Source organism: Streptomyces fumanus (assembly GCF_014655295.1).
In the GTDB taxonomy this organism is placed as follows: Bacteria; Actinomycetota; Actinomycetes; order Streptomycetales; family Streptomycetaceae; genus Streptomyces; species Streptomyces fumanus.
Map to the genome: position 1 here is coordinate 456,373 of NZ_BNBI01000002.1, position 207,051 is coordinate 663,423.

Consider the following 207,051-nt stretch of genomic DNA (forward strand, 5'->3'; position numbering starts at 1 on the left):
GACCGGTGCCATCGAGGCCATCTACGGCGGTGCGGACGCGACCAAGCACTTCACCAACAACGCCGATGTGACCGGTGCGCAGGTCGGTTCGACGTTCAAGCCGTTCGTGCTCGCGGCGGCGATGAAGTGGGGCGTGCGCGATCCCGACCTCGGCCAGGTCCAGGCACAGGACGAGCGCACCGTGGTCTCCCCCGACAGCCTCTACAGCGGCAAGAACAAGCTCAAGATCAAGAATTACGACGGCAGCGTCTGGCAGAACGAGGAGGGCGAGGAGTGGCTGCAGGTCAATGACGGCGGCGTCTCCTACGGCAAGGCGCCCGACTACAAGATCGACCTGCGCGAGGCGATGCGGGAGTCGGTGAACTCCTCCTTCGTCCAGCTCGGCATGGACGTCGGACTGGACAAGGTGAAGGACGCCGCGATCGAGGCCGGCCTCCTGAAGGAGAGCCTGGCCGGTACCTCGTTCCCCTCCTTCTCCATCGGTATCTCCGACCCGAGCGCCATCCGGATGGCGGGCTCGTACGGCACTTTCGCCTCCAGCGGCAAGCAGCGGAGCCCGTTCTCCGTCACCAAGGTGACGAACAAGGACGGCACGGTCTACACGCACGAGGTGGAGACCAAGCAGGCGTTCACGGCCAAGGTCGCGGACAACGTCACGGACGTGCTGAAGACCGTGGTGGAAGAGGGCACCGGTACCAACGCCAAGCTCACCGGCCGCGAGGTGGCGGGCAAGACCGGTACGACCGACGGCAACAAGTCCGCCTGGTTCGTCGGCTACACCCCGCAGCTCTCGACCGCCATCACCATGTTCCGCTACCCGGACGACGAGTCGATCAAGAACCGCACCTTCCTGGAGATGTACGGGACCGGTGACCAGGAGTCGATCCACGGTGCCTCGTTCCCGTCCGAGATCTTCCACGACTACATGGAAGAGGCGCTGAAGGGTCAGCCGGCGGAGAAGTTCCCGACGCCGCAGCCCATCGGTGAGGTCCTCAACGACGACCCCGAGCCGACGCCGACCCCGTCGATCACCGAGACGGAGGAGGAAGAGAGCCCGACGCCGTCCCCCTCGGTCACCGAGACGGAGGAGGAGCAGGAGTCCCCGTCCCCGTCGGCGTCCCAGTCCTGCGGCATCTTGGGCTGGAACTGCGAGAACGAGAGCAACGGCGGCTCGGACAACGGCGGCTCCGAGAACGGTGGCTCGGAAGGCGAGGAGTCTCCCTCGTCCTCCCCCTCTCAGTCGTCCTCGGAGGGGGGCAACCCGCGAGGTGGCGCCAACGGGGACATCTTCGGCGGACCGAACGGTTAGCCACCGGATCGCCCGGCTTGGGTGTTTCACGTGAAACACCCAGATGTTTCACGTGGAACAGGGCCGCCGCACCGACCAGGTGCGGCGGCCCTCGGCGTTTTCCCAGGGACGTACGGCAGGATGAGCCCCATGCCCAGTGCAGAATCGACGCAAGCGAGCGCACACCCGTCGGACCCGGTGCTGCCGACCAGGGAGGACCGGGTCGCCGCGGCCGGCAGCGAGTTGATCGGCGGCCCCATCGGCCGGCGGGCCCTGCTCGGGACGTCCTGGTGGACTCCGGCCCGGGTGATCGTGCTCGTGGCGATCGGCATGTTCGCCCTCGGTCTGGTCCAGAAGGCCCCCTGCTACAACGGAGGCTGGTTCTTCGGCGCCAGCTCGCAGTACACGCACGCCTGCTACTCGGACATCCCGCACCTCTACAACGGGCGTGGATTCGCCGACGGCCTCGTGCCGTACTTCGACAAGCTCCCCGGGGACATGCAGTACCTCGAATACCCGGTGCTCACCGGTGTGTTCATGGAGGTCGCCTCCTGGCTCACCCCCGGCAGCGGCAGCATCCAGCACCAGGAACAGTGGTACTGGATGGTCAACGCCGGAATGCTGATGGTGTGCGCCGCGGTCATCGCCGTCTGTGTGACCCGGACCCACGCCCGGCGCCCCTGGGACGGGCTGCTGGTCGCCCTGGCGCCCGCCTTCGCGCTCACCGCGACCATCAACTGGGACCTGCTGGCGGTGGCGCTGACGGCCACCGCGATGCTGATGTGGTCACGGGGCCGCTCCCTCGCCTTCGGTGTGCTCCTCGGGCTCGCCACGGCCGCCAAGCTCTACCCCTTCCTGCTCCTCGGGCCGCTGCTGGTGCTGTGCTGGCGCGCGGGCAAGTGGCGGGCGTTCGGGACGGCCCTGGGCGGGGCGGTGGTGTCGTGGCTGGTGGTGAACCTGCCGGTGATGCTGTTCGCCTTCGAGGGCTGGTCGAAGTTCTACACGTTCAGCCAGGACCGGGGCGTCGACTTCGGGTCCTTCTGGCTGATCCTGGCCCAGAACTCCTCCGACCCGCTCAGCACCGAGACCGTCAACACGCTCGCCACCCTGATGATGCTGCTGTCCTGTGCCGGCATCGCGGCGCTCACCCTGAGCGCGCCCCGCCGTCCGCGCTTCGCCCAACTGGCCTTCCTGATCGTGGCGGCCTTCATCCTCACCAACAAGGTCTACTCACCGCAGTACGTCCTGTGGCTGGTGCCGCTGGCCGTGCTGGCCCGGCCGAAGTGGCGGGACTTCCTCGTCTGGCAGGCGTGCGAGGTGGCGTACTTCCTCGGCATCTGGATGTACCTCGCGTACACGACCAGCGGGGACGCCCACAAGGGTCTGCCCACCGACGGCTACCACTGGGCGATCGGGCTGCATCTGCTCGGCACGGCGTACCTGTGCGTCATGGTGGTGCGCGACATCCTGCTGCCCGACCGGGACCCGGTGCGCCGGGCCGGTGACGACGATCCCTCGGGCGGGGTGCTCGACGGCGCGGAGGACTCCTTCGTGCTGGGACCGGCGGTCCGTCCCGAGCAGCCCGTGGCCCAGGCCGTGGGACCGCAGGTGGAGTGGGGCGCCCGACGGCCGAGCGGCGGTTCGCTCTGAGCGAACGGCCCAGGTGACAGGGGCTGGGCTCTGGGCGAGACGAGTGGCCCGGCACGACGAAGGCCGTACACGGCGGGCGGACCGTGTACGGCCTTCGGGCTGCCGGGCTTCGGCCAGCCAGCTTTCGGGCAGCCGGCCTTCGGACTGTCGGCTGCCGGGCTTGTCGGCCTTCGGCCGCGGGGTCAGCGGTCGACGAGCCGGTCGAACTGCGTGGTGGTGTGCCGCAGGTGGGCCACCAGCTCGTCACCGACCTTGGGCTCCGGCGCGTCGGAGGGCACGAACAGGATGGAGACCTGCATGTGCGGCGGCTCCGCGAACCAGCGCTGCTTGCCGCCCCAGACGAACGGCGAGAGGTTGCGGTTGACCGTGGCCAGACCGGCCCGGGCGACGCCCTTGGCGCGCGGCATGACGCCGTGCAGCGCCTTCGGGGCCTCCAGGCCCACGCCGTGCGAGGTGCCGCCCGCCACGACCACGAGGAAGCCGTCCGAGGCCGCCTTCTGCTGCCGGTAGCCGAAGCGCTCCCCCTTGGCCACCCGGGTGACGTCCAGGACGGCCCCGCGGTACTCGGTGGCGTCGTGGTCACCGAGCCACAGCCGGGTGCCGATGCGGGCGCGGAAACGGGTCTGCGGGAACTGCTGCTGGAGACGGGCCAGCTCGTCCGCCTTGAGGTGGCTGACGAACATCGTGTGCAGCGGCAGACGGGCGGCGCGCAGCCGGTCCATCCAGCCGATGACCTCCTCGACGGCGTCCGAGCCGTCGGCGCGGTCCAGCGGCAGGTGGAGGGCGAACCCCTCCAGGCGGACGTTCTCTATGGCGGCGTGCAGGTGCGGCAGGTCCTGCTCGCTGATGCCGTGCCGCTTCATCGAGGACATCACCTCGATGACGACCCGGGCGCCCACCAGGCCGTACACCCCGTCGACGGACGACACGGAGCGCACCACCCGGTCGGGCAGCGGCACTGGCTCCTCGCCGCGCCGGTACGGCGTCAGGACCAGCAGGTCCCCGCCGAAGAAGTCCTTGATCCTGGCGGCCTCGTACGTCGTGCCCACGGCGAGGATGTCCGAGCCCAGCCGCGTGGCCTCCTCCGCCAGCCGCTCGTGCCCGAAGCCGTAGCCGTTGCCCTTGCAGACCGGGACCAGCCCGGGGAACTGCTCCTGCACGTGCTTGTGGTGCGCCCGCCAGCGCGCGGTGTCGACGTAGAGCGTGAGCGCCATGGCCGGACCTGGAACCTTTCTCGTGGCTGCGGTGTATCAGAGGTATGGGAGCTGTCGGAGCCGGGGATCCGGCGAGCGTGTGGTCAGCGGCGCGACATATACATGTCGAGCGCCTTGTGGAGCAGCTTGTTCAGCGGGAAGTCCCACTCGCCGAGGTACTCGGCCGCCTGCCCGCCCGTGCCGACCTTGAACTGGATCAGCCCGAAGAGGTGGTCGCTCTCGTCCAGCGAGTCGGAGATGCCCCGCAGGTCGTAGACGGTGGCGCCGAGCGCGTAGGCGTCGCGCAGCATCGTCCACTGCATCGCGTTCGAGGGCCGGACCTCGCGGCCGATGTTGTCGGAGGCGCCGTAGGAGTACCAGACGTGGCCGCCGACGATCAGCATGGTCGCCGCCGACAGGTTGACCCCGTTGTGGCGGGCGAAGTACAGCCGCATGCGGTTGGGGTCCTCGCTGTTGAGGGCCGACCACATGCGCTGGAAGTACGAGAGCGGGCGGGGCCGGAAGTGGTCGCGCACGGCCGTGATCTCGTACAGCCGCTGCCATTCCTCCAGGTCGTGGTAGCCGCCCTGGACGACCTCGACACCGGCCTTCTCGGCCTTCTTGATGTTCCGGCGCCAGAGCTGGTTGAAGTTCTTGTGGACCTCTTCCAGGGACCGGTTGGCCAGCGGCACCTGGAAGACGTACCGGGGCTGTACGTCGCCGAAGCCGGCGCCGCCGTCCTCGCCCTGCTGCCAGCCCATGCGGCGCAGCTTGTCGGCCACCTCGAAGGCGCGCGGCTCGATGAAGTCGGCCTCCAGGTCGCGCAGGCGCTTGACGTCCGGGTCCTGGATGCCCTTCTTGATCGACGTGGCCTCCCAGCGCCGGATGATCACCGGCGGGCCCATCTTGACCGAGAAGGCGCCCTGCCGCTTGAGGTGCGCCAGCATCGGCTCGATCCAGTCCTGGAGGTTCGGCGCGAACCAGTTGATGACCGGACCCTCGGGGAGATAGGCGAGATAGCGCTTGATCTTGGGGAGCTGCCGGTAGAGGACCAGACCCACGCCGACCAGTTCACCGGTCCGCTCGTCGAACCAGCCGAGGTTCTCCGAGCGCCACTCCGCCTTGACGTCCGCCCATGCCGGGACCTGCATGTGACTCGCCGACGGCAGGCTCTGGATGTACGCCAGATGCTGCTCTCGACTGATGGTCCTCAGGGTCAGGCTCATTCGGGGCGCTCCTCGGGCTGGTGTGTCCCCATGGGTTCAGGGGCTCCGGCTCACGCGCGAAGCCTACTGCGCCCATGGGGCGCCCCGTCCGGGCGTGGGGCACCTTTGCTCCGGCCGGACGCCGGCCGGAGCGTCGCACGGTGCCCGTGCCGTGGTGCCCGGGCGTCAGTCGATGACCCCGCCGAAGAGGCCGCCGTGCGCCATGCCCAGGAGGAAGCCGACGCCCGAGGCCCCGAGCCCCAGGATCAGGCCGAAGCGCTCACGGGTCGTCTCGGAGATCCACTGGCCGTAGGCGCCGACGAGCAGCCCCAGCAGCCCGGCCCAGGAGCTCAGCAGGTGCAGATGGTGGAACCAGGCCGTGATGAACGACAGGACGCCCAGCACCAGGGTCACCGCCATGAGGCCGTCCTGCAGCGGATGGGGCTTGCCGTCGGTGGCGAAGAGGCCGCCGGCGCCGTTGGTGGGTCGCAATGCCTGTGCCATGGGCACCTCCTGCGAAACGCGGCGCATCGTAGCGCCATACACACCCGATGTGTCCAGACTGACCGCCTTTGCGGCCGGATTTCAACCGGAAGCCGGTGTGCGGGTACTGTGTACCGTCTGCACCGGTGTCTGCCCGGGACAGCCCCGAGAGCCCTGACGGTCACCCGATTGTCAGTGGCCGCTGCTCTACTGACAGACACCGAGGCGTACGCATCACAACCCTCCTGCCACGGAACGACCGTGGCCGCTGAGTCCAAAGGAGGTGGGTTCCACATGCGTCACTACGAGGTGATGGTCATCCTCGACCCCGATGTCGAGGAGCGCGCCGTCTCTCCGCTGATCGAGAACTTCCTTTCTGTCGTCCGTGACGGTGGCGGAAAGGTCGAGAAGGTCGACACCTGGGGCCGTCGTCGTCTCGCGTACGAGATCAAGAAGAAGCCCGAGGGCATCTACTCGGTCATCGACCTGCAGGCCGAGCCTGCGGTCGTCAAGGAGCTCGACCGCCAGATGAACCTGAACGAGTCGGTCCTCCGGACCAAGGTCCTCCGTCCCGAGACCCACTGAGTCCTTCACTCAGTCGGTCCGGGATTTCGAGTAGCAGCACAAGCAGCCAGCAGCAAACCCGCCGAGAGGTTCCCCCATGGCAGGCGAGACCGTCATCACGGTCGTCGGCAATCTTGTCGATGACCCCGAGCTGCGCTTCACCCCGTCCGGTGCGGCCGTCGCGAAGTTCCGTGTCGCGTCCACTCCCCGCACCTTCGACCGCCAGACCAACGAGTGGAAGGACGGCGAGAGCCTCTTCCTGACCTGCTCGGTCTGGCGCCAGGCGGCGGAGAACGTCGCCGAGTCGCTTCAGCGAGGCATGCGCGTCATCGTGCAGGGCCGGCTGAAGCAGCGGTCCTACGAGGACCGTGAGGGCGTCAAGCGCACGGTCTACGAGCTGGACGTCGACGAGGTCGGCGCCAGCCTGCGCAACGCCACGGCCAAGGTCACCAAGACCTCCGGCCAGGGCCGCGGAGGCCAGGGCGGTTACGGCGGTGGCGGTCAGGGCGGCGGCCAGGGTGGCGGCGGCTGGGGCGGCGGCCCCGGCGGCGGTCAGCCCGGCGGCGGCGCTCCCGCCGACGACCCGTGGGCGACCGGCGCTCCCGCCGGTGGCCAGCAGGGCGGTGGCGGCGGCTGGGGCGGTGGCTCCGGCGGCGGTGGCGGCTACTCGGACGAGCCCCCCTTCTAGGGCCGGGCCCGTACCCCAACTTCTTGATCACACAGGAGAAACACCATGGCGAAGCCGCCTGTGCGCAAGCCTAAGAAGAAGGTCTGCGCTTTCTGCAAGGACAAGGTCACGTACGTGGACTACAAGGACACGAACATGCTGCGGAAGTTCATTTCCGACCGCGGCAAGATCCGTGCCCGCCGCGTGACCGGCAACTGCACGCAGCACCAGCGTGACGTCGCCACGGCCGTGAAGAACAGCCGTGAGATGGCGCTGCTGCCCTACACCTCCACCGCGCGATAAGGGAAGGGTGACCGAATCATGAAGATCATCCTCACCCACGAGGTCTCCGGCCTCGGTGCCGCGGGCGACGTCGTCGACGTCAAGGACGGTTACGCCCGTAACTACCTGATCCCGCGGAAGTTCGCGATCCGCTGGACCAAGGGCGGCGAGAAGGACGTCGAGCAGATCCGTCGTGCTCGCAAGATCCACGAGATCCAGACCATCGAGCAGGCCAACCAGGTGAAGGCCCAGCTCGAGGGCGTCAAGGTCCGCCTGGCCGTCCGCGCCGGCGACGCCGGTCGTCTCTTCGGCTCCGTCACCCAGGCCGACATCGCCTCGGCGATCAAGGCTGCCGGTGGCCCCGAGGTCGACAAGCGCCGCATCGAGGTCGCCTCGCCGATCAAGACGCTGGGCGCCCACGCGACCTCCGTGCGTCTGCACCCCGAGGTCGACGCCAAGGTCAACATCGAGGTCGTCGCGGCCTGAGTGCCGGGATCGCCGCGGTAACGCGTTGATGGGGCCGCATCCCTCTCGGGTGCGGCCCCATTCTCGTGCCCGGCGTATGCGACCCCACGGATCGAACGGTCGGCACGGCTCGTGGCGGCGTGAGGTGCGGTCCAGCGGTCCGGGGTCGGGTGTTTCACGTGAAACGGTCAGCGGGTCGCGCCGGTGACGACCCACCGACCGGAGCGCGTCCGGACCCACAGCGTCACCAGCCGCACGGCCATCATCAGTGTCATCGCCGCCCAGAGGGCCGTGAGCCCACCGCCGAACTCCGGGACGAGCAGTGCCGCGGGCGTGAAGACCGCGAGAGTGATCAGCATGGCCCAGGCCAGATACGGGCCGTCGCCCGCGCCCATCAGCACCCCGTCCAGGACGTAGACCACTCCGCAGACCGGCTGGGCGAGCGCCACGATCACCAGGGCGGGCAGGGCCGCGTCCTTGACCGCGGAGTCACCGGTGAACAGGGGCAGGAACGCCGGTCGGGTGATCACGACCAGCACCCCGAGGACGACCCCGACCGCCACGCCCCACTCCACCATCCGTCGGCAGACACGCCGGGCGCCCTGGGCGTCACCGGCTCCCAGGTACCGGCCGATGATGGCCTGTCCGGCGATGGCGATGGCGTCGAGGGCGAAGGCGAGCAGGCTCCACAGGGACAGGATGATCTGGTGGGCCGCGATGTCGGCGTCACCGAGGCGCGCGGCGACGGCCGTGGCGATCATCAGGATCGCCCGGAGCGAGAGCGTGCGGACCAGCAGCGGTACGCCGGCCTGGGCGGAGGCGCGGATGCCGGCGGTGTCCGGGCGCAGGGAGGCACCGTGCTCACGGGCACCGCGGACGACGACCGTCAGATAGACGGCGGCCATGCCGACCTGGGCGATCACGGTCCCCCAGGCGGAGCCCGCGATGCCGAGACCGGCACCGTAGACGAGCGCGGCGTTGAGACCGGCGTTGGCGACGAACCCGCCGATGGCCACGTAGAGCGGGGTCCTGGTGTCCTGCAGGCCCCGTAGGACGCCGGTCGCGGCGAGCACGATCAGCATGGCGGGGATGCCGAGCGAGGAGATGCGCAGATAGGTGGTGGCATAGGGGGCCGCGGTGTCCGAGGCGCCGAAGAGTCCGACGAGGGACGGTGCCGTGGGCAGAACGACGGCGATGACGGCGGCGCCGAGCAGCAGGGCGAGCCAGATGCCGTCCATGCCCTGGCGGATGGCGGCCGGGAGGTCGTCGGCACCGACGCGTCGGGAGACGGCGGCCGTGGTGGCGTAGGCGAGGAAGACGAAGACGCTGACGGCGGTCGTCAGCAGGGCCGAGGCGACGCCGAGTCCGGCGAGCTGCGCCGTACCGAGATGGCCGACGATGGCGCTGTCGGCCAGGACGAAGAGGGGCTCGGCGACGAGCGCGCCGAAGGCCGGGACGGCCAGAGCGATGATCTCTCGGTCGTGCCGGCGCCGGGCGGTCCGCGAGCGCGCGGGGGCCTGTGTCATGGGCACCAATCTAATCTTCCACAGGTAAGTGATGCAAAGCTTTTGTGACCCTTACTTACGGTCTGGTCGTGCGTCCTCGCGCGTGCGGTGCGCAGCGATCTTGGTTCTCCTGGGGAAGTTTTTCTTCTGCACAGCCGGTGGATGGAAGAAGCGCTGGTCAGAGGCGTTCTGGCGGAAGAGAGGAGGGCTTGTTCACAGGGCTGTCCACCGGCTCGTGCACAGGTTTCGCGGAGTTCTCCACAGCATCTGGGCGGTCGTCCACATGGCCTGTGGATAACCAGATTGGCTGACGCCCTCCACGGGCCTACGGTGGTCCGGCGCCCGCTCCGTACGTCGGTTCGCGAATCGCCATAAAACCGACGCGCCAGAACCGGAGTTGGGCCTCTTATTTGTCAGTGCCGTGCCGTAGAAATGAGGGGCACGGCGAGGTCCGCACGGCGGACGGGAGGAGGTGGCTCGGTGAGCATTTCCGAGCCCTTGGACGAGCCGTGGGCCGACAGCGGCCCCAGTGATCGTCTGCCCGCCTCCCGCCGACGCGGTGACGGACCGGGGGGCCGCGAGGAGCAGCACGAGCGCGGCCGGGAGGGCGGCGCGTGGGACGGCGGGGGCGCGTCGTTCGAGCGTGTGCCGCCGCAGGACCTGGACGCCGAGCAGTCGGTCCTGGGCGGCATGCTGCTCTCCAAGGACGCCATCGCCGACGTGGTGGAGCTGCTCAAGGGGCACGACTTCTACAAGCCGGCCCACGAGACGATCTACCAGGCGATCCTCGACGTCTACGCCAAGGGCGAGCCGGCCGACCCCATCACGATCGCCGCCGAACTGACCAAGCGCGGCGAGATCAACAAGGTCGGCGGGGCGTCGTATCTGCACACCCTCGTCCAGACCGTGCCGACGGCGGCCAACGCCGCGTACTACGCGGAGATCGTCCATGAGCGGGCCGTCCTGCGGCGCCTGGTCGAGGCGGGCACGCGGATCACCCAGATGGGTTACGCGGCCGACGACGACGTCGATGAGATCGTCAACCGCGCCCAGGCCGAGATCTACGCCGTCACCGAGCAGCGGACCAGCGAGGACTACCTGCCGCTGGGCGACATCATGGAGGGCGCCCTCGACGAGATCGAGGCGATCGGCTCCCGCAGTGGCGAGATGACCGGCGTGCCCACCGGCTTCACGGACTTCGACTCGCTGACCAACGGCCTGCACCCGGGGCAGATGATCGTCATTGCCGCCCGTCCCGCGATGGGCAAGTCGACGCTCGCGCTGGACTTCGCGCGGGCGGCGTCGATCAAGCACAACCTGCCGAGCGTCATCTTCTCCCTGGAGATGGGGCGCAACGAGATCGCGATGCGGCTGCTCTCCGCCGAGGCCCGGGTCGCCCTGCACCACATGCGGTCCGGCACGATGACGGACGACGACTGGACCCGCCTGGCCCGCCGGATGCCGGACGTCTCGGCCGCCCCCCTCTACATCGACGACTCCCCGAACCTGTCGATGATGGAGATCCGCGCCAAGTGCCGCCGGCTCAAGCAGCGCAACGACCTCAAGCTGGTCGTCATCGACTACCTCCAGCTCATGCAGTCCGGCGGCTCCAAGCGCGCCGAGAGCCGTCAGCAGGAGGTCTCGGACATGTCCCGGAACCTCAAGCTGCTGGCCAAGGAACTGGAGATCCCCGTCATCGCGCTCTCCCAGCTCAACCGCGGCCCCGAACAGCGCACGGACAAGAAGCCGATGGTCTCCGACCTGCGCGAGTCCGGTTCGATCGAGCAGGACGCTGACATGGTCATCCTCTTGCACCGCGAGGACGCCTACGAGAAGGAGTCGCCCCGCGCGGGTGAGGCCGACCTGATCGTGGCCAAGCACCGAAACGGCCCGACCGCGACGATCACGGTCGCCTTCCAGGGCCACTACTCACGCTTCGTGGACATGGCTCAGACCTGATGCGCGGGGCGGCATAGCACTCCTGTCACCGCGCCCCTGACCGGCGCCGGCGGGACCCTGCTGATGCGTGGCCCGGCCGGTACCGATGACCGCAATGCCCCTGCACGCGAGTCACCGCGGCACCGTGGAAATGCGCTCGACGCCGGGTGATCCGGCGGGTGGACTGGGACCATGACGACATCTCAGGAAGAACTGCTGCCCAGTACCCGGCGGGCGCTGGCGCACCGGATCGCCGTGGCCCAGGCCGAAGGGCGTGCACCGTCGATGGTCGCCGCGGTGGTCCGCGGGGGACGGACCGTCTGGCACGGCTCGCGGACCTCGGTGGAGGGAGAGATGCCCGACGACCGGGTGCAGTACCGGATCGGCTCCATCACCAAGACCTTCACCGCCGTTCTCGTCCTGCGGCTCCGCGACGAAGGTCTGCTCGACCTCGGGGACCCGCTGGAGAAGCACCTCCCGGGCACCGGAGCCGGAGAGGCCACCATCGCCCAACTGCTCGCGCACACCGCCGGACTGGCGGCGGAGTCGCCCGCGCCCTGGTGGGAGCGGACGCCCGGCTCACTACGACCGGAACTCGCCGACGTACTGGGCGAGCGGCCCCTCCTCCACCCGGTGGGCCGGCGGCACCACTACTCCAACCCGGGGTACACCCTGCTCGGCGCCCTGGTCGAGAAGCTGCGCGGGGCGCCGTGGGAGGAGGTGCTGCGGCAGGAGGTGCTGGAGCCCCTGGGACTGGACCGCACGAGTGTCCGGCCGCGGTCGCCGCATGCGGGCGGCTGGGCGGTGCATCCATGGGCCGATGTGCTGCTGGCCGAGCCCGCGGAGGACCTCGGACGGATGGCGCCGGCCGGTCAGCTCTGGTCCACGACCGGGGACCTGGCGCGGTTCGCCGCCTTCCTGACCCACGGGGACGACCGGGTGCTGAGTGCGGAGAGCGTACGGGAGATGCGGGTGCCCGCGGCACCGGCCGAGTCCGCGGATGTCGTGGACGGTGCCACGTACGGGTTGGGTCTGCAGGTGCAGAGCCAGGGCGGGCGGCTGGTCGTGGGGCACTCGGGGTCACTGCCGGGCTTCCTGGCCAACCTCACCATCGCCGTCGAGGACGACGTGGCCGCGGTGGTCCTGACCAACTGCACCTCCGGTCCGCTGCTCGGCTCGGTGGGCGCCGACCTGGTCCGTATCGTCGCCGAGGCCGAGCCTCGCTTCCCCGAGCCCTGGCGGCCGCTGCCGCAGGTCGACGAGGCCGTGCTGGAGCTGGCCGGCCCCTGGTACTGGGGGACCCATGCCTTCGCCCTGCGCCTCACCGCCGACGGCGGGGTTTCCTTGGGGCCGCTCGCGGGCGGTGGCCGTCGCTCACGGTTCCGGGCCAACGACGACGGCACCTGGACCGGGCTGGAGGGCTACTACGCCGGGGAGCTGCTGCGTGCCGTACGACGCCCGGACGGGACCGTGAGCCACCTGGACCTCGGGTCCTTCGTCTTCACCCGGCAGCCGTACGACGAACACGCTCCCGTGCCGGGCGGGGTGGACCCCGAGGGATGGCGGGGGATCGGTTAGCAGCCCGGCACCGAGCAGGAGCAGCAGGCAAGCAGCGGAAGATGCGGGAAGTGCCCTGTTTCACGTGAAACAGGGCACGAGGGGCGGGCGGCGCCCGATGGATCAGAGCTGGAGTTTGAAGCCCACGTGCGTGGCCGAGAAGCCGAGCCGCTCGTAGAAGCGATGGGCGTCGGTGCGGCTGGCGTCGGACGTGAGCTGCACCAGGCTGCATCCCTGGCGGCGGGATGCGTCGATCGCCCACTCGATGAGCTGTGTGCCGAGCCCGCTGCCGCGTTCGTCGGCATGGATGCGTACGGCCTCGATGATCGACCGGGTGGCGCCGCGCCGGGACAGGCCCGGAATGAACGTGAGTTGCAGGGTGCCCACGACCCGGCCCTCGCGGACGGCCACGACCAGCCGCTGATTCGGGTCGGCGGCGAGCCGCTCGAACGCGGCCCGGTAAGGGCTCAGGTCGTCCGGTGACTCCCGCTGAGCGCCCAGCGGATCATCGGCGAGCATGGCGACGATCGCCGGTACGTCGTCCTCGGCGGCGGGGCGTATCTCAAGATCTCCCATGATCCGCACCCTATGCGTCGGCACCGCGACGACAAGGGCTTTCGTTACGCGGGAACCGGTGCCTTCAGTGTCTGGACGGCCTGGACCAGCGGTGCCAGATCGGGGTTCTTGGCCGCTTCGTCGAGGGCTTCCCGCAGGGCGGCGTCGTTGGTGGGCCGCGCCTCCTCCAGCAGTTTCATACCGGCCTCGGTGACGTTGGTGTAGATGCCGCGGCGGTCGGTGGGGCAGAGATAGCGCTCCAGCAGGCCGCGGTCCTCCAGGCGGGTCACCAGGCGGGTGGTGGCGCTCTGGCTGAGCACGACCGCGTCGGCGACCTGCTTCATCTGCAGATGCCCGCCGTCACCGTCGTGCTGCCTGCTGAGCACGTCGAGCAGGGAGTACTCGCGCACGCTGAGGTCGTGGCCGGCCTGCAGGGCGCGTTCGATGTGCGCCTCGATCCTTCCGTGCAGCAGGGAGAGGGCGCACCAGCCCTGGGCCAGAGCGGTGAGTGCGGGGTCCGTCGCTGTCATTGGCGTTTCCTCCGTCCGGAGCGGCTGACACCAGAGTAGACCAGAACCGCAATAGACGGCGGTTGCTTATTGCCAGCGTGTGCAACTATTGTGAACGCAATCAAAGCGCTCCTGCAATCGTCTGGGAAGGTGTCCCCCCATGCCTCTCGCGCTTCTGGCCCTCGCGATCGGGGCCTTCGGCATCGGAACGACCGAGTTCGTGATCATGGGTCTGCTGCCCGAGGTCGCGAGTGACTACGGGGTCTCCATCCCCACCGCCGGATACCTGGTGACCGGCTACGCGCTCGGCGTCATGTTCGGCGCACCGCTGATGACCGTGCTCGGCACCAAGATCCCCCGCAAGCGGATGCTGATGCTGCTGATGGGCCTGTTCATCGCCGGCAACCTGCTCTCCGCACTCGCCCCCGCCTTCTCCGTGATGCTGATCGGCCGCGTGGTCGCCTCCCTGGCCCACGGTGCCTTCTTCGGCATCGGCTCGGTCGTCGCGGCCGACCTGGTCGCGCCCGACAAGAAGGCCGGCGCCATCGCCATGATGTTCACCGGCCTGACCGTCGCCAACGTCGTGGGCGTCCCGCTGGGCACCCTCGTCGGTCAGTCCGTCGGCTGGCGCGTCACCTTCGCCATCGTCGCCGCGCTGGGCGTCATCGGCCTGGCCGGCATCGCCAAGCTCGTCCCCGACATGCCCAAGCCGGAGGGCGTCCGGCTGCGGCACGAACTGGCCGCCTTCAAGAACGTCCAGGTCCTGCTCGCGATGGCGATGACCGTCCTCGGCTTCGGCGGCGTCTTCGCGGCCATCACCTACATCGCGCCGATGATGACCCACGTCACGGGCTTCGCCGACGGCTCGGTCACCTGGCTGCTGGTCCTCTTCGGCCTCGGCATGGTCGGTGGCAACCTCGTCGGCGGCCGGTTCGCCGACCGTGCCCTGATGCCCATGCTGTACGTCTCCCTGGGCGCTCTGGCGATCGTGCTCGCCCTTTTCACCGTCACCGCCCACAACAAGATCGCGGCGGCCGTGAGCATCGTCCTGATCGGTGCCTTCGGCTTCGCCACCGTCCCGCCGCTGCAGAAGCGCGTCCTCGACCAGGCGCACGGCGCCCCGACGCTGGCCTCCGCCGTGAACATCGGCGCCTTCAACCTCGGCAACGCGCTGTCCGCCTGGCTGGGCGGCCTGGTCATCGCCGCCGGCCTCGGCTACACCGCCCCGAACTGGGTGGGCGCCGCCCTGGCCGCCGGGGCTCTGGTCCTCGCCTTCCTGTCGGCCGTCCTGGAGCGGCGGACCGACGCCCCGAGCACCGTCGTCGCGGGCGCGGTGCCCACCGCCGAGCAGCGGGCTGCCGTCCACCACTGAACCCAGGACGGCGGCGGCCATCACCGTCTGCCACCGAACCAACCCCGCGCGGCGGACCACCGTCCGCCACTGGACCAACCCCGCGCGGCGGACCACCGTCCGCCACTGGACCAACCCCGTGCGACGGACCACCGCCCGTCACCGAACCAACCTCGTGCAGCGGATCACCGTCCGCCACGGAACGAACCAGATCCACCAAGGAGAAACCCCTGATGTCCACCCCCACCACCGCCGTCGCCCCGCTGACCACCCAGGACGCCGAGGCCCTCGTCGAGGCGGCCCGCCGCGCGGCCGAGGCCGCCGGGGTCACCGTCAGCATCACCGTCCTCGACGCCGGCGGTCACCTGCTCGCCTTCCGGCGCGATGACCGGGCCGTGCTGATCTCCGGGGAGACCAGCACCCGCAAGGCGTACACGGCGCTCCAGTTGAACGCCCCCACCGCCGATCTCGTCGACGCGGTCCAGCCCGGCGGACTCTTCCACACCCTGCCCACCGCGCTGGACCGGCCGCTGCTGTTCATCGCGGGCGGCGTGCCCGTCCACCGGGACGGACGGCTGATCGGCGCGATCGGTGTGGGCGGTGGAGCCCCGGAGCAGGACCACTCCTTCGCCACGGCCGCCGTCGAGGCCCTGGTCTGACGACGACGGCGTACAGGGGCCGGAGTCCCGGTACGGCGGCGGGTCGGTTCAGCCCGCCGCCACCGTCAGGGGAGCGAACCTTCGGCTCCAGTCACCAGGCAGCTCCGTGATGCCGTACGTCATGACCGTGTTGAAGCCGACGGGCACCAGCCCGCGCTCCTTCGCCCAGGCCAGCAGCTCCTCGTGCCGTGCGTCGATGTCGGTCCGCAGCGGGCGGTCGGTGTGGGCGGCGAGCGAGGCGATCAGTGCCTTCGCCGTCTCCGTGTCGCGAGCGACCAGCGGGCCCACGACGTGCGTGTCCATGTTGGGCCAGGCGCCCGCGTAGCCGATCAGCCGGCCGCCCTCCTCGGCGACGCGCAGTTGGTCGGCGAAGGCCGGCAGCCGCGTGATGATGTGCGTGCGGTCCGTGCCGAAGACCTCCTCGTCCAGACGGAGGATCGCGGTGAGGTCCTCCGCGGTGGCCGCGCGGGTGGCGACCCGGGACCCAGCACCGTCCGGCGTGAAGTGCCCCCGCACCATCTCGGCCCGTCCGGTGGCCTTGAAGCCCAGTTCCTCGTAGAGCGGGCGGCCGTTCGGAGTGGCGTACAGGGTCAGCGGTGTGGTGCCCATCGCGGAGAGCACATGCCGCATCAGCCGACGGCCGACTCCCTTGCGGCCGTGGCGTTCGGCGACCAGCACCATGCCGATGGCCGCGAGAGCGGGGCGCCCGTGCGGTCCATACTCGGTGACGGCGCAGGCACCGACGAGACCGCCCTCGGGGTCGTCGATGCCGTAGCCCCTTCCGGCCGTGAGCAGGAGGCTCCACTTGTGCTCTTCGCGTGGCCACCTCCGGTCCTCGGACAGGTCGGCGCAGACGGCGAGATCGCGAAGCGTCAGACGGCGGATCGGCAGAGCGGTGAGGGAAGAGGTCGGCACGGAGGTCAGGCTGACCGACGCGGACCCTCGCCGTCCACCTGTTTGCCCTGAGACGTGGGAGCTTTTGGCCAAGTCGTGGTCGGCTGTGCGGCGCGTGGTCACCCCGCGTTTCACGTGAAACATCGCCGGGGGCACGCTGGCGCGCTCTCGGAAGCGGACCGATGGCGGCCGGGCAGGGCAAACGTGTCGAAGAGATCGTCCGCCCGGGGTCAGCCCAGATCATGCGCGTGCAGGGCACGGACCCCTTCGATGTTGCCGTCCAGATAGTGCCGCAGCGACAGCGGTACGAGATGGACGGAGGCGATGCCGACCCGGGTGAACGGGACCCGGACGATCTCGTACTCGCCGGCCGGTTCCTCGACCTCGGGGCCGTGCCGCTGGGCCGGGTCCATGGATTCCAGGTGGCAGACGAAGAAGTGCTGCACCTTCACCCCGGTCGTGGCGGCGTCCTCGCCGATGTGCTCCACCGTGTCGACGAAGCAGGGAACCACGTCGGTGATCTTCGCGCCGAGTTCTTCGTGCACCTCACGGTGGAGCGCGTCGACGACGGTCGTGTCCTCCGGCTCGACACCACCACCGGGAGTGACCCAGTACGGATCCACACCGGGCTTGGTGCGCTTGATCAGGATCAGGTCGTCGCCGTCCAGGAGAACGGCACGAGCGGTGCGCTTGACCACGGGTCGGACGGTCATGGGAGAAATGTGGCCCGGCTGGTTCCACGTGAAACATCCCGGAACGCCCTCACAAGACCCGGCGGACGACGCCCTACGGCGGATGTCGTAGCTCGGAAAACCGGCTCAGCTCCAGTCGGCCGCCGCCCGAAGGAGCCACTCGTGGGCCCGCGCTATGTGCGGCAACGCCAGCGTGCCGGTGCGCACCGCGAGGAAGTACGTCCGCAGCGGGGGGACCGCCGGATGGTGCAGGGCGACAAGATCACCGCGCTCCAGTGCGTCCGCGCCCAGATAGCGGGGCAGTACCGCCAGCCCGGCACCCGCGACCGCGCAGGCGAGAACCGCGCGCAGGTCGGGGACGATGACCGTTCCGGGGGCGGCTGGGCAGAGGTCGAAGACGGAAGACCAGTACCGGGCCACGAACGGCAGCGACTCGTGCACCTCGATCACGGGCACCTGCTCCAGCACGGCCATGTCACCCCCGCCTCGCGTCCCCGCACCGATCTGCTTGGCCCAGCGCGGCGCGGCGACCAGGACGAGTTCCTCGTCGCAGAGCGGGGTCGCCGTGAGCAGCGCGCCACGCGGACGGGCCGTGCTGATGACAAGATCGTGCAGTCCGGCGGCCAGCCCCTCCAGCGCCTCTTCGGCAGTGGCTAAGGAGGCGCGCAGGGCCAGACCCTGCCCGTCCTCGCCGCTCAGCTCGCTGAGCGCGGGCAGCGCCCGTTCGGCGATGAACTCGGGCGGCCCGGCCAGATGCAGCGTCCGTAAGGAGGACGCTTCGTCGAGCCCCGACTCGGCTATCTCCAGCAGGGCGTCGAGATGGGGCGCTGCCTTGTGCGCCAGTTCGTCGCCGATGGTCGTCGGGGTGACGCCCCGGGCCTGGCGTAAGAACAGGGGCCGGCCGAGCTGCCGTTCCAGGGTGCGGATCTGCGAGGTGACGGCCGGCTGCGAGAGGCCGAGCAGGGCGGCGGCACGGGTGAAGGAACCGGCCCGGTGCACGGTCACGAAGGTGCGCAGCAAGGCCAGATCCACGAAAACCCTTCCCCTCTTCCGCCCTTCTCCCAGCCCCCCGGCACCGCCCAGCCATAAAAATGGCGATGAGTCGCTGCCGCTACTGTGATTGGACACTGACACAGAGTCAACTAGCCTTGTCCGCACGGTTCTTGCGCGCGGAACCGGGGCGGTTCGAGCCACGAGGGGGGAGGCTCGGACCGCCCGCCCTTCGGCGCGCCCTTCGGCGGCCCGGGCCTTGGCAGCCCGGCCCGTCCCGGCGCCCGGACGGCGGACTGTGCCGAGACGTGCCGGACGGCGGACGTGCCGAGCGGTCAGTCCGCGGAAGCGTCCAGCGCCCGCAGAAGGTCGGCGACCAGGTCGTCGGGGTCCTCCGCACCGACCGACAGCCGGATGAAGCCCTCCGGCACAGCGTCCCCGCCCCAGCGCCCGCGCCGCTCGGCCGTGGACCGTACGCCGCCGAAGCTCGTCGCGTCGTCCACGAGCCGCAGCGCGTCGAGGAAACGGTCCGCACGCGCGCGCGTAGGCAGCGTGAAGGAGACCACGCACCCGAAGCGCCGCATCTGCTGGGCGGCGATCTTGTGCGAGGGGTCGTCCGGCAGTCCGGGATAGCGCAGCCCGGTCACCTCGGGCCGTTCCCGCAGGGCCTCGGCGACCCTCAGGGCGGTGGCGTCCTGCCGGTCGACCCGCATCTGGAGCGTGGCGATCGAGCGGTGCGCGAGCCACGCCTCCATCGGGCCGGGGATGGCCCCGACGATCTTGCGCCAGCGTCGTACCGCGGTCATCGCCTCGCCGCCGCGGCCGACGACGTACCCCAGAAGGATGTCACCGTGCCCCGTGAGCTGCTTGGTGCCGCTGGCCACGGAGAAGTCGGCGCCCAGCTCCAGCGGACGCTGCCCGAGCGGGGTGGCGAGGGTGTTGTCGACGGCGACCAGGGCGCCACGCGCGTGTGCCGCATCGACCAGCCGCCGGATGTCGCACACGTCGAGCCCCGGGTTCGACGGCGACTCGATCCACAGCAGCTTCGCCCCGTCCAGCAGATCGAGCTGGGCGTCACCACCGGTGGGCGCGGTACGCACCTCGACGCCGTACGCCTCGAGCTGCGCCCGCGCGAGGGGCAGCGCCTGGTAGCCGTCGTTCGGCAGGACGACCGCGTCCCCGGCGCGCACCTGGGAGAAGAGCACTGACGAGATCGCCGCCATGCCCGAGGCGAACACGAGCGTCTCGACGTCGTCCCGTCCCGGCGCCTCCAGCTCGCCGATGGCGCTCTCCAGCAGCGTCCAGGTCGGATTCTCGTCCCGGCCGTAGGTGTAGGGGCCGGTGGGGTCGCCCGGCAGGTGGAAATGGGCGGCGAACACGGGACCGGGCAGCGTCGGCTCGTGCTTGACCGGCTCAGGCAGCCCGGCGCGCACCGCCCGCGTGCCGTCCCCGGCCCCCTGCGCAAGCGCCGCCGCCCGCGGAAGCGCCGCTGTCCGGGGAGGCACCGCCGCCTGGTGAGGCGTCGTCTCCGCTCCGTCCGCGGCGCCCCGCTCGCCGTCCCCGGAGGCTCGCCCGCTGGTCGCGGAATCGCTCATGCCGCTCGTCCTTCCACTTGCTCGCGTACCGCGGCGAGCAGACCGCCGCTCGCCGCCTCCACCATCTCAAGGCACTCCTCGAAGCCGTCCACGCCCCCGTAGTACGGGTCCGGCACATCGAGGTCGTCGGGGCCGGCGGCGGGATCGTAGGACCGCAGCAGGCGCACCTTGGCCGCGTCGCGCTCCGTGGGTGCCAGGCGGCGCAGCGCCCCGAGGTGGCCGGAGTCGAGGGCGATGACGAGGTCCAGGCGGGAGAACCAGGAGGCGTGGAACTGCCTGGCCGTGTGGTCCAGGACGTAGCCGTTCTCCTCCAGGACGGCCAGGGTGCGCGGGTCGGCGCCCTCGCCCTCGTGCCAGCCACCCGTGCCGGCGCTGTCGACCGCCACCTGGTCGTCGAGTCCGGCGTCCGCCACGCGCGCGCGGAAGACGGCCTCGGCCATCGGGGAGCGGCAGATGTTGCCGGTGCAGACGAAACAGACGCGGTAGGTCATCGGGTCAGTCCTTGTCGGGAAGGACCATGTTCAGGGCCCAGGAGACGATCGACACGATCAGGCCGCCGAGGACGGCGGTCCAGAAACCCTCCACGTGGAAGCTGAGGTCGAGCTTGTCGGCCAGCCACGAGGTGAGCAGCAGCATCAGCGCGTTGACCACCAGGGTGAACAGGCCCAGGGTCAGGACGAACAGCGGAAAGGTCAGCACCCGCACGACCGGCTTGACCAGCAGGTTGACCAGACCGAACACCAGGGCGACGAGGATCAGCGTCCCGGTCTTCTTGCCGGTGCTGCCCCCGGTCAGGGTGATCTTGTCGACCAGCCACACGGCGACGGCCAGCGCCCCCGCGTTGGCGATCGTCTTGACTAGGAAATTCATCATGTGTCTGATCGTGGCAGACACGCACGGAAACGAACGGTGAGGCAGGGGCGGACGAGGCGATGAAGGCATTCCGGCTGGACGAACTGGAGGCGGAGCGCGCCGCCAACGACGGGGCCTACCTGCAGTTCCTGCGGGAGCGGAACATGTCGGTCGGCCTGTACGCGCTCGACGCGGGCACCAGCGACCCGCAGCAGCCGCACCAGCAGGACGAGGTGTACTTCGTCGTCAGCGGCCGCGCCGCGATCACCGTCGGCATGGAGACGACCGAGGTGGCGCGGGGCAGCGTGGTGTACGTGCCGGCCGGCGTCGCCCACAAGTTCCACCACATCAGCGAGGACCTGCGGGTTCTGGTGGTGTTCTCTCCGCCCGAGAGCTGACCCGCCGCCTCCGGGTTCCCTAGGGGATCGGTCAGGGGGAGACAAGGGCCGCGGAGCCCCCGCGCGGTCCCGCGGCGGCCCTAGCATCGAGGCAGGACGTCAGAGAAGTCCCGGTCACCGAGGGACCCGGCAGGAGTACGGGCCCGAGGTGACGGGCGGAGAGATGAGGACGAGGGCGATGCGAGAGATCTTCACGGGACTGCCGTGGTGGGTGAAGTGGATCGCGGTGCCGGTCATCGCCCTGGTCGTGTTCGGCGGCCTGATCGCCAGCGTCGTCGGCTTCGTGGTCGCACTGCTGTTCAAGCTGCTGATCTTCGTGGCACTGGTGGGCGGACTGATCTACGTCGTACGGAAGTTCATGTCCAGTTCCTCGTCCCGCGGCGACTGGTGAGGACCACGGGGCACCGGTGGGGGTGACGGCAATCACCGGTTCCCTCGCGCGAGGGAAGTTTTCCGGACCGACCGTATGCGTGCGGTGACCGGCCGTTAGAGTCCGGAACTCGACGCGGGGACGACCCCCGCGAGCGGCGTACCCCCACCCGTGTTCCCCGCACGGGGCTGCCCTCTCGCGCTCCGGGAGTGACCCATGGCCACGGCTGACACCGCACCACCCGCCCCTCTGCGCACGCTCCCCGTGCAGCCCCGCTCCACACCCCCCGCCGCGGAGGCCCCCTCTCCGGACCGGCCCTCCGCCGGGCCGCCCGCCCGGACCCCCGCCGCGAAGACCTCCGGCACGGACACCGACACCACGAGGACATCCACCTCAAGAACCACCCCCACGAGAACCTCCACCACGAGAACCTCCACCACGAGAACCTCCACCACGAGGACCTCCTCTGCGGAGACCTCCGACGCGGAAGTGCCCGTCACCGAGGTGCCCGCCGGGACGCTCATCGGTTCCGTGCAGCGGGCGATGCGCCTCCTGGAGTGCGTCGCCAGGCACCGCTCCGGCGCCCCCGCCAAGCAGTTGGCCCGGGAGACGGGACTGGCCCTGCCCACCGCCTACCACCTGCTGCGGACGCTGGCCCACGAGGGCTATCTCCGCCGTGAGAAGGGGCTGTTCTTCCTCGGTGAGGCGGCCGAGCGGCTCAGCAGCAGCGGGGCGCAGCAGAAACGTCGCGGCATGGTCGTCGACGCGCTCGCCCGCTGGCGGGACACGATCGGCGTACCGGTGTACTACGCGGTGTACCGGGAGGGGGAGATCGACGTCATGTGTGTCTCCGACACTCCCGGCAACCCGGCGGTGGAGGAGTGGGCCGACTTCCGCGAGACCGGGCACGCGCACGCCATCGGCCAGTGTCTGCTGGCCCAGCTCGACGAAGAGGCCCGCCGGGACCACCTCGCCCGCCATCCGGCGCAGCCCGTCACCCCGTACACCGTGCGGGACGGCCAGAGCCTGCTGAAAAGGCTCGAACGGATGCCTGTCGGACCGGTGACCGAGCATCAGCAGTACGCCCTGGGCACGGTGTGCGCGGCGATCCCGATCACCGTCGGCACCACACCGGCGACGATGGCCATCTCCTTGCCCGTCCAGCATGCGGACCGACTGCTGCCGGCGGCACAGCGGCTCCAGCGCGAAGTGGGGCGGCTGCTGGGGTCACTGGAAATCTCTATCAGTATCTGAAAACTCACTCCTTGTGATCTGGTGTGTACGTTAAGCAAGATGCCATGAGTGTTAGAGGTTTGATTCCCGGCCAGTCGACGGCGAATGACGGGGTAGGCGATGCGCGAGTCCGTACAGGCAGAGGTCATGATGAGCTTTCTCGTGTCGGAGGAGCTCTCCTTCCGCATCCCGGTGGAGCTGCGGTACGAGACCTGTGATCCCTATGCCGTGCGGTTGACCTTCCATCTGCCCGGTGACGCACCGGTGACCTGGGCCTTCGGCAGGGAGTTGCTGATCGACGGGGTGGGCCGGCCGTGCGGTGACGGCGATGTGCGCATCGCGCCCGTGGAGCCCGAGCCGCTGGCCGAAGTGCTGATCCGGCTTCAGGTGGGCGCCGACCAGGCGCTGTTCCGTTCCTCGGCCGCCCCGCTCGTCGCCTTCCTCGACCGCACCGACAAGCTGGTGCCGCTGGGCCAGGAGGGGGTGCTCGCCGACTTCGACGCGCACCTCGACGAGGCACTGGACCGCATCCTGGCCGAGGAACAGAGCGCCGGCTGAAGCGTTCCGGCAGTCCTACGGCGGTGGCGTAACGCTTCGCCGGGCACCGCGGAGCCTCGCAAGTCCTGCCACAACGATTCTTCAGGGACGAGGGCGCCTCGCTGGCCCTGACCAGCCCGGGGAAGCCTCGCTCCTCCACACAGCGGTGCTACGAGACTCAGAGGCGGCCTTGCCGACCTGGTGCCCCGTGCGCCGTGCGCCGTGGCTCCACCCACCAGCCGCCCGGCGTCAGCGCTTGCGGCGACGCCCCCGGGCGCCACGCGACGGCGCCGGGGCGGTGGCCGAACCCCCGGCCACCGCCCCCGGGCCGGGCCGGTCGGCCGAGACGACGAGCGCCGCGAGGGCGGTCGTCACCGGCACGGACGCCACCAGGCCGATCGAGCCGACCAGCGTCCGCACGATCTCTTCCGCGACCAGCTCGCTGTTGGCGACCGTCCCCACACTGCTCTGCGCGATCGAGAACAGCAGCAGCAGCGGCAGCGCGGCACCCGCGTACGCGAGGACGAGCGTGTTGACGACGGACGCGATGTGGTCGCGGCCGATGCGGATACCGGCGCGGTACAGCCCGCGCCGGCCCAGCGACGGATTGGCCTGGTGCAGCTCCCACACCGCCGAGGTCTGGGTGACCGTCACGTCGTCGAGGACACCGAGCGAACCGATGATGACGCCCGCCAGCAGCAGACCGCTCATGTCGATCGTCGGGTACAGACCGTGGATGAGGCCGGTGTTGTCGTCCGTGTTCCCGGTCAGTGCGGCCCAGCCGATGAACAGCGACCCCAGGACGCCGATCAGCAGCAGCGAGACCAGGGTGCCCAGCACGGCCACGGACGTACGGGCGGACAGCCCATGGCACAGGTACAGGGCGATCAGCATGATGGCGCTCGACCCGATCACCGCCACCAGCAGCGGGTTCGAGCCCTGCAGAATCGCGGGCAGGATGAAGAAGTTCAGCACCAGGAAGCTGATCGCCAGCGAGACCAGCGCCATGACACCGCGCAGCCGCCCGACGACCACGACGGCGAGCGCGAAGATTCCGGCGAGCAGGGCCAGCGGGAACCGGCGGTCGACATCGGCGACCGAGTACTGGAGGTCCTTCGGCGCCGAGGGCTCGTAGGCCACGACGACCCCCTGGCCCTGCGACAACTGCCGGGACTGGTCCGGCTGCGCGATCTCCGTGAACGTACGGCCCTTGTCCTTGCCGGTGTCGACCCGGATCGTCGCTTTCTTGCAGGTCCCGTTCGCCTGCTGCTGGGCGGAGGAGCCCTCGGCGGTGGAGGTGTCGCCGGTCGGGGGGACCCCGGAGGCGTTGGCGGACGCGCAGCTCACCTCCACGACCTTGGTGACCGTCGCCTGCTGGGTCTGCCGGTCGAAACCCACGCCGGTACGTTCGTGCGGTGGGGCGCCGCCCGGCCACAGCAGCGCGAGTCCCACGAGGACGGCGGCGGCGAACGGGACGAGGATCGCCGCGATGACCTTGCGCAGACGCGCCGAGACGGGCGCCGCGGGACCATGACTGTGCGAATGCCCGTGCCCATGCCCGTGTCCGTTCCCGTGGCCATGTCCGCCGCTGGGGCCCGATCCGCCGCCACCACCGCCAGGACCACGGCCCCCGCCGTCGGGTCCGTACCCGCCGCTTCCCGGGCCCGGCCCGTGGCTGTGCCCATGGCCCTGCCCGTATCCGTGGCCCTGCTCGTGCCCGTTGTCGCCGGGGCCGTAGCCGGTGCCCGGGTCGCGGCCCGGTTCGGGCGGGGGGAAGGAGGGATGCGTCGTGGTCACCGCCCGATCATCGCAAGAACGGAGGGGGCCCTCTGTTCACCGCGCCCGAATTGACGCTAGCGTGGAGCCACCTTTGTACACGCGGGAGCTCGGAGCACCGGGCTGAGAGGGCGCTGACCTCCGTCCCAGCGATGTTTCACGGGAAACATCACCGAAGCCGAGTGATGCATCCCACGGAACGTCGGCAGACGGATACCGCTGCGTCGACCGCCGAACCTGTTACCGGGTAATGCCGGCGTAGGGAGTAGGTCTCATGACCATCAAGGACGCACGCACGCCTGCCTCCACGCAGAACGAGGCCGGGAAGTCCATCGGCTGGCACAAGGCGTACATCGAGGGCTCACGCTCCGATCTGCGCGTGCCGGTCCGTCAGGTGCACCTCACCAACGGGCAGTCGGTCACGTTGTACGACACCTCCGGCCCGTACACCGATCCGCTCGTCGACACCGACGTCCGCAGGGGGCTGCCGCCGCTGCGGGAGAACTGGATCGTCGCCCGCGGCGACACCGAGGAGTACGCGGGCCGCCCCGTCCGCCCCGAGGACGACGGCATCAAGCACACCTCTCCGCGCGGCGGGCTGCGCAACCTCGACGCGGTCTTCCCCGGCCGCCCGCGCCAGCCGCGCCGTGGCCGGGACGGCCAGGCGGTGACCCAGCTCGCGTACGCGCGGCGGGGCGAGATCACGCCCGAGATGGAGTACGTGGCCATCCGCGAGAACGTGTCTCCGGAGGTGGTGCGCGAGGAGATCGCGGCCGGCCGGGCGGTCCTCCCGGCCAACGTCAACCACCCGGAGATCGAGCCGATGATCATCGGCAAGCGGTTCCTGGTGAAGGTCAACGCCAACATCGGCAATTCCGCGGTGACCTCCTCCATCGAGGAGGAGGTCGAGAAGATGACCTGGGCGACCCGCTGGGGCGCCGACACGGTCATGGACCTGTCCACCGGGCGCAACATCCACACCACCCGCGAGTGGGTGCTGCGCAACTCCCCCGTGCCCATCGGCACGGTCCCGCTCTACCAGGCCCTGGAGAAGGTCGACGGCAGGGCGGAGGAGCTGACCTGGGAGATCTACAAGGACACGGTCATCGAACAGGCCGAGCAGGGCGTGGACTACATGACGGTCCACGCGGGCGTGCGCCTGGCCTATGTGCCGCTGACCGCGAACCGCAAGACCGGCATCGTCTCGCGCGGCGGCTCCATCATGGCGGCATGGTGCCTGGCCCACCACAAGGAATCGTTCCTGTACGAGAACTTCGAGGAACTCTGCGAGATCCTCGCCGCCTACGACGTCACGTACTCGCTCGGCGACGGCCTGCGGCCCGGTTCGATCGCGGACGCCAACGACGAGGCGCAGTTCGCGGAGTTGCGCACGCTCGGGGAACTCAACCGGATCGCGAAGCGTTTCCATGTACAGACGATGATCGAAGGCCCGGGCCATGTCCCGATGCACAAGATCAAGGAAAACATCGACCTTCAGCAGGAGATCTGTGATGAAGCTCCGTTCTATACGCTCGGCCCGCTGACCACGGACGTCGCGCCGGCGTACGACCACATCACCTCCGGCATCGGTGCCGCGATGATCGCCTGGTGGGGCACTGCCATGCTCTGTTACGTCACGCCCAAGGAGCATCTCGGCCTGCCCAACCGTGACGACGTCAAGACCGGCGTCATCACCTACAAGATCGCCGCCCATGCCGCCGACCTCGCCAAGGGTCACCCAGGTGCACAGGAGTGGGACGACGCGCTGTCCGACGCCCGGTTCGAGTTCCGGTGGGAGGACCAGTTCAACCTCGCCCTCGACCCGGACACCGCACGGGAGTTCCACGACGAGACCCTTCCCGCCGAACCCGCCAAGACGGCCCACTTCTGCTCGATGTGCGGCCCGAAATTCTGTTCGATGAAGATTAGCCAAAGCATCACAGAGCGGTTCGGTGGTGCAATGACAGAGGAGACCACGACGGAAGAGATCGCCGAGGGCATGCTTCAGAAGTCGAGGGAGTTCGCGGAGAGCGGTAGCCGGCTGTACCTGCCGATCGCCGACTGACGGTAGGGCGAGGCGGTGCTACGTCTGTGCGTAAGGCACCGCCTCGTCTCCAACGTTGGCGTGCCGGACCGACGGCCACGCCGATCTTCCAAGCACCCAGGCATTGGCCGCTGCTGTCTGAGCGTAGCGCGGGTTACCTTCAGCCCATGGAGGCCGAAAGCCCACCCACGTGTCTTTGCCTCCTCATCACCACAATTCCCCGCCCCGCCGTTGCCACCTGCGGGTGTCGAAAAACTCCAGCTCGCCGGACGCGGCAGCGGCAGCGAAGACGTCGAAATCGATCAGGTCGGAAATCTCAAGTCTCCGTGTACGAATCCGTAGATCTTCTAGCAGATCACTGAGAGGAGGAGAACCTCGAGAGAACGACCTGGCCGTCGGCAATATCGCTGAGATCATCCAAGACAGCGCGACTATTTTCTCGTCCTCTGGTCCTTGCCAATCTGGAGCCTTTTTCATAGCTTCTACCATGCTGGCCCATGGGTGACCTGGAATTAGGTACAGATCGCTGCCGACTCGTACACCAATCTCCTTATCTGTGAACCCGTTAACGATGATACTGTCAATCGGGATGTGAACTAGTCGGCTTGGCGAAATTCCGTAGCGGTCCTGGTCGGAAGCAAGTCGTTCGAGTCCGGCCGCTAGAAGGTCAACCGAAGACCAAAGAGACCTGTCACCCCGTTTAATCCACCTGATGTCACAACGACGCTCCGACTTGTTGGCCTTCATCTCAGCTACTTGCCACACCGATAGAAAGAACTCGTCGACATGCCTGTCTCTGCCCAAACGCGTACAGATAACCGGCTCGGGATCCTCCCGTTGATCGTCGGTGCCTGCTAGCACCTTCATCACAGAAGCTCTCGATCCTCCTGGCAGCTCGCGGAGGAGGTACTCGATATGCTCCATTACTGTGCTCTCCGTCATGCGGAGTGCCTCAAACTGAAGCAAATCTTCAGCGGAAGCATGTCGGCGGGTTCCGCCTTGTTCCAGCAGGAATAGAGGCACCTTGCCGAGGCTCTGCCTCAAAGAAGGGCTAGAGATCGGCACGGAATCCTTGGCGGAGAAAATTCCAGAGATGATGGCGGCTTCGCCCGTAGCCCAAGTCAATGAGTGTGATCGGACCGACTGGAGTTCCTCGACCTCCTCGCGGATATGGTCGCAGTAAGCAGAGTAAATCTGCTCGACAACACGAGCGAACTCAGGTGTTGAATCAATCGCAGTTCTAGCTACGTTCGTACGGGGCGCGCGCGGTCCCCACGCGTTGGCCAGTGCCCAAACGCCGTATGCGCGGCGAAAGCCCGGCGGGTATCCTTCCACACGGATGCCGCCAACGCAGGTACCTGCGAGTGTGTCCGCTTCTCGCACTGGGCCCGGGAAGGGGAGAAATACCCACTCATTGAAGTATTCATTCCACCTGACGGCATATGCGATAGATAGGCCGTCGAGTTCCTTCTCGACGATCCTGATTTTCGACTTGTCAAGTCGTTCGCTGAAGTCTGCCCCAAAACGAGAAATCGTGGCCCGCAATGCGCTTCCGACAGAGTCATAGCCTACTCGGACCGGCTTACCCGAAGACGCGTCTACCGTAACCTCGCATTCGGGAAGAACGATCCATTTTTGCGCGATTTTAACGACATCCCCGACGTCTGCACTGGGCCGGATCTTAAGTCGCACGCATGTCCCGTGCGGGAGGAGGCCCTTATCAATATCGGTTTTGTTGAGGGTCCTAACAAGGTACTCACCGTGTACGGACCTCAGAGACATCTGCCGAGCTTCGTTTTCGTCAGGGTGACAAGTGACTATCTCTACTTCGTCTGCCACCATAAAAGTAGAAAGGACCCCGATGCCGAATCGGCTGATAGGGTTAAAAGTAGGGAACTTTTTTCGGAACTCAGCGTCTTGATATCGGCTTGATCCAGCTTTCAAGAGATTATTCTCGATAATCGCCTGTGTCATTCCAGTGCCGTTATCACGCACCTCGAGAGTTCTAGTGCTGGAGTCCCACTTAACAAGCACCTTCCCGTTTGATGGAGACTTGACGCCGTGCTGGAGTCTGACGGCATCGATAGAGTTTTGCATCAGTTCGCGCAGCACTACGTCTGAGTCATTGTAGAGCGTGTGTCCGGTGAGTAGGTCGAGGACCTTCGTCTGGTCAAGGGAGAATTGAAATGTTTGGGTCAAGAACCCCTTCGCTTCAACTCTGGACGTGTCAATGTACTTCCAGGGAAACTCGTAATTGAGCCCGTTCGCCTTGTTGCTGCGCTGGATCCAGTCGTGGCTTTTGCGTAGCTGGCCTGCGGCGTACCTGAGATAGGAGGTGAGGCCAAAGAACCCGTCCCCATCCGTGAACTTTGCATGAACACCGATAGTGTCTCGGGGTGCTGTCTCGTTTCTGTTTCCGTCATTATCCAGCCCCCAGACAGGCTTGACTGCCCGTACTGCCATTTGCTTAGCCCACTCGACCTGACTTATTGGGTCACTCGGGTTAAGCACCCTAAAGGCGATGGAGGGAGCCCTATCACGCGTAATATGGAGCAGATCAATAGTGCGCAGCAGAACGGCTGCATACTGAACGTTCGCTGACTCCTGGGAGTCATTCCCGTAGTATTGCTGAACTGGGTAAATGCCGGTGTCGTAAAGGTCCTCCAGATGATGGCTTTCACATACTTGCGCGAGATCATCGCGGAACACGGGATCGAGGGGTTGCAGAATACGCTGCACCTCGCTCATCACTGCGGTACAGATGCCAGCGGCGGGAGAATCGTCACCCACGATCCAATTCTTCACCCTCAGGGCGTGGTTCTCACGTACGAACTCTTGGTAGAGGAACCTCTCCCTATCTTCATCACTAAGCACAGCCAAGCGTGCCTCATAGTCCCGTCCGTCGGCATCGTCTGTTAGGAGTACGTCGGCTCGGAACTTATCGAAACCTGACTCGTGTCGGCTTTCGTACTCGTCTCTCGTGACCAGCATTCCCAGATCATGAAAGTAGGCGGAGAGGACAATGAGAAGCCAGTCGGCCGATGTCAAGTGCTCCTTGGTGTCGTCAGGGATCAGCCAATCTAGCTTTTCTAGCATTGCATCAATGTGCGAGACGTCGTGCTTGGTGTACTGGTCGAAAAATCCGAGTTGGCCGATCCGCCCAAGAAGGTCTTCTATGTCCTGCTTCGCTTGGAGGACACTGAAGCCGCCAAATGCGGAGTACTGCGAAGCCTGATCGGCCTTTTGTTCGGCAAGTGAAGAAAGAGACCTCATTATGACCCCCTAGGGAACTGACCTAGCGCGCGAGACTACTGGCAAGTGGTTCGTGATGAAGGCTTCCCGTTTTAGGCTAGCTAGCCGCAATCGCGCGTCATCGCACCTTCGGCAGAAGAAGGAGGCCGGCGAGTGACCACATGGTTATGATCGATACCAGGATGAACGTCAGTACATAGGTCTCATACCACCTGAATAGGTTTCCTGGTTTCGGACGCTCGCGGAAACCTGGCGCCACCATCTGGTCTGTTATGTCACATTCTTCATTGCGGTAATCAAGCCATGCAAGGGTGCCCACTACGATCTGCGTCACCGTAAAAGCGGCTACCACCGTAGTAAGCGACAGCAACCCGATAATTCCACCTCGGGCTGTATCCGGCTCTACTCCCCATTTGCGATAGCCGACGAAGAGTGCAAGCGCGGCGCCAACAAGGGTCGTGGCCAGTGTTTGATAGATCGCGAGGAAGCGATACCCATTTTCGTTGACAGCGTGAATTTGCTGCAGAATATAACGATATCGCTCCAAAGCGAACTCTTTACGCATGGCTTCTGCTTCAGGCGTGACGTCACCGGCTGTCATCATCCCCCCCAACCTCCTCGTCAGGGTAGGGCATAAGTGCTCCTGCCGTACTCGATGCGTGGAAAGTTCGTTCTGTCATCGGTGGACTAGTAGGGCGCGGGAAGAGCCCTCCCTCTGTGTACTTGGTTTGGCCTGCCGAAGGGCAACTGGCAACCTCGGGGTGGGGGATGTAGGAAATCTGGCCTCTGCAGAACGAGACGTATCGGCTGTGCGTAACAAACAGTGCATGTGGGACTAGAGGGTGGGCGTGCTTCGAGGACAGCGCTGAGCCCGCATGTCGACTGCTTGTGGGTACGGTCAGAGTGCTGTCCGGCGCACGCCGGGTTGGTCACCCACAGGCGTGCGCTGGTTGATCGCGTGCGACTAGGGGAGCTGGTACGGGCATGTCGGTTGACGCTGCTCGATCGGGTGAGGGGTTCACGTCGGCCAGGGCTGCGCAGGTGGTGAGTGCGGCGTGCCGGGTGGCTGGGTTGGACGGCAGAGGAGCTGAGCTGATCCGGCTGGGAGAGAACGCGCTGTTCCGCCTGGAGGGCGAACCCGTGATCGTGCGTGTGGCGCGGGGAGAGCAGTGGCTGCCCAAGACTCGGGTCGAGGTGGCCGTGTCCACCTGGCTGGCTCGGGAGGGTTTCCCCGCTGCGCAACTCGTTGAAGGGCTGGAGCAGCCGCTGTTGATCGACGGGTATCCAGTGACCTTCTGGCAGCTCATCGTGGAAGGTGACCGCAAGGCCACGTACGGGGAGTTGGGCGGCATCCTGCGGGATCTCCACTCCATGACGGTGCCGGCTGATGTCGTGCTTCCGTCGTTCGATCCCTTCGACAAGCAGGAATTGCGGATTCAGCGGGCGCCCATCCCGGAGGATGACAGGGCGTTCCTGCGTAAGCGCTGGCATGAGCTGCGTGGCCAGTTCGAGGAGCTGAGCTTCGAGACTCCGAAGGGGCCGGTACACGGAGACGCTCATGTGCAGAACCTCATGGTCAACGAGCAGGACGAAGTGATCCTGATCGACTTCGAGGCGTTCTGTTTCGATCATCCTGAGTGGGACCTCATGGTCACCGCGGTGGAGCACCACAGTCTTGGGTGGCAGACCGATGAGCAGTATGGCGACTTCGTGCGCGCGTACGGGCGTGACCTGCGCGACTGGCACGGCTACGACACGCTTCGCCGGCTCCAGGAGTTCGGTATGACCACGTGGCTGATGCAGAACGTGCGTGAGAGCGAGAGGACAGCGGCGGAGTACCGCCGGCGCATCGCTGCCCTGCGGGACGATGATGCCCCGCGCGACTGGCGGCCCTGGTAGCCGTTACTCGTCCTCGTCCTCGTCCAGGCGGGCGAGTGCCTCGGTCACCTGCTCGTTGAAGGCAGCAACGTGAGGGTTGGCGGCGTGCGTGCTGACCTCCGCCTGGAAGTCGGTCACGTAACGCTGGAAGCGGGAGGACTGGAGGGAGTCGCCGTCGGTGACCGCGAGGCTTGCCGTGGTGACGGCGGCTTCCAGTTCGCCGCTGAGTAGTTGGCTCTGGGCGAGCACCATGCGGCAGAAGCCGAGTGTGCGGGCGTACTGGGGGTCGGTGTTGTCTACGGCGCGTTGCGCGTGCTCGACGGCTTCCCGGCGCATCTTCAGATCGCGGAAGCAGTGGCAGAACTCGCCCAGCAGTTCCGCGTCGTCGAAGTAGGTCAACCAGGTCGGGTCTTCCGCGCTGTCGGCGCGTTCGAAGTGGCGCTCCGCTTGGTTCATGGCGGCGGCGGCGCCCGTGCGGTCGCCGGCGTTGGAGAGGGCCCGGGCTTCCATCGACCAGTAGTTCGCCATGGCCCGTGGGGTGGCCTTGCCTTTGGCGCCTTCGACGGCGGCACGGGCTAGCTGGATGGCCTGTCGATGATTGCCCAGGTAGTTGGCCTGGTGGCTGAGATTGCCGAGGATCCGGGCGCCGAACATGCGGTCATCGATGACCTGGGACAGGCGCAGGGTGGACGTGAGGTAGCGATGGGCGAGCCGATGGTTCCCGGAGTCGTAGGCGGTCCAGGCGAGCAACTGGGAGACCTCGGCGGCGGCGCCGAATAAGGCAGTGCCCACCTTCTCGCTGTAGCTCGCGTTGAGCAGGGGGAGGACTTCATGCCGGAAGTAATGGCGTAGGGCCTTATGGCCGTGACCTCCGCCGTATTTGAAGTCGAGTTGCATGAAGGTCGCGGCGGCATCCCTGATCGCGCGTACGTCGCGCATACCGACCCGTTGGTGAGCGGGCCTGTCGGCTTGGATGCCGTCTGGGCGCGAGATCATCCAGGACAGTACGGCGGAGCTGAGATCGGCGTCCGAGACGGTCAGGCGCTCGGGTGTGGCGGTGTCGGCGCGTTCCTGGGCGAGTCCGTCCAGGGTGGAGAGCACATCGTGCACTGTGCTCGGATAGCCGATCGGCGCTGGTGCTGCGGACTGCGTGTGATCGAAGAAGCCGAGATCACCGGATGTGATTCGCCGGCCCAGTCTGGTGCTCAGTACCTCCGCCATGACGGTCGCTGTTCGAGGGTGGATGCCTGCGCCGTTGCGCCATCGCTGTACCGAGACATGCGTCGTACCGAGCCTGATGCCGCGATGGGCGGCGGCGTCCTGCATACGCTTGGCAAGACCCTTGTTGGATACCTTCGCCTCGTCCATGAGGGCGATCAAGTGCGCGTTCGGCTCTCGGTTCATGCTCCCCTGCCAATCCGAGATTGACGGCGAGTGTTCATCCTGTCACAGCAGTATCGCGCCGGGGGTTCATCGGTGAACCCCTCTGGGCCTTCTTGGTGTTCACGTGGTCCCCCTGGTGAACACTCCCGCTCACAGCCCTCGCGGCGTGTACTGGTCCGCGTGCAGCAAGCGGTGACCTGACACCACCGACGGAGGCTGAGAAGGGGACGTGATGGATACGGAGAAAGCCGCGTACGTGGCGGAAGAGCTGGATGCATACGCCCACTGGTTGGCGGCACCGAATCCATCGGCTAATGCGAGTTTCCTGGCGTTGACCCTGTTCGCCGAGTGCGGCAATGCGGCCCGCATCGCGCGAGACACGGTGTCAGCGTTCCTGCGCGGCGTCATCACGGGCGATGTGGTGTATGACGCCCGGCTGGCCGTTTCGGAGCTGGTGGCCAATGTGGTGAATCACTCTGTGCCGGACAGCCATCGGTCCAGGCCCGGCGGTTCCCGCCGTATGGACGTGACGTTCAAGCTCTTCCCGAAGTGGCTCTTCATCGGTGTAACCGATGAGGACTCGACTCCTCCGCTTCTGCCGATGGGTGACGCGCTCTGCCCGGAACTGGTGGGAGAACTGACCGAGGCGGTCGTGCCGGACAGTGGCCGGGGGCTGATGATCACCCAACGCATGGCGGCGGCGGTGTGGTGGACGGCAGAAGAGAGCGGAGGCAAGACGGTTTGGTGTCGTTTTGACCTGGACGACAACTGATCACCGATGACTTCCGGGCCTTCGTCCTGTGACTACTTCCACGCGATCGGGAGTGGGCGGGGGACCGGAAGCGGCTGGAGTCTGACCCCTCTGGCCAACGGAGCGCGGCCTCTTGCGCCGGGAACCACCAGGCTCCCCTGATCCAGGGTGGGAGGTCGCGCTTCACAACCCCATACCGAGACCGGGCCACCCCATCAGCCCTGAGAAGCGAAGGGTGGCCCGGCTGGGAACACGGCGGTTCCCGGTGCCTGATGGTACCGGGGCCGTCGTGCTGCATTCCGGCCCTCGTGAAAAGAAGTTGATGCTCCGTTAGCGAGGCACGGCAGAGGTGGACGCGATGGTTGGCGCGGGTAAGGACTGGCGCGGTGATGGGCTCGACAGTCCCACAGACGTGGGCTCCGGCCTCTGGGTGCCGGGAGTCGATTACGTGGCCGGCTGGCAGGTCGCACGTGCGGCGGCGGACCGGCTGAACAGGGCGCTCCTCGGCGTGGGTTTCGAGTTGTCCGGGGTGCGGGCCGTCGCTGCCACGGATGAGGACGGGCGCGGGGTCGTCCGTCTGGCTGGCCGACCTGCTGACGTTGATCGGCTTGCCATGCTCCTGGAGTCACGCGGCCAGGGCGACGGTGGTGCGCGGTGATGGGGGCCGTCATCGGTGAGCGGGGACGGTGGGCACGTCGCCGGGTGGAGAGACTTTGGGCGGGAGCTGCCATGGGGCGAGTGAACAGGGGGCCTTACGCTCGCCCGGCGAATCGGGCAGGCACTGGTGCTGCCCGCGTTTGTGCCCGATGGGCCCCCTGTTCTTCGAGGCTCGCCCCATGGTGGCTGCCTAAAGCCTCGGAGGCCGGCGACCCCCGGCCCACCACGCCTCGGGCTCTGGCGGCCGATCGACGCCGTGCCTTCCTGGGTGTGCCGTGGTGCGGGGCGTCCGGCGACCGGACGGGACCGGCGGCCACGCCGCACGCCCGGCCGGGGCGGCCGGGCGGCCCGGCGCGCCGCAGGCGCGCCCTTGAGGAAGTGAAGACGGTTTCGACCGATCATCGCCGCCGGTCAGGCGAGGGCGCGTCGGGTGGTCTGTTTCTCGGCGGTGATCCGGTAGGCGAGTTCGGCGTGGTCCGCTCCGATGCGGAGTTCTTCGAGGATCAGAGGGCGGTCGTCGGTGCCGTGCGTGACGCGGGACAGGTGCAGGATCGGGGTCGCGTCGGTGAGCTGGAGCGTGGTGCGCTCGTCGGGCAGGGGCATGTGGGCCCGTACCGTCTCCGACCACCACAGCTTGTGCCCGGCCTGGACGAGCAGCCGGTACAGCGCTTCCGGGTGCTGCCCCGGATCCTCCGCCAGCGGTGGCACGGACTCGGCGACCTCGAAGGGGATCAGCGTCCGGTGGGTCGCGCGGGTGCCGCTGGTGGGGTCGATGAGCAGCCGGTCGCAGCCGAACAAGGCCTCTTCCTCGCCCAGCTTGAGCAATCGGCCGGTGGTCTCCGTGGTCCGGGCGCGGTAGGTGCTCGGAGTCTCGACTTCTTTCCATACGTCGCCACCCGGCATGGCGAACTGTCCGCCCGTGGCGTGCTTGATCCGGCGTTCGAGGGTGAGCGATGGCTGCCCGGCGGACCGTACGAAGCTGCCCTTGCCGTGTCGTACGTTGACCAGCCCTTCCGTCCGCAGAGCGGCGATCGCGTTGCGGACCGTGGGTCGGGAAACGCCGTAGCGGGCCATGAGCTGGGCTTCGGACGGAAGCAGGGAGTCCGGGGCGAACTCGCCCGACTGGATCGCCTCTCGGATGGCGGCGGCGACCTGCTGGTAGAGGGCTCCGGGGCGCTGGATCTCGGACATCTCGGCATCTCCGGGTCTTAGTCGTAGGCACGTCGCACGCGCGACATCACTCGTCAGCATAAGTAGTTGCACTCATGCCGTACAGGACTCCAGACTCATAACTCGTTAGGACAAGTGACGTCCCAATGAGCGTCGGGCGTCTCGATGGGCCAGGGAGGCCACAGATCATGCAGTCCATTCCCGTGGACACGGCGCGCCTCGGCGTGCTGCGGTGCGCGATCGCGCCCGAAGTGAAGCTCAGCAACCCCGAGACACAGGAGGTGAAGAAGGACCGGGACGGCAATCCGGTCTACACGGTGGCCGTCACCGTGCGGCAGGACCGGCGGCGGATCTCCGTCATCGAGATCGCGGTGAGCGGTGAACCCAAGGGCATCGATGAAGGCCAGATCGTCAAAGTCACCGGCCTGACCGCCTTCGCCTGGTCGATGGGTGACCGGCACGGGGTCAGCTTCCGCGCCGATGCCATCACCCCCGTACATGGCACGGCGACGGCACACGGCAAGGGCGGTGACGCGTAATGGGACCCGTCGTCTTCGCCCTCGCCCTCGCCGTCCTGGCCTGGGTCGTCGTCGTCGGGGACCTGATGCGCCGGCACCGTCCCGTCTGGCACTGGTACCTCGTCGGCTACCCGGCGGCAGCCTGGCGGGTGCTGCTCACCTGGCGGCGGATCGCGGTCCTCAACGACCTCGCGGTGTCCCGGCTCCCGGCGCGCACGCTGGTCGGGCATCTGCTGGTCAAGGGCGACCCGGTGCGGCCCGTCGTGCCGCGGATCTCGTTCCCGCGCCCCACACGCACGGGAATGAGCGTGACAGTAAGGCTGCACGCGGGGCAGACCCCGGCAACGTACATGCAGGCGGCCGATGCCCTGGTTCACGCGTGGAAAGTCCACGCGGTCCGGGTCACCTCCCCGGAACGCGGACTCGTGCTGCTCACCGCCATGGCCGAAGATCCGCTCCAGCGTCCCGGCTTAGCCAGCGCACCGGCCGAACTGCTCTCCGCGCTCATCGGCGCGCTGGAGAGCGGTGGGGCGTGGGTGATGAACCTGCGCCTGGTCCCGCACTGGCTGATCACCGGGTCCACCCGCTCGGGCAAGTCCACCCTGCTGGCCCGACTGATCACCCAGCTCGCGCCGCAACCCGTCGCCCTGGTCGCCATCGACTGCAAAGGCGGCATAGAACTCGGTCTGTTCGCCTCACGCCTGAGCGCACTGGCCACCTGCCGACGCGAAGCAGTCGCCGTACTGACCGCCCTGGTCATCGACATGCAGGAGCGCATGAACGCCTGCCGGGTCGCCGGAGTCCGTTCCATCTGGGAGCTGCCGGACAGGATGCGCCCGGTCCCGGTCGTCGTCCTGGTCGACGAAATCGCGGAACTGTACCTGTCCGACGGCACCCGCCAGAGCAAAGCGGAAGCCGAACAGTGCTCCACGCTGCTGCTCCGCATCGCGCAACTGGGGGCCGCGCTCGGTCTGCACCTGGTCGTCGCAGGCCAACGCGTCGGATCCGACCTCGGCCCCGGCGTCACCGCCTTGCGAGCGCAGCTCGGCGGCCGGATCTGCCACCGGGTCAACGACCCCGGTACCGCCGAAATGACCTTGGGCGACCTGAACAAGGATGCCGTCGCGGTCGCCCAAGCCATCACCGCCGAAGAACGCGGCGTGGCCGTGTGCACCGGTCCGGACGGCGGATGGAGCCGCGCCCGCTCCCATCTCACCCCCACCGACGAAGCCGTGGCGAGCGCCCGGAAGTACTCCGGCATGACTCCCCACCTGCCCGCTGTAGATCGTGCCCTGACGGCGCTGGAAGGAGACGGCGAGTGATCAGCGAAGGTACAGCGTTCACGTTCGCGGTGATCTTCGGAATCATCACCGTCCTCCTCGTGCGCTCCCGCGACGTGCGCGCCTGGGAAGCGGTCTGCGTCGGCCTCTTCGGCCTCTACCTCGGTCAGACCCCGGTGCTCTTCACCGTGCACGGACTCGTCACCTGGGTCATCAGCGGCTTCTCCCACACCTGACCAGCGAAGGGAACACACGGCCATGCCCATGCCGCGCGTGAGGTGCCCCCACTGCAAGGGCGACGGTGCCCGCAGGACCTGGACCGGACGACAGCGGCGCTGCCGCGTCTGCCGGGGCACGGGGACCATCCGCTGAACCCGTACCCACCACCACCGACCCGACCGCACAAGGAGTGATTTCCATGACCGACCGCCCGCCGGCACCCATCACCCGTGCCGCTACGGCGGCCCACCCCGGAAGGTCACCACCATCACCCCGCAGGACACCCCGGCTGACCGGCGCGCCGTCCTCGACCGCACGGCGCGCCTGCGTCAGCTCCCCGAAGCAGACCGCGACGCCATCCGGCTCGCACAGGATCCGCACTTCTCCCGCTGGCTGGAGCAGGTCGCCGCGACCGGCGGCTGTGCCCACCCCGTCCACCTGTCCGGCTCGACCACCACCCTGGACGGCACAACCGGCGAGATCCTCCACCACTACGACACCCGCAACGAACCGGGCGAACGTCTCCTCGTCCGGTGCCGCAACCGACGAGCGGCCGTCTGCCCCGCCTGCTCCCGCCTCCACGCGGGCGACACCTTCCACCTCGTCCGCGTGGGCCTCCTCGGCGGCAAGAACGTCCCCAGCACTGTCCGCCAACGCCCCCGACTCTTCATCACCCTCACCGCGCCGTCCTTCGGGCCCGTCCACCGAGCCGTAGAACGATGCCGTCCGCGCCGCGACGGTACGAGGTGCGAACACGGCCGGCCGCTCGGCTGCGGCACCTTCCACGCTCCGGACGACCCTGTCGTCGGACAACCGCTCTGCGGCGACTGCTACGACTACACGGCCCACGTGCTCTGGCACGCACACGCCTCCGAACTGTGGGACCGCTTCGTGATCGACGTACGGCGTCGCCTCGCCTCCTCCGCCGGACTCGTACAGTCCCGCTTCGCCCAGCACGCCCGACTGTCCTTCGCGCGGATCGCGGAGTATCAGAAGCGGGCGGCCGTCCACGTACACGCTGTCGTACGTCTCGACGGACCGGACGGGCCCACCGACACGCCCCCGGCCTGGGCCACTGACGACCGGCTCACCCGCGCCGTGCAAGCCTCAGCTCGTCGGGCCACCGTCCGCACCGCCTACAGCCCGGCCGTGGGCGAACTGGTGTCGCGCTGGGGCGCTCAGATCGACGTTCGCGCGCTGCAAGCCGGCGACGACGCATCCGGTGATGATGCCGTAGCCGCGTACGTCGCCAAGTACGTCACCAAGGGGGCGAGCGAAACCGGCGCCGGTGCCGATCACGCGCTCACCGCCTGGGCAGACATCGACGCAGCCTCCGTCACCACGCACGTACGCACTCTGATGCGCACCTGCTGGCGCCTCGGTGGTCTCCCGGAGTATCAGCACCTGCGCCTGCGCGCCTGGGCCCACACTCTCGGCTACCGAGGCCACATTCTGACCAAATCTCGTGCGTACTCCACCACGTACGCGGCACTGCGCGCCGAACGCGCTCGCCACGTCGGCCAAGAGGCCATGTCCGCGGCGCTCACCGAACGGCACTGGCGTTACGTCGGCTCTGGCCATACCCCTGGTGCGGCCCTGATCGCGGCTGGCATCGCGGAGGACATCGCACAGTGTCGTGCTGCGGCAGAGGACGCCTTCAGAGCCGGCGGTGATGCCGTCTGACGACGCAGAGAGACGAGCGGGGAAGGGCGGACGCTGAGGACGTGGCAGCAAGGGCGTGGATCGAGCGTCAGCTACGCGAGTCTCCCCCGCTCTCCGACGAACAGTTGCGGAGCGTGGGGGAGATCCTGGGCCTCCACCTCACTCGGAGGTCTTCCACACCGGCTTGAGCAGATCGGGATCGAACGCCTTGTTGCCCTTGCCACCTGGTACGGCGATCACCGCACTGAGTACCTTCTTCATAGCCTCGCGCTTCTGCGTGAGCGTCTTGCCTGCCCACGACTTCCTGACGTCGTCCTGGGCCTCCTCTGCCTCCGCCTTGAGTGCTTCGTGAGCCTTCTGGTCGGCTCTCAGCTCCTTGATCCGCCGTTCGAGGACGGGGAGGTTACGAAAGAACGCCTCATCGTCGATGTCCGTGTCCTCATCGTCGTGCCAGCGGCGTTCCAGTTCCCTGCGGCTCTGGAGCGCGCGCTCCAGAGCTTCCGCCTTGTCCCAGTCCGGCACGTCCTGGGCCCTGGTCGCCGCGTCATGCTCCAGTTTGGCGATCACCAACTCTTCGATGATCTCGTCCGTCTTGTCGCCGCGCTTGTAGGTCTTGTTGCACCCACCGTCCACGGTCTTCTTGCACATGTAGGCGTGCCGGTACTTGAGCCAGTCGTTCGCCTTGATGCCGATCATCTTGTTGTTGCAGATGCTGCCGTCTTCCAGGACGTTGCCGCACCGGAGGATGTTGGTCAGCAGGTACTTGTGGACCAGGCCACCACGTGGCGACCCCTTGCCCTGGCCGCGCTCTCTGATCTTGGCGGTGACGGCGAACCACTGATTCGGGGTGATGATCGCGGCCCACTCGCCCACGATGGGCTGATCATCACCGTCCCGGACGATCTCACCGTTGATCTCGCGGTAGCCGCAGAGCCTCGCATTCAACAGCACCTGCTTGACCGTCTGGTACTGGAACGGATTCCCGCGACTCGTGATGAAGCCGGCTTCCTTCCACCGTCGCGTGATCTCCGAGATCGACGCCCCGGCGATCACGTCGTGTACGGCGGTACGGATGGCGTCGGCCTCGTCCGGGCGCAGCGTCACCTTGTCGTCCTCCCACCCGAAGGGACGCCAGGCCGAAACGGACTGCCCGCGAATCGCCCGGCTGCGGTGACTGTTCCGGCTCCTCCGCTGCTTCTTCCTCGTCTCGCTGAGGGACATGGCGACCCCCACGAGCCCCTTGATCTCGAACCCCTCGGCGTACAGGTCCTGGACGCCGTTCGAGTCGTGATAGACGCGTCCCTCGTGTGAGGTGAACGCCTTCAGGTATCGCTCCCAGTCACTCGGTCGCCGGTGCAGGCGGTCGTCGTTGACGGCCATGACACCGTGTATCGGGTATCCCTCGGGCGTTGCTCCTGCCGCAAGATCGGCCAACAACTGCTCATAGTCATCCCGTACGACGCTCTCCTTGCTCGCGCTCTTGTCGTTGTCCGTATAGCGGTAGACGATCAGCCATCCGAGCCGGCGGGCAGCCTCGGCCATGTCCCGGTGCTGGTCCTCGATGCCGTGGGCGTCTTTCACACGGCCATCGAACGAGATGCGCGCGTAGCAGACAACGCACTTCAGGTTGGGGTCGGCGGCCAGCAGGGCGCGTACCTCCTCGACGGACGGTAGTCCATCCGGCACGCCTCGCAGCTTGCTGATCAGCTCTTCGCGCTTGCCCACGGTGTCCCCCTCCGGTCACTGACTGGGCTGCTGGGACGACCGTAGCGCATGTGTGGCTTCTAGTAATGCTCCTCTCGATGAAGATCTCTCAGGACATCCGCCGGGAACACGGCGGCAGCCGGACCGAGATCGAGGAGGGCATGGCCCAGAAGTCGAAGGAGTTCGCGGCGGCCGGCAACCGGGTCTATCTGCCGATCGCCGACTGACGCGCCAGGGGAATCGCCGACTGACGCGCGAGGGGAGGGGACGGACCGTGCGGCCTGTCCCCTCCCGGGTCCCTGGTGGGGCGGTCACTCCGGCCGGTGCTCCGGGCCTCCGAAGTCCGGGCTGGTGTAGTCCGGGCTGGAGTAGCTGGGGCGCGGGCCGGCGGCGGGACCGTTCTCGGGGCTGGTGAACCCCGGGCGGCCGTAGCCCAACTGCGGCATACGGCTGGACGGGGCCGGCGGCGGCGTACCGCGCAGCGCGCCGGCCGCGTCGGGGTCAGCGAGCGCGTCCTGGAGGAACGGCAGGATGCCGCGTTCCAGCAGGGCCTTCCGCCAGGCGTCCCGGGCGCGCTGCACCTCCCCGTCGAGCACCCCGTACGACGCGGCCTCGGCTGAGGGGCGGTTGCGCAGGGCGGTGGTCAGCAGTCCGGCGGCGGCGACGAGGATCGCGACAGCGGTCACCGCGCCGAACACCCATCCGGTGGTGAGCAGGGTCCGCGCGAACTCCTGACCGGGGACGAGCATCCGCAGGACGTACCCGACCAGCAGGAAGATCGCTGCGGCCGTGCCGGCCAGGACCGGTGCCAGCACGGCGATGACCGCGACGGCCCCCGCGCCGGCGGCCTCGGTGATCTCTCCCATGGTGGCGGCGAGCCCCGTGGCGTTCGAGCCGGGATCGGCGGAGCCGGATTCCGGCACGGACGACGACGGGGTGGACCGCGCCGGCTGGCGCAGTTCCTCGCGGACCTTCACATAGTGCTGGTACTCGGCCGCCGCGGCCGCGGTGATCAGGGCGGTGGCGTTGAGCGCCATGGTGCGCAGTTGTTCCGGGTTGAGCCGCTGACCGACAGCGGCCAGCTCCGGACGGTGTGGTGCGGAGCGCAGCGCCTCGTCGAGGACCCGCGCGTACTCCTGGCGGTCCTCGTTCGACAGGTGCTGCGGAACGCTGTTCATGTGCATCCCCCGATGCTCCGTAGGGCTTGGGGCTCGCATGCCAACGAGCCGTCGGGCAGAAACGGAGGGGAGCCTGCTACGGATACGCCGATGGTAGAGCGGTGACGGTACGAGGTGACAGGGGGTTTCCAGAAATTGGGTGCCGATACGCATATGCGCCGACGGCGAAGACCCGGTCCGGTGAACGCTCAGTCGGCCAGCGGCAGTTGCTGGACCAGCAGCTTTCCGGCCATGGTCACCCCGCCGTCCATCGCGATGGCGAGTCCGTCCGCGTAGACATGGGGTCCGTCGACCACCGGACCGGATTCGTCCTCGCCGTCCTCGGAGCCGACCTCGCCCAGCAGATACGGGATGGGGCTGTGGCCGTGGACGATCCGGGTGCCGCCGTACGTGTCCAGCAGCGAGCGCACGGCATCGGCGCCGCCCTCGTCCCGGAAGGAAAAGCGCTTGGTGAACTTGCGGAAGAGATCCCACACCTCGTCCGCGTCGTTGCGGGTGAGGGTCTCGTGGATGGTGTCGTTGACCTCTTCGATGGACCGGCCGTAGTCGAGGTAGGCGGTGGTGTCGGAGTGCACCAGGAGGTGGCCGTCGACCTCCTCCACCGCGTCCAGGCGGGCCATCCACTGGAGATGGTGGTCCTGGAGGCGGTCCATGTCGGTCTTCTGGCCGCCGTTCAGCAGCCAGGCCGCCTGGAAGGTGGCGGTGCCCGCGCCCGAGTTGACGGGGGTGTCGCCGAACCGCTTGGCGCCGAGCAGCAGCAGTTCGTGGTTGCCCATGAGGGCCTTGCAGTAGCCGCCGGCGGCCGCGGCCTCGGCGGACAGCCGCATCACCAGGTCGATGACGCCGATGCCGTCCGGACCGCGGTCGGTGAAGTCGCCGAGGAACCACAGCCGGGTGGTGCCGGCGCACCACTGGCCGTCGGCGTCGATCAGGCCCTGCTCCTGGAGGGCGGCCACCAGTTCGTCGAGGTAGCCGTGCACGTCGCCGACGACGTACAGCGGGCCGGGTCCAGTGGCGGGCTGCGTGGCCGGGGCGGCGGGTTCGGCGCCCGTCTGCGGTGCGTCACCCCGGTGGATGACGGGCAGGTCGCGCTCGGTGGGCGTGTACCCCTCCGGTACGGCCTCCTCGTGCGGGGGGACGACGTCACCGGGGTGTGTGCTGTCGGCGTACGGACCGGTCTCGTGGACGTACGCGGGCACCCGGAAGTCGCGCAGCGTCGCCGTCCGCTCCACCTCGGGTCCCTGACCGGCCCCCTGAGTCATCGACCCCTCCACCATCGCGCCGCATCTGCACCGCTTCGGACTGCCTGGTCGCAGCGGCCCGCGGTGTCGTGGGCCCATCATAGGAATGCGGATCGCGCTGTGTGATGACCCAGGGGTGGTGAATCAGAGCAGGACTCCGGTTCGCCGTGGCTTTCGCCCCGATTGGCCCGGGCTTCGGCCACCCTTTGGACACCTCAGGGACACCTTGCGCCCGCTTGGCCCCACCGTTCCCGACGGGCCCGCGTGTCTCACCGTGGCGTTCCCCGTCCTCGTCGTCCGCCGTCTCCCGTCCCCGGGAAGAAGGACGGCGGACGGCGGAGGACGGACGGGGACGCTGTGGTCACTCCCCCTCGGGTGAGCGCGGCGGGCTGATGGTCGTGCGCGGCGGGCGGCGCTGCGAGGAGGTCCGCACGATCAGTTCGGTCGGTATCACCTGCTCGACCGGCTGCTCCGACTCGGCCCCCTCGATGGCGTCGATGAGGAGCTGCACCACCGCGGTGCCGATGCGGCGCGGCTTCAGCGAGAGGGTGCTGATGGGCGGCTCGGTGGTGGCGTACACGGTGGACTCGCTGCAGCAGACCAGCAGCAGGTCGTCCGGTACGCGCAGTCCGTAGCGGCGGGCGGCGGCGAGCAGGTCGGTGCCGTTGGGGTCGAACAGGCCGTAGACGGCGTCGGGCCGGTCGGGGCGGGCGAGCAGCCGGTCGGCCGCGACGGCGCCCGCGCACGGATCGTGCGCCGGGTACGCCTCGTACACCGGGGTCTGGCCGACCCGCTCGCACCAGCGCAGGTACGCGGTGGTCGACAGGTGGGTGTAGGTGTCGGTGGTGGTGCCGGTGAGCAGGCCGATCCGGCGGGCGCCGGCGTCGGCGAGGTGGTCGAGGATGCCGAGGACGGCGGCCTCGTGGTCGTTGTCCACCCAGGCCGTCACCGGGAGCGTGCCGGCCGGGCGGCCGTCGGAGACGACCGGGAGACCCTGCCGGGCCAGCTCGCTGACGACCGGGTCCTGGTCGGAGGGGTCGACCACGACCGTGCCGTCCAGGGCGACGTTGGACCACACGTCGTGGCGGGAGGTCGCGGGCAGGATGACGAGGGCGTAGCCGCGCGCCAGCGCGGCCGAGGTGGCGGCCCTCGCCATTTCGGCGAAGTACGCGAACTCGGTGAAGGTGAAAGGTTCATCCCCGTACGTCGTCACGGTCAGGCCGATGAGGCCCGACTTCCCGGTGCGGAGCGTACGGGCGGCGGCTGACGGGCGGTAGCCCAGCCGGTCGGCCACCTCTCGGACATGGCGTCGGGTGGCGTCCGGGAGCCGGCCCTTGCCGTTGAGGGCGTCGGAGACGGTCGTGATGGAGACTCCGGCGGCGGCGGCGACGTCTCTGATCCCCGCCCGACCCGGCCGACTGCCTCGACGTGAGGTTTCCGCGCGGCTCACCTGGTGCTTCCCTGCTGCTGTCATGGCGAGCCGATAGTAGGGCTCATGCGGTGGGGTAAGGCGGACGCATATGCATACGTTGACAGGCACGTTTCTGCATGGTCGTGAGTGGTCAACTGCCTTAGAAGACAAGCCACTTAGCGCGTTGGACCCCTGTACGTTACGTGTCGAGGTGCGTGGGCCTGGCGAGGGTCCGATGTTGCGAAGAGGTCTCAACTCACTACTACGGGGGATGCGCGCCACGGAGTGAGCTACCGGCGCGTAGATATATGTACGGCGCGCCCCCCGAAACGTACGCCTTCGCGTGCTGTTGCCCCTGATGCCCCTGTGACGCAGGGGGCTGGTCGCACCTCTACGCGCCGGGGCCCAATCCTCATAAGGTGAGAAGTATTCGATGCCGGTGGTGGTCACGAGGAGGACTGCGGTGAGCGAGACGAGCCCCAAGCTGCGCGCCGAGCTGGAGGGAATCCCCACCTACAAGCCGGGCAAGCCCGCGGCGGCCGACGGGCCGGCGGCGTACAAGCTGTCCTCCAACGAGAACCCGTACCCGCCGCTGCCGGGCGTGATGGAGACCGTGGCGGAGGCGGTGCGGTCCTTCAACCGCTACCCGGACATGGCCTGTACGGGCCTGGTGGACGAGCTGGCCGAGCGGTTCGGGGTGCCGGCCTCCCACCTGGCCACCGGTACGGGGTCGGTCGGGGTCGCCCAGCAACTGGTGCAGTCGACCGCCGGGGCCGGGGACGAGGTGATCTACGCCTGGCGGTCCTTCGAGGCGTACCCGATCATCACGCAGATCAGCGGGGCGGCCTCGGTGCGGGTGCCGCTGACGGCGGGGGAGGTGCACGACCTGGACGCCATGGCCGCCGCCGTGACCGAGCGGACCCGGTTGATCTTCGTCTGCAATCCGAACAACCCGACGGGCACGGTGGTGCGGCGGGCCGAGCTGGAGCGGTTCCTGGACCGGGTCCCCGGCGATGTGCTGGTGGTGCTGGACGAGGCGTACCGCGAGTTCATCCGGGACCCCGAGGTGCCGGACGGCGTCGAGATCTACCGCGATCGGCCCAATGTCTGCGTGCTGCGGACCTTCTCCAAGGCGTACGGTCTGGCCGGCCTGCGGGTCGGTTTCGCGATCGCCCATGAGCCGGTGGCGGCGGCGCTGCGCAAGACGGCGGTGCCGTTCGGGGTGAGCCAGATCGCGCAGGAGGCGGCGATCGCCTCGCTGCGGGCCGAGGACGAGCTGCTCGGCCGGGTCGGGTCGCTGGTGTGCGAGCGCACCCGTGTGGTCGAAGGGCTGCGCGCCCAGGGCTGGACGGTGCCGGAGACCCAGGCCAACTTCGTGTGGCTGCGGCTGGGGGAGCGGACGGCCGCCTTCGCGGAGGTGTGCGAGAAGGCCGGGGTGGTGATCCGGCCGTTCCCGGGTGAGGGCGTGCGGGTGACGGTCGGCGAGAGCGAGGCGAACGACATCTTCCTGAAGGCGGCGGAGGGCTTCCGCAGGGAGCTGTAGCCCCTGGGCGGCCCGGTGCCGCCCCCGCTGCTGCCCGTTTCACGTGAAACCACGTGAAGCGGGCATTTTTTCGGGGTTGACGTCACAGGGGACCCCCCTTCCGATGTCGAAAAGCGGTAGGTCATAATTGCTTGTGAATGTGAACGCGTTCACAAGCGTGTCGGGTTGCTCCCTAGATAGGTGTGACATACACGCACAAAATGCCGCTGACCACGGCGATGTAAGGAGATCGACGACGTGGACATGGCTCTGGCGCCAGAGACGCTGGCGCGCTGGCAGTTCGGCATCACCACCGTCTACCACTTCCTGTTCGTCCCCCTGACGATTTCGCTGGCCGCCCTGACGGCCGGCCTGGAGACCGCCTGGGTGCGCACGGGCAAGGAGAAGTACCTCCAGGCCACCAGGTTCTGGGGCAAGCTCTTCCTGATCAACATCGCCATGGGTGTGGTCACCGGCATCGTGCAGGAGTTCCAGTTCGGCATGAACTGGTCGGACTACTCCCGCTTCGTCGGTGATGTCTTCGGTGCCCCGCTCGCCTTCGAGGCGCTGATCGCCTTCTTCTTCGAGTCGACCTTCATCGGCCTGTGGATCTTCGGCTGGGACAAGCTGCCGAAGAGGATCCACCTGGCCTGCATCTGGATGGTCTCCATCGGCACCCTGCTGTCGGCGTACTTCATCCTCGCGGCCAACTCCTGGATGCAGCACCCCGTCGGCTACAAGATCAACGAGGCGAAGGGCCGCGCCGAGCTGACCGACTTCTGGGCGGTCCTCACCCAGAACACCGCGGTCAACCAGGTCTTCCACAGCTTCTCCGCGGCCTTCCTGACCGGTGGCGCCTTCATGGTGGGCATCGCCGCCTTCCACCTGCTGCGCAAGAAGCACATCCCCGTGATGCGCACCTCGCTCCGGCTGGGCCTGGTGACCCTGGCGGTCGGCGGCATGCTCACCGCGATCAGCGGCGACACCCTCGGCAAGGTCATGTACGAGCAGCAGCCGATGAAGATGGCCGCCGCCGAGGCGCTGTGGGACGGCGAGCAGCCGGCGCCCTTCTCCGTCTTCGCCTACGGGGACGTCGACGAGGGGCACAACAAGGTCGCCCTGGAGATACCCGGCCTGCTGTCCTTCCTCGCCCACAGCGACTTCGACTCGTACGTGCCCGGCATCAACGACACCAACAAGGCCGAGCAGCAGAAGTTCGGGCCGGGCGACTACAAGCCCATCGTGCCCGTCGCCTACTGGGGCTTCCGGTGGATGATCGGCTTCGGCATGGCGTCCTTCTCGCTCGGTCTTCTGGGGCTGTGGCTGACCAGGAAGAAGTTTCTGCTGCCGGCCGCCTGGCGGACCGGCGAGGACGAGGTGCCGCACCTGGTCCTGCTGAAGAAGCCGCTCGGATCGAGGCTCACCAGGCTGTACTGGCTGCTGGCCCTGTGGACGATGGCCTTCCCGCTGATCGCCAACTCCTGGGGCTGGATCTTCACCGAGATGGGCCGCCAGCCGTGGGTCGTCTACGGCCTCTTCCAGACCCGCGACGCGGTCTCCCCCGGGGTCTCCACGGCCGAGGTCGTCATCTCGATGACCGCCTTCACCCTGCTCTACGCCGTGCTGGCCGTCATCGAGGTCAAGCTGCTCGCCAAGTACGTCAAGGCCGGTCCGCCCGAGCTGACCGAGGCCGACCTCAACCCGCCCACGAAGATCGGCGGCGACGCCCGGGACGCCGACAAGCCGATGGCCTTCTCGTACTAGGCGTAAGGGAGCTGCACAGTCATGGAACTGCACGACGTCTGGTTCGTCCTGATCGCCGTCCTGTGGACCGGTTACTTCTTCCTGGAGGGCTTCGACTTCGGAGTCGGCGTCTTGACCAAGCTGCTGGCCCGGGACCGGCCCGAGAAGCGGGTGCTGATCAACACCATCGGGCCGGTCTGGGACGGCAACGAGGTCTGGCTGCTCACGGCCGGCGGGGCCACCTTCGCCGCCTTCCCCGAGTGGTACGCCACCCTCTTCTCCGGCTTCTACCTGCCCCTGCTGGTCATCCTGCTCTGCCTGATCGTCCGGGGCGTGGCCTTCGAGTACCGGGTGAAGCGGCCCGAGGAGCGCTGGCAGCGCAACTGGGAGAACGCGATCTTCTGGACCTCGCTGATCCCCGCGTTCCTCTGGGGCGTGGCCTTCGGCAACATCGTCCGGGGCGTGAAGATCGACCGGGACCTGGAGTACGTCGGCAGCGTCTGGGACCTGCTCAACCCGTACGCGCTGCTCGGCGGCCTGGTGACGCTGACGCTGTTCACCTTCCACGGGACGGTGTTCACCGCCCTGAAGACGGTCGGCGAGATCCGGGAGCGGGCGCGGAGGCTGGCCCTGCGGGTCGGACTGCTCACCGCGGTGCTGGCGCTGGTCTTCCTGCTGTGGACGCAGGCGAACAGCGGGGACGGCAAGAGCCTGGTGGCGCTGGTGGTGGCCGTCGCGGCGCTGGTCGTCGCTCTGGTGGCCAACCAGGCCGGACGGGAGGGCTGGTCGTTCGCGCTGTCCGGCGTCACCATCGTGGCCGCCGTGGCGATGCTCTTCCTGACGCTCTTCCCGAACGTCATGCCGTCCACGCTGAACGCGGACTGGAGCCTCACCGTCACCAACGCCTCGTCCGGCGCGTACACCCTGAAGATCATGACCTGGCTCGCGGCCATCGGCACGCCGGTCGTCCTGGTCTACCAGGGCTGGACGTACTGGGTGTTCCGCAAGCGCATCGGTACCCAGCACCTCGCCGAAGCCACGCATTGAGTCCGGTCAGGGTGCGTTTCACGGACGCCGTCGTACGGCGGGTCCGGCACACGGTTTCACGTGAAACGCACCTCCGGGACGAGAGGGCATGTTTCACGTGAAACCCATCGATCCACGTCTCCTGCGGTACGCCCGCACCACCCGGCTCTTTCTGATCGCCGTCGTCGGTCTCGGCGCCGTCGGCGCGGGACTGGTCATCGCCCAGGCGATGCTCATCGCCGAGATCGTGGTCGGCGCCTTTCAGCACGGTATGACGGCGGCCGGACTCCGCACTCCCCTGCTGCTGCTGGCGGCCGTCGCCTGCGGCCGGGGACTGGTCGGCTGGCTCACCGAGCTGGCCGCGCACCGGGCGAGCGCGGCGGTCAAGTCGGAGCTGCGCGGAAGGCTGCTGGAGCGGGCGACCGCCCTCGGCCCCGGCTGGCTCGGCGGACAGCGCACCGGCTCCCTGGTCGCCCTGGCCACCCGGGGGATCGACGCCCTGGACGACTACTTCTCGCGCTATCTGCCGCAGTTGGGCCTCGCGGTGGTCGTCCCCGTGGCCGTGCTGGTCCGGATCGTCACCGAGGACTGGGTGTCGGCGGCCATCATCGTCGTCACCCTGCCGCTCATCCCGGTCTTCATGGTGCTGATCGGCTGGGTCACCCAGTCCCGGATGGACCGGCAGTGGCGGCTGCTGTCCCAACTGTCCGGTCACTTCCTCGACGTGGTCGCGGGCCTGCCGACGCTGAAGGTGTTCGGCCGGGCCAAGGCGCAGGCCGAGTCCATCAGGCGGATCACCGGCGAGTACCGGCAGGCGACCATGCGGACGCTGCGGATCGCCTTCTTGTCGTCCTTCGCCCTGGAACTGCTCGCCACGCTCTCGGTGGCACTGGTCGCCGTGACGATCGGCATGCGCCTCGTCCACGGCGACATGGCCCTGTACGACGGTCTGGTCGTGCTGGTGCTCGCGCCCGAGGCGTATCTGCCGCTGCGGCAGGTCGGGACGCAGTACCACGCGGCGGCCGAGGGCCTGGCGGCGGCCGAGGACGTCTTCGCGGTGCTGGAGACCCCGGAACCGGAGCGCGGCAGCCGTCCGGTGCCCCCGAGCGGTGCCCTTTCCTTCGAAGGGGTGACCGTCCGCTACCCCGGCCGCTCGGCCGACGCGGTGTCGGACGTCAGCTTCACCGTCGAGCCCGGGGAGACGGTCGCGCTGGTCGGCCCGAGCGGGGCGGGCAAGTCCACGCTCCTCGACGTGCTGCTCGGCTTCGTCCGCCCGGCGGAGGGACGGGTGCGCATCGGGGGAGCCGAGCTCACCGGCCTCGACCTGGCGCGCTGGCACGCCCAGGTGGCCTGGGTGCCGCAACGCCCGCACCTGTATGCCGCGACCATCGCCGAGAACGTACGGCTGGCCCGGCCCGACGCCGACGACGCCGCCGTACGCCAGGCGCTGCGGGACGCCGGGGCGCTGGCCTTCGTCGAGGAGCTGCCCCAGGGCCTGGAGACGGTACTCGGCGAGGACGGGGCCGGGCTGTCCGCCGGGCAGCGGCAGCGGCTGGCGCTGGCCCGGGCGTTCCTCGCGGACCGGCCGGTGCTGCTGCTGGACGAGCCGACGGCCGCCCTCGACGGGGCGACCGAGGCCGAGATCGTGGCGGCGGTACGGCAACTGGCGCGCGGCCGGACGGTCCTGCTGGTGGTGCACCGCCCGGCGCTGCTGGAGGTGGCCGACCGGGTCGTGCGACTGGCGGAGCCGGCCGCGCCCGCGCGGACACGGGCCGGGACCGCCACGCCGGCCGCCGCACCCGTCGAGGATCCGGCTCCGGCCGCCTCCGGCCGGCCCGCCCCCGGCGCCCGTGCGGAGGGCGGGCCGCTGGGCCGGGTCCGTGCCCTGTCCGCTGCCCGGCGCGGCCGGCTCGCCCTCGCGTTGCTGCTCGGCAGTCTCGCGCTCGGCAGCGCCGTCGGCCTGATGGCCACCTCCGGGTGGCTGATCTCGCGGGCCTCGCAGCAGCCGCCGGTGCTGTACCTGATGGTGGCGGTGACGGCGACGCGGGCCTTCGGAATCGGCCGGGCCGTGTTCCGCTACGCCGAGCGGCTGGTGTCGCACGACGCCGTCCTGCGGATGCTGGCCGACACCCGGGTCGCCGTCTACCGGCGACTGGAGCGACTGGCGCCCGCCGGGCTGCGCCGCGGCCGCCGCGGCGATCTGCTGACCCGGCTGGTCACCGACGTCGACGCGCTCCAGGACTACTGGCTGCGCTGGCTGCTGCCCGCCGGGGCCGCCGTGGTCGTCTCGGCCGCGTCCGTCGGCTTCACCGCCTGGCTGCTGCCGGAGGCCGGTGCCGTGCTCGCCGCCGGACTGCTGGCCGCCGGTGTGGGCGTCCCGCTGCTCACCGGCGCCGTCGCGCGGCGGGCCGAGCGCAGGCTGGCCCCCGCCCGCGGGCTGCTCGCCACCCGGGTCACCGACCTGCTCACCGGCACCGCCGAACTGACCGTCGCCGGGGCGCTGCCCGCGCGGGCCGCCGAGACCCGCCGCGCCGACGGGGCGCTGACCAGGATCGCCGCCCGGGCCGCCACCGCCACCGCGCTCGGCGACGGCCTCACCGCACTGATCTCCGGGCTGACCGTCGCCGCCGCCTCCCTCGCCGGAGTCCAGGCGGTCGCCGACGGCCGGCTCGGCGGCGTGGCCATGGCGGTGGTCGCCCTCACCCCGCTGGCCGCCTTCGAGGCCGTACTCGGCCTGCCGCTCGCCGCGCAGTACCGGCAGCGGGTGCGGCGCAGCGCCGAGCGCGTGTACGAGGTGCTTGACGCGCCGGAGCCCGTACGGGAGCCGGAGACTCCCCGGCCGGCGCCCGCGACGCCCTTCCCGCTCGTCGTCCGGGGCCTCGCCGCCCGCCACCCCGGGCAGGACCGGGAGGCCCTCGCCGGCCTGGACCTGACGCTGACGCGGGGGCGCCGGATCGCCGTGGTCGGGCCGTCCGGGTCGGGCAAGACGACCCTGGCGCAGGTGCTGCTGCGGTTCCTGGACGCCGACGCCGGTTCGTACACGCTGGCCGGGGTCGACGCGAGCGCCCTGGACGGCGACGAGGTACGGAAGCTGGTCGGGCTGTGCGCCCAGGACGCGCACCTCTTCGACAGCTCGGTGCGCGAGAACCTGCTGCTGGCCAGGAAGGACGCCACCGAGGCGGACCTGCGCGACGCGCTCGCGCGGGCCCGGCTGCTGGACTGGGCCGACAGCCTGCCCGACGGTCTCGACACCCAGGTCGGGGAGCACGGGGCACGGCTGTCGGGCGGCCAGCGGCAGCGGCTGGCGCTGGCCCGGGCGCTGCTCGCCGACTTCCCCGTGCTGGTCCTCGACGAGCCCGCCGAGCACCTCGACCTGCCGACCGCCGACGCCCTCACCGCCGACCTGCTCGCCGCCACCGAGGGCCGCACGACCCTGCTGATCACGCACCGGCTCGCCGGACTCCGGGACGTCGACGAGGTGATCGTCCTGGACCGGGGGCGGGCCGTGCAGCGGGGGACGTACGCGGAACTGACCGCCGTACCGGGTCCGCTGCGGACGATGGCCGAACGGGAGACGGCGTCGGACCTGCTGGTGACGGCCGGGTAGGCGGACCGGCCGCCACCGCGGCGTGCGGGGCGATCCGCTCACCCACGGTCCGACTTTCCCCCGCAAATCGACCTTATTAGGCTCAGATCATGACCGCCGAGCCGTCTCCCGGCCCTCCGCCGTCCCGGCCGGGGCCCTCCGCAGAGTCGCGGGAACGGGTGCCGAGGCTGCTGGAGGTGATGCGGTGCGTCGGCAGCGGGCCGGACCCGCGCACGGCGCTGGACCGGATCCGCGAGACGGCGGCGGCCCTGACCGGCGCCCGGTACGCGGCCATCGGGGTCGCCGCCGAGGACGGGGAGGGCCCGGCCGACTTCGGCCGGCACGGGACCGGCCAAGGTCAGCACGGGACCGGCCACGGCCGGCACGGGACCGGCCAAGGTCAGCACGGGACCGACATCCTCCGCCATGGGACTGACGAGAGGGATGACCACCGGACCGGTCCGGCGGAGCACCCGTCGGCGCCGGGCTCCCTCGGCGTCCCGATCCGGGTGCGGGGCGAGGTCCTCGGCACCCTCTGCCTGGGCGACAAGCGCGGCGGCGAACCGTTCGACGAGGAGGACCTCGTCCTGGCCCGGGTCCTGGCCGCCGAGGCGGGCATCGCCATCGGCAACGCCCGGCTGTACGAGGCCGCCCGGCAGCGGGAGCGCTGGATCGACGGGTCGGTCGCCGTCACCACGGCCCTGCTGTCCGGCGACGACACCGACGACGCCCTCCAGGTGGTCGCCGAGCAGGCCCGCCGGCTCTCCGGCGCGGCCGCCGGGGTCGTCCTGCTGCCGGTGGACGGCGGCGGCCTGGAGATCGCGGCCGTGTCCGCGCCGAGGCCCCCGGAGACACTGGGCACGGTCGTCCCGCCGAGCAGCGGCATCGCCACCGAACTGCTCGCCGGACGGTCCGTGCGGGTGGACGACGCGGCCACCGACCCCCGCCTGGCCGACGGCCTCGCCCGCGCCTACGGCCCCGTCCTGCTGCTGCCGCTGTGCAGCGACGGACGCGTCCTCGGGGGCCTCGTCATGGCCCGCGCCCGCGGGGAACGCCCGTTCACGCGGGCGGAGCGCGATCTCGCCGACGGGTTCGCCGCGCAGGCCGCCCTCGCGCTGATGGTGGCCGAGGCGCAGCGCGACCGGGAACGGCTCGCGGTGCTGGAGGACCGCGACCGCATCGCCCGCGACCTGCACGACCTGGTCATCCAGCGGCTGTTCGCCACGGGGATGCTGCTGGAGGACGCCCAGCGCGAGGCGGCCGTCGCCGAGGTGGGCGACGGGGTCGGCCGGGCCGTGGACGGACTCGACGTCACCATCCAGGAGATCCGCTCGGCGGTCTTCGCGCTCCGGCAGCCCGCCGAGGAACCCTCGGGGCTGCGCACCCGCGTCCGGCGCGAGATCGCCATGGCCGCCGTACCGCTCGGCTTCACGCCCGCGCACCGCTGGGTCGGGCCGGTCGACAGCGCGGTCGGCGAGACCACCGGCAAGAACCTGATCGCCGCCCTGCGCGAGGCGCTCTCCAACGCCTTCCGGCACGCCGGCGCCTCCCGGATCGAGGTCGTCGTCGACGCGACCGTCACCCTGCCGGACGGCCGTCCGGGCGTCCGGCTGACCGTCGCCGACGACGGCGTGGGCCTGCGCGCGGGCGGCCGGCGCAGCGGACTGCGCAACCTGGAGCGCCGCGCCGAGTCCCTCGGCGGAGCCAGTTGGACCGGCCCCGGCATCGGACCGGACGGCGCCGGCACGACCGTCGTCTGGGAAGCGCCGTACTGAGGCCCGCGCGGCCGGGGCTGACCCGTGTGCAGCAACCGGTCCCCCGGCCGGGCGACTGGACATGACCCGGGGGCCCCGCGCGGGCCACGATCGCTGCCATGCGCTCATCCCGCCGCCATCCGCTGCTCGTCCCGGCGCTGCTGTGCGCGTTCGCCGCGCTCGGGGCCCGCCCCACCGACGCCACCGACACGGGCGCCGGGTCCGGTGCCGGTGCCGAGGTGATCCGGCTGTACGAGGACGCCGCCGCGGCGACCCGGCGGTACGAGGAGGGGCGGCGCGCGGCCGAGGCGCAGCGGGCCAGGGCGCGGCGGTACGAGAGGCTGCTGGACCGGCAGCGCGAGGAGACGGCCGTCATCAACGAGGACCTGGGCCGGATCGCCCGCGCCCAGTACCGCGGCGGCGGACTGCCGCTCACCGCACGGATGCTCCTCGCCGACGACCCGGACGAGCTGATGCGCGGTCAGCGCGCGGTGCGCCAGGCCGACCTGGCCGTCGACCGGGCGATCGGCAGGAGCCGGCGGGCCGAGGCCCGGCTCGCCGCCGACGAGGCGAGGGCCGAGGCGGCCTGGCGGGGCCTGGAGCAGCGCAACACCGAACTGGCCGCCCTGAAGCAGGACATCGCCCGCCGGCTGGCGGCGGCCCGGTCCCGGCTGCAGGGAGAGGCCGCCGCCTCGGTAGCGGCCGGCACCTGTCCCGGCGCGGTCCGCCCGGACCGGCCCGAGACGCGCTTCAGCCGCCCCTGGGTCGCGCCGGTGGAGACGTACGACCTGTCCGCGTCGTTCGGCAGCGGCGGGACCCGGTGGGCGCACCGGCACACCGGCCAGGACTTCGCGGTGCCGGTCGGCACGCCGGTGCGGTCGGCCGGCGCGGGGCGGGTGGTGCGGGTGTCGTGCGGCGGGGCCTTCGGCATCCAGGTCGTCGTCCAGCACCCGGACGGCTACTGCACGCAGTACGCCCACCTCTCCGCCGTCACCGTCGACCCGGGCGACCGGGTCGGTACCGGGGAGTGGGTCGGGCAGTCGGGCGACACCGGCAACTCCACCGGGCCGCACCTGCACTTCGAGGTGCGGGTCACCCCGGAGCCGGGGTCGGCGCTGGACCCGGTGCCGTGGCTGGCGCGGCGGGGCGTCTCCCTGTGAGCGGCGTCAGGGCCGCTGGGCGAGCAGCCGCTCGATCACGACCGCGACCCCGTCGTCGTTGTTGGCGACCGTCCGCCCCGAGGCGGCGGCGATCACGTCCGGGTGGGCGTTGCCCATGGCGTACGACCGGCCCGCCCAGGTGAGCATCTCCACGTCGTTCGGCATGTCCCCGAAGGCGACGACCTCCTCGTGGGAGATGCCGCGCTCGGCACAGCACAGGGCGAGCGTGCTGGCCTTGGAGACGCCGGGTCCGCTGATCTCCAGCAGGGCGCTGGGGCTGGACCGGGTGACGTTGGCGCGGTCGCCCACGGCCAGTCGGGCCAGGGTGAGGAAGGCGTCGGGGTCAATGTCGGGGTGGTAGGCCAGGATCTTCAGCACCGGCTCGTCGGGGAGGGGACCGTCCGGGCCGAGCAGTACCTCGGCGGGCAGCAGGACGTCGGGGACCTCCGTGTGCAGCTTCGGGTAGTCGGGCTCCTGGTTGAAGCCGTACGTCTGCTCGACCGCGTACACCGTGCCCGGCGCCGCCTCCCGCAGCAGCCGTACGGTGTCCAGGGCGTTGGCCCGGGCCAGCTCCCGCACCATCACGAACCGGTGAGCCCCGGAGCCGCCGTGCAGGTCGACCACGGCGGCGCCGTTTCCGCAGATGGCGAGGCCGTGGCCGTGGACGTGGTCGCTGACCACGTCCATCCAGCGGGCCGGGCGGCCGGTGACGAAGAAGACCTCGATGCCCGCGGCCTCGGCGGCGGCCAGCGCGGCGACCGTGCGCGGAGAGACGGACTTGTCGTCGCGGAGCAACGTTCCGTCCAGATCGGTGGCGATGAGGCGTGGACGAGCGGCGGCGGCAGGGGGCTGGGGCTGTCGAGTCGCTGAGGTCACGCGGTCATTGTCCCGCATATGCCTGCACGACCGTGCGGCGGTCCGCACAGATGTGAGGCACGGCTCCCCTGGTCACCGGCGCAGGGGGCTCGCTCGGCCCGCCCCGCCTCGCCCCGCCAGGGTCGTGGGCCACGGCCTCCGGGTCCCCGGCACGCGAGGTCCCGTCGAAGCTCGCCGCCCGGCTCGTGCCGTCACCTCAACTGCGCCGGTGCCTCCATGGCGATCCGCTCGAAGATCTTCTCGTCCACCGCGAAGTCCGACCCGGGGATCGGCCAGTGGACGACGATCTCGGTGAAGCCCAGCTCCCGGTGGCGTCCGGCGAAGTCCACGAAGGCGTCCAGCGACTCCAGCGGCCGGTTGCGGTCCGGGGTGAAGCCGGTGAGCAGCACCTTGTCGAGTTCGTTCACGTTCCGGTCGATCGCGGCGCAGGCGTCCGCCAGCTTCTCGGCCTGCCCCCGCAGCGCCCGGACCGACTGCTCGGGCGTCCCGTCCTCGAACAGCTTCGGGTCACCGGTCGTCACCCACGCCTGCCCGTACCGCGCCGCGAGCCGCATCCCGCGCGGTCCGGTCGCCGCCACGCCGAACGGCAGCCGGGGCCGCTGCACACACCCCGGGATGTTCCGCGCCTCGTGGGCGGAGTAGAAGTCACCCTCGTACGACACCGCGTCCTCGGTCAGCAGCCGGTCGAGCAGCCCCAGGAACTCGGCGAACCGGTCGGCCCGCTCACGCGGTGTCCAGGGCTCCTGGCCGAGCGCGGTGGCGTCGAAGCCCGTGCCGCCCGCTCCTATGCCCAGCGTGATCCGGCCACCGGAGATGTCGTCCAGCGAGATCAGCTCCTTCGCCAGCGTCACCGGGTGCCGGAAGTTCGGCGAGGTCACCAGCGTGCCCAGCCGCATCCGCTCGGTCACGGACGCGGCGGCGGTCAGAGTGGGCACCGCTCCGAACCACGGGCCGTCCCGGAAGCTGCGCCAGGACAGGTGGTCGTAGGTGTACGCGGCGTGGAAGCCGAGCTGCTCGGCCCGTGTCCAGGTCGAACGGCCGCCCTCGTGCCAGCGGCGATAGGGGAGGATCACGGTGCTCAGGCGCAGGCTCATGTCCCGAGCGTAAGCCGTGCCCCCGGTTTCACGTGAAACATCCCTGCCCGCGCTGATCACCGCCGCATCCGTCCAGGGCGCCGGTCCTCTCCTCGCCCCGCCGCTTCACCCGGCCGGTGTGCCGAAGAGACGCGTATCACGCGAACGATGTCGCGGACGAGGTTTGATCCACAGCAAATCCAGTTATCCACAGCGGAATTGGGGACGGCTGTGGAGAACTCGCGCCGCTACAGCGGTGGTTCGACGCGTGCGAGCGCCCGCAGGGCCCGGGGCAGGAAGCGCGAAAGGAGCCGCGCCCCGCGTGCCTCGGGCGTCACCGGTACCACGGCCTTGTCCCGCACCACCGCCTCCAGGATCGCGCGGGCGACCTTCTCGGGCGGGTAGTTCCGCAGCCGGTACAGGCGGGCCGTGCGCCGCCGCAGCCGCCGTTCCTCCTCGGCGTCCACCCCGGCGAAGTGCGCGGTGGAGGTGATGCCGGTGTCGACCAGGCCGGGGCAGACGGCGGTCACCCCGATGCCCCGGTCGGCCAGCTCGGCACGCAGGCACTCGCTCAGCATCAGTACCGCCGCCTTGGAGGTGCTGTACGCGGGCAGCGCGCGGGAGGGCTGGTAGGCCGCCGCCGAGGCGATGTTGACGATGTGGCCGCCCTGTCCGCGCTCGGCCATCCGCCCGCCGAACAGCCGGCAGCCGTGGATGACGCCCCACAGATTGACGTCGAGGACCTTCCTCCAGTCCTCCGGCGTGGTGGCGAAGAAGGACCCGGACAGGCCGATCCCGGCGTTGTTGACCAGCACGTCGACCACGCCGTACTCGGCGGTGACCTTCTCGGCGAGCTTCTCCATGGCCTGCTCGTCGGAGACGTCGGTGGTCTCGGCCCACGCGGCGGGCGCGCCGGAGGTGCGGGCCAGCTCGGCGGTGCGGGTCGCGGCCCCGCCGTCCCGGTCGACGGCGATCACCCGCGCGCCGGCCTCGGCGAACGCCAGTGCCGTGGCCCGGCCGATGCCCCCGCCCGCCCCGGTGACCAGCACGAGCTGCCCGCCGAACCGGTCGGCGTGCCGGCCGCGCGCGGTCACCCCGGGCCGGCCGCCCTCGACGGCCGTGACGAACTCGGTGATCCACGTGGCGAGCAGGTCGGGCCGGGTGCGCGGCAGCCAGTGCTTGGCGGGCAGGGTGCGCCGGGTCAGCTCCGGCACCCACCGCTCCAGGTCGTCGTAGAGCCGCGCGGAGAGGTACGCGTCGTCCAGGGGCGTGATGAGCTGCACGGGCGCGTGGGCGAGGGCGTCCGGGCGGGGGCGGCGCAGCCGGGGCCGGATGTTGTCGCGGTAGAGCCACGCGCCGTGCGCCGCGTCGGTGGGCAGGGAGCCGGTCGGGTAGTCGTCGGTCGGCACGTTCTCCAGGCGGCGCAGCAGGCCCGGCCAGCGTCGGCCGAGCGGTCCGTGCCAGGCCAGTTCGGGCAGTACCGGCGTGTGCAGCAGGTAGACGTACCAGGACTTGGCGCCCTGGCCGAGCACCTGGCCGACCCGGCGCGGGGTGGGCCGCCGCACCCGCCGGGCGATCCAGTGCCCGAAGTGGTCCAGGGACGGGCCGGACATCGAGGTGAAGGACGCGATCCGGCCCTCGGTGCGGGCCACGGTGACGAACTCCCAGGACTGGACCGACCCCCAGTCGTGGCCGACCAGGTGCACGGGCCGGTCCGGGCTCACCGCGTCCGCGACGGCCAGGAAGTCGTCCGTCAGCTTCTCCAGCGTGAACCCGCCGCGCAGCGGTCGCGGCGCGGTCGACCGGCCGTGGCCGCGGACGTCGTACGCGACGACGTGGAAGCGGTCGGCGAGGCGGGCGGCCACCTCCGACCAGACCTCCTTGCTGTCGGGGTAGCCGTGGACGAGGACCACGGTCGGCCGGCCCGGGTCGCCCAGCTCCGCCACGCACAGCTCGACCTCGCCCGTCCGCACGCGGCGCACGCGCGCGTCCCGCAATCCCGTCACGTCTCCTCCGTCCGGCCACCCGTGCGTTGCCGCCGAATCTCCCAGTTGTTAGACGCAACGTCAACAGCACGCCACGCCCGTACCCGGATCCCACCCGCACCCGAGCCCCATCCGCACCCGAGCCCCTCCCGCACCCGAGCCCGAGCCGCACCCGCATCCGAGTCCCACTCCCACCCCCGCCTCAACCCCGACCCCGACCCCGACCGACCCCGACCGACCCCGACCCGGACCCCGCCCCCGCCCTGACCCTGAGACATAGCCCTCAAGCACGGCCCCCCTAAGGTTCCGTACGACTGGAGTCGGACGCCAAGACGGCCCTCCGGGTTGACGACCGGCGTGGCGTCCGTCACTACCGTCAGGGACGTGACTGTGATCGCGACCGAAAGCCTGAGCAAGCGGTTCCCCCGGGTGACCGCTCTTGACCGGCTCACCGTGGACGTCGGACCGGGTGTGACCGGTCTCGTCGGAGCCAACGGGGCCGGCAAGTCTACGCTCATCAAGATTCTGCTGGGCCTCTCCCCGGCCACCGAGGGCCGCGCCGAAGTGCTCGGACTCGACGTCGCCACCAAGGGCGCCACCATCCGCGAGCGGGTCGGCTACATGCCGGAGCACGACTGCCTGCCGCCCGACGTCTCGGCCACCGAGTTCGTCGTGCACATGGCCCGCATGTCCGGCCTGCCGCCCACCGCCGCCCGCGAACGCACCGCGGACACCCTGCGCCACGTCGGCCTGTACGAGGAGCGCTACCGCCCCATCGGCGGCTACTCGACCGGCATGAAGCAGCGCGTGAAGCTCGCGCAGGCCCTGGTGCACGACCCGCGGTTGGTCTTCCTGGACGAGCCCACCAACGGCCTCGACCCGGTCGGCCGCGACGAGATGCTCGGCCTGATCCGCCGCATCCACACCGACTTCGGCATCTCGGTCCTGGTCACCTCGCACCTGCTGGGCGAACTCGAACGCACCTGCGACCACGTGGTCGTCATCGACGGCGGCAAGCTGCTGCGCGCCAGTTCCACCACGGACTTCACCCAGAACACCACGACCCTCGCCATCGAGGTCACCGACACCGACGAGCACCCCGACGGCACCCGCGCGGTGCGCGACGCGCTCCACGCGCGCGGGGTGAGCGTCGAGGACGGCAGCGGACTGCCCGGCGCGGGCCGGGTGCTGCTGCTCACCACGACCGGCGAGGAGACGTACGACCTGGTCCGGGACGTGATCACCGACCTCGGGCTGGGCCTGGTGCGCATGGAGCAGCGCCGGCACCACATCTCGGAGGTCTTCAAGGACAGCGACGCGGAGCGGAAGGAGGCGGTCGGCCATGGCAACTGAGCAGCCCACACCCGCCGCGGCGGGCGACCAGACCCGCATCCACAACATCGGCTACCGCGGCTACGACGGCCCGCGCCTCGGCCGCGCCTACGCCCGCCGCTCCCTGTACTCGCAGTCCCTGCGCGGCGCCTACGGACTCGGCCGGTCGGCCAAGACCAAGGTGCTGCCGATGCTCCTGTTCGCGGTGATGTGCGTGCCCGCGGGCATCATGGTCGCGGTGGCCGTCGCCACCAAGGCGGACGAGCTGCCGCTGAGGTACACGACGTACGCGGTCGTGATGCAGGCCGTGATCAGCCTGTACCTCGCCTCCCAGGCACCCCAGTCGGTCTCCCGCGACCTGCGCTTCAAGACCGTACCGCTGTACTTCTCGCGGCCCATCGAGACCGCCGACTACGTCCGCGCCAAGTACGCGGCCCTGACCTCGGCGCTGTTCGTCCTGACCGCCGTGCCGCTGCTCGTCCTCTATGTGGGCGCCCTGCTCGCCAAACTCGACTTCACGGACCAGACCAAGGGATTCGCTCAGGGACTCGTCTCCGTGGCACTGCTCTCGCTGCTCTTCGCCGGCGTCGGCCTGGTCGTCGCCTCCGTCACCCCGCGCCGCGGCTTCGGCATCGCGGCCGTCATCGCCGTGCTGACCATCCCCTACGGGGCGGTCTCCACCCTCCAGGCCATCGCGGACGTCCAGGACAGCTCCGGCGCCGTCCCCTGGATCGGCCTGTTCTCGCCGATCACCCTCATCGACGGCGTGCAGACCGCCTTCCTCGGCGCGACCTCCGGCTTCCCCGGCGGCACCGGCCCGTCGACCGCCGAGGGGCTGGTCTACGTCCTCGTCACCCTCGGCCTGATCGCCGGCTCCTACGGCCTGCTGATCCGCCGCTACAAGAAGGTGGGCCTGTGACAACCCTCAGCATCGACCACGTCTCCCGCTGGTTCGGCAACGTGGTCGCCGTCAACGACATCACCATGACGATCGGCCCCGGCGTCACCGGCCTCCTCGGCCCCAACGGCGCCGGCAAGTCGACCCTCATCAACATGATGGCCGGGTTCCTCGCCCCCTCCACCGGCACGGTCACCCTCGACGGACAGCCGGTCTGGCGCAACGAGGCCATCTACCGGCACATCGGCATCGTCCCCGAGCGCGAGGCGATGTACGACTTCCTCACCGGCAAGGAGTTCGTCCTCGCCAACGCCGAACTGCACGGCCTCGACGCCCGGGCCGCTCAGCGGGCCCTGGCCACCGTCGAGATGGAGTACGCGCAGGACCGCAAGATCGCCACGTACTCCAAGGGCATGCGCCAGCGCGTGAAGATGGCGAGCGCCCTCGTGCACGACCCCTCGCTCCTGCTGCTGGACGAGCCGTTCAACGGCATGGACCCGCGCCAGCGGATGCAGCTCATGGACCTGCTGCGCCGGATGGGCGACGAGGGCCGCACCGTCCTGTTCTCCTCGCACATCCTCGAAGAGGTCGAGCAGCTCGCCTGGCACATCGAGGTCGTGGTCGCCGGACGCCACGCGGCCAGCGGCGACTTCCGCAAGATTCGCCGCCTGATGACCGACCGGCCGCACCGCTACCTGGTCCGCTCCAGCGACGACCGGGCCCTGGCCGCGGCCCTGATCGCCGACCCGTCGACCTCCGGCATCGAGGTCGACCCGGCGGAGGACGCGCTGCTCATCCAGGCCGTCGACTTCGGCCGGTTCACGACCCTGCTGCCGAGGGTCGCCCGCGACCACGGCATCCGGCTGCTCACGGTCTCGCCGTCGGACGAGTCCCTCGAGTCCGTCTTCTCGTACCTCGTCGCGGCGTAGGAGGCCGAAGAATGTACGACCCCACAGTCGCCCGGCTCACCTACCGGGCCCTGCTCGGCCGCCGCCGGGCCCTCATCCTGGGCGCCCTGCCCCTGCTGCTGATCGTCATCGCGGTGGCGGTACGCGCCCTGACCGGCGCCGACGACCAGACCGCCACCGATGTCCTCGGCGGTTTCGCGCTCGCCACCATGGTGCCGATCATCGGTGTGATCGCGGGCACCGGAGCGATCGGCCCGGAGATCGACGACGGCTCGGTGGTGTACCTGCTCTCCAAGCCGATCAAACGGCCGACGATCATCTTCACCAAGCTGATCGTCGCGATCGCCGTGACGATGGTCTTCTCCGCGGTGCCCACGATGATCGCGGGCCTGATCCTGAACGGCAACGGCCAGCAGATCGCCGTCGCCTACACCGTCGCCGCGCTGGTCGCCTCCATCGCGTACGCCGCGCTGTTCCTGCTGCTCGGCACGGTCTCCCGGCACGCGGTGGTGTTCGGGCTGGTCTACGCGCTGGTCTGGGAGGCGCTGTTCGGCTCCCTGGTGCCCGGCGCCCGCACCCTCAGCGTCCAGCAGTGGTCCCTCGCGGTCGCCGAGAGGGTCGCCGGGGGCGACCTGGTCACCTCCGACGTGGGCCTGACCACCGCGACGGTCCTGCTGGTCGTGGTGACCGTCGCCGCCACCTGGTACGCGGGCCAGAAGCTGCGCACCCTCACTCTCGCCGGGGAGGAGTGAGGGGCGCGCGGACCGCCGGTTGACCGGTGGCGGCCGCCTTGGCCGGTGACGGTCGCCTTGATCAGTGGCGGTGGCCTTGGCCGGTGACGGCCGCCTTGATCAGTGGCGGTGGCCTGACCGGTGGCGGTCGCCTGACCGGTGGCGGTGGCCCGACCGGTGGCGGTCGTCTTAATCGGTGGCGTGCGCCCCGGCGGGGTCCGCACACTGGTCGGGTCCGCGCGCCGGGACGGGCGGTCGCTTCGAGCACGCGGCGCATCCCGCCCGCGTGGACCGCCCCTCCCGGTGCGCGCTCTGCGCCGTCCAGCCGTCCGGCGCGGGCCGGGCCGGACGGCCGCTCGGTGACCCGGCGGTGAGCGTGACCGCTCAGCCGTCGCCGAGCAGCTCCTCCAGTACCACCGCGATCCCGTCCTCGTCGTTCGAGGACGTCACCTCGTCCGCCACCGCCTTCAGCTCGGCGTGGGCGTTGGCCATCGCCACGCCCCGGGCCGCCCAGGCGAACATCGGGACGTCGTTGGGCATGTCGCCGAAGGCGATCGTGTCCGCCGCCTTCAGCTTCAGCCGGCGGGCCGCCAGCGACAGCCCGGTGGCCTTGGACAGGCCCAGGGGGAGCAGCTCGACGATGCCGGCCCCGGCCATGACGACCGTGACGAAACCGCCCGCGGTCCGCCGGGCCACCTCGGCCAGTTGGTCGTCCGACAGCGTCGGATGCTGGATGTAGATCTTGTTCAGCGGCGCGGACCACAGGTCGGACGCGTCGGTGAACGGAGTCGCCGGCAGCGACGCGCCGACCTGGTACCCGGGGCCGACCAGCACCTCGCCGTCCAGCCCGTCGCGGCTGGCGGCCAGGTACAGCGGGCCCGTCTCCGCCTCGATCTTGGCCAGCGCCACCCCGGCGAGCTGCCGGTCCAGCGTGACCGAGGTCAGTAGCCGGTGCTCCCCGGCGTGGTACACCTGCGCGCCCTGCCCGCAGACGGCCAGGCCGTCGTACCCGAGGTCGTCCAGGACGTGCCGGGTCCAGGGGACCGCGCGGCCGGTGACCACGATGTGGGCGGCGCCCGCCGCGGTGGCCGCGGCGAGCGCGTCACGGGTACGCCGCGACACCGTGTGGTCGGTGCGCAGCAGCGTCCCGTCCAGATCGGTGGCGACCAAGCGGTACGGGAAGCCCGTGCCGGCGGGGGCGTCGCTCACTTGGCCACCGGCTCCAGGATCTCCCGCCCGCCCAGGTACGGACGCAGCACCTGGGGCACCCGCACCGAGCCGTCGGCCTGCTGGTGGTTCTCCAGGATCGCCACGATCGTGCGCGGTACGGCGCACAGGGTGCCGTTGAGCGTGGCGAGCGGGCGGACCTGCTTGCCCTCGCGGACCCGGATCGACAGGCGGCGCGACTGGAACTCGGTGCAGTCCGAGGTCGAGGTCAGCTCGCGGTACTTGCCCTGGGTCGGGATCCACGCCTCGCAGTCGAACTTGCGCGCGGCCGAGGAGCCGAGGTCACCGGAGGCCACGTCGATCACCCGGAACGGCAGCTCCAGCGAGGTCAGCCACTGCTTCTCCCACTCCAGCAGGCGCTGGTGCTCGGCCGCCGAGTCCTCGGGGAGGACGTAGGAGAACATCTCGACCTTGTCGAACTGGTGGACGCGGAAGATGCCCCGGGTGTCCTTGCCGTGCGAACCGGCCTCGCGGCGGAAGCAGGGCGAGAAGCCCGCGTAGCGCAGCGGCAGCCGGTCGGCGTCCAGGATCTCGTCCATGTGGTAGCCGGCCAGCGCGACCTCGGAGGTGCCGACCAGGTACAGGTCGTCCTTGTCCAGGTGGTACACGTCCTGGGCGGCCTGGCCGAGGAAGCCGGTGCCGCCCATGGCCTGCGGGCGGACCAGCGCCGGGGTGAGCATCGGCGTGAAACCGGCGGCGGTGGCCTGGGCGATCGCCGCGTTGACCAGGGCCAGCTCCAGGAGGGCGCCGACGCCGGTCAGGAAGTAGAAGCGCGATCCGGAGACCTTGGCGCCGCGCTCGACGTCGATGGCGCCGAGCCGCTGGCCCAGCTCCAGGTGGTCCAGGGGCTCGAAGCCCTCGGCGGCGAAGTCGCGGATGGTGCCGTGCGTCTCCAGCGTGACGAAGTCCTCCTCGCCGCCCACGGGGACGTCGGGGTGGACCAGGTTGCCGAGCCTGGCGAGCAGGGCCTGGGTCTCCGCGTCGGCCGCGTCGCGCTCGGCGTCGGCGGCCTTGACGTCGGCGGCGAGCTGGCTCGCGCGCTTGAGCAGCTCGGCCTTCTCGTCGCCGGTGGCCTTGCCGATGAGCTTGCCGAGGCCCTTCTGCTCGGAACGCAGCTCGTCGAAGCGGACGCCGGACGACCTGCGCCGTTCATCGGCGGCGAGGAGGGAGTCGACGAGCTCGACGTCCTCTCCACGGGCGCGCTGCGACGCACGCACACGGTCGGGGTCCTCACGGAGCAGGCGAAGGTCAATCACGCGGCCAAGGCTACCGGTGCGAGGTGACGGCGTTCGACTCCCTATTGCCGGGCGCCGGTCAAGCCGGTTCGTCCCATTCGCCGGAACGGTGGAGGATTCGGCGGGGGATTGACCCGATTCCCTTGTGCGGAAGGGGACTTGGGGGCGCGCCGTCCACAGGAATCCACAGTCGCGGAAAGTTATCCACAGGCTGTGCGAAAGATCTGTGGACTGCCGAAACGATCATTCCGAATCGGACATCCGGGGTGAACAATGGACGAAGAATTCTTCTCCCAAACCCGCCACGGGCCCACTTTCGAGTGGGAACGCGTCCCTCCGGAGGATGGCGGGCAAGAAACAGGTGGACGAGGGGTGACCTGGAGACCTGTGGACGAAGATGTGCCCTGTGGGCCGATTTGTCGACTGGATGGCGGTTCGTTGTCGACTTGTCCCCAGGTCGAGAAGCGGACCTGTGGATAACTTCTGTGGATAACCAAAATCAGCAGATACGACGGTCGGATCCGCCGGAGCCATAGGACTCACCGGACCCATAGGACCCACCGGGCCCATAGGACCCACCAGCCCCACCGGACCCGTAGGTCTCGGTCACCCCGGCGGTCAGAACCGCCCGTCCTGGCACCGCGCGACCCAGTCCGCCGCCGCCACGAACTCCTCGTCGGACGTCCCCGGCAGCGTCGGACGCACCGCGGACGGCTCCACGCCCGCCCGCGGGTACGAACCGAGGAACCGCACCTGGAGGCAGATCCGCTTCAGCCCCGTCAGGGCCTCGGCCATCCGCCGGTCGGAGATGTGCCCCTCGGCGTCGACGCAGAAGCAGTAGTTGCCGATGCCCGCGCCGGTCGGCCGGGACTGGAGCAGCATCAGGTTGATGCCCCGGGTGGCGAACTCGCCCAGCAGGTCACGCAGCGCGCCGGGGTGGTCGTCGCGCTGCCACAGCACGACGGAGGTCTTGTCGGCACCGGTCGGCGCGGCCGGCCGGGCGGGCCGGCCCACCAGCACGAACCGGGTCTGGGCGTTCTCCGCGTCGTGGATGCCGGCCTCCAGCACCTCCAGTCCGTACCGCTCGGCGGCGAACTCACCGGCGAAGGCCGCGTCGTACCGGCCCTCCTGGACCAGCCGGGCGCCGTCCGCGTTGGAGGCGGCGGACTCCCAGACGACATCGGGGAGGTGGGTCCTGATCCAGTTGCGCACCTGCGGCTGGGCGACCGGGTGGGCGGTGACCGTCTTGATCTCCGACAGCTTGGTGCCGGGGCGGACCAGCAGCGCGAAGGTGATCGACAGCAGCACCTCGCGGTAGATCATCAGCGGCTGCCCGGCGACCAGCTCGTCGAGGGTGGTGGTGACGCCGCCCTCCACCGAGTTCTCGATCGGCACGAACGCTGCCTCGGCCTCGCCGCCGCGCACCGCGTCCAGCGCGGACTGCACGGACACGTACGGGACCAACTGGCGGGTCGCCGCCTCCGGAAGCGTCCGCAGGGCGACTTCGGTGAAGGTGCCTTCAGGGCCGAGATACGCGTAACTGGCTGGCATGGCCTCACCCTAATGCGCCGTACGCGCCCCTCGTACCGGGATCCGCCGGGGCTCACCCCTCCAGCAGGCGCTGCCCCACGTACTCGCCCTCGGCCGCCCCGCCCGGCACCGCGAACAGCCCGCTCGCCTCGTGCCGGACGAACGCCGACAGGGCGTCCCCGCGATCCAGCTTGCGCTGCACCGGCACGAAGCCGCGCAGCGGATCGGCCTGCCAGCAGATGAACAGCAGCCCCGCGTCCGGGACCCCGTCCGCGTCGAAGCCGTCGTGGTACGAGAAGGGCCGGCGGAGCATCGCCGCGCCGCCGTTCTGGTCGGGGCGGGTGATGCGGGCGTGCGCGTTGATCGGCACGACCAGGTTCCCGTCCCGGTCGGTCTTCTCCAGGTCCATCTCGGTCGTCTCGCCGCCTCCCGACAGCGGTGCCCCGTCCGCCTTCCGCCGCCCGATGACCCGCTCCTGCTCCGCGGACGACAGCTCCTCCCAGTCGTCGAGCAGCATCCGGATCCGGCGTACGACGACATAGGAGCCGTTCGCCATCCACGCCGGGTCCTTCGCGCCGGACTCCGGCACCCAGATCCGCTGCTCGAAGTCGGTGTCGGAGGGCTTGGGGTTGCGGGTGCCGTCGACCTGGCCCATCAGGTTCCGGGCCGTCATCGGGTGGGCGGTGGCGCCCGGCGACCGGTTGAAGCCGTTCATCTGCCAGCGGACCCGGGCGGCCGACCCGGCGTCCTTCTGGATCGCGCGCAGCGCGTGGAAGGCGACCAGCGCGTCGTCCGCGCCGATCTGCACCCACAGATCGCCGTTGCTGCGCGCCTTGTCGAGACGGTCGGAGGAGAAGTCGGGCAGCGGATCGAGGGCGACCGGCCGCTGCTTCTCCAGCCCGGTCCGGGCGAAGAAGCTGTGGCCGAACCCGAAGGTGACGGTCAGCGAGGACGGCCCCGCGTCCCGGGCCACGTCCGTGTCACCGGCACCGGCCGGTTCGCCCGCCATCAGCCGCCGGGCCGTGTCCGACCAGCGGCGCAGCAGCGCGGCGGCCTCTTTCCGCCCGGCGCCCGGCGCCAGGTCGAAGGCGACGAGATGGCCGCGGGCCTGCATCGGCGTGATGATGCCGGGCTGATGTTTCCCGTGAAACATCACCCGGCCCTCGCCCAGCGAGGTCAGCGGCGTGGCCCCGGCGGGCGCGGCGGCGTACCCCGCGGCGCCGCCCGCCGCGCCGAGCACGAGCCCGGTGGCACCGGCGGTACCGAGCAGCTTCCGCCGCGAGATGCCGCCCGCGGCGCCGGGCCGGGCCGTCCCGGCGGCGGGGGCCTCGCGGGAGTCGGGGGCGCCGGAAGCGGGGGCCTGCGGAAGGGTCTGGTCAGCCATGGTGCGGTTCAGCCGATCTGCGTGTTCTTGGAGACGGTCACCTGGTCGATGTCGGAGGTCCGTACCGTCGCGGCGACCTCCCAGTCACCGGCCATGGGCAACTGGACGCCGCTCGCCGACCAGTGTCCCGTGGTGATGTGGTCGGGGGCGACGGAGAGCGGCCCGATGTCCTTGGCCTTCAGGGTGAAGGCCAGCTTCAGCTCGGGGATGTCGACGGCACGGCCGTCCGGGGACTCGACGAAGACGTGCACGCTGTTGGCGCCCACGCGAGCGGGGTCGAGTTCGATCCGTACGACGCCCTTGCCGTCCTTGCCGCCGGTGTCGAAGGGCAGGTCCAGGGTGACCGCCCCGGAGGCCGAGGCGTCGCCCGAGGCGGCGGAGGACGAGGTGGCGGCCCGTGCCTCCTGCTCCGTACGCCCCGGTTCGGTCTGGGTCAGGACGGTGGTGACGGCCAGCAGGACCACGGCGACGCCCGCCTCGGCGAGCACGGAGCGGCGCAGTCCGGAGCGCCGCGGGTCGGCGTCCCGCAGCTTCTTCTGCCGCGCGGCATCCACCGCGGCCCGCTGCCGCGCGAGCTGAGCGGCCCGCGTGGCGTCTCCGACGGTTCCGGAGCGACCCGCGCTTTCGGAGGCACTCGCGCCTTCGGAGCCGTCCGCTCCTTCGGAAGCCCCTGTCCCCCCGGGGGCACCCGCTCTGCCGGAGCCGTCCGCTCCTTCGGAAGCCCCTGCTTCTCCCGACACGCCCGCCATCTCGACGGAATCCGCCCGGGAACCCTCCCCGGCCCCCGCCACCAACCGCCCCGTCCACCGCCGAGAAAAATACGCGACGCCCACCAGCACCCCCACCAGCACGATCTTGGCCAGCAGCAACTGCCCGTACCGCGTGTCGGTGAACGCCGACCAGGAGCCCAGTTGCCGCCAGGACTGGTAGGCGCCGGTCACCACCAGCGCGACCACGCTGGCGAAGGCGACCTGCGAGAAGCGGCGTACGGCGGAGGCGTCCACCGGTGTCGCCGCGGGCGCCCGGTACAGCGCGGCCAGCAGTGTGGTGAGCCCGCCGAGCCAGGCGGCGACGGCCAGCAGGTGGAGCACGTCGACCGGCATGGCCAGGCCCGCCTGGAGCCCGACCGAGGCGTGCTCGGACATCGCCCAGGTCGCGGCGAGCCCCACCGCCACCACGGTCCCGCCGACGGCGAGCCCGAAGGTGAGGTCCCGCTTCTCGTCGTCCTCCCGCTTGTCGTACGCCCCGAACAGCACCGCGACGAACAGCGCCGCCGCGGCGAGCAGCAGCAGCCGGGAGACCAGCGCCGCGCCCGTCTTGGTCTGGAGGACCTCGCCGAGCAGGCCCAGGTCGAAGATGTCGGCGACCTCGCCGGACCCGGTGTAGGAGCCGCGCAGCAGCAGCAGGGCGAGGGTGGCGGCGGTGAGCGCCAGCCACCCGGAGACCACCACCCGCTGCACGGTCCGTATCCCCGAGCCGCGCGGCCAGCAGGCGAGCACGAAGGCCGCGCCGCCGACCAGCACCACGAACCCGGCGTAGGCCACGTACCGCGCGAGGCCGTAGAGCCCGTCGACCAGCCCGCCGCCCCCGGTCTGGTCGCCGACCGCGACGGAGGTCTCGGAGGGGGCGCCGATGGAGAAGGCGAAGGCGCCGGAGACGGGGTGGCTGTCGGCGGAGACCACCTGGTAGGTCACGGTGTAGGTGCCGTCGGGCAGCCCGGAGTGGAGTGCCACGCCGTACGTGGTGCCGCTGACGTTCTCCGGGTCGCCCCGGTCGACGCGCCGGCCCTCGGGGTCGAGGACGCGCAGCGAGTCGTCGTCCAGGGAGACCGATTCGGAGAAGGTGAGCGAGACCCGGGCCGGGGCCCGGTCGACCACCGCCCCCTGCTGCGGATCGCTGCCGGTCAGCGCGGCGTGCGCGGCGGCGGGGCCGGCGGCGGCGAACAGCGCGCAGACCGCTGCCAGGAGCAGCAGTACCAGCGTGCGGGCCCGTGGGGCGGCGGTCTGCGTCAAGGTTGGTCCCCTCCCTCAGTGCCCGGCGGACGGCCGGTACGTGGCCGGCTTCACCGGCATCGCGACCGTGACGGGGTCGGAGCCGGTGAAGTGGAGTGCGACGGAGACCGTCTCACCCTGCTTCGGCCGCTGCTTCAGCTTGTCGAACATCAGGTGGTTGCCGCCGCTCTGCAGCACGAGCTCGCCGTGGGCGGGGACCGGCAGCCGGTCGACCTGGCGCATCGCCCCGTCGACCGTCTCGTGCACGGTGACCTCGCCGGCGTCGCTGGTCACCGAGGTCAGCTCGGCCGCGGCGCCGCCGTCGTTGGCGATGGTCAGGAACCCGGCCGCCATCGAGTCGGAGACCGGCTGCGGCATGTAGGCGCCGCTGACCGAGATCCGCGCGGCCGTCTTCCCCGCGTCCCCCGCCCCGGAGTCCTCCGAGCCGCACCCCGTGAGGACCAGCGCGCCGGTCAGCACCGCCGCGCACAGCACGGGGCCTCTCACGGCTTCTCCCCCTTGATCAGCTTGGGCAGGTCGGCGGTGTAGTCGTCCACGGTGGCGTCCTCGCCGTAGAGCACGTATCCCGCGTCGGTCTTCGGGGAGAAGGCGATGACCTGGGTGCCGTGCGTGGAGACGACCTTGCCGTCCTTGTCCTTCTTCGGCGCCTCGATGGAGATGCCGAGCGTGCGGGCGCCGGCCTGGATGGTGTCGAAGTCCCCGGTCAGGCCGATGACCTGCGGGTCGATGCCCTTCAGCCAGGTGCCGAGGGCGGCGGGGGTGTCCCGCTCGGGGTCGGTGGTGACGAACACCACGCGCAGTTCGTCCTGTTCGGCCTTGGGCAACTGCTTCTTCGCCACGGCGATGTTGTTCATCGTCAGCGGGCAGACGTCGGGGCAGTTGGTGTAGCCGAAGTAGATCAGCGTGGGCTTGCCCGCGGTCCGCTCGCGCAGGTCGTACTTCTCGCCCTGCGTGTCGGTGAGGACCAGGTCCGGCTTCTCGAACGGCTTGTCGAGGACGGTGGCGGCCTGCTGGGTGGCGGGGTCCTCGGAGACCACGGTGACCGGCCGGTCGGCGTCGTTGTCGCCGCCGCAGGCGGACAGGGTCAGGGAGGCGGCGGCGAGCAGGGCCGCCGCGGCGAACGTCTTCTTGCGCATAGAGAAATGTCCCAGTTGTGTGTGCACCGGCGCGCACCGGGGTCCCCCGGTCGGGGCGGGACCCCGGCGCGCGCCGGACGAGAGGTGCGTCAGGCGCCCGCGCGCCGACGCCCGGCCAACACGCCGTAGCCGATGCCCGCCGCCCCGACGACGATGCCGACGATGCCCAGGACGCGGGCGGTGGTGTCGGTCCCACCGGAGGAGTCGTCGTCGGCCTCGGCGGCGGTGGTCTCGGCCGCCGCCGCGGTGTCGTCGTCGGCCGCCGCGCCGGCCGAGCCGCCGTGGGCGTCGTCCTCGGCGTCGGACAGGTGGAGCACGGGGGCCGGGTTCTCGGGCTCCTCCTGGCCCTCCTGCGGCACCTCGATCCAGCGCACGACCTCCTTGTTGGAGTACGTCTGGACCGCCTTGAACACCAGCTCGTCGGCGTCCTCGGGCAGCGCGCCGAGGGAGATCGGGAACTGCTGGAAGTACCCCGGGCGGATGCCGTCGCCGTCCGCCGTCCAGGTCACCTTGGTGACGGCCTTGGTGATCTTCTCGCCGTGCGACTCGATCGGCTTGTCCAGCGTGCCGACGGTGACCTTGGTGTCCCAGCCGTCGACCGCCTGCGGCATCACCGACGCCAGCGGGTGGTCGGCGGGCAGGGTGACCTCCAGCTTGGTGGTGGAGGCGTTGTCGCGCTCGTTGGGGACCTTGAAGTTGACCGTCGCGTAGCCGCCCTTGGCGGCCTCGCCCACCGGCTGCACGCTGACGTGCGCGAAGGCGGGGGAGGACAGGACCAGGACGGTGGCACCGGCGACGGCGCCGGCGGCGGCGATACGGGAAGCCTTCATGACAGAACACTCCGCTTCGATGAGTTCCGCGGACTCCGGTGGAGCCCGGTGAGGGGAAGACGCGCACACGCGCGTGCCGCACGACGGCGTCCCCCTCCACCGGTGCGGCGGAGCGGCGGGCGCGTCGTGTCAGGCGGCGAGGACGAGCGCGGCGGCGGGCGGTCCCCGCCGGATCACCGAGTGCTGGAGTGCGGTGGTACGCAGCCGTACCGGCGCGAGCGGGCCGGTGCGCGGCAGGCGCGCGACCGCCCCGGCGGCGTCCGGCAGCCCGGCGCACAGCACGCGCACCAGCGCCAGCGCGGCGCGCAGGGCGCGGACCAGCGCCCCCTCGGCGACCGTGTGCGCGGAGTGCGCCGACAGTTCGACGAGCCGGGCCAGGGCCAGGTCGCCGCGGCGCAGCAGCCAGCCGGTGGCGACGGCCGCGAGGAGGTGCCCGAGCAGCATGGGCAGGGACGGCAGCAGGGAGCCCAGCCCGTCCCCGCCGGAGGCCGCCGCGTCCGCGGGATGGTGCGTGTGGGTGCGGGGGGCGAGCCGCGCGTCGGTGAGGATGCGCTGGGCCCGGGCGGGGCTGATCGCCGCCGCGGTGGTCCCGCACAACAGCTTCGCGGCCTGCTGGACCAGCGTCGCGTCGGCCTCCGTACCCGCGGCGGTGGCGGCGGCCGGCGTGCTTCCGTGCTGCCCCAGGCCGAACAGGGCGTGCAGCACCGTCTGCCCGGCCGCCAGCAGCGCCACGATCCCCGGCAGCGAACGCTCCCGTCCGGCGAGCGGCGCGGCGACCGCGATCACCCCGAGGAACCCGGCGCCCAGCGTCCACGCCGGGACTCCGGCGCAGGAGGCCAGCGAGTGCCCCGCCCCGGCCAGCACGACGCAGACCGCGGCGAACACCGCGGCCCGCAGCAACCGGAGGTCCTTCCCGGCGGGGTGGGGGGCAGTCATGGCGGCCCCATCATCGCACCGGCCCCACCCGCCCCGTACGGCAGGTCCACAAGATGCCGTACGACCGGAAGGTCACCTTCTGTAGAGGACCGTCCCTCATACACGGGGCACCACCGGGACGCATCCGCCGTATGGGCGGTCTCACGTCAACGCTGCGCTTACGGCCCGGCACACCGGGCAATACGTAACGGTATGTCGAGCCGCGGCCGGGAGGCTGGAGCATGAGCATCTGGTGGTCACTCCATCTGCGGCGCGAGGCCGCGAGCGTGCCGCTGGCCCGCCGCCTGCTGATCGGCACCATGGAGACCGCGGGCGTCGATCCCGACATCTCCTACGACCTCTCCGTCGCCCTCAGCGAGGCGTGCGCCAACGCCGTGGAGCACGGCGGGGACGGCGATCAGGGCGGCGCGGGCGAGGCGTACCGCGTCACCGCCTACCTCGACGGCGAGCGCTGCCGGATCGAGGTGACCGACACCGGGCCCGGCTTCCCCGGCGCCCCCGCGGTCCGCCCGGCGCCCGTGGACGCGGAGCACGGCCGGGGCCTGGGCCTGATCCGGGAACTGGCCGACCATGTGCACATCGGCACCGCGCCGGGCCGGCGCGGTGCCGTGGTGAGCTTCGACAAGATCCTCAAGTGGCGGGAGGACGCCCCGCTGGTGGCGGTGTGAACTCCCGCGCGCCGCTCAGCCCTTGAGGGCGGCCATCCACGCCTCGACCTCGTCGGAGCGGCGCGGCAGCGCGGCCGACAGGTTCCGGTTGCCGTCCTCCGTGACCAGGATGTCGTCCTCGATGCGGACGCCGATGCCCCGGTACTCCTCCGGCACGGTCAGGTCGTCGGCCTGGAAGTACAGCCCCGGCTCCACGGTGAGCACCATGCCGGGCTCCAGCGTCCCGTCGACGTACGCCTCCACCCGCGCGGCGGCGCAGTCGTGGACGTCCATGCCGAGCATGTGACCGGTGCCGTGCAGCGTCCAGCGGCGCTGCAGGCCCAACTCCAGCACCCGCTCCACCGGACCCTCCACGAGCCCCCACTCGACCAGCTTCTCGGTCAGCACCCGCTGCGCGGCGTCGTGGAAGTCGCGGTACTTGGCGCCCGGTCGCACCGCCGCGATCCCGGCCTCCTGGGCCTCGTAGACCGCGTCGTAGACCTTCTTCTGGATCTCGCTGTACCGGCCGCTGACCGGCAGCGTGCGGGTGACGTCGGCGGTGTAGTACGTGTGCGTCTCCACGCCCGCGTCCAGCAGCAGCAGGTCGCCGGAGCGGACCGGGCCGTCGTTGCGCACCCAGTGCAGGGTGCAGGCGTGCGGGCCGGCGGCGGCGATGGTGCCGTAGCCGACGTCGTTGCCCTCCACGCGGGCGCGCAGGAAGAACGTGCCCTCGATGTAGCGCTCGCTGGTCGCCTCGGCCTTGTCGAGGACCTTCACCACGTCCTCGAAACCGCGCACGGTCGAGTCGACCGCCTTCTGCAGCTCGCCGATCTCGAAGCCGTCCTTCACCAGGCGGGCCTCGGAGAGGAAGACGCGCAGCTCCTCGTCGCGCTCGGCGGTGACCTTGTCGGTCAGGGCGGCCTCGACACCGGCGTCGTAGCCGCGCACGACGCGGACCGGGCCGGTGGCCTCGCGCAGCCTGCCCGGCAGTTCCCGCACGTCGGCGGCGGGGATGCCGTACAGCTTCGCGGCCTCGGTGAGGGAGTGCCGGCGGCCGACCCACAGCTCGCCCTGGCCGTCCAGCCAGAACTCGCCGTTCTCCCGGTCGGAGCGCGGCAGCAGGTAGATGGTGGCCTCGTGCCCCTCGCCCTTGGGCTCCATGACCAGGACGCCGTCCTCGGTCTGGTTGCCGGTGAGGTACGCGTACTCGACGGAGGCGCGGAAGGGGTACTCCGTGTCGTTGGAGCGGGTCTTCAGGTTGCCCGCCGGGATCACCAGGCGGTCACCGGGGAAGCGGGCGGAGAGCGCGGCGCGGCGGGCGGCGGTCTCGGCGGCCTGGGCGATCGGCTCCAGGTCGCGCAGCTCGGTGTCGGCCCAGCCGGACTTCATGTTCTCGGCCAGCTCGTCGGAGACGCCCGGGTACAGGCCGTTCTTCCGCTGCTTGATCGGCTCTTCCTCGGTGGTCTCCGGGGTCTCCGGAAGCTCCTCCGCCACGGTCATCCTCCTCGATACGGCACTGGACCACCCCCCATCGTACGGTCGGACGGAAGGGGGCCCAGGGGCGAAGGACCTGTTACACCTGGCCTTACTCGAACTACATCTGGCCTTACTCGAAGCCGACCGCCAACAGGACGACGTCCTCCTCGGAGTCGGCCCGGTCGGCCCCGTCCGGCAGGACGGTCCGCAGGACGTGGTCGGCGACGGCCTCCGGATCGTGCCGCTTGGCGCGGGGGACGCCGGCCGCCGCCGCGTGCAGCCGGGCGAAGGCGCGGTCGGCCGGGTCGCCGGTGCGGCGCAGCAGCCCGTCGGTGTACAGCAGAACCGTCTCTTCAGGCTCTGCCTGCACCTCCACGCTGGGCGCCTCCCAGCAGGCCAGCATGTTCAGCGGCGCGGAGAGGGAGGTCTCCACGAACTCGGTGCGCCGGGCGCCGGTCAGCAGCGGCGGGCAGTGCCCGGCGCCGGCCAGCGTGATCCGGCGCAGCGCGGGCTCGCAGTACCCGAACAGGGCGGTCGCCGAGCGGGCCGGTTCGGTGAGCCGGAGCAGCAGCTCCAGGTCGGACAGGACGGCGACCGGGTCCTCGCCCTCCATCACCGCGTACGCCCGCAGGGAGGCGCGCAGCCGGCCCATCGCGGCGACCGCGCCCGGCCCCGACCCGGTGACGGAGCCGACGCTGAGGCCGAGCGCCGCGTCCGGCAGCGCCAGCGCGTCGTACCAGTCGCCGCCGCCGCGCGGCCCGGTGCGGTGCCGGACGGCGATCCGGACCCCGGACACCCGCGGCAGCCGGGACGGCAGCAGCTCCTCGGCGAGGGCCGCCATGCACGCGCGCGTGCGCTCCGTCTCCAGCAGCCGGGCGAGGTGTTCGGCGGCGTAGCGGACGTACAGCCCGGCCAGGTGCCGCTGCCGCTCGCGGGGCTCGGCGGGCTCGTCGTACAGCCAGACGGCGGCTCCCAGGCGGCCGGCGTCGGTGCGCAGGGGGAGCGCGAAGCTGGCGGCGTAGCCGAGGCGGACGGCGACCTCGCGCTGCCGGGGGTCCAGTCCCTCCTCGGCGAACAGGTCGGGCTCGGCGATCCCGGCCTCGCCGACCGGCAGCCCCTCCAGGATCCGCCCGTACGCCGAGGCGCCGCGCGGGACGGTCTCCAGGTGGCCGAGGTCGGCGCGGGCCAGTCCCAGGCCGGTCGTGGTGTCGGGGCCGAGTCCGTCGGCCGGTTCCAGTACGACGAGGCCGCGCCGGGCGCCGACCAGGGCGGCACCGGCCCGCAGCAGTTCCTGCGCCGCGTCGGCGAGGGAGCCCGTACGGGCCAGCCGTTCGGTCAGTTCGTGCAGCGTGGTCAGGTCGGAGACCCAGCCGGCCAGCCGGTCCTGGAGGAGGGCGCCCGGTGCGGCGGGGGAGGCCGGCCGTGTGACCGGTGTGACAGACGCGACAGTGTGTGCCGGTGGGGGAACCGTTGAATCGATTCCAGCCACTTTCGGAGGCAGCGGGGCGTTCATGGCAACCGGCTTTCCGACCGGCGCATACTGCTCAAAAGCATTGCGAACCCCCATGTCTTCTGCGCCGCCAGCAGTGTCTCCACATGTACACGCACTCGTGAGGGGATGTCCAGCATTGTCCTGCTGGGATTCCTGGTGTCCGTGGGACGTGAGCGACTTCCTTCTCGACATCTTGCGCAAAATCAAAGTTGGCTTGAAACTACCCTGGAGGACGGCTTGTTGGGGTCGACTGGGGGTGCTCCACGGAGCGTCACAGCGGTCGTGATGGGTACGTACTCGGTGAAAGCCGGGACCGGTGGCAAGCCACCCGGAACCCGGCGGTGCAACCGGGCGTCCTATCCACCGACGACCGTGCCCCATCCTCCCGTGGCGGAGGCGGAGAGAAATACGCGGGACGGCAAAACGCCAGACTTCGCCACCCCCGCGCCCCGCCCGTGCTTTTGATGGACGCAGTATGGACGGACCGGCCGCGGACGCAGCCAGTGCTCGGCCCATAGGGGTTCCCCTTGCCTCCAGCAGGGGTGTGATGCGCCAACAGCTACGCACAGCGAAGTGATCGACACATGGTGTGATGTGGACCACGGTGTTGCCAGGCGTGCAACGGAAAGGAACGAGCGCTCATGCGCGAGATCCTCGGAAGGCGACGCGGGCTCCTGTCCCAGCGCGACACAGGGCCTGACCTGCTCAGCGCGGCCCTGACCTGCGCCACGGAATGGCAGTGGCCCGTCCTCCCGGGCGTGGCGGCGGACCTGCGGGGGCGTTCCCGCTGCTGCTGCCCCGACCCGGAGTGCACGGTGCCCGGAGCGCATCCCTTCGACCCCGGCCTCCTCGCGGCCAGCACCGACGCGCGCATGGTGCGCTGGTGGTGGACCAACCGCCCGGCGGCACCGATCGTCCTGGCCACCGGCGGCACGGCACCCTGCGCGGTCTCCCTGCCCGCGCTGCCGGCCGCCCGCGCCCTGACCGCGCTCGACCGGACCGGCATCCGCCTCGGCCCGGTCGTCGCCTCCCCGACCCGCTGGTCGATCCTGGTCAAGCCGTACTCCATGGCGCAGTTGGGCGAGCTGCTCTACGCCAAGGACTTCGTCCCCGGCTCCCTGCGCTTCCACGGCGAGGGCGGCTACCTCGCGCTGCCGCCGTCGGAGACCGGCCGGGGCACCGTCCGCTGGGAGCGGGCCCCGCTGCCCGGCTCGGCCTCCCCCTGGGTGCCCGACGTCGAGGCCGTGGTCGACGCGGTGGTCGACGCCCTCACTCGTACGGGTGTGAGCGCGCCCGAGTTGTAGCGGCGCCCGGCGCGGGCGGGCCCGGTGCCCGGCCGCGGTCGTTATCGTCCGCCTCATGCCGCTGCACCCTGGAGAGCCACGCGCGGACGCCGGACGCCACCGCGCCGGTCCGGACGCCCGGCGGCTGCGGCTGTTCGCCCTGGTGGGGGTGGTCACGGGCGCGGTCGTCCTGCCGTACGCCGTGGCCACGGCCGGCTCCGAACGCGGCCGGCCGGGCGGCACACCGCCGGACCGGGACGACCGGACCGCCGGAGTCCTGGAGGGCACCGGCACCCTGGGCGCCGCCCGCGCCGGGGACGGCACCGGTACGGGAGACGGTACGGGCCCGGAGGACGACGCCGGTGCCGCCGCGGCCGCCGCGGCCGCCGCGGCCGGTGGCGGCACCCCGGCCGGGGACGGCGAGGGGCCGTGGCGAGCCGGGGGCGACGCGCCGGACGCCGGGCCCTCCCCCACCGCGACGGCACTGGCCCCGGGCCTCGCCACCACCGCGCGCTGCGGACCCGAACTGGCCTCCCCCGAGGGCATCGAGGCACAGACCTGCGTCCTCACCCAGGGTGAGCGGACCTGGGGGCGGACCTACTACCGCAATGTGACCGCGCGCCCCCTGGACGCGGTGCTGAGTCTGCTGGGGCCCGCGGGCCGCACCCTCCGCACGCGCTGCCCGGTGGCCGCCGGGGACGCGCCGGAGTCGTGCGACACACCACGGGAACGTGCCCGGGGCCCCGCGGGTTCCTACACGGCCGTCGCGGAGTTCGCGGACCGGGCCGGCTACGGCCCGCTGCTGCTCCGCACCGGAAGCAACTCCCCCGCGAGAACGGGCAGTTGACACCCGACTGCGGACCGTGAACGCCCGGAGGTACGCAAAGGCCCGGTTGCTGGCGACGGGGGATGCACCAGCAACCGGGCTACTCGAACGGTAACAAGAGATCGGCGGTTAGCAAATTCGATCTCTGCTTTTCCGGTCACCGACTGGCTTGTCCCAAGGGGGAGTTGTGACTGGAGTCACCCGCCCGGCGCGCCGCCCCCCGACCGGCCCGCCGGCGGCGGCGCGGCGCACCCGCGCGGGCGGCCGTCAACTGAGCGTGACCTGCCGGTTGGTGAGACCGCCGCGGGCCCGCCGCTCCTCCGCGGTGAGCGGCGCCTCGGCGGCCAGGGCCTCGGCGAGCCGCTCGGCGAACTCGGCGGCGGGCTTCTCCACGTCCTGCGCCGTGACCCCGCTCGGCAGGTCCCAGACCGGCACGGTCAGCCCGTGGGCGCGGAAGGAGCCGACCAGCCGGGTGCCCTCGCCGAGGGAGGACCGCCCCGCCGCGTGCAGCCTGGCCAGGGCGTCCAGCAGGCGCTCCTCCTCGTGCGGCATGACCCAGCGCAGGTGGTTCTTCTCCGGGGTCTCGCACCAGTACGCGGCGTCGACCCCCGCCAGCTTGACGGTCGGGATGGCCGCGGCGTTGGCCCGCTCCAGGGAGGCGGACACCTCCGGAGTGGCGTTCTGCGCGTCCGGGACCCAGAACTCGAATCCGTCATGCACCACTGGCTCGAAAGCGCCCTCGGGGGCGAGTACGTCCTGCAGCCGGGGTCCGTCGGCCGGCGCCCGGCGGGCCTGCACCGGGGTGCCCGGCTCGGCGGTCAGCGCGCGCCGCAGGGTGTCGGCGAGGTCGCGGCTGATGTCCCCGGAGGCCGTGTCGTTCTGCAGGCCCAGGAGGACCGAGCCGTCGTCGCGGCGCAGGGCCGGCCAGGCCATCGGCAGGACGGTCGCCAGGGTGACGGACGGGACGCCCTCGGGGAGGCCGTCCTTCAGCGTCAGCTCGACGGTGGCCGCCGGGACCAGCTCGCGCAGGGCGACCCAGTCGCACTCGCCGGGCAGCCCCTCGAACGGGCGCTGCACCAGCTCGGTCACGGCCTGTGCGGCGGCCCGGCCGTGGCATGCCTTGTAACGGCGGCCACTGCCGCAGGGGCAGGGCTCGCGGGCGCCGACCACCGGGATCTCTCCGTCGAGCTGAGGGCGCTTGGCCTTCGTCTGAGGTCGCTTCTTGGCCATCGTGGGGTCTCCCGGTTACGGCTTCTCGTACGGGCGCGAGCCTAGCCGTTCGCGGGATGAGCGAGGTGGGGCTGTGGACAACGCCGGGCGGGGCCCCGAGACCCTGGCTGTGGAGAAGCCCCGAGCCGGGAACCGGCCCCGGGGGTCCCCCGATCAGCCCAGGTCGTCGAACGCGTCAACCAGGTCGCCGAACGCGTCAACCCAGGTCGTCGAATGGGTCACCCCAGGTCGTCGAACGCGTCCGCGAAGTCCAGCCCCGGTATGTCGGACACCGCCGGGGCCGCGACCCGCGTGGCGAAGTCGGACCGCCGGTGCCCGGCGTCCGGGTCGTACACGTCCTCGTGGACGACGGCCCAGACGGTGACCTCGCCGCAGGCGTCGTCCCGTACGCCCCAGTCGTCGGCGAGCGCGGTGATGATGTTGAGCCCCCGTCCGCCGTGCGCCGTGACCGACGGGGTCGCCGGGGCGGGGCGGGTCGGACCGCCGCCGTCCGTGACCTCGACGACCAGCCGGCCGCTCGGGTCCACCCGCCAGGCCGCACGGACGTCGCCGTCACCGGCCAGGGCGTCGCCCAGTGGTCGGCCGTGCTTGCACGCATTGCTCAAAAGTTCGGAAAGGATCAGTACGGCATCGTCGATGACCGATTCCGCCACCCCACCGCTGCGCAACTGATCACGCATCCGGTGTCTTGCTTCCCCCACGCCCGCAGGGCCATGGGGTACGGCCATGCTCGACGACGTGGGCACCTCCTGTGCCACCACAAACGCCACCCCCGAGACCTCCTTCGCCCCACGCCACGGTGTGGATGCCCCATTGGCCTGAAGCGGAAACCGGCCGATCCCCGCCCGGTGACGCACTCGAAACGGGCGGATACGCTCCGAACGCGCCGGTGCACACCCCGTAAGGGGTCAGAGATCGTCGCGGCCGGTGCGGCCCAGGTGGTCGAGGACCGCGCGGGGACGGTTGGTGATGACGGCGTCGACGCCGAGCGACGCGCACAGGTCCACGTCCCGGGTCTCGTTCACGGTCCACACGTGCACCTGGTGGCCGGCCCGCTTCAGGCGCTCGACGTATCCGGGGTGGCTCCGCACGATCCGCAGCGAGGGGCCGGCGATGCCGACACCGAGAGGCAGCTTCCCGTCGCGCAGCCGGGGCGAGACGAACTGCATCAGGTAGACCGTCGGCAGCGTCGGCGAGGCCGCCCGCACCCGGTGCAGCGACCGCGCGGAGAAGCTCATCACGCGGACCGGGGACTCCTCCGCGCGGGGCGGCGCGTCCAGCCCGAACCGCTTGAGCAGCACCAGCAGCCGCTCCTCCACCTGACCCGCCCACCGCGTGGGGTGCTTGGTCTCGATGGCCAGCTCGACCCGGCGCCCGGCATCGGCCACGAGCTCCAGCAACCGCTCCAGGGTGAGTACGGAGGTCGCCTCCCGGTCCTCCGGCCGGTGCACCCAGTCCGGCTCCTCGTCGCGCACCCCGGCCCCCGCGCGGGTCTTCCAGGAACCGAAGTCCAGCGCGGCCAGGTCGGCCAGCTCCAGGGCGGAGACCGCGCCGCGGCCGTTGGACGTACGGTTGACGCGGCGGTCGTGGACACACACCAGGTGGCCGTCGGCGGTCAGGCGCACATCGCACTCCAGGGCGTCCGCCCCGTCCTCGATCGCCTTGCGGTACGCGGCCAGGGTGTGCTCCGGAGCCTCCTCCGAGGCCCCGCGGTGGGCGACGACCTGGAGCCGGTGCTGTCGTGCGTGGGTCACCGCGTCATGGTGCCACCGCGCGAGGGTAGACGGGGCACCAGGACGAGGACTTCCCGCCCGGTAGGCCCTAAATTACCGATGTAAGTAAAGGCCGGGGACGCACAGCAACGCCTTATGGTGCTCTGACGGCCCGTGGGAAAAGCTGACGGCATACAAACCGACATGTGGAGCGGGACCCCGGGTCGGCGCGCACCAGCGTGGCCGAGCGCGACCGAGTGCGACCGAACGACAGCCGTGGATCGAGGAGAGAAGCTGTGAGCACCGAGAACGAGGGCACCGCGGTACCCCCGGCCCCGTCCGCACCTCCCGTGCCGGTGGATTCTCCCGCAGCCAGCGCCCAGCCGCAGGGCGGCCCGGCCGACGCCTCCCAGGGCCGGCCGCCGTACGCGCCGCCCACGCCGCCCGCGTCGGCGGCGCCGGGCCAGCAGGGCGTCCAGGGCTCGGCCCCCGACGCCTCCTGGCCGCCGCCCCCGCCGCCGTCCACCCCGTCGTACGGCGGTCACGGCGACGGCCCGGCCGGCCCCGGCGGACCGGGCGGTCCGGGTGGTCCGGGCGACCCGGGCAGTCCCGGAGGCTGGGGCGCCCCGTACCAGCAGCCCGCGCCCGCGCCCCAGCAGCCCGCGCCGAAGTCCGGCCGCGGGCGCGGCGGCCTGTTCGCCGGTGTCCTGGTGGCCGCCCTGGTGGCGGGCGGCCTGGGCGGCGGCCTCGGCTACACGCTGGCCGAGAACAACGACGACAGCGGTTCCACCACGGTCGCCGCCTCCGACACGGGCGGCTCGCTCAAGCGCGACCCGGGCACGGTCGCGGGCGTGGCCGCCAGGTCGCTGCCCAGCACGGTCACCATCGAGGCCGAGAGCACCAGCGGCGAGGGCGGCACCGGCACCGGCTTCGTCTTCGACAAGCAGGGCCACATCCTCACCAACAACCACGTGGTCGCCGAGGCGGTCGACGGCGGCAAGCTCACCGCCACCTTCCCCGACGGCAAGAAGTACAACGCCACGGTGGTCGGCCACGCCCAGGGCTACGACGTCGCCGTCATCAAGCTCCAGAACGCGCCGACGACCCTCAAGCCGCTCGCCCTCGGCGACAGCGACAAGGTGGCCGTCGGAGACTCCACCATCGCCATCGGCGCCCCCTTCGGCCTGTCCAACACGGTGACCACGGGCATCATCAGCGCCAAGGACCGCCCGGTCGCCTCCAGCGACGGCAGCGCCGACAGCAAGGCGTCCTACATGAGCGCCCTGCAGACCGACGCCTCCATCAACCCGGGCAACTCCGGCGGCCCGCTGCTGGACGCCCAGGGGAACGTCATCGGGATCAACTCCGCGATCCAGTCCGCGAGCAACGGCCTCGGCGGCACCGGCCAGGCCGGCTCCATCGGCCTCGGCTTCGCCATCCCGATCAACCAGGCCAAGTACGTCGCCCAGCAACTGATCAAGACCGGCAAGCCGGTGTACGCGAAGATCGGCGCCTCCGTCTCCCTGGAGGAGACCACCGACGGCGCCAAGATCACCGACCAGGGCGTCGGCGGCGCCGAGCCGGTCGAGCCGGGCGGCCCCGCCGCCGACGCCGGCCTCAAGCCCGGTGACGTCATCACCAAGCTCGACGACCACGTCATCGACAGCGGCCCGACCCTGATCGGCGAGATCTGGACCCACCAGCCCGGCGACAAGGTCACGGTCACCTACGAGCGCGGCGGCAAGGAACACACCGTCGAACTCACCCTCGGCTCCAAGACGGGCGACTGACCCCCACGCCCGTGCCGACCCGTTACCCTGGTCCCCGCGCCACCGATCACGACCGGCGCGGGGTGGGTTGCCCGAGCGGCCTAAGGGAACGGTCTTGAAAACCGTCGTGGCGGCGACGTCACCGTGGGTTCAAATCCCACACCCACCGCGGAGTTATGGCCCCTGACCAGGCGAGATGGTCGGGGGCCGTTGCCGTGTCGTCAGGGGCGGGACAGGGACCAGGTCTGGAGGGCGTAGGGGCGGCCCTTTTCCTCGCCGGTGATCAAGGGGGTGTCGAGGAGGGTGAAGCCCGCCTTGGTGGCTACGGCGACGCTGGCGGTGTTCTCGGCCTCCAGTTCCAGGATCACGCGGGCCGCGTCGAGTTGGTCGAAGGCGTACGCGGTCATCAGGCGGACCGCCCGGACGGCCAGCCCCTGGCCGCGGTGGGCCGGGCCGACCGCGTAGCCGATCTCCATGGCGTCGGGGGTCCGGCGCAGCATGACCTCGCCGAGGGGTGCGTCGCCGTCGGTGGTGATGGCGAGCAGCATGGCCGTGCCGTCCGCCCGCAGTTGCCGGTCCCGGTCCAGCCGTGCGCGGGCGGCCGCGTCGTCGAAGGGGGAGACGATCGGGGTCCAGTACGCGATGTCGGGGTGGTCGAACAGCGCCGGCATCGCGGGCAGGTCGTCCTCCGTCCAGTCGCGGAGGATCAGGCCCTCCCCGGAGAGCCGTATCCGCTCGGGGAAGGGCGATGACACGGGGCTGTTCACGTGGGGGACCTCTCTGGCCGGTTCGGGACGGGACGGGATGGGACGGGGCAGGATAACCGGGGGCGGGTGGCGAACGACCAGGGTTTTTCCGGCGTCCGTGACGGGAGCGGGGGGTCGCCCGTTTCTCGTCGTCTCGGCTCTTGGGGGCGTCGAGGGCCAGGGGGCTGCGGGGTCGTATGGTGCGGGGGCAGGGAAGGTGCTGGTGGCGCGGCGGTCGGTCGTCGTGGGCGGGAGGGGGAACGGTGATCAGTCTGGCCGCTGTCGGGGGAGTGGCGCTGGTGGAGTTGGGGATGGCGCTGACTCCCGGGCCGAACATGATCCATCTCGCCTCCCGTGCGATCGCCCAGGGGAGGAGGGCGGGGTTGGTCGGGCTCGGCGGGACGGCCGTGGGGTTCGTGTGTTACCTGGTGGCCGCGGCCGCGGGGCTGTCCGCGTTGTTCGTCGCCGTGCCGGTGGCCTTCCTGGTGGTCAAGCTGGCCGGGGCCGTGTACCTGGGCTTTCTCGCCTGGGGCATGCTCAAGCCCGGGGGCCGGTCGCCGTTCGCGCCGGCCTCGGACGTGCCTCCGGTCTCCGATGCCCGGCTGTTCTCGATGGGGTTGCTGACCAATCTGCTCAACCCCAAGATCGCTCTGCTGTACGCCGCCCTGCTGCCCCAGTTCCTGGACCCGCAGGCGGGTCCGGCGTGGGCGCAACTGCTTCAGCTCGGCGGGGTGCAGATCGTCGTGGGGATCGCCGTGAACGCCCTGGTGGTGCTGGGCGCGGCGCGGGTGTCGGCGTTCCTTGCCGCCCGGCCGCGGGCGCTGGCGGTCCAGCGGTTCACGGCGGGGGGTCTGCTGGGGGTCTTCGCGGTGCGGACCGCCCTGTCGCGTACTCCCGGCGCCGCCTGAACCTCGCCGGGAGCGCCGGGAGCGCCGGGAGCCCCAGGGGCCTTCCGCCGGGTCCCGTCCGTCACGGCCGGTGCCCCGTCATGCGGGCCGCCGAGGCGATGGTCGCGCGGGCCTCCTGTTCGGTGAGGCCGGTGTGGACGGCCGCGTCGATCAGGGCGTTCTTGAGGGCGGGCCCGATGCCGTCCTCGTAGGCGCGGCAGGCGGCCCAGAAGAGACGGGTGTTGCGCTGGCCCTCGTGGGCGGCGAGGACGAACTGGACGAGACCGCGGCCGTGTCCCCCGGTGGCCGCCGGTGCCCGGCCCGGTCGCCGCGGCGGGGGCAGGAGCAGGCGCAGCAGGGCGGGTGGGCAGGTGGCGGGCGGCAGATGGGCGGTGCCCGGCGCCGTGGTGTAGGCACCGTGCCGGGTGACGGAGCCGGGGCCGACCAGGTAGCCGCCGGCGCCGCGGACGTCGATGCCGGGCGCGAGGCGGCCCGCGGAGTTGGGGACGGCCACGCCGGGCGGGCCGGTGAGCCAGAGGTGCCGTCCGCCGCTGGGGGTCAGCACGACCACCGTGGGCGGGATGGTGAACAGGTGCCGCAGGGCCAGTTCCCGCAGGGCGGTCGAGGAGGCGCCGTCCGGCTTGGTGTCCAGGTCGATGCCGATGAGGTGGTGCGGCGGCAGTCCGCAGGCGATGCCGTAGCCCGTGGCCCAGGGCGCCGCCGCGAACAGTTCCCGGACGCGGGCGGGGTCGGTGGCCGCGTCGTACACCCCGTGGCCCAGGCGGCCGCACTCGCCGTGGCAGGGCCGGGGGTCGGGGTCGTCGCGGTGCGGGGAGCGCAGGGCCGGCAGCTTGGTGGGGGACAGGGGGATGACGGCCAGGCCGCGTTCGGCGGCTGACAGGGCGTGTGCGAGGGCCGGCGTCCTGGCCTGCCGGTCGGTGGTGGCCATGGGTCCATGGTCGTACGCATGTTCGAGGAAGGGAAGGGGGCAGTGTCCGGCACGCGGAGGTGGCCGGGGTCGGGGCGGTGGTGGCGTAACGGTTCACCTCTTGTGGGGCTTGGGGTGTGGTGGTCCCGCATGTCCCGAGTGGGAGGACAGGGAGGTAAAAGGGTTTATCTACTTGTCCTCACGCTTGAGAGGGAATCGGAGTGTCCGAGGTGGTTCGCCGGGGGCGGGTGGGCAACTCTGATCACGCGACGTCGTGCACCACACCGAGGCGGGTGGCCAACTGCCTTGGGAAATGGCCTGGTTCAGGTATTCACGCGCGGCCGGTGGTGAGCCGGAGCGCAGCTTTCAGGAGGACAACATGGCAAGCATCCGTACCGCCCGCGTCATCGCCGCCGTCTCCGCCCTGCCCCTCGCCGCCGCCCTCTTCGCAGGCATGGCCGCCGCGGACAGCGGCGCCCTCGCGGACAACGGATCGGCCGCGATCGCCTCGGAAGCCTTCGCCGGGATCGTCGGCAGCGGCGTCGGCGGGGACAACTTCGGCAACTCGGCGACCACCCAGCAGCAGGCGGTCGGCGCGGGCGCCTCGAACCAGAGCAACACCGCGCAGGTCAACGGGTCGGCGTTCACGGCCGTCAGCCAGGGCAACGAGAACGTGGCCGTCGGCTTCAGCCCGCTGTGGTGACGGGCTGAGGGGCCGGTGAGGTGTGGGGACACCGGCGCCGGCCCCCAGGATCACCGGAGGGGGTGTTGCTCCGCGTCCGCGCGGTGGTGCTACGGCGCCGCCGCGCGGGCGTCTTTCCACGCGCCCCGCGCCCGCGCCCGCGCCCCGCGCCCGCGCCCGCGCACCGCGCCCGTGTCCCGCGCACCGCGCCCGTGTCCCGCGCCCGCGCCCGTGTCCCGCGCCCGTGTCCCGCGCCCGCGCCCGTGTCCCGCGCCCGTGTCCCGCGCCCGCGCCCGTGTCCCGCGCCCGTGTCCCGCGCCCGCGCCCGTGTCCCGCGCCCGTGCCCCGCGCCCGCGCCCGTGCCCCGCGCCCGCGCCCGTCCCCCCGGCCCGCGCCCGTGCCCCCTGGCTCGTACGCCGCTCCCGTCCCGCTTCTGTCCCCGCTCTTGTCCCCGCTCCCGTCCTCCTCCCCGGCGGAGGTACCCCCAGGGGTGAACCCGCACCCCGTCTCCTCCCCTCGTCCACCTTCAGGAGGTGCAGCGGGTGCCGGCCCTACAACCTGAGGGGGACGTGGCTTCGGGACCTGCGGCCGATCCGGGGACGCCCCCTCGCTCCTAGCGTTGAGCCATGACCACACCCGTCTGCACCAGCGCTTCGAACGCCGCTACCGCAGCGACGCGGACCCTGCCGTACCCGTCGTTCGCGTCGTACGTCAAGGCCCGTCAGCCGGTGCTGCTGCGTACCGCCCGGTCGCTGACCGCCAACCCGAGCGACGCCGAAGACCTGTTGCAGACCGCGCTCGCCAAGACGTACGTCGCCTGGGAGCGGATCGAGGACCACCGGGCGCTGGACGGCTATGTGCGCCGGGCCCTGCTGAACACGCGGACCTCGCAGTGGCGCAAGCGCAAGGTCGACGAGTTCGCGTGCGAGGAGCTGCCCGAGCCGGAGCCCGCGCCCGCCGGGGACGACCCGGCGGAGCAGCAGGCGCTGCACGACGCGATGTGGCGGGCGATCATGCGGTTGCCCGCGCGGCAGCGGGCGATGGTCGTCCTGCGGTACTACGAGGATCTCAGCGAGGTCCAGACGGCCGAGGTGCTCGGCGTCTCCGTCGGCACGGTGAAGTCGGCGGTGTCCCGGGCCTTGGGCAAGCTGCGTGATGATCCGGAGTTGGGGATCGTTCGGTAAGGGGGACCGAAAAGGAAGGGCGGCCTCCCGGCCCCGTCCGGGTGATCGATCACGCTCCCCTAGTGACATACCACGCGGTATGTGCGCAGAATCAGCGCAACCCTTGCCACCGCGTAGGCAATGTCGCCCCGGGAGGACACCGTGCTGAGCACGATGCAGGACGTACCGCTGCTGATATCGAGGATCCTGACCCACGGGTCGACGGTCCACGGCACCTCCCGGGTGACCACCTGGACGGGTGAGGGCGAACCGCACCGCCGTACCTTCGCCGAGATCGGCGCCCGCGCGGCCCAGTTGGCGCACGCCCTGCGCGCGGACCTCGGGGTCGGCGACGACGAGCGAATCGGAACCCTCGCCTGGAACAATGCCGAGCACGTGGAGGCGTACTTCGCCATCCCGTCCATGGGCGCGATCCTGCACACCCTCAATCTGCGGCTTCCGCCCGAGCAGCTCGCCTGGATCGTGAACCACGCGGCCGACCGCGTCGTGATCGCCAACGGCTCCCTGCTGCCGCTGCTCGCCCCGCTGCTGCCGCACCTGAAGACGGTCGAGCACGTCGTCGTCACCGGGCCGGGCGACCGCTCCCTCCTCGACGGCGCCACCGCCCAGGTGCACGAGTACGAGGATCTGATCGCCGGGAAGCCGACCACGTACGACTGGCCCGAACTGGACGAGCGCTCCGCCGCCGCCATGTGCTACACCTCCGGCACGACCGGCGAACCCAAGGGCGTGGTCTACAGCCACCGTTCCATCTACCTGCACTCCATGCAGGTCAACATGGCGCAGTCGATGGGCCTGACCGACCAGGACACCTCCCTGGTGGTCGTCCCCCAGTTCCATGTGAACGCCTGGGGCCTGCCCCACGCCACCTTCATGACCGGCGTCAACATGCTGATGCCGGACCGCTTCCTCCAGCCCGCCCCGCTCGCCGAGATGATCGAGTCCGAGCGGCCGACCCACGCCGCCGCCGTCCCCACCATCTGGCAGGGGCTGCTCGCCGAGCTGACCGCCCGGCCCCGCGACGTCGCCTCCCTCACCCAGGTGACCATCGGCGGCTCGGCCTGTCCGCCCTCGCTGATGGAGGCGTTCGACCGGCTCGGCATGCGGGTCTGCCACGCCTGGGGGATGACGGAGACGTCGCCGCTGGGCACGGTGGCCCGGCCGCCGGCGCAGGCGGTCGGCACGGAGGCGGAGTTCGCGTACCGCCTCACCCAGGGCCGGTTCCCGGCGGGCGTCGAGGCCCGCCTGACCGGCCCGGACGGCGAGCGTCTGCCCTGGGACGGGGAGTCGGCCGGTGAGCTGGAGGTCCGCGGCCCGTGGATCGCCGGCGCGTACTACAACGGCCCCGCGGCCGACCCGATCCGTCCCGCCGACAAGTTCAGCGAGGACAACTGGCTCAAGACGGGCGACGTGGGCACGATCTCCCCCGACGGCTACCTCACGCTCACCGACCGCGCCAAGGACGTCATCAAGTCCGGCGGCGAGTGGATCTCGTCCGTCGAGCTGGAGAACGCGCTGATGGCCCACCCGGACGTCACCGAGGCCGCCGTCGTCGCCGTCCCCGACGAGAAGTGGGGCGAACGCCCGCTGGCCACGGTGGTCCTGCGCGAGGGCGCGACCGCCGACTTCGCCGCGCTCCGGGCCTTCCTCGGCGGGGACGGCGGGATCGCCAAGTGGCAGCTCCCGGAGCGCTGGGCGGTCATCGAGGCGGTGCCGAAAACGAGCGTCGGCAAGTTCGACAAGAAGGTACTGCGGCGGCGGTACGCGGACGGGGAACTGGAGGTCACCCGCCTCTGACCACGGTCGGGCACTGTCCGGGCGCTGTCCGCGAGGACCGGTCGCCGTCGACGGCCCCCGCCGCGTACCCAGGGCCGGTCACCGCTTCCGCACCACCGTCACCGACCACCCCAGCACCAGCCACGCCCCCGCCACCGCGCAGACGCCGCCCCAGCCCCAGTGGCCGAAGGCGGGTCCCGCCAGGGCCGAGGCGAGCGCGCCGCCCGCGAAGCCGGCGACGACGTAGGCGGTGTTGGCGGTGGCCGGCGTGGAGGTGGTGGTCAGGGCGAGGGTCTGGTTGGCGACGTGCGAGGCGACCAGCGCGGCGTGCACCAGTACCGCCGCCGCGCACAGGGCCGCCATGACGTGCCCGCCCAGCCAGAACAGCGGCACGGAGACCGCGGCGAGCAGATACGCCGACCGTACGACCTTGGCGGCACCGAACCGGTCCACCAGCCCGCCGGCCACCGGCGCGACCGCGCTGGCGGTCAGCCCGAACAGGCCGAACAGCCCGGCCGCGGCGGTCGACAGGTCGTACCCGTCACCGGTCAGCAGCAGCGCCAGCGAGGTCCATACGGCGCTCCAGGCGCCGTACATCCCGGCCTGGCGCACGCACGCGCGCCACAGGTCGGGCGAGCGCCGCACCACGCGCGGCAGCGCGGCCAGCCCGGCGAACAGCGGTCCCTCGCGCCGCCGCCGCTCCGCGGGGAGGACGTACGCGGTGGCCAGGCCCAGCAGCGCGGTCAGCACCGCCGCGCCCAGGAACACCACCCGCCAGCCGTACGCCTGTCCGATCAGGCCGCCGACCACGCGGGCCGCGACGACGCCGGTGAACAGACCGCCGATGACGGCCGCGACATGGCTGGCCCGGCGGTCGGCGGGGGCGCGCTCGGCGACCAGCGGGACCAGGAGCTGCGGGACGACGGTCGCGGCGGAGGCGACCAGTACGGCACCCGCGAGCGCGGCCGTGCCGCCCGACAGCGCGCCGGCCACCAGGGCCGCCGCGGCGACCAGGGCGAGGACGGCGACCAGCCGGCGCCGGTTGACGCTGTCGCCGAGCGGGGCGAAGAAGAGCAGGCCGGCCGCGTAGCCCAACTGCGCGACCGAGGCGAGCCAGGCCACGGCCGACGGGGTGGAACCGAAGTCGTGGGCGATGAGGGAGAGCAGCGGGGCCGCGAGGTAGATGTTGGCGGCGGTGACCGCGGTGCAGACGGTGATCAGGGGGAGGAAGAGCCGCGCACGGAGGGAGCGGCCGGATCGATCGGAACGGCGGCCGGATCGATCGGAACGGCCGGAACGGTTCTTCTGGTGGGGGCCACGGCTCATCTCCCCGTCGGGCGTGGTCCCGGTGGTTGCGGCTGGTGACGACATGGGCGGGCGGACTCCTTCGCGCACACGGGCAACTAACTGGTTGGTTGGAAGAACGCGCCCGCCCCGCCCCTCATTCCCGCCACGCCAACCAAATAGTTGGTTGCCCGCCGGGACTACCCTGGGCCCATGGCAGCAAGGGACCCCGAGGCCACCAAAGCCCGGATCTTCGCGGCGGCCGTGGCGGAGTTCGCCGCGCACGGTGTCGCCGGCGCCCGCATCGACCGCATCGCGGCCGAGGCCAAGGCCAACAAGCAGCTCATCTACGCCTACTACGGCAACAAGACGGAGCTGTTCGCGACCGTCCTGGAGAAGAAGATGCTCGACCTGGCCATCTCGGTCCCGGTCGACCCGGACGACGTCGAGGGCTGGGTCGACCGCCTCATGGACTACCACGCCGCCCACCCCGAACTCCTGCGCCTGCTGTTCTGGGAGGGCATGGAGTACGGCGTCGCCGAGCTGCCGCACGAGGCCGAACGCCACGCGCACTACGCCCGCAAGGTCGCCGCCGTCCGCGACGGCCAGGACCGCGGCGTGATCACCGACGCCATCCCGGCCCCCGACCTGCTCTTCCTGCTGGTCGCGATGACCAACTGGGCGATGGTCGTCCCCCAGATGAAACGCATCCTGATCGGCGGCGACCCCCCGGACGCCGACCGCCTGCGCGCCTCGATCAAGGAGGCGGCCCGCAGACTGATCGCGCGGTAGCCGCGTATGCGCCTGTGTATGCGCCTGCGTATGTGTATGCGTACGCGTATGCCGGCACCGCTACCGGACCGCTAGTTCGTGCCGATCCGGGCGAGCAGCTCCACGATCCGGGACTGCACCTCGCTGCTGGTGGACCGCTCCGCCAGGAACAGCACGGTCTCGCCGGACGCCAGCCGCGGCAGGTCGGCCGCGTCGACGGCGGCGGTGTAGACGACCAGCGGGGTGCGGTTGAGCAGGCCGTTCGCCCGCAGCCAGTCCACGATCCCGGCCTGCCGCCGGTGCACCCGCAGCAGGTCCATCACGACCAGGTTGGGCCGGAACTGCCCCGCCAGCGCCACCGCTTCCGCGTCGCTCGTCGCCCGCGCCACCTGCATCCCGCGCCGCTCCAGCGTCGCGGTCAGCGCCAGCGCGATCTCCGCGTGCTCCTCGATCAGCAGCACCCGCGGCGGATGCTGCTCACTGTCCCGGGGCGCGAGCGCCTTCAGCAGGACGGCCGGGTCGGCGCCGTACGCCGCGTCCCGCGAAGCCTGCCCGAGCCCGGCCGTCACCAGCACCGGCACCTCGGCGGCGACCGCGGCCTGCCGCAGCGACTGGAGCGCCGTACGGGTGATCGGCCCGGTCAGCGGGTCGACGAACAGCGCCGCCGGGAACGCGGCGATCTGCGCGTCGACCTCCTCGCGCGAGTGCACGATCACCGGCCGGTAGCCGCGGTCGCTCAGCGCCTGCTGCGTACTGACGTCCGGCGCGGGCCAGACCAGCAGCCGGCGCGGGTTGTCCAGCGGCTCCGGGGGCAGCTCGTCGTCCATCGGCTGCGGACGCGGCGGGTCCGCCACCTCCACGGCCCCACCGGGACCGTCCAACGGCTCCGGCCCCTCCGCGGCGTCCTTGTCCGGCGCCCCTATGGCATACGAACGGCCGGCCCCCTCGGTTCCCGGCGCGCGGCGCGCGGGCGCGGGCGGCTGCTCGGCCGACGGATGCGGACGGGCCGCCCCGGCGGCCGGGTCGGGCGGAGTGCCCAGCTTGCGGCGGCGGCCCGAGCCGCCCGGCTGATGCGGGGCGGGCGTCGCCGACTGCTGCGCCTGGGCGGCCTGCCGATTGAACGGCACGCCCTGTCCCAGCGTCCGCACACTGATCGCCCGCCCCTGCGTGGAGTCCGGATCCACCGGCCCCGCCGCCTCCGCGGGCAGCGGCTGGGCGACGCGGGGGGCGTTCTCCGGCGGGAGGGGCGTACCCCGGCCGGGGGTGACCTGCGGCACGGGCGCGGGGGCCTGCGGGGGTACGGGTGCGCCACCGCCCGTGGCCTCACCGGCAGCGGGCCAGGGCTGGGGGGAGGGGCCGGGGGCGGCGGGGGCCGGCCTGGGGGGCGTCTGGGGCTGGGGGTGAGGCTGGGCCTGCGGTTGCGGCAGAGGCTGCCCGACGGGGGCACCCGGAGCGGGTACGCCGCTCTGGGCGGGTACGCCGGACTGGGCGGGTACGCCGGTCTGGGCGGGTACGCCGGACTGAGCGGGTCGGCCAGCCTGGCCAGGCACGCCCGCCTGAGCCGGTACGCCGGCCTGCGGCGAGCCACCGGCCTGCGGGGAGGCACCGGCCTGCGGCGAGCCACCGACCTGAGGCGACGCGTCACCGCCGGGCCCGGGCACGCCCCCCTGCGCGGCAGCCGCAGTCTGGGCACCCTGCCCCGCCACGGCCCCCTGCCCCACCACGGGACCGGGCGCCGGAACCGGACCAGCTCCCTGCGGCGGTACGACACCGCCGGGCGCCACCGGCTGCTGCCCGGTCGGCACCGGCGGCCGCACGGGTACGCCGGGCGCGACCGCCTGCACGGACGCCCCCGGAACCGGTGCGACCGGCGCGGCCGGCGCGACCGGCGGAACCTGCTGCACCGGCGCCCCCGCCTCGCCCGCCCGGCGACGGCGGCCGGTGGGCGCGCTGGTCGGATGCGCTTGCGGCGGGGTGTGGTCGTCGGCCTGGTCGTGCGGGACGGCGTCGTGCCGGCCGGCACCGTGCGTACCGTCGTCGATCAGCGCGTCCGTGGCGGCAGCGGGCGCGGGAACCCGCACCGGCCCCGCACCACTCGCCACGCCACCGGATCCGACCACGCCACCAGATCCGGCCACGCCACCGGACCCGACCGCACCCTCGGCGGCCCGGTCCGCGTCGGCCGGAGGCAGGGCGAACACCTGGCGCGGAGCCGCCTCCTGCGTGGCGGCCCGCTCGGCCGCCGAGGCGAGGGCACGGCGTCGGCGCCCGGTCGGCTGGGACGCGTCCTCGGCGGCGGCCGCACCGGCCTGCGCGGGCAGCGCCGGCGGCAGCGCGTGCTGTTCCCCGGGCGCGCGCCGCGCACGCCGCCCGGCGGACTCGGGCGTCCCCTGCGAAGGGACGGGCACGCCCTGCGGCGGTACCGTCCCGCCCAGTCCGTTGCCGGACGCGGCGGTCCCCGCCGCGTGCTCGGCGGCGGTGAGGACGGCGCCCTCGGAGACACCGGCGCCCGGTGCCTCGTACATCTGTGAAGCCGGTGCCTCGGGTACGCCGGTGATGGCGTCGCCGACCGCCCCGGTGACCGCCCCGCCGAGCACCTCGGGGGCCGCGCCCTCCGCGGGCCGCCCGCGCCGGCGCCCGGTCCCACCGGAGCCCTCGCCCGCCGTCGCCTCGGGGGCGGGCACCGCCTGCTCCGCGACGGGGGCCGTGTCCCCCGCGGCTCCCGCCCGGCGCCTGCGCCGCCCGGTCGGCACGGCCGCCGGGTCCGCCCCGGTACCGCCCGCCGGCCCGCCGTCGGCGTCGCCGTCCAGGAAGGCGTCGACGGAGGCCCGCCGGGCCCGCCGCCGCCCGCCCCCACCGGAGCCGTGCTCACCCGCGCCGATCTCCCCCGCACCGGGCACAGGCCCGCCCGGAACGGAACTACTCCCGTCCCCGGCCGGCAGGGCGGCCTGTCCGGCCGGGCCGGGCGGGGGAGCCACGGCCCCCGCCCCGCCCCCGATCGGGACTTCGAGGACGTACGCGCTGCCGCTCATCCCCGGCACGTCATGCGTCTGGAGCACGCCGCCGTGCGCCCGCACGATCCCGCGCACGATCGGTTCGTGCACCGGGTCGCCACCGGCGTACGGCCCGCGCACCTCGATCCGTACCACCTCGCCGCGCTGGGCGGCGGCGACCACGACGGTGTTGTCGAGGTAACCGCCCGCCGAGACGGGCGTGTTGCCGGTCGCGTCGACACCGGCCACGTCGGCGACGAGATGCGCGAGGGCGGTGGCGAGCAGCCGGGCGTCGACCTCGGCCTCGATGGGCGGGGCGTGCACGGCGAACTGCACCCGGCCCGGCCCGATCAGCTCCACGGCCCCGTCGACACCGGCGGCGACGACGGCGTCGAGCATCACCTTGGTCCGGGTGACACCCCCGCCCTCGGCGTCGAGCCGCTGGTAGCCGAGAACGTTGTCGATCAGGGTGGTGATCCGGGAGTAACCGGCCGAGAGGTGGTGCAGCACCTGGTTGGCCTCGGGCCACAACTGCCCGGCGTCGTCGGCGGCCAGCGCGGCCAGCTCGCGGCGCAGCTCCTCCAGCGGTCCGCGCAGCGAGGTGCCGAGGAGGGTCAGCAACTGCTCGTGCCGGGCGGCGAGCGCCTCGTACCGGTCCTTCTCGCGCTCGCCGAGCGCGGCGTACCGCTCCTCGCCCGCGGCCAGTTCCTCCGCGTGCTGTTCGCGCAGTTCGGCCAGTTCGTCGGCGTGCCGCTGGCGCAGCGCGGTCAGCTCGGCGGCGTGCTCCTCGGCGAGCCGCTCCACCTCCTCGGCGTGCCGCTCGGCCGCCTCCTCCTTCTCCTTGACGACGGCGTCGTACGACCGCCGGTCGGTGAAGGTCATCACGGCGCCGACGAGCTGGTCGCCGTCGCGGACCGGCGCGGTGGTCAGGTCGACCGGGACCTGCTCGCCGCTCTTGGCGTACAGCACCTGCCCGCGCACCCGGTGCTTGCGCCCGGAGCGCAGGGTGTCGGCGAGCGGCGACTCGCCGTACGGGAACGGGGAGCCGTCGGCGCGCGAGTGCAGGACGAGGGTGTGCAGCTCGCGTCCGCCGAGGTCGCTGGCGCGGTAGCCCAGTATCTGGGCGGCGGCCGGGTTGACCAGGACGATCCGGCCGTCGGTGTCGGTGCCGACGACGCCCTCGGACGCGGCCCGCAGGATCATCTCGGTCTGCCGCTGCGAGCGGGCCAGCTCGGCCTCGGTGTCGACGGTGCCGGAGAGGTCGCGGACGACGAGCATCAGCAGTTCGTCGCCGGTGTAGCCGTAGGTGTCGTAGCTCTGCTGCCCGGTCTGGAGGTTGGCGCTGGTGACCTCGACGGGGAACTCGCTGCCGTCGGTGCGCCGGGCGACCATCCGCGTCGGCTTGGTCCGCGCCCGGGGGTCGATGTGCTCGGGGCGGCGCATGGAGCCGGGGATCAGCTTGGAGTCGAACTCCGGCAGCAGATCGAGGAGCCCGCGCCCGACCAGGGCGGTGCCGGGCGCCTCGAAGGCTTCGAGCGCGATGGTGTTCGCGTTGACGACGGTCCCGTTGGCATTGACCAGCACCAATGCGTCGGGCAGCGCGTCCAGTATGGCTGCGAGGCGAGCAGCGCCTCGGGATGGCCTGCTGCTCACGAGACGCCTTCCTCCCTGTTACCGCACCTTGCCGACCGCGGCCATCTTGCCAACCTGCCCGCGACGTGTCACGCGAGGGAGTCTAAGGGCTGGGGTGGTGCCCGCGGCGCCGGACGGGAGGGAGGTCGCCCGACGAAGTGACCCGGAACAGGTGCCCGAGCGCCCTGACATCGGGCGACCGTCACAGGACCACCGCCGGACCCGCGAGAGACGCGCACGGCTTCCCCATGGCACCCGCATGACTCCTGCGGAGCACCCGGGGTCTCCTGCCGCGTCTCCCGCGTGGACCGGCTCACCGCCGCCGCACGCCCCTCAGGAGGCCCCGGGCGAGCGCAGCTCGGGCAGCAGCGGTACGAGCCGGTCCCAGCGCCCGATCTGGCAGCCGTCGCGCCGGTCGTACCTGGCGTCGACGGGCCGCCCGGCCCAGGTGCCGGTGACCCGCGCGGTGGCCGGACCGCCGTACTGCATGGTGCAGACGCTGCCTTCGGGCACGGGCGCGAAGACGTTCCGCCCCGCGCGCGTGCTCCGCTCCACGGCGGCACAGGCCCCCCGGGGATCGGGGTGGCTGCCCCCTCGCTGGGGACGGCAGTACACCTCGTACGTCCCGTCCACGCCCTTGCCGGCGTCGCGGACGGTGACGGTGAGCCGGTCGACGCGGTCCTCGTCCCGTACGGGCGGAGGAGCGGCGGTCCCGCCGACCGGGCCGGCGGCGGGGCCGGCGGCGGCCGTGGCCGGGGGCATGACGGAAAGGGAGGAGAGCGCGGCGGCACAGACGGCGGCGGCGCCGAGGAGGCGAGTGACCTGCAGCATGACCTGACTAACGCGCCGGCGCCCCGGACGTTGCGCACCCGGCGGAAGGGCTTTGCCCTGCGGGCCGCCTGCCTAGTACCGTGGGGGTCGATTGGTGACACCGCGCTCGACTGTGTCATCATCGGCAAGCACCGCTCGCGCTCGCCCGCGAGAGGCTGTGTTGTCTGGAGGCGTCGCCTAGTCCGGTCTATGGCGCCGCACTGCTAATGCGGTTTGGGCCTTAAAGCCCATCGAGGGTTCAAATCCCTCCGCCTCCGCACAAGATCACCGAAGCCCCGGCCCCCGGCCGGGGCTTCGTCGTTCCTCCGGCGTTTCCGCAGGTCACAAGGGGTGTGCCGAACGGATTTCACATGACGGCGGCAGTCATGTAATGTTCTTCCTGTCGCCGCGAGCGGGCCGAAAGGACCGAAAGCGGCAGACGACAACAGAACAAGCACTCGTAGCTTAACGGATAGAGCATCTGACTACGGATCAGAAGGTTGCAGGTTCGAATCCTGCCGAGTGCACAGCAGGTCAAAGCCCCCGCCGATCCTCCCGGAGGGGGCTTTGTCGTGCCGTACAGCAGCGAAGTACAGCAACCGTGTCAGCCGGTGCCGCCCATCGCATCGTCCAGCTTGCCGGTGGGGGGCACGCATCACGCAGAGGCTCGGCAGCGGCAGGGCTCCATGATCAGGCAAGGGGTGCCAGACGATGTGGCCGGCGCCCACGGACGACTGTGCCGGCGCGGCTTCCCTAACCGTGTCCGCAAAGTGCCTCCTGCCCCGCGGCGCCTGGCACGCACTCTCGTCGCACCGGACACAGCCCCGAGTACGCCCAGTACGAGGGGCTGCGTCCGGCACGCCGAAAGCACGCACCAGGCGCCGCGGGGCCCGCCCTCCGGGCGGACGGAGGGACTTTGCGGGACACGACCCAGGCGCCCTCCTCGAGACGACAAGGGTCACGTTCTCAGCCAGGCGCGCCGGTGACGGGCCACGGCATACACCTGCTCCACTTGCTCCAGGGTGAGCTTGCCAGTGAGGGGACCCAGGGCCGCCACCTCTCGCTCTTGGTAGACCCGCACGGTGTACTGCGTGGCGGCACGGTGCAGGGACGCGACGCCCACGAAGACCAGGGCAGGTTCGACAGGCACGGTGAAGTCGCAGTACCGCCCCAGTACGACTCGGACGTAATCGGCTTCCGCCTTGCTCGCGGCGGCGTACGGATACGGCTGCCCGCCATTGATCTTCGCCATGGTGTCGCCGACCCAGACCGATGCACCTCGATGGGTCTTGGTGTTGATGGCGAACACGCCTCCTGGACCGATCAGTAGGTGATCGATGTCGCCGCCGTTGCTCTTCTCGATGCCGTGAAGGACCCGCCAACCGAGCGGGCCCAGCCGTTCCAGCTCTCGCCCGACCCGACGCTCGCCGTCGAGCCCGGTGAACCAGTTGTCCCATTCCGTGGGCTGTCTCAGCAGCTTTGCCCGCAGCCGCTGTGCCGTTGACGGGCCCCGCTCGGCGATCGTTCCCAGGAGTCGGGCCCCCGGGCGGTTCCTCGCCAGGTCGTCCCCCGGAGAGAGTGGTGGAAGGGGAGCCGGTCGCTCCGCCCTGTGCGGCGGAACAGGGTGACTGTGCTGCTGCTGGGCAGGTGGAGCAGGGCGCCGTAAGGGGACACTGGGATGTTCAGGGGCGAGCGTGATTCCATCCCTAGGTGCCGCTGCAGCACGGCCAGCGCTTCGTCTCGGTACTTCGGCGCCTTGATCGTCACGACCTTCGTCGCTCGGTCCGCCCACGCGACAGCAGTCCCATCCGGAAGGTTGACGTAGAGCCGATCCTTGCCGTGTCGCTTCCACGGATTCACCGTCAGGTCGCTCACCAGTCGCCCCCTATGCCTGCCACCCCACACCTATGCCAGCAGCCGATGGCTGGATCGACAAGACCGCAGTCCACCGACCCGCACAGACAGGGCCAACCGGCCGGGGAATCTTGACCTCCGGTCATTTCGAAAGCGCAGCCCTGACGGCTCTACTGGCCGCCACTGAACAGATTGATCACTCTCCCCGCAGCAGCTCCAGCCCAAAGTCTCTGCGTCGACCTAAGCCGCGGAGACTGCAGGGGTGCCTATTAATGACGCTCCAGGCTGAAACGCATGGCATCGATCAGCCGATACCGGGCTTCTCGGTAAGCCCTCCGTGCCTCCACACATTCAGGATCTTCACGTGTGAAGCCATTGATTACGCTGTCCCGGTAACCCGCCAGCTCGTTCGCAGCGCTTATCGCAAGTCGCACAACCTTCACGGGCGCCATGAGTTCGAGCTGATGCTGCTTGGCGTACACGCCGTGCCGTCCAATGACAGTGCGCACGTTGTCAGCCCGTTCCTCAGCCGTAAGGCCAGGGTCTCGACTCGTTTGGGTGATTTCATCCCGAGCTTGTGTTAGTGCATCAACGTACTGGGCGTACGAACTCCGCATCGCATCCCTGTCGCGCTCAGAAAGGTCACGCCGCCATCTAAGATGGTCTGCGGTCAGAGTGCTGGCAATGCCAATGACTGCACCAACCGCAGTCGCCGCTATCGCTGTCCACTGCATGGCCAGCAGGGTAAGGGTTAGAAGAGAGCCCGTTGCTCTGTTCAGTATTCTGTCCTAGTTCGCTGCCCTATCCCGTCCAGAGGTGGGCTGCTGAGCGGTGCTCGGCGACGATCAACGCCGTCAACCGCCAACAGCTAAGTGGCAGTATTGATCGATTGTATGGCTTTTTAGGTCAGAGGCGCTCACAAGCGGAGGACAGGGAATTATCCTTGTCGTGTCACTTTATGAAGTCTCATGCGTCACCGTCCGTGGATGATTGGCTACGCACCGGTCGAGCAGTTCCCTCAGCTTCTCGGATCCGGCCAGGAGCGACTGCACACGACCGAGGAGTACCTGATCGTTCAACGCCACCGGTCCGGGTGGTCGAAAGCAGGGCGGCTGAGGCGTCTGCCTTGCCGGACGGACGCCTCAGCGCGAGCGCAGCGTCCGGCGCACCGTGCTGATGAGGTTCTGAGCGTCAACGCCGTGCACGGCGGACTCCTGGAGTGTGTTCCAGACCTGCAGATAGGTCGCCACGCTCTCGGCATCGTCCAGCCACAGCTCCGCATGCCAGTCCTCGGCGATCACGAGCCTGTTGTCCAAGATCCAGAATCCGTTGGCTGGGGGGATCTTGAGCGAGGAGCCGAGCGGAATGATCCCCAGCTCCACGGTGTCCATGCCGATGACCCCCGCGAGCCGATCGAGTTGGCCGGCGAGGACAGACGAAGGGCAGATCAGGGCGTGCAGGGCTGGCTCCCACACCAGGGCGTGAAACTTGCGGCCTGCCTCGTACAACCACTCCTGGCGCCGCATACGGGCACGGACGGCGGCATCTGTGTCGCGGACCGAGCCGTGGAGGTCTGCGTAACGCAGGAAGATGTGGTGTGCGTAGTCGGCAGTCTGCAGCATGCCGGGAACGACAGACTCCTCCCAGGCGTAGATGGCTCGGGACCGCCCGACCTCGAGGTTCCAACTGTCCTGCACGGGCCGGTGCCCGGCGGCCAGTTGCCGGCGCCAGGAGCGGATGTGGGACTCGAAGCCCTTGAGACGGGCGTCCAGTTCATCGAAGACATCCGGCTGGCCGACACCCTCGGCCCAGGCCCGTAGGTCCTTGCTCGTGGCGGTCTGCTGGCCGTTCTCCAGCTTGTAGATCTTGGAGTGTGGCCAGCCGAGTCGCTGAGCCAGTCGCGTGCCGGTGAGCCGTCCTTCCGGGGCCGACAGCCGGAGTTCCCTCAAGCGCAGCCCGAGAGCCTGTCTGGCCTGCTGGAAGTCTGTGCTCACTGGTTCCGCTCGCTAGTGATCGGCGTCGAGTTGCGCCGCGAACTCGTCGTACGGGACGGACCCGTGCACCGCTGCGTCGCGGATCTGGCAGTACCGCAAGACGTCAGCGGGCTCCGTGATGATCTCGACGTCGTGGAAGGCGTCCTCGTCCTCGAAGCGCAGTACGGCCACCAGCCGACTGTCGAAAATCCAGAAGTCCTCCGCGGGCAGCCGGAGCAGCTCCGCGTCCTCGCGCCACAGGTTCCGCACGTCCTCGCCCGTAGCCGCGTTGCACTTCGCGTAGTCGAGCAGGAACAACTGCTCTTCGGTCGGCGGGTTGTCGATGACGCGCACCCGCCCGACGTACTTGCCGCTGGCCGTCTGCCGGCGGATGTTGGCGCACCACTCGCTGTCGAGGTCGCACGGGGCCGTGCCGGTGGAGAGGAATTCCGCGTACCCCGGATCCTCCCGGTCCGTTGCGTAACCCCGCCGTGTCTCCAGGTGCCAGGCCGAGTGCTCGAAAGTCTCGAAGAGCCGTCCGAAGTCCTCCAGGCCGATCAGCTCGGGCACGCTAACGACCTCCTTGGGCCCGTGATGGACGAGCAATTCACGCGGCACGATCACTGCGGTATCTCCGGGGCCGAAGTGCTGGAGCTGGGTGATGTCCTCGGGGTCGAGGAGCGGTGTTCCTTGGACGATGATCTCACCGGAGTCCAGATCCTCGTGGACGGCGGGGCAGCCACCGTTCTTGCTGTCGGTGCCGTTGAAGCGCAGTCGTCGTACCACGGTCGCCTCCCATGGTGTGGGCCCTGTCACCATCAGCATCACCGGCGTCGATGCGCCCGCACCACAGCGCGCACCCCCTCGTGTGAGACCACACAAGAACATTCAGCCAGAAGGGGAGAACATTCCAGAACATCACATAGCGATCAGTAACTCCCCGTCCGTACCGTCCTGTCCATGGTCACAGCACGCGACGATGTCAACGCCTTCGCAGCCATGGAATCCCTGCGCGTGGCTCTCGATCAGGCACACATCGTGCTGCCGTCACTCGGAGTCGATGCCGGCTCGCCCGCTCTTGGGCTCGTGGAACTGGGGCGTGTGCGCGCCGACGTGGCCATGCGGCTGGCAGAGGCACTCCGACACGGCGGCGACGAGTGAGCGGCACGAGTGGGCCCGGCGAGGACGGCGGTCTCCCGCCTCGGATGACCTTGCGGGTGTACACCGTGGACCGCGAAGGTCGCGTCACGAGCGACTCCGGCATTCACGGCTTCGAGGGCGCCGAAGCCGATACGGCCACAAGCTACAGGCAGGAGTTTCCTCCCTGCGCGTGCCCTTACCACCGGGCCATGAGGGCAGGGCGATGAGTGCCCCCATCGTCGACACCCGGCACGTACGCCCTGGAGTGCGCTCTCGCTGTCCACCCCGGTTGCGAGGGCCTGCACGCCAAGTGCCGCCAGACGAGGGACGCTTCTCGCCGACTGGTCCCTCACGCGTTGGGGCGGCAGTGTTCTTCAAGGTACTGGGCGGCCAGGGTGCTGGCGCGGGACAGCCAGTCGTGGAGTACGGCGATCTCGTCGGCGGAGTAGTCGGCGAAGAGGTCGTTCATCCGGGCGTAGTAGGGGGCGTAGACCTCCTCGATGCGGGCCAGTGCCGTCGGTTCCGCCGCCACCCGGACGCGGCGGCGGTCGGCGGGGTCGGGGCGGCGCGTGATGTAGCCGGCGCGTTCGAGGCGGTTGAGGATGCCGGTGACCGCGCCCGTGGTGACCTGGGCGCGGGCCGCCAGGTCGCCGGCGGTGAGGAGGTCCTCGCCGGCCTCGATGACGAAGCCGAAGCAGGTGAGGTCGGTGACGTTCAGGCCGGCCTGCTGGGCGATCTCCTGCTGGCCGACCAGGTGGGTCGCGATCAGGTGGTTCATCGCCGACAGTGCCTGTTCCGGGGTGGCGGCCGGACGCGGCGTACCTTGCATTGTCGGTTTCCTTAGTGCGTGAGGGTTTTCTGCGCTAAATTGCTTACAGCGTGAGAGATTCTGCCGGTCGGCTGCTGCGAGGGGGAACACGTGAGCGTACATCTGTATGACGAGGGGCACACCGTCGCCGGTTGGACCGGGTTCGGGATCGCGACGGCCGGGGCCGGGGTGGTCGGGCTGGGGGTCTGCACGGGCTCGGTGGGTGTGGTGGCGGGCGGGCTCGGGGTGGTGGTCGTCAGTCTGCTCGTGACCTGGGTGCTGCACCTCGCCGGGTGGGGGAAGCCGCCCGGACGTCGGCCCCGGGAGCAGTGGCCGTGGCGGGTAAGGGACGTGAGTGCGCGGGACGGGCACGAGGGGTGCCTGGGGTGCCGGATGGCCGGGCGGGGGCGGCGGGGGCCGGAGCAGGGGTCGGGTCAGGGGTCGGGTCAGGGGTCGGGGCGTGAGGCTCGGTCGGGGCCGGGGCCGGGGCCGGCGGTCATCGTCGTCGTGGGTGAGGGGGAGGCGGCGGTGCGGGAGCGGGCGGGGGACGGCGCCGGGGGATGAGCGTGGCGTCGGGGCGGGGCGTTGTCAGTGGGTGCGTCTAGTGTCGTGAGGGATGGGACAGGCGTGGACGTGCTCGGGGCTGAGATGGTCGGCGGACGGGCCTGAGCTGGTCTGGAACGGGGGGCGGCGCACCGCGCTGACCTGGGGGAAGAGGGTGGCCTTCGGGGTCGCCGAGGGGGGTGTGCGGACGTGTGTGGGAGCGCGGGGGCACGCGTGTCCGCTGCGGGCGGTCGTGCCGGGGCGGAGTACGGGGGCGCGGTGCGAGGAGTGTGCGCGGCTGGACCGGGCGCACTCCGTGGCCGCCGACACGATCGCCGACGATCCGCGGCCGTACCGCGTATATCTGGCGTGGTTCGGGCCGGGGCTCGCCAAGGTCGGCATCACCGCGGTCGAACGGGGGACGGCTCGGCTGCTGGAGCAGGGCGCGGTCTGTTTCAGTTGGCTGGGCAGCGGGCCGCTGATGGCCGCGCGGCGCACGGAGGAACTGCTCCGCGCCGCCCTCCGGGTACCCGACCGGATCCCGTACGCCGAGAAGCGGGCGGCGCGGTTCGCGCTGCCGGGGACGGAGGGCGAACGGGCGGCGGAGCTCGCGGAGTTGCACGCGCGGGCGGTGGCGCTCGGGGGCTGGCCGGAGTCGCTCACGCGGGAGCCGTTCCGGCCGGTGGATCACGTCCGGGTGTTCGGGCTCGGGGCGGAGGGGGCGGCCGTGGTCGGGGAGGTGGTCGAACTCGTTCCGGCGGGGGTGGTGAGCGGTGAGCTGGTGGCGGCGGCCGGGCCGGATCTGCACCTGGCCACGGAGCGGGGGGTGGTCGTGCTGGACACCCGGTTGATGACGGGGTGGGGGCTGGTGCCGGTCGGGGGCGACGGCGGGGGCAGTGAAGGCCGGGTCGAGGTGCCGGTGCGGGCGCTGCGGGTGGCGGGGGGTGGGGCGCGGCAGGAGGGGCTGTTCTGATGCGGGCGGGGGTGATGACCCAGTGGGCCGGTGAACCAGCACTCCCCGATGCAGAAGCGGCTGCCACGGAGCCGATCCGGGGTCCGCCGCTGCTGCTCAGCCCGGAGGCGCCGGAGAGGTGCTGAACGGTCTGTGAACGAGCCCCGTCGGTTTCTCAGATAAATCACAGGTGGGGAAAAGCGTGCTCTCAGAGCGTCCCGACAGGGTGTGGAGCATGACCACGACCTCGCCCCAGGGGCGCACCGAACTGCTGAGGCCGGACGGGAGCCCCGTCCGAGTGCTGGTGGTGGACGACGAGTTGTCGATCACCGAGTTGCTGTCCATGGCCCTGCGCTACGAGGGCTGGCAGATCCGCAGTGCCGGCGACGGGAACGGCGCGATCCAGACCGCGCGGGAGTTCCGGCCGGACGCCGTGGTGCTGGACATGATGCTGCCCGACATGGACGGCCTGAGCGTGCTGGGCCGGCTGCGGCGGGAGCTGCCGGACGTGCCGGTGCTGTTCCTCACCGCCAAGGACGCGGTCGAGGACCGTATCGCCGGGCTGACGGCCGGCGGGGACGACTACGTCACCAAGCCGTTCAGCCTGGAGGAGGTCGTCGCCCGGCTGCGCGGGCTGATCCGCCGCTCCGGGGCGGCCGACCGGCGGTCCGACTCCGTGCTGGTCGTCGGTGACCTCACCCTCGACGAGGACAGCCACGAGGTGACGCGGGGCGGGGACAGCATCCACCTCACCGCCACCGAGTTCGAACTGCTGCGCTTCCTCATGCGCAATCCGCGGCGGGTGCTCAGCAAGGCGCAGATCCTCGACCGGGTGTGGTCCTACGACTTCGGCGGCCAGGCCAACGTCGTCGAGCTGTACATCTCCTATCTGCGGCGGAAGATCGACGCCGGTCGGGAGCCGATGATCCACACGCGGCGCGGCGCGGGGTACCTGATCAAGCCCGCGGCGTCATGACCCGGCGGCGACGGCCGCGTACCCCACGACGAGCCCCGAAGCCGCGCACGCTGCGGACGCGGCTCGTCGTCGCGTCGGTGGTGCTGATCGCCGTGGTGTGCGCGGTGATCGGCACGGTGACCACGGTGGCGCTGCGCTCGCATCTGTACGAGCAGTTGGACGGGCAGCTCGGCGAGGTGGCCGCGCGCGCGACGGGCAAGTTCACGCCTCCCGGCGGCGGTCCGGACGACGCCGGGGGCCAGGGCGGCGCGGTCGGCCGGAAGCCCCAGCGGGTCGACATCACCGAGTTCGTCGCGCGCGGCCCGCAGCCGAGCTACACCATCGCGGCGAAGGTGGAGAACGGCGGCATCACCGAGGCCAAGTACGGCGACAAGTCCACGCAAGACCTCACGATGAGCGCCGCGTCGCTCGACGCCGCGCAGATCATCGCCCTCGGCTCGGTCCCCCAGGACGGCGAGGAGCACACCGTGGGCATCCCCGGCCTCGGCGATTACCGCGTCGTCTACCAGGAGGGCCCCAACGGCGCCTTCTACCTGGCCATACCGACCGCCGACGTCGACAACACCATCAACACGCTGATCCTCGTGGAGGTCAGCGTCACCGCCGCCGGCCTGCTCGCCGCCTCGCTCGCCGGCACGATCATCGTCGGCGTCGCCACCCGCCCCCTGCGCAAGGTCGCCGCCACCGCCACCCGCGTCTCCGAACTTCCCCTGCACTCCGGCGAGGTGAACCTCAACGAACGGGTGCCCGAGTCGGAGTGCGACCCGCACAGCGAGGTCGGACGCGTCGGCGCCGCGCTCAACCGCATGCTGGACCACGTCCACGGGGCACTGCACGCCCGGCAGGAGAGCGAGACCCGCGTCCGGCAGTTCGTCGCGGACGCCAGCCATGAGCTGCGTACCCCCCTGGCGTCGATCCGCGGCTACGCCGAACTGACCCGCCGGGGACGGGAACAGGTCGGCCCCGACACCCGGCACGCGCTGGGCCGCATCGAGTCCGAGGCCGGCCGGATGACACTGCTGGTCGAGGACCTGCTGCTGCTGGCCCGGCTGGACGCCGGACGGCCGTTGCAGTTCGAGCGGACCGACCTCGTACCGCTCGTCGTGGACACCGTCAGCGACGCCCGCGCGGCCGGCCTCGACCACTCCTGGCGCCTCGAACTGCCCGACGAACCGGCACTGGTCTCGGCGGACGCCGCCCGGCTCCAGCAGGTCCTGGTCAACCTGCTCGGCAACGCCCGCAACCACACCCCGCCCGGCACCACGGTCACCGCCCGGGTGCGCGGCGACGGCCCCTGGGTGTGCGTGGACGTCGAGGACGACGGGCCGGGTATTCCGGTCGAGCTGCTCCCGCACGTCTTCGAGCGGTTCGCGCGCGGCGACTCCGCCCGTACCCGCGCCACCGGGTCGACCGGTCTGGGCCTGGCCATCGTGCAGGCCGTGGCGAGCGCGCACGGCGGCGCGGTCACCGTCGACAGCGTGCCCGGCCGGACGGTGTTCACCGTGCACCTGCCCGCGCTCGCCGAGCGACCGGACCGGCAGGACGACCGTTTCCAGGTCCACTCACAGGCACAGCACAGCCTCACCACACGGGTGGAACAGGGGAGTTGAGAACAGTCGGTGTCATGCGAACCGACTCTTCTCCCGGCGATCTGCCGGCGCGGGAGCACCTCCCGGCCGCGGCAGCCGGTACGCCTGTCCTGGACGTAGTGATCCCCGTCTACAACGAGGAGAAGGACCTCCAGCCCTGTGTGCGCAGACTCCACGAGCATCTCACGCGCACCTTCCCGTACGGCTTCCGCATCACGGTCGCGGACAACGCCTCCACGGACACCACCCCGCTCGTGGCCGCGCGCCTGGCGGCGGAGCTGGCCGAGGTCAGGTCCGTCCGGCTGGAGCAGAAGGGCCGGGGCCGGGCCCTGCGGACCGTCTGGTCGGCGTCGGACGCCCCGGTCCTCGCCTATATGGACGTCGACCTGTCCACCGACCTCAACGCGCTGCTGCCGCTGGTCGCCCCGCTGATCTCCGGCCACTCGGACCTGGCGATCGGGTCCCGGCTGAGCCGGAGCAGCAGGGTGGTGCGGGGCGCGAAGCGGGAGTTCATCTCACGCTCGTACAACCTCATCCTGCGCGGCTCGCTCCAGGCCCGGTTCTCCGACGCCCAGTGCGGGTTCAAGGCGATCCGCCGGGACGTGGCGCGGGTGCTGCTGCCGCTGGTGGAGGACACCGGCTGGTTCTTCGACACCGAGATGCTGGTGCTCGCCGAGCGGGCCGGGCTGCGCATCCACGAGGTGCCGGTCGACTGGGTCGACGACCCGGACTCCACCGTGCACATCGTCCGGACGGCCACCGAGGACCTCAAGGGCGTGTGGCGGGTGGGGCGGGCGCTGGCCACCGGTTCGCTGCCGCTGGACCGGCTCGCCCGGCCGTTCGGCGACGACCCGCGCGACCGGGACCTCGCGGACGTGCCCAAGGGGCTGGCCCGGCAGCTCGTCGGGTTCGTGGTGGTCGGTGTCCTGTCGACGCTGTTCTACCTGCTGCTCTACAGCCTGTTCCGGCAGTTCGGCGGCGCCCAGGTGGCCAACGCGCTGGCGCTGCTCGTCTCCGCGGTCGCCAACACCGCCGCCAACCGGAGACTGACCTTCGGGGTGCGCGGGCGCGGCGGCGCGATCCGGCACCAGGCGCAGGGCCTGGTCGTCTTCGGCATCGGTCTGGTCCTCACCAGCGGTTCGCTCGCCGCCCTGAACGCGGCCACCAGCGACCCCGCGCACTCCACCGAGCTGGCGGTGCTCATCGCCGCCAACCTCGCCGCCACGGTGCTGCGCTTCCTGCTCTTCAGGGCGTGGGTGTTCCCCGACCGGCGCGACGACGACCACGGCTCCCACCCCCGTGGCCACCAGCACGAGCCCCCGCGGCCCGCCGCACCGGCGTACGCCACCCCGCCCGACGCACCGGCGTACGCCACCCCCGCGATCCCCCCGCACCCCCACGGCCCGCTGCCCCGGCGGTCCGTGGAGCACACCCTGCGCATGCGCCCGGTGAGCCCGGCGCGCCCGACCGACTCCGACCCGAGGGACCCCCGATGACCACGCACTACGAGCGGTACGACGGTACGGACACCCGGCCGCCGGCGCCCGCCCGCGGCAAGCCCTCGCCCGTACGGAGACTCTGGCGCGGCCGGCCCGAGGACCCCCGCTGGGCGCGCCCGGCGCTCCTCGCCCTGCTGGCGGCCACCGCACTGCTCTACCTGTGGAACCTCAGCGCCTCCGGTTACGCCAACTCCTTCTACTCGGCCGCCGTGCAGGCGGGCAGCCAGTCCTGGAAGGCGTTCTTCTTCGGCTCGCTGGACGCGGCGAACGCCATCACCGTCGACAAGCCCCCCGCCTCCCTCTGGCCGATGGAGCTGTCGGTCCGGATCTTCGGCCTCAACTCCTGGGCGATCCTCGTCCCCGAGGTCCTCATGGGCGTGGCGACCGTCGCCGTCGTCGCCGCCTCCGCGCGCCGCCGGTTCGGCCCCGCGGCCGGTCTGATCGCCGGCGCGGTGCTGGCGCTGACCCCGGTCGCGGCGCTGATGTTCCGGTTCAACAACCCGGACGCGCTGCTCGCGCTGCTGATGGCCCTCGCCTGCCACCTGGTGATCCGCGCGCTGGAGGACGGCCGGACCAAGTGGCTGGTGTGGGCGGGCGTGGCGATCGGCTTCGCGTTCCTCGCCAAGACCCTCCAGGCGTTCCTGATCCTGCCGCCCCTCGCCCTGGTCTACGCCGTTTGCGCCCCGGTCGCGCTGCGCAAGCGGCTGGGCCAGCTCGCGCTGGCGACGGTCGCGCTGGTCGTCTCCGGCGGCTGGTGGGTGGCGGTGGTCGAGCTGTGGCCGGCGTCCGCACGGCCGTACATCGGCGGCTCGCAGGACAACAGCTTCCTGGAACTGACCTTCGGCTACAACGGCCTGGGCCGGCTCAACGGCGAGGAGACCGGCAGCGTCGGCGGCGGTGGCGGCGGTGGCGGCACCGGGCAGTGGGGGGAGACCGGCTGGGACCGGATGTTCAACTCCGAGATCGGCGGCCAGATCTCCTGGCTGCTCCCGGCCGCGCTGATCCTGCTGGTGGCGGCGCTGGTGCTGACCCGGCGGGCCGGTCGGACCGACCTGGCGCGCGGTGCGCTGCTGGTGTGGGGCGGCGCGCTGGTGACGACCGCGGCGGTGTTCAGCTACATGGCCGGCATCTTCCACCAGTACTACACGGTCGCCCTCGCCCCCTACCTCGCCGCCGTCGTCGGCATGGGCGCGGTCGCCCTGTGGCGGCGGCGCGGTGAGACGTGGGTCTCCCTCGCCCTCGCCGCCGCCGTCACGGCGACCGCGGCCTGGGGGTACGTCCTGCTCCACCGCACCTCCGCCTATCTGCCCTGGCTGAAGTGGCTGGTGCTGGCCGGCGGTCTGCTCGCGGCGCTCGGCCTGGTCTTCGCCGGCCGGCTCCCGCGCCGGGCCGCGCTGGCGGCGGCGGGCCTCGGCCTGGCGGCCTCGCTGGCCGGTCCGACGGCGTACACGCTCAGCACGCTCCAGGTGGGCCACACCGGTTCGATCGTCACGGCCGGCCCGTCCGGCGCGAGCACGATGGGCGGACCGGGCGGTGGCGGCGGCCGGGGCGGCGGCTTCCCCGGCGGCGGCATGCCCGGCCAGAACCAGCGGAACGGCGACGGCGGCTTCCCGGGCGGCGGCACCCCCGGCCAGGGACAAGGCCAAGGACAAGGCCAGGGACAGGGCCAAGGACAAGGACAGGGTGGCCAGGGTCAGAACCAGGCCCCGCAGGGCAACGGCTTCCCGGGAGCGGGCGAGGGCGGCGGTGGCGGCATGGGCGGCCTGCTCGGCGGCGCCGACGTCGACTCCGCGGCCCGCGAACTCCTGGAGACCGACGCCGACGACTACACCTGGGCCGCGGCGGCGATCGGCGCCCAGAACGCCGCCAGCTACCAGCTCGCCACCGGCGAACCGGTCATGGCGATCGGCGGCTTCAACGGCACGGACCCGTCACCGACGCTGGCCCAGTTCAAGAAGTACGTGGCCGAAGGGAAGATCCACTACTTCGTCTCCGGCGGGATGGGCGGCGGCATGGGCGGCTCCGGCACCAGTACCTCCGCGCAGATCACGTCCTGGGTCGAGGCCAACTTCACCGAGGTCACGGCCGGTTCGGCCACCTTCTACGACCTGACCGAGCCCACGTAACCCCACCGACCTCACCAACCCCACCCCTGCCCCTCTCCCGGCGACCCGGACCGCCCCCACGCCCCCGCGGTCCGGGTCGCCCGGCGTCACTCCGCCGCCAGCCGCGCCGGGAACCCGCCCGTCGCCACCGGCCCCCACTTCTCCGGCCGCACCCGGATGAGCGACTTGCCCTGCTGGACCATGGCCCTGCGGTACTCGTCCCAGTCCGGGTGCTCCCCGGCGATATTGCGGTAGTACTCCACCAGCGGCTCCACCGAGTCCGGGGCGTCGATGACCTCGGCGGTGCCGTCGATCTGCACCCAGGGCCCGTTCCAGTCGTCGCTGAGGACGATCAGGCTGACCCGGGGGTCGCGCTTGGCGTTGCGGGTCTTGGCGCGCTCCGGGTACGTGGAGACCACGATCCGGCCACCGTCGTCGACCCCGCAGGTCAGCGGCGAGCCCTGGGGGCTCCCGTCGGCCCGGCGGGTCAGCAGGACGGCGCGGTGCCGGGGCCGGACGAAGTCCAGCAACTCGGCCAGGGAGACGCGGGTGTTGGTCGCGATGTTCGGTGCCATGCCGTCAGCGTAGGTCAGGGCCCGTACGAGCCCGCGTAGGCCGGACCCGCCCGATACCCGCCCGGCCGACCACCCCCGGTCAAGACCGCAACGCCTCCGCGAGATTGTCGAACACCGGCACGTCCCGGCGCAGCCCGGACAGTTCGAGCACCCGGCTGGGGACGGACTCCGGCGCGGCCACGACCCGTATCCGGGCGCTGCCGCGCAGATAATGGTGGACCTGGCTGATCAGGCCGACGCCCTGGGAGTCCATGAAGTGCGTGGCGGTCAGGTCCAGGACCAGGACCCGCAGCCGGTCGTCGCGGGCGTCGGCGGTGGACAGGACGAGGGGGAGCAGTTCACGCGCGTTGCAGAAGTCGATCTCCGCGGGGAGGGCGAGCACGGTGCAGCCCGAGAGCTCGCACGGCTCGCGCGGCTCGTACGGATTCGGGAGGAAGGTCATGTTTAGCCACCTGGCAGACGTTTCGTCCGGATTCCGGCAAGGCCGCTTCCTGACCTGTCGGCCATTCCATCACGCCGACGGCCGGGCGCGGAAGGTGGCCGGGCGGACCGTCGGCCGGGCGTCACCCCCGCGCAACCGAGCAGCTAGAGTGCTGTGCGTCCTGTGCTCGCAGTCGGGAATGTGCTGCGGAGCTCTCCTGCGCACGGTCGAACGACCGTGCATGCCGAAGAGGTTCGTGGTGACTGCGTCCGAATTTTCTGATTTGCCGCGTTTTCCAGCGGGGCTCGATCTGGCCGAGACCCTGACGGCGGCTGCTCGGGAACTGCACGCCACGGCCACCCCCAACGGCACCCTGCGCGCCGCCGTCAAGCTGGCGGTCGCCATCATGCCCGGTGCCGAGCACGCCGGCATCTCGGTGATCGAGCGCGGTCACCGCCGCCGCTCGCTGGCCTGGACCGACGAGGTCGTACGGTCCGCCGAGACCGAGTCGGAGCCGCCCGGCCGGCCCGACGGGGCGTCGGCTCCCGGCGTCCGCGCGCCGCATCCGTTGTGGGAGCAACTGTGGACGGTGCCCGTGGCGATGCTGGAGGACAGCCGGGTCGACGAGGCCGGCGGCGTCCTGGCCGGCCTCGGGCTGCGGTCCGCCCTGTCGCTGCGGCTGCGCGCCGACCGGCGCCGGCTGACCGTGCTGACCGCGTACGCCGGCCGGCCCCGCGCGTTCGACGAGCACGCCGCCCGCGTCGGCAGACTCTTCACCGCGCACGTCGGCCTGGCCCTGGACTCCTCCACCGTGCGCGAGCAGCTCACCGAGGCCATGCGCACCCGGGACCTGATCGGACAGGCCACCGGCATCCTCATGGAACGCATGGACATCGACGCGGGCGGCGCCTTCGAGAGCCTGGTGAAGGCGTCCCAGCGGGAGAACGTGAAACTGCGCGATCTGGCCCGCCGCATCGTCGACGCGCACGGCGTCCCGGGGCCCCGAGGCGTTAACGAGCGGTGACGGGATATCCGTACGGTCATGAGTCCCGAGACCCCGGACACCCTCGACCACGCCATGGTGCGCAGCCAGGGACTCGACACCCTGCTGCGTGATCTGACCGACCGAGCGGTGCAGGAGGTGCCCGGAGCCGCCGCGTGCAGCATCACGGTCCGCCGCTACGACCGACTGCTCACCCTGGCGGGCAGCACGGGCCTGCCCCGGGGCCTGGACCTGCGGCAGTACGAGAACGGCTCGGGACCCTGCGTGGACGCCGCCGAGACCGGACGCACCCAGTACGTGCCCGATGTGGCGGCCGAGACCCGCTGGCCGGCGTACATGGAGTACGCGCGCGCCGCCGGTGTGCGCTGTGTGCTGGCGCTGCCGCTGGACGTGGACGGCGAGGCGGGCGCCGCGCTGAACCTGTACGGCACCGAGCCCCGGGCGCTGGCCGAGGGGCGGCCGACGGCCCGGCTCTTCGCGGAGCGGGCCGCCGGGGCGGTGAACACGGCGCTGCGGATCGAGCGGCAGCGGGCGTCGGTGGCCGATGTGCGCACCGCCCTGCTCTCCCGCAGCGTCATCGACCAGGCGGTCGGCATCCTGATGGCCCGGGAGCGGATAGCCGCCGGGGTCGCCCTGGACAAGCTGCGCCGGGCCTCGCAGGACCGGAACGTCAAGCTCCGGGACCTCTGCCAGGACCTGGTGGCCCGGGTGGGCGGCGAGGGAACCGGCGTACCCGGGCAGAGAACGGGCGTACCCGGACCCGGCGCTCCCGGACAGGGAGCGCCGGACCGTACCTCAGGCGGCCGGCGGCAGTGAGTCGCCCTGGACCGTCTGGATGTCCAGCTCGACCCGGAGCGTGGTCCCGATGGCGGCGATGCCGGCCTGGAGGACCTGGTTGTAGTTCATGGCGAAGTCCTCGCGCCGCAGCTCGGCGGTGGCCTTGAAGGCCGCCCGGGTGCCGCCCCACGGGTCGGCGCCGGTGCCCAGGTAGGACAGGTCGAGGTCGACCGGCCGGACCACGCCGTGCAGGCTCAGCTCGCCGTGCACGGTCCAGCGGTCGGGGCCGGCCACCGTGACGCCGGTGGAGCGGTAGGTGATCTCGGGGAACCGCTCGACGTCCAGGAAGTCCGCGGACTTCAGGTGGGTGTCGCGCATCCCGTTGCCGGTGTCGATGGACGCCGCCCGGATCACCGCCTCCACCCGGGACTTGGTGACGTCGTCCGGGGCGATCTCGACCGTGCCGCCGAACTCCGTGAACCGGCCGCGCACGCTGGAGATGCCCAGGTGCTGGGCGATCGCGGCCACGCTGGAGTGCACCGGGTCGATGGTCCAGGGCCCGGGCGGCGGCAGTTCGGTGCCGCCCTGGCGGGCCAGCGTCACCGTGCCGACCTCGGCCCGGCCGCTGGCGGTCACGATCGCGCTGGACGCGGCCGGCGCGTACCCGACGGCGGTGACGATGACGGTGTACGCCCCCGGCGCCAGCTCGGTGGTGTCCCGTACGGCACCCTCGGCGTCCGCCTCGGCGCGCAGCACCTGCGTGCCGGTCATGTCGGTCACCGTGACGACCGCGTGCGACACGGCCCATCCGTCCCTGGTACGGATCCTCGCGGTCAGTCCCATCCCGTTTTCTCCCTGGAAAACCCTGTGAGCCCCTGGAAAGGCCCAGAAATCGGTCGTAAAGAAGGTCGTAAAGGTCGTGCAGTAGAAGTCGACAAGAAGCCGGCCCGTGGCGGCGGGCGCACCTCCGCTCAGAGCGCGCTCGCCACCACGGGCCGGGGTTCTCGCTACTCGCCGGGGTGGGCGAGTTCGATGTCGTGGCCGTCGGCGCCGTGGCCGGTGACCGTCAGGGCGGTCGCCACCGGCGGGTAGCCCGTCGCGATGACGGTGTACTCGCCGCTGTCCAGGTCGGTGAAGGCGTACGCCCCGTCCGAACCGGTGGTGGCGGTGCCGACCACGTTGCCCGCCGCGTCGACCAGCGTGACGCGGGCGTCGGCCAGCGGGCCGTGCGGCGCCCTGATCACGCCCTGCACCCGGGCGCCGGCCGCCAGGTCGATCTCGACGCGGGTGACGCCGGTGCCGCCGACCTCCACGGGCAGCGCCCGCGGCCGGAACCCGGCGGCGTTGACCGCCACGGTGACCGTGCCCGGCACCAGCTCGGCGAGGGAGAACTCGCCCTGCTCGCCGGAGGTCGCGGTAGCCAGCAGGTCGCCGCGGACGTCGGTCACGATGACCATGGCGTCCTTGACCGGCTGCCCGGACTCGGCGGCCCGGACCAGGCCGGTCAGCCCGCTGGTGCCGCTGAGCAGCACGTCGTAGGCGACCGGTTCGCCGTTGACCACGATGGTGGACGCCTGCGGCTGGTAGCCGTCGGCGGAAGCGATCAGGACGTACGAGCCGGAGCCCGGCGCGTCCACCGCGTAGGAGCCGTCGGCCTGGGCGACCGACCGGCCGAGCTGCCGTCCGCCGAGCGAGATCAGCGTGACCGCGGCCTGCGCCACCGGCGCGCTCTCGGCGCCGCGGACGAAGCCGCGCACCGGGATGCCGCCGGAGACGGGCGCCTGGGTCTCACCGGAGCCGGTGGCCGCCGTGGCGACCGCGGCGAGCCGCTGGGTCCGCGCGGTACCGGACCCGTCCGCCGAGGACGGGGTGGACGGCGAGGTGGCGGCGACCGCGCCGGCCGGAACCGGCTCGGGGGCCTGGGCCTGGGTCCGGGCGGCGGCCTCGGCCGGGGCCGGGGCGGCCGGGGAGGCGGAGCCGGCGGTGGCCTCGGCGGCCTGGGCCAGGGCGCCGCTGGTGCGCAGCGGGACCTCCTTGATGAACAGCGTCACCAGGAAGGCGAGGAAGGCGATCGGCGCGACGATCAGGAAGATGTCGGCGATGCCGTGCCCGTAGGCGCTCTCCAGCCACTGGCGGATGCCCGGGGGCAGCAGGTCCATGTCGGGGATGGAGCCGCCGCCGGCCGCCTTGCCCGCGGCCGCCTGCTCCTGCGGGCTGAGCTGCCCGATGGTGTCGGTGGCGTAGTGGCTGATCCGGGTGGACATCACGGAGCCGAGCACCGAGACGCCCACCGCGCCGCCGAGGGACCGGAAGAAGGTCACGACCGAGGACGCGGCGCCCAGGTCGCTCGGGGCCACCTGGTTCTGCGTGCAGAGCACCAGGTTCTGCATCATCATGCCGACGCCGAGGCCCATCAGCGCCATGTAGATCGCGATGTGCCAGTACGGGGTGTCGTAGCGCATGGTGCCGAGCAGGCCGAGGCCCGCCGTCAGCAGCACGCCGCCGGCCAGCAGCCAGCCCTTCCACTTGCCGGTCTTGGTGATGATCTGACCGGAGACGGTGGAGGAGACGAACAGGCCGCCGATCATCGGGATCGTCATGACGCCCGACATGGTCGGGGACTTGTCCCGGGCCAACTGGAAGTACTGGCTGAAGTAGACGGTGCCCGCGAACATCGCGATGCCGACGAACAGCGAGGCGAGCGACGCCAGGGTGATGGTGCGGTTGCGGAACAGGCGCAGCGGGATGATCGGCTCGCTGGCCTTGGTCTCGACGAAGCAGAAGATCGCCGTCAGGACGATCGCGCCGCCGACCATGACACCGGTCTGCCAGGACATCCAGTCGTACTTGTCGTCGGCGAAGGTGACCCAGACGAGCAGCAGGCAGACCGCGGCGGTGACGAAGAAGGCACCGGCCCAGTCGACCTTGACCTGGCGCTTGACCACCGGCAGGTGCAGCGTCTTCTGCAGCACGACGAGCGCGATGAGCGCGAAGGGCACACCGACGTACAGGCACCAGCGCCAGCCGAGCCAGCTCGTGTCGGTGATCACACCGCCGAGCAGCGGGCCGCCGACGGTGGCGACGGCGAAGGTCGCGCCCAGGTAGCCGGAGTAACGGCCGCGCTCGCGCGGCGAGATCATCGCGGCCATGATGATCTGGGCCAGGGCGGACAGACCGCCGGCGCCCAGGCCCTGGATGGCCCGCGCGCTGATCAGCATCGCCGGGTTCTGCGACAGACCGGCGATGACGGAGCCGACGACGTAGACGCAGAGGGCTATCTGGACCAGGGCCTTCTTGCTGACCAGGTCCGCGAGCTTGCCCCACAGGGGGGTGGAGGCGGTCATCGCCAGCAGGGAGGCGGTGACGACCCAGGTGTAGGCGCTCTGGCCGCCGCCGAGGTCGCCGATGATCTCCGGCAGGGCGTTCGAGACGATGGTCGAGGACAGGATGGCGGCGAACATGCCGAGCAGCAGCCCGGACAGCGCCTCCATGATCTGCCGGTGCGACATCGGAGCGTCTCCGGAGGAGCCTCCCCCGTGCTTGGCATGAGCCCGCACACCGGCTGGTGTGGTCGTTGCCATGGACTTCCTTTGCTTACGTGGTGATCGCGGGTGTACGGGTGGTCTCTTCGACCGCGGGTGGTGCGGCGGCCCGGGCCGGGGCGGACCGGCAGTCGTCGAAGCTCGCCCGGAGCCGGGCCATGAGGCGGCTGAGCTGTCCGACTTCCTCGTCGGTCCAGTCGTTCAGGCGGTGGGCGAGCAACTGCGTGGTCCGCTCGGACAGCTCGTCGAGCTGTGCCTGGCCCTCGGGCGTCAGGCGCAGGATGCGTGAGCGCTTGTCCGCCGGGTCGGGGTGGCGTTCGATCCAGCCCCGCTCGGCGATGTGGGCGACGTGCCGGCTGGTGACCGACATGTCCACGGCGAGCAACTCGGCGAGCTTGCTCATGCGCATGTCGCCGTGCCGGCCGAGCAGCGTCAGGACGGCCGCGGAGCCGCCGGGGCACTCGGGCGGCAGGATGCGACCCAGCTCGCGCTTCACGGCGCCGAAGGCGCTGAACTGACGGATCAGCTCCTCGTACTGCGCCTTCTCGGCCATCTGCACCTCCCGTATTCGTTGCTTTAAGCAACCATAGAAGCCGTTGGTTGCTGAAGGCAAATAAAGAAGGTCAGGACGAGCCCAAAACTTGGCAAAGGCAAGTATTGCGAACGTAAACGTGCAGGTGGCCGGGGGCGTGCCCGGTCCGGGTGACTGCGCGGACCCGGCCTTGGGTCGCACCGGCGGATTCGCTAGTGTCTCGGCCCATGGCTAACACCCAGGGCCCCCAGGGCAATTACGACCCCGCTGGCAGCACCCAGATGTTCCGCGCGTTCGTCGACGAGGGCGGTCCGCAGACCCCGCGGGCGGCGGCTCCCGCCTCCTCCGGCCCCCGCGTCGGCCTGATCATCGGCGTCGTGGTCGCCGTCGTGATCGTCGCGGCCGTGGCCTGGCTCGCACTGAAGTAGCGGCCGGCTCTTTCCACGCGTACGACGGCATCGCCGCGGGAGCGTCCTGGAACGCTTCCGCGGCGATGCCGTACGCGCAAGTGGGCCGTGGCTCGGTCCTCAGTCGGAGATGAGGCCCTCGCGCAACTGGGAGAGGGTGCGGGTCAGCAGGCGTGAGACGTGCATCTGGGAGATGCCGACCTCCTCGCCGATCTGCGACTGGGTCATGTTGGCGAAGAAGCGCAGCATGATGATCCGCCGCTCCCGGGGCGGCAGCTTGGCCAGCAGCGGCTTGAGGGACTCGCGGTACTCCACGCCCTCCAGCGCCGCGTCCTCGTAGCCCAGGCGGTCCGCCAGCGAGCCCTCGCCGCCGTCGTCCTCGGGGGCGGGGGAGTCCAGCGAGGACGCGGTGTAGGCGTTGCCCACCGCGAGGCCGTCGACGACGTCCTCCTCGGACACGCCCAGCACGGCGGCCAGCTCGGAGACGGTCGGCGAGCGGTCGAGCTTCTGGGAGAGCTCGTCGGACGCCTTGGTCAGGGCCAGCCGCAGCTCCTGGAGGCGCCGCGGCACCCGCACCGACCAGGAGGTGTCCCGGAAGAACCGCTTGATCTCGCCCACGACCGTCGGCATCGCGAAGGTCGGGAACTCCACGCCCCGCTCGCAGTCGAACCGGTCGATCGCCTTGATCAGGCCGATGGTGCCGACCTGGACGATGTCCTCCATCGGCTCGTTGCGCGAGCGGAACCGCGCGGCGGCGTAGCGCACCAGCGGCAGGTTCAGCTCGATCAGGGTGTCCCGGACGTAGGCCCGCTCCGGGCTGCTCTCGTCGAGCGCGGCGAGCCGCAGGAACAGGGAGCGGGACAGGGTGCGGGTGTCGATGCTCGCCGGGGCCGGCAGGGCCGGGAACTCCGCCGCCGGTCCGGCCTGGGCCGGTACGGCGTCGAGCGCCGGGACGTCATCGATGGAGCCGAGCGCGTCGAGCGCGTCGGGCGCGGTCTCGCTCTCCGCGAGCGCGAGCACCTTCGAGCTGCCCTGGTCTGCGGACATGCCACCCCCTTTGGGTCGCGGGACGGTCACGGCTGGCGCTCCCACGCCGGGAACGCAGCCTTCACCTGAATACCGGAGCCGGAGCCCCGGCAAACGCGCTTCCCGCAGAATGTCACATGTCGGCAACACGCTGTAGTGACTTGTCGACATGCGAGATGCGAATACGCCCTGGAGAAAGGGGGTCTGACGGCCTTTCGGGGGCGAACCACCGGCAACGTCCCTGGTGAGCGATTCGCTCTCCCCGGTTATCGCCCGAGCAGCCTTTCGATTAGGCGTCGATCCGATTCGCCGACCGCAAACGCTGGAAGCTACGCGCGAGTAGCCGCGAGACGTGCATCTGGGAGACGCCGAGTTCCGCACTGATCTGCGACTGGGTGAGGTTGCTGTAGTAGCGCAGCAGCAGAATGCGCTGCTCCCGCTCCGGCAACTGGACGAGCAGATGCCGGACGAGGTCCCGGTGCTCCACTCCGTCGAGGGCGGGGTCCTCGTAGCCGAGCCGGTCCAGCAGTCCGGGCAGCCCGTCGCCCTCCTGCGCGGCCTCCAGCGAGGTGGCGTGGTACGACCGCCCCGCCTCGATGCAGGACAGCACCTCCTCCTCGGTGATGCGCAGCCGCTCGGCGATCTCGGCGGTGGTCGGGGAGCGTCCGAAGGCGGTCGTCAGGTCCTCGGTCGCGCTGTTCACCTGGACCCACAGCTCGTGCAGCCGGCGCGGCACGTGGACGGTCCGCACGTTGTCCCGGAAGTACCGCTTGATCTCGCCGACGACGGTCGGCATCGCGAAGGTCGGGAACTGCACGCCCCGCTCGGGGTCGAACCGGTCGATGGCGTTGATCAGGCCGATGGTGCCGACCTGGACGACGTCCTCCATCGGCTCGTTGCGGGAGCGGAAGCGGGCGGCGGCGTAGCGCACCAGCGGGAGGTTGGCCTCGATGAGCGCCGCGCGCACCCGGGTGTGCTCCGGTGTGCCGGCCTGGAGCTCCTTGAGCTCGGCGAAGAGCACCTGGGTCAGGGCCCGGGTGTCGGCGCCCCGGCTGCTGCGCTGGGGCGCGGGGCCCTCCTGGGACGGTGCTTGAGGCGCAGTACTGGCCGGCACGGTCAACTTCACCTCGTGATCCGTCAACTCATCCGTCAACTCATCCGTCAGAAGCGGTCATAGCATCACAAGACATGTGCATTGTGTGCAAGCACCCGATAACCCCGTGTTGACGGATGAACATGTGTGAATCCATACGGTCGGAAGGACCGGCACGGAAAACGGCCCCGCACCGAAGAGGTGCGGGGCCGTCGGGCCGGGTCCGGCTAGATCTCGTAGTCGGCGATCACCCAGGTGGCGAACTCGCGCCAGAGGGCCACGCCCGCCTGGTGCGCCGGGTGCTCCAGGTACCGCTGGAGGGCGTCGGTGTCGTCCACCGCCGAGTTGATCGCGAAGTCGTAGGCGATGGGCCGGTCGGTGATGTTCCAGGCGCACTCCCAGAAGCGCAGCTCCGGAATCCGTCCGCCGAGGGCGCGGAACGCCTCGACGCCCTCCACCACGCGCGGGTCGTCGCGCTCCACGCCCTCGTCGAGCTTGAACAGGACCAGGTGCCGGATCATCACTTACCTCCGTGGGCGACCCAGGTCATGAAGTCGCCGATGGCCTTGGCGGCGTCGGAAATGCCCTCGAACCCTATCTGCACGTAGTCCGCGGCCTTGGCCGGGTCGGTGATGATCAGATACAGCACGAAGACCACGAGTACGTAGACGGCGATCCTCTTCGCGTTCACCGCCATCGCGGCCTCCCCTGTCGCTGCTGTCGCTGTAGTCGTGGCTGTCGCTGCTGTCGCAACTGCCACCGCTGTCCCGAGCGCTGGTCATGATCGCACGAAGGGCCCCGTCTGACGACGGGGCCCTTCTCAAGCGGTAGCGGAGGGATTTGAACCCTCGGTGACTTGCGCCACACTCGCTTTCGAGGCGAGCTCCTTCGGCCGCTCGGACACGCTACCGGGAGAGACCTTACCGCACGGTGGGCCGTGCTCCGAAATCGGTGCTCAGCGCCCCCGGAAGAAGCCGGTGAGCAGCCCCGCGCACTCCGCGGCGAGCACGCCCTCGATCACCTCGGGCCGGTGGTTGAGCCGCCGGTCGCGGACGACGTCCCACAGGGAGCCGGCCGCGCCCGCCTTCTCGTCCCGGGCGCCGTAGACCACCCGGTCCACCCGGGACTGCACGAGGGCGCCCGCGCACATCACGCAGGGCTCCAGCGTGACCACCAGGGTGCAGTCGGTCAGCCGCCACGCGCCGAGCCGCGCCGCGGCCCGCCGGATCGCGAGGACCTCGGCGTGCGCGGTCGGGTCGCCGGTGGCCTCGCGCTCGTTGTGCCCGGCCGCCAGCACGGTGCTGCCGTCCGGTGCCAGGACGACGGCGCCGACGGGGACGTCGCCGTCCCGGGCGGCGTCGCGCGCCTCGGCCAGGGCGAGCCGCATCGCGGGCCGCCAGGGGTCGCGCACCGGGTCCGGCGGGCCCGGTGCGTCGGCCGGTGCGGTCAGCGGACGGTCTCCAGTACCTCGGAGGCGCCCAGGGCCTCGGCGATCTCGGTGAGCGCGTCCTCGGACATCAAGCGCAGTTCCTTCTCGCTCACGCCGAGGTCCTCCAGGATGTCGGGGTCGCCCACCGGGCCGTGCGGCACGGTCGACTCGGCGGCGCCGGTGGCCGGTTCGGCACCGCCGGCGTCTTCGTCGTCGTCGGGCTCACCGTCCTCCGTGCCGTCGAGGTCGAGGGCGTCCAGGTCGGGGCCGTCGTCCCCGGGGTTCCGGCCGAGCAGTTCGTCGGTGAGCAGGATCTCCCCGTACGAACTGCGGACGGCGGCGGAGGCGTCGGAGACGTAGATGCGCGGGTCGTCCTCGCCGTCCACGCGGACGACGCCGAACCACCCGTCCTCCTGCTCGATCAGGACGAGCACCGTGTCCTCGTCGGGAGAGGCTTCCCGGGCCAGGTCGGCCAGATCCGACAGGGTCTCCACATCGTCGAGCTCTGTGTCGCTCGCTTCCCACCCGTCTTCGGTGCGCGCGAGCAGTGCGGCGAAGTACACCGTGACTCTCCCACTGGTCATAGGCGTGCCGGTTGGGGGTCCCCCCGGCGGAGGTGTGGGCGGGGAGAGCGGGCTCCGAGCCCCACCCACTCGGAATCGTGGCAGAAAGCAGGCGTTCAGGGGACGTCTTCGGCTCCCTGTGTCCGGCAGTTTCGATCGTGCCCGTTGCCGCCACGTGCGGATCGTACGCGGCTTTCACCAGCGTCCGCGCACCCCCGCCCCGGGGCAACACCGGCGCGGCGTGTGATCTTCCCGAGCGGGCGGGGGTCACCAGCGGAAGGTGCTCATCCGCAGGGCCTGGCGGAGTCTGGCCACCTTGGCCCGGCGCGGCTGGACCCGGTCGCGCAGTTCGCGGGCCTCGGCCAGTTCGCGCAGGAACCGGGCCCGGCGCCGGCGCCGTTCGGCGTCGGGGTCCGCGGACCGCCGCGATTCCTGGTCGGTCTGTCCCGCTGCTCCGCCGGGGGACGGCGTGTCGTGGAATTCCTGTTCAGGCACAGTGCCACCAATCCGCGTGCGTTCCCTGCGTCTTCCCCCCAGCCGGGTGATCGATGCCTGCGGACCGCCGGACGGGCCCGTCCGGGAGCGGGGACGTCCGGGCTCCGGGGCCCGGTTACTGTGGGGGACATGCGTCTCCACGTCGTCGACCACCCTCTGGTCGCCCACAAGCTCACCACGCTGCGCGACCAGCGCACCGACTCCGCGACCTTCCGTCGGCTCGCCGACGAGCTGGTCACCCTCCTCGCCTACGAGGCGACCCGCGACGTGCGCACCGAGCAGGTCGACATCCAGACGCCGGTCGAGCGGACCACCGGCGTGAAGCTGTCCCACCCGCGCCCCCTGGTGGTGCCGATCCTGCGGGCCGGCCTGGGGATGCTGGACGGCATGGTCCGGCTGCTGCCGACCGCCGAGGTCGGCTTCCTGGGCATGGTGCGCAACGAGGAGACGCTCCAGGCTTCCACCTACGCCACGCGGATGCCGGACGACCTCTCGGGCCGTCAGGTGTACGTCCTCGACCCGATGCTGGCGACGGGCGGCACCCTGGTCGCGGCCATCAAGGAACTGATCGGGCGCGGCGCCGACGACGTGACCGCCGTGGTGCTGCTGGCCGCCCCCGAGGGCGTCGAGGTGATGGAGCGCGAGCTGGCCGGCACACCGGTGACGGTCGTGACGGCCTCGGTCGACCAGCGGCTCAACGAACAGGGCTACATCGTGCCGGGCCTCGGCGACGCGGGCGACCGGATGTACGGGGCGGCCGAGTAGGCCGGCGGGCAGCGGCCGGCGGGCGGCGGAGGGCCGGAGGGGTCAGCGGCGGGTCTTGGCGGGACGGCCACCGGCCGGTGCCGGTGGCGGTGGGGCGGCGGCGGTCCAGGACGGCCCGGGCCCCGCATCGCGGTGGTCCTCCGAGGCCGGCCGATCACATGCCGTCCGGCGCGGCTCAGCAGCCGTTCCCCGGCCCGTCGCCCGCGCGGGTGACGGGCTCCGGCTTCGGCGTCTTGAGCGCGGCCAGCGCCCTGTCGGCCTGCGCCTTCTTCGCCAGCCCCGTGAACTTGTCGCCGATGACGAGGTCGACGGCGGCCCCCTTGCGGGCGGCGTCGGCCCGCTGCTCGGCGGCGGGAAGCTGGGTGCCGAGCACCGGCAGGGAGGTCTTCAGGGCGGCGGCGGGGCCCAGCAGGATGCCGGTGCCCTTGACCTTCTTGTCGAACCGCGCGGGCGCGTTGCCCACCTCGCCGACGCGGAAGCCGCGCTTCTTCAGCTCGTCGGCGGTCCGCTTGGCGAGGCCGCTGCGGGTGGTGGCGTTGAGCACGTTGACCGTGATCTTCCTGGGCGCGGGCAGCGCCGCGGCCGGGGCCGCCGAGGGGCTCGCGCCGGTGGTGCGGTCCGTACGGCACGCGGTCGCGCCGACCGCCGAGGCTTCGTCGCCGCCGGTGAAGACGTCGATGAGCTGGAGGGTGCCCCAGCCGAGCACACCGAGGACGGTGACGCAGGCGGCGGCGAGGAACGCGAGCCTGCCGCGCCGCCGGGAAGGCCGCATCCGCGGGTACTTGTCACCCGTGATCCGGTACTGGCCGCCCATGCCGGGAGGAGTCAGCATGCTCATGAGCGCAGCGTAGTGCGCCCGGACGGCAATGCCTACTAGATGATCATTCGACTGGACGCGGGGCCGCGCGATCCCACCCGAAAGGGCCAAAGCGCCGTCGGGGAGCGTCAGTCCAGTTCGAGAACGCGGGCGTGCAGCACCTGGCGCTGCTGGAGCGCGGCGCGGACCGCGCGGTGCAGGCCGTCCTCCAGGTAGAGGTCGCCCTGCCACTTCACGACATGCGCGAAGAGGTCGCCGTAGAACGTGGAGTCCTCGGCGAGCAGGGTCTCCAGATCGAGTTGCTGCTTCGTGGTGACGAGCTGATCGAGGCGGACCGGGCGCGGCGCGACATCCGCCCACTGCCGGGTGCTTTCCCGGCCGTGGTCGGGGTACGGCCGGCCGTTTCCGATGCGCTTGAAGATCACACGGAAAGCCTACCGGTCCGGCATCCCCGGGCGCAGCCTCCCGGCCCGGGCGGTTCCGCCGGCCGTGCCGCGCCCCTGGTCAGCGCCGTGCGATCGGCCCGGCGGCGGAGGCCGTGGCGGGTCTCCGCCGCCGCGCGGCGCCGGTCAGTCCCGTTTCCGCGCCGGTGCGGGGTGCCGCGGCTCGCGCGGATCGGGGCGGGCGGGCTCGGACTTGGGGGCGTTGCGGCTGGCCTCCGCGCGCAGCAGGGCGCGCAGGACGGCATAGGGGTCGTTGAGCATGCTGGTTCTTCCTCCGTGGGTCGCGTCGCTTGCGGTCGGGTGGGGCCCGGTCCGCTCAGCAGCGCAGCACCACGGAGCGCGGCACACACGGGGCGTACGGCGGTGGCGACGGCGGCACCGGAGGGCGCCCGGCCGCGGACGGCACCGCGACGCCCGTCCGGGGCGCGGGCCGCCGGGGCAGCGCGGCCCGCCGTACGGGGGTCCGCGCCACGGCGTCGAGGACGTCGTACTCCGCGAGAGCCGTCCCCCCGCCGCCCCCGCTCCCGCCCGTGCCCCCGCCTCCGCTCTCGCCCGCCGCCGCGACGGACGCCACCGGCTGCGCCTGGCCGGCGTGCACCACCGGCAGCAGCAGCGCGAGCAGCAGAACCAGCACCCGGGGCCAGACGCACCGGCGCGGGGCACGGACCACGGGACGTACGGGACTCACGCTGGACCGGCCCCCTGGTGACCTCGCAGCGGCGACCGCGACGGTCCCGCGGGGGACGACTCGGGTACGTACGGCCGACGTGAGGAGCCGTTCGGTGCCTCGGTCATGCCTCATGCTGTGACCGGCCGCCGGGAGGCCGCCAGCCGGGCGGTCCGATCGGGGTACGGCCTACTTCCCGGCCGCCTTCGCGGCCTTCGCGGCCTTCGCCGCCGCCTTCATCTCCTGCTTGTGCGCGCGGACCTTGGCCAGCGACTCCGGCCCGGTGATGTCGGCGACCGAGCGGAAGGAGTCCGGTTCGCCGTAGACACCCGCCGCCTCGCGCCAGCCCTCCGGGCGGACGCCGAGCCGCTTGCCGAGCAGGGCGAGGAAGATCTGCGCCTTCTGCTTGCCGAAGCCCGGCAGGTCCTGGAGCCGGCCCAGCAGTTCCCGGCCGCTGCCGGCGTCCCGCCAGAGGGCCTCGGCGTCACCGTCGTAGTGCTCGACGAGGTACTGGCAGAGCTTCTGCACCCGGCCCGCCATCGACCCCGGATAGCGGTGCACGGCCGGTTTCTCGGCGAGCAGCGCCGCGAACTGCTCGGGGTCGCGGGAGGCGATGTCGTGCGCGTCCAGGTCCTCGGCGCCCATCCGCCGGGCGATGGTGGCGGGGCCCTGGAACGCCCACTCCATCGGGATCTGCTGGTCCAGCAGCATCCCGACCAGCGCGGCGAGCGGACTGCGGCCGAGCAGCGCGTCGGCCTCGGGGTCCTGGGCGAGGTGCAGGGTGACGTCCATGCCCCGATGATCGCGCGGGACCGGTCAGGTCGCGCGCCAGTAGCCCAGCGCGTTCACGCGCTGCTTGGGCAGCCCCAGCTCCTTGCGGACGTACGAGGCCAGCGCCCGGGTGGTCGCGGTGTCGCAGGCGATCCAGACGTACGGGTCGGGCGTGGCCCGCAGCAGTTCCGGCAGCGCCTCCTTCACCCGGGCCACCAGGTGGGCGCCGGCGTCCCGGCGTTCGACCGCGCGGACCTCGTGCCGGGCGGCGTCCGCGCGCAGCGGCAGTCCGGTGTGGTCGCCCTCGAACCAGACCGTGGCCGGGGCGCCGGCCAGCGTGCCGAGCAGGGAGTTGAGGGCGGGCAGGGAGGCCGGGTCGGCGACGGCGAAGACGTGCGAGGGCGCCGGGTCGGGGTCCTGGAAGCCGGTGCCCTGGACGGTCGCCTCGATGGTGTCGCTGGGCTTCGCGGCCCGCGCCCAGTCGCTGGCGCACCCCTCGTGCAGGGCGAACTCCAGGCTGAAGGTGCCCGCCGCCGGGTCGGGGTCGACCAGGGTGTAGGCCCGCTGGTGCGGCCGGCCCGCGTTGTCGAACCAGAGCCGCACCCACATGGTGGGATGGACGCCGAGGGCCCCGAGCATGCCGCCGTCGGTGAGGTGCACGCGGCGGTAGCGGGGCGTGACGTCCTCGGCGCCGGTCACCGTGAACGTGAAGTCCTTGGCACGCATCAGTTTGAGGACCGCGCCCTCCCAACCCCGCCCCTGAGCCATGTCCCCTTCACCCTTCACGTACGATTCCGCCACACGAACGTCGGACTTAGGTGAGCCTAACCTAAAGGAAAGTCGAGGCACAGGGGTGAGCGCCGAGATCTACCGCGATGCCTGGGGCGTCCCGCACCTGCGTGCGGACGGCACCCGGGAACTCGCCCGCGCCCAGGGGCTGGTCACCGCCCGGGACCGGGGCTGGCAACTGGAGGTGGAGCGGCACCGCGCCCAGGGCACCTCGGCGTCCTTCCTCGGCCCCGAAGCCCTGTCCTGGGACCGCTTCGCCCGCCGCGCCCGCATCGCCGACACCGCCCGGCGCTGCTTCACCGCCCTGGCGGAACGGGACCCGGAGACCGCCGACTGGGTACGGGCCTACGTCACCGGGGTGAACGAGGGCCTGGCCGGGCCGCCCGCCCCCGAGTTCGGCCGGGCGGGTCTCGCCCCCGGCCGCTGGGAGCCGTGGACGCCGCTGGCCGTCTGGCTCGCCACCCACATCCTGTTCGCCGGTTTCCCCGCCAAGCTCTGGCGCCGGCACATCACCGAGCACCTCGGCGCGGACGCCGTCGCCCTCTTCGCCACCGACGGCCCCGGCACGGCCGGCAGTAACGGCTGGCTGGTCGCCGGCGAGCGGACCGTCACCGGGCAGGCGGTCATCGCCGGCGACCCGCACCGCTTCATCGAGGACCCCGGCGTCTACCAGCAGATCCGGCTCTGCGGCCCGGAGTTCGACGTGGTCGGCCTCGCCGTGCCCGGCGTCCCCGGCATCGCCCACTTCGGCCACACCGGCACCGTCGCCTGGGCCATCACCAACGCCATGGCCGACTACCAGGACCTCTACCGCGAGAGGCTGCGCCGCACCGGCGCCGGTGTGGAGGCGCTCGGCCCGGACGGCGTCTGGCGCCGCGCCGCCCGGCACACCGAGCTGATCCGGGTCGCGGGCGAGGAGCCCCACGAGGTGGAGGTCATCGAGACCGACCGGGGCCCGGTGATCGCGGGCGGTCCCGAGGGCCTGGACGACGGCACCCCGCTCGCGCTCAGCCTGCGCCATCCGCCCCGCGTCACCGCCGACCTGGGCTTCGGCGCGCTGCTGCCGCTGCTGCGGGCCCGCCGGGTCGCCGACGTCGACCGGGCGCTGGACGCCTGGGTCGAGCCGGTCAACGTCGTCCAGGCCGCCGACACCGAGGGCGGCACCCTGCACCGGGTGGCGGGCCGGGTGCCGGTCCGCGCCGAGGCCAACCGGCTGGGACCGGTGCCCGCCTGGGAGCCCGGCCACGAGTGGCGGGGCTGGCACACCCCGCCCCGCGCCGGCCTGACCGACGGCGTCGCCGTGATGGCCAACCAGCGCGGCCCCGCCGCCCCGCTGGGCACCGAGTTCGCGCCGCCGCACCGCGCCGAGCGCATCGCCGCCCTGCTGGCCGCCAAGGACCGCTGGTCGGCCGCCGACATGCCCGCGATCCACACCGACACCCACCTCGGCTCGGCCGCCCCCCTCCTCGACCTGGTGGCGACCCTCCAGGACCTGAGCCCGGCCGCCACCGCCCTCCGCGACCGCCTCCTCGCCTGGGACCGCCGCATGGACGCCGACAGCACCGACGCGGGCGCCTACGCGGCCCTGCGCGGCGCGCTCGTCCGGCGCCTGGCGGCCCACCCGGCGTTCGCGGGGCCCGCCGTCCCGCCCGCCTACCCCGAGGTGTTCCAGCCCTGGCTCGCCCTGCTCCCGAGGATCGCCTACGCCCTCGAACACCTGCTGCGCGCCGAGGAGCCGTACGGCATCGACCGCACCGCCGAAGTACGCGCCGCCCTGGAGGAGACGGCCGCCGGGGCGCCCCCCGCCGCCTGGGGCGACAGCCACCGCCTCGCCCCCTGGCGGGCCCTGCCGGACGCGTCCTTCGAGGCGCCCGGCCTGGCCGGCGACCACGACTGCGTGCTGTGCACCTCGGCCGTGCCCGGCCTCACCGACCTCGCCGCACGCGGCCCCGCCGCCCGGTACATATGGGACCTGGCCCGGCGCGAGGACAGCCGCTGGGTGGTCCCGTTCGGCGCCTCGGGCGTCCCCGGCTCACCGCACCACCGCGACCAGTTGCCCCTCTGGCTCGCCGGCGATCTCGCCCCCGTCGTCACCGACTGGGGCCGGCTCACGAAGGAGACCGATGTCTGATCCCTACGTTTCACGTGAAACCGTCCACGAGCAGGAGGTCGAGGGCTTCGGCACCGTCCGCGTCCTGCCCCTCGACCCCGAGCGGGACGCCGAGGTGATCCACGCCTGGGTGAGCGAGGAACGCGCCGCGTTCTGGGGCATGAACGGCCTGACCCGCGACCAGGTCGCCGAGATCTACGCCCACCTGGACACCCTCGACACCCACCACGCCTACCTCCTGGTGACGGACGGCGCCCCGGCCGCCCTGCTCCAGACCTACGAGCCCTCGGCGGACCGGGTCGGCGAGTGCTACCCCGTCGAGCCCGGCGACATCGGCGTCCACCTGCTCGTGGCGCCCGCCGGACCGCAGGGTGCCCGGCCGGGCTGGACGGCGGCGCTGGCGTCCGTGGTCACCTCGTACGTCCTGGTCGGCCTGGACCGGACCCGGATCGTCATCGACCCCGATGTGCGCAACGAGGCGGCCATCGCCCGCTTCGTACGGCAGGGCTTCACCGCGGGCCCGGTCGTGGTGCTGCCCGAGGTCGACCTGCCGGACGTCCATCTGCCGGAGAAGAAGGCCCAACTCGCCTTCCTGCACCGCGACTCACTCGGCGGGTAGCCTCGGGCGGGTGACTCCGGTGACCCCAGAGGACCTCGTCGCGCACTACGGGCTGGAGCCCATCCCCCGGGAAGGGGGACTGTTCCGCCGGACCTGGGCCGGTCCGGAGGGCCCCGACGGCCGCCCGGCCGGCACGGCCATCGTCGCCCTGCTGACCGGCCGGCCCGGCGACTTCTCCGCCCTGCACCGCCTGCCCCACGACGAGATCTGGCACCACTACCTCGGCGACCCGCTCGACCTGCTGCTCCTCGCCCCCGACGGCACCTCCCGCACGGCCGTGCTCGGCCCCGACGTCCTGGGCGGCCAGCACGTCCAGTTGACCGTCCCCGCCGGTACCTGGATGGGCGGCAGGGTCGGCGCGGGCGGCGCCTGGACCCTGTTCGGCTGCACCATGGCCCCCGGCTTCACCTACGCGGACTACGTGCACGGCGACGCGGCCGACCTCATGGCGCGCTACCCGGACCAGGCCGCGCGGATCGTGGAACTCTGCCGCCCATGACCCTTCTGCACGGCCGGATCGCCCTGGTCACCGGCGCGGGCGGCGGCATCGGCCGGGGCATCGCCCTGCGCTTCGCCGAGGAGGGCGCGGCCCTCGCCCTGCACTGCCGTACGTCGGTGGAGGCGACCCGCGCACTGGCCGCGGAGATCGAGGCCCGGGGCGGCCGGTCCGTCGTCCTGCCCGCCGACCTCACCGACGAGGACGCCTGCCACCGCCTGATCGACACCGCCGCCGACTGGGGCGGCGGCCGACTGGACGCCCTGGTCAACAACGCGGGCGTCCAACCGGTACGGGAACTGCCCGGGATGACGGCCACCGAGTGGCGGACGGTCCTCGACGCCAACTTGACGAGCGTCTTCGCCTGCACCCAGGCCGCCGCCGAGGTGATGCGCCGCGCGGACACCGGCGGCACGATCACCCACATCGCCTCCATCGAGGCCCACGCCCCCGCCGCCGGACACGCCCACTACAGCGCCGCCAAGGCGGCGGTCGTCATGCACGCCCGCTCGGCCGCCCTGGAGTACGGCCCCTGGGGCATCCGCGTCAACACCGTCTCACCCGGCCTGATCGACCGCGACGGCCTGTCCGACACCTGGCCCGAGGGCGTACGCCGCTGGCGACAGGCGGCCCCCCTCGGCCGCCTGGGCCGCCCCCGGGACGTCGGCGACGCGTGCGTGTTCCTCGCGTCCGGGCTGGCGTCCTGGATCACCGGGCAGGACCTGGTGGTGGATGGCGGGGTGACGGCTCGGGCGTCTTGGTGACGGGGGCGGTGGCGGTGGGGCGGTGGTCGTGGTGACGGTGACGGCCCGGCCGTCTCGGTGCCGGTCGCGGTGACGGCTTAACCGGCGGGCGAGGGGGACGGCCTGGCCGTTGCGGTGAGCGCCCGGCCGTCGGTGCCCGTATCCCCTTCCCGCAGGGACGATCACGGGACGGGGTGGCGGCGTGAGGCGTGTCGAAGACCGGGGGCGTCGAGGGCGTCGAGGGGTCCGCCGCCCGGCGCTGCTGGTCACCGTGCTGGTCCTGCTCCTCCTCGGCGGTGCCGGACCGGCATCCGCCCACGCCGCCCTCACCGCCACCGACCCCGCCGACGGCACCGTCCTGCGCACGGCCCCCCGGGACATCACCCTGACGTTCACCGAGTCCGTCGGCCTGCGCGACGACTCCTTCCGCGTCCTGGACCCCGGCGGCCGCCGCGTCCGCACCGGGGAGGCCGGGCACGCCGACGGCCGCTCCGACACCGCCCGCGTCACCCTGCCGGAACGGCTCGGACCGGGCACGTACACGGTGGCGTGGCGGGTGGTGTCCGCCGACAGCCACCCCGTCTCCGGCGCGTTCACCTTCTCCGTCGGCAAGCGCTCCGCCACGGCCGCCCCCGTGGCCACCGGCCCCGTCGAGGACCCGCTCACCGGCGCCCTCCACCAGGGCGCCCGCTACCTGGCCTACCTCGCCTTCGCCCTGCTCACCGGCACCGCCGCGTTCGTCGTCCGGTGCCGCCCGCCCGACCCCGCGCCGCTGCGCGCCCTCGCGGCGACGGCCTGGTGGACGCTGCTGGCGGCCACCGTCGCCCTGCTCCTGCTACGCGCCCCGTACGAGGCGGGCACGGGTCCGGCGACGGCCCTCGACCCCGGCGCCCTCGCCGGGACCCTGACCGGCCGCCCCGGCGCCCTGCTCCTCGTCAGACTGGCGTTGCTGCCACCGGCCCGGCTCCTGCTCCAGCGGCTGCTGCGCCCGGCTCCCGGCCCCCGCACCACCGCCCTGGCCCTCCCGCCGGCCGTCGCCCTCGCCCTCACCTGGTCGGGCGCCGACCACGCCGCCGCGGGCCGCCAGGTGCCGGTCGCCCTGGCCTGCTCCGTCCTGCACCTGCTGGCGACGGCCGTCTGGCTGGGCGGCCTCACGGCCCTGCTCACCCTGCTGCGCCGCGCCCCGGACCTCCCGGCCGCCACCGTCGCCCGCTTCTCCCGCCTCGCCCTGACCGCGGTCACGGTCCTGGCCGTCACCGGCACCTACCAGTCCTGGCGCGGCCTGGGCTCCTGGCCGGCGCTGACCGGCACGACGTACGGCAGGCTGCTGCTGGCCAAGCTCGCCGCGGTGGCCGCCCTGCTGACGGCGGCGGCCCTGTCCCGCCACTGGACGAACCGCCTGCCGGCACCAACGGCCACGCGGACACCCGTACCGGCATGGGCGGCCACGCGCGTACCCCCACCGGCCGACAACCCTCCGCTCACCCCGGCACCACCCCCCGCCCCCGGCACGACCGCCCGCCGTGCCCTGCGCCGCACCGTGCTCGTCGAAGCCGCTGTCGCCGCGGTCGTCCTGGCCCTCACCACCGCGCTGACCAGCACCCCACCGGGCCGCTCGGAGACCGCCGCGGCACGGGCCGCACCCGTGGCCGCGCTGCCCCCGGCCTCCGTCACGACGATGCCGTTCGACGTCGGCACCCCCGGCGGGAAGGGCACGGTGCAGCTCACCCTCGACCCCGGCCGCACCGGCGACAACGCGGTCCAGGCCGTGGTCTTCGCCTCCGACGGCGGCCTGACCGCCGTACCCGGACTGCGCCTCTCCTTCACCCTCCCCGCCCGCGACCTCGGCCCGATCGACGCCGGCCTGACCGACCGGGGCGGCTACTGGAGCACCGACTCCGTCACCCTGCCCCTGCCCGGCACCTGGACGGCGAGGGTGACGGTCCGCACCTCGGAGGTGGACCAGGTGACCGGGACGACCCGGGTACGGATCATGCGGTAGCCCGCACGGACTCAGTGGGCCAGCGCCTCCAGGGTGGCCGCGAGATCGCCGGTACGCGGCCGGTTGTGCGGCAGCCTGCCCAGCACGGCCGCCATCCCGCAGGTACCGGAGACGGCGGAGAAGACGAGCCCGCCGCCGATCGCCGCCGACAGCCAGCGCGCCCGCGGGAAACGGGTACCGAGCGCCAGACCCGCCACGACCAGCGAACCGGCGGCCAGCCGGACCTGGCGTTCCATGGGCCAGACGGCCCGGCCGCCCGCCTCCCGCTCCACCGGCCGCCCCTGTTCCGCCCACGCCGTGGTCCCGCCGACCAGCGTGGCCGCCGGCACGTCCGCGGCGGCGAGCCGCGCGCAGGCGGTGGCGGAACGGCTTCCCGAGGCGCAGACCAGCAGCAGCCTGCCCCGGGCGGCGGCGGCCTTCAGCGCGGGCAGGGCGGTGGGCAGGGCATCGAGCGGGACGTTGTGGGCGCCGGGGAGGTGGCCGGCGGCGTACTCCCCGGGGGTGCGGACGTCGATGACGGTGTACTGGCCCAGTTGCTCGGCCACCTCGGCCGGCCGGAGGGCGACTTCTGTGCTCACGTGCTGGTGGTTCCTTGTCTCGTGATCTCGTGGTTCTCGATGGTTCTCGTCGTGGCGTGTGCCGGGCCCCGCCCGGTCAGTGCGGAACGGCCGCGTTCGGTACGGCGGCGGGGGCGGGGGCACGGCCGGTCGCCGGGCGCCGCCGCTCGGGCCGCCAGGTGGCCACCAGGGCGCCGGCCAGCAGCAGCTCGGCGATGTCCCCGGCGTAGTACATGATCTCCGCTCCCGCCCGTACCTCGGCGGCGGGTACGTGGAGGTGGACGAGGTAGCCGCCGTACATCGCCTGCGCGATCAGCGCGTGCGCGGCCACGGCCACGCCGAGGTACCCGAGCCGGGCCGGTACGCCGGGCCGGCCGGGCGCCGGGTCGGGTCCGGCGATGGCGTGGGCGAAGAGGCACCCGGACGCCAGGAAGTGGAGGCTCATCAGCCAGTGTCCCGCCGGGTGCGCCGACAGGGCGTCGTACAGCGGCGTGAAGTAGAGCACCCCGAGGCTGCCGGTGCTGAGCAGCAGGGCGACGGCCGGGTGGGCCACCAGCTTCACGGGCCGGCTCCGCAGCACGGCGGTCACCCGACGCGCCCGCCGCACCGGCAGCACCCGCAGCAGCAGCGTCACCGGCGCCCCCAGCACCAGCGCCAGCGGCGCGTACATGCCGATCAGCATGTGCTGGGCCATGTGGCCACGGAAGTCGTGGTGCGCCACCGTCCCCAGCGGCGGCAGCAGCGCGACGGCGAGCAGCCCCACCCCCGCCGCGAAGCAGAAGGCGCGCGGCCCGCTCCACCCCTGCCCACCGCTACGCCGCCGCACCCGCCACACGGCGACCCCGTACCCCCCACCGAGCACGAGCAGCGCCAGCACCGGCACCAGCCCCTCGACAGGAAGCCCGCCACCGTGCTGGTGCGGATGTTCCATCCCGCCCATGCCCATCAGGAACGCCGCCCGGACACGCGCCCACCGCGCTGCACCAGGTACCCCACCCCCACGAGCACGAGCCCGAGCACCAGGAACGCGACGTCCCACCACACCTGATGCGGCCCCCCGCGCACATGATGGATCCCGAGGATGTGGTGGTCGAGAACCCCCTCGACCAGATTGAACAGCCCCCACCCCACCAGCACCCACCCCCACAGCACCCGGGAGCCCCACACCGCCCGCCGGTCCTGGGTGACCCGGGAGTACAGCAGCCCCAGCCCCCCGACGACCGCCACCCAGCACACGGCGTGGAAGACGCCGTCCCAGACGGTGTTCATTTCCAGCCCGGACACCGTGTTCGGGTCGTAGTACTTCACGCCGATCCGGTCGTCGTCCGTGCTGGTGAGCATGTGATGCCAGCGCAGCAACTGATGCAGCAGGATCCCGTCGACGAACCCCCCGATCCCCACCCCCAGCACGATCCCCGGCGCTCGAAGGGACCGGGGCGCGACGAGATCCGCCCCTCCACCACTCGCCATCGTGGCCATCACCACTCCTCCGTCCCGGGACGTGCGTCCGGACACGGTTTCCCCCGGGAGCGGCCCCCATCCCACGACGGCCGGAATGTACGCCGGGCGGATCCGGCCATCAGGCCGTCGCTCAGCCAGGGCGTCTCCCGGACCGCCACCCCGTCCGCAGCCCTAGCCGCAGGCGCATCCGGTCGCTGCCGGGGTCTTTCCGGTCGGCCGGCCGGTGCGGCATCCGTCGCCGGTGGCGTCGGGGCCGGCGCTCTTCCCGAGGGTGTCGGCGTCGGCCTTCACGACGTAGACCTCCCACGGCTCCTTGCCGGGGCCGTGGACCCACACCTTGTCCTGGAGCGCGTAGCAGCAGGACGTGTCGTTCTCCTCGAAGGTGGCCAGACCGGCGTCCTTGAGCCGGGTGGCGGTGGCGTCGACCTGGTCGGTGGACCCGACCTCGACGCCGAGGTGGTCGAGGCGGGTCTCCTCGCCGGGCGCACCCTCGATCAGCACGAGCTTGAGCGGGGGCTCGGCGATGGCGAAGTTGGCGTAGCCCTCGCGCCGCTTGGCCGGTTCGGTGCCGAACAGCTTCGTGTAGAAGGTGATCGACGCTTCCAGGTCACTGACACGCAGGGCGAGCTGAGCGCGAGACATGACGGTCTCCCATCCGGTTGCATTGATGTCTGTCGATGCAAGATTGCGCGCTGGATCGAAGTCCGTCAATATAGAGGAATGTCGAATCAAGAGCTGAGGGTGCTCGGTCAGAGCGATGGCGCCGGAGCGTGCTGCCCCGGACTGCTGACCGCTCCCCTGGACGAGGGCCAGGCCGTGGAGCTGGCGAAGGTGTTCAAGGCGCTGGGCGATCCGGTGCGGCTGCGCCTGCTGTCGATGATCGCCTCCCGGGCGGGCGGCGAGGTGTGCGTCTGCGACCTGACCCCGGCCTTCGCGTTGTCCCAGCCGACGATCTCGCACCACCTGAAACTGCTGCGGCAGGCGGGCCTGATCGACTGCGAGCGGCGCGGCACCTGGGTCTACTACTGGCTCGTCCCGGAGACGACCGACCGTCTCGCCGGCATCCTCGCCCGTCCGGCCGGTGGGCCACTGCCCGAGCGCACCGCGCCGGCCGGAGCCGCCTCGTGAGCACCGCCGCACCCGAAGGCAACGTGGCCGGGCGCCTCTCCTTCGTCGACCGCTACCTGGCCGTCTGGATCCTCGCGGCCATGGCCGTGGGCCTCGGCCTGGGCCGCCTGGTCCCGGGCCTGGGCGACGCGCTGGCCGAGGTGACCGTGACAAGGGTGTCCCTCCCCATCGCCCTGGGCCTGCTCGTGATGATGTACCCGGTGCTGGCCAAGGTCCGCTACGACCGCCTCGACACCGTCACCCGCGACCGCCGTCTGCTGCTGCCGTCCCTGCTGCTGAACTGGGTGGTCGGCCCGGCACTCATGTTCGCCCTGGCGTGGCTGTTCCTGCCGGACCTCCCCGCCTACCGCACCGGCCTGATCATCGTCGGCCTGGCCCGCTGCATCGCCATGGTCGTCATCTGGAACGACCTGGCGTGCGGCCACCGTGAAGCCGCCGCCGTCCTGGTCGCCCTGAACTCCGTCTTCCAGGTGATCGCCTTCTCGGCACTGGGCTGGTTCTACCTCTCCGTCCTGCCCGGCCGGCTCGGCCTGGAGCGGACCGGACTGGACGTGTCCGTGTGGGAGATCGCCCGCAGCGTGCTCATCTTCCTCGGCATCCCGCTCGCGGCCGGCTACCTCACCCGCCGCATCGGCGAGAAGGTGAAGGGCCGCACCTGGTACGAGTCCAGGCTCGTCCCGCGTATCGGCCCCTTCGCCCTGTACGGGCTGCTCTTCACGATCGTCGTCTTCTTCGCCCTGCAAGGCGACGCCATCACCTCACAGCCCCTCGACGTCGCCCGCATCGCCCTGCCGCTGCTGGTCTACTTCGCCGTCATGTGGGCCGGGTCCATGGCCCTGGGCCGCGCGGTCGGCCTCGACCACCCGCGGGCCACGACGCTGGCCTTCACCGCCGCGGGCAACAACTTCGAACTGGCCATCGCCGTCGCCATCGCCACCTTCGGAGCCACCTCCGGCCAGGCCCTCGCCGGCGTCGTCGGCCCCCTCATCGAGGTCCCCGCCCTGATCGGCCTGGTGTACGTCGCCTTGTACGCCCGCCGCTACTTCACCGCCCCCGCGCTCCAAGAGGACCCCACCCACGCCTGACACCGCCACGCCGTCCGTGCTCCTCGCCCGCGTCCACAACACCGGGCGCAGACCGCGACGCGCTCTGGACGCCACCGGCACCGAGGAAAAATCCGACCGAGACGGAAACTGAGACGGAATCCGAGACGGACAACGTCGAAGGGCCCCACCGCGAACGGTGGGGCCCTTCGACATCGTGCCCGGTGAGGCACTGGCGGAGGATACGAGATTCGAACTCGTGAGGGGTTGCCCCCAACACGCTTTCCAAGCGTGCGCCCTAGGCCACTAGGCGAATCCTCCGCGGAGAACATTACATGACGTCGGGGAGTGCTTGCGAACTCGTTCGCAGGGCCCCGGATCGGGTAACCTGTGCTTCAGCCCCTCACGCGGCGCTATCTGACTGAACTCCCCCAGGGCCGGAAGGCAGCAAGGGTAGGTCGGCTCTGGCGGGTGCGTGGGGGGCGTCTGCGTTTCGCGGGCCGGTCCGGTTGTCAGTGGGCGCCTATAACCTCGTATGCGTGTCGTCTCTCGCGCTGTACCGCCGCTACCGACCCGAGTCCTTCGCCGAGGTCATCGGGCAGGAGCATGTCACCGACCCGCTGCAGCAGGCGCTGCGGAACAACCGGGTCAATCACGCGTACCTGTTCAGTGGTCCGCGCGGCTGTGGCAAGACGACCAGCGCCCGCATCCTGGCCCGGTGCCTGAACTGCGAGCAGGGACCGACGCCGACCCCGTGCGGTGAGTGCCAGTCGTGCCAGGACCTGGCGCGGAACGGGCCGGGTTCGATCGACGTCATCGAGATCGACGCCGCTTCGCACGGTGGCGTCGACGACGCCCGTGACCTGCGCGAAAAGGCGTTCTTCGGGCCCGCCCGCAGCCGGTACAAGATCTACATCATCGACGAGGCCCACATGGTCACGTCGGCCGGTTTCAACGCGCTGCTCAAGGTCGTCGAGGAGCCGCCGGAGCACCTCAAGTTCATCTTCGCGACCACCGAGCCCGAGAAGGTCATCGGGACCATCCGGTCGCGGACCCATCACTACCCCTTCCGGCTCGTCCCGCCCGGCACCCTGCGCGAGTACCTGGGCGAGGTCTGCCAGAAGGAGGGCATCCCCGTCGAGGACGGGGTGCTGCCGCTGGTCGTCCGGGCCGGTGCCGGGTCCGTGCGTGACTCCATGTCCGTGATGGACCAGTTGCTGGCCGGTGCCGGTGACGACGGTGTGACGTACGCCATGGCGACCTCGCTGCTCGGCTACACGGACGGTTCGCTGCTGGACTCCGTGGTCGAGGCGTTCGCCTCCGGGGACGGCGCGGCGGCCTTCGAGGTCGTCGACCGCGTCATCGAGGGGGGCAACGACCCCCGGCGCTTCGTCGCCGACCTCCTGGAGCGGCTGCGTGACCTGGTGATCCTCGCCGCCGTGCCCGACGCCGCCGAGAAGGGGCTCATCGACGCCCCGGCCGACGTGGTCGACCGCATGCAGGCCCAGGCGCGCTCCTTCGGCGCCGCCGAGCTGAGCCGCGCCGCCGATCTCGTCAACGAAGGGCTGACGGAGATGCGCGGCGCCACCTCGCCGCGGCTCCAGTTGGAGCTGATCTGCGCCCGGGTGATGCTGCCGGCGGCGTACGGCGACGAGCGGTCCGTGATGGCCCGCCTCGACCGCATCGAGCGCGGCGTGAGCTTCACCTCCGGGGCCGGGCTGCCCGCGGCGGGGTATGTGCCGGGGCCCGAGGCCCACGCGGGGGCGCCGGTAGCGCCGGTTCCGCCGGGTGGCGGGGCCGCTGTGGCTCGGGCGGCGGTACGGGGGGCTCAGCCCGGGGCCGCGGGGCAGCAGGCGGGACAGCCGGGCGGGGCGGGGGTGCCCGCGGGTGCCGCCGCGGTGCCGGGCGGGCCCGGCGGTGGTCCGGGCGGTGTCCCGGGTGGGCCCGGCGTTGTCCCGGGAGGGCCCGGTAGCGGTGGCGTACCCGCGTCGTCCGCCGCCTCCGCGCCCGTGGGTCCCGCGCCGCAGAGCGCTGCCCCGCAGACTCCCGCCCCCGCCGCGCCCCCGGCTCCGTCGGGCCCCGCGCCCGGTGCCTGGCCCACCGCCGCATCCGCCGGCAGTGGCGGCCGGCGACCCGGCGGCTGGCCCACCGCGGCCCCCGCGGGCGGCGGCGCACAGCCCCCGGCGCCGACGGCCTCCACCGCACCGGCACCCGCACCGGCACCGACGCCGGCACCCGCGGCCTCGCCCGCACCCGCGTCCGCTCCGGCCGCCGGTGGGCTCGACCCCCGTACGCTCTGGCCGAACATCCTGGAGGCGGTCAAGAACCGCCGCCGGTTCACCTGGATCCTGCTCAGCCAGAACGCCCAGGTGGTCGGCTTCGACGGCACCTCCCTGCGGCTCGGCTTCGTCAACGCCGGAGCCCGGGACAACTTCCTGAGCAGCGGCAGCGAGGAGGTGCTGCGGCAGGCGCTGGGCGAGCAGTTCAACGTCCAGTGGAAGATCGAGGCGGTCGTCGACCCGTCCGGCGGCTCGGCACCCCCGCCGCCCGCCGGTCCGTCCGGGGGCCCCGGCGGATTCGGGGGCGCCTCCAGCGGATTCGCCGGAGGCGGCGGAGTCGGCAACGGCGGGTACGGCGGTGGTGCCTCCGCCGCTCCCGCCTCCGCCCCCGCTCCCGGTCAGCGTCCGTCGGCGTCCTCCGCCTCCCCCGTCACCTCCGTGTCCAGACCGTCCGCCGCCGCCCCGGCGGCCGGTCCGGGGCCCGCGTCCGCTCCCGTGCAGCGGCCCTCCGCGCCCGAACCGCCCCCGGTCTCCATCGAGGACGACATCCCCGAGGACGACGACCCCGACCTCGACGAGTCGGCGCTCTCCGGCAAGGAGCTGCTGGTACGGGAGCTGGGGGCGACGGTGGTCGAGGAGATCGCCCACGAGTGAGCGGCCGCCGCACCGCCCCCGTTTCGGAGGAACGTACGAGCCGGGGGCGCCCCCGCCTTCGGAAGCCCGCACAAAGCGGCCCGGGCCGTTCCCGTTAGGCTGACCCCGTGAAGGTCCTCGTCATCGGCAGCGGTGCCCGCGAACACGCCCTGTGCCGTTCCCTGTCCCTCGACCCCGACGTCACCGCGCTCCACTGCGCGCCCGGCAACGCCGGGATCGCCGAGGTCGCCGAGCTGCACCAGGTCGACGCCCTCGACGGCGCCGCGGTGACCGCGCTCGCCCAGCGGCTCGGTGCCGGCCTGGTCGTCGTCGGTCCGGAGGCGCCCCTGGTCGCCGGGGTCGCCGACGCCGTGCGCGAGGCCGGCATCCCGGTCTTCGGCCCCTCCAAGGAGGCGGCGCGACTGGAGGGCTCCAAGGCGTTCGCCAAGGACGTCATGGCCCGCGCCGGCGTCCCCACCGCCCGTTCGTACGTCTGCACGACACCGGAGGAGGCCGACACCGCGCTCGACGCCTTCGGCCCGCCGTACGTCGTCAAGGACGACGGTCTCGCCGCCGGCAAGGGCGTCGTCGTCACCGACGACATCGAGGCCGCGCGGGCCCACGCACGCGCCTGCGAACGCGTGGTCATCGAGGAGTACCTCGACGGCCCCGAGGTCTCCCTGTTCGCCATCACCGACGGCGACACCGTCCGCCCGCTCCAGCCCGCCCAGGACTTCAAGCGTGCCCTGGACGGCGACGCGGGCCCGAACACCGGCGGCATGGGCGCGTACTCCCCGCTGCCGTGGGCCGATCCCAAGCTGGTGGACGAGGTCGTGCAGAGCGTCCTGCAGCCGACGGTGGACGAGATGCGCCGCCGGGGCACGCCGTTCTCCGGGCTGCTGTACGCCGGTCTCGCGATCACCTCGCGGGGGGTGCGGGTGATCGAGTTCAACGCCCGTTTCGGCGACCCCGAGACCCAGGTCGTCCTGGCCCGGCTCAAGACCCCGCTCGCCGGGCTGCTGATGGCCGCCGCCACCGGCAACCTCGCCGACCTGGAGCCGCTGCGCTGGAGCGACGACGCGGCCGTCACCGTGGTCGTCGCCTCCCACAACTACCCCGGCACCCCGCGCACCGGCGACCCGATCACCGGCCTCGACGAGGTGGCCGCGCAGGACGCCCCGCACGCGTACGTGCTGCACGCCGGCACCCGGCGCGAGGGCGACGCCGTCGTCAGCGCGGGCGGTCGCGTGCTGTCCGTCACGGCCACCGGCGCGGACCTCGCCGAGGCCCGCGAGCGCGCCTACCGGGCCGTCGCCCGCATCGGCCTCGACGGCTCCCAGCACCGTACGGACATCGCGGCGAAGGCGGCGGCGGGCGCGTAACGCCACCTCTCCGCCTCGCGGTGAACCCGACAGGCCCCGGCTCCGTCCCAGGAACCGGGGCCTGACCCTTGCGGTCCGTCCTTCACCCTTGCCCGTCCTTCACCCTTGCCCGTCCTTCACCCTTGCCCGTCCTTCACCCTTGTCCGTCCGCCACCTTTGCCCGTCCTTCGTCTTTGCCTGTCCTTCACCTTCGCTCGACCGCCACCTTTCCCCAGAGCCATTCCATCGAGTGACCAATGCCCCATACGGCTGACGGGCACCGAGCCCCCAACTAGGGTGCGGCGCAGGCGTTCCGGCACTTGGCCCACCGGCATTGCGATGTCAGTGGTGGATGCCACAGTGGGGGAGTGAGCACCACCGGGCAACGACAGGCCGAGCAGGGAAGGGGGTGACGGGCATGAGCGCCACGGGTGTCGAGGGGCGGGGAGCGCCGGGCGCGCGGGCCCGTGCCCTGGCCGTACTGCGGGTGCGCAGCCGGGCGCTGGCCGTCGCGCTGCTGCCCGCCGCCGCGGCCGTGATCCTGCTCGCGGGCGGGTCCACCGGCCACCTGGTGGGCGCCCCCTGGGACATCGCCCGCTGGGCGGTCTCGGCGTGCGCCCTGCTCGTCCTGCTCGCCACCGCCGGTGTCGCCCTGGTCGTCGCCCGGGCGCGGCCCGCCGTCACCCCGACGGTCACCATCGCGGAGGAATCGGCGCCGGATCTGTACCGGATGGTGCGTGACCTCGCCGACCGGCTCGACGTGCCCGCCCCTTCCGCGATAGCGCTCACCCCGGACTGCGACAGTTGGCTGGAGGACCGCACCCATCCGGCGCACGGCGGCCCGGCGCCGGACGACCGGGGCGAGGTGTCCGGCGCCGACCGGCAGCGCCGGTCGGCCGCCGCCCCGGTCCTGGTCATCGGCTCGCCCTTCCTGTGGTGGATGCGGGTCGGCGAACTGCGCGCGGTCCTCGCCCCGGTCGTCGCGGGCACCGGGCCCTCCGCGCACCCCGACATAGCCGCCGCCCGCCGGTTCGTCCGGGGGCTGGACGCGGCGGTCGCGGCGGCGTCCGTGCGGCGCCGGAGCCCGCTGTCCCGCGCGGTCTGCGCGGCCGTCGGCTGGGTGGCCCGGCTCCTGCTGCGCAACTGCCGCGAGCACGCCGCCGAGATGGAGCGCGGCGTCGCGGCCGCCGCCGCCGAGCGCGCCCAGGCCGTGGACTACGGGCTGCGGATCGTCGCCCAGGAGCAGGTCGGCCTCGCCTACGCGGGCTGGGACCGGCTGCTGACCCGGGTCGCGCTGCCCGCCTGGCGGATGGGCCGCTGGCCCTCCAAGCTGGACGCCGGCGTGGTCGCCGCGCTCACCGAGCTGTCCCGGCGCGACCGGCTGGCCGAGGGCTTCGCCTCCCGGCTGGGCGAGCGTCCCGCCTGCGACCTGCTGGAGGAGCCCGGCGCGATGGACGAGGCGGCCTCGCTGCTGGCCGCCCGCCTCTTCCACGGCGGTCCCCCGGAGTACGGCGCCGACTGGGCGCCGGTCGACTGGCAGGAGTATCCCGAGGAGGTCGTCGACCGCACCTGGCGCACCGAGGCGGCCCGGCTGCACCGCGTCCTGGACTCCCTCGGCGTCCGCCGCACCCCCTCGGACGCCGAGCCCGGAACCGACGGCCCCACCCTCGCCCGCGTCCTCGACCACCTCACGACCCACGCCCAGAACGCCCAGGGTCCCCAGCATCCTCAGGGCTCCAAGAGACCCCCGAGCCCCCAACCCGTCCAGTCCCCCCCGTCCCCCCCGTCCCCCCACCCCCACCCCGAAGACGACGACGACCTAGCCGGCACCACCCCCCGCGGTGCCGCGCTCGCCGCCCGGCTCGCCGCCGAGCTGGCCCGCGAGGAGGCGGACGGCGCCCGCCCCGCCCCCGCCCAGGCACCCCCCGCAGGTCCGCCCGGCCCCGACCCGGCCCTGTGGGACGACCGCCCGCTGCCCCTCTTCCCGTTGCAGCCCCCGCGCACCGGCCGGGAGATCCTCACCGACCACATCACCGCGATGGTCTGCTGCGCCGCCATGGACACCGCCGGCGCCGCCCCGGGCCTCGACTGGCTGGACGGCCCGTCCCTCCTGGTCAACGGCGAGCGCGCGGCCGACCTCACCCCGCGCGTCCTCACCCTGGTCGAGACCGGCGACCCGGCCCCCCTCCGCGCCTGGCTGACCGAGCTGGGCATACGCCCGGAGAAGCCCGTACGCCTGGTCTGACCGCGACCGCGACCGCGACCGCCACCGCGTCCGCCACCGCCACCGCGTCACCCCACCCGGCGGCTCCACCACGAGCCACGAGCCCCCCACCCACCCCTCTCCCCTCACCCCCGTCCCCCTCGCCCCCCTCACCCCACCCGTCCCCTCCCGGACGTACCGCTTCCACTTAAGCTCCTTCGCAACGACTAGTGACAGCACGGGTGCGGGATGTGATGTGCTGGGAGCGACCGCGCACGTGGCAATCGCGTACGTCATACGCACGACCACGGGGGTATGAGGGAGGGGAATGACCCATGGGGTCCGAGCAGATCCGTCGCTGGGAGTCCGGAGCACTGGCGCACGCCGTGACCGACCCCTTCGGCCAGGGACCCGTCCCCTGGCTCCGCGGTGACGAGGCGTACTTCGGCGACAGCGGCCAGGTCGTCCCCTGGTACGTGGACGCCGAGCAGGTCGAGGACGCTCCGGAGGAGCCCCGGCGCGGCACCCGGAGCACCGGGCGGCGGCCCCCCGTCCGCCGTGCCGCCGGCGGCCCCCGCGCCGCCGACGACGTGCGCCGGCAGATCAAGGGCTTCGCGTCCACCGGGGCGGTCGCGCCCGGCGAGGCGGTCGACTTCCACATCACCGTCGACCCGCCCCAGGAGTTCAGCGTCGATGTCTACCGCATCGGCCACTACGGCGGTGACGGCGCCGCCAAGACCACCACCAGCCCCCGGCTCTCCGGCATCGTCCAGCCCCCGCCGCTCACCGCCGACCGCACGGTCTCCTGCCACCACTGGTGGCTGTCCTGGCGGCTGCAGATCCCCGCGTACTGGCAGATCGGGGCGTACGTCGCCGTCCTGACCACCGCCGACGGGTACCGCTCGCACATCCCGTTCACGGTCCGCGACGACCACCCGGCCGACCTGCTGCTGGTCCTGCCGGACATCACCTGGCAGGCGTACAACCTGTACCCGGAGGACGGCCGTACCGGCGCCAGCTTCTACCACGCCTGGGACGAGGAGGGCCGGCTGCTCGGCGAGGCCGACGCCGCCACCACCGTCTGCTTCGACCGCCCGTACGCGGGCGCGGGCCTGCCGATGCACGTCGGCCACGCCTACGACTTCATCCGCTTCGCCGAGCGCTACGGCTACGACCTGGCCTACGCCGACGCCCGCGACCTGCACGCCGGCCGCGTGGACCCGACCCGCTACCGGGGCCTGGTCTTCCCCGGCCATGACGAGTACTGGTCCGTGCCGATGCGCCGCGCCACCGAGCTGGCCCGGGAGCAGGGCACGTCCCTGGTGTTCCTCTCCGCCAACACCATGTACTGGCAGGTCGAGCTCTCCCCGTCCCCGTCCGGCGCCCCCGACCGCCTGCTGACCTGCCGCAAACGCCGGGGCCCCGGCAAGCCGGCGCTGTGGCGGGAGATCGACCGCCCCGAGCAACTGCTGCTCGGCATCCAGTACGCCGGCCGCGTCCCCGATCCGCACCCGCTGATCGTCCGCAACGCCGACCACTGGCTGTGGGAGGGCACCGGCGCGCACGAGGGCGAACCCGTCGAGAACCTGGTGGCGGGCGAGGCCGACCGGTACTTCCCGCGCACCCCGCTGCCCGAGCACGACGAGCGGGTGCTGCTCGCGCACTCGCCGTACCCGGACGCCGAGGGCGTCCCGCGCCACCAGGAGACCTCCCTGTACCGGGCGCCCTCGGGGGCGTGGGTCTTCGCGTCCGGGACGTTCGCCTGGTCACCGGCGCTGGACCGGCCGGGCCACGCCGACCCGCGGATCCAGCGCGCGACGGCCAACCTGCTGGACCGCATCTGCAAACGCGACTGACCCGCTGTCCCCGGGTCCCCGGCCGTACGGGAGAATCGACCCATTGGACAGAACCACGGGGAGGAACCGTGTCCGGATTCGTCGAAAAGCCCGAGCCGCTGGAGGTTCCGGGTCTGGTGCATCTGCACACCGGCAAGGTGCGCGACCTGTACCAGAACGAGGCGGGCGACCTCGTGATGGTCGCCAGCGACCGCATCTCCGCCTACGACTGGGTGCTGCCGACCGAGATCCCCGACAAGGGCCGGGTCCTGACGCAGCTCTCCCTGTGGTGGTTCGACCAGCTCGCCGACCTGGTGCCGAACCATGTGCTGAGCACCGAGCTGCCGCCGGGCGCCCCCGCCGACTGGCAGGGCCGCACCCTGGTCTGCAAGTCGTTGCGGATGGTCCCGGTGGAGTGCGTGGCCCGCGGCTACCTCACCGGCTCGGGCCTGAAGGAGTACGCCGAGACGCGGACGGTGTGCGGCCTGGCCCTGCCCGAGGGCCTGGTCGACGGCTCCGAGCTGCCCGCCCCGATCTTCACCCCGGCCACCAAGGCCGAGGTCGGCGAGCACGACGAGAACGTCTCCTACGAGGAGGTCGCCCGCCAGGTCGGCGCGGACACCGCCGCGCAACTGCGGCAGGCCACGCTCGCCGTGTACTCCCGGGCCCGGGACATCGCCCGCGACCGGGGGATCGTCCTGGCCGACACCAAGTTCGAGTTCGGCTTCGAGGACGAGGAGCTGGTCCTGGCCGACGAGGTGCTCACCCCGGACTCCTCCCGCTTCTGGCCCGCCGACCAGTGGGAGCCGGGCCGCGCCCAGCCGTCGTACGACAAGCAGTACGTGCGGGACTGGCTGACCTCGGCGGAGTCGGGCTGGGACCGGACGGGCGAGCAGCCCCCGCCGCCGCTGCCGCAGCGGGTGGTCGACGCCACCCGCGCCAAGTACATCGAGGCGTACGAGCGCCTGACCGGCGTGAGCTGGAGCTAGGGCCTGTCGCGCTGGACAGACGAAAAGCCCCCGGCCGGAGCCGGGGGCTTTTCGCACTGGAGCGAACGACGAGGTTCGAACTCGCGACCTCAACCTTGGCAAGGTTGCGCTCTACCAACTGAGCTACGTTCGCATCTGCGCCGTGGCGCGAGCACCACTATACCCAACCGTGCTCGCGGGCGAGACGCACCGCCGCATGACGGTTCTCCGCGCCGAGCTTGCCGGCGGCCGAGGAGAGGTAGTTCCGCACGGTGCCCTCGGCGAGCGCGGCCCGTTCGGCGATCTCCGCGACGGGCGCCCCGTCGGCGGCCAGCTCCAGCACCTCGGCCTCCCGGGCGGTCAGCGGCGAGTCCCCGGCGGAGATGGCGTCGGCGGCCAACTCGGGATCGACGTAACGGTTTCCGGCGTGCACCGTGCGGATGATCTCGGCGAGCCGCTGGGCGCTGACCGTCTTCGGCACGAACCCGCGCACCCCCGCCGCGAGCGCCCGCTTCAGATGGCCGGGGCGTCCGTGACTGGTGACGATCAGCACCTGGCAGTCGGGCAGCTCGGCCCGTAACGATGTGGCGACCGTCACACCGTCGGCGCCGGGCATCTGGAGGTCCAGTACCGCCACGTCGGGCAGGTGCGCCCGGGCCATGGCCAGCGCCTCGGGTCCGGTGGCGGCCTCGGCGACCACCATGAGGTCGTCCTCCAGGGAGAGCAGGGCGGCCAGGGCCCCGCGGATCAGATGCTCGTCGTCGGCGAGCAGCAGCCGTACCACCTCGCTCATGACGCGGCCTCCAGCACGCCCGCCGCCGTCAGCGGCACCTCCGCCACCAGCCGGAACACCCCGCCGTCGGCGCGGCCCGCGGTCAGTGTGCCGCCCACCGCGCCGAGCCGTTCGCGCAGCCCGGCCAGTCCCGAGCCGCCGGGGCCGCGTTCGGTCCCGGCGCCGTTGTTCTCCACGGTGAGCACCACCCGTTCCCCGGTCGTCCGTACGGTGACGGCGCACCGGTCCGCGTTGCCGTGCCGCAGTACGTTGGTGGTGGCCTCGCGCACCACCCAGCCGAGCGCCGACTGCACCGGGCCGGGCAGCCCGGCGGTCTCGCCGGTCACCGCGCAGTCGATGCCCGCCGCCGCCAGCACGCCCTGGGCGCCGGTGAGTTCGGTCTCCAGGTCGGCCTCGCGGTAGCCGCGGACGACGTCGCGGACCTCCCGCTGGGACTCCCGCGCGATGCGCTGCACCTCGATCATCTGTTCCACCGCTTCGGGTCGTCCGCGCCGGGTGAGCTGCACGGCCAGCTCGCTCTTGAGGGCGATCACGGCCAGGTTGCGCCCCATCACGTCGTGCAGGTCCCGGCCGAACCGCAGCCGTTCCTCGGCGACGGCGAGCCGGGCCCGGGTCTCGCGGGCCTCGTCGAGCTGGTAGACCGCGTCGAGCAGCCAGACCGAGAAGACGGAGGTGAAGGCGAGGAACCCGGCGCCGACCAGCACCACGCACGCCGTGACCAGGACGGCCGGTCCGGGCACCCCGAGCGGGAAGGACAGCAGACCGGCGCCTGCCCCGAAGCCGACGACGGCCCCGATCACGCGCCGCCGGTCGCGCACGCCCAGCGCGAGGGCGCCCGCGCCGAAGCAGAGCACACCCCCGAAGACCGAGCCCGCGGCGGCGTCCACCTGCCCGGTGTCCGGCCCGCGCTCGGCGAGGCCGACGGCGGCGACGGCGATCAGCAGGGTGACGGCGGCCAGCGTCCACAGCAGTTTCAGCGGCTGGGGGCGCCGGCCGCGGGTCCAGTCCAGCGCCCGCGAGGCGGTCACCATGCAGACCACGGCGTGGACGGAGACCAGCAGGGCCAGCGCGCTCGCGAGCGGCGGCTCCACCCGGTCGAAGGCCGACAGACCGATCGCCACGAACTCGATCAGGCCGAAGAAGTGGAACGACCACCGGGTGTACGTCTCCACCTTCGCCGGCGTGCTCTTCCGCCGCCACCAGCTTCCCGGCCTTCTCGGTCCGCGCGGCCGCTCGCACACCCCGCTCCGCACGCTGTCCCCTCCCACGGTCAGTGCCGGGGTTCCCACCGGAACCACCGCCGTACAGCAAACACCGACAGCGCGGTCCAGGCCACCGCCCGGGCGATCGCGCCGAGCGCCTCGGCGGCGGACAGGTCGCCGGTCCAGCCGCCGCGGACCAGTTCGACGACCGGGGTGAGCGGCAGCAGTTCGCAGACGGTGGCCAACCGGTCGGGGAGCAGTTCCAGCGGGACGAACAGACCGGAGCCGAGCATCGATACGATCATCAGCGGCATCGGCGTGACCTGCGCGCTCTCCCCCGTCCGGGTGAAGGCCGCGGTGACGGCGGCCAGCGCCGCGCACATCACGAGCCCGAGCAGCACGCCGAGCACGGCGAGGTGGGGCGCGGACGGCGCGGACAGGTCGAGGAGCACGGCGCAGCCGACGGCCAGCAGCAGGCACTGGACGAGTCCGGTGAGCACGGCGGGCAGCGCGGACCCGCCGAGGATCTCGGTGTCCCGCAGCTCGCCGGTGCGCAGCCGCTTGAGGACGAGTTCCTCGCGGCGGACGACGAAGACGCCGACCAGGGCGGCGTAGACGGCGAAGAGCAGGGAGAAGCCGATCGCGGCGGGCAGCACGACGGTGCCGGGGGTCAGCCCGGCCTCGGCGAGGTCCATCTCCTCGGCCGCGGAGCGCACGCTGACCGGCAGCACCAGCGGCACGAACAGCGCGGCGAAGAGGGTGCCCTTGCTCCGCCCGAGAAGGGTGAGTTCGGCCCGGGCGAGGGCGGTCATCCGGCCGGCCGATGTGGTGGTGGCGCTCACTTGGCGTACTCTTTCGTCCCGTTGCCCCGGCCGGTTCCCTTGCCCGGGCCTGTCCCGTTGCCCCGGCCGGTTCCCTTGCCCGGGCCTGTCCCGTCGCCCCGGCCGGTTCCCTTGCCCGGGCCTGTCCCGTCGCCCCCGCCGGTTCCGTCGCCCCGGCCCGTCCCGTCGCCCCGCGTCGTCCCGGTGCCCGGCCGGGCGGTGCCCTCGGCCGCCTCCCGCGCGATCCCCAGGAACGCCTCCTCCAGCGACGCCGACCGCACGTCCAGCCGGCGCAGCTCCACCCCGGCCCGCTCGGCCCACACCAGCAGCCCGGTCGCCGCCCGCTGCAGCTCGCGGGTGCGCAGCCGTACCGTGCGCCCGTCGGTCTCGTGGCCGGTCACGCCCAGCTCGGCGAGGGCGGGCAGGTCGCCCACGAACCAGCCGTCGGGCAGCTCGAAGGTGATCCGGGACGGCTGCGCGGCGGTCACCTCGGCCGGTGTCCCGGTGGCCGCGATGCGCCCTTCGTGCAGGATGGCCAGCCGGTCGGCGAGGCTCTCGGCCTCCTCCAGGTAGTGCGTGGTCAGCAGCACCGTGGTCCCGGCGTCGCGCAGGGCGCGTACCAACTCCCAGGTCTCCCGGCGGCCTTCGACGTCCAGTCCGGTGGTCGGCTCGTCGAGGAACAGCACCTCGGGCTCGCCGAGCAGGGCGAGCGCCAGGTCGAGGCGGCGCCGCTGTCCGCCGGAGAGCTGCTTGACCCGTACGCCGACCTTGGTATCGAGCCCGACGAGCGCGAGCGCCTCCCCGACGGGCCGGGCGCCGCTGACGCAGCCCGCCCACATCCGGGCGGTCTCGGCGACGGTCAGCTCGGACGGGAAGCCGCCCTCCTGGAGCATCACACCGGTGCGGGGTCGTACGGCGGCCCGCTCGGTGTACGGGTCGTGGCCGAGGACCCGGACCCGGCCGCCGGCCGGTGCGGCGAGGCCCTCCAGCAGTTCCACGGTGGAGGTCTTGCCGGCGCCGTTGGTGCCCAGCAGCGCGAAGACCTCGCCGCGGCGCACGGTGAAACTGACGCCGCGCACCGCCTCGAACCCGCCCCCGTACACACGCCGCAGGTCGGTGACCTCAATCACGTGTTCGTGTCCGTTCGCATCCATGCCCCGAGTCTTCCGGCGCGGCGGGCCGGGCGGCAGTGCGCGCTGTCATGACTCCGTATGACAAATGTCAGACCAGGTCAGGACAGGTGGAGCAGGTCGAGTAGGTGGAGGGAACACGAGAAGACCCCGGTCCGAGGGACCGGGGTCTTCTTCCCGAGCGGACGACGAGGCTCGAACTCGCGACCTCAACCTTGGCAAGGTTGCGCTCTACCAACTGAGCTACGTCCGCAGATGCTCCCGACCGGCTTTCACCGATCGGTGCGGGCACCAGCCTACCTGATCGACGAGCGACCTCGGTACGGCGGTGCGGAGCGGGTGACAGGGATCGCACACTGCGCCTTCCCCCTGGAAGGGGGATGTTCTACTACTGAACTACACCCGCATGCCTCCGTGAGCCGGGCTTTTCGGCCCCGCCCCTCGGCGTGCTCCAGACTTTAGCTGATCACCGGGGGTGCCGCGCAAGTCGGTTGCCGCGAGGGGCGGCTGAGGCTCCGTCGGTCACTGGGCCGCGGCGAACGCCTCGTAGACCTTCTTGGGGATGCGGCCCCGCGCGGGCACCTCCATCTTGTTGGCCTGGGCCCAGGCGCGGACGGCGGCCGGGTCGGGCGCGACCTCGGTCTGCCGGTACGCCTTGCCGGACCGCGACCGCTTGCGACCGGCCTCCACGTACGGTTCGAGGGACTCGCGGAGTTTCCGGGCATTGGCTTCGTTCAGGTCGATCTCGTACATCCGGCCGTCGAGTCCGAAGGCGATCGTCTCCGCCGCTTCCGAGCCGTCGATGTCGTCAAAGAGAGTGACCACGACACGCTGCGCCACGAATATCGGTCCCTTCGTGCGGCATCCGACCGATGACATGGCACAACCTGCCAGGACGCCGTCGAGATGCCGGCTGTTCGCCAGTAATTGGGCAAAGTATCGGCTAAAGACATTTCATTTGTACAGTGCCCGGCATTGCATTGTGAAGCCCGACTAAATCTCTTGGCGTGTCCCCCGCGCAATAGGCGTCGGCGGGTCCGGCGGGATCTTTCCCGAAGCTTTTCGCACAGGACCGGCGCCGAGGCCGAATCGTGACGGGGGTCACGTACTTTCCTACAACTCTACTCGCGTAGAAATTTTGTACGGGTAGTCTGAAGGAACCTGCTCAGCACCACACACCGGGAGTGCCAGTGGCACGCGTCGTAGTCGACGTCATGCTCAAGCCGGAGATCCTCGACCCCCAGGGCCAGGCGGTGCAGCGCGCACTGCCGCGACTGGGTTTCGACGGGATCTCGGACGTCCGCCAGGGAAAGCGTTTCGAACTGGAAGTTGACGGGCCCCTCGACGAGGCCGCCCTCGCCCGCATCCACGATCTTGCGGAATCCTTCCTCGCCAACACCGTGATCGAGGACTTCACCGTCCGGGTCGAGGAAGCGGCGGAAGTCGCGGAGGCCGCGAAGTGACCGCTCGTATTGGCGTCGTCACTTTCCCGGGCAGTCTCGACGACCGGGACACGCAGCGCGCGATCCGGGTCGCGGGCGCCGAACCCGTGGCGCTCTGGCACAAGGACAAGGACCTCAAGCAGGTCGACGCCGTGGTGCTGTGCGGGGGTTTCTCCTACGGCGACTATCTGCGCGCCGGGGCCATCGCCCGCTTCTCGCCGGTCATGGACACCCTCATCGACCAGGCCAAGACCGGCCTGCCGGTGCTGGGCATCTGCAACGGCTTCCAGATCCTCACCGAGGCCCACCTGCTCCCCGGCGGCATGCTCGGCAACGACCACCTGCACTTCATCTGCCGGGACCAGAAGCTGCGGGTGGAGAACGCCGATACCGCCTGGACCAGCGACTACACCGCCGGCCAGGAGATCAGCATCCCGCTGAAGAACATGGACGGCCGCTACGTCGCCGACCGGCGCACGCTGGACGAGCTGGAGGCCGAGGGCCGCGTCGCCTTCCGCTACGTAGACGTCAATCCCAACGGCTCGCTCAACGACATCGCCGGCGTCACCAACGCCGCCGGCAACGTCGTCGGCCTGATGCCGCACCCCGAGCACGCCGTGGAGCCGCTGATCGGCACCGGCCGCACCGACGGCCTGCCGTTCTTCACCTCGATCCTGAAGAAGCTGGTCAACGCATGAGCCGGACGCCTCTGGACACGGTCGAGCACGCGACCGCGACCCCCGACGTCGAGCTGCCCTGGGCCGAACTGGGCCTGAAGAAGGACGAGTACGAGCGGGTCGTCGAGATCCTCGGCCGCCGGCCCACCGGCGCCGAACTCGCCATGTACTCGGTGATGTGGTCCGAGCACTGCTCGTACAAGTCCTCCAAGGTGCACCTGCGCCAGTTCGGCGAGAAGGCCCCCGAGAGCGACGCCCTGCTGGTCGGCATCGGCGAGAACGCCGGTGTGGTCGACGTCGGCCAGGGCTACGCGGTCACCTTCAAGGTGGAGTCGCACAACCACCCCTCCTACGTCGAGCCCTACCAGGGCGCGGCCACCGGCGTCGGCGGCATCGTCCGCGACATCATCGCGATGGGCGCCCGCCCGGTCGCCGTGGTCGACCCGCTGCGCTTCGGCGCCGCCGACCACCCCGACACCAAGCGGGTACTGCCCGGCGTCGTCGCCGGCATCGGCGGCTACGGCAACTGCCTGGGCCTGCCCAACATCGGCGGCGAGGTCGTCTTCGACGCCTGCTACCAGGGCAACCCGCTGGTCAACGCGGGTGCCATCGGTGTGATGCGGCACGAGGACATCCACCTCGCCAAGGCGTCCGGCGCGGGCAACAAGGTCATCCTGTACGGGGCCCGGACCGGCGGCGACGGCATCGGCGGCGCCTCCATCCTGGCGAGCGAGACCTTCGACGACGCCAAGCCCTCCAAGCGCCCCGCCGTCCAGGTCGGTGACCCCTTCCAGGAGAAGCTGCTCATCGAGTGCACCCTGGAGGCGTTCGCCGAGAAGCTCGTCGTCGGCATCCAGGACCTGGGCGCCGCGGGCCTGTCCTGCGCCACCAGCGAACTGGCCTCCAACGGCTCCGGCGGCATGCGCGTCACCCTGGACGACGTGCCGCTGCGCGACTCCACGCTCTCGCCCGAGGAGATCCTCATGAGCGAGTCGCAGGAGCGCATGTGCGCGGTGGTCGAGCCCGGCAAGGTCGACCGCTTCCTGGAGATCTGCGACAAGTGGGACGTCATCGCCACCGTCATCGGTGAGGTCACCGACGGCGACCGCCTGGAGATCTTCTGGCACGGCGAGAAGATCGTCGACGTCGACCCGCGCACGGTCGCCCACGACGGCCCGGTCTACGAGCGCCCCTACGCCCGCCCCGACTGGCAGGACGCCCTCCAGGCCGACGACGCGGGCAAGCTGCCCCGGCCGGCCTCCGGCGAGGAGCTGAAGGACCAGGTCCTGAAGCTGGTCTCGTCCCCGAACCAGGCGTCCAAGCAGTGGATCACCCAGCAGTACGACCACTTCGTGCAGGGCAACACCGTGCTCGCCCAGCCCGAGGACTCCGGCATGATCCGGATCGACGAGGAGACCGGCCTCGGCGTCGCCATCGCCACCGACGGCAACGGCCGCTACGCCAAGCTCGACCCGTACCACGGCGCCCAGCTCGCCCTGGCCGAGGCGTACCGCAACGTCGCCACCACCGGCGCCAAGCCGCTGGCCGTCTCCGACTGCCTGAACTTCGGCTCGCCGGAGGACCCTGCGGTGATGTGGCAGTTCGCGGAGGCCGTGCGGGGTCTCGCGGACGGCTGCCGGCAGCTCGGCACCCCGGTGACCGGCGGCAACGTCTCGCTCTACAACCAGACCGGCGAGGCCGCCATCCACCCGACCCCGGTCGTCGCGGTCCTCGGCGTCATCGACGACGTGGCCCGGCGCACGCCGGTCGCCTTCCAGGAGGAGGGCCAGCTCCTCTACCTGCTCGGCGACACCCGCGAGGAGTTCGGCGGCTCGGCCTGGTCCCAGGTGATCCACGACCACCTCGGCGGACTGCCGCCCCAGGTCGACCTGGAGCGCGAGAAGCTGCTCGCCGAGATCCTGATCTCCGCCTCCCGCGACGGCATGATCGACTCGGCACACGACCTGTCCGACGGCGGTCTGGTCCAGGCGGTCGTGGAGTCGGCGCTGCTCGGCGGCAAGGGCGCGCGGCTGATCGTCCCCGACGGGCTGGACGCCTTCACGTTCCTGTTCTCCGAGTCGGCCGGCCGCGCGATCGTCGCCGTACCGCGCTCGGAGGAGCTGCGGTTCACCGACATGTGCGGTGCGCGGGGCCTGCCGGCCACCCGCGTCGGTGTGGTCGACGGGGACACGGTCGAGGTCCAGGGCGAGTTCGCGCTCACCCTGACGGAACTCCGCGAGGCTCACGAGAACACGATCCCGTCACTGCTGGCCTGACCGGCACGGACGCACGACGACGACGGCGGCGGCGGCCCCCACGGGCGCCGCCGTCGCCGCGTCCTTCATGCCTCCCGGCCGCCCCGCCGCCGTGGCGGTGCCTCCACCGCCCGTACGGCCCCGGCGTCGCCGTAACCCCGGGCCTCCCGGCCGCCCCGCCACCATCGCCGTAACCCCTGTGCCCCCGGCCCCCCGTGCCCCGGCCCCGAGCCCCCCGACCCCCCGGGCCCCCGCCCCGCATAGGCCCCCTCATGCCTCCCGGCCGCCCCGGCCCCATCGCCGTAACCCCCGTGCTCACAGGCCCCCGCCCCGCATAGGCTCCCCCCATGCCCCCGGCCAGGAAACGCCCCCGCAGCTACGACCCCGCCCGGACCCGTGCCGCCGTGTTCGCGCAGTACGGGCATGTCCGCGCCGCCGTCGCCACCCTCACCCCCGAGCAGCTCGCCCTGCCGACCCGGCTGGGCGACTGGACCGTACGGGAGCTGGTGGCGCACTTCGGGATGGTGTTCGCGGCACCGCACCGGTTGCTCGGCATGCCCGAGCCGCCCCGCCCGGACGGGCACCTGGCCGCCTGGCCGCTGGCCATCGCCGCCGCGGCCCCGGCCATCGCCGACACCGCCCGGGAGCGCGCCGCACAGCACCCCGACCTCGACGCCCACCTTGCCGAGATGGAACGGCAGTTCGCCGCCGACCTCGACGCCCACCCCGGCACCCGGCTGCTGGATACCGGCTCCGGCGCCCTGCCGCTCGCCGACTACCTCGTCACCCGGACCGTCGAACTCGTCGTCCACACCGACGACCTCAACGACGCCGTGCCCGGCCTGGACGTCCCGCTCGACCGGCAGGCGCTGGCCGCCGCGACCCGGCTGCTGGCCGACGCCCTCGCGGTGAAGGCGCCCGGCGGCTCCACCGAGGTGCGGGTCCCGCCGTACGCCGTCGTGCAGTGCGTCGAGGGGCCCCGGCACACCCGCGGCACCCCGCCCAACGTGGTCGAGACCGACCCGCTGACCTGGGTCAGGCTCGCCACCGGACGGCTGGCCTGGCGGGACGCCCTCGCCGCCGCCGCGGTGAGCGCGAGCGGGGAGCGGGCCGACCTGGCGGGGCTGCTGCCCGTGATGGCCTGAAATCGCCCCCGTGGGACGGGAACCGGTCCCTCCGTCCGCCCGTCGAAGGGGCATGGACAGGCAGAAGCAGCGCATGACCCTGACGGCGGCCGTCGCCGTGCTCGTCCCGCTCGCGGCGGCCTGCGGCAGCGAACAGGCCGACGGCGGCAGCGGCGCGGCCGACGGCACCGCCCGACCCCTGACCGGCGTCCGCTGGGACGTGGACAGCATCACCGCCGACGGCCGGAAACACCCGGTCGCCGACGGCGCCTATCTGACCATCGGCACCGACGGCACCGCGGAGGGCAGCTACGGCTGCAACGGCTTCAGCGCCAAGGCCACCGTCGACGGCGACCGCGTCCGGCTGACCGACGCCACCGCGACCGAGCGGGCCTGCGAGGACCGTTCCATGGCCGTGGAGCAGGCCCTCGCCCGCACCCTCACCGCCGGCCCGCTCACCAGCGACGTCGACGGCGACCACCTCACCCTGAAGGCCGCCGACGGGGACACCGTCCGCCTCACCGGACACCCGGACGCGGGGTAGGGACGGTCCGCGACGGCCCTATCACCCTGAGCGCTTCCGCCACCACCCGAAGGGTGTGCGAAGACTCACTCAGAGACGGCGGACCGCCCGGGGCCGGGCCCCCGGGAGCGGCCCGCCGTCCCGCGCACCGGACCGCTCAAGCCCGCTCTGACCAGCACGGATGACCTCCGCCGCCGCCCGGCCGCCGACCGGCGGGCCACCGCGGCGGCGCCATCCCCAATTCGGACCAGTGGTCGACCTCGCCTACACTCGGAGACGTGCCACGTGGTGACGGACGACTCAGTCATGATCTGCTCCCCGGTGAGAAAGGCCCCCAGGACGCATGCGGCGTCTTCGGAGTCTGGGCTCCCGGCGAAGAGGTCGCCAAGCTCACTTACTTCGGGCTCTACGCCCTCCAGCATCGGGGCCAGGAATCCGCGGGAATCGCGGTCAGCAACGGCTCCCAGATCCTCGTCTTCAAGGACATGGGCCTGGTCTCCCAGGTCTTCGACGAGACCTCCCTCGGCTCGCTCCAGGGACACATCGCGGTCGGTCACGCCCGCTACTCGACCACCGGTGCCTCCGTGTGGGAGAACGCCCAGCCGACGTTCCGCGCCACCGCGCACGGTTCCATCGCGCTCGGCCACAACGGCAACCTGGTCAACACCGCCCAGCTCGCCGAGATGGTCGCCGACCTGCCCAAGCAGGAGGGCGGCCGCACCCCGCGCGTCGCGGCGACCAACGACACCGACCTGCTCACCGCGCTGCTCGCGGCCCAGACGGACGAGGACGGCAAGCCGCTGACCATCGAGGAGGCCGCGCACCGCGTCCTCCCGCAGGTCCGGGGCGCCTTCTCGCTCGTCTTCATGGACGAGCACACCCTCTACGCCGCCCGCGACCCGCAGGGCATCCGCCCGCTGGTCCTCGGCCGGCTGGAGCGCGGCTGGGTCGTCGCCTCCGAGTCCGCCGCCCTGGACATCTGCGGTGCCGCCTACGTCCGGGAGATCGAGCCGGGCGAGTTCGTCGCCATCGACGAGAACGGCCTGCGCACCTCCCGATTCGCGGAAGCAAAGCCCAAGGGGTGTGTCTTCGAGTACGTCTACCTGGCCCGCCCGGACACCGACATCGCCGGCCGGAACGTGTACCTCTCCCGGGTGGAGATGGGCCGCAAACTGGCCGCGGAGGCCCCGGTCGAGGCCGACCTGGTCATAGCGACCCCGGAGTCCGGCACCCCGGCCGCGATCGGGTACGCCGAGGCGTCCGGCATCCCGTTCGGCGCCGGCCTGGTCAAGAACGCGTACGTCGGCCGGACCTTCATCCAGCCCTCGCAGACCATCCGCCAGTTGGGCATCCGGCTGAAGCTGAACCCGCTGAAGGAAGTCATCAAGGGCAAGCGGCTGGTCGTCGTCGACGACTCCATCGTCCGCGGCAACACCCAGCGGGCCCTGGTCCGCATGCTCCGCGAGGCCGGCGCCGCCGAGGTGCACATCCGGATCTCCTCGCCGCCGGTGAAGTGGCCCTGCTTCTTCGGCATCGACTTCGCCACCCGCGCCGAGCTGATCGCCAACGGCATGAGCATCGACGAGATCGGCACCTCGCTGGGCGCCGACTCCCTGGCGTACATCTCCATCGACGGCATGATCGAGGCGACCACCATCGCCAAGCCCAACCTCTGCCGGGCCTGCTTCGACGGCGAGTACCCGATGGAACTGCCCGACCCCGAGCTGCTCGGCAAGCAGCTCCTGGAGACCGAGCTGGCCGCCGGGCCCGCCGCCACGGCCGCCGCCGACGCCATCCGTCGCCCGTAGCCGACCGTCCGCCACACCTGCCGTACGACACGAAGGTTCTCATCGTCATGCCTGACACAACCGGTGCCAGCTACGCAGCTTCGGGCGTCGACATCGAAGCGGGCGACCGCGCCGTCGAACTCATGAAGGAGTGGGTGCGCAAGACCCGGCGCCCCGAGGTCCTCGGCGGCCTCGGCGGCTTCGCCGGCCTCTTCGACGCCTCCGCCCTCAAGAAGTACGAGCGGCCCCTGCTCGCCTCCGCCACCGACGGCGTCGGCACCAAGGTCGACGTGGCCCGCCGGATGGGCGTCTACGACACCATCGGCCAGGACCTGGTCGCCATGGTCATGGACGACATCGTGGTCAGCGGCGCCGAGCCGCTGTTCATGACCGACTACATCTGCGTCGGCAAGGTGCACCCCGAGCGGGTCGCCGCGATCGTCAAGGGCATCGCCGAGGGCTGTGTGCTGGCCGGCTGCGCCCTGGTCGGCGGCGAGACCGCCGAACACCCCGGCCTGCTGGGCCCGGACGACTTCGACGTGGCCGGCGCCGGCACGGGCGTCGTGGAGGCCGACCGCCTGCTGGGCGCCGATCGCATCCGTACGGGTGACACGGTCATCGCCATGGCGGCCTCCGGCCTTCACTCGAACGGGTACTCACTCGTCCGGCACGTCCTGCTGAACCAGGCCGGCCTGGCCCTGGACGCGCACGTGGACGACCTCGGCCGCACCCTCGGCGAGGAACTCCTGGAGCCGACCAAGATCTACTCGCTGGACTGCCTGGCCCTCACCCGCACCACCGAGGTGCACGCCTTCAGCCACATCACCGGCGGCGGCCTCGCCGCCAACCTGGCCCGGGTGATCCCCGACACCCTGCACGCGGTCGTCGACCGGTCCACCTGGACCCCGGACCCGATCTTCGACCTGGTCGGCCGGACCGGCCAGGTGGAGCGCCTGGAGCTGGAGAAGACCCTGAACATGGGCGTCGGCATGATCGCCGTCGTCCCGCCGGACTCCACCGACGTGGCGCTGGCGACGCTGGCCGACCGCGGCGTGGACGCCTGGGTGGCCGGCGAGATCACCGAGCGCGGCGACCACCCGACGGGCGCCGCCCTGACCGGCGACTACGCCGTCTGAGCGAGGCACCACCGGTGCGGGTAGCACAGAAGCCGGCCGGTGACATCAGTCACCGACCGGTCTCGTGTTCAGTACAAGGTCAAGCGCCGCGACGATGCTGCGAGGATTGGCCGTCCTCGTCCTCCTCGTCGTCGTCCTCATAGAGGTCGGCGTACCGGGAGTACAGGTCGTCGTCGTCATGCTCATCGTCCTCGAACCGCCCGCCGCTAGGCGGTGGCGGACTCGACGTCGATGCGCCCAGCTCCTCGGCCAGGCGGGAGAGATCAGTCCCACCGCTGTTGTACTTCAGCTGGCGGGCGACCTTCGTCTGCTTGGCCTTGGCCCGGCCGCGCCCCATGGCTCGACCCCCTCAACGACGGGGCTCGACGGCCCCAGAGTCTTGACACGCGTTCATGATCCGGAACGAGCTCTCCGTGGAGAGACCGGTCCGTAGGGCTTCCACGGTACCTGAGCCCGCGCCCATACGGTACGTCGCCCGCAGGACGTGGCCGCGCCCAGGACCTTCGAGGCGCCCCGTCCTCGCTGGTCAACCGCGATTTTAACCACTTATCGGCGGCCGACCCGCCCGACAAAGTGAGAGTTCTCTCCAACTCCTGCCCGGCAGGTACCGCCGGAGCGGGACGGGGCGCTCCCGAACGGCTCCGGATCAGCCCCGTCCGCGCGCCTGCGCCATCCGCTGTTCGGCGATCCGGTCGGCCGCGGCGGCCGGCGGAATCCCGTCCTCCTTCGCACGTGCGAATATGGCCAGCGTGGTGTCGTAGATCTGCGCGGCCTTCGCCTTGCACCGGTCGAAGTCGAAGCCGTGCAACTCGTCGGCGACCTGGATCACGCCGCCCGCGTTCACCACGTAGTCCGGCGCGTAGAGGATGCCGCGGTCGGCGAGGTCCTTCTCCACGCCCGGGTGGGCGAGCTGGTTGTTGGCGGCGCCGCAGACCACCTTGGCGGTGAGCACCGGCACGGAGAGGTCGTTCAGCGCCCCGCCCAGCGCGCACGGCGCGTAGATGTCCAGGCCCGCGGTGCGCACCAGCGCGTCGGTGTCCGCCGCCGCCCGGACCGACGGGTGGCGCTCGGTGACCGCGCGCACCGCGTCCGCGCGCACATCGGTGACGACGACCTGGGCGCCCTCCGCGAGGAGGTGCTCCACCAGGTGCCGGCCGACCTTGCCGACGCCCGCGATGCCGACGGTGCGGTCGCGCAGCGAGGGGTCGCCCCACAGGTGCTGGGCGCTGGCCCGCATGCCCTGGTAGACGCCGAAGGCGGTGAGGACGGAGGAGTCGCCGGCGCCGCCGTGCTCGGGGGAGCGTCCGGTGGTCCAGCGGCACTCGCGGGCCACGACGTCCATGTCGGCGACGTACGTACCGACGTCGCAGGCGGTGACGTACCGGCCGCCGAGCGAGGCCACGCACCGGCCGTAGGCGAGCAGCAGGTCCTCGGTCTTGTCGCGCTCGGGGTCGCCGATGATCACGGCCTTGCCGCCGCCGTGGTCGAGCCCGGCCATGGCGTTCTTGTAGGACATCCCGCGCGCCAGGTTCAGCGCGTCGGCGACCGCCTCGGCCTCGGTCGCGTACGGGTAGAAGCGCGTGCCGCCGAGGGCGGGGCCCAGGGCGGTGGAGTGGACGGCGATGACGGCCTTGAGGCCGCTGGCCCGGTCCTGGCAGAGCACGACTTGCTCATGACCGCCCTGGTCCGAGTGGAACAGGGTGTGCAGTACATCAGCAGGTGCGCCGGTTACATCGGTCACGGTGGTGACTCCTGAGTAAGTTGCGCCGGTCGAAGACGGGTTCCCGTGCGGGTGGCGGGAACCGTGGCACGAGATTAGAGCCTGGTGCCGTTCTGCCGCCGCACAGTGCTCAGGATCACCTCCGCACGGAGTACGGCCGTGCGACGATTTGCCGAGATTGCCGCACGTTCGTGACCGGGTGCGGCAGGTTTTCACCGCGGTGCGCGGGGGAGGGAGCAGGCGTGCCCAAGGTGTCCTCGGTGGTCGTCCCGTACGCCGCCTACTTGCGTGTGTACGAGCCGCTGGCCGCCTTCCCGGCGCCCGAGCGCGACCACTGGGCGCGCTACGCCCGCCGTACCGACCTGCCCTCCTACCAGGACGAGCTGCGCCGCTCGCTGGCCGACCTGCTGCCCACCCCGCCGGTCCCGGTGCCGGTGCACGAGAGCGCCGACGCCTTCGTGCTGGAGGCCGACGGCGTGGTCTGCGTCTGCCCGTGGCGGACCCGGCTGCGAAGCTGGCAGGCGCTGGAGAAGCTGGCCGAGGACTTCCCCGAGCCGGTCCTCGACGCCCTGCTGCCGCCGGTGCTGCGCCGGCAGGCGGCCCAGGACTACGGGCGCTGGCTGGAGCGCAACCCGGACGCCCGCCCGTGGATCCGCACCGCCACCTGGCAGGTGCCGATCAACTGGTTCGTGCTCGTCTCCGACGCGGAGCGCGAGTACGACAAGGGCGGCGGCGATCCCGGGTCGGCGGCGCCGGTGCTGCGCTACCGCACCCCGATGGTGCAGGCCCGGCGGCGGGTGGCCCGGGGGCTGCGGGCGCTGCGCGAGGCGGTGGACGAGGGGCCGCTGATCGACGGCCTGGTGGACGTGGGGCGCTGGCTGGAGGAGTTCCACCCGCGCTCGGTGGTGGAGCTGGACTACGGGGGCCTGGTGCACGCCCTGCCGGCCGGGGCGCTGGAGGACGACCACTCCGCGGCGGACGTGGCCGAGGGGATCGAGGCGCTGCGGCGGGGCGACGGGGCGGCGGCCGGGGCGGCGTACGGGCGGCTGGTGGAGCGGTGGCGGGCGGTCCGGGACCGTCGGTCGGCGAACTGACGTTTGACGTGACGCCCGTTTTGGGGTTTCGTCACTCGCTCCGGGAGAACCTCGGGACACCTGATGCTCCGTCATGCCCCACCGGCGGGACGTAGGTCCCGATCCGGGCGTATGACTCAAGCGTGACGGACCGCACGTACCCCACTCTTGCGTCCCTTGCCCCTCCTCATGCCAAAATAGGACAAGGAGTCCGGGGAGTACTCTATCCGTCCTGCTTTGGGGGGTCTGGTAACTCCTGAACGTCACTGTGACTGATCGTCACAGTGACGTGACTGTCCGCTATGGCATGGTCCATCGGCTTCCGTCGCTGATGAACACCTGGGAGGGCAATTCCATCGGTTTGGCCGACGCGGCTGGACAGATGGTGTAGTTGTAGTGCCGAGGACAAGCCGTTCGTCCTATAACCGACTCGACTCGCGTCCGCCATTTCGGGCAACGCGGGTCAAGGTGCAGAATTTAGAGGAAAGAACCGAGAAGGTTCGGTTCTCCCGAGGAGGCCGCTCATGACCGCTCGCACCCCTGATGCCGAGCCGCTGCTGACCCCGGCTGAGGTCGCCACCATGTTCCGCGTCGACCCGAAGACGGTCACGCGCTGGGCGAAGGCCGGCAAGCTCACGTCGATCCGCACGCTCGGCGGGCACCGCCGCTACCGCGAAGCCGAGGTCCGCGCCCTGCTCGCGGGCATCCCGCAGCAGCGCAGCGAAGCCTGAACCACCGCATGACGGACGGTCCGGCCGGTCCCCCAACCCGCCCGGACGTCCCGCACCGCAGCTCCAAGCGACGCGGGGAACTGCCCCAACAGGCCCCACGCCCACGCCGTATCAGAACCTCATAGGCAATTCACAGGGTGCGTCGTCAGATCGCGCCGGACTCCGCCGGGTCCGGCGCGATCTTTTTTGTGCCTGGCGGCGGGGCCTTTCCGGTGCTCTGTGCGCGGCCTTGTCGGAGTCTGGGGGGCGCTGTCGGATCGGCTGTGGGACACCTCTGCGACCAGTGCAATTGCACATATTAAATTGACCAGTTGTAGGCGAGGCGTAAGTGCCCCTGTTTCAGAAACTGGTGCAGTGACACCCGTCACATACCGATTGGCTTGTTGGGTACGGTCTCCATGCGCTATTGGGGCGCGTGTTTCCATCGGCCCACGGCGGCACGGGTGTTGGGCGGGCGCCGGTCGTCATGCGCCGGCCGGGCTCTCGTCCTGAACGGCCGTCTGACGGCCTTTCGGGGGCGGCGGGGCGGAATACCCTCGCCGGCCGCGCCGATGCCGCCATACGCCACCTCCGGGGGCCGCACGGGGGAACGGGCCCTCCCACCGGAGTACCGAGCGGGGTGTGCGGCCGTCAAGGGCACCGGGGGCACACACGGGGGCATGCGAGAAGGCCCCCGTCTCGATGACGAGGGCCTTCAACTCACTGCGGTCCTGACGGGATTTGAACCCGCGGCCTCCACCTTGACAGGGTGGCGAGCACTCCAAACTGCTCCACAGGACCAGGTGGTGCGGCGCTTCCGTACTGCGTTGCGCTGCGAGAAGGACTCTACAGGAGGGTGAGCCACTGGTCGAACTCACCCTCCGTAGGGGCCTCCTCACGGCGCCAGCGCGTCGATCGCCTTCACGATCCGCTTGTCGGAGACGGGGTACGCCGTGCCCAGCGCGTGCGCGAAGTAGCTGACCCGCAGCTCCTCGATCATCCAGCGGATGTCGAGCACCGCCCGCGGCACCGGCCGGCCGCGCGGCATCTGCTCCAGCAGCCACGCGTACTCGTCCCGCATCTCGTGGACCTTCTCCATCCGGGTGGTGTCCCGCTGGACGTTGGCCGGCATCTGCTGCAGCCGCCGGTCCACCGCGATCAGGTACCGCACCAGGTCCGGCAGCCTCTTCAGCCCCGCCTCCGTCACGAACCCGGGCTTCACCAGGCCGTCGAGCTGCTCCCGGACGTCCTGGAGGTTGGGCAGCAGCGCGGGGCTGCGTACGGCCTTCAGGCGGCGTTCGGCGGCCTGCCAGGCGGCGAGCACCTGCTGCACCTGGCCCACCGTGCGGACCGTCGTGTCGACGATCTCCGCGCGGACCTTGTCGTACAGCTTGCGGTAGGACTCCTCGTCCCACGCCGGACCGCCGAAGTCGGCGATGAGCCGGTCGGCGGCGGCCGTGGCGCAGTCGTCGAACAGCGCCTGGATGGAGCCGTGCGGATTGGCGGACAGGGCGAGCTTCTGCTGGTTGGTCAGCTTCTCGGACGCGAACTTCGCGGGGTTGACCGGAATGTTGCGCAGGATCAGCCGCCGGGTGCCCGTCCACATCGCCCGCGCCTGCTCGGCCTCGGTGTCGAAGAGGCGTACGGAGACGGTGTCGCCGTCGTCCACCAGCGCCGGGTACGCCTTGACCGGCTGGCCGGCCCGGCGGGTCTCGAAGACGCGGGTGAGGGCGCCGATCGTCCAGTCGGTGAGCCCGGAGCGCTCCAGCGCCTCCCCGCCCCGCCGTTCCGCCGTGGCCGCGGCGGCCTGCGACAGGGCCTTTCGGGCCTTGGGCTTGAGCCGGAGCTTGAGCGCCTCCAGGTCCTTGTCCTCGGCCAGCTTGCGGCGCCGCTCGTCGGTGATCCGGAAGGTGATCTTGAGGTGGTCGGGGACCTTCGACCAGTCGAAGTCCTCCGCCTCGAACGGCACGCCGACCATCCGCTTCAGCTCGCGGGCCATCGTCACCGTCAGCGGCTCCTGGAGGGGCACCGCCCGCTCCAGGAACGCCTTGGCGTAGTTCGGGGCCGGCACGTAGTGGCGGCGGATCGGCTTGGGCAGGGACCGGATCAGCTCGGTGACGACCTCCTCGCGCAGGCCCGGGATCTGCCAGTCGAAGCCCTCGTCGGTGACCTGGTTGAGGACCTGGAGCGGGATGTGCACGGTCACGCCGTCGGCGTCCGCGCCCGGCTCGAACTGGTAGGTGACCCGGAACTTGAGCGGTCCCTGCCGCCAGGAGTCCGGATAGTCGGCCTTGGTGACCGCGCCCGCCTTCTCGTTGATGAGCATCTCGCGCTCGAAGTCGAGGAAGTCGGGCTGCTCGTGGCGCTTGTGCTTCCACCAGGAGTCGAAGTGGGCGCCGGAGACGACGTGTTCGGGGATGCGCTGGTCGTAGAAGTCGAAGAGGGTCTCGTCGTCGACCAGGATGTCCCGGCGCCGGGCGCGGTGCTCCAGCTCCTCGACCTCGGTGAGCAGCTTGCGGTTGTCGGCGAAGAACTTGTGGTGGGTGCGCCAGTCGCCCTCGACCAGCGCGTTGCGGATGAACAGCTCGCGGCTGGCCTCGGGGTCGATCCGGCCGTAGTTCACCTTGCGCTGGGCGACGATCGGCACGCCGTACAGCGTGACCTTCTCGTACGCCATCACGGCCGCCTGGTCCTTCTCCCAGTGCGGTTCGCTGTAGGTGCGCTTGAGGAGGTGGCCGGCGAGCGGCTCCACCCACTCCGGTTCGATCTTGGCGTTGACCCGGGCCCACAGCCGCGAGGTCTCCACCAGCTCGGCGGACATCACGAACCGCGGCGGCTTCTTGAACAGGGCCGAGCCGGGGAAGATCGCGAACTTGGCGTTGCGGGCGCCCAGGTACTCGTTCTTCGCGCCGTCCTTGACGTCCTTCATGCCGACGTGGGACAGCAGTCCGGCCAGCAGCGACTGGTGGATCCGGTCGCCGGGGGCGTCGTCCTCGTTGAGGTGGATGCCCATCTGCTTGGCGACCGTGCGCAACTGCGTGTAGATGTCCTGCCATTCGCGGATGCGCAGGAAGTTGAGGTACTCCTGCTTGCACATCCGGCGGAAGGAGGAGGAGCCGCGCTCCTTCTGCTGCTCGCGCAGATAGCGCCAGAGGTTGAGGAAGGCGAGGAAGTCGCTGGTCTCGTCCTTGAAGCGGGCGTGCTGCTGGTCGGCCTGGGTCTGCTTGTCGGCGGGGCGTTCGCGCGGGTCCTGGATGGACAGGGCGGCGGCTATGACCATGACCTCGCGGGCGCAGCCGTTCCGGTCGGCCTCCAGCACCATGCGGGCCAGCCGCGGGTCGACCGGCAACTGGGCGAGCTTGCGCCCGGTCTCGGTGAGCCGCTTGCGGGGGTCCTTCTGGGCCGGGTCGAGGGCGCCGAGCTCCTGGAGGAGCTGCACGCCGTCGCGGATGTTGCGGTGGTCCGGCGGGTCGATGAACGGGAACTTCTCGATGTCGCCGAGGCCGGCCGCGGTCATCTGCAGGATGACGGAGGCCAGGTTGGTCCGCAGGATCTCGGCGTCGGTGAACTCCGGCCGGGCGAGGAAGTCGTCCTCGGAGTACAGCCGGATGCAGATGCCGTCGGAGGTACGGCCGCAGCGGCCCTTGCGCTGGTTGGCGCTGGCCTGCGAGATCGGCTCGATGGGCAGCCGCTGCACCTTGGTGCGGTGGCTGTAGCGGGAGATCCGGGCGAAGCCGGGGTCGATGACGTACTTGATGCCGGGCACGGTCAGCGAGGTCTCGGCGACATTGGTCGCCAGAACGATCCTGCGGCCGGTGTGCGGCTGGAAGACGCGGTGCTGCTCGGCGTGCGAGAGCCGCGCGTACAGCGGAAGGACCTCGGTGAAGCGGTACTTCTTCTTCTCCAGCGCGTCGGCGGTGTCCCGGATCTCGCGCTCACCGGAGAGGAAGACGAGGATGTCGCCCTGGCCCTCGGCCATCAGCTCCTCGACGGCGTCGGTGATGGCGGTGATCTGGTCCCGGTCGGCGTCCTCGCCGTCCTCCTCAAGCAGCGGCCGGTAGCGCACCTCGACGGGGTACGTCCGCCCGCTGACCTCGATGATCGGGGCGTCGCCGAAGTGCCGGGAGAAACGCTCGGGGTCGATGGTCGCCGAGGTGATGACGACCTTGAGGTCGGGCCGCTTGGGCAGCAACTGGGCGAGGTAGCCCAGCAGGAAGTCGATGTTGAGGGACCGCTCGTGGGCCTCGTCGATGATGATGGTGTCGTAGGCGCGCAGCTCGCGGTCGGTCTGGATCTCGGCGAGCAGGATGCCGTCCGTCATCAGCTTCACGAAGGTGGCGTCCGGGTTCACCTGGTCGGTGAACCGCACCTTCCAGCCGACGGCCTCGCCGAGCGGGCTGTCCAGCTCGTCCGCGACCCGTTCGGCGACGGTGCGGGCGGCGATCCGCCGGGGCTGGGTGTGCCCGATCATGCCCCGGACGCCGCGGCCGAGGTCGAGGCAGATCTTGGGGATCTGGGTGGTCTTCCCGGACCCGGTCTCACCGGCCACGATGACGACCTGGTGGTCGCGGATGGCGTCCGCGATCTGGTCCCGCTTCTGGCTGACGGGGAGCTGCTCGGGATAGCTGACGGCGGGGACCCGGGCCCGGCGTTCGGCCATGCGCTGGGCGGCCCGGTCGACCTCCGCCTCGATCTCGGCGAGGACGGCGGCGCGGGCCTCCGGCTTGCGGATCTTCCGGGCACCTTCCAGCCTGCGCCCGAGCCGGTGCGCGTCACGCAGCGACAGCTCGGTCAGACGGGGGGCGAGGGCGCCGAGGGTGGGGGCGGGATGCGTAGACATACGGGTTCCAGGATCTCATCCCGGCGAAAAACGTGGCGAACGCTTTTGCTCACACCCGCCGGCGCACGCCCGGACACACAAGAACCCCCGCCGGGAGACCCGACGGGGGTGGTTGTGGCTGGGGCCGGGGTCGAACCGGCGACCTTTCGATTTTCAGTCGAACGCTCGTACCAACTGAGCTACCCAGCCGCGAGGTTTCACGTGAAACCTCAGCGGTCCTGACGGGATTTGAACCCGCGGCCTCCACCTTGACAGGGTGGCGAGCACTCCAAACTGCTCCACAGGACCAAGCGTGTGTACGACAGTGTCGCACACCGTACTGCGTGCCCCCAACGGGATTCGAACCCGTGCTACCGCCTTGAAAGGGCGGCGTCCTAGGCCGCTAGACGATGAGGGCTATCGGCCCGCCTGGGCGCTTCTCAGCGCGTCGGGGACGTGAGAAGCATATGGGATGGCGGGAGCGATCGCCAAAACGGTTTACGGAGTCCTGGTCGCGGGCCGCGCGGAGGGGCTCGGCGAGCCCTCGCTCGGGGAGGGGGTGGCGCCGGGCTGGTTCTCCTTCGGCAGATGCCGGCTGACCTCCGCCGTCGTCAGGCCCAGGCCGCCCAGCTCGATCTCGTCCCAAGCCTGGAGGTGCCGGGTGCTCCGGTCGAAGTAGAGGATCGACGCCTGGATCGGGTCGGGGTACTCGCCCTCCACCGCGCGCAGCCCGCTGCCGCCGGTGGAGCCCTCGATGCGCAGCCGGGTGCCGTACTTCATGACCTCCGTGTCCTCGTGGTGGACATGGCCGGCCAGCACCAGCGGCACCTCGCCGTCCACCTCCCGGGCGGCCGAGGGCTCATGGGCGACGGCGACGTCCACCGGGGTGCCGGCCGCGCGCTGGTCGCTCAGGGCGGAGGCCAGCCGGGCGCCGGCCAGTTCCTGGGACGCCTCGGCGCCGGGCCGGTGGTCGCGGTCGGGGGTGAACTGGGGGTCGCCGATGCCCGCGAAGCGCAGGCCGGCCACCGTCCGGGCGGCGCCGTCGTCGAGGACGTGCACGTTCTTCAGGCCCTTGAGGTAGCGCTGGGTCTCCATCGAGTCGTGGTTGCCGCGGACCCAGACGTACGGGGCGCCGAGGTCCTCGATCGGGTCCAGGAAGCCGTTCTCGGCGGCCGAGCCGTGGTCCATCGTGTCGCCGGAGTCGACGATCACGTTCACCTCGTACTGCTCCACCAGCGAAGCGATGATCTTCCAGCTCGCCGGGTTGAGGTGGATGTCCGACACGTGCAGGACCCGGATCGTGGAGGGGTCCGGCTGGTAGGCGGGGAGCGTGGAGGTGACGTCGTACAGCTTGGTCACGTTCGTCACCAGGCGGGCCAGTTCCTTCTGGTAGACGTCGAACTCGGTGACGATGCTGCGGGCGTCGCCGACCAGGGAGGGCGCGGAGGAGAGCAGCCCGGAGAACTTGGGCTCCAGCACGGAGTCCGGCTTCCAGGTCGCGTACGCGGTGCCGCCCGAGGCGAGCAGCAGGGCGAGGGCGAGCCCGCCGGCGCCGAGGGCGCGGCGCGGCCGGCGGTAGACCGCGAGGCCGAGCGCGGTGGCGCCGGAGACGACGGCGACCCCGGAGCGCACCGCCAGGTCGAGGGTGCCCCGGGCGACGTCGTCGGCGACCTCGTCCTGGAGCCCGGAGAGGCGCTCGGGGTGGTCGACCAGGGCCTGCGCGCGCTCGGGGTCGAGCTGGTCGACGTTGACGTCCAGGCGGACGGGCGCGACATGGCTGTCCAGGCGGAGGGCGCCCAGCGGCGAGACATTGATCTTCGTGCCGCCGGTCACGGAGGGCCGCAGCGTCATGGTGGTGTCCATCGGGCCGACCGGCACCCGGACATTGCCCACCACCAGCAGGCCCAGCCAGGCGCCGAGCAGGACGACGGCGGTCAGGCCGAGGGCGCGGGCCCAGGGGTGCGGCCGGGCGGCCAGTGCGACCGGCGCGGCGGTCCGGCGGGCGCGGCGGCGCCGGGCGAGGCAGTGCGTGGTCTTGCGGGTGCGGTCGAGGACGTGCAGGACAGCGGCGGTGACGCGGGCCATTGGGCCCGTATGCCCAGGCCCGCCGGTGGATATGCGGGGCCTCCCGCGGCTCCGCACGGAGGTGTGGCGTACCCGACAATGGGCCTGTGCTGGAGATGACGCGCGAGGAGTTCGAGGAACTGGTCGCCGAGGCGCTGGACCGGATCCCGCCGGAGCTGACGCGGCTGATGGACAACGTCGCGGTGTTCGTGGAGGACGAGCCGCCGGCGGACGACCCGGAGCTGCTCGGGCTCTACGAGGGGACGCCGCTGACCGAGCGCGGGGAGTGGTACGCGGGGGTGCTGCCGGACCGGATCACCGTCTACCGGGGGCCGACGCTGCGGATGTGCGCCACGCGCGAGGAGGTCGTCGCGGAGACCGAGGTGACCGTGGTCCACGAGATCGCCCACCACTTCGGCATCGACGACGCGCGGCTGCACGCCCTGGGGTACGGATGAGCGGGCGCGTGTCCTCTCGCGGGCGGCGGGAGTTGGGTACCACGACTCCCTGACGCCCCGGAGGTGGCTGCCGTGCGCCCCTTGAACGTACCCGTCCGTCTGGCCGCCGCGGTCGTGGCGGTGGCCGCCGCCTCCGGTTGCATGAGCGTCGGTGACGACGGTCCGGGCGGGGGCGGGCGGCCCTCGCACTCCGCGGCGGAGCCCGGCGCCGGGGCCCCCGACGGCGGTTCCGCGACGGTCGGCGGCGGCACCGGGGTCGAGGCGGCGGCCACCGGCGGCCGGCCCGGCCGGGGCGGCAAGGACGGCAAGGGCGGCGGCAAGGACGGCAAGCGGCACGCGAAGGCGGGCGCGACGGGGAAGGACCCCTCGGACACCCCGTCGGCCGCCGGGCAGAGCTCCGGCGGCAAGGACGGGGACCCGACCCGGCCGGCGCCGCCGCGGACCGCCGCCCCCGAGCCGAGCCGTACGGCGGTGCCCGAGCCGACGCCGACCAGGGAGCCGCCCGCCTCGCCCACGCCGGAGCCGACCGTGGCCGAGCCGTCCTCCTCGGCGCACGAGCCGCCGGGACCGCAACTGGGGCAGCGGGAACCGGCTCCTCGGGCGGGGGCGCCGGTTTGAGGGGCGGGGTCTGAGGGGCGGTGCCTGAGGTGGGGCGCGGGTCTGAGGAGCGGTGTCTGAGGGGCGGTGCCTGGGGTGGGCCGCGGGTCTGAGGAGCGGTGTCTGAGGACCGGTGTCTGAGGTGGGCGTACCGCCCCGGGAGCCGGCGTTCCCGCAGCGGGTGTGCCGGTTCGGGAACCGGCGTTCCCGAGGCGGGCGTGCCGGTCCGCTTCGGGGGCCGCAGGGACCCGGTTTGCGTTCCGGGGGCAGGGGTGCGTATGCTGGCAGATCGTTTGATCCCATTTGCCCGGCGCCACCGCAGAGCGCGCCGTGTGGCGCGTACTCTCTCCCTTGCCGTGGTGGACCGCATAGAGGCGGTCGTATTGCGAATCGCGAATCACGGAGTTGACGGGCGCGTGCCGACGAGAGACTCCGGAAGGTTTCGCATTCGTATGTCCATCACCAGTACTGATCACGCCGTCGTGCCCGAGAACGACGCCGAGGACACCACCCCCGCCGTCGAGGCTCCCGAGGCCCCCGAGACGTCCTTCGCGGACCTCGGTCTGCCCGAGGGCGTCGTGCGCAAGCTCGCGCAGAACGGCGTGACCAGCCCCTTCCCGATCCAGGCCGCGACCATCCCGGACGCCCTGGCCGGCAAGGACATCCTCGGCCGGGGCCGCACCGGCTCCGGCAAGACCCTCTCCTTCGGTCTGCCGACCCTGGCCACGCTGGCCGGCGGCCGCACCGAGAAGCACAAGCCCCGGGCCGTCATCCTGACCCCCACCCGCGAGCTGGCCATGCAGGTCGCCGACGCGCTCCAGCCGTACGGCGACGTCCTCGGCCTGAAGATGAAGGTCGTGTGCGGCGGCACCTCCATGGGCAACCAGATCTACGCCCTGGAGAAGGGCGTCGACGTGCTGGTCGCCACCCCGGGCCGGCTGCGCGACATCATCAACCGCGGCGCCTGCTCCCTGGAGAACGTCGAGATCACCGTCCTCGACGAGGCCGACCAGATGTCCGACCTGGGCTTCCTGCCCGAGGTCACCGAGCTGCTCGACCAGGTCCCGGCGGGCGGTCAGCGGATGCTCTTCTCCGCCACCATGGAGAACGAGATCAAGACCCTCGTCGACCGGTACCTGAAGAACCCGGCCACCCACGAGGTCGACGCGGCGCAGGGCGCGGTGACGACCATGTCGCACCACATCCTGATCGTGAAGCCCAAGGACAAGGCGCCGGTCACCGCGGCCATCGCCTCCCGCAAGGGCCGCACCATCATCTTCGTCCGCACCCAGCTCGGCGCCGACCGCGTCGCCGACCAGCTCCGCGAGGCCGGGGTCAAGGCCGAGGCGCTGCACGGCGGCATGACCCAGGGCGCCCGCACCCGGACGCTGGCCGACTTCAAGGACGGCTACGTCAACTGCCTGGTCGCCACCGACGTCGCCGCCCGCGGCATCCACGTCGACGGCATCGACCTGGTCCTCAACGTGGACCCGGCCGGCGACCACAAGGACTACCTGCACCGGGCCGGCCGTACCGCCCGCGCGGGCCGTACCGGCACGGTGGTCTCCCTCTCCCTGCCGCACCAGCGGCGCCAGATCTTCCGGCTGATGGAGGACGCGGGCGTCGACGCCGGGCGGCACATCATCCAGGGCGGCGCGGCCTTCGACCCGGAGGTCGCCGAGATCACCGGCGCCCGGTCCATGACCGAGGTGCAGGCCGAGTCGGCGGGCAACGCCGCCCAGCAGGCCGAGCGCGAGGTCGCCCAGCTCACCAAGGAGCTGGAGCGCGCCCAGCGCCGCGCGGCCGAGCTGCGCGAGGAGGCGGACCGGCTGGTCGCCAGGGCCGCCCGCGAGCGGGGCGAGGACCCGGCCGTGGCGGTCGCCGAGGCCACCGTCGCCGCGTCCGAGGCCGTCGAGGTGTCGGTGCCGGAGCAGCCCGTGGCGCGGGACGTCGAGCGGGTGGAGCGTCCCGAGCGCACCGAGCGTCCGGAGGGTGCCTCCGCGCCGTACGAGCGGCGTGAGCGCCGCGACGACCGGGGCGGCTTCCGCCGCGACGACCGGGGTGACCGGGGTGACCGTGGCGGGCGTTCGTTCGAGCGCCGTGACGACCGGGGCGGTTTCAACCGGGACCGCGACCGTGACCGTGACCGTGGCTTCGACCGCCGGGACGACCGCGGCGGCGACCGTGGTGGCTTCCGCCGCAACGACCGCGACGACCGGGGCGGGCGTTCGTTCGAGCGCCGTGACGACCGGGGCGGTTTCCGCCGCACCGACCGTGACGACCGCGGCGGCTTCCGCCGGGACGACCGTGCCGACCGCGGTGACCGTGGTGGCCGTCCGTTCGAGCGCCGGGACGACCGGGGCGGCTTCCGCCGCGACGACCGTGCCGACCGCACCGACCGTGGCGGTGAGCGCGGCGACCGCGGTGGCCGTCCGTTCGAGCGCCGGGAGGACCGCGGTGGCTTCCGCCGCGACGACCGCACCGGTCACCGGGGCAGCGACCGTCCGTTCAACCGCGACCGCCAGGGCGACCGCCCCGGCTTCCGCTCGGGCGCCGGCGACCGTCCGTACGGCCGCCGCGACGACCACCGCGGTACGTCGTCCTTCGGCCGCCGCGAGGACAAGCCGCGCTGGAAGCGCAACGGCTGATCCCCGCCGGTAGCTGATAGCCGGTAGCCGGTAGCGAACGCCGTGGCCCCCACCCGATCCGGGTGGGGGCCACGGCGTTCCCGTGTGACGTGTGTCATGTCCCACCGGTGGGCATCGCTGGGGACATGACAGAAGACGCCCGAGCGAGCGCGCCGACGACGGACGAGGAACGCCTGGCCCAGCTCGGCTACACCCAGGTCCTGGCCCGCCGTATGTCGGCGTTCTCCAACTACGCGGTCTCCTTCACCATCATCTCGGTCCTGTCGGGCTGCATGACCCTCTACCTCTTCGGCATGAACACCGGCGGCCCCGCCGTGATCACCTGGGGCTGGGTCGCGGTGGGCCTGATGACGCTGGTCGTCGGCCTGGCGATGGCCGAGATCTGCTCGGCGTACCCGACCTCGGCGGGCCTGTACTTCTGGGCCCACCGCCTGGCGCCCCCGCGTACGGCGGCGGCCTGGGCGTGGTTCACGGGGTGGTTCAACGTGCTCGGGCAGGTCGCCGTGACCGCCGGCATCGACTTCGGCGCGGCGTCCTTCCTCGGCGCCTACCTGAACCTCCAGTTCGGCTTCGAGGTCACGCCCGGCCGCACGGTCCTCCTCTTCGCCGCCATCCTGCTGCTGCACGGGCTGCTCAACACCTTCGGCGTGCGCATCGTGGGCCTGCTGAACAGCGTCAGCGTGTGGTGGCACGTCGTCGGCGTCCTGGTCATCGTCGGCGCGCTGACCTTCGCGCCCGACCGGCACCGGCCGGCGTCGTTCGTGTTCGGCGAGTTCGTCAACAACACCGGCTGGTCCAGCGGCCCGTACGTGGTCCTGCTCGGCCTGCTCATGGCCCAGTACACCTTCACCGGCTACGACGCCTCCGCCCATATGACGGAGGAGACCCGGGACGCCGCCACGGCCGGCCCGCAGGGCATCGTCCGCTCCATCTGGACCTCCTGGATCGCCGGCTTCGTCCTGCTGCTGGGCTTCACCTTCGCCATCCAGTCCTACGAGGGTGCCCTGGACTCCCCGACCGGCGCCCCGCCCGCCCAGATCCTGCTGGACGCCCTGGGCGCGACGGCCGGCGAACTGCTCCTGCTCGTCATCATCGGCGCCCAGCTCTTCTGCGGCCTGGCCTCGGTCACCGCCAACAGCCGCATGATCTACGCCTTCTCCCGCGACGGCGCGCTGCCCTTCTCCCGCGTCTGGCACACGGTCCACCCGCGCACCCGCACCCCGGTCGCCGCGGTGTGGCTGGCCGCGCTGGCCGCCCTCGCCCTCGGCCTGCCGTACCTGATCAACGTCACGGCGTACGCCGCGGTGACCTCCATCGCCGTCATCGGCCTCTACATCGCGTACGTCGTGCCGACCCTGCTGCGGGTCCGCAAGGGCGCCGCGTTCGAACGGGGCCCGTGGCACCTGGGCCGCTGGTCCCGGCCGATCGGCATCCTGGCGGTCGCCTGGGTCCTGGTGATCACCGTCCTCTTCATGCTGCCCCAGGTCTCCCCGGTGACCTGGGAGACCTTCAACTACGCCCCGGTCGCCGTCCTCGTCGTCCTCGGCTTCGCGGCGACCTGGTGGCTGGCCTCGGCCCGCCACTGGTTCCTCAACCCCGACCACGAACGCACCCGCGCCCGCGCGACGGCCCACGCGAACGCCCCCGAGCCCCTCGACCCCTGACACCCCGCACCCCCGACAGGGCCGTGTCCCCGATACCCGATCGGAGTTGCGGCCACGTCGGGCTATGCTCGGGTTGGCACCATCGCCTGGGCCCTTAGCTCAATTGGCAGAGCAGTGGACTTTTAATCCATTGGTTGTGGGTTCGAGTCCCACAGGGCCTACGGAAGCGCCCCCAGCTCAGAGGTACTTCGAGCTGGGGGCGTGCCCGTTCTCCCCCCTCCGCGCCGCCATCTGCGGGGCTAGTGGGCGTTCTCCCGGTGCCTCGGGCACTGGCACGGCGGCCATGCCGACGCGAAATGGAACGGGTCGAGAGGCGTGCGCGCGGTGACGCGTACCTCGGGTCGCTGCTCGATCACGCGGCCGTCGCGGATGCGGGTGACGCGCATGGTCATCAGCCGCACCGGCTCCGCGGTCACCGGCCGCCCCCGTGGGCGCTGTGCCGGTGCCGGGCGAGGAGGACGCGTTCGTCGGTCGCGCGGGAGTAGTCGCGCTCTTCCGTGGCCTGCGCGGCGGATGCCTCGTGGCGCGCGCAGGTGGCGCAGTGGGGGGCTGCCGGGGTGGGTGCGGGTGTTTTGCGCTCGCGCACGTCGACTCCGTTCAGTCGTCCATGCCCGGGGCCGTTCGCGCGGCCGCCGGGGTTTCACGTGGACCACGACGCTAGAGCTGTGATGTGCGGCACCTCCAGTGATGTTCACGATTGTTCGCGGGATCTGTCTGCCGCAGGGTGTGCACCCCTTGGCGCCCTTGACCGGGGTAGACGCCGTCGGTCACGGTGTGAACATCCGTGCACACAGCGAGCGTCGGAGGTAGCGATGTCACTACGGTTCATCGGCATCGACCCCAGCACTGGGCAAGGAGAGAGCCCCACCGTGTGGGTCGACGAGCGCAGGGGCGAACTGGTCATCCAGGGATGGAAGCCGGACGCGGCTACGAACGCCGAGTGCGCCGCGTTCCAGGCGCCAGGCCACGCGGTCGGCATCCCTGACCACGAGCAGGTCGTCCGGGTCCCCGCCCGTATGGTGCCGATTCTCAGGGAGGCGTGTGATGTCGCAGAGCGTGCCGAGCTTCGCTGAACTTCTCGGTGGCGCCCAGCGGTCGGCCGTCCATCTTGAGATGAGGGACTGTTACAGCGTGGCCACGGAGGTCGACGCTTTCGCTCACTGGAAGGCCACGGGGCAGGCCGACGCCGACCCCGACTCGGAGTACTGGCGGCCATGGACCGACTTGATCCGCGGCCTCGTGACCCGGGGTGTGGTGGTGCGCCGGGCCCGCATCGTGTCTGAGCCGGTGAGCGACTACATCCGGTACGAGCACGCGGGAACGGCGGCGAACGTCGCGGCCGGTGAACAGGTCCGCTGGCTGCCGCGCCGCCGTGCCTCCGACATCGCGCTGCCGGGCAACGACTTCTGGCTGATCGACAACCGGCTCGTCCGCTGGAACCACTTCACCGGCGACGGAGCTTCCGCGCCGGGCGAGATCAGTGATGACCCGGCTGCCGCGCGGCTGTGCGCCACCGCCTTCGAGGCTGTGTGGAAACGGGCAGTACCGCACGACGAATACGAGATCAGGTAACCCGAAGGGTCCAGCAACAGCACATGGCCACCTCTCCGTCCTCCTCGGCCCAGGTCGCCCGCGAGCGCGTCGCGCGGCGGCTGCGGGAGCTGCGCGCCGACGCCGGTCTGACGGGCAGCGAGCTGGCCGGCCGCTGCGGCTGGACCCACCCCAAGACGTCCCGCCTGGAGAACGGCCGCACCCCGCCGACCCCCGAGGACATCCGCCGCTGGTGCGCGGCGTGCGGTGCTCCGGATCAGGCCGAGGACATCATCGCCCAGTCACGCGACGCCGAGTCGGCCTACACGGAGTGGCGCCGCCAGGTTCGTGCGGGGCTCAGGCGACTCCAGGACAGCTACGTCGACCTCTACCGGGCCACAGAACTCTTCCGCATCTACTCGCCCACCCTCGTTCCCGGCCTTCTCCAGACCGAGGGCTATGCACGAGCAGTACTGTCCAACGTCGCCGAGCTGCTCCAGATCCCCAACGACGCCGACCAGGCCGCCGCCGCCCGCCTAGAACGCTCGAAGATCGTGCACGAGCGCGGCCATCGCTTCGTCATGGTCATCGAAGAGAGCGTTCTCTACTACCGGCTCGGAAACGATGACGCCATGGCCGCACAGCTCGGTTACCTCCTCACGGCCGGCGCCCTCCCCTCGGTCTCCCTCGGCATCATCCCCGCCGCGACTCAGCAGCGCGCCCTGTGGCCGCAGGAACTCTTCCACGTCTACGACGACCGACTGGTCTCCGTGGAATTGATGACGGCCAGGGTCCAGGTCACCCAGCCGTCCGAAGTGGAGATGTACCTGCGGGCGTTCGAGCAGTTGCGCAGCATGGCCGTGTACGGCGCCGCCGCACGAGCCCTCGTCCTCCGGGCGATCGAAGCTCTGCGCTGACCCCTGGGCGCTTCGCCGTTCGTCGGCCGGGTGGTGCGGTCACCGGCGGAGGAACCCCAGCAGGTCCGCGTTGAACCGCTCCTTGTCGCCCGGCACCAGTGCGATGCCGTGGGAGCCGCCCTCGTACACCTTGAGTTCGGCGTCGCGGACGATCTCGGCGGTCTTGCGGCCCGTGGCGTCGAGCGGGACCACCTGGTCGTCGTCGCCGTGCACGACGAGGGTGGGGATGTCGAACTTGCGCAGGTCGTCCGTGAAGTCGGTGTAGGCGAAGGCGTCCACGCAGCGCACGCCGCCCTCGATGGTCTGCGCCATCGCCATGTACCAGAAGGCGTCCTTGTTGCCCTGGGTGACCCGGTTGCCCGGCCGGTCGGCGGAGAAGAAGCCCTCCGCGGTGTCCTTCCAGAACTGCGAGCGCTCGGCGACGATGCCGGCCTTGATGGACTCGAACACCTCCTCGGGGACGCCCTCGGGGTTGGTGTCGGACCTGACCATCACGGGCGGGATCGCGGACAGCAGCACCGCCGAGCGCAGCCGCACGGTGCCGTGCCGGCCGATGTAGCGGGCCAGTTCGCCGCCGCCCATGGAGTGCGCGACCAGGGTGACGTCCCGCAGGTCGAGGGAGGCGAGCAGGTCGTTGAGGTCGTCGGCGAAGGTGTCGAAGTCGTAGCCGTCCCAGACGGGCGTGGAGCGGCCGTGTCCCCGGCGGTCGTGGGCGATGCCGCGGAAGCCCGCGTCGGCCACGGCCTTGAGCTGGTCCTGCCAGGCGTCGCCGTTGAGCGGCCAGCCGTGGATGAACACCACCGGGCGGCCCTCGCCCCAGTCCTTGTAGAAGATGTCGACGCCGTCGCGGGTCGTGCAGACAGGCATGATCAACCTTTCGCTGGTGGTCCGCCCCGCCCCTGCGAGCAGGATCGCCCGAGCGCCCGGGAGCCACCATTCGAAGCGTCACTCTCGGTATCGGCGGTCCATGGGGCCGCGGCGTGCGACGGGCGTCAGCCGGTGGGCCGGTCCGGCCGGATCAGTCGGACGCGACGCACCGCTGCGTCTGCTCGATGGGCGCGATGAGGGCCGACAGGTCGATGAGGGCGGCGTCGAGCGTGTCCATGGGGTGGGCGAAGGTGACTTCGGTGGCCGGCGCGCGGCCGTAGCTGATGATCACCTTCTGGGTCCGGTCGGACCGAGCGCTGTCGATGACCCAGTCGACGCCGTCCACGGCGAAGCACGGGTCGGTGGTGGGCCCGGGTCCGGGGATGCCGCAGCGCAGGACGATGTCGCGGTCTCCCCAGACGACGACACCGGGTGAGCCGGTGCCGTGACGGGGCTGTCCCGCCAGTTCGCCGGGGGCGCTCCCGGTGATGCGACGGCACTGGGAGTCGCCGGCCTCGGCACCGGGCCGGATGTCGTACCCGGGGTCCCTGGCGACGAGGAAGGCGGCCGTCGCCGCGGCGGTCAGGACCAGGGCTGCCAGGGAGAGGGAGACGCGCTTGCTCAGCATGTTCAACGGTTCGTCTCCCGGCGGTACGGCGATGAGGACCGGACGGCACGTTATACGGCATGGAGTGAGGCCGGTCGTGCGAGGGGAGGGTGCGTGCCCTGTGCCGTGCGGGTGACATGCTCACCGGTCATGAAGACGCTACGGGCCTCAACTGCCGCTGTCCTTCTGCTCGCTGTGCTGGTGGGCTGCTCGGCGTCGCCGGGGCCCGAGGACGAGAGCCGTGGGGCCGCGCCGCTGAAGTCCTACGCGCCGGCCGACCGGGTCGCGATGCCCGAGCTGTCCGGGGAGAGCGTGGACGGTGACCGGGTGAGTCTGAAGGGGCTGCGGGGGAAGGTGGTCGTGGTCAACGCGTGGGCGTCCTGGTGCGGTCCGTGCCGCGCCGAGGCACCGGGGCTGTCACGGGTGCACGAGGAGCTGTACGACAAGGGCCTCCGGGTGATGGGGGTGAACGCGGACACCTCCGTCGGCGCGGCGCGCGCCTTCGAGAAGGAGACGCGGCTGGCGTACCCGAGCCTGCACGACCCGCGGGGCCGTCAGCTCCTCCGGTTGCCGAAGGGCCTGGTCAACCTCGCCGCGTACCCGTTCACGATCGTGGTCGACCCCGAGGGGCGGATCGCGGCGGCGCGGATCGGGGCGATCGGGGAGGCGGAGCTGAAGAGGGTCGTCCGGCCGTTGCTGCCGTCGTCCTGAGGCGGCGCGCCGTCGCCGGTGAGGGCGCGGCTCGGCCGGCCGGGGCGGGCGGTGGCTCTCGTAGCGTGGGGGATGTCCGTCCGTCCGAGCGACCGGAGTCCGTCCATGCCGCTTCCGTACGTCCTGCTGTCCGCCGCCGTCTCCCTCGACGGGTATCTGGACGACACCGGTCCCGAGCGGCTGCTGCTGTCCGGGCCCGCCGACTTCGAGCGGGTCGACGAGGTGCGGGCGGGGGTGGACGCGATCCTGGTGGGGGCGGGGACGATCCGGGCCGACGATCCGCGACTGCTGGTGCGCTCGGCCGAGCGGCGGGCCGCGCGGGTGGCGCGGGGGTGGGCGGAGTACCCGCTGAAGGTGACCGTCAGCGGGTCGGGGGAGCTGGACCCGGGGGCCGCGTTCTGGCACACCGGAGGGGAGAAAGTGCTGCTCACCACCGACGCGGGTGCCGCGCGGGCGCGTGCGCTCGGCATCGGTGCCGAGGTCGTGGCGCTCGGGGACGCCATCGAGTGGCGGGCGGCGCTGGAGCACCTGCACGACCGCCGGGGCGTGCGGCGGCTGATGGTCGAGGGCGGCGGCACCGTCCATACGCAACTGCTGCGGCAGGGCCTCGCCGACGAGTTGCAGCTCGTCCTCGCGCCGCTGCTGGTCGGCGACCCCGGAGCGCCCCGGCTGTTCGGGCCGGGCGGGTACCAGCGGGGCCGGCTGCGGCTGGTGGAGACGCGGCGGATCGAGGACGTGGTGCTGACGCGGTACCTGCCCACCGCGCCCGGCACCGACGGTGAGGTGTCCGCCGCCGACCGGCACTGGCTCGCCCTCGCCTGCGAGCTGGCGGAACTCTGCCCACCGTCCGGCACCGCGTTCAGCGTCGGGGCGGTCGTGGTCGCCGCCGACGGGACCGAACTGGCGCGCGGGCACTCCCGGGAGGGCGGGGACGCCGTCGTGCACGCCGAGGAGGCCGCCCTCGCCAAGATCGACCCGGCCGACCCCCGGCTCGCGGCCGCGACCGTGTACTCCAGCCTCGAACCCTGCGCCCGCCGCGCCTCCCGGCCCGCGCCCTGCGCCCGGCTCATCCTCGACGCGGGGGTGCGCCGGGTCGTCACCGCCTGGCGGGAGCCGGACACCTTCGTGACGGACGCCGACGGCAGCGGGCTGCTGCGCGCCGCCGGCACCGAGGTCCTCGTCCTGCCCGCGTACGAGGCACGGGCCAAGGCGCCCAACCGCCACCTGCTGGGCTGACGGGGCCGATCGTCCTGTCCGCGTACGAGGCGCGCGCCATGGCGCGCAACCGCCACCTGCTCGGCTGACGGGGCCGATCGTCCTGCCCGCGTACGCGAGGCGCGCGCCATGGCGCGCAACCGCCACCTGCTCGGCTGACGGGGCCGATCGGCCCAACCCCGCCTGCGGGGCGGTCCCGGCCCGGGCACGCTGCCAGGGAGCCGGCCGGAGGACACGCGGAGGTGGCCATGAGGGCAGTGGGCGGACGGGTGGCGGCGCTGGTGGCCGCGTCCCTGGTGGCGGGAACGGTCGCCGCGTGCGGGCAGGAGACGGGGCACCGGGCCTCGGTACGGGCGCTGCCCGCCGACGCCGAGTTCACCCACCCCGGCGTACTGGTCAGCGAGGCGCAACTGGACACCGTACGCAAGAACACGACCGCCGGGCGGCAGCCCTGGCTCTCCGCGTACCTGACCATGCGGGACAGCGCGTACGGGTCGTACCGGTACCGGGCCCGGCCCTTCCGGACCGTCTCCTGCCCCGCGGGGGCCGCGGCCGGGCGGGGCTGCGCGGAGGAGCGCGCGGACGCCATCGCCGCCTACACGCAGGCCCTGCTGTTCGCGGTCACCGGCAAGCGGCAGCACGCCGCGAAGGCCCGCGGGATCATGGACGCCTGGTCGGCGCGGCTCACCCGGCACACCGGGGAGAACGCCGGGCTCCAGGCCGGGTGGACCGCCTCCTCCTGGGCGCGCGCCGCCGAGCTGATCCGGCACACCCCGGGCGGGGGATGGCCCAAGGAGCGGGTGCGGCGGTTCGAGAAGATGCTGCGCACCGCCCACCTGCCGAAGGTGACCCGGAAGGCCCCCGACTTCAACGGCAACTGGGACCTGATCACCACCGACGGGGCGATCTCCGCCGCCGTGTTCCTCGACGACCGCAAGACGTTCAACGACGCCCTGCAGCGGTTCCGGGAGCGGGTGCCCGCCTACTTCTACCTGGAGAAGGACGGCAGACTGCCGCTCACCCCGGCCGGCAGCAGCATCGACACCCCGAAGCGGCTCACCGCGTACTGGTTCAGGCAGACCACGTACAAGGACGGCGTCACCCAGGAGACCTGCCGGAACTTCGCGCACGTCGGCTACTCGATCGCCGCCACCGCGCACATCGCCGAGACCGCCTGGCACCAGGGCGTCGACCTGTACGGCGACGGCGTCGAGGAACGGCTGCGGGCCGCGCTGGAGCTGCACGCCGCCCAGCAGATGTCCCCCGGGCCCGCGCCCCGGTGGCTGTGCGCGGGGAAGGTCGAGCGGAACCTGGGGCCCGACCTGGAGGTCGCCCTCAACCACCTGGAGAACCGGCGCGGGCTCTCCGTGCCCGCCGCGCACCGGCTCGCCGCCGCCACCCGGCCCGCCGGCACCGACGACCTGTTCGTCTCCTGGGAGACCCTGACCCACGCCGGCAACCCGGGCCGCTGAGCACCGATGTGCCGACCGCCCCGGACATGACGTACACTGGTGACACAACGACGCGGGGTGGAGCAGCTCGGTAGCTCGCTGGGCTCATAACCCAGAGGTCGCAGGTTCAAATCCTGTCCCCGCTACTGAAGGCCGAGGGCCGGAATCCGAAAGGGTTCCGGCCCTCGGTGCGTTCCCGTTCCCGGCCTTGAGGACCGGGCCCGTCACCCGTCCGGCCACCCACCGCTCGCCCCCCGCCCCCGCCGCCGCGACCCTGGACGGACGGACGGGACGGGAAGCGGCGCGACGGCATGGGTGGCGGGAGACGAGTGGTGCGGCCTGGTGACGTGGACGAGGGACCGTACGCCCGGGCCGGCGGCCGGCTGCCCGGCGATCCGGTGCCCGACCCGGGCCTCGGCGATCCGGTGCCCGACCCGGGCCTCGGCGACGCCCCGGCCGTACCGGCCCGGAGCCGGTGGCCGGCCTGGGGCCGGGCCTTCGTACGCCTGCTGCCCGTGCTGCTGATCGCCGTCGCCGTCGCGTACGACTGCCTCACCCCGCGCTACTTCACCGCGGGCCCCCTCTACACCGCCGCGCCCCTGGTCGCCGCGCCGCTGTACTCCCGGCGCGGCACCCTGCTCACCGGGGTCGCCGTGGTCGCCGCGGTGATCTCGCTCCAGGTCACCTACGGCGTCGCCCACTACGCCGACTCCATCACCGAGCTGGTCACCATCACGACGGTCGCCGGACTCGCCGTCTTCGTCAACTCCTTCGTCCGGCGCACCGACGAACGGCTCGCCTCCGCCCGCGAGATCGCCGAGGCGGCCCAGCGCGCGGTGCTGCCCGAGCCCGCCGAACGGATCGGCGGCTTCGAGATCGCCGCCTGCTACGAGGCGGCGCAGGCCGACGCCTTCATCGGCGGCGACCTGTACGCCGTCCAGGACAGCCCGCGCGGCATCCGGATCATCGTGGGGGACGTGCGCGGCAAGGGCATGGGCGCGGTCGCCGCCGTCGCCGTGGTGATCGGGGCGTTCCGGGAGGCCGCCGAGCAGGAGGCGACGCTGGAGGCGGTGGCCCAGCGGCTGGAACGGGCGCTGGCCCGCGAGGGCACCCGGCGCGAGGGACTGGACGCCTTCGAGGGCTTCACCACCGCCGTGCTCGCCGAACTCCCGCACGGCGACGGCACCGTCCGCATCGTCAACCGCGGCCACCCGCCGCCCCTGCTGCTCTACGCCGACGGCACCCTGCGCGCGCTGGCCGCCCGGGAGACCGCGCTGCCGCTCGGCATGGGCGAGCTGGGCGTCTGGCCCGACCGGGCCGACGAGGCCGCGTTCCCCGGCGGGGCCACGCTGCTGCTCTACACCGACGGCGTGACCGAGGCCCGGGACGCGCGGGGCGTCTTCTACGACCCCGAGGAACGGCTGGCCGGCCGCTCCTTCCGGCACCCCGCCGACCTCCTCGACGCGCTCGCCGAGGACGTACGGCGGCACTCCGGGGGCGGCATGGCCGACGACATGGCGCTGCTCGCCGTACGACGGCCGTGATCCTCGTCACGTACGGTGACGGTGCGACCGCCGTCCGCTGCCCGGCCGATGCGCCGTCAGGCGGCGGGAGGACGGTGATCCGGGGTCAAGTCGCCCTGATTTCGCCGCCGGTGCGGCCTTGGTCGTGTCGAAATCGTTAATGATCAAGAGGAATGGCTTGGAATGGAGGGCCGGGGTCTATTAACGTTCGATAACGCAGCGCGGTCGTCCCAGCCGTCACAGAAGGCGGCTCCGCGCGCACGCGCCGAATCCCGCGAGGGAACCGGGGAACCACCACCTTGGGGTGAATCGGGCGTATACGGCAGTGGCCCACACGGCACGTATACGCGCGTAGGAGACCTTCCCGCTCCGAACCCGTCAGCTAACCCGGTAGGCGGAGACGGAAGGAAAGGAGCACGCCCACGTGGCGTCCAACCGGCCTGCCCCCGAGGCCCCGTTCGTGCCGACCCAGCGTGAGACCGAGACCGGCGGCTACGGCGACTTCCGCACCGGCGAAGGGTTCCTGGACGATCCTTCCGGCGGTCCGTTCGAGGAGTGGAACCCCACCGCGGACTCCGTGCGTCCCGTGCGCGGCCGGCACCGCGTCGCCAAGCAGCGCGGCGGGCTCGCCCGCAGCTCCACCGTTCTCGGCGTCGGTGTCATAGCCGCCGTCGGCGCCGGCGGCATGGCCAGCGCGCAGACCGGCAAGGCGCCGGTGTCCATCTCCCTGCCCGACCTGCCGAACGTCGGCTCCCTCATCTCCGACGACGAGGAGGAGGAGAACCGGACCGCCGAGGCGACGGCCGCACCGCTCAGTACGGTCGGCGTCGCCGCCGCCGAGGGCGAGCGGGGCACCACCGCCGGCGAGGCGCTGCGCGCCCGGATCATGGCGCAGGCCGAGCAGCAGCAGGACCAGGTCGCGAGCAAGGCCGCCGCCCAAGCCGCCGCCGCTGCCGCGAAGAAGGCCGCGGCGGACGCCGCCGAGGCGGAGAAGGCGGCCGCCGCCAAGGCCGCCGCCGCCAAGAAGAGGGCGGCGGCACAGGCCGCGAAGAAGGCCGAGGCCGCCCGGCTCGCCGCGCTCGCCGCGCAGTACGCGCTGCCGACCTCCTCGTACACCCTCACCTCCACCTTCGGGCAGGCCGGCCCCTACTGGTCCTCCGGCTACCACACCGGCCTCGACTTCGCCGCGCCCACCGGCACACTGATCAAGGCCGTGCACAGCGGGACCATCACCGAGGCGGGCTGGGCCGGGGCCTACGGCTACCGCACGATCCTCACCCTCGACGACGGCACCGAGATCTGGTACTGCCACATGTCCTCGATCAGCGTCAGCGTCGGCCAGAAGGTCAGCACCGGCGACATCATCGGCCGCGTCGGCGCCACCGGCAACGTCACCGGCGCCCACCTCCACATGGAGGTCCACCCCGACGGCGCCGACTCCGGCGTCGACCCGCTGGCCTGGCTGCGGGGCAAGGGCCTCACCCCCTGACCCGAGGTCACGGACGGTACGGGGCGTACTGCTGGTACGGGGGATACAGCGCCGGCTGGCCGTAGCCGCCGTACACCGGCCAGGGCGGCGCGGTCACCGGCACCGGCGGGGCCGTGGCCCGTGCCGCGTGGTCCAGTGCGGGGCGGGCGAGGGCGTGCCGGTGCCACAGCTCCAGCAGCAGCTCCCGCTCCCGTACCGGGAAACCGGCGCCCGCCCGGCCGGTGCGGGCCCGGTGCCGCAGGAACGCCAGCGAGGTCGCGTACGCCTCGTACTCCGCGACCGTGCGCGCCGCCGCCCGCCCGGCGTACCGGCGGGCGTACCGCCGCGCGGCGCGCCGCGCCCGCATCGACCCCAGCGCGTACGGCTCGGCGGGCCCCAGCCAGCCGGCCACCGCGTAGACCGGCAGCTCCTCGCGTACGGTGATCAGCTCGCGCTGCCGGGTCCAGACGGCGAGCCAGGTCAGCAGCGCGAACGCGGGCACCATGAAGGTCGCGTACACCGCGAGGAAGCCGTACTGGCCGAGGGACGAGGAGCCGTTCCACAGGGCGTGCGTGCCCATCGCCAGCAGCAGGCCGGTCAGCGGCAGCAGCACCCGCCGCGGCCGGCGGCCGTCGGGGCGCAGCGCGGCGAGGCCGAAGCCGATGCCGGTGAGCACCGTGAACAGCGGGTGCGCGAACGGCGACATGACGATCCGGACGAAGAAGGTCGCCGCGGTGACGGAGGCGATGCCGGTGTCGCCGGTGAGCTGGTCGGTGCCGAAGGCGTTGCCCAGGTAGAGGATGTTCTCGGTGAACGCGAAGCCGGTCGCGGTCACCCCGGCTATCACCACGCCGTCGACGATCCCGGTGAAGTCCCGCCCCCGGAACAGGAAGACCAGCAGCACCGCCGCGGCCTTCGCGGACTCCTCCACGACCGGCGCTATCACGGTGGCGCCCAGGGTGTCGGCGGAGGCCGGGTCGGCGGTGGCCGTGGCGATCCAGCGGGTGGCGAAGCTGTTGGCGACGATCGCTATCAGGGCCGCCGCGCAGGCGCCCCAGGCGAAGGAGAACACCAGGTTGCGCCAGGGGCGCGGCGCCACCCGGTCCAGCCAGCGGAAGGCGGCCAGCAGCAGCGGCACCGGCAGCACGGCCAGCCCCAGGCCGACCAGGAAGCCCTCGGTGCCGGTCTGCTCGCGCACCAGGGCGAGGATCACCAGGCCGGACAGGGCGAGCAGGGTGGTCAGGGCGGCGTACCGCACCCAGGGGCGCTGCCACCAGTGGGGACGCGCCGCGCCGCGGGGCGGGGCGCCGGGGGGACCACCGGGGGGTGCGGGGCAGGGGGGAGTGACCACGGCATCGATCCTGACGAGACGGGGGCGCCGCCCGGGCTTCAGGCGCCGGTGGGGGGCTGGTCCTGGTGTCGATGATCCACCGGGTGCGGTACGCGGCGGAAGAGCAGGTCGTTCACCACATGACCCTTGTCCAGTCCCTGGCCCTCGAAACGGGTCAGCGGACGGTACGCGGGACGCGGTGCGAAGCCGCCGTCGGGCCGGGTGTTCTCGAACGCGGGGTGCGCGGTGAGGACGTCCAGCATCTGCTCGGCGTACGGCTCCCAGTCGGTCGCGCAGTGGACGAGCGCGCCCGGCCGGAGCCGGGTGGCGGCCAGCGTCAGGAACTCGGGCTGGATGAGGCGGCGCTTGTGGTGCCGCTTCTTGGGCCAGGGGTCGGGGAAGTAGACCCGCAGTCCGGCGAGGGAGTCGGGGGCGAGCATTTCGCGCAGCAGGATGATCGCGTCGCCGTTGCCCACCCGGACGTTCTCCAGGCCCTTGCGGTCGGCGAGCGCCAGCAGATTGCCCTGGCCGGGGGTGTGCACGTCCACGGCGAGGATGTTGGTGCCGGGGTCGGCGGCGGCCATCTCGGCGGTGGCCTCGCCCATGCCGAAGCCGATCTCCAGCACCACCGGGCGGTCGTTGCCGAACAGCTCGGTCAGGTCCAGGACCCGCTGTCCGTCGATGTCCAGCCCCCATGTCGGCCACAGTCTGCGCAGGGCGTCCGCCTGGCCGGCGGTCACCCGGCTGCGCCGGGGCTGGAAGCTGCGGATGCGCCGCTCGAAGTGGGAACCGGCGGGATCGGGCGCGGGACCGTCCGGGAAGCGCGGCTCGCCCTTGGGGCGGGCGGGCGCGGGGGTGGTGCGGGTCGGCTCGGGGGTGGTCCGGGGCGGCTCGGGGGCGGACCGGCCCGGCTCGGGTGGGGTGGGGTGCGGGTGCGGGTGTTCAGACACGATGGGTCCGATTTTACGGGCGGCGCGACGGCAGGGGGTCGTCGGCCAGCGCCGTCAGGGCCCGGCGGGCCACCTCGCGGCCGATCGGGAGGGCGGCGGTGGCCGCCGGCGACGGCGCGTTGAGCACGTGCACCGCGCGGGGGGTCTCCCGGATCAGGAAGTCGTCCACCAGGGTGCCGTCGGACAGCACCGCCTGGGCGCGCACCCCGGCCGGCGCCGGCACCAGGTCGTCCTCCGTCACCGCGGGCAGCATCCTGCGCACCGCCGCCGTGAACGCCGCCTTGGACAGCGAGCGGCGCAGCTCCCCGCCGCCGTACCGCCAGTGCCGGCGGGCGATGTGCCAGGAGCCCGGCCAGGCCAGCGTGGCGCCCAGCTCACGGGGGCGGATCACGCCCCAGCCGTACCCCTCGCGGGCCAGCGCCGGGACCGCGTTGGGCCCAAGGTGGACGCTGCCGTCGATGCCGCGGGTGAGGTGCACGCCGAGGAACGGGAACGCCGGGTCCGGCACCGGGTACACCAGTCCCCGCACCAGCTCGGGGCGGGCCAGCTCGTAGTACTCCCCCCGGAACGGCACGATCCGCATCCCGGGGTCGTCGCCGGTGGCGCGGGCGATCTCGTCGCAGTGCAGCCCCGCGCAGTTGACCATGACCCGGCCGCGGACCACCTCCCCGGACCGGGTGCGGACGGCGACGCCGAGGCCGGGTCTGCGGTCCACCCGCAGCACCTGGCTGCCGTAGCGGATCTCCGCGCCCGAGGCGTCGGCCAACTGCCGGGCGACCGCCACGTAGTCGCAGGTGCCGGTGGTCGCGACGTGTATCGCGGCCAGGCCGCGGACGGCCGGTTCGTACTCCGCGATCTGGGCGGCGCCCAGCTCGCGCACCGGGATGCCGTTCTCCCGGCCGCGCTGCACCAGGGCGTGCAGGCGGGGCAGCTCGGCGCGCTCGGTGGCGACGATCAGCTTGCCGGTGACGGCGTGCGGGATGCCGTACTCGGCGCAGAACTTGACCATCTCGGCGGCGCCGCGCACCGCGAAGCGGGCCTTGAGGGAGCCCGGACGGTAGTAGATGCCGCTGTGGATGACGCCGCTGTTGCGCCCGGTCTGGTGGCGGGCCGGGCCGGGCTCCTTCTCCAGCACGGTGACCCGGGTGCCGGGCGCGGCGCGCGTGATCGCGTACGCCGTCGACAGGCCGACGATCCCGCCGCCGATCACCAGCACGTCGCAGTCGTATCCGCCGTGTCCGCGGTATCTGCCGTGTCCGCCGTGTTCGCCGTGTTCGTCGTGTCTGCCGTGTTCGTCGTGTCCGCTTGTCGGCCGCACCTGCTCCACCTCCCGGGTCCGATAGTGCACTGCGCCACTGACAATGCCCTCAAACCCGCGAGCGCCCGGCCGGGTCAGGCGGGTGCCATCAGCAGCGGGCGGGCGCGCTCGCGCAGCTCGGCCACGCGGGGCTCGTCGCCGTAGGGCTCCAGGCGGTGCAGGAGGTCCTTGACGTACTCGGTGGTGCGCGCGGAGGAGATCCGCCCGGCCACCTCCACCGCGCGCACGCCCTGCTCACAGGCGGCGTCCAGGTTGCCCGACTCCAGCTCGGCGACGGCCGACACCACCAGCCGCAGGCCGTGCGAGCGGACGAACTCCTCGGTGGGCTGGGACAGCGCCTGCTCGGTGAAGCGGCGGACCTGGCGGGGGGCCTTCAGGTCGCGGTAGCACTCGGCGGCGTCGGCGGCGAACCGGTCGTAGCCGTAGAAGCCGAGCCAGCTCGGGTCGCTGTCGCCGGGGCGGGCCCGCTCCAGCCAGCTCTCGGCCGCCTTCAGCGCGGCGCCGGCCGCCTGGGCGTCACCCGCGCGTGCGTGCGCCCGTGCCTCCACCAGGCGGTAGAAGCTCATGGTGCGGGCGGTGGCCAGGCCCCGGTTGCGCTCCACGGCGGCCTGCGCGAGGTCGACGCCCTCGTCGCCGAAGCCGCGGTAGGTGGCCTGGAGCGACATCGATGCCAGGACGTACCCGCCGAGGGGGACGTCGGCCGCCGCGCGGGCCAGGCGCAGCGCCTGGATGTAGTAGCGCTGGGCGGCCTCCTGCTGGCCGGTGTCGAAGGCCATCCAGCCCGCCAGCCGGGTCAGCTCGGCCGCCGCGCCGAACAGGGCGCGGCCCACCTCGTCGGAGTAGGCGCCGAGCAGCAGGGGGGCCGCCTCCACCCGTAAGCACTCGGGGACCATGGAGGAACGCCAGTCGCCGCCGCCGTACTTGGAGTCCCAGCGCCGCGCGTCCTCGGCGGCCTCGCGGAGCTTCTGGACGTCGCTGTGGCCGACTTTGAGCGGTGTGCCGGAGCCCTCGACGGGGCTCGCGTCGCGCGCCACCGAACTGTCGGCCGGGGTTATCAGCCACCGGGAGGCGGGCGTCGCGTAGGCGCTCACCGCGAAGGAACCGGCGAGCGACTGCCAGATGCCGCCGGAGCCCGCGCGGCGGCCGGCGAGGTCGAGCCGGTACAGCTCGGTGGCCGAGCGCACCGCCTGGCCGACGTCCCGGGGAAAGGCGAGGCCCACTTCGGGCGCGGGGTCCGCGTCCGCCAGGCCGATCTCGTGCAGCGGCACCGGGCGGCCGAGCTTCTGGCCGATGGCGGCGGCGATGAGGTGCGGCGCGGCGCCCTGCGGCACCATGCCCTTCGACACCCAGCGGGCCACCGACGTCTTGTCGTAGCGAAGCGTCAACCCGCGCTGGGCGCCAAGGTCGTTGACGCGTCGCGCGAGGCCGGCGTTGGAGATTCCCGCGAGGGCGAGAACGGCGCCGAGTTTTTCGTTCGGCCCGCGTTGCTCCCTGGACATGCGCCACCCCTCGACACAGACGGCTGCCGCGCTGGCATAACCACGCGGCATTCGTAAACCCAGCGTAGTTCGCCGCATCCCAAGCGTTAAGGGGCATTCTTCCGGATGGCGGGATTGTGGTCCGTACTGAGGTACGGGGTCTTACGCACCGTTGCCGTGTGCTCCCGATGTGTGGCCGTGCGCCCGCCCGTGCGCTCTGGCCGGGCCGTCCCGGGAGCGGTTCCATGGCCGTGCGTGGGTCGGCCCGCTGTACTGGATCCAGTGGGCTGGGGGACACCGCCGCTCTCATCCCCGCGGGCGGCGGACCGGTCCGGGAGGCGTGTCCCGTCTCCCGGACCGTACGCGGTCGGGCGGTCTGCCGGGCCTGTACGGAGCGTGTTCGAACTCCGCTCCGTGATCACGATTTGGCTGAAAATCTACCCTGCCTATTTTTGCCCACCACCCTTCCCACCACGGCAGTTGAGGGCGCGCAGGGCGTTCGGGGGGCGCGCGAGGGGGGCGCATTCGCGTCGAAGTCGCCGTCCCGGCGCGGGCGGCGGGCCCCGCGCGGACGTTCTGACGAGGGCTCGGGCGCGGCAGGGCGAGCGGCTCCGCCGACCCGCCGCCGGGGGCCCTTCATGGCAGCATGGGGAACCAGTTCGTGCGGTGCACTGGTTGTCCACAGGCTGTGGAGGCGTCGATGCGGTGGTTGGTGGGATGGAGCAGCGCCGCCACGGCAACCGCGGGCTTCGCCGGACCCGGCGGCACCGCGGGGGCCACCGGCTACGACGGCGAGACCGTGCACCCGGTGGGCTCCCAGTTGCTGTGGGGCGACCCCGACCCCCTGTGGGCGGTCGGCGACTGGCGCCCCGACGAGATCCGCGTGGTCAGCGCCGACCCGCAGACCCGGATCGCCGTCCTCGGCATCTGCGGGGCCAGCGACGAACAGCTCCGGGTCGCCCTGTTCGCCGCCCGCGGCGGCGCCCTGCGCCACCTCACCGCCTGGCCGGGCAGTTACACGGCCGTCGTCCAGGTCGGCCGCCGGATCACCGTCTGCGGCGACCTCGCGGGCGCCCGCCCCGTCTTCCACACCCCCTGGGCCGGCGGCACCGCCTACGCCACGGCCGCGCTGCCGCTGGCCGACCTCGTCGAGGCCAACCTCGACTTCCCCTACCTCGCCGCGCTGCTCGCCGCCCCCGACGTACCGGCCGCGCTGGACGACGCCACCCCGTACGACGGCGTGAAACGCGTTCCGCCGGGGCACGCGCTCATCCTGCGCGCCGGGGCGCGCGAGATCGCCGGGTACGAGCCGGTGGCCTCCCTCGCCGTGGCGGCGCCCACCGCCGACCCCGAACGCGCCGTGGACGGCGTACGGGACGCCCTCATCGAAGCGGTACGCACCCGGCTCGCCGCCCCCCGGCACGTCCCCGGCGACGGCATCGACCCCGGCCCCGTCCCCGGCATGGGCCCGGCCGAACGGCGTGCCGCGCGCGGGATGCCGGTGCCCGGCATCGGCGCCGACCTGTCCGGCGGCCCGGCCTCGGCGACCCTGGCGCTGCTCGCCGCCGGGCTGCCCGGGATGCCGGGCACCGTCCTGGGACACGGCACAGGGGCGGGGGAGCGGCTGCTGGCCGTCACCTTCAACGACCTCGCCGTGGGCGGCCGCGAGGCCGAGCTGGAACGGGCGGGCGCGCTGGCCGCCAACCCCCGGCTGCACCACGTGGTGGTCGCCGGCGGCGAGGAGGTGCTGCCCTACGCCGACCTCGACGGGCCGCTCACCGACGAACCGGCGGCCTGCCTGGTCTCCGCCGCCCGGCACCGGGCCCGGCTGGCCGCCGGCAGCGCGGACCACTTCACCGGTTACGGCGCCCGGGAGGTCCTCGACGCCCATCCGGCCCGCCTCGCCGACCTGCTGATGGACCGCAAGCGCCGCCATCTCGTCCGGCCCGTCGCCGCGCTCGCCAAGGCGGACGGCTCGGTGCTGGTCCCCGCGCGGGTGTACGCCGCGGCCCGGCGGCTGTCCCGCACCCCCTACCGGGCCGGCCTCGACGGGCTCGCCGACCAGTTGCGCGGCCGGCGCTTCGACGAGGTCGCCGACGGCGCGGTGGGCGCCTCGCTCGCCGCGCTGACCTGGGGCGGGCCCGGACCCGCGGCGCGCTGGCTGACCGGCGAGGCGCTCGCCGAAGTATCGGTTCGTCTCCAGGCGTCGGCGCAGCGGTCGGGGGTGGGGCCCGGACAGCGGCCGGGCGACTTCCGCGCGCGTGCGGCGCTCACCCGGCGGGCCACCGACGTCCGGGTGCTGGAGCAGGTCGCCGAGATCCGCTCCCAGCGGCTGCACGCCCCGTTCCTCGACAACCAGGTGGTCCGCGCCTGCCAGGCCCTGCCCGAGGCGCTGCGCGTCCAGCCCGGGTCGCGCGCCGCGATCCTGCGCACCGTCCTGGAGGGCGCCGGCGTCAGCGACCTCCCCGACGGCTGGGGCGCCCCCACCCAGGCCCTCGCCCCCGCGACCGCCCGCGCGGGAGTGCGGGTGGCGGCGGACACCCTGCTGGGCCTCTTCGACCGGCCGCTGCTGGCCCAGGCGGGACTGGTCGAGGCCCGGGTCGTCCGCAAGGCGGTACGCGCCGCCGCCGCGGGCGAACCCCTCCCGCTGGCCGGCCTCGCCGACCTCGTCTCCCTCGAACTCTGGCTGACCCGCCTGCTGGCCCGCCGAGGCACCTGCTGGACCGGCACCCCGGCCCGCGCCCGCGCGGTCCCCGGGGGCATCGCACCGCGCCGGGGGGCGCTGGGGGCGGCGGCTTCGGGAGGGTGACGGGGGGCGGCTTCGGGAGGGTGACGGGGGCGCGCCTGAGGGTGGGGATTTCCTTTGCCCTGGTGACAGTGGCCTGGTGCGGGCGATACGGGGTTGACGCGGGGTACGGCACCTGTCCCGGTGGCAGTGGCCTGGCGCGGGGCGACACGAGGTTGACGCGGGGTACGGCACCCGTCCCCGTGACAGTGGCCCGGTGCGGGGCGATACGGGGTTGATGCCGGGTACGGCACCCGTCCCGGCGACAATGACCCCGTGCGGTACAGAATCCTGGGCGTCACCCAGGCCGAGGACATCCACGGCGCCCCCGTCCCCCTGGGCGGCCCCCGCCTCCGCGCCCTCCTCACCGCCCTCGCCCTCCACCCCGGCCGCCCCGTCACCCCCGCCGCCCTCATCGACGAGGTCTGGGCCGACGACCCGCCCGAGGACGCCCCCGCCGCCCTCCAGGCCCTCGTCGCCCGGCTCCGCCGCGTCCTGGGCAAGGACGCGGTCACGTACGACACCGGCGGCTACCGCCTGACGGCGACGACCGGCGACGTGGATCTGTACGTCTTCGAGGACCGCGTACGCCAAGGCACCGCCGCCCTCGCGCAGGACCCCGCGACCGCCGCGCGCCACCTCGACCACGCCCTCGCCCTGTGGCGCGGCCCCGCCCTGGCCGACCTCCCCGACCGCGAGGCCCGCGCCGCCCGCCCGAACGCCCTGCACCTGGAGGCGACCCGCGCCCGCGCCGAGGCCGACCTCGCCCTGGGTCGCGCCGACGACGCCGTACCCCGCCTGCGGGAACTGACCGCCGCCCACCCGTACGACGAGCCCTCGCACGCCCTCCTGATCAGCGCCCTGCGCGCCACCGGCCGCGACGCCGACGCCCTCGCCGCCTACGACACCGCCCGCCGCGCCCTCGCCGAGGGCCTCGGCACCGACCCCGGGCCGCGACTGCGCGCCCTCCACACCGACCTGCTCGGCGGTACGCCTCCCCCGTCTCCCGCCCCGGAGCGGACCGGCAACCTCCGTCCCCGGCTTACCTCGTTCGTGGGCCGGGAACTCGAACTCGACGCGATCCGTTCCACTTTGCACAGGGCCAGACTGGTCACGCTCACCGGACCGGGCGGCTCTGGCAAGACCCGTCTCGCCGAGGAGGCCGCCGCCGGGCTTCCGCAGGCATGGCTGGTCGAGCTGGCCCCGCTCGACCACCCGGAGGCGGTGCCCGACGCGGTCGTCAACGCGCTCGGGCTGCGCGAGACCGTCCTGCCCGGCACCGACCGCCCGGCCGTGCAGGGCGATCCCGTCGCCCTGCTCATCGAGCACTGCGCCCGCCGCAGCCCGCTCCTGATCCTTGACAACTGCGAACATGTCATCGAGGCCGCGGCCCGCCTCGCCGAGACCCTGCTGACCCGCTGCCCGGGGCTCACGGTCCTCGCCACCAGCCGCGAACCCCTGGGCGTCCCCGGCGAGACGGTCCACCCGGTCGAGCCGCTCCGCCCCGACCAGGCCCGCCGCCTCTTCGCGGAACGCGCCCGCGCCGTCCGCCCCGACGCGGACGCCGTCCTGGGCGACGAGCCGGCGGTCGCCGAGATCTGCCGCAAGCTGGACGGGCTGCCGCTCGCCATCGAGCTGGCGGCGGCCCGGCTGCGGATGCTGACGCCCCGCCAGATCGCCGACCGGCTGGACGACCGGTTCCGGCTGCTCACCGCCGGCAGCCGCACGGTCCTGCCCCGCCAGCAGACCCTCCGCGCGGTCGTCGACTGGTCCTGGGACCTCCTGGACGAGCCGGAGCGTACGGTGCTGCGCCAGGTCTCCGTCTTCGCCGGCGGCTGGGACCTCACCGCCGCCGAGGCGGTCTGCGGCGGCCCCGTCGCCGACCTGGTCGGCGCGCTCGTCGACAAGTCCCTCGTGGTCGCCGCCCCCGACGAACGGCAGACCACCCCCGCCATGCGCTACCGCATGCTGGAGACCATCCACGAGTACGCCACCGAGCGCGCCGCCGAGACCCCCGCGCTGCGCGCCACCGCCGAGCGACGGCACCGCGCGTGGGTGCGCGCCCTCGTCGAGCGGGCCGAGCCCCTGCTCCGCTCCGCCGGTCAACTCCCCTGGATCACCCGCCTGGAGACCGAGCTGGACAACATCCGCGCGGCCCTGCACCGCGCCGTGACCGCCGGTGCCGAGGAGGACGCCGCCGCGATCACCGTGGCCATGGGGTGGTTCTGGTGGCTGCGCAACTACCGGCAGGAGGGCATCGACTGGCTCCACCGCGTCCTGCGCCTGAGCACCGCCGCCGACGGCACCGACCCGGTGGACGCCTTCCTCACCCAAACCGGCACCGATCCCGGCACCACTGCCGAGGCACACCACCCGCTGCACCCCCTGCGGATGGACCTGAGGATGCTGCACCTCTTCCTCACCCTGGAGACCGAGCCGCCGCCCGACGGCCCCGCCACCGAGCGGATGCGCCGGTACGCCGCCCTGATCCGCTCCTTCTACGAACGCCACCCCGCGCGGGCGGCGAGGATGCCCGGCATCCTCTGGCTCACCACCGCCTACTTCCTCGGCGACGCGGCCGGCATCCGCACCGCCCTGGACCGGGCCGTCGACACCTGCCGCCGGTACGGCGGGGACTGGGAGGTCGCCGTCGCCCTGATGTTCCGTACCCACCACACGGTCGACTCCCCGGGCGGGATGACGGACGTCGACGGCGACCTCGCGGAGCTGCGAACGCTCGGCCGCCGCGTCGGCGACCGCTGGGTGGGCGCCCAGGTGTGCAGCGCGGCGGGCGAGGCCGCCCTCGTCCGGGTACGGCTCGACGAGGCGCGGGCCGAGTACGAGGAGGCGCTGCGGCTCGCCCGCGAGGTGGGCGCGCACGCCGAGTCGCCGTTCCTGATCGCCCGGCTCGCCGAGGTCGCCTACCGCGCGGGGGACCGTTCCGCCGCGCTGGCCGCGCTGGACGAGGCGAGCGCCGCCGCCGACCGGTACGGCGTGACGGACGCCCGCGCGCTGATCTCCCTGCTGCGGGCCCAGCTCGCCCTCGACGAGAAGGACTTCGCCGGTGCCCGCTCGCTGTGGGCGCAGGCCGGCGCGCTGGCCGCGCGGGGCACGCCGCCACCGCAGCTCCTGGTGCTGACGCACCTGACCGACGCCCTGGTGACGGCGGGCGAGTCGGGCGCGGAACCGGCGCTGGCGAGACTGGCCGACGCCTTCCGCCTGGCCGTGGAGAAGCACTGCGCCGAGACGGTCACGGCGGCACTGGCGGACGCCGCGGCCGGTCTGCTGTCCGACCTCGGCGACGCCCGGCGCACAGCACGGCTGCTCGGGGCCGGCGACCGCTGGCGCGGCCGTCATCCGCGCCCCATGCCGGAGCGGGCGCGGGCCGAGCGGTCCGAGGCGGTCGCCCGCGCCGTGCTCGGCGCCGACCGTTTCGCCGCCGAGTACGCCCGGGGCGCGGACCTCACCCCCGTCGACGTCCTGCGCGACCTCGACGCCCGCACCCCGTGAGCCGTGCGGCCCGGCTCAGGCGCAGGTGAACCTGGACTCCGCCCAGTCGGCGAGCACCAGGGTGTCGAGGTGGCTGTGCGGCTCGACGACCAGCCGTACGGTGCTGCGGCCCGAGATGTCGACATGGACGGGCACCGCCGGGTCCCCGCCCCGCACCGTGCCGGACCGCCACAGCCGGGCGCCGTCGGCCCATACGGAGAAGCGGACCTTGCCGAGCTTCATGGTCAGGTCGTCGACGCCGATCTGGGCGTCGTAGGAGGTGCAGGAGCGGTTGAGGTCGATGGTCACGGAGGAGCGGCCGTGCACGGTCACGCCGTGCGCGTACTCCCGGCCGGCGATCCGCAGCCCCGAGCGCTGCCACGCCCAACTGCTCTCCCGCATCCGCATCTCCGGCCCGGTGCCGTCACCGGTGATGTCGTACGACAGCCCGCTCCACTGGTAGACGACCGGCGCGGGCGGCGGGGCCGGGCGCGAGGACGGCGTCGGCGTGGGGGCGGGCTTCTTGGTGGGCTCGGGCGCGGGTCCCGGGGTGGAGGTCTCCCCGCGGGACGGCGTCGACGTGGCCGACGACTCGGGCTCAGGCCCAGGCTTGGACGCGGACGAGGACGCGGAGGAGGACGTCGACGCGGGCGTGCGCGTGGACGAGGCCGCGGACGTACCGGCGGCACCCGGCGCCGATGGCTGCGGGCCCGCCGGAGGCTGGGGACGGGACCGCGCCGGCTTCTCCGGGGCCCCGGGTGTCTCCTCGCCGGACCCGGCCGCGGGCGCCGACTGGGACGGCACCGCCTCCGCCCTCGGCCGGTCGGCGGCGTCCTGGCCGGTCAGCGCGAAGACCACCGCCGCGATGCCGGCCGCCACCACACCGGCCGCGATCCCCACCTTCACCGGCGCCCCCAGCCCCTGCGAGGCCCCCGCACCGCCTCCGGCACCCGCGCCCCCGGTCGACGCCCCGCTCGACGCGGCGGCCCCCGCGGCACCGGCCGCCCCCGCACCCGCCCCGCCGGCGATGAGCGCCGCCGCCTTGGCGTACCCGGCCGCGCCGAACCAGCCGATGACGGCGAGCGGCACGACGCCGGGAATCCCGCCGGCGACCTCCTCGATCTGACTGGCGGCCAGCCGGCACTTGGCGCACTCCTCCAGATGCTTGCGCAGCCCCCGCTCGGCCCGGGTACGCAGCCTGCCCCGGGCGTACGTGCCGAGCCGGTCGGCGTAGCGGGCGCACTCCTCGTCCTCGGCGAGCGCGGCGCTGACGTGCGCCTGGAGGTACGCCTGCCGCAGCCCCTCGCGGGCCCGGCTGGCCAGCACCCGGGTGCCGTTGGCGTCCAGGCCGAACAGCGGGGCCACCTGGCTCGGCGACTCGTCCTCGACCTCGGTGTGCCACAGCACGGCCTGCCAGCGCTCCGGCAGCGACCGGAAGGCCCGTACGGCCATGGACCGCTCGGCCTCCCGCATGGCCCGGACGTCGGCGCCCAGTTCCAGGGTGTCGTCGTCCGCGACCGACGCGGCCCGCGCGGACTGCGCGGCGAACACCGCGAAGTCGTCGACCAACTGCTCGCGCCGCGCCGACTGCGTCCAGGAGGCGGCGACCCGCCGGACGCTGGTGAGCAGGTAGGCACGGACGGCGTACTCGGGGCCGGAGCCCCCGCGCACCGCCTGGAGCATCCGGGCGAACACCTCGGCGGTCAGGTCGTCCGCGGTGTGCGCGTCCCGGCAGCAGGTACGGGCGTACCGGCGTACGGCGTCGGCATGGCGCCGGTACAGCTCCTCGTACGCGCTGTCGTCCCCCGAGCGCATCCACCCGATCAGGTCGACGTCGGCCGGCGGCGCCTCAGCCGGCGGCACCAGTCCGTCCTCGTCGGGCGCACGCGCGGGACGCGGCGACACCCCGCCCCCTTCATCCCGCCGCCACTGCGCCGGAACACCGCCCCCGGCGCTCCCCGGAACACCGCCCCCGGCGCTCCCGGGACCGGCGCCCACCGGGCCGCTCACCGGTCCGCCCTGCTGGGGGACCTGTGACGGTCCGCCGGTCTCCGAGCCCTTCCCGCCGACCGAATCGTCCCGCCCGTCAACGTCCATCGCGGAATGCCCCCGCCGCCTGCCGACCACTCCCGAACACCGGGTCAGCGTGTCACAGCGGCTTTTGGCAGGAACACCACGGGCGTGACCGTCACTCGTCCGGGGGATTCACCCGGCACGCGGTAGTGAAGGCCACCCGACCGGGGAAGGATTGCCTCCTCCCCCGGCAAGGGCGGCTCTCCGCACCGCCCGGATCACCCCGCGGACCCGCCGCGCCGCGCCCGCCCACACCGACCCTCGGCGCCAGGACGGGCCGCAACCACAGCCCCCTCCAACAGCCGCCGCTCAAGACGGCCGGGACCGCAGCCCCCAGTGGCCGGCACTCAGGACGGGCCGAAACCCACACCCCTCCAGCGGCCGACGCTCAGGACGGACCGAAACCACAGCCCCCTCCAGCAGCCGCCGCTCAAGACGGCCGGGACCGCAGCCCCTCCAGCAGGATGTCCAGCAGCCGCGCCGAGGCCGCCGCCTGCTGGGCCGCGTCCGGCAGCGAGGGTGCCGCCGTGGCTATCACCAGCAGGACGTCCGACACCGACACGTCCGGCCGCAGCTCGCCCGCCTCGCGCGCCCGGTCCACGAGCCGCCCCACGACCTCCAGCAGCGCCGTGGCTCCCGTGTCGTCGGGACCGGCCGGCACCGGCTGCTCCGATACCAGCCGCAGCTCGTTGGCATCGACCTGCGTCCGCTGCTGCGGCACCCGAGGCTCACCGACCGAACCGGCAGAACCGACGGCCGCGCCCCCGCTCCCGCCCCCTTCCTCCCGCTCCTCCGCCACCCCGACCCGCAGCACCTGCGGCGGCAGCAGCCGCCCCGCGCCGGACGCCACCGAGGTGCGCAGGAACCGGGACAGTGCCGACCACGGCTCGTCCTCCTGCCCGAGCGCCGCCCGCGCCTGATCGGTCAGCCGGGCCGTCTCCTCCTCGGCTATCCGGCGCACCAGCACGTCCTTGCTCGGGAACCGGCGGTACACCGTGCCGACCCCGACCCGGGCGCGCCGCGCCACGTCCTCCATCGGCGCCCCGTACCCGAGCTCGCCGAACACCTCACGTGCCGCGCGCAGCACGTGCTCCAGGTTGCGCTGGGCGTCCACCCGCAGCGGCGTCGTCCGCGCGCCGTCCCCGCGTGAGCCGCCCGCCGTCGCGTTCAGCGCGCCGCCGGCGGCGACTGCGGACGCGGACGACCAATGAGAGTCCTGAACATGCATAGACAATCCCCCGGTAATGACGTCTCCCCCCGGAGACTCTCCCCGCCATCGAAAGCCGGAGCGTGTGCGGAACGGGCCGATTCCCGGTCCGCCCGTCGCGAACCCGGCAGCGCATCCCCCTACACCCCGTCGAGACGAACATAGTTGAGTGGGAGTCAGATCAGAAGGGGCAGACTCCGGACGGTCCCCGCCCCGATCGGAGTACGGATCGTCCACGCCCCCCGTACCGCCCCGGGTACACCCCGCGCCGCCCCCACTGACCTGCGGACCTTCCCTGTTCCCCGTCCGCCCGGCCGGCCCGGCACCTTCCCGCCGACCGGTCATACAAATTGCCGGGCCTGTGGACAAACGCAAGCGCCGGGTGCGTCATGGGATGGTGAAGGAACGTGCGCGCATTCTCGTTGTCGGTGGCGGCTACGTCGGGATGTACACGGCCCTGCGCCTCCAGCGGAAGCTGAAGGCCGAACTGCGCCGGGGCGAGGCCGAGATCACGGTGGTGACGCCCGACCCGTACATGACGTACCAGCCGTTCCTGCCCGAGGCCGCCGCCGGGTCGATCTCCCCGCGGCACGTCGTCGTCCCGCTGCGCCGCGTCCTGGACCGCTGCCAGGTCGTCGTCGGCGAGGCCCAGTCCGTCGACCACGCCCGCCGCACCGCCGCCGTCACCACCCTCGCCACCGAGGAGGAGGGCCGCGGCGCCCGCCTCTTCCGCTACGACGAACTCGTCCTCGCCCCCGGCTCGGTCTCCCGCGTCCTGCCCGTCCCCGGCCTCGCCGACCACGGCATCGGCTTCAAGACCGTCGAGGAGGCCATCGGCCTGCGCAACCACGTCATCGAACAGATGGACATCGCCTCCTCCACCCGCGACCCCGCGCTCCGGGACGCCGCCCTCACCTTCGTCTTCGTCGGCGGCGGCTACGCGGGCGTGGAGGCCCTCGGCGAACTGGAGAACATGGCCCGCTACGCCGCGCGGTACTACCACAACGTCGCCCCCGACGACATGAAGTGGATCCTCGTCGAGGCCACCGACCGCGTCCTGCCCGAGGTCGGCGCGGAACTGGGCCGCTACACCGTCAGCGAACTGCGCCGCCGCAACGTCGACGTACGCCTCGGCACCCGCCTGGAGTCCTGCGCCGACCGCGTCGCCGTGCTCAGCGACGGCTCCCGCTTCCCCACGCGTACGGTCGTCTGGACGGCCGGCGTCCGGCCGCACCCCGTCCTCGACGCCACCGACCTGCCCCGGACCGACCACGGCAAGCTGCGATGCACCGCCCAGTTGTCGATCGAGGGCACCACGCACGCGTGGGCGGCCGGAGACGCCGCCGCCGTCCCCGACGTCACCGCCGGCGAGCCCGGCCGCACCTGCGCCCCCAACGCCCAGCACGCCCTGCGCCAGGCCCGCGTCCTCGGTGACAACATCGCGCACGCCCTGCGCGGCGAGCCCCTGGAGACGTACGCGCACCGGTACGCCGGGTCGGTCGCCTCCCTCGGCCACCACCAGGGCGTCGCCCAGGTCTACGGCCGCAGGCTCAAGGGCTACCCCGCGTGGTTCATGCACCGCGCCTACCACCTCAGCCGGGTCCCCACCGTCAACCGCAAGGCGCGCGTGCTGGCCGAATGGGTGCTGGCGGGACTGTTCAAGCGCGAGATCGTCTCCCTGGGTTCACTCGAACATCCGCGAGCGGAGTTCGAACTCGCTGCCGGTGGAAAGCCTTCTCCAGAACCCCCGCACAACCCGAAGGGGTCGTCCTGACCGGACTCAGGAACTCAACCGCCCGGCCCGGCGTCTGACGGATGTCGGCCCGGTCGGGCACCCTGCCAGACTGGTCCACCACCGCGGGCGGGCCGCCGCTCACCCGCGTGGCCCCCCGGGGCCCCGGCCGGTCCCGGCCCGGCCGCCGACGACTACACCGAGGCAAGGATTCGTGAACTTCACGCGCTGGAGCGCCCGACTCCCCGGAACACAGCGCCGCGCCGCGGCGCGGACCGACACCGCGGTCTCCCCGGACCGGCGCGGAGACAGCCGGGGCGACACCTCCGTGCCCACCGCCCGCGCGGAGCAGCTCACCGACGACGCCCCGCCCGTACCGGCCGTCGACGACCTCCCGGTCCGCGACGTCCTGGACCGCGTCCCGGCCCTCGTCGCCCTCGTCCACGGCCCCGACCACCGCATCGCCTACGTCAACGACGCCTATACGGCGGCCTTCGGCGTCCGCACCCTGGGCGAACGCGCCCGCGAGGCCCTGCCCGAGCTGGCCGAACTGGGCCTCTTCCCGCTCCTGGACCAGGTCCAGCGCAGCGCCCGCCCCCGCACCCTGAAGTCCCGCAGGGCCCCCGACGGCCGCTCCTACACCTTCACCTGCACCCCGGTCACCGAGGACGGCGACCGCGGGGTCCTCGTCTTCGCCACCGACGTCACCGACCACGCCGAGGCCGCCGAGCGCCTGCGCGCCAGCGAGCGCCGCCAGCGCGAGACCGCCGTCACCCTCCAGCGCTCCCTGCTCCCGCAGGAACTGGAGGAACCCGACGACCTCCGGGTGGCCGCCACCTACCACCCCGGCGGCACCGAAGCCGCCGTCGGCGGCGACTGGTACGACGTGATCACCCTCGGCGGCGGACGCACCGCCCTGGTCATCGGCGACGTCATGGGCCGCGGGGTGCGCGCCGCCGCCGTGATGGGCCAGCTCCGTACGGCGGTCCGGGCCTACGCCCGGCTCGACCTGCCCCCGCACGAGGTGCTCCAGCTCCTCGACGGCCTCGCCATGGAGATCGACGCCAACCAGATCGCCACCTGCGTCTACGCCATCCACGACCCCAACGAGGGCAAGCTGGTGTACGCCTCCGCCGGACACCTGCCGATCCTGGTCCGCGACGAGATGGGCACCGTCCGGCGCGCCGACGAACCCACCGGCCCCCCGCTGGGCACCGGCAACTGGGTGCACGCCTCCGGGACCGTCCCCCTCACCCCCGGCTCCACCGCCGTCCTCTACACCGACGGCCTGGTGGAACGCCGCAACGAGGACCTGGACGACGGCATCGCCGCCCTGGAGCGCGCCCTGGCCGGCGCCCGCGGCACCCCCCAGGTGATCTGCGACCGCCTGGTCCGCTCGGCGGGCGTCACCGCCGACCACGACGACGACGTGGCCGTCCTGGTCCTCCAGCACCCCGCCCGCACCGGCCCCGAGCGGGAGCTGTTCCGCAACGCCGCGCTGGACCTGATCGGCGGCGTGGAGGCGGCCCCACGCGCGCGTGCCTTCGCCTCCGGCGTCCTGACGAGCTGGCGCTTCCCCGCCGACCTGCACGACCTGGGCGTCCTCGCCGCCAGCGAACTGGTCGCCAACTCCCTCCAGCACGGCACACCGCCCATGCGGCTGCGGCTGCGCCGTACCGACCGGCGGCTGATCATCGAGGTCACGGACGGCGACGACCACCTGCCCAGACGCCGCCGGGCGGAACCGGCCGACGAGTCCGGCCGGGGCATCGCGATCGTCGCCACCATCGCCTCGAACTGGGGGAGCCGCCGCACCCCGGGCGGGGGCAAGGCGGTCTGGTGCGAGTTCGCCCTCAAACCCTGACCGCCCCGGCCCGGTCAGCCTTCCCCCGCCGCTCCGGTCAGGCTTCCGCGCCGGCCACGGCCTCGGCCGGCGCACCGCCCTGCCGGACCACCCGGCTCCGGCCGGCCCACGGCCGGTCCTGCACCTCGGTGAGTTGCCGCCCCAGCCGCACCGCCAGCACCGTGATCCCCAGCGAGAACAGCAGGAACGTCACGATGTACGGCCCGTGCAGCGAGGCCGCCAGCGGCCCGCCGACCGCCGGCCCGATCGCCAGCGCGAGCTGCTTCACCAGCGCGAAGGCGGAGTTGTACTGCCCCGCCATGCCGTCCGGAGCGAGGTCCGCCACCAGCGGCGCCAGCGTCGGCGACAGCATCGCCTCACCCAGCCCGAACAGCGCGTACGTCGAGACGAACGCGGCGGTCGCCATCGCCTGGCTGCCGTGCCCGAGCCCGGCGTACCCCGCCACGGCCCACGCGACGGCCCAGATCAGCCCCACCGCGGCGATCACACGCGACCGCTTGCGCCGCTCCACGAACTTCAGCACCGCGAACTGCGCGACCACGATCATCAGCGTGTTCGCGGCCAGCGCGGTCCCCAGCGTGGAGGTCGAGATCCCGGCGGCCTCGACGCCGTACGCGCTCAGCCCCGACTCGAACTGCCCGTAGCAGGCGAAGAACAGTACGAAGCCCAGGACGCACAACTGCACCATCGCCCGGTTCCCGAGCAGTTCCCGCCAGCTTCCCCGGCCCGCGGAGCCGGGCGCGTCCGCCATCCGCGGCGCCCGCGGCATCCGCACCGTCGCCAGCACCGCGACCAGCACCAGGAACATCGCCGCCTCGATCGCGAACAGCAGCGTGAACGAGGCCGCGCTGGAGGTGTCGACGAGATGACCGCCGATGAGCCCGCCGACCCCGAGGCCGAGGTTCTGCAGGAAGAACTGCATCGCGAACGCCCGCGACCGGTTCCCGGTGTCCGAGCAGTCCACGATCATCGTCGCCAGCGCCGGCTGCATCACGGCCTGCCCGGCCCCCAGCAGCGCGGCGGAGAGCAGCACGGTGGCCGACTGTCCCGACACCCCCAGGCTCAGCGCCCCGACCGCGGCCAGGACCAGGGCGGCGAGCAGCACCGGCAGCGGGCCGCGCCGGACGATGGCCCGCCCGGCGAACGGCAGCACCACCAGCGCGGCCACGGCGAAGACGGCGAGCACGAGACCGGCCGTCACGGAACCCAGCCCCCGCACCTGCGCCACATAGACGTACAGGTAGGGGACGGTGAAGCCGAGCCCGAACGCGCTGAGTGCGTTGCCCACGTGGATCCGGCGCATCGCGGCGCCCCTCGCCCTGGTCACGTTCACCTCTCTCATCAGTTAGACATGAAGACTTAGAAGCTAAACTTCGAAGCTAAAGATTATATTCCGAAGGACTTCAAGGCAAAGCGACGCCGTGCCATACTCGGCCCATGGCCGACACCTCCGAAGCCGGCGAGCCCTCACTCGAAGAGCAGATCGCCGCCTACCAGCGCGAGTTCCAGGACCTCGACCCCCAGGTCGAGAAGATCGTGTCGGCCCTCTCCCGTCTGAACCGCCGCATGAACGTCGCGTACGGCCGGCAGACCGCCGACCTCGGCATCAGCAACGCCGACTGGGAGGTCCTCAAGGCCCTCGTGCTGTCCGGCGCCCCCTACCGGATGGGCCCGGGCGAGCTGGCCAAGCGCCTCGGCCTCACCCCGGCCGCGATGACCCACCGCATCGACCGGATGGTCACCGAGGGTCTGGTCACCCGGGAGCGCGACGAGAACAACCGGGTCCGCGTCATCGTCGAGCTGACCGGCGAGGGCCGCGAGAAGTGGCTGGCGGCCATGCGGCTCGCCTCCGTCTTCGAGGAGGACCTCCTCCAGGACCTCTCCCCGGACGAGCGCACCTCCCTCGGCGAGGTCCTCACCCGCCTGCTGCGCCGGGTGGAACACGCCCAGCCGGACGCCGGCGGCCGGCTGAGCGACCTCGACTGAAAAGATCTTGACAGGGGGTGCTTGACAGCCATCCCCCCGATCCGTAAGGTTCTTCGGGTTGCCGCAGAGCCGTAACGGTTCTTCGGTAGCACTTCCGCCGCAGCAGCGGCACCTCACACCACCAGCACGACTCTCCCCCGGGAACAATTTCGGCATGCCCGGAATTCAATTCCCGGCCTCGATTTGAAGGCCGAGGAGAGAGTCCGCTAAGGTTTGAGACGTCGGAACGGCCCAACGGCCCGGAGGACAACCCCCTCTGACGGGGAATCAGAGCCCGAAAGGATCTGATAGAGTCGGAACCGCCGGAAAGGGAAACGCGGAAGCGGGAACCTGGAAAGCACCGAGGA

Annotated in this window: 180 protein-coding genes, 14 tRNA genes, 1 other RNA gene, 1 pseudogene and 1 riboswitch (1 of these 197 only partly in view); of the genes and pseudogenes, 98 read left to right on the top strand and 98 right to left on the bottom strand. The window is 71.9% G+C overall.

From position 1 onward, the window contains the following. Together IE316_RS06265 and IE316_RS06270 are read left to right on the top strand one after the other, a co-directional pair. Window positions 1–1,309, top strand: partial view of a transglycosylase domain-containing protein gene (locus tag IE316_RS06265; protein ID WP_190203111.1) — the end only. 1,370 nt of this gene lie to the left of the window's left edge; the window shows 1,309 of its 2,679 coding nt (coding positions 1,371–2,679); its start codon lies beyond the left edge, outside the window; it ends in the stop codon at window positions 1,307–1,309. A gap of 120 nt (window positions 1,310–1,429) precedes the next feature. Then, window positions 1,430–2,938, top strand: a complete 1,509-nt coding sequence (locus IE316_RS06270) for a glycosyltransferase family 87 protein (RefSeq protein WP_190203112.1) — start codon at window positions 1,430–1,432, stop codon at window positions 2,936–2,938. Window positions 2,939–3,120: 182 nt separating this feature from the next. On the opposite strand, the gene IE316_RS06275 is transcribed toward IE316_RS06270, so the two are convergent. The 3 genes from IE316_RS06275 to IE316_RS06285 all read right to left on the bottom strand — a co-directional run bounded on the left by IE316_RS06275 (window position 3,121) and on the right by IE316_RS06285 (window position 5,840). Next, on the bottom strand, window positions 3,121–4,152 hold the full coding sequence (locus tag IE316_RS06275) for an alanine racemase (protein WP_190203113.1): 1,032 nt from the start codon (window positions 4,150–4,152) through the stop codon (window positions 3,121–3,123). Window positions 4,153–4,235: 83 nt separating this feature from the next. Then, entirely contained in the window at window positions 4,236–5,357 is a 1,122-nt protein-coding gene (gene femX / locus IE316_RS06280) for a peptidoglycan bridge formation glycyltransferase FemX (RefSeq protein WP_190203114.1), read from the bottom strand. Window positions 5,358–5,522: 165 nt separating this feature from the next. Continuing rightward, window positions 5,523–5,840, bottom strand: a complete 318-nt coding sequence (locus tag IE316_RS06285; protein WP_190203115.1) for a hypothetical protein — start codon at window positions 5,838–5,840, stop codon at window positions 5,523–5,525. Between the two features lie 273 nt (window positions 5,841–6,113). Here IE316_RS06285 and rpsF point away from each other — a divergent pair, with 273 nt between their 5' ends. The 4 genes from rpsF (at window position 6,114) to rplI (ending at window position 7,818) form a co-directional block, all read left to right on the top strand. Continuing rightward, window positions 6,114–6,404 carry a 30S ribosomal protein S6 gene (gene rpsF, locus IE316_RS06290; protein ID WP_003991486.1) on the top strand — a complete coding sequence of 97 codons (291 nt, stop codon included), beginning with the start codon at window positions 6,114–6,116 and terminating at the stop codon, window positions 6,402–6,404. A gap of 76 nt (window positions 6,405–6,480) precedes the next feature. After that, complete coding sequence (locus tag IE316_RS06295; RefSeq protein WP_190203116.1) at window positions 6,481–7,071, top strand: single-stranded DNA-binding protein; 591 nt, start codon at window positions 6,481–6,483, stop codon at window positions 7,069–7,071. Window positions 7,072–7,116: 45 nt separating this feature from the next. Then, window positions 7,117–7,353 carry a 30S ribosomal protein S18 gene (gene rpsR, locus IE316_RS06300; RefSeq protein WP_003949403.1) on the top strand — a complete coding sequence of 79 codons (237 nt, stop codon included), beginning with the start codon at window positions 7,117–7,119 and terminating at the stop codon, window positions 7,351–7,353. An 18-nt stretch (window positions 7,354–7,371) separates the two neighbouring features. Continuing rightward, on the top strand, window positions 7,372–7,818 hold the full coding sequence (gene rplI / locus IE316_RS06305) for a 50S ribosomal protein L9 (protein WP_190203117.1): 447 nt from the start codon (window positions 7,372–7,374) through the stop codon (window positions 7,816–7,818). Window positions 7,819–7,985: 167 nt separating this feature from the next. Here the strand turns inward: rplI and IE316_RS06310 are convergent, their stop codons facing one another. Next, window positions 7,986–9,323: an MATE family efflux transporter gene (locus tag IE316_RS06310; protein ID WP_190203118.1), complete on the bottom strand. Its 1,338-nt coding sequence runs from the start codon at window positions 9,321–9,323 to the stop codon at window positions 7,986–7,988. Between the two features lie 459 nt (window positions 9,324–9,782). Between IE316_RS06310 and dnaB the strand changes: the two genes are divergently transcribed. Beyond that, on the top strand, window positions 9,783–11,261 hold the full coding sequence (gene dnaB / locus IE316_RS06315; protein WP_190203119.1) for a replicative DNA helicase: 1,479 nt from the start codon (window positions 9,783–9,785) through the stop codon (window positions 11,259–11,261). A gap of 171 nt (window positions 11,262–11,432) precedes the next feature. After that, the gene (locus IE316_RS06320; protein WP_190203120.1) at window positions 11,433–12,818 is read left to right on the top strand and encodes a serine hydrolase domain-containing protein; all 1,386 of its coding nucleotides are present in this window, start codon (window positions 11,433–11,435) and stop codon (window positions 12,816–12,818) included. 102 nt (window positions 12,819–12,920) lie between these two features. Here IE316_RS06320 and IE316_RS06325 read toward each other — a convergent pair whose 3' ends face one another. Together IE316_RS06325 and IE316_RS06330 are read right to left on the bottom strand one after the other, a co-directional pair. Next, window positions 12,921–13,373, bottom strand: a complete 453-nt coding sequence (locus IE316_RS06325) for a GNAT family N-acetyltransferase (RefSeq protein ID WP_190203121.1) — start codon at window positions 13,371–13,373, stop codon at window positions 12,921–12,923. A gap of 44 nt (window positions 13,374–13,417) precedes the next feature. Next, on the bottom strand, window positions 13,418–13,882 hold the full coding sequence (locus IE316_RS06330) for a MarR family winged helix-turn-helix transcriptional regulator (protein WP_190203122.1): 465 nt from the start codon (window positions 13,880–13,882) through the stop codon (window positions 13,418–13,420). Window positions 13,883–14,021: 139 nt separating this feature from the next. Between IE316_RS06330 and IE316_RS06335 the strand changes: the two genes are divergently transcribed. After that, on the top strand, window positions 14,022–15,233 hold the full coding sequence (locus IE316_RS06335) for an MFS transporter (protein WP_190203123.1): 1,212 nt from the start codon (window positions 14,022–14,024) through the stop codon (window positions 15,231–15,233). 212 nt (window positions 15,234–15,445) lie between these two features. Continuing rightward, entirely contained in the window at window positions 15,446–15,871 is a 426-nt protein-coding gene (locus tag IE316_RS06340) for a GlcG/HbpS family heme-binding protein (RefSeq protein WP_190203124.1), read from the top strand. A 48-nt stretch (window positions 15,872–15,919) separates the two neighbouring features. Here IE316_RS06340 and IE316_RS06345 read toward each other — a convergent pair whose 3' ends face one another. The 6 genes from IE316_RS06345 to IE316_RS06370 all read right to left on the bottom strand — a co-directional run bounded on the left by IE316_RS06345 (window position 15,920) and on the right by IE316_RS06370 (window position 20,915). After that, on the bottom strand, window positions 15,920–16,786 hold the full coding sequence (locus IE316_RS06345; protein ID WP_190203125.1) for a GNAT family N-acetyltransferase: 867 nt from the start codon (window positions 16,784–16,786) through the stop codon (window positions 15,920–15,922). Window positions 16,787–16,995: 209 nt separating this feature from the next. Beyond that, on the bottom strand, window positions 16,996–17,478 hold the full coding sequence (locus tag IE316_RS06350; RefSeq protein WP_190203126.1) for an NUDIX domain-containing protein: 483 nt from the start codon (window positions 17,476–17,478) through the stop codon (window positions 16,996–16,998). Between the two features lie 105 nt (window positions 17,479–17,583). Next, window positions 17,584–18,489, bottom strand: a complete 906-nt coding sequence (locus IE316_RS06355; protein ID WP_190203127.1) for a LysR family transcriptional regulator — start codon at window positions 18,487–18,489, stop codon at window positions 17,584–17,586. Window positions 18,490–18,782: 293 nt separating this feature from the next. Next, a complete protein-coding gene (locus IE316_RS06360; protein ID WP_229910218.1) occupies window positions 18,783–20,042 on the bottom strand; it encodes a cystathionine gamma-lyase in 1,260 nt (419 codons plus the stop codon). After that, window positions 20,039–20,533 (bottom strand): low molecular weight protein-tyrosine-phosphatase, encoded by a 495-nt coding sequence (locus IE316_RS06365; protein WP_190203128.1) that lies wholly within the window; start codon window positions 20,531–20,533, stop codon window positions 20,039–20,041. The genes IE316_RS06360 and IE316_RS06365 overlap by 4 nt, the downstream gene beginning before the upstream one ends. Before the next feature lie 4 nt (window positions 20,534–20,537). Further along, window positions 20,538–20,915: a phage holin family protein gene (locus IE316_RS06370; protein ID WP_190203129.1), complete on the bottom strand. Its 378-nt coding sequence runs from the start codon at window positions 20,913–20,915 to the stop codon at window positions 20,538–20,540. A gap of 59 nt (window positions 20,916–20,974) precedes the next feature. On the opposite strand from IE316_RS06370, the gene IE316_RS06375 reads away from it, so the two are divergent. The 4 genes from IE316_RS06375 (at window position 20,975) to IE316_RS06390 (ending at window position 23,453) form a co-directional block, all read left to right on the top strand. Next, the gene (locus IE316_RS06375; RefSeq protein WP_190203130.1) at window positions 20,975–21,292 is read left to right on the top strand and encodes a cupin domain-containing protein; all 318 of its coding nucleotides are present in this window, start codon (window positions 20,975–20,977) and stop codon (window positions 21,290–21,292) included. Between the two features lie 178 nt (window positions 21,293–21,470). After that, window positions 21,471–21,683 (top strand): DUF5326 family protein, encoded by a 213-nt coding sequence (locus IE316_RS06380; protein WP_190203131.1) that lies wholly within the window; start codon window positions 21,471–21,473, stop codon window positions 21,681–21,683. Between the two features lie 522 nt (window positions 21,684–22,205). After that, window positions 22,206–22,916, top strand: coding sequence for an IclR family transcriptional regulator (locus tag IE316_RS06385; RefSeq protein ID WP_190203301.1), 711 nt, complete (start codon window positions 22,206–22,208; stop codon window positions 22,914–22,916). A 99-nt stretch (window positions 22,917–23,015) separates the two neighbouring features. Beyond that, window positions 23,016–23,453, top strand: a complete 438-nt coding sequence (locus IE316_RS06390; RefSeq protein WP_190203132.1) for an SsgA family sporulation/cell division regulator — start codon at window positions 23,016–23,018, stop codon at window positions 23,451–23,453. Window positions 23,454–23,681: 228 nt separating this feature from the next. Here the strand turns inward: IE316_RS06390 and IE316_RS06395 are convergent, their stop codons facing one another. Continuing rightward, window positions 23,682–25,229, bottom strand: a complete 1,548-nt coding sequence (locus IE316_RS06395; RefSeq protein ID WP_190203133.1) for a YibE/F family protein — start codon at window positions 25,227–25,229, stop codon at window positions 23,682–23,684. Between the two features lie 253 nt (window positions 25,230–25,482). Here IE316_RS06395 and thiC point away from each other — a divergent pair, with 253 nt between their 5' ends. Continuing rightward, window positions 25,483–27,273, top strand: coding sequence for a phosphomethylpyrimidine synthase ThiC (gene thiC, locus IE316_RS06400; protein WP_190203134.1), 1,791 nt, complete (start codon window positions 25,483–25,485; stop codon window positions 27,271–27,273). 186 nt (window positions 27,274–27,459) lie between these two features. On the opposite strand, the gene IE316_RS06405 is transcribed toward thiC, so the two are convergent. Continuing rightward, a complete protein-coding gene (locus IE316_RS06405; RefSeq protein ID WP_190203135.1) occupies window positions 27,460–30,525 on the bottom strand; it encodes an HD domain-containing protein in 3,066 nt (1,021 codons plus the stop codon). A gap of 97 nt (window positions 30,526–30,622) precedes the next feature. Beyond that, entirely contained in the window at window positions 30,623–31,108 is a 486-nt protein-coding gene (locus tag IE316_RS06410) for a hypothetical protein (RefSeq protein WP_229910219.1), read from the bottom strand. Between the two features lie 380 nt (window positions 31,109–31,488). Here IE316_RS06410 and IE316_RS06415 point away from each other — a divergent pair, with 380 nt between their 5' ends. Further along, entirely contained in the window at window positions 31,489–32,403 is a 915-nt protein-coding gene (locus IE316_RS06415) for a phosphotransferase enzyme family protein (protein ID WP_190203136.1), read from the top strand. Between the two features lie 3 nt (window positions 32,404–32,406). Here the strand turns inward: IE316_RS06415 and IE316_RS06420 are convergent, their stop codons facing one another. Then, complete coding sequence (locus IE316_RS06420; protein ID WP_190203137.1) at window positions 32,407–33,786, bottom strand: NsdA family TPR-like regulatory protein; 1,380 nt, start codon at window positions 33,784–33,786, stop codon at window positions 32,407–32,409. Between the two features lie 211 nt (window positions 33,787–33,997). On the opposite strand from IE316_RS06420, the gene IE316_RS06425 reads away from it, so the two are divergent. Both IE316_RS06425 and IE316_RS35345 read left to right on the top strand, forming a co-directional pair. After that, the gene (locus IE316_RS06425) at window positions 33,998–34,537 is read left to right on the top strand and encodes an ATP-binding protein (RefSeq protein ID WP_190203138.1); all 540 of its coding nucleotides are present in this window, start codon (window positions 33,998–34,000) and stop codon (window positions 34,535–34,537) included. Window positions 34,538–34,874: 337 nt separating this feature from the next. Beyond that, the gene (locus IE316_RS35345; protein WP_229910235.1) at window positions 34,875–35,174 is read left to right on the top strand and encodes a hypothetical protein; all 300 of its coding nucleotides are present in this window, start codon (window positions 34,875–34,877) and stop codon (window positions 35,172–35,174) included. A 410-nt stretch (window positions 35,175–35,584) separates the two neighbouring features. Here the strand turns inward: IE316_RS35345 and IE316_RS06430 are convergent, their stop codons facing one another. Next, window positions 35,585–36,364 (bottom strand): GntR family transcriptional regulator, encoded by a 780-nt coding sequence (locus tag IE316_RS06430; RefSeq protein WP_190203139.1) that lies wholly within the window; start codon window positions 36,362–36,364, stop codon window positions 35,585–35,587. 167 nt (window positions 36,365–36,531) lie between these two features. Here IE316_RS06430 and IE316_RS06435 point away from each other — a divergent pair, with 167 nt between their 5' ends. The 4 genes from IE316_RS06435 to IE316_RS06450 all read left to right on the top strand — a co-directional run bounded on the left by IE316_RS06435 (window position 36,532) and on the right by IE316_RS06450 (window position 40,043). Next, a complete protein-coding gene (locus IE316_RS06435; RefSeq protein ID WP_190203140.1) occupies window positions 36,532–36,882 on the top strand; it encodes an SCO3933 family regulatory protein in 351 nt (116 codons plus the stop codon). Beyond that, on the top strand, window positions 36,882–38,183 hold the full coding sequence (locus IE316_RS06440; protein WP_190203141.1) for an FtsK/SpoIIIE domain-containing protein: 1,302 nt from the start codon (window positions 36,882–36,884) through the stop codon (window positions 38,181–38,183). The genes IE316_RS06435 and IE316_RS06440 overlap by 1 nt, the downstream gene beginning before the upstream one ends. Next, the gene (locus IE316_RS06445) at window positions 38,180–38,377 is read left to right on the top strand and encodes a hypothetical protein (protein ID WP_190203142.1); all 198 of its coding nucleotides are present in this window, start codon (window positions 38,180–38,182) and stop codon (window positions 38,375–38,377) included. Before IE316_RS06440 ends, IE316_RS06445 begins: the two co-directional genes overlap by 4 nt. A gap of 307 nt (window positions 38,378–38,684) precedes the next feature. Further along, window positions 38,685–40,043, top strand: coding sequence for a replication initiator (locus IE316_RS06450; protein ID WP_190203303.1), 1,359 nt, complete (start codon window positions 38,685–38,687; stop codon window positions 40,041–40,043). Window positions 40,044–40,181: 138 nt separating this feature from the next. Here IE316_RS06450 and IE316_RS06455 read toward each other — a convergent pair whose 3' ends face one another. Next, a complete protein-coding gene (locus IE316_RS06455) occupies window positions 40,182–41,747 on the bottom strand; it encodes a recombinase family protein (RefSeq protein ID WP_229910220.1) in 1,566 nt (521 codons plus the stop codon). A gap of 74 nt (window positions 41,748–41,821) precedes the next feature. On the opposite strand from IE316_RS06455, the pseudogene IE316_RS06460 reads away from it, so the two are divergent. Then, window positions 41,822–41,953 (top strand): annotated as a pseudogene (locus tag IE316_RS06460) (thiamine biosynthesis protein ThiC); the annotation flags it as partial. Between the two features lie 84 nt (window positions 41,954–42,037). Here IE316_RS06460 and IE316_RS06465 read toward each other — a convergent pair. The 3 genes from IE316_RS06465 to IE316_RS06475 form a co-directional block, all read right to left on the bottom strand. Continuing rightward, window positions 42,038–42,910: a hypothetical protein gene (locus tag IE316_RS06465; protein ID WP_190203143.1), complete on the bottom strand. Its 873-nt coding sequence runs from the start codon at window positions 42,908–42,910 to the stop codon at window positions 42,038–42,040. A gap of 182 nt (window positions 42,911–43,092) precedes the next feature. Then, window positions 43,093–44,181 (bottom strand): metallophosphoesterase family protein, encoded by a 1,089-nt coding sequence (locus IE316_RS06470; protein WP_268257629.1) that lies wholly within the window; start codon window positions 44,179–44,181, stop codon window positions 43,093–43,095. Window positions 44,182–44,506: 325 nt separating this feature from the next. Beyond that, window positions 44,507–45,619, bottom strand: a complete 1,113-nt coding sequence (locus IE316_RS06475; RefSeq protein ID WP_190203145.1) for a LacI family DNA-binding transcriptional regulator — start codon at window positions 45,617–45,619, stop codon at window positions 44,507–44,509. Window positions 45,620–46,019: 400 nt separating this feature from the next. Here IE316_RS06475 and hisC point away from each other — a divergent pair, with 400 nt between their 5' ends. The 6 genes from hisC (at window position 46,020) to IE316_RS06505 (ending at window position 56,347) form a co-directional block, all read left to right on the top strand. Beyond that, on the top strand, window positions 46,020–47,099 hold the full coding sequence (hisC, locus tag IE316_RS06480; protein ID WP_190203146.1) for a histidinol-phosphate transaminase: 1,080 nt from the start codon (window positions 46,020–46,022) through the stop codon (window positions 47,097–47,099). A gap of 237 nt (window positions 47,100–47,336) precedes the next feature. After that, on the top strand, window positions 47,337–48,842 hold the full coding sequence (locus tag IE316_RS06485; RefSeq protein WP_190203147.1) for a cytochrome ubiquinol oxidase subunit I: 1,506 nt from the start codon (window positions 47,337–47,339) through the stop codon (window positions 48,840–48,842). Window positions 48,843–48,863: 21 nt separating this feature from the next. Continuing rightward, window positions 48,864–49,868: a cytochrome d ubiquinol oxidase subunit II gene (cydB, locus tag IE316_RS06490; RefSeq protein WP_190203148.1), complete on the top strand. Its 1,005-nt coding sequence runs from the start codon at window positions 48,864–48,866 to the stop codon at window positions 49,866–49,868. Between the two features lie 97 nt (window positions 49,869–49,965). Beyond that, window positions 49,966–53,454, top strand: a complete 3,489-nt coding sequence (gene cydD / locus IE316_RS06495; protein WP_190203305.1) for a thiol reductant ABC exporter subunit CydD — start codon at window positions 49,966–49,968, stop codon at window positions 53,452–53,454. 89 nt (window positions 53,455–53,543) lie between these two features. Further along, window positions 53,544–55,208 carry a sensor histidine kinase gene (locus IE316_RS06500; RefSeq protein ID WP_190203149.1) on the top strand — a complete coding sequence of 555 codons (1,665 nt, stop codon included), beginning with the start codon at window positions 53,544–53,546 and terminating at the stop codon, window positions 55,206–55,208. 98 nt (window positions 55,209–55,306) lie between these two features. After that, window positions 55,307–56,347, top strand: a complete 1,041-nt coding sequence (locus IE316_RS06505) for a M23 family metallopeptidase (protein ID WP_190203150.1) — start codon at window positions 55,307–55,309, stop codon at window positions 56,345–56,347. Between the two features lie 6 nt (window positions 56,348–56,353). Here the strand turns inward: IE316_RS06505 and IE316_RS06510 are convergent, their stop codons facing one another. From IE316_RS06510 to IE316_RS06520, 3 genes are all read right to left on the bottom strand, one after another. Then, a complete protein-coding gene (locus IE316_RS06510) occupies window positions 56,354–57,241 on the bottom strand; it encodes a Cof-type HAD-IIB family hydrolase (protein WP_190203151.1) in 888 nt (295 codons plus the stop codon). Between the two features lie 173 nt (window positions 57,242–57,414). Then, entirely contained in the window at window positions 57,415–58,317 is a 903-nt protein-coding gene (locus tag IE316_RS06515; protein WP_190203152.1) for an LLM class flavin-dependent oxidoreductase, read from the bottom strand. A 227-nt stretch (window positions 58,318–58,544) separates the two neighbouring features. Continuing rightward, on the bottom strand, window positions 58,545–60,302 hold the full coding sequence (locus IE316_RS06520) for an SDR family oxidoreductase (protein WP_190203153.1): 1,758 nt from the start codon (window positions 60,300–60,302) through the stop codon (window positions 58,545–58,547). Between the two features lie 369 nt (window positions 60,303–60,671). Between IE316_RS06520 and IE316_RS06525 the strand changes: the two genes are divergently transcribed. From IE316_RS06525 to IE316_RS06540, 4 genes are read left to right on the top strand one after another with little or no spacing between them, the layout of a single operon-like run. Beyond that, window positions 60,672–61,634 carry an ABC transporter ATP-binding protein gene (locus IE316_RS06525; RefSeq protein ID WP_190203306.1) on the top strand — a complete coding sequence of 321 codons (963 nt, stop codon included), beginning with the start codon at window positions 60,672–60,674 and terminating at the stop codon, window positions 61,632–61,634. After that, the gene (locus IE316_RS06530; RefSeq protein ID WP_190203154.1) at window positions 61,624–62,532 is read left to right on the top strand and encodes an ABC transporter permease; all 909 of its coding nucleotides are present in this window, start codon (window positions 61,624–61,626) and stop codon (window positions 62,530–62,532) included. The genes IE316_RS06525 and IE316_RS06530 overlap by 11 nt, the downstream gene beginning before the upstream one ends. Next, window positions 62,529–63,440, top strand: a complete 912-nt coding sequence (locus tag IE316_RS06535) for an ABC transporter ATP-binding protein (protein WP_190203155.1) — start codon at window positions 62,529–62,531, stop codon at window positions 63,438–63,440. The genes IE316_RS06530 and IE316_RS06535 overlap by 4 nt, the downstream gene beginning before the upstream one ends. An 11-nt stretch (window positions 63,441–63,451) precedes the next feature. After that, on the top strand, window positions 63,452–64,171 hold the full coding sequence (locus tag IE316_RS06540; protein ID WP_190203156.1) for an ABC transporter permease subunit: 720 nt from the start codon (window positions 63,452–63,454) through the stop codon (window positions 64,169–64,171). A gap of 363 nt (window positions 64,172–64,534) precedes the next feature. Here the strand turns inward: IE316_RS06540 and IE316_RS06545 are convergent, their stop codons facing one another. From IE316_RS06545 to IE316_RS06585, 9 genes are all read right to left on the bottom strand, one after another. Next, a complete protein-coding gene (locus IE316_RS06545) occupies window positions 64,535–65,359 on the bottom strand; it encodes an HAD family hydrolase (RefSeq protein WP_190203157.1) in 825 nt (274 codons plus the stop codon). Next, window positions 65,356–66,633 (bottom strand): serine--tRNA ligase, encoded by a 1,278-nt coding sequence (gene serS, locus IE316_RS06550; protein WP_190203158.1) that lies wholly within the window; start codon window positions 66,631–66,633, stop codon window positions 65,356–65,358. Before serS ends, IE316_RS06545 begins: the two co-directional genes overlap by 4 nt. A 597-nt stretch (window positions 66,634–67,230) precedes the next feature. Continuing rightward, on the bottom strand, window positions 67,231–68,163 hold the full coding sequence (gene pheA, locus IE316_RS06555) for a prephenate dehydratase (RefSeq protein ID WP_190203159.1): 933 nt from the start codon (window positions 68,161–68,163) through the stop codon (window positions 67,231–67,233). A 52-nt stretch (window positions 68,164–68,215) separates the two neighbouring features. Then, the gene (gene efeB / locus IE316_RS06560) at window positions 68,216–69,526 is read right to left on the bottom strand and encodes an iron uptake transporter deferrochelatase/peroxidase subunit (protein WP_190203160.1); all 1,311 of its coding nucleotides are present in this window, start codon (window positions 69,524–69,526) and stop codon (window positions 68,216–68,218) included. An 8-nt stretch (window positions 69,527–69,534) separates the two neighbouring features. Further along, entirely contained in the window at window positions 69,535–71,538 is a 2,004-nt protein-coding gene (locus IE316_RS06565; protein WP_190203161.1) for a copper resistance CopC/CopD family protein, read from the bottom strand. 15 nt (window positions 71,539–71,553) lie between these two features. Beyond that, window positions 71,554–72,024, bottom strand: coding sequence for a copper chaperone PCu(A)C (locus tag IE316_RS06570; RefSeq protein WP_190203162.1), 471 nt, complete (start codon window positions 72,022–72,024; stop codon window positions 71,554–71,556). Continuing rightward, window positions 72,021–72,674, bottom strand: a complete 654-nt coding sequence (locus IE316_RS06575; RefSeq protein WP_190203163.1) for an SCO family protein — start codon at window positions 72,672–72,674, stop codon at window positions 72,021–72,023. The genes IE316_RS06570 and IE316_RS06575 overlap by 4 nt, the downstream gene beginning before the upstream one ends. A gap of 89 nt (window positions 72,675–72,763) precedes the next feature. Beyond that, window positions 72,764–73,504 carry a YcnI family copper-binding membrane protein gene (locus IE316_RS06580; protein WP_190203164.1) on the bottom strand — a complete coding sequence of 247 codons (741 nt, stop codon included), beginning with the start codon at window positions 73,502–73,504 and terminating at the stop codon, window positions 72,764–72,766. Between the two features lie 129 nt (window positions 73,505–73,633). Next, entirely contained in the window at window positions 73,634–74,440 is an 807-nt protein-coding gene (locus tag IE316_RS06585; RefSeq protein WP_190203165.1) for a hypothetical protein, read from the bottom strand. Between the two features lie 221 nt (window positions 74,441–74,661). Here IE316_RS06585 and IE316_RS06590 point away from each other — a divergent pair, with 221 nt between their 5' ends. Then, complete coding sequence (locus IE316_RS06590; RefSeq protein WP_190203166.1) at window positions 74,662–75,108, top strand: ATP-binding protein; 447 nt, start codon at window positions 74,662–74,664, stop codon at window positions 75,106–75,108. Between the two features lie 15 nt (window positions 75,109–75,123). Here IE316_RS06590 and IE316_RS06595 read toward each other — a convergent pair whose 3' ends face one another. Further along, window positions 75,124–76,587 carry an aminopeptidase P family protein gene (locus IE316_RS06595; protein ID WP_190203167.1) on the bottom strand — a complete coding sequence of 488 codons (1,464 nt, stop codon included), beginning with the start codon at window positions 76,585–76,587 and terminating at the stop codon, window positions 75,124–75,126. Between the two features lie 106 nt (window positions 76,588–76,693). Beyond that, on the bottom strand, window positions 76,694–78,076 hold the full coding sequence (locus IE316_RS06600) for a PP2C family protein-serine/threonine phosphatase (protein ID WP_190203168.1): 1,383 nt from the start codon (window positions 78,074–78,076) through the stop codon (window positions 76,694–76,696). A 620-nt stretch (window positions 78,077–78,696) separates the two neighbouring features. Here IE316_RS06600 and IE316_RS06605 point away from each other — a divergent pair. Both IE316_RS06605 and IE316_RS06610 read left to right on the top strand, forming a co-directional pair. Continuing rightward, window positions 78,697–79,359, top strand: a complete 663-nt coding sequence (locus IE316_RS06605; RefSeq protein ID WP_190203169.1) for a bifunctional DNA primase/polymerase — start codon at window positions 78,697–78,699, stop codon at window positions 79,357–79,359. Between the two features lie 55 nt (window positions 79,360–79,414). Continuing rightward, window positions 79,415–80,185, top strand: coding sequence for a hypothetical protein (locus IE316_RS06610; RefSeq protein ID WP_190203170.1), 771 nt, complete (start codon window positions 79,415–79,417; stop codon window positions 80,183–80,185). Window positions 80,186–80,431: 246 nt separating this feature from the next. On the opposite strand, the gene IE316_RS06615 is transcribed toward IE316_RS06610, so the two are convergent. The 3 genes from IE316_RS06615 to IE316_RS06625 all read right to left on the bottom strand — a co-directional run bounded on the left by IE316_RS06615 (window position 80,432) and on the right by IE316_RS06625 (window position 83,148). After that, window positions 80,432–81,394, bottom strand: coding sequence for a DUF5926 family protein (locus tag IE316_RS06615; RefSeq protein ID WP_190203171.1), 963 nt, complete (start codon window positions 81,392–81,394; stop codon window positions 80,432–80,434). A gap of 218 nt (window positions 81,395–81,612) precedes the next feature. Continuing rightward, window positions 81,613–82,251: an ATP-binding protein gene (locus tag IE316_RS06620; protein ID WP_190203172.1), complete on the bottom strand. Its 639-nt coding sequence runs from the start codon at window positions 82,249–82,251 to the stop codon at window positions 81,613–81,615. Window positions 82,252–82,302: 51 nt separating this feature from the next. Beyond that, window positions 82,303–83,148 (bottom strand): glycerophosphodiester phosphodiesterase, encoded by an 846-nt coding sequence (locus tag IE316_RS06625; protein ID WP_190203173.1) that lies wholly within the window; start codon window positions 83,146–83,148, stop codon window positions 82,303–82,305. A 254-nt stretch (window positions 83,149–83,402) separates the two neighbouring features. Between IE316_RS06625 and IE316_RS06630 the strand changes: the two genes are divergently transcribed. Together IE316_RS06630 and IE316_RS06635 are read left to right on the top strand one after the other, a co-directional pair. Next, entirely contained in the window at window positions 83,403–84,896 is a 1,494-nt protein-coding gene (locus tag IE316_RS06630; protein WP_190203174.1) for a S1C family serine protease, read from the top strand. Between the two features lie 61 nt (window positions 84,897–84,957). Further along, window positions 84,958–85,044, top strand: a tRNA-Ser gene (locus IE316_RS06635). 52 nt (window positions 85,045–85,096) lie between these two features. On the opposite strand, the gene IE316_RS06640 is transcribed toward IE316_RS06635, so the two are convergent. Then, window positions 85,097–85,642: a GNAT family N-acetyltransferase gene (locus IE316_RS06640; protein WP_190203175.1), complete on the bottom strand. Its 546-nt coding sequence runs from the start codon at window positions 85,640–85,642 to the stop codon at window positions 85,097–85,099. A gap of 242 nt (window positions 85,643–85,884) precedes the next feature. Between IE316_RS06640 and IE316_RS06645 the strand changes: the two genes are divergently transcribed. After that, on the top strand, window positions 85,885–86,529 hold the full coding sequence (locus IE316_RS06645; protein WP_190203176.1) for a LysE family translocator: 645 nt from the start codon (window positions 85,885–85,887) through the stop codon (window positions 86,527–86,529). 61 nt (window positions 86,530–86,590) lie between these two features. Here IE316_RS06645 and IE316_RS06650 read toward each other — a convergent pair whose 3' ends face one another. Then, window positions 86,591–87,457 (bottom strand): bifunctional DNA primase/polymerase, encoded by an 867-nt coding sequence (locus IE316_RS06650; RefSeq protein ID WP_190203177.1) that lies wholly within the window; start codon window positions 87,455–87,457, stop codon window positions 86,591–86,593. A gap of 358 nt (window positions 87,458–87,815) precedes the next feature. Between IE316_RS06650 and IE316_RS06655 the strand changes: the two genes are divergently transcribed. The 3 genes from IE316_RS06655 to IE316_RS06665 all read left to right on the top strand — a co-directional run bounded on the left by IE316_RS06655 (window position 87,816) and on the right by IE316_RS06665 (window position 91,099). Continuing rightward, window positions 87,816–88,139, top strand: coding sequence for a hypothetical protein (locus IE316_RS06655; RefSeq protein ID WP_190203178.1), 324 nt, complete (start codon window positions 87,816–87,818; stop codon window positions 88,137–88,139). Between the two features lie 605 nt (window positions 88,140–88,744). Further along, the gene (locus IE316_RS06660) at window positions 88,745–89,302 is read left to right on the top strand and encodes a SigE family RNA polymerase sigma factor (protein ID WP_190203179.1); all 558 of its coding nucleotides are present in this window, start codon (window positions 88,745–88,747) and stop codon (window positions 89,300–89,302) included. Between the two features lie 120 nt (window positions 89,303–89,422). After that, complete coding sequence (locus tag IE316_RS06665) at window positions 89,423–91,099, top strand: long-chain fatty acid--CoA ligase (protein ID WP_190203180.1); 1,677 nt, start codon at window positions 89,423–89,425, stop codon at window positions 91,097–91,099. 78 nt (window positions 91,100–91,177) lie between these two features. Here the strand turns inward: IE316_RS06665 and IE316_RS06670 are convergent, their stop codons facing one another. Continuing rightward, a complete protein-coding gene (locus IE316_RS06670; RefSeq protein ID WP_190203181.1) occupies window positions 91,178–92,449 on the bottom strand; it encodes an MFS transporter in 1,272 nt (423 codons plus the stop codon). A 126-nt stretch (window positions 92,450–92,575) separates the two neighbouring features. Between IE316_RS06670 and IE316_RS06675 the strand changes: the two genes are divergently transcribed. After that, window positions 92,576–93,154, top strand: a complete 579-nt coding sequence (locus IE316_RS06675; protein ID WP_190203182.1) for a TetR/AcrR family transcriptional regulator — start codon at window positions 92,576–92,578, stop codon at window positions 93,152–93,154. A 71-nt stretch (window positions 93,155–93,225) separates the two neighbouring features. On the opposite strand, the gene IE316_RS06680 is transcribed toward IE316_RS06675, so the two are convergent. Continuing rightward, on the bottom strand, window positions 93,226–97,779 hold the full coding sequence (locus tag IE316_RS06680; protein ID WP_190203183.1) for a hybrid sensor histidine kinase/response regulator: 4,554 nt from the start codon (window positions 97,777–97,779) through the stop codon (window positions 93,226–93,228). 312 nt (window positions 97,780–98,091) lie between these two features. Next, window positions 98,092–98,589 (bottom strand): SSI family serine proteinase inhibitor, encoded by a 498-nt coding sequence (locus IE316_RS06685; protein ID WP_190203184.1) that lies wholly within the window; start codon window positions 98,587–98,589, stop codon window positions 98,092–98,094. A gap of 166 nt (window positions 98,590–98,755) precedes the next feature. On the opposite strand from IE316_RS06685, the gene IE316_RS06690 reads away from it, so the two are divergent. Both IE316_RS06690 and IE316_RS06695 read left to right on the top strand, forming a co-directional pair. Beyond that, a tRNA-Ser gene (locus IE316_RS06690) sits at window positions 98,756–98,846 on the top strand. Between the two features lie 176 nt (window positions 98,847–99,022). After that, a tRNA-Arg gene (locus IE316_RS06695) sits at window positions 99,023–99,095 on the top strand. Between the two features lie 431 nt (window positions 99,096–99,526). Here IE316_RS06695 and IE316_RS36070 read toward each other — a convergent pair. Next, window positions 99,527–99,973: a nuclease-related domain-containing protein gene (locus tag IE316_RS36070; protein ID WP_308438899.1), complete on the bottom strand. Its 447-nt coding sequence runs from the start codon at window positions 99,971–99,973 to the stop codon at window positions 99,527–99,529. On the opposite strand from IE316_RS36070, the gene IE316_RS36075 reads away from it, so the two are divergent. Continuing rightward, window positions 99,899–100,072, top strand: coding sequence for a hypothetical protein (locus tag IE316_RS36075; RefSeq protein WP_308438900.1), 174 nt, complete (start codon window positions 99,899–99,901; stop codon window positions 100,070–100,072). The genes IE316_RS36070 and IE316_RS36075 overlap by 75 nt on opposite strands. A 619-nt stretch (window positions 100,073–100,691) precedes the next feature. On the opposite strand, the gene IE316_RS06705 is transcribed toward IE316_RS36075, so the two are convergent. The 3 genes from IE316_RS06705 to IE316_RS06715 all read right to left on the bottom strand — a co-directional run bounded on the left by IE316_RS06705 (window position 100,692) and on the right by IE316_RS06715 (window position 103,181). Then, entirely contained in the window at window positions 100,692–101,156 is a 465-nt protein-coding gene (locus IE316_RS06705) for a hypothetical protein (protein WP_190203185.1), read from the bottom strand. A 408-nt stretch (window positions 101,157–101,564) separates the two neighbouring features. Then, a complete protein-coding gene (locus tag IE316_RS06710; RefSeq protein ID WP_190203186.1) occupies window positions 101,565–102,416 on the bottom strand; it encodes a helix-turn-helix domain-containing protein in 852 nt (283 codons plus the stop codon). 12 nt (window positions 102,417–102,428) lie between these two features. After that, a complete protein-coding gene (locus IE316_RS06715) occupies window positions 102,429–103,181 on the bottom strand; it encodes a DUF6879 family protein (RefSeq protein ID WP_190203187.1) in 753 nt (250 codons plus the stop codon). A gap of 174 nt (window positions 103,182–103,355) precedes the next feature. Between IE316_RS06715 and IE316_RS06720 the strand changes: the two genes are divergently transcribed. Then, window positions 103,356–103,556, top strand: a complete 201-nt coding sequence (locus IE316_RS06720) for a hypothetical protein (protein ID WP_190203188.1) — start codon at window positions 103,356–103,358, stop codon at window positions 103,554–103,556. A gap of 328 nt (window positions 103,557–103,884) precedes the next feature. Here the strand turns inward: IE316_RS06720 and IE316_RS06725 are convergent, their stop codons facing one another. After that, a complete protein-coding gene (locus IE316_RS06725) occupies window positions 103,885–104,364 on the bottom strand; it encodes a MarR family winged helix-turn-helix transcriptional regulator (RefSeq protein WP_190203189.1) in 480 nt (159 codons plus the stop codon). 90 nt (window positions 104,365–104,454) lie between these two features. Here IE316_RS06725 and IE316_RS35350 point away from each other — a divergent pair, with 90 nt between their 5' ends. From IE316_RS35350 to IE316_RS06750, 6 genes are all read left to right on the top strand, one after another. Beyond that, window positions 104,455–104,907: an HGxxPAAW family protein gene (locus IE316_RS35350; protein ID WP_229910221.1), complete on the top strand. Its 453-nt coding sequence runs from the start codon at window positions 104,455–104,457 to the stop codon at window positions 104,905–104,907. Between the two features lie 52 nt (window positions 104,908–104,959). Then, window positions 104,960–105,859 (top strand): DUF2797 domain-containing protein, encoded by a 900-nt coding sequence (locus IE316_RS06730; protein ID WP_190203190.1) that lies wholly within the window; start codon window positions 104,960–104,962, stop codon window positions 105,857–105,859. A gap of 214 nt (window positions 105,860–106,073) precedes the next feature. Continuing rightward, window positions 106,074–106,814 (top strand): response regulator transcription factor, encoded by a 741-nt coding sequence (locus tag IE316_RS06735; RefSeq protein ID WP_190203191.1) that lies wholly within the window; start codon window positions 106,074–106,076, stop codon window positions 106,812–106,814. Further along, complete coding sequence (locus IE316_RS06740; RefSeq protein WP_190203192.1) at window positions 106,811–108,424, top strand: sensor histidine kinase; 1,614 nt, start codon at window positions 106,811–106,813, stop codon at window positions 108,422–108,424. The genes IE316_RS06735 and IE316_RS06740 overlap by 4 nt, the downstream gene beginning before the upstream one ends. 14 nt (window positions 108,425–108,438) lie before the next feature. Further along, the gene (locus IE316_RS06745) at window positions 108,439–109,899 is read left to right on the top strand and encodes a bifunctional glycosyltransferase family 2/GtrA family protein (RefSeq protein WP_190203193.1); all 1,461 of its coding nucleotides are present in this window, start codon (window positions 108,439–108,441) and stop codon (window positions 109,897–109,899) included. Then, window positions 109,896–112,028: a glycosyltransferase family 39 protein gene (locus tag IE316_RS06750; protein ID WP_190203194.1), complete on the top strand. Its 2,133-nt coding sequence runs from the start codon at window positions 109,896–109,898 to the stop codon at window positions 112,026–112,028. The genes IE316_RS06745 and IE316_RS06750 overlap by 4 nt, the downstream gene beginning before the upstream one ends. A gap of 86 nt (window positions 112,029–112,114) precedes the next feature. Here IE316_RS06750 and IE316_RS06755 read toward each other — a convergent pair whose 3' ends face one another. Both IE316_RS06755 and IE316_RS06760 read right to left on the bottom strand, forming a co-directional pair. After that, window positions 112,115–112,582 carry a PPOX class F420-dependent oxidoreductase gene (locus tag IE316_RS06755; protein WP_190203195.1) on the bottom strand — a complete coding sequence of 156 codons (468 nt, stop codon included), beginning with the start codon at window positions 112,580–112,582 and terminating at the stop codon, window positions 112,115–112,117. 79 nt (window positions 112,583–112,661) lie between these two features. Continuing rightward, a complete protein-coding gene (locus IE316_RS06760) occupies window positions 112,662–113,024 on the bottom strand; it encodes an STAS domain-containing protein (RefSeq protein ID WP_190203196.1) in 363 nt (120 codons plus the stop codon). A 220-nt stretch (window positions 113,025–113,244) separates the two neighbouring features. On the opposite strand from IE316_RS06760, the gene IE316_RS06765 reads away from it, so the two are divergent. Together IE316_RS06765 and IE316_RS06770 are read left to right on the top strand one after the other, a co-directional pair. Beyond that, entirely contained in the window at window positions 113,245–114,027 is a 783-nt protein-coding gene (locus tag IE316_RS06765) for an ANTAR domain-containing protein (protein ID WP_190203197.1), read from the top strand. Window positions 114,028–114,045: 18 nt separating this feature from the next. After that, window positions 114,046–114,822 carry a GAF and ANTAR domain-containing protein gene (locus tag IE316_RS06770; protein ID WP_190203198.1) on the top strand — a complete coding sequence of 259 codons (777 nt, stop codon included), beginning with the start codon at window positions 114,046–114,048 and terminating at the stop codon, window positions 114,820–114,822. Here IE316_RS06770 and IE316_RS06775 read toward each other — a convergent pair. From IE316_RS06775 to IE316_RS06785, 3 genes are all read right to left on the bottom strand, one after another. After that, window positions 114,802–115,626, bottom strand: coding sequence for a YceI family protein (locus IE316_RS06775; RefSeq protein WP_190203199.1), 825 nt, complete (start codon window positions 115,624–115,626; stop codon window positions 114,802–114,804). The genes IE316_RS06770 and IE316_RS06775 overlap by 21 nt on opposite strands. A gap of 164 nt (window positions 115,627–115,790) precedes the next feature. Further along, window positions 115,791–118,292 carry an MFS transporter gene (locus tag IE316_RS06780; protein WP_491591180.1) on the bottom strand — a complete coding sequence of 834 codons (2,502 nt, stop codon included), beginning with the start codon at window positions 118,290–118,292 and terminating at the stop codon, window positions 115,791–115,793. A gap of 85 nt (window positions 118,293–118,377) precedes the next feature. After that, complete coding sequence (locus IE316_RS06785; protein ID WP_190203201.1) at window positions 118,378–118,878, bottom strand: MarR family winged helix-turn-helix transcriptional regulator; 501 nt, start codon at window positions 118,876–118,878, stop codon at window positions 118,378–118,380. Between the two features lie 206 nt (window positions 118,879–119,084). On the opposite strand from IE316_RS06785, the gene IE316_RS06790 reads away from it, so the two are divergent. Beyond that, window positions 119,085–119,285, top strand: coding sequence for a hypothetical protein (locus IE316_RS06790; protein WP_190203202.1), 201 nt, complete (start codon window positions 119,085–119,087; stop codon window positions 119,283–119,285). Between the two features lie 99 nt (window positions 119,286–119,384). Here IE316_RS06790 and IE316_RS06795 read toward each other — a convergent pair whose 3' ends face one another. The 8 genes from IE316_RS06795 to IE316_RS06830 all read right to left on the bottom strand — a co-directional run bounded on the left by IE316_RS06795 (window position 119,385) and on the right by IE316_RS06830 (window position 123,870). Further along, entirely contained in the window at window positions 119,385–120,311 is a 927-nt protein-coding gene (locus IE316_RS06795; protein ID WP_190203203.1) for an RNA polymerase sigma factor SigF, read from the bottom strand. A gap of 268 nt (window positions 120,312–120,579) precedes the next feature. Then, window positions 120,580–121,443: an RNA polymerase sigma factor SigF gene (locus tag IE316_RS06800; protein ID WP_190203204.1), complete on the bottom strand. Its 864-nt coding sequence runs from the start codon at window positions 121,441–121,443 to the stop codon at window positions 120,580–120,582. Window positions 121,444–121,610: 167 nt separating this feature from the next. After that, window positions 121,611–121,904 carry a Dabb family protein gene (locus tag IE316_RS06805; protein WP_190203205.1) on the bottom strand — a complete coding sequence of 98 codons (294 nt, stop codon included), beginning with the start codon at window positions 121,902–121,904 and terminating at the stop codon, window positions 121,611–121,613. Next, window positions 121,904–122,080, bottom strand: coding sequence for a hypothetical protein (locus IE316_RS06810; RefSeq protein WP_190203206.1), 177 nt, complete (start codon window positions 122,078–122,080; stop codon window positions 121,904–121,906). The genes IE316_RS06805 and IE316_RS06810 overlap by 1 nt, the downstream gene beginning before the upstream one ends. Window positions 122,081–122,208: 128 nt before the next feature. Further along, window positions 122,209–122,293, bottom strand: a tRNA-Ser gene (locus IE316_RS06815). 45 nt (window positions 122,294–122,338) lie between these two features. Beyond that, on the bottom strand, window positions 122,339–122,770 hold the full coding sequence (gene tadA / locus IE316_RS06820; protein WP_229910237.1) for a tRNA adenosine(34) deaminase TadA: 432 nt from the start codon (window positions 122,768–122,770) through the stop codon (window positions 122,339–122,341). A gap of 59 nt (window positions 122,771–122,829) precedes the next feature. After that, window positions 122,830–123,375, bottom strand: coding sequence for a tRNA adenosine deaminase-associated protein (locus IE316_RS06825; protein ID WP_190203308.1), 546 nt, complete (start codon window positions 123,373–123,375; stop codon window positions 122,830–122,832). A 267-nt stretch (window positions 123,376–123,642) separates the two neighbouring features. Further along, window positions 123,643–123,870 carry a hypothetical protein gene (locus IE316_RS06830; protein WP_190203207.1) on the bottom strand — a complete coding sequence of 76 codons (228 nt, stop codon included), beginning with the start codon at window positions 123,868–123,870 and terminating at the stop codon, window positions 123,643–123,645. Between the two features lie 129 nt (window positions 123,871–123,999). Between IE316_RS06830 and upp the strand changes: the two genes are divergently transcribed. Further along, the gene (gene upp, locus IE316_RS06835) at window positions 124,000–124,635 is read left to right on the top strand and encodes a uracil phosphoribosyltransferase (protein WP_190203208.1); all 636 of its coding nucleotides are present in this window, start codon (window positions 124,000–124,002) and stop codon (window positions 124,633–124,635) included. 175 nt (window positions 124,636–124,810) lie between these two features. Here upp and IE316_RS06840 read toward each other — a convergent pair whose 3' ends face one another. The 6 genes from IE316_RS06840 to IE316_RS06860 form a co-directional block, all read right to left on the bottom strand. Beyond that, window positions 124,811–125,449, bottom strand: coding sequence for a LytR C-terminal domain-containing protein (locus IE316_RS06840; protein ID WP_190203309.1), 639 nt, complete (start codon window positions 125,447–125,449; stop codon window positions 124,811–124,813). Between the two features lie 131 nt (window positions 125,450–125,580). Beyond that, entirely contained in the window at window positions 125,581–125,877 is a 297-nt protein-coding gene (locus IE316_RS06845; RefSeq protein WP_004943146.1) for a type II toxin-antitoxin system VapB family antitoxin, read from the bottom strand. A gap of 144 nt (window positions 125,878–126,021) precedes the next feature. Continuing rightward, window positions 126,022–126,156 (bottom strand): hypothetical protein, encoded by a 135-nt coding sequence (locus IE316_RS35900; protein ID WP_268257630.1) that lies wholly within the window; start codon window positions 126,154–126,156, stop codon window positions 126,022–126,024. A gap of 55 nt (window positions 126,157–126,211) precedes the next feature. After that, entirely contained in the window at window positions 126,212–126,583 is a 372-nt protein-coding gene (locus IE316_RS06850; protein ID WP_190203209.1) for a hypothetical protein, read from the bottom strand. Window positions 126,584–126,751: 168 nt separating this feature from the next. Further along, entirely contained in the window at window positions 126,752–127,354 is a 603-nt protein-coding gene (locus IE316_RS06855) for an HhH-GPD-type base excision DNA repair protein (protein ID WP_190203210.1), read from the bottom strand. Window positions 127,355–127,378: 24 nt separating this feature from the next. Further along, complete coding sequence (locus IE316_RS06860; RefSeq protein WP_190203211.1) at window positions 127,379–128,101, bottom strand: siderophore-interacting protein; 723 nt, start codon at window positions 128,099–128,101, stop codon at window positions 127,379–127,381. Window positions 128,102–128,186: 85 nt separating this feature from the next. Between IE316_RS06860 and IE316_RS06865 the strand changes: the two genes are divergently transcribed. From IE316_RS06865 to IE316_RS06885, 5 genes are all read left to right on the top strand, one after another. Then, window positions 128,187–130,253, top strand: coding sequence for a penicillin acylase family protein (locus IE316_RS06865; RefSeq protein WP_190203212.1), 2,067 nt, complete (start codon window positions 128,187–128,189; stop codon window positions 130,251–130,253). Continuing rightward, the gene (locus tag IE316_RS06870; protein WP_190203213.1) at window positions 130,246–130,851 is read left to right on the top strand and encodes a GNAT family N-acetyltransferase; all 606 of its coding nucleotides are present in this window, start codon (window positions 130,246–130,248) and stop codon (window positions 130,849–130,851) included. Before IE316_RS06865 ends, IE316_RS06870 begins: the two co-directional genes overlap by 8 nt. A 19-nt stretch (window positions 130,852–130,870) precedes the next feature. Continuing rightward, window positions 130,871–131,350, top strand: a complete 480-nt coding sequence (locus tag IE316_RS06875; RefSeq protein ID WP_190203214.1) for a cupin domain-containing protein — start codon at window positions 130,871–130,873, stop codon at window positions 131,348–131,350. Beyond that, window positions 131,347–132,111, top strand: coding sequence for an SDR family NAD(P)-dependent oxidoreductase (locus tag IE316_RS06880; protein WP_190203215.1), 765 nt, complete (start codon window positions 131,347–131,349; stop codon window positions 132,109–132,111). Before IE316_RS06875 ends, IE316_RS06880 begins: the two co-directional genes overlap by 4 nt. Before the next feature lie 181 nt (window positions 132,112–132,292). Next, entirely contained in the window at window positions 132,293–134,092 is a 1,800-nt protein-coding gene (locus tag IE316_RS06885) for a copper resistance CopC/CopD family protein (protein ID WP_373311086.1), read from the top strand. An 11-nt stretch (window positions 134,093–134,103) separates the two neighbouring features. Here IE316_RS06885 and IE316_RS06890 read toward each other — a convergent pair whose 3' ends face one another. The 4 genes from IE316_RS06890 to IE316_RS06905 form a co-directional block, all read right to left on the bottom strand. Further along, complete coding sequence (locus tag IE316_RS06890; RefSeq protein ID WP_190203216.1) at window positions 134,104–134,670, bottom strand: rhodanese-like domain-containing protein; 567 nt, start codon at window positions 134,668–134,670, stop codon at window positions 134,104–134,106. A gap of 76 nt (window positions 134,671–134,746) precedes the next feature. Further along, complete coding sequence (locus IE316_RS06895) at window positions 134,747–135,589, bottom strand: cytochrome c oxidase assembly protein (RefSeq protein ID WP_373311088.1); 843 nt, start codon at window positions 135,587–135,589, stop codon at window positions 134,747–134,749. Between the two features lie 5 nt (window positions 135,590–135,594). Beyond that, window positions 135,595–136,128, bottom strand: coding sequence for a DUF2243 domain-containing protein (locus tag IE316_RS06900; RefSeq protein ID WP_229910223.1), 534 nt, complete (start codon window positions 136,126–136,128; stop codon window positions 135,595–135,597). Between the two features lie 153 nt (window positions 136,129–136,281). Beyond that, window positions 136,282–136,752 carry an ArsI/CadI family heavy metal resistance metalloenzyme gene (locus IE316_RS06905; protein WP_190203218.1) on the bottom strand — a complete coding sequence of 157 codons (471 nt, stop codon included), beginning with the start codon at window positions 136,750–136,752 and terminating at the stop codon, window positions 136,282–136,284. Between the two features lie 78 nt (window positions 136,753–136,830). On the opposite strand from IE316_RS06905, the gene IE316_RS06910 reads away from it, so the two are divergent. Together IE316_RS06910 and arsB are read left to right on the top strand one after the other, a co-directional pair. Continuing rightward, the gene (locus tag IE316_RS06910) at window positions 136,831–137,238 is read left to right on the top strand and encodes an ArsR/SmtB family transcription factor (protein WP_190203219.1); all 408 of its coding nucleotides are present in this window, start codon (window positions 136,831–136,833) and stop codon (window positions 137,236–137,238) included. Then, a complete protein-coding gene (gene arsB, locus IE316_RS06915; RefSeq protein ID WP_268257631.1) occupies window positions 137,235–138,323 on the top strand; it encodes an ACR3 family arsenite efflux transporter in 1,089 nt (362 codons plus the stop codon). Before IE316_RS06910 ends, arsB begins: the two co-directional genes overlap by 4 nt. Before the next feature lie 191 nt (window positions 138,324–138,514). Here arsB and IE316_RS06920 read toward each other — a convergent pair. After that, a tRNA-Ser gene (locus IE316_RS06920) sits at window positions 138,515–138,602 on the bottom strand. Between the two features lie 74 nt (window positions 138,603–138,676). Here IE316_RS06920 and ffs point away from each other — a divergent pair. The 6 genes from ffs (at window position 138,677) to IE316_RS06950 (ending at window position 147,581) form a co-directional block, all read left to right on the top strand. Further along, window positions 138,677–138,771: signal recognition particle sRNA small type (gene ffs / locus IE316_RS06925), an RNA gene on the top strand. Window positions 138,772–138,820: 49 nt separating this feature from the next. Next, a complete protein-coding gene (locus IE316_RS06930; protein WP_190203220.1) occupies window positions 138,821–141,214 on the top strand; it encodes a DNA polymerase III subunit gamma and tau in 2,394 nt (797 codons plus the stop codon). A gap of 107 nt (window positions 141,215–141,321) precedes the next feature. Then, window positions 141,322–142,575 (top strand): phosphoribosylamine--glycine ligase, encoded by a 1,254-nt coding sequence (purD, locus tag IE316_RS06935; RefSeq protein ID WP_190203221.1) that lies wholly within the window; start codon window positions 141,322–141,324, stop codon window positions 142,573–142,575. Window positions 142,576–142,972: 397 nt separating this feature from the next. Beyond that, window positions 142,973–144,799 carry a hypothetical protein gene (locus IE316_RS06940; RefSeq protein ID WP_190203222.1) on the top strand — a complete coding sequence of 609 codons (1,827 nt, stop codon included), beginning with the start codon at window positions 142,973–142,975 and terminating at the stop codon, window positions 144,797–144,799. A gap of 293 nt (window positions 144,800–145,092) precedes the next feature. Next, window positions 145,093–146,613, top strand: a complete 1,521-nt coding sequence (locus tag IE316_RS06945; protein ID WP_190203223.1) for a N,N-dimethylformamidase beta subunit family domain-containing protein — start codon at window positions 145,093–145,095, stop codon at window positions 146,611–146,613. A 68-nt stretch (window positions 146,614–146,681) separates the two neighbouring features. Beyond that, on the top strand, window positions 146,682–147,581 hold the full coding sequence (locus IE316_RS06950) for a phosphoribosylaminoimidazolesuccinocarboxamide synthase (protein WP_190203224.1): 900 nt from the start codon (window positions 146,682–146,684) through the stop codon (window positions 147,579–147,581). A 57-nt stretch (window positions 147,582–147,638) separates the two neighbouring features. Here IE316_RS06950 and IE316_RS06955 read toward each other — a convergent pair. The 8 genes from IE316_RS06955 to IE316_RS06990 form a co-directional block, all read right to left on the bottom strand. Then, window positions 147,639–147,714 (bottom strand) — tRNA-Gly (locus IE316_RS06955). A gap of 24 nt (window positions 147,715–147,738) precedes the next feature. Continuing rightward, window positions 147,739–148,353, bottom strand: coding sequence for a response regulator transcription factor (locus IE316_RS06960; RefSeq protein WP_190203225.1), 615 nt, complete (start codon window positions 148,351–148,353; stop codon window positions 147,739–147,741). Beyond that, window positions 148,350–149,621 carry a sensor histidine kinase gene (locus IE316_RS06965; RefSeq protein ID WP_373311097.1) on the bottom strand — a complete coding sequence of 424 codons (1,272 nt, stop codon included), beginning with the start codon at window positions 149,619–149,621 and terminating at the stop codon, window positions 148,350–148,352. Before IE316_RS06965 ends, IE316_RS06960 begins: the two co-directional genes overlap by 4 nt. Before the next feature lie 2 nt (window positions 149,622–149,623). Continuing rightward, on the bottom strand, window positions 149,624–150,367 hold the full coding sequence (locus tag IE316_RS06970; protein WP_190203314.1) for an ABC transporter permease: 744 nt from the start codon (window positions 150,365–150,367) through the stop codon (window positions 149,624–149,626). Window positions 150,368–150,393: 26 nt separating this feature from the next. Continuing rightward, window positions 150,394–151,530 (bottom strand): ABC transporter ATP-binding protein, encoded by a 1,137-nt coding sequence (locus IE316_RS06975; RefSeq protein WP_190203226.1) that lies wholly within the window; start codon window positions 151,528–151,530, stop codon window positions 150,394–150,396. A 156-nt stretch (window positions 151,531–151,686) separates the two neighbouring features. Beyond that, window positions 151,687–151,759, bottom strand: a tRNA-Gly gene (locus tag IE316_RS06980). 81 nt (window positions 151,760–151,840) lie between these two features. Continuing rightward, window positions 151,841–151,912: transfer RNA gene (locus tag IE316_RS06985), tRNA-Gly, on the bottom strand. Between the two features lie 116 nt (window positions 151,913–152,028). Then, a complete protein-coding gene (locus IE316_RS06990; RefSeq protein ID WP_190203227.1) occupies window positions 152,029–152,346 on the bottom strand; it encodes a histone-like nucleoid-structuring protein Lsr2 in 318 nt (105 codons plus the stop codon). Between the two features lie 350 nt (window positions 152,347–152,696). On the opposite strand from IE316_RS06990, the gene purS reads away from it, so the two are divergent. The 7 genes from purS (at window position 152,697) to purM (ending at window position 160,450) form a co-directional block, all read left to right on the top strand. After that, the gene (purS, locus tag IE316_RS06995; protein ID WP_190203228.1) at window positions 152,697–152,969 is read left to right on the top strand and encodes a phosphoribosylformylglycinamidine synthase subunit PurS; all 273 of its coding nucleotides are present in this window, start codon (window positions 152,697–152,699) and stop codon (window positions 152,967–152,969) included. Continuing rightward, window positions 152,966–153,646, top strand: coding sequence for a phosphoribosylformylglycinamidine synthase subunit PurQ (gene purQ, locus IE316_RS07000; protein WP_190203229.1), 681 nt, complete (start codon window positions 152,966–152,968; stop codon window positions 153,644–153,646). The genes purS and purQ overlap by 4 nt, the downstream gene beginning before the upstream one ends. Continuing rightward, window positions 153,643–155,901 (top strand): phosphoribosylformylglycinamidine synthase subunit PurL, encoded by a 2,259-nt coding sequence (gene purL, locus IE316_RS07005; protein WP_190203230.1) that lies wholly within the window; start codon window positions 153,643–153,645, stop codon window positions 155,899–155,901. Before purQ ends, purL begins: the two co-directional genes overlap by 4 nt. A gap of 326 nt (window positions 155,902–156,227) precedes the next feature. Next, the gene (locus IE316_RS07010) at window positions 156,228–157,025 is read left to right on the top strand and encodes a maleylpyruvate isomerase family mycothiol-dependent enzyme (RefSeq protein ID WP_190203231.1); all 798 of its coding nucleotides are present in this window, start codon (window positions 156,228–156,230) and stop codon (window positions 157,023–157,025) included. Between the two features lie 73 nt (window positions 157,026–157,098). Next, window positions 157,099–157,548 (top strand): META domain-containing protein, encoded by a 450-nt coding sequence (locus IE316_RS07015; protein ID WP_229910224.1) that lies wholly within the window; start codon window positions 157,099–157,101, stop codon window positions 157,546–157,548. 257 nt (window positions 157,549–157,805) lie between these two features. Next, window positions 157,806–159,335: an amidophosphoribosyltransferase gene (gene purF / locus IE316_RS07020; RefSeq protein WP_190203233.1), complete on the top strand. Its 1,530-nt coding sequence runs from the start codon at window positions 157,806–157,808 to the stop codon at window positions 159,333–159,335. Window positions 159,336–159,382: 47 nt separating this feature from the next. Continuing rightward, a complete protein-coding gene (gene purM, locus IE316_RS07025) occupies window positions 159,383–160,450 on the top strand; it encodes a phosphoribosylformylglycinamidine cyclo-ligase (protein WP_190203234.1) in 1,068 nt (355 codons plus the stop codon). Between the two features lie 79 nt (window positions 160,451–160,529). On the opposite strand, the gene IE316_RS07030 is transcribed toward purM, so the two are convergent. Both IE316_RS07030 and IE316_RS07035 read right to left on the bottom strand, forming a co-directional pair. Further along, window positions 160,530–160,787, bottom strand: a complete 258-nt coding sequence (locus IE316_RS07030; RefSeq protein WP_190203235.1) for a DUF3073 domain-containing protein — start codon at window positions 160,785–160,787, stop codon at window positions 160,530–160,532. Window positions 160,788–161,096: 309 nt separating this feature from the next. Continuing rightward, complete coding sequence (locus tag IE316_RS07035; protein ID WP_190203236.1) at window positions 161,097–162,191, bottom strand: Leu/Phe/Val dehydrogenase; 1,095 nt, start codon at window positions 162,189–162,191, stop codon at window positions 161,097–161,099. A 221-nt stretch (window positions 162,192–162,412) separates the two neighbouring features. On the opposite strand from IE316_RS07035, the gene IE316_RS07040 reads away from it, so the two are divergent. Continuing rightward, a complete protein-coding gene (locus IE316_RS07040) occupies window positions 162,413–163,264 on the top strand; it encodes a DUF8083 family protein (protein WP_190203237.1) in 852 nt (283 codons plus the stop codon). Window positions 163,265–163,767: 503 nt separating this feature from the next. Continuing rightward, window positions 163,768–163,974 (top strand): developmental transcriptional regulator BldC, encoded by a 207-nt coding sequence (gene bldC / locus IE316_RS07045; protein WP_003949541.1) that lies wholly within the window; start codon window positions 163,768–163,770, stop codon window positions 163,972–163,974. A gap of 705 nt (window positions 163,975–164,679) precedes the next feature. Here bldC and IE316_RS07050 read toward each other — a convergent pair. The 6 genes from IE316_RS07050 to IE316_RS07075 form a co-directional block, all read right to left on the bottom strand. Continuing rightward, window positions 164,680–164,754: transfer RNA gene (locus IE316_RS07050), tRNA-Asp, on the bottom strand. Between the two features lie 94 nt (window positions 164,755–164,848). Further along, window positions 164,849–168,793 (bottom strand): ATP-dependent RNA helicase HrpA, encoded by a 3,945-nt coding sequence (gene hrpA / locus IE316_RS07055; protein ID WP_190203238.1) that lies wholly within the window; start codon window positions 168,791–168,793, stop codon window positions 164,849–164,851. Between the two features lie 115 nt (window positions 168,794–168,908). After that, window positions 168,909–168,982, bottom strand: a tRNA-Phe gene (locus IE316_RS07060). A gap of 24 nt (window positions 168,983–169,006) precedes the next feature. Then, window positions 169,007–169,081: transfer RNA gene (locus tag IE316_RS07065), tRNA-Asp, on the bottom strand. Window positions 169,082–169,117: 36 nt separating this feature from the next. Then, window positions 169,118–169,190: transfer RNA gene (locus IE316_RS07070), tRNA-Glu, on the bottom strand. An 80-nt stretch (window positions 169,191–169,270) separates the two neighbouring features. Continuing rightward, window positions 169,271–170,857 carry a metallophosphoesterase family protein gene (locus tag IE316_RS07075; RefSeq protein WP_190203239.1) on the bottom strand — a complete coding sequence of 529 codons (1,587 nt, stop codon included), beginning with the start codon at window positions 170,855–170,857 and terminating at the stop codon, window positions 169,271–169,273. A gap of 86 nt (window positions 170,858–170,943) precedes the next feature. Between IE316_RS07075 and IE316_RS07080 the strand changes: the two genes are divergently transcribed. The 5 genes from IE316_RS07080 to IE316_RS07100 all read left to right on the top strand — a co-directional run bounded on the left by IE316_RS07080 (window position 170,944) and on the right by IE316_RS07100 (window position 176,364). Then, complete coding sequence (locus IE316_RS07080) at window positions 170,944–171,294, top strand: metallopeptidase family protein (protein ID WP_190203240.1); 351 nt, start codon at window positions 170,944–170,946, stop codon at window positions 171,292–171,294. Between the two features lie 72 nt (window positions 171,295–171,366). Next, window positions 171,367–171,912, top strand: a complete 546-nt coding sequence (locus IE316_RS07085) for a hypothetical protein (protein WP_190203241.1) — start codon at window positions 171,367–171,369, stop codon at window positions 171,910–171,912. A 431-nt stretch (window positions 171,913–172,343) separates the two neighbouring features. After that, entirely contained in the window at window positions 172,344–174,539 is a 2,196-nt protein-coding gene (locus IE316_RS07090; RefSeq protein WP_190203242.1) for a DEAD/DEAH box helicase, read from the top strand. Window positions 174,540–174,664: 125 nt separating this feature from the next. After that, window positions 174,665–176,203, top strand: a complete 1,539-nt coding sequence (locus tag IE316_RS07095) for an amino acid permease (RefSeq protein WP_190203243.1) — start codon at window positions 174,665–174,667, stop codon at window positions 176,201–176,203. An 88-nt stretch (window positions 176,204–176,291) separates the two neighbouring features. Continuing rightward, a tRNA-Lys gene (locus IE316_RS07100) sits at window positions 176,292–176,364 on the top strand. A 251-nt stretch (window positions 176,365–176,615) separates the two neighbouring features. Here the strand turns inward: IE316_RS07100 and IE316_RS07105 are convergent. Next, window positions 176,616–176,789: a hypothetical protein gene (locus IE316_RS07105; protein WP_190203244.1), complete on the bottom strand. Its 174-nt coding sequence runs from the start codon at window positions 176,787–176,789 to the stop codon at window positions 176,616–176,618. Window positions 176,790–177,015: 226 nt separating this feature from the next. On the opposite strand from IE316_RS07105, the gene IE316_RS35360 reads away from it, so the two are divergent. Genes IE316_RS35360 through IE316_RS07115 form a run of 3 tightly spaced genes read left to right on the top strand, consistent with a single transcriptional unit; the run spans window position 177,016 to window position 178,650 of the window. After that, window positions 177,016–177,276 (top strand): hypothetical protein, encoded by a 261-nt coding sequence (locus IE316_RS35360; protein ID WP_229910225.1) that lies wholly within the window; start codon window positions 177,016–177,018, stop codon window positions 177,274–177,276. Continuing rightward, entirely contained in the window at window positions 177,248–177,775 is a 528-nt protein-coding gene (locus IE316_RS07110; protein ID WP_190203245.1) for a DUF6879 family protein, read from the top strand. Before IE316_RS35360 ends, IE316_RS07110 begins: the two co-directional genes overlap by 29 nt. Window positions 177,776–177,798: 23 nt before the next feature. Then, a complete protein-coding gene (locus tag IE316_RS07115) occupies window positions 177,799–178,650 on the top strand; it encodes a helix-turn-helix domain-containing protein (protein WP_190203246.1) in 852 nt (283 codons plus the stop codon). A gap of 39 nt (window positions 178,651–178,689) precedes the next feature. Here the strand turns inward: IE316_RS07115 and IE316_RS07120 are convergent, their stop codons facing one another. Beyond that, window positions 178,690–179,517, bottom strand: coding sequence for an alpha/beta fold hydrolase (locus IE316_RS07120; protein WP_190203247.1), 828 nt, complete (start codon window positions 179,515–179,517; stop codon window positions 178,690–178,692). Window positions 179,518–179,668: 151 nt separating this feature from the next. Beyond that, window positions 179,669–180,145, bottom strand: a complete 477-nt coding sequence (locus tag IE316_RS07125; protein WP_190203248.1) for a DUF3515 family protein — start codon at window positions 180,143–180,145, stop codon at window positions 179,669–179,671. A gap of 129 nt (window positions 180,146–180,274) precedes the next feature. Here IE316_RS07125 and IE316_RS07130 point away from each other — a divergent pair, with 129 nt between their 5' ends. From IE316_RS07130 to IE316_RS07155, 6 genes are all read left to right on the top strand, one after another. Next, window positions 180,275–180,835: a TlpA family protein disulfide reductase gene (locus tag IE316_RS07130; RefSeq protein WP_190203249.1), complete on the top strand. Its 561-nt coding sequence runs from the start codon at window positions 180,275–180,277 to the stop codon at window positions 180,833–180,835. 105 nt (window positions 180,836–180,940) lie between these two features. Continuing rightward, on the top strand, window positions 180,941–182,071 hold the full coding sequence (locus IE316_RS07135; RefSeq protein WP_190203250.1) for a dihydrofolate reductase family protein: 1,131 nt from the start codon (window positions 180,941–180,943) through the stop codon (window positions 182,069–182,071). 227 nt (window positions 182,072–182,298) lie between these two features. Then, complete coding sequence (locus IE316_RS07140) at window positions 182,299–183,522, top strand: alginate lyase family protein (RefSeq protein WP_190203251.1); 1,224 nt, start codon at window positions 182,299–182,301, stop codon at window positions 183,520–183,522. Window positions 183,523–183,573: 51 nt separating this feature from the next. Continuing rightward, window positions 183,574–183,647: transfer RNA gene (locus IE316_RS07145), tRNA-Met, on the top strand. Window positions 183,648–183,833: 186 nt separating this feature from the next. Beyond that, a complete protein-coding gene (locus IE316_RS07150) occupies window positions 183,834–185,045 on the top strand; it encodes a PP2C family protein-serine/threonine phosphatase (protein ID WP_229910226.1) in 1,212 nt (403 codons plus the stop codon). Between the two features lie 232 nt (window positions 185,046–185,277). After that, window positions 185,278–185,436: riboswitch (cyclic di-AMP (ydaO/yuaA leader) on the top strand. Window positions 185,437–185,448: 12 nt separating this feature from the next. Next, entirely contained in the window at window positions 185,449–186,513 is a 1,065-nt protein-coding gene (locus IE316_RS07155) for a M23 family metallopeptidase (RefSeq protein WP_190203253.1), read from the top strand. 7 nt (window positions 186,514–186,520) lie between these two features. Here the strand turns inward: IE316_RS07155 and IE316_RS07160 are convergent, their stop codons facing one another. The 4 genes from IE316_RS07160 to IE316_RS07175 all read right to left on the bottom strand — a co-directional run bounded on the left by IE316_RS07160 (window position 186,521) and on the right by IE316_RS07175 (window position 191,589). Next, window positions 186,521–187,843, bottom strand: coding sequence for a PrsW family intramembrane metalloprotease (locus IE316_RS07160; protein ID WP_190203254.1), 1,323 nt, complete (start codon window positions 187,841–187,843; stop codon window positions 186,521–186,523). Between the two features lie 38 nt (window positions 187,844–187,881). Then, window positions 187,882–188,772, bottom strand: coding sequence for a tRNA (guanosine(46)-N7)-methyltransferase TrmB (gene trmB / locus IE316_RS07165; RefSeq protein ID WP_190203255.1), 891 nt, complete (start codon window positions 188,770–188,772; stop codon window positions 187,882–187,884). 13 nt (window positions 188,773–188,785) lie between these two features. Next, entirely contained in the window at window positions 188,786–189,988 is a 1,203-nt protein-coding gene (lhgD, locus tag IE316_RS07170) for an L-2-hydroxyglutarate dehydrogenase (protein WP_190203315.1), read from the bottom strand. 176 nt (window positions 189,989–190,164) lie between these two features. Beyond that, a complete protein-coding gene (locus IE316_RS07175) occupies window positions 190,165–191,589 on the bottom strand; it encodes an NsdA family TPR-like regulatory protein (protein WP_190203256.1) in 1,425 nt (474 codons plus the stop codon). A 679-nt stretch (window positions 191,590–192,268) separates the two neighbouring features. On the opposite strand from IE316_RS07175, the gene IE316_RS07180 reads away from it, so the two are divergent. After that, the gene (locus tag IE316_RS07180; protein ID WP_190203257.1) at window positions 192,269–194,377 is read left to right on the top strand and encodes an asparagine synthase-related protein; all 2,109 of its coding nucleotides are present in this window, start codon (window positions 192,269–192,271) and stop codon (window positions 194,375–194,377) included. A gap of 252 nt (window positions 194,378–194,629) precedes the next feature. Beyond that, on the top strand, window positions 194,630–197,863 hold the full coding sequence (locus IE316_RS07185) for an AfsR/SARP family transcriptional regulator (protein WP_190203258.1): 3,234 nt from the start codon (window positions 194,630–194,632) through the stop codon (window positions 197,861–197,863). 15 nt (window positions 197,864–197,878) lie between these two features. Here the strand turns inward: IE316_RS07185 and IE316_RS07190 are convergent, their stop codons facing one another. Then, window positions 197,879–199,939, bottom strand: coding sequence for a sigma-70 family RNA polymerase sigma factor (locus tag IE316_RS07190; RefSeq protein WP_190203259.1), 2,061 nt, complete (start codon window positions 199,937–199,939; stop codon window positions 197,879–197,881). A 406-nt stretch (window positions 199,940–200,345) separates the two neighbouring features. Then, window positions 200,346–201,143, bottom strand: coding sequence for a TetR/AcrR family transcriptional regulator (locus IE316_RS07195; protein ID WP_190203260.1), 798 nt, complete (start codon window positions 201,141–201,143; stop codon window positions 200,346–200,348). 373 nt (window positions 201,144–201,516) lie between these two features. Here IE316_RS07195 and IE316_RS07200 point away from each other — a divergent pair, with 373 nt between their 5' ends. Further along, window positions 201,517–202,896 (top strand): NAD(P)/FAD-dependent oxidoreductase, encoded by a 1,380-nt coding sequence (locus IE316_RS07200; protein WP_190203261.1) that lies wholly within the window; start codon window positions 201,517–201,519, stop codon window positions 202,894–202,896. Between the two features lie 172 nt (window positions 202,897–203,068). Then, a complete protein-coding gene (locus IE316_RS07205; protein WP_190203262.1) occupies window positions 203,069–204,718 on the top strand; it encodes an ATP-binding SpoIIE family protein phosphatase in 1,650 nt (549 codons plus the stop codon). Between the two features lie 37 nt (window positions 204,719–204,755). Here IE316_RS07205 and IE316_RS07210 read toward each other — a convergent pair whose 3' ends face one another. Beyond that, complete coding sequence (locus tag IE316_RS07210) at window positions 204,756–206,021, bottom strand: MFS transporter (RefSeq protein WP_190203316.1); 1,266 nt, start codon at window positions 206,019–206,021, stop codon at window positions 204,756–204,758. A 134-nt stretch (window positions 206,022–206,155) separates the two neighbouring features. Here IE316_RS07210 and IE316_RS07215 point away from each other — a divergent pair, with 134 nt between their 5' ends. After that, a complete protein-coding gene (locus IE316_RS07215) occupies window positions 206,156–206,704 on the top strand; it encodes a MarR family winged helix-turn-helix transcriptional regulator (RefSeq protein WP_190203263.1) in 549 nt (182 codons plus the stop codon). Window positions 206,705–207,051 lie beyond the last annotated feature (347 nt).

Coding starts and splice junctions, on each gene's coding strand:
- IE316_RS06270 (WP_190203112.1), top strand. CDS start 1,430: ATGAGCCCCATGCCCAGTGCAGAATCGACGCAAGCGAGCGCACACCCG.
- IE316_RS06275 (WP_190203113.1), bottom strand. CDS start 4,152: ATGGCGCTCACGCTCTACGTCGACACCGCGCGCTGGCGGGCGCACCAC.
- femX (WP_190203114.1), bottom strand. CDS start 5,357: ATGAGCCTGACCCTGAGGACCATCAGTCGAGAGCAGCATCTGGCGTAC.
- IE316_RS06285 (WP_190203115.1), bottom strand. CDS start 5,840: ATGGCACAGGCATTGCGACCCACCAACGGCGCCGGCGGCCTCTTCGCC.
- rpsF (WP_003991486.1), top strand. CDS start 6,114: ATGCGTCACTACGAGGTGATGGTCATCCTCGACCCCGATGTCGAGGAG.
- IE316_RS06295 (WP_190203116.1), top strand. CDS start 6,481: ATGGCAGGCGAGACCGTCATCACGGTCGTCGGCAATCTTGTCGATGAC.
- rpsR (WP_003949403.1), top strand. CDS start 7,117: ATGGCGAAGCCGCCTGTGCGCAAGCCTAAGAAGAAGGTCTGCGCTTTC.
- rplI (WP_190203117.1), top strand. CDS start 7,372: ATGAAGATCATCCTCACCCACGAGGTCTCCGGCCTCGGTGCCGCGGGC.
- IE316_RS06310 (WP_190203118.1), bottom strand. CDS start 9,323: ATGACACAGGCCCCCGCGCGCTCGCGGACCGCCCGGCGCCGGCACGAC.
- IE316_RS06320 (WP_190203120.1), top strand. CDS start 11,433: ATGACGACATCTCAGGAAGAACTGCTGCCCAGTACCCGGCGGGCGCTG.
- IE316_RS06325 (WP_190203121.1), bottom strand. CDS start 13,373: ATGGGAGATCTTGAGATACGCCCCGCCGCCGAGGACGACGTACCGGCG.
- IE316_RS06330 (WP_190203122.1), bottom strand. CDS start 13,882: ATGACAGCGACGGACCCCGCACTCACCGCTCTGGCCCAGGGCTGGTGC.
- IE316_RS06335 (WP_190203123.1), top strand. CDS start 14,022: ATGCCTCTCGCGCTTCTGGCCCTCGCGATCGGGGCCTTCGGCATCGGA.
- IE316_RS06340 (WP_190203124.1), top strand. CDS start 15,446: ATGTCCACCCCCACCACCGCCGTCGCCCCGCTGACCACCCAGGACGCC.
- IE316_RS06350 (WP_190203126.1), bottom strand. CDS start 17,478: ATGACCGTCCGACCCGTGGTCAAGCGCACCGCTCGTGCCGTTCTCCTG.
- IE316_RS06360 (WP_229910218.1), bottom strand. CDS start 20,042: ATGAGCGATTCCGCGACCAGCGGGCGAGCCTCCGGGGACGGCGAGCGG.
- IE316_RS06365 (WP_190203128.1), bottom strand. CDS start 20,533: ATGACCTACCGCGTCTGTTTCGTCTGCACCGGCAACATCTGCCGCTCC.
- IE316_RS06370 (WP_190203129.1), bottom strand. CDS start 20,915: ATGATGAATTTCCTAGTCAAGACGATCGCCAACGCGGGGGCGCTGGCC.
- IE316_RS06375 (WP_190203130.1), top strand. CDS start 20,975: ATGAAGGCATTCCGGCTGGACGAACTGGAGGCGGAGCGCGCCGCCAAC.
- IE316_RS06380 (WP_190203131.1), top strand. CDS start 21,471: ATGCGAGAGATCTTCACGGGACTGCCGTGGTGGGTGAAGTGGATCGCG.
- IE316_RS06385 (WP_190203301.1), top strand. CDS start 22,206: ATGCGCCTCCTGGAGTGCGTCGCCAGGCACCGCTCCGGCGCCCCCGCC.
- IE316_RS06390 (WP_190203132.1), top strand. CDS start 23,016: ATGCGCGAGTCCGTACAGGCAGAGGTCATGATGAGCTTTCTCGTGTCG.
- thiC (WP_190203134.1), top strand. CDS start 25,483: ATGACCATCAAGGACGCACGCACGCCTGCCTCCACGCAGAACGAGGCC.
- IE316_RS06405 (WP_190203135.1), bottom strand. CDS start 30,525: ATGAGGTCTCTTTCTTCACTTGCCGAACAAAAGGCCGATCAGGCTTCG.
- IE316_RS06410 (WP_229910219.1), bottom strand. CDS start 31,108: ATGATGACAGCCGGTGACGTCACGCCTGAAGCAGAAGCCATGCGTAAA.
- IE316_RS06415 (WP_190203136.1), top strand. CDS start 31,489: ATGTCGGTTGACGCTGCTCGATCGGGTGAGGGGTTCACGTCGGCCAGG.
- IE316_RS06420 (WP_190203137.1), bottom strand. CDS start 33,786: ATGAACCGAGAGCCGAACGCGCACTTGATCGCCCTCATGGACGAGGCG.
- IE316_RS06425 (WP_190203138.1), top strand. CDS start 33,998: ATGGATACGGAGAAAGCCGCGTACGTGGCGGAAGAGCTGGATGCATAC.
- IE316_RS35345 (WP_229910235.1), top strand. CDS start 34,875: ATGGTTGGCGCGGGTAAGGACTGGCGCGGTGATGGGCTCGACAGTCCC.
- IE316_RS06430 (WP_190203139.1), bottom strand. CDS start 36,364: ATGTCCGAGATCCAGCGCCCCGGAGCCCTCTACCAGCAGGTCGCCGCC.
- IE316_RS06435 (WP_190203140.1), top strand. CDS start 36,532: ATGCAGTCCATTCCCGTGGACACGGCGCGCCTCGGCGTGCTGCGGTGC.
- IE316_RS06440 (WP_190203141.1), top strand. CDS start 36,882: ATGGGACCCGTCGTCTTCGCCCTCGCCCTCGCCGTCCTGGCCTGGGTC.
- IE316_RS06465 (WP_190203143.1), bottom strand. CDS start 42,910: ATGCACATGAACAGCGTTCCGCAGCACCTGTCGAACGAGGACCGCCAG.
- IE316_RS06470 (WP_268257629.1), bottom strand. CDS start 44,181: ATGGTGGAGGGGTCGATGACTCAGGGGGCCGGTCAGGGACCCGAGGTG.
- IE316_RS06475 (WP_190203145.1), bottom strand. CDS start 45,619: ATGACAGCAGCAGGGAAGCACCAGGTGAGCCGCGCGGAAACCTCACGT.
- cydB (WP_190203148.1), top strand. CDS start 48,864: ATGGAACTGCACGACGTCTGGTTCGTCCTGATCGCCGTCCTGTGGACC.
- IE316_RS06500 (WP_190203149.1), top strand. CDS start 53,544: ATGACCGCCGAGCCGTCTCCCGGCCCTCCGCCGTCCCGGCCGGGGCCC.
- IE316_RS06505 (WP_190203150.1), top strand. CDS start 55,307: ATGCGCTCATCCCGCCGCCATCCGCTGCTCGTCCCGGCGCTGCTGTGC.
- IE316_RS06510 (WP_190203151.1), bottom strand. CDS start 57,241: ATGCGGGACAATGACCGCGTGACCTCAGCGACTCGACAGCCCCAGCCC.
- IE316_RS06515 (WP_190203152.1), bottom strand. CDS start 58,317: ATGAGCCTGCGCCTGAGCACCGTGATCCTCCCCTATCGCCGCTGGCAC.
- IE316_RS06530 (WP_190203154.1), top strand. CDS start 61,624: ATGGCAACTGAGCAGCCCACACCCGCCGCGGCGGGCGACCAGACCCGC.
- IE316_RS06540 (WP_190203156.1), top strand. CDS start 63,452: ATGTACGACCCCACAGTCGCCCGGCTCACCTACCGGGCCCTGCTCGGC.
- pheA (WP_190203159.1), bottom strand. CDS start 68,163: ATGCCAGCCAGTTACGCGTATCTCGGCCCTGAAGGCACCTTCACCGAA.
- efeB (WP_190203160.1), bottom strand. CDS start 69,526: ATGGCTGACCAGACCCTTCCGCAGGCCCCCGCTTCCGGCGCCCCCGAC.
- IE316_RS06575 (WP_190203163.1), bottom strand. CDS start 72,674: ATGCGCAAGAAGACGTTCGCCGCGGCGGCCCTGCTCGCCGCCGCCTCC.
- IE316_RS06580 (WP_190203164.1), bottom strand. CDS start 73,504: ATGAAGGCTTCCCGTATCGCCGCCGCCGGCGCCGTCGCCGGTGCCACC.
- IE316_RS06585 (WP_190203165.1), bottom strand. CDS start 74,440: ATGACTGCCCCCCACCCCGCCGGGAAGGACCTCCGGTTGCTGCGGGCC.
- IE316_RS06590 (WP_190203166.1), top strand. CDS start 74,662: ATGAGCATCTGGTGGTCACTCCATCTGCGGCGCGAGGCCGCGAGCGTG.
- IE316_RS06595 (WP_190203167.1), bottom strand. CDS start 76,587: ATGACCGTGGCGGAGGAGCTTCCGGAGACCCCGGAGACCACCGAGGAA.
- IE316_RS06600 (WP_190203168.1), bottom strand. CDS start 78,076: ATGAACGCCCCGCTGCCTCCGAAAGTGGCTGGAATCGATTCAACGGTT.
- IE316_RS06605 (WP_190203169.1), top strand. CDS start 78,697: ATGCGCGAGATCCTCGGAAGGCGACGCGGGCTCCTGTCCCAGCGCGAC.
- IE316_RS06610 (WP_190203170.1), top strand. CDS start 79,415: ATGCCGCTGCACCCTGGAGAGCCACGCGCGGACGCCGGACGCCACCGC.
- IE316_RS06615 (WP_190203171.1), bottom strand. CDS start 81,394: ATGGCCAAGAAGCGACCTCAGACGAAGGCCAAGCGCCCTCAGCTCGAC.
- IE316_RS06650 (WP_190203177.1), bottom strand. CDS start 87,457: ATGGCCACCACCGACCGGCAGGCCAGGACGCCGGCCCTCGCACACGCC.
- IE316_RS06655 (WP_190203178.1), top strand. CDS start 87,816: ATGGCAAGCATCCGTACCGCCCGCGTCATCGCCGCCGTCTCCGCCCTG.
- IE316_RS06660 (WP_190203179.1), top strand. CDS start 88,745: ATGACCACACCCGTCTGCACCAGCGCTTCGAACGCCGCTACCGCAGCG.
- IE316_RS06665 (WP_190203180.1), top strand. CDS start 89,423: ATGTCGCCCCGGGAGGACACCGTGCTGAGCACGATGCAGGACGTACCG.
- IE316_RS06670 (WP_190203181.1), bottom strand. CDS start 92,449: ATGTCGTCACCAGCCGCAACCACCGGGACCACGCCCGACGGGGAGATG.
- IE316_RS06675 (WP_190203182.1), top strand. CDS start 92,576: ATGGCAGCAAGGGACCCCGAGGCCACCAAAGCCCGGATCTTCGCGGCG.
- IE316_RS06685 (WP_190203184.1), bottom strand. CDS start 98,589: ATGCTGCAGGTCACTCGCCTCCTCGGCGCCGCCGCCGTCTGTGCCGCC.
- IE316_RS06705 (WP_190203185.1), bottom strand. CDS start 101,156: ATGCAGTGGACAGCGATAGCGGCGACTGCGGTTGGTGCAGTCATTGGC.
- IE316_RS06720 (WP_190203188.1), top strand. CDS start 103,356: ATGGTCACAGCACGCGACGATGTCAACGCCTTCGCAGCCATGGAATCC.
- IE316_RS06725 (WP_190203189.1), bottom strand. CDS start 104,364: ATGCAAGGTACGCCGCGTCCGGCCGCCACCCCGGAACAGGCACTGTCG.
- IE316_RS06730 (WP_190203190.1), top strand. CDS start 104,960: ATGGGACAGGCGTGGACGTGCTCGGGGCTGAGATGGTCGGCGGACGGG.
- IE316_RS06735 (WP_190203191.1), top strand. CDS start 106,074: ATGACCACGACCTCGCCCCAGGGGCGCACCGAACTGCTGAGGCCGGAC.
- IE316_RS06740 (WP_190203192.1), top strand. CDS start 106,811: ATGACCCGGCGGCGACGGCCGCGTACCCCACGACGAGCCCCGAAGCCG.
- IE316_RS06745 (WP_190203193.1), top strand. CDS start 108,439: ATGCGAACCGACTCTTCTCCCGGCGATCTGCCGGCGCGGGAGCACCTC.
- IE316_RS06750 (WP_190203194.1), top strand. CDS start 109,896: ATGACCACGCACTACGAGCGGTACGACGGTACGGACACCCGGCCGCCG.
- IE316_RS06755 (WP_190203195.1), bottom strand. CDS start 112,582: ATGGCACCGAACATCGCGACCAACACCCGCGTCTCCCTGGCCGAGTTG.
- IE316_RS06760 (WP_190203196.1), bottom strand. CDS start 113,024: ATGACCTTCCTCCCGAATCCGTACGAGCCGCGCGAGCCGTGCGAGCTC.
- IE316_RS06765 (WP_190203197.1), top strand. CDS start 113,245: ATGCCGAAGAGGTTCGTGGTGACTGCGTCCGAATTTTCTGATTTGCCG.
- IE316_RS06770 (WP_190203198.1), top strand. CDS start 114,046: ATGAGTCCCGAGACCCCGGACACCCTCGACCACGCCATGGTGCGCAGC.
- IE316_RS06775 (WP_190203199.1), bottom strand. CDS start 115,626: ATGGGACTGACCGCGAGGATCCGTACCAGGGACGGATGGGCCGTGTCG.
- IE316_RS06780 (WP_491591180.1), bottom strand. CDS start 118,292: ATGTCGCACCGGCAGATCATGGAGGCGCTGTCCGGGCTGCTGCTCGGC.
- IE316_RS06785 (WP_190203201.1), bottom strand. CDS start 118,878: ATGGCCGAGAAGGCGCAGTACGAGGAGCTGATCCGTCAGTTCAGCGCC.
- IE316_RS06790 (WP_190203202.1), top strand. CDS start 119,085: ATGGCTAACACCCAGGGCCCCCAGGGCAATTACGACCCCGCTGGCAGC.
- IE316_RS06795 (WP_190203203.1), bottom strand. CDS start 120,311: ATGTCCGCAGACCAGGGCAGCTCGAAGGTGCTCGCGCTCGCGGAGAGC.
- IE316_RS06805 (WP_190203205.1), bottom strand. CDS start 121,904: ATGATCCGGCACCTGGTCCTGTTCAAGCTCGACGAGGGCGTGGAGCGC.
- IE316_RS06810 (WP_190203206.1), bottom strand. CDS start 122,080: ATGGCGGTGAACGCGAAGAGGATCGCCGTCTACGTACTCGTGGTCTTC.
- tadA (WP_229910237.1), bottom strand. CDS start 122,770: ATGCGGCTCGCCCTGGCCGAGGCGCGCGACGCCGCCCGGGACGGCGAC.
- upp (WP_190203208.1), top strand. CDS start 124,000: ATGCGTCTCCACGTCGTCGACCACCCTCTGGTCGCCCACAAGCTCACC.
- IE316_RS06840 (WP_190203309.1), bottom strand. CDS start 125,449: ATGGGCGGCCAGTACCGGATCACGGGTGACAAGTACCCGCGGATGCGG.
- IE316_RS35900 (WP_268257630.1), bottom strand. CDS start 126,156: ATGCTCAACGACCCCTATGCCGTCCTGCGCGCCCTGCTGCGCGCGGAG.
- IE316_RS06855 (WP_190203210.1), bottom strand. CDS start 127,354: ATGGACGTCACCCTGCACCTCGCCCAGGACCCCGAGGCCGACGCGCTG.
- IE316_RS06860 (WP_190203211.1), bottom strand. CDS start 128,101: ATGGCTCAGGGGCGGGGTTGGGAGGGCGCGGTCCTCAAACTGATGCGT.
- IE316_RS06870 (WP_190203213.1), top strand. CDS start 130,246: ATGTCTGATCCCTACGTTTCACGTGAAACCGTCCACGAGCAGGAGGTC.
- IE316_RS06880 (WP_190203215.1), top strand. CDS start 131,347: ATGACCCTTCTGCACGGCCGGATCGCCCTGGTCACCGGCGCGGGCGGC.
- IE316_RS06895 (WP_373311088.1), bottom strand. CDS start 135,589: ATGGGCGGGATGGAACATCCGCACCAGCACGGTGGCGGGCTTCCTGTC.
- IE316_RS06900 (WP_229910223.1), bottom strand. CDS start 136,128: ATGGCCACGATGGCGAGTGGTGGAGGGGCGGATCTCGTCGCGCCCCGG.
- IE316_RS06905 (WP_190203218.1), bottom strand. CDS start 136,752: ATGTCTCGCGCTCAGCTCGCCCTGCGTGTCAGTGACCTGGAAGCGTCG.
- IE316_RS06910 (WP_190203219.1), top strand. CDS start 136,831: ATGTCGAATCAAGAGCTGAGGGTGCTCGGTCAGAGCGATGGCGCCGGA.
- IE316_RS06940 (WP_190203222.1), top strand. CDS start 142,973: ATGAGCGCCACGGGTGTCGAGGGGCGGGGAGCGCCGGGCGCGCGGGCC.
- IE316_RS06945 (WP_190203223.1), top strand. CDS start 145,093: ATGGGGTCCGAGCAGATCCGTCGCTGGGAGTCCGGAGCACTGGCGCAC.
- IE316_RS06960 (WP_190203225.1), bottom strand. CDS start 148,353: ATGAGCGAGGTGGTACGGCTGCTGCTCGCCGACGACGAGCATCTGATC.
- IE316_RS06970 (WP_190203314.1), bottom strand. CDS start 150,367: ATGACCGCCCTCGCCCGGGCCGAACTCACCCTTCTCGGGCGGAGCAAG.
- IE316_RS06975 (WP_190203226.1), bottom strand. CDS start 151,530: ATGGATGCGAACGGACACGAACACGTGATTGAGGTCACCGACCTGCGG.
- purL (WP_190203230.1), top strand. CDS start 153,643: ATGAGCCGGACGCCTCTGGACACGGTCGAGCACGCGACCGCGACCCCC.
- IE316_RS07010 (WP_190203231.1), top strand. CDS start 156,228: ATGCCCCCGGCCAGGAAACGCCCCCGCAGCTACGACCCCGCCCGGACC.
- IE316_RS07015 (WP_229910224.1), top strand. CDS start 157,099: ATGACCCTGACGGCGGCCGTCGCCGTGCTCGTCCCGCTCGCGGCGGCC.
- purM (WP_190203234.1), top strand. CDS start 159,383: ATGCCTGACACAACCGGTGCCAGCTACGCAGCTTCGGGCGTCGACATC.
- IE316_RS07030 (WP_190203235.1), bottom strand. CDS start 160,787: ATGGGGCGCGGCCGGGCCAAGGCCAAGCAGACGAAGGTCGCCCGCCAG.
- bldC (WP_003949541.1), top strand. CDS start 163,768: ATGACCGCTCGCACCCCTGATGCCGAGCCGCTGCTGACCCCGGCTGAG.
- hrpA (WP_190203238.1), bottom strand. CDS start 168,793: ATGTCTACGCATCCCGCCCCCACCCTCGGCGCCCTCGCCCCCCGTCTG.
- IE316_RS07075 (WP_190203239.1), bottom strand. CDS start 170,857: ATGGCCCGCGTCACCGCCGCTGTCCTGCACGTCCTCGACCGCACCCGC.
- IE316_RS07090 (WP_190203242.1), top strand. CDS start 172,344: ATGTCCATCACCAGTACTGATCACGCCGTCGTGCCCGAGAACGACGCC.
- IE316_RS07095 (WP_190203243.1), top strand. CDS start 174,665: ATGACAGAAGACGCCCGAGCGAGCGCGCCGACGACGGACGAGGAACGC.
- IE316_RS35360 (WP_229910225.1), top strand. CDS start 177,016: ATGTCACTACGGTTCATCGGCATCGACCCCAGCACTGGGCAAGGAGAG.
- IE316_RS07110 (WP_190203245.1), top strand. CDS start 177,248: ATGTCGCAGAGCGTGCCGAGCTTCGCTGAACTTCTCGGTGGCGCCCAG.
- IE316_RS07115 (WP_190203246.1), top strand. CDS start 177,799: ATGGCCACCTCTCCGTCCTCCTCGGCCCAGGTCGCCCGCGAGCGCGTC.
- IE316_RS07120 (WP_190203247.1), bottom strand. CDS start 179,517: ATGCCTGTCTGCACGACCCGCGACGGCGTCGACATCTTCTACAAGGAC.
- IE316_RS07125 (WP_190203248.1), bottom strand. CDS start 180,145: ATGCTGAGCAAGCGCGTCTCCCTCTCCCTGGCAGCCCTGGTCCTGACC.
- IE316_RS07130 (WP_190203249.1), top strand. CDS start 180,275: ATGAAGACGCTACGGGCCTCAACTGCCGCTGTCCTTCTGCTCGCTGTG.
- IE316_RS07135 (WP_190203250.1), top strand. CDS start 180,941: ATGCCGCTTCCGTACGTCCTGCTGTCCGCCGCCGTCTCCCTCGACGGG.
- IE316_RS07140 (WP_190203251.1), top strand. CDS start 182,299: ATGAGGGCAGTGGGCGGACGGGTGGCGGCGCTGGTGGCCGCGTCCCTG.
- IE316_RS07175 (WP_190203256.1), bottom strand. CDS start 191,589: ATGTCCAGGGAGCAACGCGGGCCGAACGAAAAACTCGGCGCCGTTCTC.
- IE316_RS07180 (WP_190203257.1), top strand. CDS start 192,269: ATGCGGTGGTTGGTGGGATGGAGCAGCGCCGCCACGGCAACCGCGGGC.
- IE316_RS07190 (WP_190203259.1), bottom strand. CDS start 199,939: ATGGACGTTGACGGGCGGGACGATTCGGTCGGCGGGAAGGGCTCGGAG.
- IE316_RS07195 (WP_190203260.1), bottom strand. CDS start 201,143: ATGCATGTTCAGGACTCTCATTGGTCGTCCGCGTCCGCAGTCGCCGCC.
- IE316_RS07200 (WP_190203261.1), top strand. CDS start 201,517: ATGGTGAAGGAACGTGCGCGCATTCTCGTTGTCGGTGGCGGCTACGTC.
- IE316_RS07210 (WP_190203316.1), bottom strand. CDS start 206,021: ATGCGCCGGATCCACGTGGGCAACGCACTCAGCGCGTTCGGGCTCGGC.
- IE316_RS07215 (WP_190203263.1), top strand. CDS start 206,156: ATGGCCGACACCTCCGAAGCCGGCGAGCCCTCACTCGAAGAGCAGATC.